Source organism: Streptomyces sp. MAI_2237, assembly GCF_054189285.1.
Window position 1 is genome coordinate 1,085,194 of sequence record NZ_JAJPGQ010000009.1, and the last position, 223,201, is coordinate 1,308,394.

At 72.4% G+C, this 223,201-nt stretch carries 217 protein-coding genes and 6 pseudogenes (2 of these 223 running past the window's edge); 107 read left to right on the forward strand and 116 right to left on the reverse strand.

The genetic code is table 11. From position 1 onward, the window contains the following. Positions 1–129 carry the final stretch of a SpoIIE family protein phosphatase gene (locus LN251_RS40285; RefSeq protein WP_458249094.1) on the forward strand. The gene continues 2,244 nt to the left of window position 1, outside the view, so 129 of the gene's 2,373 nt are visible here — the last part of the coding sequence; its start codon lies off the left edge, out of view; its stop codon occupies positions 127–129. A 28-nt stretch (positions 130–157) separates the two neighbouring features. Here the strand turns inward: LN251_RS40285 and LN251_RS40290 are convergent, their stop codons facing one another. Further along, positions 158–727: an RNA polymerase sigma factor gene (locus LN251_RS40290; RefSeq protein ID WP_458249095.1), complete on the reverse strand. Its 570-nt coding sequence runs from the start codon at positions 725–727 to the stop codon at positions 158–160. A 19-nt stretch (positions 728–746) separates the two neighbouring features. Between LN251_RS40290 and LN251_RS40295 the strand changes: the two genes are divergently transcribed. The 3 genes from LN251_RS40295 to LN251_RS40305 all read left to right on the forward strand — a co-directional run bounded on the left by LN251_RS40295 (position 747) and on the right by LN251_RS40305 (position 4,269). Then, positions 747–2,117: a serine/threonine-protein kinase gene (locus tag LN251_RS40295; RefSeq protein WP_458249096.1), complete on the forward strand. Its 1,371-nt coding sequence runs from the start codon at positions 747–749 to the stop codon at positions 2,115–2,117. Between the two features lie 127 nt (positions 2,118–2,244). Beyond that, positions 2,245–2,934: a DUF4232 domain-containing protein gene (locus tag LN251_RS40300; RefSeq protein WP_458249097.1), complete on the forward strand. Its 690-nt coding sequence runs from the start codon at positions 2,245–2,247 to the stop codon at positions 2,932–2,934. Between the two features lie 81 nt (positions 2,935–3,015). Next, positions 3,016–4,269 (forward strand): arsenic transporter, encoded by a 1,254-nt coding sequence (locus tag LN251_RS40305; protein ID WP_458249532.1) that lies wholly within the window; start codon positions 3,016–3,018, stop codon positions 4,267–4,269. Between the two features lie 13 nt (positions 4,270–4,282). On the opposite strand, the gene LN251_RS40310 is transcribed toward LN251_RS40305, so the two are convergent. After that, positions 4,283–6,154 carry an RICIN domain-containing protein gene (locus LN251_RS40310; RefSeq protein ID WP_458249098.1) on the reverse strand — a complete coding sequence of 624 codons (1,872 nt, stop codon included), beginning with the start codon at positions 6,152–6,154 and terminating at the stop codon, positions 4,283–4,285. Positions 6,155–6,545: 391 nt separating this feature from the next. Beyond that, complete coding sequence (locus LN251_RS40315; RefSeq protein WP_458249099.1) at positions 6,546–7,451, reverse strand: helix-turn-helix domain-containing protein; 906 nt, start codon at positions 7,449–7,451, stop codon at positions 6,546–6,548. Between the two features lie 75 nt (positions 7,452–7,526). On the opposite strand from LN251_RS40315, the gene LN251_RS40320 reads away from it, so the two are divergent. Then, the gene (locus LN251_RS40320; protein WP_458249100.1) at positions 7,527–8,345 is read left to right on the forward strand and encodes a phytanoyl-CoA dioxygenase family protein; all 819 of its coding nucleotides are present in this window, start codon (positions 7,527–7,529) and stop codon (positions 8,343–8,345) included. Here LN251_RS40320 and LN251_RS40325 read toward each other — a convergent pair whose 3' ends face one another. The 3 genes from LN251_RS40325 to LN251_RS40335 all read right to left on the reverse strand — a co-directional run bounded on the left by LN251_RS40325 (position 8,346) and on the right by LN251_RS40335 (position 10,431). Then, positions 8,346–9,317, reverse strand: coding sequence for an aldo/keto reductase (locus LN251_RS40325; RefSeq protein ID WP_458249101.1), 972 nt, complete (start codon positions 9,315–9,317; stop codon positions 8,346–8,348). A gap of 77 nt (positions 9,318–9,394) precedes the next feature. Then, positions 9,395–9,928, reverse strand: a complete 534-nt coding sequence (locus tag LN251_RS40330) for a flavoprotein (RefSeq protein ID WP_458249102.1) — start codon at positions 9,926–9,928, stop codon at positions 9,395–9,397. A gap of 44 nt (positions 9,929–9,972) precedes the next feature. Then, positions 9,973–10,431, reverse strand: a complete 459-nt coding sequence (locus LN251_RS40335; RefSeq protein ID WP_458249103.1) for a nuclear transport factor 2 family protein — start codon at positions 10,429–10,431, stop codon at positions 9,973–9,975. Between the two features lie 113 nt (positions 10,432–10,544). On the opposite strand from LN251_RS40335, the gene LN251_RS40340 reads away from it, so the two are divergent. Beyond that, entirely contained in the window at positions 10,545–11,105 is a 561-nt protein-coding gene (locus LN251_RS40340; protein WP_458249533.1) for a TetR/AcrR family transcriptional regulator, read from the forward strand. Between the two features lie 449 nt (positions 11,106–11,554). Here the strand turns inward: LN251_RS40340 and LN251_RS40345 are convergent. Beyond that, a pseudogene (locus LN251_RS40345) lies at positions 11,555–11,750 on the reverse strand (ferredoxin). Between the two features lie 12 nt (positions 11,751–11,762). After that, a complete protein-coding gene (locus tag LN251_RS40350) occupies positions 11,763–12,962 on the reverse strand; it encodes a cytochrome P450 (RefSeq protein WP_458249104.1) in 1,200 nt (399 codons plus the stop codon). Positions 12,963–13,219: 257 nt separating this feature from the next. On the opposite strand from LN251_RS40350, the gene LN251_RS40355 reads away from it, so the two are divergent. After that, on the forward strand, positions 13,220–13,672 hold the full coding sequence (locus tag LN251_RS40355) for a nitroreductase family deazaflavin-dependent oxidoreductase (RefSeq protein ID WP_458249105.1): 453 nt from the start codon (positions 13,220–13,222) through the stop codon (positions 13,670–13,672). A 135-nt stretch (positions 13,673–13,807) separates the two neighbouring features. Here LN251_RS40355 and LN251_RS40360 read toward each other — a convergent pair whose 3' ends face one another. Continuing rightward, positions 13,808–14,728 (reverse strand): cation diffusion facilitator family transporter, encoded by a 921-nt coding sequence (locus LN251_RS40360; RefSeq protein WP_458249106.1) that lies wholly within the window; start codon positions 14,726–14,728, stop codon positions 13,808–13,810. 169 nt (positions 14,729–14,897) lie between these two features. Between LN251_RS40360 and LN251_RS40365 the strand changes: the two genes are divergently transcribed. After that, a complete protein-coding gene (locus tag LN251_RS40365; RefSeq protein WP_458249107.1) occupies positions 14,898–15,911 on the forward strand; it encodes a glutathione S-transferase family protein in 1,014 nt (337 codons plus the stop codon). A gap of 28 nt (positions 15,912–15,939) precedes the next feature. Next, entirely contained in the window at positions 15,940–16,242 is a 303-nt protein-coding gene (locus LN251_RS40370) for a DUF4235 domain-containing protein (RefSeq protein WP_458249108.1), read from the forward strand. Between the two features lie 57 nt (positions 16,243–16,299). Here LN251_RS40370 and LN251_RS40375 read toward each other — a convergent pair whose 3' ends face one another. Continuing rightward, positions 16,300–16,692, reverse strand: coding sequence for a VOC family protein (locus tag LN251_RS40375; RefSeq protein ID WP_458249109.1), 393 nt, complete (start codon positions 16,690–16,692; stop codon positions 16,300–16,302). 243 nt (positions 16,693–16,935) lie between these two features. Continuing rightward, positions 16,936–17,679 (reverse strand): TetR/AcrR family transcriptional regulator, encoded by a 744-nt coding sequence (locus tag LN251_RS40380; protein ID WP_458249110.1) that lies wholly within the window; start codon positions 17,677–17,679, stop codon positions 16,936–16,938. 132 nt (positions 17,680–17,811) lie between these two features. Here LN251_RS40380 and LN251_RS40385 point away from each other — a divergent pair, with 132 nt between their 5' ends. The 3 genes from LN251_RS40385 to LN251_RS40395 all read left to right on the forward strand — a co-directional run bounded on the left by LN251_RS40385 (position 17,812) and on the right by LN251_RS40395 (position 23,287). Further along, positions 17,812–19,314 carry an APC family permease gene (locus tag LN251_RS40385; protein ID WP_458249111.1) on the forward strand — a complete coding sequence of 501 codons (1,503 nt, stop codon included), beginning with the start codon at positions 17,812–17,814 and terminating at the stop codon, positions 19,312–19,314. 11 nt (positions 19,315–19,325) lie between these two features. Beyond that, the gene (locus LN251_RS40390; protein WP_458249112.1) at positions 19,326–20,960 is read left to right on the forward strand and encodes an amidohydrolase; all 1,635 of its coding nucleotides are present in this window, start codon (positions 19,326–19,328) and stop codon (positions 20,958–20,960) included. A gap of 596 nt (positions 20,961–21,556) precedes the next feature. Beyond that, complete coding sequence (locus LN251_RS40395) at positions 21,557–23,287, forward strand: hypothetical protein (RefSeq protein WP_458249113.1); 1,731 nt, start codon at positions 21,557–21,559, stop codon at positions 23,285–23,287. A gap of 74 nt (positions 23,288–23,361) precedes the next feature. On the opposite strand, the gene LN251_RS40400 is transcribed toward LN251_RS40395, so the two are convergent. The 5 genes from LN251_RS40400 to LN251_RS40420 are packed head-to-tail and all read right to left on the reverse strand — an operon-like array spanning position 23,362 to position 27,748. Beyond that, positions 23,362–24,609, reverse strand: coding sequence for a cytochrome P450 (locus tag LN251_RS40400; RefSeq protein WP_458249114.1), 1,248 nt, complete (start codon positions 24,607–24,609; stop codon positions 23,362–23,364). Then, positions 24,606–25,214 (reverse strand): GTP-binding protein, encoded by a 609-nt coding sequence (locus tag LN251_RS40405; RefSeq protein WP_058921396.1) that lies wholly within the window; start codon positions 25,212–25,214, stop codon positions 24,606–24,608. Before LN251_RS40405 ends, LN251_RS40400 begins: the two co-directional genes overlap by 4 nt. Beyond that, the gene (locus LN251_RS40410; protein WP_458249115.1) at positions 25,195–25,566 is read right to left on the reverse strand and encodes a DUF742 domain-containing protein; all 372 of its coding nucleotides are present in this window, start codon (positions 25,564–25,566) and stop codon (positions 25,195–25,197) included. The genes LN251_RS40405 and LN251_RS40410 overlap by 20 nt, the downstream gene beginning before the upstream one ends. After that, positions 25,563–25,973, reverse strand: coding sequence for a roadblock/LC7 domain-containing protein (locus tag LN251_RS40415; protein ID WP_030043913.1), 411 nt, complete (start codon positions 25,971–25,973; stop codon positions 25,563–25,565). Before LN251_RS40415 ends, LN251_RS40410 begins: the two co-directional genes overlap by 4 nt. A gap of 5 nt (positions 25,974–25,978) precedes the next feature. Continuing rightward, entirely contained in the window at positions 25,979–27,748 is a 1,770-nt protein-coding gene (locus LN251_RS40420) for an ATP-binding protein (RefSeq protein ID WP_458249116.1), read from the reverse strand. A 287-nt stretch (positions 27,749–28,035) separates the two neighbouring features. On the opposite strand from LN251_RS40420, the gene LN251_RS40425 reads away from it, so the two are divergent. Together LN251_RS40425 and LN251_RS40430 are read left to right on the forward strand one after the other, a co-directional pair. After that, entirely contained in the window at positions 28,036–28,398 is a 363-nt protein-coding gene (locus LN251_RS40425; protein WP_058921399.1) for a DUF1304 domain-containing protein, read from the forward strand. Then, the gene (locus LN251_RS40430; RefSeq protein ID WP_458249117.1) at positions 28,395–28,958 is read left to right on the forward strand and encodes a TetR/AcrR family transcriptional regulator; all 564 of its coding nucleotides are present in this window, start codon (positions 28,395–28,397) and stop codon (positions 28,956–28,958) included. The genes LN251_RS40425 and LN251_RS40430 overlap by 4 nt, the downstream gene beginning before the upstream one ends. 7 nt (positions 28,959–28,965) lie before the next feature. On the opposite strand, the gene LN251_RS40435 is transcribed toward LN251_RS40430, so the two are convergent. Together LN251_RS40435 and LN251_RS40440 are read right to left on the reverse strand one after the other, a co-directional pair. Beyond that, positions 28,966–29,820 carry a hypothetical protein gene (locus tag LN251_RS40435; RefSeq protein ID WP_458249118.1) on the reverse strand — a complete coding sequence of 285 codons (855 nt, stop codon included), beginning with the start codon at positions 29,818–29,820 and terminating at the stop codon, positions 28,966–28,968. A 67-nt stretch (positions 29,821–29,887) separates the two neighbouring features. After that, positions 29,888–30,847 (reverse strand): GlxA family transcriptional regulator, encoded by a 960-nt coding sequence (locus LN251_RS40440; protein ID WP_458249119.1) that lies wholly within the window; start codon positions 30,845–30,847, stop codon positions 29,888–29,890. Between the two features lie 71 nt (positions 30,848–30,918). Here LN251_RS40440 and LN251_RS40445 point away from each other — a divergent pair, with 71 nt between their 5' ends. Then, positions 30,919–31,869, forward strand: a complete 951-nt coding sequence (locus tag LN251_RS40445) for an NADP-dependent oxidoreductase (RefSeq protein WP_458249120.1) — start codon at positions 30,919–30,921, stop codon at positions 31,867–31,869. A gap of 1 nt (position 31,870) precedes the next feature. On the opposite strand, the gene LN251_RS40450 is transcribed toward LN251_RS40445, so the two are convergent. Together LN251_RS40450 and LN251_RS40455 are read right to left on the reverse strand one after the other, a co-directional pair. Further along, entirely contained in the window at positions 31,871–32,977 is a 1,107-nt protein-coding gene (locus tag LN251_RS40450) for an NAD(P)-dependent alcohol dehydrogenase (RefSeq protein WP_458249121.1), read from the reverse strand. A gap of 40 nt (positions 32,978–33,017) precedes the next feature. Further along, positions 33,018–34,472, reverse strand: coding sequence for an aldehyde dehydrogenase family protein (locus LN251_RS40455; protein ID WP_458249122.1), 1,455 nt, complete (start codon positions 34,470–34,472; stop codon positions 33,018–33,020). Between the two features lie 103 nt (positions 34,473–34,575). Here LN251_RS40455 and LN251_RS40460 point away from each other — a divergent pair, with 103 nt between their 5' ends. Together LN251_RS40460 and LN251_RS40465 are read left to right on the forward strand one after the other, a co-directional pair. After that, positions 34,576–35,013: a MarR family winged helix-turn-helix transcriptional regulator gene (locus LN251_RS40460; protein ID WP_458249123.1), complete on the forward strand. Its 438-nt coding sequence runs from the start codon at positions 34,576–34,578 to the stop codon at positions 35,011–35,013. A 204-nt stretch (positions 35,014–35,217) separates the two neighbouring features. Beyond that, positions 35,218–35,598 carry an anti-sigma factor antagonist gene (locus LN251_RS40465; RefSeq protein ID WP_458249124.1) on the forward strand — a complete coding sequence of 127 codons (381 nt, stop codon included), beginning with the start codon at positions 35,218–35,220 and terminating at the stop codon, positions 35,596–35,598. A gap of 15 nt (positions 35,599–35,613) precedes the next feature. Here the strand turns inward: LN251_RS40465 and LN251_RS40470 are convergent. After that, positions 35,614–35,797 (reverse strand): annotated as a pseudogene (locus LN251_RS40470) (EF-Tu C-terminal domain-related protein); the annotation flags it as partial. A gap of 11 nt (positions 35,798–35,808) precedes the next feature. Further along, positions 35,809–36,762 (reverse strand): ribose-phosphate diphosphokinase, encoded by a 954-nt coding sequence (locus tag LN251_RS40475; RefSeq protein ID WP_458249125.1) that lies wholly within the window; start codon positions 36,760–36,762, stop codon positions 35,809–35,811. 195 nt (positions 36,763–36,957) lie between these two features. Here LN251_RS40475 and otr(A) point away from each other — a divergent pair, with 195 nt between their 5' ends. Then, positions 36,958–38,817 carry a tetracycline resistance ribosomal protection protein Otr(A) gene (otr(A), locus tag LN251_RS40480; RefSeq protein WP_458249126.1) on the forward strand — a complete coding sequence of 620 codons (1,860 nt, stop codon included), beginning with the start codon at positions 36,958–36,960 and terminating at the stop codon, positions 38,815–38,817. A gap of 10 nt (positions 38,818–38,827) precedes the next feature. Here the strand turns inward: otr(A) and LN251_RS40485 are convergent, their stop codons facing one another. Then, positions 38,828–40,018, reverse strand: coding sequence for a cytochrome P450 (locus LN251_RS40485; protein WP_458249127.1), 1,191 nt, complete (start codon positions 40,016–40,018; stop codon positions 38,828–38,830). Positions 40,019–40,163: 145 nt separating this feature from the next. On the opposite strand from LN251_RS40485, the gene LN251_RS40490 reads away from it, so the two are divergent. Further along, a complete protein-coding gene (locus LN251_RS40490; protein WP_249838651.1) occupies positions 40,164–40,826 on the forward strand; it encodes a DUF4230 domain-containing protein in 663 nt (220 codons plus the stop codon). Here the strand turns inward: LN251_RS40490 and LN251_RS40495 are convergent, their stop codons facing one another. From LN251_RS40495 to LN251_RS40520, 6 genes are read right to left on the reverse strand one after another with little or no spacing between them, the layout of a single operon-like run. After that, on the reverse strand, positions 40,827–42,599 hold the full coding sequence (locus tag LN251_RS40495) for a complex I subunit 5 family protein (protein ID WP_458249128.1): 1,773 nt from the start codon (positions 42,597–42,599) through the stop codon (positions 40,827–40,829). Next, positions 42,599–42,946 (reverse strand): sodium:proton antiporter, encoded by a 348-nt coding sequence (locus tag LN251_RS40500; protein WP_458249534.1) that lies wholly within the window; start codon positions 42,944–42,946, stop codon positions 42,599–42,601. Before LN251_RS40500 ends, LN251_RS40495 begins: the two co-directional genes overlap by 1 nt. 8 nt (positions 42,947–42,954) lie before the next feature. Then, a complete protein-coding gene (locus LN251_RS40505) occupies positions 42,955–43,695 on the reverse strand; it encodes an MnhB domain-containing protein (RefSeq protein ID WP_458249129.1) in 741 nt (246 codons plus the stop codon). Next, positions 43,692–43,952 carry a Na(+)/H(+) antiporter subunit B gene (locus LN251_RS40510; protein WP_458249130.1) on the reverse strand — a complete coding sequence of 87 codons (261 nt, stop codon included), beginning with the start codon at positions 43,950–43,952 and terminating at the stop codon, positions 43,692–43,694. Before LN251_RS40510 ends, LN251_RS40505 begins: the two co-directional genes overlap by 4 nt. Beyond that, the gene (locus LN251_RS40515; RefSeq protein ID WP_458249131.1) at positions 43,945–44,397 is read right to left on the reverse strand and encodes an MrpF/PhaF family protein; all 453 of its coding nucleotides are present in this window, start codon (positions 44,395–44,397) and stop codon (positions 43,945–43,947) included. The genes LN251_RS40510 and LN251_RS40515 overlap by 8 nt, the downstream gene beginning before the upstream one ends. Then, complete coding sequence (locus tag LN251_RS40520; protein ID WP_458249132.1) at positions 44,394–44,576, reverse strand: hypothetical protein; 183 nt, start codon at positions 44,574–44,576, stop codon at positions 44,394–44,396. The genes LN251_RS40515 and LN251_RS40520 overlap by 4 nt, the downstream gene beginning before the upstream one ends. A 247-nt stretch (positions 44,577–44,823) precedes the next feature. Between LN251_RS40520 and LN251_RS40525 the strand changes: the two genes are divergently transcribed. Beyond that, complete coding sequence (locus LN251_RS40525) at positions 44,824–45,471, forward strand: VanZ family protein (RefSeq protein ID WP_458249133.1); 648 nt, start codon at positions 44,824–44,826, stop codon at positions 45,469–45,471. A 139-nt stretch (positions 45,472–45,610) separates the two neighbouring features. After that, positions 45,611–46,840 carry a lectin gene (locus LN251_RS40530; RefSeq protein ID WP_458249134.1) on the forward strand — a complete coding sequence of 410 codons (1,230 nt, stop codon included), beginning with the start codon at positions 45,611–45,613 and terminating at the stop codon, positions 46,838–46,840. Positions 46,841–46,861: 21 nt separating this feature from the next. On the opposite strand, the gene LN251_RS40535 is transcribed toward LN251_RS40530, so the two are convergent. From LN251_RS40535 to LN251_RS40545, 3 genes are read right to left on the reverse strand one after another with little or no spacing between them, the layout of a single operon-like run. Continuing rightward, positions 46,862–47,092, reverse strand: coding sequence for a hypothetical protein (locus LN251_RS40535; RefSeq protein ID WP_458249135.1), 231 nt, complete (start codon positions 47,090–47,092; stop codon positions 46,862–46,864). Further along, entirely contained in the window at positions 46,980–47,414 is a 435-nt protein-coding gene (locus LN251_RS40540) for a hypothetical protein (RefSeq protein WP_458249535.1), read from the reverse strand. Before LN251_RS40540 ends, LN251_RS40535 begins: the two co-directional genes overlap by 113 nt. 30 nt (positions 47,415–47,444) lie before the next feature. Beyond that, positions 47,445–48,248 (reverse strand): SDR family oxidoreductase, encoded by an 804-nt coding sequence (locus LN251_RS40545; protein ID WP_458249136.1) that lies wholly within the window; start codon positions 48,246–48,248, stop codon positions 47,445–47,447. 111 nt (positions 48,249–48,359) lie between these two features. On the opposite strand from LN251_RS40545, the gene LN251_RS40550 reads away from it, so the two are divergent. The 4 genes from LN251_RS40550 to LN251_RS40565 all read left to right on the forward strand — a co-directional run bounded on the left by LN251_RS40550 (position 48,360) and on the right by LN251_RS40565 (position 52,595). Next, positions 48,360–49,400 carry a PHP domain-containing protein gene (locus LN251_RS40550; protein ID WP_458249137.1) on the forward strand — a complete coding sequence of 347 codons (1,041 nt, stop codon included), beginning with the start codon at positions 48,360–48,362 and terminating at the stop codon, positions 49,398–49,400. A gap of 62 nt (positions 49,401–49,462) precedes the next feature. Further along, positions 49,463–50,119, forward strand: a complete 657-nt coding sequence (locus LN251_RS40555) for an HAD family hydrolase (protein ID WP_249838644.1) — start codon at positions 49,463–49,465, stop codon at positions 50,117–50,119. Positions 50,120–50,213: 94 nt separating this feature from the next. Continuing rightward, on the forward strand, positions 50,214–51,395 hold the full coding sequence (locus tag LN251_RS40560; RefSeq protein WP_458249536.1) for an FUSC family protein: 1,182 nt from the start codon (positions 50,214–50,216) through the stop codon (positions 51,393–51,395). Positions 51,396–51,635: 240 nt separating this feature from the next. Next, on the forward strand, positions 51,636–52,595 hold the full coding sequence (locus tag LN251_RS40565) for an SDR family NAD(P)-dependent oxidoreductase (protein WP_458249138.1): 960 nt from the start codon (positions 51,636–51,638) through the stop codon (positions 52,593–52,595). On the opposite strand, the gene LN251_RS40570 is transcribed toward LN251_RS40565, so the two are convergent. After that, positions 52,592–53,248 (reverse strand): M15 family metallopeptidase, encoded by a 657-nt coding sequence (locus LN251_RS40570; protein WP_458249139.1) that lies wholly within the window; start codon positions 53,246–53,248, stop codon positions 52,592–52,594. The two genes, LN251_RS40565 and LN251_RS40570, sit on opposite strands and share 4 nt — an antisense overlap. 34 nt (positions 53,249–53,282) lie before the next feature. After that, positions 53,283–54,113, reverse strand: a complete 831-nt coding sequence (locus tag LN251_RS40575; RefSeq protein ID WP_458249140.1) for an alpha/beta fold hydrolase — start codon at positions 54,111–54,113, stop codon at positions 53,283–53,285. Between the two features lie 158 nt (positions 54,114–54,271). Between LN251_RS40575 and LN251_RS40580 the strand changes: the two genes are divergently transcribed. Beyond that, positions 54,272–55,300 carry an SDR family oxidoreductase gene (locus LN251_RS40580; RefSeq protein WP_458249141.1) on the forward strand — a complete coding sequence of 343 codons (1,029 nt, stop codon included), beginning with the start codon at positions 54,272–54,274 and terminating at the stop codon, positions 55,298–55,300. Between the two features lie 72 nt (positions 55,301–55,372). Here the strand turns inward: LN251_RS40580 and nrfD are convergent, their stop codons facing one another. The 8 genes and pseudogenes from nrfD to LN251_RS40620 all read right to left on the reverse strand — a co-directional run bounded on the left by nrfD (position 55,373) and on the right by LN251_RS40620 (position 64,612). Continuing rightward, complete coding sequence (gene nrfD / locus LN251_RS40585; RefSeq protein ID WP_458249142.1) at positions 55,373–56,335, reverse strand: NrfD/PsrC family molybdoenzyme membrane anchor subunit; 963 nt, start codon at positions 56,333–56,335, stop codon at positions 55,373–55,375. After that, a complete protein-coding gene (locus tag LN251_RS40590) occupies positions 56,332–57,177 on the reverse strand; it encodes a 4Fe-4S dicluster domain-containing protein (protein WP_458249143.1) in 846 nt (281 codons plus the stop codon). Before LN251_RS40590 ends, nrfD begins: the two co-directional genes overlap by 4 nt. After that, entirely contained in the window at positions 57,174–60,419 is a 3,246-nt protein-coding gene (fdh, locus tag LN251_RS40595) for a formate dehydrogenase (RefSeq protein ID WP_458249144.1), read from the reverse strand. The genes LN251_RS40590 and fdh overlap by 4 nt, the downstream gene beginning before the upstream one ends. Before the next feature lie 12 nt (positions 60,420–60,431). Beyond that, the gene (locus LN251_RS40600; protein ID WP_458249145.1) at positions 60,432–60,665 is read right to left on the reverse strand and encodes a hypothetical protein; all 234 of its coding nucleotides are present in this window, start codon (positions 60,663–60,665) and stop codon (positions 60,432–60,434) included. A gap of 153 nt (positions 60,666–60,818) precedes the next feature. Beyond that, positions 60,819–62,108 (reverse strand): ROK family protein, encoded by a 1,290-nt coding sequence (locus LN251_RS40605; RefSeq protein WP_450711634.1) that lies wholly within the window; start codon positions 62,106–62,108, stop codon positions 60,819–60,821. A 90-nt stretch (positions 62,109–62,198) separates the two neighbouring features. Further along, the gene (locus LN251_RS40610) at positions 62,199–63,164 is read right to left on the reverse strand and encodes a phosphotransferase family protein (RefSeq protein WP_458249537.1); all 966 of its coding nucleotides are present in this window, start codon (positions 63,162–63,164) and stop codon (positions 62,199–62,201) included. A 41-nt stretch (positions 63,165–63,205) separates the two neighbouring features. After that, positions 63,206–63,484 (reverse strand): annotated as a pseudogene (locus LN251_RS40615) (hypothetical protein); the annotation flags it as partial. Between the two features lie 90 nt (positions 63,485–63,574). Beyond that, entirely contained in the window at positions 63,575–64,612 is a 1,038-nt protein-coding gene (locus LN251_RS40620; RefSeq protein WP_458249146.1) for a LacI family DNA-binding transcriptional regulator, read from the reverse strand. A gap of 134 nt (positions 64,613–64,746) precedes the next feature. Between LN251_RS40620 and LN251_RS40625 the strand changes: the two genes are divergently transcribed. Together LN251_RS40625 and LN251_RS40630 are read left to right on the forward strand one after the other, a co-directional pair. Beyond that, the gene (locus LN251_RS40625; protein ID WP_458249147.1) at positions 64,747–66,384 is read left to right on the forward strand and encodes a glycoside hydrolase family 13 protein; all 1,638 of its coding nucleotides are present in this window, start codon (positions 64,747–64,749) and stop codon (positions 66,382–66,384) included. Positions 66,385–66,493: 109 nt separating this feature from the next. Further along, a pseudogene (locus tag LN251_RS40630) lies at positions 66,494–67,116 on the forward strand (PAS domain-containing protein). On the opposite strand, the gene LN251_RS40635 reads toward LN251_RS40630, so the two are convergent. Next, positions 67,068–67,970: a DUF3626 domain-containing protein gene (locus LN251_RS40635; protein ID WP_458249148.1), complete on the reverse strand. Its 903-nt coding sequence runs from the start codon at positions 67,968–67,970 to the stop codon at positions 67,068–67,070. The pseudogene LN251_RS40630 and the gene LN251_RS40635 sit on opposite strands and share 49 nt — an antisense overlap. Before the next feature lie 97 nt (positions 67,971–68,067). After that, on the reverse strand, positions 68,068–68,652 hold the full coding sequence (locus LN251_RS40640; protein ID WP_458249149.1) for a TIGR03086 family metal-binding protein: 585 nt from the start codon (positions 68,650–68,652) through the stop codon (positions 68,068–68,070). A gap of 119 nt (positions 68,653–68,771) precedes the next feature. Between LN251_RS40640 and LN251_RS40645 the strand changes: the two genes are divergently transcribed. From LN251_RS40645 to LN251_RS40655, 3 genes are all read left to right on the forward strand, one after another. Next, positions 68,772–70,043 carry an FUSC family protein gene (locus LN251_RS40645; RefSeq protein WP_458249150.1) on the forward strand — a complete coding sequence of 424 codons (1,272 nt, stop codon included), beginning with the start codon at positions 68,772–68,774 and terminating at the stop codon, positions 70,041–70,043. Positions 70,044–70,099: 56 nt separating this feature from the next. Further along, the gene (locus LN251_RS40650) at positions 70,100–71,155 is read left to right on the forward strand and encodes a hypothetical protein (protein WP_458249151.1); all 1,056 of its coding nucleotides are present in this window, start codon (positions 70,100–70,102) and stop codon (positions 71,153–71,155) included. Between the two features lie 724 nt (positions 71,156–71,879). Continuing rightward, the gene (locus LN251_RS40655; RefSeq protein ID WP_458249152.1) at positions 71,880–73,115 is read left to right on the forward strand and encodes a lactonase family protein; all 1,236 of its coding nucleotides are present in this window, start codon (positions 71,880–71,882) and stop codon (positions 73,113–73,115) included. Here LN251_RS40655 and LN251_RS40660 read toward each other — a convergent pair. Together LN251_RS40660 and LN251_RS40665 are read right to left on the reverse strand one after the other, a co-directional pair. Beyond that, positions 73,083–73,823 carry a DUF2470 domain-containing protein gene (locus LN251_RS40660; RefSeq protein WP_458249153.1) on the reverse strand — a complete coding sequence of 247 codons (741 nt, stop codon included), beginning with the start codon at positions 73,821–73,823 and terminating at the stop codon, positions 73,083–73,085. The two genes, LN251_RS40655 and LN251_RS40660, sit on opposite strands and share 33 nt — an antisense overlap. Positions 73,824–73,895: 72 nt before the next feature. After that, positions 73,896–74,504 (reverse strand): TetR/AcrR family transcriptional regulator, encoded by a 609-nt coding sequence (locus LN251_RS40665; protein ID WP_458249154.1) that lies wholly within the window; start codon positions 74,502–74,504, stop codon positions 73,896–73,898. Between the two features lie 103 nt (positions 74,505–74,607). On the opposite strand from LN251_RS40665, the gene LN251_RS40670 reads away from it, so the two are divergent. Continuing rightward, entirely contained in the window at positions 74,608–76,116 is a 1,509-nt protein-coding gene (locus tag LN251_RS40670) for a cytochrome P450 (RefSeq protein ID WP_458249155.1), read from the forward strand. Here LN251_RS40670 and LN251_RS40675 read toward each other — a convergent pair. Next, positions 76,078–76,908, reverse strand: coding sequence for a pentapeptide repeat-containing protein (locus LN251_RS40675; protein ID WP_458249156.1), 831 nt, complete (start codon positions 76,906–76,908; stop codon positions 76,078–76,080). The genes LN251_RS40670 and LN251_RS40675 overlap by 39 nt on opposite strands. Positions 76,909–76,964: 56 nt before the next feature. Continuing rightward, entirely contained in the window at positions 76,965–77,744 is a 780-nt protein-coding gene (locus LN251_RS40680) for a phosphotransferase enzyme family protein (RefSeq protein WP_458249157.1), read from the reverse strand. 188 nt (positions 77,745–77,932) lie between these two features. Between LN251_RS40680 and LN251_RS40685 the strand changes: the two genes are divergently transcribed. Further along, positions 77,933–78,133: a DUF5999 family protein gene (locus tag LN251_RS40685; protein WP_458249158.1), complete on the forward strand. Its 201-nt coding sequence runs from the start codon at positions 77,933–77,935 to the stop codon at positions 78,131–78,133. 17 nt (positions 78,134–78,150) lie between these two features. On the opposite strand, the gene LN251_RS40690 is transcribed toward LN251_RS40685, so the two are convergent. The 9 genes and pseudogenes from LN251_RS40690 to LN251_RS40730 all read right to left on the reverse strand — a co-directional run bounded on the left by LN251_RS40690 (position 78,151) and on the right by LN251_RS40730 (position 87,922). Next, positions 78,151–78,894 carry a PIG-L deacetylase family protein gene (locus LN251_RS40690; RefSeq protein WP_458249159.1) on the reverse strand — a complete coding sequence of 248 codons (744 nt, stop codon included), beginning with the start codon at positions 78,892–78,894 and terminating at the stop codon, positions 78,151–78,153. Positions 78,895–78,922: 28 nt separating this feature from the next. Continuing rightward, entirely contained in the window at positions 78,923–80,224 is a 1,302-nt protein-coding gene (locus LN251_RS40695) for an alpha/beta fold hydrolase (RefSeq protein ID WP_458249160.1), read from the reverse strand. A gap of 100 nt (positions 80,225–80,324) precedes the next feature. After that, positions 80,325–81,350 carry a LacI family DNA-binding transcriptional regulator gene (locus LN251_RS40700; RefSeq protein WP_458249161.1) on the reverse strand — a complete coding sequence of 342 codons (1,026 nt, stop codon included), beginning with the start codon at positions 81,348–81,350 and terminating at the stop codon, positions 80,325–80,327. 82 nt (positions 81,351–81,432) lie between these two features. After that, positions 81,433–82,845 carry a BNR repeat-containing protein gene (locus tag LN251_RS40705; protein ID WP_458249162.1) on the reverse strand — a complete coding sequence of 471 codons (1,413 nt, stop codon included), beginning with the start codon at positions 82,843–82,845 and terminating at the stop codon, positions 81,433–81,435. A gap of 72 nt (positions 82,846–82,917) precedes the next feature. Continuing rightward, entirely contained in the window at positions 82,918–83,238 is a 321-nt protein-coding gene (locus LN251_RS40710; protein WP_458249163.1) for an L-rhamnose mutarotase, read from the reverse strand. A gap of 34 nt (positions 83,239–83,272) precedes the next feature. After that, positions 83,273–84,353, reverse strand: a pseudogene (gene rhaS / locus LN251_RS40715) (rhamnose ABC transporter substrate-binding protein). A gap of 29 nt (positions 84,354–84,382) precedes the next feature. Next, positions 84,383–85,375: an ABC transporter permease gene (locus LN251_RS40720; RefSeq protein WP_058921447.1), complete on the reverse strand. Its 993-nt coding sequence runs from the start codon at positions 85,373–85,375 to the stop codon at positions 84,383–84,385. Further along, on the reverse strand, positions 85,368–86,408 hold the full coding sequence (locus LN251_RS40725; protein ID WP_458249164.1) for an ABC transporter permease: 1,041 nt from the start codon (positions 86,406–86,408) through the stop codon (positions 85,368–85,370). The genes LN251_RS40720 and LN251_RS40725 overlap by 8 nt, the downstream gene beginning before the upstream one ends. Beyond that, the gene (locus tag LN251_RS40730) at positions 86,405–87,922 is read right to left on the reverse strand and encodes a sugar ABC transporter ATP-binding protein (protein ID WP_458249165.1); all 1,518 of its coding nucleotides are present in this window, start codon (positions 87,920–87,922) and stop codon (positions 86,405–86,407) included. The genes LN251_RS40725 and LN251_RS40730 overlap by 4 nt, the downstream gene beginning before the upstream one ends. A 283-nt stretch (positions 87,923–88,205) precedes the next feature. Here LN251_RS40730 and rhaI (LN251_RS40735) point away from each other — a divergent pair, with 283 nt between their 5' ends. Continuing rightward, positions 88,206–89,366 carry an L-rhamnose isomerase gene (rhaI, locus tag LN251_RS40735; protein WP_458249166.1) on the forward strand — a complete coding sequence of 387 codons (1,161 nt, stop codon included), beginning with the start codon at positions 88,206–88,208 and terminating at the stop codon, positions 89,364–89,366. Between the two features lie 15 nt (positions 89,367–89,381). On the opposite strand, the gene LN251_RS40740 is transcribed toward rhaI (LN251_RS40735), so the two are convergent. Both LN251_RS40740 and LN251_RS40745 read right to left on the reverse strand, forming a co-directional pair. Then, positions 89,382–89,747, reverse strand: coding sequence for a YciI family protein (locus LN251_RS40740; protein WP_362993928.1), 366 nt, complete (start codon positions 89,745–89,747; stop codon positions 89,382–89,384). Then, positions 89,744–90,607, reverse strand: a complete 864-nt coding sequence (locus LN251_RS40745) for a LysR family transcriptional regulator (protein ID WP_458249167.1) — start codon at positions 90,605–90,607, stop codon at positions 89,744–89,746. The genes LN251_RS40740 and LN251_RS40745 overlap by 4 nt, the downstream gene beginning before the upstream one ends. 165 nt (positions 90,608–90,772) lie before the next feature. On the opposite strand from LN251_RS40745, the gene LN251_RS40750 reads away from it, so the two are divergent. Beyond that, the gene (locus tag LN251_RS40750; protein ID WP_458249168.1) at positions 90,773–91,648 is read left to right on the forward strand and encodes an NmrA family NAD(P)-binding protein; all 876 of its coding nucleotides are present in this window, start codon (positions 90,773–90,775) and stop codon (positions 91,646–91,648) included. An 18-nt stretch (positions 91,649–91,666) separates the two neighbouring features. Here LN251_RS40750 and LN251_RS40755 read toward each other — a convergent pair whose 3' ends face one another. Then, on the reverse strand, positions 91,667–94,300 hold the full coding sequence (locus LN251_RS40755; protein ID WP_458249169.1) for a family 78 glycoside hydrolase catalytic domain: 2,634 nt from the start codon (positions 94,298–94,300) through the stop codon (positions 91,667–91,669). Between the two features lie 278 nt (positions 94,301–94,578). Here LN251_RS40755 and rhaI (LN251_RS40760) point away from each other — a divergent pair, with 278 nt between their 5' ends. From rhaI (LN251_RS40760) to LN251_RS40785, 6 genes are all read left to right on the forward strand, one after another. Then, positions 94,579–95,739: an L-rhamnose isomerase gene (rhaI, locus tag LN251_RS40760; RefSeq protein ID WP_458249170.1), complete on the forward strand. Its 1,161-nt coding sequence runs from the start codon at positions 94,579–94,581 to the stop codon at positions 95,737–95,739. A 54-nt stretch (positions 95,740–95,793) separates the two neighbouring features. After that, positions 95,794–97,833 carry a bifunctional aldolase/short-chain dehydrogenase gene (locus tag LN251_RS40765; RefSeq protein ID WP_458249171.1) on the forward strand — a complete coding sequence of 680 codons (2,040 nt, stop codon included), beginning with the start codon at positions 95,794–95,796 and terminating at the stop codon, positions 97,831–97,833. Continuing rightward, on the forward strand, positions 97,830–99,278 hold the full coding sequence (locus LN251_RS40770) for a rhamnulokinase (RefSeq protein WP_458249172.1): 1,449 nt from the start codon (positions 97,830–97,832) through the stop codon (positions 99,276–99,278). The genes LN251_RS40765 and LN251_RS40770 overlap by 4 nt, the downstream gene beginning before the upstream one ends. 72 nt (positions 99,279–99,350) lie before the next feature. Beyond that, entirely contained in the window at positions 99,351–100,106 is a 756-nt protein-coding gene (locus tag LN251_RS40775) for a (Fe-S)-binding protein (RefSeq protein WP_458249173.1), read from the forward strand. Continuing rightward, on the forward strand, positions 100,103–101,581 hold the full coding sequence (locus LN251_RS40780; protein WP_458249174.1) for a LutB/LldF family L-lactate oxidation iron-sulfur protein: 1,479 nt from the start codon (positions 100,103–100,105) through the stop codon (positions 101,579–101,581). Before LN251_RS40775 ends, LN251_RS40780 begins: the two co-directional genes overlap by 4 nt. Further along, positions 101,578–102,240, forward strand: coding sequence for a LutC/YkgG family protein (locus LN251_RS40785; RefSeq protein WP_458249175.1), 663 nt, complete (start codon positions 101,578–101,580; stop codon positions 102,238–102,240). The genes LN251_RS40780 and LN251_RS40785 overlap by 4 nt, the downstream gene beginning before the upstream one ends. Before the next feature lie 138 nt (positions 102,241–102,378). Here the strand turns inward: LN251_RS40785 and LN251_RS40790 are convergent, their stop codons facing one another. From LN251_RS40790 to LN251_RS40800, 3 genes are all read right to left on the reverse strand, one after another. Further along, positions 102,379–103,341, reverse strand: a complete 963-nt coding sequence (locus LN251_RS40790) for a hypothetical protein (RefSeq protein WP_458249176.1) — start codon at positions 103,339–103,341, stop codon at positions 102,379–102,381. Positions 103,342–103,448: 107 nt separating this feature from the next. After that, a complete protein-coding gene (locus LN251_RS40795; RefSeq protein WP_458249177.1) occupies positions 103,449–104,027 on the reverse strand; it encodes a hypothetical protein in 579 nt (192 codons plus the stop codon). A gap of 40 nt (positions 104,028–104,067) precedes the next feature. Continuing rightward, a complete protein-coding gene (locus LN251_RS40800) occupies positions 104,068–104,640 on the reverse strand; it encodes a TetR/AcrR family transcriptional regulator (RefSeq protein WP_458249178.1) in 573 nt (190 codons plus the stop codon). A gap of 150 nt (positions 104,641–104,790) precedes the next feature. On the opposite strand from LN251_RS40800, the gene LN251_RS40805 reads away from it, so the two are divergent. Beyond that, positions 104,791–105,648, forward strand: coding sequence for an AAA family ATPase (locus LN251_RS40805; protein WP_458249538.1), 858 nt, complete (start codon positions 104,791–104,793; stop codon positions 105,646–105,648). Then, positions 105,645–107,000 (forward strand): vWA domain-containing protein, encoded by a 1,356-nt coding sequence (locus LN251_RS40810; protein WP_458249179.1) that lies wholly within the window; start codon positions 105,645–105,647, stop codon positions 106,998–107,000. The genes LN251_RS40805 and LN251_RS40810 overlap by 4 nt, the downstream gene beginning before the upstream one ends. Before the next feature lie 25 nt (positions 107,001–107,025). On the opposite strand, the gene LN251_RS40815 is transcribed toward LN251_RS40810, so the two are convergent. Continuing rightward, on the reverse strand, positions 107,026–107,388 hold the full coding sequence (locus LN251_RS40815; RefSeq protein WP_058927995.1) for a cupin domain-containing protein: 363 nt from the start codon (positions 107,386–107,388) through the stop codon (positions 107,026–107,028). Positions 107,389–107,520: 132 nt separating this feature from the next. Here LN251_RS40815 and LN251_RS40820 point away from each other — a divergent pair, with 132 nt between their 5' ends. After that, a complete protein-coding gene (locus LN251_RS40820) occupies positions 107,521–107,916 on the forward strand; it encodes a nuclear transport factor 2 family protein (RefSeq protein ID WP_458249180.1) in 396 nt (131 codons plus the stop codon). Here the strand turns inward: LN251_RS40820 and LN251_RS40825 are convergent. The 4 genes from LN251_RS40825 to LN251_RS40840 form a co-directional block, all read right to left on the reverse strand. Then, a complete protein-coding gene (locus LN251_RS40825) occupies positions 107,911–108,894 on the reverse strand; it encodes a threo-3-hydroxy-L-aspartate ammonia-lyase (protein ID WP_458249181.1) in 984 nt (327 codons plus the stop codon). The genes LN251_RS40820 and LN251_RS40825 overlap by 6 nt on opposite strands. Further along, the gene (locus LN251_RS40830) at positions 108,891–109,667 is read right to left on the reverse strand and encodes a helix-turn-helix transcriptional regulator (protein ID WP_458249539.1); all 777 of its coding nucleotides are present in this window, start codon (positions 109,665–109,667) and stop codon (positions 108,891–108,893) included. Before LN251_RS40830 ends, LN251_RS40825 begins: the two co-directional genes overlap by 4 nt. 22 nt (positions 109,668–109,689) lie before the next feature. Beyond that, positions 109,690–111,045, reverse strand: coding sequence for a hypothetical protein (locus tag LN251_RS40835; protein ID WP_458249182.1), 1,356 nt, complete (start codon positions 111,043–111,045; stop codon positions 109,690–109,692). An 87-nt stretch (positions 111,046–111,132) separates the two neighbouring features. After that, positions 111,133–111,825 carry an SDR family NAD(P)-dependent oxidoreductase gene (locus LN251_RS40840; RefSeq protein ID WP_458249183.1) on the reverse strand — a complete coding sequence of 231 codons (693 nt, stop codon included), beginning with the start codon at positions 111,823–111,825 and terminating at the stop codon, positions 111,133–111,135. Between the two features lie 94 nt (positions 111,826–111,919). On the opposite strand from LN251_RS40840, the gene LN251_RS40845 reads away from it, so the two are divergent. Further along, on the forward strand, positions 111,920–112,804 hold the full coding sequence (locus LN251_RS40845) for a helix-turn-helix domain-containing protein (RefSeq protein WP_458249184.1): 885 nt from the start codon (positions 111,920–111,922) through the stop codon (positions 112,802–112,804). A 197-nt stretch (positions 112,805–113,001) separates the two neighbouring features. Here the strand turns inward: LN251_RS40845 and LN251_RS40850 are convergent, their stop codons facing one another. The 4 genes from LN251_RS40850 to msrA all read right to left on the reverse strand — a co-directional run bounded on the left by LN251_RS40850 (position 113,002) and on the right by msrA (position 116,034). Continuing rightward, a complete protein-coding gene (locus tag LN251_RS40850; protein WP_458249540.1) occupies positions 113,002–113,448 on the reverse strand; it encodes a VOC family protein in 447 nt (148 codons plus the stop codon). A 44-nt stretch (positions 113,449–113,492) separates the two neighbouring features. Continuing rightward, positions 113,493–113,690 carry a hypothetical protein gene (locus LN251_RS40855; protein WP_458249185.1) on the reverse strand — a complete coding sequence of 66 codons (198 nt, stop codon included), beginning with the start codon at positions 113,688–113,690 and terminating at the stop codon, positions 113,493–113,495. 194 nt (positions 113,691–113,884) lie between these two features. Next, positions 113,885–115,327 carry an aldehyde dehydrogenase gene (locus tag LN251_RS40860; RefSeq protein ID WP_458249186.1) on the reverse strand — a complete coding sequence of 481 codons (1,443 nt, stop codon included), beginning with the start codon at positions 115,325–115,327 and terminating at the stop codon, positions 113,885–113,887. Between the two features lie 191 nt (positions 115,328–115,518). Further along, positions 115,519–116,034 carry a peptide-methionine (S)-S-oxide reductase MsrA gene (msrA, locus tag LN251_RS40865; protein ID WP_458249187.1) on the reverse strand — a complete coding sequence of 172 codons (516 nt, stop codon included), beginning with the start codon at positions 116,032–116,034 and terminating at the stop codon, positions 115,519–115,521. A 444-nt stretch (positions 116,035–116,478) separates the two neighbouring features. Between msrA and LN251_RS40870 the strand changes: the two genes are divergently transcribed. Further along, positions 116,479–116,967, forward strand: coding sequence for a TetR/AcrR family transcriptional regulator (locus LN251_RS40870; RefSeq protein WP_458249541.1), 489 nt, complete (start codon positions 116,479–116,481; stop codon positions 116,965–116,967). Between the two features lie 320 nt (positions 116,968–117,287). On the opposite strand, the gene LN251_RS40875 is transcribed toward LN251_RS40870, so the two are convergent. Next, a complete protein-coding gene (locus LN251_RS40875) occupies positions 117,288–118,124 on the reverse strand; it encodes a prephenate dehydratase (protein ID WP_458249188.1) in 837 nt (278 codons plus the stop codon). A gap of 33 nt (positions 118,125–118,157) precedes the next feature. Between LN251_RS40875 and LN251_RS40880 the strand changes: the two genes are divergently transcribed. Together LN251_RS40880 and LN251_RS40885 are read left to right on the forward strand one after the other, a co-directional pair. Next, on the forward strand, positions 118,158–118,382 hold the full coding sequence (locus tag LN251_RS40880; protein WP_458249555.1) for a hypothetical protein: 225 nt from the start codon (positions 118,158–118,160) through the stop codon (positions 118,380–118,382). A gap of 185 nt (positions 118,383–118,567) precedes the next feature. Further along, the gene (locus LN251_RS40885) at positions 118,568–119,131 is read left to right on the forward strand and encodes a CGNR zinc finger domain-containing protein (protein ID WP_458249189.1); all 564 of its coding nucleotides are present in this window, start codon (positions 118,568–118,570) and stop codon (positions 119,129–119,131) included. Between the two features lie 83 nt (positions 119,132–119,214). Here the strand turns inward: LN251_RS40885 and LN251_RS40890 are convergent, their stop codons facing one another. Further along, positions 119,215–120,987: a hypothetical protein gene (locus tag LN251_RS40890; RefSeq protein WP_458249190.1), complete on the reverse strand. Its 1,773-nt coding sequence runs from the start codon at positions 120,985–120,987 to the stop codon at positions 119,215–119,217. A 335-nt stretch (positions 120,988–121,322) separates the two neighbouring features. Between LN251_RS40890 and LN251_RS40895 the strand changes: the two genes are divergently transcribed. After that, positions 121,323–121,985: a response regulator transcription factor gene (locus LN251_RS40895; protein WP_458249191.1), complete on the forward strand. Its 663-nt coding sequence runs from the start codon at positions 121,323–121,325 to the stop codon at positions 121,983–121,985. Further along, the gene (locus tag LN251_RS40900) at positions 121,982–123,367 is read left to right on the forward strand and encodes a sensor histidine kinase (protein WP_458249192.1); all 1,386 of its coding nucleotides are present in this window, start codon (positions 121,982–121,984) and stop codon (positions 123,365–123,367) included. Before LN251_RS40895 ends, LN251_RS40900 begins: the two co-directional genes overlap by 4 nt. A 9-nt stretch (positions 123,368–123,376) precedes the next feature. Here the strand turns inward: LN251_RS40900 and LN251_RS40905 are convergent, their stop codons facing one another. Together LN251_RS40905 and LN251_RS40910 are read right to left on the reverse strand one after the other, a co-directional pair. After that, entirely contained in the window at positions 123,377–124,264 is an 888-nt protein-coding gene (locus tag LN251_RS40905; protein ID WP_458249193.1) for a COG4705 family protein, read from the reverse strand. 160 nt (positions 124,265–124,424) lie between these two features. After that, positions 124,425–125,390 (reverse strand): pirin family protein, encoded by a 966-nt coding sequence (locus tag LN251_RS40910; protein WP_458249194.1) that lies wholly within the window; start codon positions 125,388–125,390, stop codon positions 124,425–124,427. A 148-nt stretch (positions 125,391–125,538) separates the two neighbouring features. Here LN251_RS40910 and LN251_RS40915 point away from each other — a divergent pair, with 148 nt between their 5' ends. The 3 genes from LN251_RS40915 (at position 125,539) to LN251_RS40925 (ending at position 126,886) form a co-directional block, all read left to right on the forward strand. Further along, positions 125,539–126,030 (forward strand): MarR family winged helix-turn-helix transcriptional regulator, encoded by a 492-nt coding sequence (locus tag LN251_RS40915; RefSeq protein WP_458249195.1) that lies wholly within the window; start codon positions 125,539–125,541, stop codon positions 126,028–126,030. Continuing rightward, positions 126,027–126,470, forward strand: a complete 444-nt coding sequence (locus LN251_RS40920; protein WP_458249196.1) for a MarR family transcriptional regulator — start codon at positions 126,027–126,029, stop codon at positions 126,468–126,470. The genes LN251_RS40915 and LN251_RS40920 overlap by 4 nt, the downstream gene beginning before the upstream one ends. A 68-nt stretch (positions 126,471–126,538) precedes the next feature. Next, complete coding sequence (locus tag LN251_RS40925) at positions 126,539–126,886, forward strand: tetratricopeptide repeat protein (protein WP_058921483.1); 348 nt, start codon at positions 126,539–126,541, stop codon at positions 126,884–126,886. A gap of 58 nt (positions 126,887–126,944) precedes the next feature. On the opposite strand, the gene LN251_RS40930 is transcribed toward LN251_RS40925, so the two are convergent. Continuing rightward, positions 126,945–128,345 (reverse strand): PepSY-associated TM helix domain-containing protein, encoded by a 1,401-nt coding sequence (locus LN251_RS40930; RefSeq protein WP_458249197.1) that lies wholly within the window; start codon positions 128,343–128,345, stop codon positions 126,945–126,947. 143 nt (positions 128,346–128,488) lie between these two features. Between LN251_RS40930 and LN251_RS40935 the strand changes: the two genes are divergently transcribed. Beyond that, a complete protein-coding gene (locus LN251_RS40935) occupies positions 128,489–129,133 on the forward strand; it encodes a peptide deformylase (protein WP_458249198.1) in 645 nt (214 codons plus the stop codon). Between the two features lie 25 nt (positions 129,134–129,158). Here the strand turns inward: LN251_RS40935 and LN251_RS40940 are convergent, their stop codons facing one another. Continuing rightward, positions 129,159–130,592 (reverse strand): dihydrolipoyl dehydrogenase family protein, encoded by a 1,434-nt coding sequence (locus tag LN251_RS40940; protein WP_458249199.1) that lies wholly within the window; start codon positions 130,590–130,592, stop codon positions 129,159–129,161. Positions 130,593–130,716: 124 nt separating this feature from the next. Here LN251_RS40940 and trxA point away from each other — a divergent pair, with 124 nt between their 5' ends. Next, positions 130,717–131,103, forward strand: coding sequence for a thioredoxin (gene trxA, locus LN251_RS40945; protein ID WP_058921487.1), 387 nt, complete (start codon positions 130,717–130,719; stop codon positions 131,101–131,103). A gap of 39 nt (positions 131,104–131,142) precedes the next feature. On the opposite strand, the gene LN251_RS40950 is transcribed toward trxA, so the two are convergent. From LN251_RS40950 to LN251_RS40960, 3 genes are read right to left on the reverse strand one after another with little or no spacing between them, the layout of a single operon-like run. After that, positions 131,143–132,579, reverse strand: coding sequence for a benzaldehyde dehydrogenase (locus LN251_RS40950; protein WP_458249200.1), 1,437 nt, complete (start codon positions 132,577–132,579; stop codon positions 131,143–131,145). A 28-nt stretch (positions 132,580–132,607) separates the two neighbouring features. Beyond that, entirely contained in the window at positions 132,608–133,786 is a 1,179-nt protein-coding gene (locus LN251_RS40955) for a 4-hydroxybenzoate 3-monooxygenase (protein WP_458249201.1), read from the reverse strand. A gap of 17 nt (positions 133,787–133,803) precedes the next feature. Beyond that, positions 133,804–134,838: a LacI family DNA-binding transcriptional regulator gene (locus tag LN251_RS40960; protein WP_458249202.1), complete on the reverse strand. Its 1,035-nt coding sequence runs from the start codon at positions 134,836–134,838 to the stop codon at positions 133,804–133,806. Between the two features lie 148 nt (positions 134,839–134,986). On the opposite strand from LN251_RS40960, the gene LN251_RS40965 reads away from it, so the two are divergent. Both LN251_RS40965 and LN251_RS40970 read left to right on the forward strand, forming a co-directional pair. Then, positions 134,987–135,658: a TetR/AcrR family transcriptional regulator gene (locus LN251_RS40965; protein WP_458249203.1), complete on the forward strand. Its 672-nt coding sequence runs from the start codon at positions 134,987–134,989 to the stop codon at positions 135,656–135,658. 37 nt (positions 135,659–135,695) lie between these two features. Further along, positions 135,696–136,832 (forward strand): FAD-dependent oxidoreductase, encoded by a 1,137-nt coding sequence (locus LN251_RS40970; RefSeq protein WP_458249204.1) that lies wholly within the window; start codon positions 135,696–135,698, stop codon positions 136,830–136,832. Here LN251_RS40970 and LN251_RS40975 read toward each other — a convergent pair. Then, entirely contained in the window at positions 136,813–137,340 is a 528-nt protein-coding gene (locus LN251_RS40975; RefSeq protein WP_458249205.1) for a hypothetical protein, read from the reverse strand. The genes LN251_RS40970 and LN251_RS40975 overlap by 20 nt on opposite strands. 309 nt (positions 137,341–137,649) lie before the next feature. Then, positions 137,650–138,333, reverse strand: coding sequence for a TetR/AcrR family transcriptional regulator (locus LN251_RS40980; protein ID WP_458249206.1), 684 nt, complete (start codon positions 138,331–138,333; stop codon positions 137,650–137,652). Between the two features lie 100 nt (positions 138,334–138,433). Here LN251_RS40980 and LN251_RS40985 point away from each other — a divergent pair. Next, positions 138,434–138,998: pseudogene (locus LN251_RS40985) on the forward strand (NAD(P)H-dependent oxidoreductase). 106 nt (positions 138,999–139,104) lie between these two features. Here LN251_RS40985 and LN251_RS40990 read toward each other — a convergent pair. Beyond that, positions 139,105–140,010: a LysR family transcriptional regulator gene (locus tag LN251_RS40990; RefSeq protein ID WP_458249207.1), complete on the reverse strand. Its 906-nt coding sequence runs from the start codon at positions 140,008–140,010 to the stop codon at positions 139,105–139,107. A 118-nt stretch (positions 140,011–140,128) separates the two neighbouring features. Here LN251_RS40990 and LN251_RS40995 point away from each other — a divergent pair, with 118 nt between their 5' ends. After that, positions 140,129–140,323 (forward strand): hypothetical protein, encoded by a 195-nt coding sequence (locus LN251_RS40995; protein ID WP_458249208.1) that lies wholly within the window; start codon positions 140,129–140,131, stop codon positions 140,321–140,323. A gap of 22 nt (positions 140,324–140,345) precedes the next feature. On the opposite strand, the gene LN251_RS41000 is transcribed toward LN251_RS40995, so the two are convergent. The 3 genes from LN251_RS41000 to LN251_RS41010 form a co-directional block, all read right to left on the reverse strand. Continuing rightward, positions 140,346–141,227 carry an LLM class F420-dependent oxidoreductase gene (locus LN251_RS41000; RefSeq protein ID WP_458249209.1) on the reverse strand — a complete coding sequence of 294 codons (882 nt, stop codon included), beginning with the start codon at positions 141,225–141,227 and terminating at the stop codon, positions 140,346–140,348. 138 nt (positions 141,228–141,365) lie between these two features. After that, positions 141,366–141,719 carry a hypothetical protein gene (locus LN251_RS41005; protein WP_458249210.1) on the reverse strand — a complete coding sequence of 118 codons (354 nt, stop codon included), beginning with the start codon at positions 141,717–141,719 and terminating at the stop codon, positions 141,366–141,368. 19 nt (positions 141,720–141,738) lie between these two features. After that, positions 141,739–142,272, reverse strand: a complete 534-nt coding sequence (locus tag LN251_RS41010) for a 2'-5' RNA ligase family protein (RefSeq protein ID WP_458249211.1) — start codon at positions 142,270–142,272, stop codon at positions 141,739–141,741. A gap of 145 nt (positions 142,273–142,417) precedes the next feature. Between LN251_RS41010 and LN251_RS41015 the strand changes: the two genes are divergently transcribed. Continuing rightward, the gene (locus tag LN251_RS41015) at positions 142,418–142,876 is read left to right on the forward strand and encodes a MarR family winged helix-turn-helix transcriptional regulator (RefSeq protein ID WP_383677240.1); all 459 of its coding nucleotides are present in this window, start codon (positions 142,418–142,420) and stop codon (positions 142,874–142,876) included. Between the two features lie 168 nt (positions 142,877–143,044). Next, entirely contained in the window at positions 143,045–144,256 is a 1,212-nt protein-coding gene (locus LN251_RS41020; RefSeq protein WP_458249212.1) for an MFS transporter, read from the forward strand. A gap of 61 nt (positions 144,257–144,317) precedes the next feature. Here LN251_RS41020 and LN251_RS41025 read toward each other — a convergent pair whose 3' ends face one another. Then, positions 144,318–145,238 carry a LysR family transcriptional regulator gene (locus tag LN251_RS41025; protein WP_458249213.1) on the reverse strand — a complete coding sequence of 307 codons (921 nt, stop codon included), beginning with the start codon at positions 145,236–145,238 and terminating at the stop codon, positions 144,318–144,320. Between the two features lie 219 nt (positions 145,239–145,457). Here LN251_RS41025 and LN251_RS41030 point away from each other — a divergent pair, with 219 nt between their 5' ends. The 5 genes from LN251_RS41030 (at position 145,458) to LN251_RS41050 (ending at position 150,444) form a co-directional block, all read left to right on the forward strand. Then, positions 145,458–146,702, forward strand: a complete 1,245-nt coding sequence (locus LN251_RS41030; RefSeq protein ID WP_458249214.1) for an MFS transporter — start codon at positions 145,458–145,460, stop codon at positions 146,700–146,702. 364 nt (positions 146,703–147,066) lie between these two features. Continuing rightward, positions 147,067–147,249, forward strand: coding sequence for a hypothetical protein (locus LN251_RS41035; RefSeq protein ID WP_458249215.1), 183 nt, complete (start codon positions 147,067–147,069; stop codon positions 147,247–147,249). Beyond that, a complete protein-coding gene (locus LN251_RS41040; RefSeq protein ID WP_458249216.1) occupies positions 147,246–148,433 on the forward strand; it encodes a CaiB/BaiF CoA transferase family protein in 1,188 nt (395 codons plus the stop codon). The genes LN251_RS41035 and LN251_RS41040 overlap by 4 nt, the downstream gene beginning before the upstream one ends. A 54-nt stretch (positions 148,434–148,487) precedes the next feature. Beyond that, complete coding sequence (locus tag LN251_RS41045; RefSeq protein ID WP_458249217.1) at positions 148,488–149,654, forward strand: acyl-CoA dehydrogenase family protein; 1,167 nt, start codon at positions 148,488–148,490, stop codon at positions 149,652–149,654. Further along, a complete protein-coding gene (locus tag LN251_RS41050; protein WP_458249218.1) occupies positions 149,647–150,444 on the forward strand; it encodes a GntR family transcriptional regulator in 798 nt (265 codons plus the stop codon). The genes LN251_RS41045 and LN251_RS41050 overlap by 8 nt, the downstream gene beginning before the upstream one ends. On the opposite strand, the gene LN251_RS41055 is transcribed toward LN251_RS41050, so the two are convergent. After that, positions 150,411–151,118, reverse strand: a complete 708-nt coding sequence (locus LN251_RS41055) for an SDR family oxidoreductase (RefSeq protein WP_458249219.1) — start codon at positions 151,116–151,118, stop codon at positions 150,411–150,413. The two genes, LN251_RS41050 and LN251_RS41055, sit on opposite strands and share 34 nt — an antisense overlap. A gap of 103 nt (positions 151,119–151,221) precedes the next feature. Here LN251_RS41055 and LN251_RS41060 point away from each other — a divergent pair, with 103 nt between their 5' ends. After that, positions 151,222–152,067: a helix-turn-helix transcriptional regulator gene (locus LN251_RS41060; RefSeq protein WP_458249220.1), complete on the forward strand. Its 846-nt coding sequence runs from the start codon at positions 151,222–151,224 to the stop codon at positions 152,065–152,067. Positions 152,068–152,489: 422 nt separating this feature from the next. Here LN251_RS41060 and LN251_RS41065 read toward each other — a convergent pair whose 3' ends face one another. Further along, positions 152,490–153,512, reverse strand: a complete 1,023-nt coding sequence (locus LN251_RS41065) for a LacI family DNA-binding transcriptional regulator (protein ID WP_458249221.1) — start codon at positions 153,510–153,512, stop codon at positions 152,490–152,492. A 232-nt stretch (positions 153,513–153,744) separates the two neighbouring features. Here LN251_RS41065 and LN251_RS41070 point away from each other — a divergent pair, with 232 nt between their 5' ends. From LN251_RS41070 to LN251_RS41090, 5 genes are all read left to right on the forward strand, one after another. After that, positions 153,745–155,658 carry a glycoside hydrolase family 127 protein gene (locus LN251_RS41070; protein WP_458249222.1) on the forward strand — a complete coding sequence of 638 codons (1,914 nt, stop codon included), beginning with the start codon at positions 153,745–153,747 and terminating at the stop codon, positions 155,656–155,658. Between the two features lie 53 nt (positions 155,659–155,711). Beyond that, a complete protein-coding gene (locus LN251_RS41075; protein ID WP_458249542.1) occupies positions 155,712–156,938 on the forward strand; it encodes a sugar ABC transporter substrate-binding protein in 1,227 nt (408 codons plus the stop codon). A gap of 7 nt (positions 156,939–156,945) precedes the next feature. Beyond that, positions 156,946–157,917: a carbohydrate ABC transporter permease gene (locus LN251_RS41080; protein ID WP_404148138.1), complete on the forward strand. Its 972-nt coding sequence runs from the start codon at positions 156,946–156,948 to the stop codon at positions 157,915–157,917. A 56-nt stretch (positions 157,918–157,973) separates the two neighbouring features. Beyond that, positions 157,974–158,735 carry a carbohydrate ABC transporter permease gene (locus tag LN251_RS41085; RefSeq protein WP_450710838.1) on the forward strand — a complete coding sequence of 254 codons (762 nt, stop codon included), beginning with the start codon at positions 157,974–157,976 and terminating at the stop codon, positions 158,733–158,735. Positions 158,736–158,845: 110 nt separating this feature from the next. Next, a complete protein-coding gene (locus LN251_RS41090) occupies positions 158,846–160,594 on the forward strand; it encodes an RICIN domain-containing protein (RefSeq protein ID WP_458249223.1) in 1,749 nt (582 codons plus the stop codon). A 73-nt stretch (positions 160,595–160,667) separates the two neighbouring features. Here the strand turns inward: LN251_RS41090 and LN251_RS41095 are convergent, their stop codons facing one another. Together LN251_RS41095 and LN251_RS41100 are read right to left on the reverse strand one after the other, a co-directional pair. Continuing rightward, positions 160,668–161,141: a carboxymuconolactone decarboxylase family protein gene (locus LN251_RS41095; protein WP_458249224.1), complete on the reverse strand. Its 474-nt coding sequence runs from the start codon at positions 161,139–161,141 to the stop codon at positions 160,668–160,670. Between the two features lie 113 nt (positions 161,142–161,254). Beyond that, positions 161,255–161,950, reverse strand: coding sequence for a type 1 glutamine amidotransferase domain-containing protein (locus LN251_RS41100; protein ID WP_458249225.1), 696 nt, complete (start codon positions 161,948–161,950; stop codon positions 161,255–161,257). Between the two features lie 122 nt (positions 161,951–162,072). Here LN251_RS41100 and LN251_RS41105 point away from each other — a divergent pair, with 122 nt between their 5' ends. Next, entirely contained in the window at positions 162,073–163,029 is a 957-nt protein-coding gene (locus tag LN251_RS41105; protein ID WP_458249226.1) for a LysR family transcriptional regulator, read from the forward strand. A gap of 15 nt (positions 163,030–163,044) precedes the next feature. Here the strand turns inward: LN251_RS41105 and LN251_RS41110 are convergent, their stop codons facing one another. Next, the gene (locus LN251_RS41110) at positions 163,045–163,905 is read right to left on the reverse strand and encodes a fructosamine kinase family protein (RefSeq protein ID WP_458249227.1); all 861 of its coding nucleotides are present in this window, start codon (positions 163,903–163,905) and stop codon (positions 163,045–163,047) included. 191 nt (positions 163,906–164,096) lie between these two features. Here LN251_RS41110 and LN251_RS41115 point away from each other — a divergent pair, with 191 nt between their 5' ends. After that, positions 164,097–164,390, forward strand: coding sequence for a hypothetical protein (locus LN251_RS41115; protein WP_458249228.1), 294 nt, complete (start codon positions 164,097–164,099; stop codon positions 164,388–164,390). A 30-nt stretch (positions 164,391–164,420) separates the two neighbouring features. Here LN251_RS41115 and LN251_RS41120 read toward each other — a convergent pair whose 3' ends face one another. After that, complete coding sequence (locus LN251_RS41120) at positions 164,421–164,927, reverse strand: MarR family winged helix-turn-helix transcriptional regulator (protein ID WP_458249229.1); 507 nt, start codon at positions 164,925–164,927, stop codon at positions 164,421–164,423. A gap of 161 nt (positions 164,928–165,088) precedes the next feature. Between LN251_RS41120 and LN251_RS41125 the strand changes: the two genes are divergently transcribed. Beyond that, positions 165,089–165,226 carry a hypothetical protein gene (locus LN251_RS41125; RefSeq protein ID WP_458249230.1) on the forward strand — a complete coding sequence of 46 codons (138 nt, stop codon included), beginning with the start codon at positions 165,089–165,091 and terminating at the stop codon, positions 165,224–165,226. A gap of 68 nt (positions 165,227–165,294) precedes the next feature. Then, the gene (locus LN251_RS41130) at positions 165,295–165,702 is read left to right on the forward strand and encodes an ATP-binding protein (RefSeq protein ID WP_458249231.1); all 408 of its coding nucleotides are present in this window, start codon (positions 165,295–165,297) and stop codon (positions 165,700–165,702) included. A gap of 4 nt (positions 165,703–165,706) precedes the next feature. Here LN251_RS41130 and LN251_RS41135 read toward each other — a convergent pair whose 3' ends face one another. Both LN251_RS41135 and LN251_RS41140 read right to left on the reverse strand, forming a co-directional pair. Then, positions 165,707–166,408, reverse strand: coding sequence for an SDR family oxidoreductase (locus LN251_RS41135; protein WP_458249232.1), 702 nt, complete (start codon positions 166,406–166,408; stop codon positions 165,707–165,709). Between the two features lie 151 nt (positions 166,409–166,559). Beyond that, positions 166,560–167,165 carry a PadR family transcriptional regulator gene (locus LN251_RS41140; protein ID WP_249840722.1) on the reverse strand — a complete coding sequence of 202 codons (606 nt, stop codon included), beginning with the start codon at positions 167,163–167,165 and terminating at the stop codon, positions 166,560–166,562. 194 nt (positions 167,166–167,359) lie between these two features. Here LN251_RS41140 and LN251_RS41145 point away from each other — a divergent pair, with 194 nt between their 5' ends. Further along, positions 167,360–168,733 (forward strand): Tat pathway signal sequence domain protein, encoded by a 1,374-nt coding sequence (locus LN251_RS41145; protein ID WP_458249233.1) that lies wholly within the window; start codon positions 167,360–167,362, stop codon positions 168,731–168,733. A gap of 172 nt (positions 168,734–168,905) precedes the next feature. On the opposite strand, the gene LN251_RS41150 is transcribed toward LN251_RS41145, so the two are convergent. Both LN251_RS41150 and argG read right to left on the reverse strand, forming a co-directional pair. Beyond that, positions 168,906–170,006 carry an NAD(P)/FAD-dependent oxidoreductase gene (locus LN251_RS41150; protein ID WP_458249234.1) on the reverse strand — a complete coding sequence of 367 codons (1,101 nt, stop codon included), beginning with the start codon at positions 170,004–170,006 and terminating at the stop codon, positions 168,906–168,908. Between the two features lie 225 nt (positions 170,007–170,231). Beyond that, positions 170,232–171,686, reverse strand: coding sequence for an argininosuccinate synthase (gene argG / locus LN251_RS41155; protein WP_458249543.1), 1,455 nt, complete (start codon positions 171,684–171,686; stop codon positions 170,232–170,234). Positions 171,687–171,752: 66 nt separating this feature from the next. Between argG and LN251_RS41160 the strand changes: the two genes are divergently transcribed. Next, the gene (locus tag LN251_RS41160) at positions 171,753–172,190 is read left to right on the forward strand and encodes a VOC family protein (RefSeq protein WP_458249235.1); all 438 of its coding nucleotides are present in this window, start codon (positions 171,753–171,755) and stop codon (positions 172,188–172,190) included. Between the two features lie 24 nt (positions 172,191–172,214). Here LN251_RS41160 and LN251_RS41165 read toward each other — a convergent pair whose 3' ends face one another. From LN251_RS41165 to LN251_RS41175, 3 genes are all read right to left on the reverse strand, one after another. Beyond that, complete coding sequence (locus LN251_RS41165; protein WP_458249236.1) at positions 172,215–172,472, reverse strand: hypothetical protein; 258 nt, start codon at positions 172,470–172,472, stop codon at positions 172,215–172,217. Positions 172,473–172,564: 92 nt separating this feature from the next. Then, positions 172,565–173,671 (reverse strand): Gfo/Idh/MocA family protein, encoded by a 1,107-nt coding sequence (locus tag LN251_RS41170; protein WP_458249237.1) that lies wholly within the window; start codon positions 173,669–173,671, stop codon positions 172,565–172,567. Further along, positions 173,641–174,351 (reverse strand): ThuA domain-containing protein, encoded by a 711-nt coding sequence (locus LN251_RS41175; RefSeq protein ID WP_458249238.1) that lies wholly within the window; start codon positions 174,349–174,351, stop codon positions 173,641–173,643. Before LN251_RS41175 ends, LN251_RS41170 begins: the two co-directional genes overlap by 31 nt. A gap of 111 nt (positions 174,352–174,462) precedes the next feature. Here LN251_RS41175 and LN251_RS41180 point away from each other — a divergent pair, with 111 nt between their 5' ends. The 6 genes from LN251_RS41180 (at position 174,463) to LN251_RS41205 (ending at position 181,431) form a co-directional block, all read left to right on the forward strand. Beyond that, positions 174,463–174,852, forward strand: coding sequence for a VOC family protein (locus LN251_RS41180; protein ID WP_458249239.1), 390 nt, complete (start codon positions 174,463–174,465; stop codon positions 174,850–174,852). A gap of 120 nt (positions 174,853–174,972) precedes the next feature. Continuing rightward, positions 174,973–176,226: an EfeM/EfeO family lipoprotein gene (locus LN251_RS41185; RefSeq protein ID WP_458249240.1), complete on the forward strand. Its 1,254-nt coding sequence runs from the start codon at positions 174,973–174,975 to the stop codon at positions 176,224–176,226. Further along, a complete protein-coding gene (gene efeB, locus LN251_RS41190) occupies positions 176,223–177,443 on the forward strand; it encodes an iron uptake transporter deferrochelatase/peroxidase subunit (protein ID WP_458249241.1) in 1,221 nt (406 codons plus the stop codon). Before LN251_RS41185 ends, efeB begins: the two co-directional genes overlap by 4 nt. 210 nt (positions 177,444–177,653) lie before the next feature. Continuing rightward, complete coding sequence (locus LN251_RS41195) at positions 177,654–179,531, forward strand: phospholipase C (protein WP_458249242.1); 1,878 nt, start codon at positions 177,654–177,656, stop codon at positions 179,529–179,531. A gap of 172 nt (positions 179,532–179,703) precedes the next feature. Further along, a complete protein-coding gene (locus tag LN251_RS41200; protein ID WP_351463826.1) occupies positions 179,704–180,189 on the forward strand; it encodes a cation:proton antiporter regulatory subunit in 486 nt (161 codons plus the stop codon). Between the two features lie 3 nt (positions 180,190–180,192). Continuing rightward, positions 180,193–181,431 (forward strand): cation:proton antiporter, encoded by a 1,239-nt coding sequence (locus LN251_RS41205; RefSeq protein WP_458249243.1) that lies wholly within the window; start codon positions 180,193–180,195, stop codon positions 181,429–181,431. 33 nt (positions 181,432–181,464) lie between these two features. Here the strand turns inward: LN251_RS41205 and LN251_RS41210 are convergent, their stop codons facing one another. From LN251_RS41210 to LN251_RS41220, 3 genes are read right to left on the reverse strand one after another with little or no spacing between them, the layout of a single operon-like run. Beyond that, positions 181,465–181,905 carry an OsmC family protein gene (locus tag LN251_RS41210; protein ID WP_458249244.1) on the reverse strand — a complete coding sequence of 147 codons (441 nt, stop codon included), beginning with the start codon at positions 181,903–181,905 and terminating at the stop codon, positions 181,465–181,467. Positions 181,906–181,963: 58 nt separating this feature from the next. Further along, complete coding sequence (locus tag LN251_RS41215) at positions 181,964–182,152, reverse strand: hypothetical protein (RefSeq protein WP_458249245.1); 189 nt, start codon at positions 182,150–182,152, stop codon at positions 181,964–181,966. Between the two features lie 14 nt (positions 182,153–182,166). Beyond that, entirely contained in the window at positions 182,167–182,757 is a 591-nt protein-coding gene (locus LN251_RS41220; protein ID WP_458249246.1) for a TetR/AcrR family transcriptional regulator, read from the reverse strand. Between the two features lie 122 nt (positions 182,758–182,879). Between LN251_RS41220 and LN251_RS41225 the strand changes: the two genes are divergently transcribed. Then, complete coding sequence (locus LN251_RS41225) at positions 182,880–183,755, forward strand: NAD(P)-dependent oxidoreductase (protein ID WP_458249247.1); 876 nt, start codon at positions 182,880–182,882, stop codon at positions 183,753–183,755. 107 nt (positions 183,756–183,862) lie between these two features. Here LN251_RS41225 and LN251_RS41230 read toward each other — a convergent pair whose 3' ends face one another. Beyond that, a complete protein-coding gene (locus LN251_RS41230; RefSeq protein WP_458249248.1) occupies positions 183,863–184,693 on the reverse strand; it encodes a transglutaminase domain-containing protein in 831 nt (276 codons plus the stop codon). A 218-nt stretch (positions 184,694–184,911) separates the two neighbouring features. Here LN251_RS41230 and LN251_RS41235 point away from each other — a divergent pair, with 218 nt between their 5' ends. Continuing rightward, positions 184,912–185,931 carry a GerMN domain-containing protein gene (locus tag LN251_RS41235; protein ID WP_458249249.1) on the forward strand — a complete coding sequence of 340 codons (1,020 nt, stop codon included), beginning with the start codon at positions 184,912–184,914 and terminating at the stop codon, positions 185,929–185,931. A 123-nt stretch (positions 185,932–186,054) separates the two neighbouring features. Here LN251_RS41235 and LN251_RS41240 read toward each other — a convergent pair whose 3' ends face one another. The 3 genes from LN251_RS41240 to LN251_RS41250 all read right to left on the reverse strand — a co-directional run bounded on the left by LN251_RS41240 (position 186,055) and on the right by LN251_RS41250 (position 187,995). Then, positions 186,055–186,534: a nitroreductase/quinone reductase family protein gene (locus LN251_RS41240; RefSeq protein ID WP_458249250.1), complete on the reverse strand. Its 480-nt coding sequence runs from the start codon at positions 186,532–186,534 to the stop codon at positions 186,055–186,057. 143 nt (positions 186,535–186,677) lie between these two features. Further along, on the reverse strand, positions 186,678–187,724 hold the full coding sequence (locus LN251_RS41245) for a hypothetical protein (protein WP_458249251.1): 1,047 nt from the start codon (positions 187,722–187,724) through the stop codon (positions 186,678–186,680). Between the two features lie 133 nt (positions 187,725–187,857). Further along, the gene (locus LN251_RS41250) at positions 187,858–187,995 is read right to left on the reverse strand and encodes a hypothetical protein (protein WP_458249252.1); all 138 of its coding nucleotides are present in this window, start codon (positions 187,993–187,995) and stop codon (positions 187,858–187,860) included. A 325-nt stretch (positions 187,996–188,320) separates the two neighbouring features. On the opposite strand from LN251_RS41250, the gene LN251_RS41255 reads away from it, so the two are divergent. Together LN251_RS41255 and LN251_RS41260 are read left to right on the forward strand one after the other, a co-directional pair. Further along, a complete protein-coding gene (locus tag LN251_RS41255) occupies positions 188,321–188,518 on the forward strand; it encodes a YHS domain-containing protein (RefSeq protein WP_458249253.1) in 198 nt (65 codons plus the stop codon). Positions 188,519–188,705: 187 nt separating this feature from the next. Further along, positions 188,706–189,728, forward strand: a complete 1,023-nt coding sequence (locus LN251_RS41260) for an Acg family FMN-binding oxidoreductase (protein ID WP_458249254.1) — start codon at positions 188,706–188,708, stop codon at positions 189,726–189,728. Between the two features lie 74 nt (positions 189,729–189,802). Here the strand turns inward: LN251_RS41260 and htpG are convergent, their stop codons facing one another. Further along, positions 189,803–191,707, reverse strand: a complete 1,905-nt coding sequence (gene htpG, locus LN251_RS41265) for a molecular chaperone HtpG (protein ID WP_458249255.1) — start codon at positions 191,705–191,707, stop codon at positions 189,803–189,805. A gap of 221 nt (positions 191,708–191,928) precedes the next feature. On the opposite strand from htpG, the gene LN251_RS41270 reads away from it, so the two are divergent. After that, on the forward strand, positions 191,929–193,263 hold the full coding sequence (locus tag LN251_RS41270; RefSeq protein WP_458249544.1) for an RICIN domain-containing protein: 1,335 nt from the start codon (positions 191,929–191,931) through the stop codon (positions 193,261–193,263). Here the strand turns inward: LN251_RS41270 and LN251_RS41275 are convergent. The 5 genes from LN251_RS41275 to LN251_RS41295 all read right to left on the reverse strand — a co-directional run bounded on the left by LN251_RS41275 (position 193,257) and on the right by LN251_RS41295 (position 200,056). Further along, positions 193,257–195,026 carry an amylo-alpha-1,6-glucosidase gene (locus LN251_RS41275; protein ID WP_458249256.1) on the reverse strand — a complete coding sequence of 590 codons (1,770 nt, stop codon included), beginning with the start codon at positions 195,024–195,026 and terminating at the stop codon, positions 193,257–193,259. The two genes, LN251_RS41270 and LN251_RS41275, sit on opposite strands and share 7 nt — an antisense overlap. A 54-nt stretch (positions 195,027–195,080) precedes the next feature. Further along, positions 195,081–196,094 carry a LacI family DNA-binding transcriptional regulator gene (locus LN251_RS41280; protein WP_458249257.1) on the reverse strand — a complete coding sequence of 338 codons (1,014 nt, stop codon included), beginning with the start codon at positions 196,092–196,094 and terminating at the stop codon, positions 195,081–195,083. Between the two features lie 206 nt (positions 196,095–196,300). Beyond that, the gene (locus LN251_RS41285; RefSeq protein WP_458249258.1) at positions 196,301–196,831 is read right to left on the reverse strand and encodes a TerD family protein; all 531 of its coding nucleotides are present in this window, start codon (positions 196,829–196,831) and stop codon (positions 196,301–196,303) included. A 136-nt stretch (positions 196,832–196,967) separates the two neighbouring features. Further along, positions 196,968–198,851: an SMI1/KNR4 family protein gene (locus LN251_RS41290; RefSeq protein ID WP_458249259.1), complete on the reverse strand. Its 1,884-nt coding sequence runs from the start codon at positions 198,849–198,851 to the stop codon at positions 196,968–196,970. Next, a complete protein-coding gene (locus LN251_RS41295; RefSeq protein ID WP_458249545.1) occupies positions 198,839–200,056 on the reverse strand; it encodes a hypothetical protein in 1,218 nt (405 codons plus the stop codon). Before LN251_RS41295 ends, LN251_RS41290 begins: the two co-directional genes overlap by 13 nt. 366 nt (positions 200,057–200,422) lie before the next feature. Here LN251_RS41295 and LN251_RS41300 point away from each other — a divergent pair, with 366 nt between their 5' ends. Both LN251_RS41300 and LN251_RS41305 read left to right on the forward strand, forming a co-directional pair. Next, positions 200,423–201,151: a YqjF family protein gene (locus LN251_RS41300; RefSeq protein ID WP_458249260.1), complete on the forward strand. Its 729-nt coding sequence runs from the start codon at positions 200,423–200,425 to the stop codon at positions 201,149–201,151. Positions 201,152–201,251: 100 nt separating this feature from the next. After that, positions 201,252–201,779, forward strand: coding sequence for a hypothetical protein (locus tag LN251_RS41305; protein ID WP_458249261.1), 528 nt, complete (start codon positions 201,252–201,254; stop codon positions 201,777–201,779). Positions 201,780–201,808: 29 nt separating this feature from the next. Here the strand turns inward: LN251_RS41305 and LN251_RS41310 are convergent, their stop codons facing one another. Next, positions 201,809–202,237 carry an ATP-binding protein gene (locus tag LN251_RS41310; RefSeq protein ID WP_458249262.1) on the reverse strand — a complete coding sequence of 143 codons (429 nt, stop codon included), beginning with the start codon at positions 202,235–202,237 and terminating at the stop codon, positions 201,809–201,811. A 248-nt stretch (positions 202,238–202,485) separates the two neighbouring features. Between LN251_RS41310 and LN251_RS41315 the strand changes: the two genes are divergently transcribed. The 16 genes from LN251_RS41315 to LN251_RS41390 all read left to right on the forward strand — a co-directional run bounded on the left by LN251_RS41315 (position 202,486) and on the right by LN251_RS41390 (position 222,787). Next, positions 202,486–202,809 (forward strand): STAS domain-containing protein, encoded by a 324-nt coding sequence (locus LN251_RS41315; RefSeq protein WP_458249263.1) that lies wholly within the window; start codon positions 202,486–202,488, stop codon positions 202,807–202,809. A 274-nt stretch (positions 202,810–203,083) separates the two neighbouring features. Then, on the forward strand, positions 203,084–207,352 hold the full coding sequence (locus LN251_RS41320) for a HAMP domain-containing protein (RefSeq protein WP_458249264.1): 4,269 nt from the start codon (positions 203,084–203,086) through the stop codon (positions 207,350–207,352). A 77-nt stretch (positions 207,353–207,429) separates the two neighbouring features. Continuing rightward, positions 207,430–209,883 carry a SpoIIE family protein phosphatase gene (locus LN251_RS41325; protein ID WP_458249265.1) on the forward strand — a complete coding sequence of 818 codons (2,454 nt, stop codon included), beginning with the start codon at positions 207,430–207,432 and terminating at the stop codon, positions 209,881–209,883. Positions 209,884–209,997: 114 nt separating this feature from the next. Beyond that, on the forward strand, positions 209,998–211,065 hold the full coding sequence (locus LN251_RS41330) for a glucose-1-phosphate thymidylyltransferase (RefSeq protein WP_458249266.1): 1,068 nt from the start codon (positions 209,998–210,000) through the stop codon (positions 211,063–211,065). 70 nt (positions 211,066–211,135) lie between these two features. Continuing rightward, positions 211,136–211,735 carry an acyltransferase gene (locus LN251_RS41335; RefSeq protein WP_458249267.1) on the forward strand — a complete coding sequence of 200 codons (600 nt, stop codon included), beginning with the start codon at positions 211,136–211,138 and terminating at the stop codon, positions 211,733–211,735. 251 nt (positions 211,736–211,986) lie between these two features. Next, on the forward strand, positions 211,987–213,156 hold the full coding sequence (locus tag LN251_RS41340) for a hypothetical protein (RefSeq protein WP_458249268.1): 1,170 nt from the start codon (positions 211,987–211,989) through the stop codon (positions 213,154–213,156). Next, positions 213,153–213,923, forward strand: a complete 771-nt coding sequence (locus tag LN251_RS41345) for a WecB/TagA/CpsF family glycosyltransferase (protein WP_458249269.1) — start codon at positions 213,153–213,155, stop codon at positions 213,921–213,923. The genes LN251_RS41340 and LN251_RS41345 overlap by 4 nt, the downstream gene beginning before the upstream one ends. Beyond that, positions 213,923–215,182, forward strand: coding sequence for a nucleotide sugar dehydrogenase (locus LN251_RS41350; RefSeq protein ID WP_458249270.1), 1,260 nt, complete (start codon positions 213,923–213,925; stop codon positions 215,180–215,182). The genes LN251_RS41345 and LN251_RS41350 overlap by 1 nt, the downstream gene beginning before the upstream one ends. A 4-nt stretch (positions 215,183–215,186) precedes the next feature. Then, positions 215,187–216,344 (forward strand): non-hydrolyzing UDP-N-acetylglucosamine 2-epimerase, encoded by a 1,158-nt coding sequence (gene wecB / locus LN251_RS41355; RefSeq protein WP_458249271.1) that lies wholly within the window; start codon positions 215,187–215,189, stop codon positions 216,342–216,344. A gap of 51 nt (positions 216,345–216,395) precedes the next feature. After that, positions 216,396–217,292 (forward strand): Wzz/FepE/Etk N-terminal domain-containing protein, encoded by an 897-nt coding sequence (locus tag LN251_RS41360; RefSeq protein ID WP_458249272.1) that lies wholly within the window; start codon positions 216,396–216,398, stop codon positions 217,290–217,292. Beyond that, positions 217,255–218,808: an oligosaccharide flippase family protein gene (locus tag LN251_RS41365; protein WP_458249273.1), complete on the forward strand. Its 1,554-nt coding sequence runs from the start codon at positions 217,255–217,257 to the stop codon at positions 218,806–218,808. The genes LN251_RS41360 and LN251_RS41365 overlap by 38 nt, the downstream gene beginning before the upstream one ends. Before the next feature lie 10 nt (positions 218,809–218,818). Next, entirely contained in the window at positions 218,819–219,916 is a 1,098-nt protein-coding gene (locus LN251_RS41370; RefSeq protein ID WP_458249274.1) for a hypothetical protein, read from the forward strand. After that, positions 219,913–220,701, forward strand: a complete 789-nt coding sequence (locus LN251_RS41375) for a glycosyltransferase family 2 protein (RefSeq protein WP_458249275.1) — start codon at positions 219,913–219,915, stop codon at positions 220,699–220,701. Before LN251_RS41370 ends, LN251_RS41375 begins: the two co-directional genes overlap by 4 nt. Positions 220,702–220,766: 65 nt before the next feature. Beyond that, positions 220,767–221,438, forward strand: coding sequence for a class I SAM-dependent methyltransferase (locus LN251_RS41380; RefSeq protein WP_458249276.1), 672 nt, complete (start codon positions 220,767–220,769; stop codon positions 221,436–221,438). Next, positions 221,438–222,421: a class I SAM-dependent methyltransferase gene (locus tag LN251_RS41385; RefSeq protein ID WP_458249277.1), complete on the forward strand. Its 984-nt coding sequence runs from the start codon at positions 221,438–221,440 to the stop codon at positions 222,419–222,421. Before LN251_RS41380 ends, LN251_RS41385 begins: the two co-directional genes overlap by 1 nt. Positions 222,422–222,433: 12 nt before the next feature. After that, the gene (locus LN251_RS41390; protein WP_458249278.1) at positions 222,434–222,787 is read left to right on the forward strand and encodes a VOC family protein; all 354 of its coding nucleotides are present in this window, start codon (positions 222,434–222,436) and stop codon (positions 222,785–222,787) included. A 10-nt stretch (positions 222,788–222,797) separates the two neighbouring features. Here LN251_RS41390 and LN251_RS41395 read toward each other — a convergent pair whose 3' ends face one another. After that, positions 222,798–223,201 carry the 3' portion of a glycosyltransferase family 2 protein gene (locus LN251_RS41395; protein WP_458249279.1) on the reverse strand. It continues 496 nt past the right edge of the window, so the window shows 404 of its 900 coding nt (coding positions 497–900); the start codon falls outside the window, past its right edge — the gene reads right to left on this strand; the stop codon is at positions 222,798–222,800.

The window sequence follows — 223,201 nt, forward strand, 5'->3', positions numbered from 1 at the left end:
GCCAAGACCTGGGACGAGGGCGGCCGCGGACTGCTGCTGGTCGCGCAGCTCACCCAGCGCTGGGGCAGCCGGCACACGACGGAGGGCAAGACGATCTGGGCGGAGATAGGGCTGCTCGACGCGGACTGACGGCGCCGGGGGCGCGGTGGCCGCCCGCTCAGGACAGGTCCGCCAGCCAGGGCCTGACCTGCCGGCGGGCCTCGTGCAGCCGCGACTTGAACGTGCCCAGCGGAATCCCTGCCCGCTCGGCGGCCTCGGCGTACTCCAGCTGGCAGATGTCGCGGTAGACCAACGGCTCGACCAGCTGCGGGTGTTCGCGCTCGAGCCGCTCCAGCGCCTCCAGCAGGTCGATGCGGGAGCCGGCGATGACGCTGGTGGTGCGCGGGTCGGCCCGCGGCACCTCGTCCGCCGGGGCGGCCACCTCGGCGGACCGCCGTTTGAGTTCGCGGTACTTCTGCCGGCAGCAGTTGGCCACGACGGTGTACAGCCAGGTGCCGAAGCGGCTGCGCCCCTCGAACGTGCCGATCTTCCGGGAGAGTTGCAGCAGGACGTCCTGGGCCGCCTCCTCCGCGTCCTCCCGGCAGGGCAGGAAGCGGCCGCAGCGCCGCAGGACCTCGGGCCGGACCGCCCGCAGCAGCTCCTCCAGCGCCGCGCGGTCCCCGGCGGCCGCCTGCCGGGCGAGGTCCTCGACGGGCGCGACCAGGTGCTCTGCTCGGGATCGGTCCACGGCCAGGCATGATAGTCGTATGCACTCCGTCGAGCGGATCGGGCGCTACCGGCTCGAAAGGCGCCTTGGCGCGGGCGCGTTCGGCACCGTCTGGCTCGCGCACGACGACGAGCTGCGGGCGCCGGTGGCGGTGAAGGTCCTCGCCGACAACTGGTCCCACCGCCTGGACGTCCGCGAGCGCTTCCTGGCGGAGGCGCGGATGCTGCGGCAGGCCGGCTCCCAGCGGGTGGTGCAGGTCCACGACATCGGTGAACTCCCGGACGGACGGCCCTACTTCGTCATGGAGTACGCAGACGGCGGCACCCTCGCCGACCTGGTCGCCGACGGTCCGCCGCCGGTGCCCGAGGCGCTGCGGCTGACGGCGTCGGCCGCGCGCGGCGCGGCCGCGCTGCACGAGGCGGGGATCGTGCACCGGGACATCAAGCCGAGCAACGTGCTGCTGTGTTCCTCCCCCGGCGGCGGGTCGCGGGTGCTGCTGGCCGACCTGGGGCTGGCCAAGAGCCTGGCCCAGGCGTCCGGCCTCACCCAGGCCGCGGGGTCGGCGGGCTACCGGCCGCCGGAGCAGGCGAGCGCGGGCAGCGGCATCGACGCGCGGGCCGACGTGTACAGCCTGGGTGCGCTCGGCTACCACCTGGTCACCGGGGAGGTGCCGGGCGAGCCCGGCAGGATCGTACGGCCCGACCGGCTGCGTCCGGGCCTGGACCCGGCGGTGCGGCGGGCGCTGCTGCGGGCGCTGGAGCCGGACAGAAAACGGCGCTGGCCCGGCGCGCGGGCCTTCGCCGAGGAGCTGGAGCGTCTCGCCGCGTCCGGCCGCCGGCCGCGGCCCCGCCGCCGGGCCCTAACGCTGGCGGGCGCGCTGGCCGTGTGCGCCACGGCCGTCGCCGTCCCGCTGGCGCTGGCGGACCGCTCCCCCACGCCGCCCGCCGGCGTCGGCGCGACGGACGCGACGGGCCGGGTCGCGGCCGAGGTGCCCCGCGCCTGGGGACGCCAGCTGCGCGGTTCGGGCTGGGACCCGCGCGTGCTGGGGCTGCCCGCCGGGCATCAGCCGGGGTTCGTCGTCGCGGACGACCTGGGGAAGTGGCAGGACCTGACGGCGGACGTGAACGGCGTGTTCGTCGGCCGCACGGGCGGCGGGGACCTCACGGCCGCGGTGGACGCCCTCGGCCACCCCGGCTGCCACTACGACGGCGCCCGCGCCTGGACGGATGCCGTGTGGCAGGGCAGGGTCCGGACGTGGAGCGGCTGCCGCGGCTCCGGCGGATCGGTCACGGAGGCCGCGCTCGCCCCCGCACGGGGCGGCGGGCGGCCGCGGGTGTACGTGCAGATCCGCGAGCGGGGCGGGTCGACGGCGACCGATCATGTCCTGACTTCGGTACACGTCGGAAACTGACCCGGCACACTCTTCTCGCGCCAGAACTTTTTCGTTCGGGCGCGCATCGGACATACATGACGGAGCACAGAGCGCCGTACGCATCCGCCCGGGCGGGTGCGTGATCACATTGGGAGTGCTGAGGACCATGGCGAACAAGTCCCCTTCCGTCCACCGGACGGCCCTGCTGGCGGGCACGGCCGCGCTGCTCGGCCTGCTGACGGCCTGCGGCAGCGGCGGCGAGGGCACGGCGAGCTCTCCGACGACCCTGTCCGGTACGGCCGCGCCCGCCACGGACGGCGGTACGAGCGCGGCCGCGACGGCGACCGACTCCGTGACGCAGTCGACGGGCCCGTCGGGCGAGGCCGCGTCCGCGAAGCCCTCCAAGACCGCGTCCTCGGCCGTGGCGGCCGCCTCCGGCCGGTGCCACACCTCCGAGCTGAAGGCCACCGTCGGGCGCAACGACCCCGGGGCCGGGCAGGAGAACTTCCCGATCGTGCTGACCAACACCTCGTCGCGAACATGCACGGTGCGCGGCTTCCCCGGCGCCGCGTTCGTCGACGCGTCGGGCAAGCAGCTGGGACCGGACCCCAAGCGCGAGTCGGGCAGCGCGCCGACGACCGTGACGCTGGCCCCGGGCCGCAGTGCCTGGGCGGGGCTGACGTTCTCCAACCCGGAGGTCAGCGGCGCGAACCCGGCCACCCCGGCCGCGCTGCTGGTGACTCCGCCGGACGAGCGGGCCTCCCTGAAGGTGACGTGGACGGGCGGTCAGGTGCCCGTGTCGGGCAACTCGTCCTCGGTCTTCCTGACGGTGTTCAGCCCGGGCACGGGCGCCTGAGCGGCAGGGGCGGGAGCGCTTTCTTACTGTGAGCTGCTTTGATGGATCATCCCGCCCCGATCCGCTCCGAAGGACCCTGCCCTGAACACCGCGCTCGCCGAGACGCTGTCCGTCCTCCTGCTCGTCGCCGTCCTGGCCTTCGCCGTGCTGCGGCCGAAGGGTCTGCCGGAGGCGGTGCTGGCCGTCCCCGCCGCGGGGCTGGTCATCGCCACCGGCGCGATCTCGCTGGACCACGCGCGGGAGGAGGCCGCGCGGCTCGGGCCCGTCGTGGGCTTTCTCGCGGCCGTGCTGGTGCTGGCCCACTTCTGCGACGTCGAGGGGCTCTTCCAGTGGTGCGGGGCCTGGACGGCCCGCCGGGCAGCGGGCTCGCCGGGGCGGCTGCTGGGCGCGGTGTTCGTGCTGGCCTCGGTGATCACGGCCGTGCTCAGCCTGGACGCCACCGTGGTGCTGCTGACCCCGGTGGTGTTCGCCACCGCGGCCCGGGCGGGCGTCCGGGCCAGACCGCATCTGTACGCCTGCGCGCACCTGTCGAACACGGCCTCGCTGCTGCTGCCCGTGTCCAATCTGACGAACCTGCTGGCGTTCGAGACGAGCGGGCTGAGCTTCACCCGGTTCGCCCTGCTGATGACGCTGCCGTGGCTGGTCGCGATCGGCGCCGAATACCTGGTGTTCCGCCGCTTCTTCGCCGACGACCTGCGGATCGCCGCCCCGTCCTCCGAGCCGGGCGAGACACCCGAGCTGCCCCTGTTCGCGCTGGTCACGGTCGGGTGCACGCTGGCCGGGTTCGCCGTGGCCTCCGCGGTGGGCGTGGAGCCGGCCTGGGTGGCCGCCGCGGGCGCGCTGGTGCTGGCCGGCCGCTCGCTCGTACGGCGCAAGGCGACGCCGCTGACGGTGGTGCGGGCCTCGTCGCCGGCGTTCCTGGCGTTCGTGCTGGCGCTGGGGATCGTGGTGCGGGCGGTCGTCGACAACGGCCTGGCCGACGCCCTGGACAGCATCGTGCCCTCCGGCTCCGGGCTGCTCGCGCTGCTCGGAATCGCCGTGCTGGCCGCCGTTCTGGCGAACCTGATCAACAACCTGCCCGCGGTGCTGGTGCTGCTGCCGCTGACCGCCGCCGCGGGGCCGGGGGCCGTACTGGCGGTGCTGCTCGGGGTGAACATCGGCCCCAACCTGACCTACGCCGGTTCGCTGGCCACGCTGCTCTGGCGGCGGATCGTGCACCGGCACGAACACGACGTGGGCCTCGGGGAGTTCACCCGGCTGGGCCTGCTGGCCACGCCGGCCGCGCTGGTGCCGGCCGTGGCGGCGCTGTGGCTGTCGCTGAAGGTGGCCGGCTGAACCGGGCGGGATGTCAGTGGCGGCCCCCGCCGTAGCCCCCGTGACCGCCGTAGCCGCCGTAACCTCCCCCGTAGCCGCCGTACCCGCCCGTCCCGCAGTAGTACGGGTTGTAGGCGCAGTAGGGGTTCTCGGGATACGCGGTCGACTGCGTCGGTGCGGGCTGCGCGGTGGTCGGCGCCGTGGAGGGTGTCGGTGAGGGGCTCGGCGTCCTGGCCGCCTTCCGGGTGGGCGTCGGGACCGGGGTGGTGTCCTCGTCCCAGTTGACGACCTGCATCTGGAGGTCGGCCTTCGTCGTGTCGAAGGCCCAGTGCTGCACGTCGCCTTCCTCGCGGGTCTTGAGCACCAGGGCGCCCGAGCCGTCGGTGGCGGCGGGGGCCAGGGCCAGGTCCTGGTTCCAGCGCGGCACCAGGGCTCCCTTCAGGGTGAAGTCGTAGCGGATGTTCTTCTGGGTGCCGCCCGTGCAGGGGGCGAGCACCACCGAGTAGCCGAGGTGGGAGTCGAGGCAGAGTTCGGGGTCGGCGACGCTGCGCAGCCTGCCGTCGGTCTCGTAGCGCCACTGCTGGGTGTTGGCCGAGGAGCAGGAGGCCAGTTCGGTCTCGGCGCCCTGGACGGCCTTCTTGCCGACGACGGACACGCACAGGCCGGAGTCGACGTTGTGCAGCCGCCCCTGGACGTTGCCCTGGGACGCCTCGCTCGCGCTGATCCAGGACGGGTTGCCGGTCGGGGTGCTCTTCGCCGGGCCGGGCGTCTGCGAGGGCCGGCCGCCGGCGGCCGGTGTGGCGTGGTCGCCGTCGCCGAGGACGGCCCACAGGACGAGCGGGAGGACGATCAGTCCGCTCACCGTGAGGACGGCCGCGGTGAGGTTGCGGCGGCGGGCCGCGGCGCGCCGGGCGGCCTTGCGGTCCGAGCGGCGGGAGGCGCTGCGGCCGCCGGGGCGGGGCGCGGAGCCGGCGACGGTCCGCGCGGGGGCCGGGGGTTCGCCGGGCGCCGCGAAGAAGGGCTCGCCCGCCATCACCCGGGGGCGCAGTTCGTCGGGCAGCGCGCTGCCCTCGACGGGGCCGGCGAGTCTGGACTCCACATAGGCCTGGGCGCCCCAGCCGAGGACCGCCTCGGCCAGGGCGAGGCCCAATCCCTGGTTGAACTGGGCGAGTTGGTCGGCGGTGTCCCGGCAGTGGCCGCAGCGGGCGAGGTGCGCGGCCAGGTCGGGGTCGACGTCGGCGCCGCCGCGCCGGTAGGTCACGTCGAGCATGCGCAGGTAGCGCCGGCACTCCTGCTCGGGGGCGAGTTCGCGGTGGACCTGGAGGCATTCCTCGCGCAGCCGGTCCCGGGCCCGTCCGAGTTCGAGGAGGGCGTGTTCGGCGTCGAAGCCGAGCAGCCCGCCGGGGACGTCGATGGGCTCGGCCTCGACCTCCGTGTGCCACAGCAGGCAGCGGAAGGACTGGGGCAGCCGCTGGAACGCCCCGGACAGCAGGCGCCGGTCACCGGGCGGCAGCAGCCGGGCCGCGATGCGCTCGCCGTCGGCCCCGGAGCGCAGTTCCGGGTGGAGGTGCTCGCCCCGGTGGTCGTTGTCCCACTCGGCCGCGATACGGCGCACGGTGACGAGGAGTTGGGGGCGCCAGGCGGAGGTGGGGCCGTTCTGCCGGAGCGTCTCGCCGAAGAGGCGGGTGAAGGCGGCGGTCGTCAGCATTCCCGCGGAGGGTATGCCGTCGGTGCACAGCCGGGCGTAGGCGAACCCCGCTTCCCAGTGCCGGTCCAGGAGTTCACCGACGGGCTGCAGCGCGGGCGACGATCCGGTCCACTTCTTGAGTTCGGCACTCAGTTGCTCGTCCGTCACCTCGAACCGGCGGGCTGTTGTGGGGGAATTCGACAGGCCGGCGTCGTTCACGGCTGCATTCCTCTCGAGGCACGCGCATAAAGTCCATACCAAACGGTATGGGGATCCGTCGACACGACGACGAGATCCACTCGTACAGGGTTCGACATCTCGAACACCTGTCGGAAAGGACTCTTATGGAGCCCGGGACGAGCGGGAGATGCCTCGCGCGCACAGTGAAAACCTGCATTTTCCGTGCGCCGCCGACGCACACCTTTGCACAGGTCAGCGAAGCGGAACAAGGGATCTCGCGGTTTTGTGCATTCCGTGCCCCACGCGCGATATTGACGAAACGTCAATGCCGCGGAACGTTATTCGCGCACCGCGACCGGGGCACCGGGCGAAAACCATTGGGAGACCCGCTCCACCACATGCGCCGTCTGTCGCGCCGGCGCACGCCCGCTCACTCGCCAACCATTGAGCCGCGCGCCCGGTACACCCCGGGCGGCACTCCGTACCGATCGCGGAAGACCCGGTTGAAGTGGAACGGGCTGGCGAACCCCGAAGCCGCCGCCACCCGCTCGACGGACAGGTCGCTGCCCTCCAGCAGACGGGCCGCGTGCCGCAGCCGCGCCTCGCGCAGCGCCCGCATCGGAGACCGGCCCGACTGCTCGGCGAACAGGTGAGCGAAGCGCGAGGGCGACAGGGAGACACGGGCGGCGAGCGAGCGGACGGTGTGCGGGGCGGCCGGATCGGCGGCGATGAGCGCCTCGGCGCGGCGCACCCGCTCGTCGATGCCGGGCCGCGCCGCGGGCGGCCGGGCGGTGGCCGCCGTGAGCAGGACGACCTCCTCCAGTGAGGACAGGGCGAGTTCGCGGGCGGCGGTCCCGTGCGCCACGGCCACCCGGTCGTGGCGGGGCGCGGTCGCGGGCGGCGGCTCGGTGCCGGTCCAGCGCGCGTCGGCGAGCATCCGGCCGAAGGCGGTCTCCACCCGGCCGTGCACGGCGGCCGGGGTCGGCGTGACGGCGTACAGGCCGTCACCGGTGTCGTACGGGCGCAGCCACGGTGTCCAGGCCGGCCGGGCCTGGCAGTGGACCCACCAGAACCGCCAGCCCTCGGCGCCCGGCGCGACGGCGTACTGGTGCGGTGCCCCCGGCGCCAGCACGACCAGATCGCCGGCGCCGGCCACCGTCTCCGCCCGCCCCTGGCGCACCCGGCCGCGGCCGCCGGTCGTCCACAGGAAGAGCCAGCTCTCCGCTCCGCCGGGGCGGCTGATCCCGTACCCCGGCAGTTCGTCGTAGTGGCCGATGACGACCAGGCCCGGCGGCGGCGCAGCAGCCTCGGGCAATCGGTCAGTGTTCACGGGCATCCTCCGGCGGACGGCAGCGGCCTAGCGTGGACCGCAGATGACACCACATGAGCACCCTCGGGGAGAAGGAGCGCGATGACAGCCACGGACATCGGCATCACCGGCGGTTCACCACTGACGGCGGACGGGCTGCGGCAGTTCCGGCAGGACGGCTTCACGGTCCTGCGCGGGCTGTTCGGGTACGACGAGATCGAGCGGCTGCGCGCGGAGTTCGCGGCGCTGCACGCTGCGGGCCCGGTGCCCGGGCACTTCCAGCCGCGGGCGGGCACCGATCCGCTGGCCGCCCATCCGCGGGTGATGCAGCCGCACGAGATCAACGAACGGGCGCGCGGGGTCCTGCTCGACGCACGGCTGCGCACGGTGCTGGAGGTGCTGCTCGGCGAGGAGGTGCTGGCCGCGCAGAGCATGTTCTACTTCAAGCCGCCCGGCGCCCGGGGCCAGGCGCTGCACCAGGACAACTTCTATCTGCGGGTGGAGCCCGGCACCTGCGTGGCGGCGTGGGTGGCCTGCGATGTGATCGACCGCGACAACGGCGGTCTGGAGGTCGTGCCCGGCACGCACCTGATGGACCTGTTCTGCCCGGAGGAGGCGGACGAGGACGTGTCGTTCGCGCGGGAGTACGTCGCGCCGCCCGAGGGGCTGACCGCCGTGCCGGTCGACATGGCGCCGGGCGACGTGCTGTTCTTCAACGGCAGCCTGGTGCACGGCTCGCAGCCCAACCGCACCGCCGACCGGTTCCGGCGATCGTTCATCGGGCACTACGTGGGCCGGTCGGCCGAGCGGATCGGCGCGTACTACCGGACGCTGGCCATGAGCGGCGAACGGGTCGTGCTGCCGGAGAGCGAGGGGGCGGGCCCGTGCGGCACGGAGTTCGCGCCGCAGGGGCCCCACTAGTCAGCCGTGGCCCACGATCGGGTGCGGGGTGTACGGCCGCTCCAGTTCCGCGATCTCCTCGTCGCTGAGCCGGAGTTCGACCGCGGCGACGGCGTCCTCGATGTGGTGCGGCTTGGCCGCGCCGATGATCGGGGCCACCACCGTCCGCTGGTGCAGCAGCCAGGCGAGGGCCACCTGGGCGCGCGGGACGCCCCGGTCGTTCGCGATCCGGGTCACCGCCTCGACGATGGTGCGGTCGCCCTCCGGGTAGAGGCGGCTGCCGAAGTCGTCGTTGGCGCTGCGGTCGGTCACCGTGCCCCAGTCGCGGGTGAGCCGGCCGCGGGCCAGCGGGCTCCAGGGCAGGACGCCGACGCCCTGGTCGGCGCAGAGCGGCAGCATCTCGCGCTCCTCCTCGCGGTAGAGGAGATTGTAGTGGTTCTGCATGGACACGAACCTGGTCCAGCCGTGCCGCTCCGCGGTGTACTGCATCTTGGAGAACTGCCAGGCGTACATCGAACTCGCCCCGATGTAGCGGACCTTGCCCGCCTTCACCAGGTCGTGGAGGGCCTCCATGGTCTCCTCGACCGGGGTGTGCGGGTCGAAGCGGTGGATCTGGTAGAGGTCGACGTAGTCCGTGCCGAGGCGCGCGAGGCTGTGGTCGATCTCGGCCATGATGGCCTTGCGGGACAGTCCGGCGCCGTTGGGGCCGGGCCGCGTCCGGCCGTGTGCCTTGGTCGCGAGCACGATCTCGTCGCGGTTGGCGTACTCGCGCAGCGCCTTGCCGACGATCTCCTCGCTGGTGCCGTCGGAGTACACGTTCGCCGTGTCGAAGAAGTTGATGCCGGCCTCCAGCGCCTGCCGGATCAGCGGCCGCGAATCCTCCTCGCCGAGCGTCCATTCGTGCACGCCTCGGTCGGGCAGGCCGTAGGTCATGCAGCCCAGACAGATCCGCGACACGTCCAGGCCCGTCGAACCGAGCTTCACGTACTGCATCGTTGCTGCTCCTGCCTTCGGGTGGGGTACGAGGGGAGCGTACGACGCCGTGCGCGCCCCATGTGCGCTCCGGGGTGTCAGCCGAGGTCCAGCAGGTCCAGCGCCCGCTCCCAGCCGAACTCCGGCCGCACGCCGTCCTCCCCTGGCTCCCCCGTGTACCGCTCGCCGAACCGGACGCCCAGGCCGCGCAGCCGTACCAGGCTGTCCCGGTAGGCGGGGTGGGCGGCCAGGGCGTCGGACACGCACGGCAGGACGGCGACCGGGACGCCCAGGCCGGTGGCCTCGCACAGGGTCGCCACGGCGAGGGTGTCGGCCAGGCCCGCCGCCCACTTGTTGACGGTGTTGAAGGTGGCGGGCGCGACCACGACCGCGTCGGGCGGCGGGAAGGGGCGCGGGTCGCCCGGGGTGCGCCAGGCCGAGCGTATGGGGCGGCCGGTCAGCGCCGCGACGGCCTCGGTGTCGAAGAAGCCGCTGGTCGCGACGGGCGTGGCGATGACGCCGACCTCCCGGTCCCGCTGCCGCGCGGCGGTGATCAGCCTGCCCACGTCCGCCGCGACGCCGGCGGCGCAGACGACCACGTAGAGGAAGGGTTTCCCGGCCTGTTCGGTCATCCGGGAACCCTACTGATCCGCGGTCGCCGGTTTGCCCGGGGCCCCTAGCGGAGGGGGAAGGACTGCCCGCGTTCGGCTTCCGGTCGCGGGCCGTGGATGCGGCGCTCGCTCTCCTCGATCGGCAGGTCGTTGATGCTGGCCTCGCGGCGGGTCATCAGGCCCTGCTCGTCGAACTCCCACAGTTCGTTGCCGTAGGAGCGCCACCACCGGCCGTCGGCGTCGTGGCACTCGTACTGGAAGCGGACGGCGATGCGGTTGCCGTCGAAGGCCCACAGGTCCTTGCGCAGGGCGTAATCCAATTCGCGCTCCCACTTGCGGGTCAGGAACGCGACGATCTCCTCGCGGCCGGTGACGAAGGTGTCGCGGTTGCGCCAGACCGAGTCCTCGGAGTAGGCGAGCGCGACCTTGTGCGGGTCGCGGGTGTTCCAGGCGTCCTCGGCCGCCTGCACCTTCTGGGCGGCGGTCTCACGGGTGAAGGGGGGAAGGGGCGGACGGTCGGTCATGGTGGCTCCTCGGCGGGCGGACGGCAGCGGAGAACGAGCGTTCTCTCCTCGGCTGCTACCGTAGGAGAACGCTGGTTCTCACGTCAAGGAAGGTCGTACCCGGCATGGTCGCCATGGACAGCTCCACCGCCCGTGAACAGGTGCTGGACGCGGCCGAGGAGTTGTTCTACGGGCGGGGCGTCCAGTGCGTCGGCATGGACGACATCCGGGGGGCCTCGGGCGTCTCACTCAAGCGGCTCTACCAACTGTTCCCGGCGAAGGAGCAGTTGGTCGAGGCGTATCTGGAGCGGCGCGACGCACGCTGGCGGGGGCGGCTCGCCGCGTTCGTGGAGCGCCGGGAGGACCCCGAGGAGCGGATCCTGGCGCTCTTCGACTGGCTGGAGAGCTGGTTCGGCGAGGACGGCTTCCGCGGGTGCGCGTGGATCAACTCCTACGGCGAGCTGGGCGCCACATCGGAGCGTGTCGCGACCCAAGTACGCCTGCACAAGGGGGCGTTCGGGGCGTACATCGAGGGGCTGGTGACCGACGCCGGACTGCCCGGCACGCTGGCCGGTCAGCTGTTCCTGCTGGCGGAGGGCGCCATGGTGACCGCCGGCATCACCCGAAGCACCGAGCCCGCCCGCCAGGCCCGCACGGCAGCGGAACTGCTGCTACGGGGCTGCGGCGCGGGGTGAGCAACTGTCCGGGAGCCCGCAGCGCGGGACAAGCGACCGACCGGGAGACCGCCCCGCCAGGCGAGCGAGCGGCTCCGGACTGCCGCCCGGGGTGAGCACTGGCCGACCGCCGCGGGGGTGAGCGACTGACAGCGAGGCCGCCCCGCGGGGCGAGCGAGCCACTGGGGGCTGCAACCCGGGGCCAGCCACCGGCCACGAGGCCGCCCGGCCGGGCGAGCGAGCGGTTGCGAGGCTGTCGTCCGGAGCGAGCAACCACCTGCCGCCCCGTTACGCGAGCAAGCGGTCGCGGGTTACCGCCCAGGGCAGAACACCGGCAACGAGACCGCCCGGCTGGGCGAGCGAGCGGCCGCGAGGCTGCCGCCCGAGGCGAGCGACCGCCCACCGCCCCGCCGGGCGAGCGAGCCGGTGCCGGCTTGTCGTGTCGGGGCGGCGGATTGGGGGCGTGCGGCTCAGGTGTCGGTCACCGTGATGGCGCCCACCGGGCAGGGCCCGCGCCGCTTCCCGGATCATCGGGTCGCCGCCGCCGTCCTCGCGGCCCGGCAGCAGGGCGCTGAAGCCGTCGTCGTCCTGGGTGAAGACGCCCGGGGCGGACAGGGCGCACTGGCCGGCGCCGATGCAGACGTCCTTGTCGATGTCGATGTGCATGGCTCGGGCCTCTTACCAGGTCACGGGGAGTTCCAGCATCCCCTGGATCGTGTCGCCGGGCTTGAAGGGGATCTCGTCCGCCGGGGCGGCCAGGCGCAGGGCGGGCAGCCGGTCGAAGAGGGTGCGCAGGGCGATGTCGAGTTCGGCGCGGGCCAGGTTCTGGCCGAGGCACTGGTGGATGCCGAAGCCGAAGGCCACGTGGTGGCGGGCCGGGCGGTGCCAGTCGAGGATGTCGGCGTCGGGGTAGACGTCCTCGTCGCGGTTGATGACCGAGGTCGAGAAGAGCACCCCGTCGCCGGTCCGGATGGTCGTGTCGCCCACCTGGATGTCCTCGGTGGCCCTGCGCAGCAGGCCGTCCGCGATCGACAGCATGCGCATCAGCTCCTCGACCGCCTGCGGCATCAGCTCCGGATCGGCCCGCAACTCGGCCAGCTTCTCGGGGTGTTGCAGGAGAGTGAAGGTGCCGAGCGAGATCATGTTGGCGGTCGTCTCGTGCCCGGCGACCAGAAGAATCGTGGCGAACGCGATGACGTCCTGCCGGTCCAGCACCCCCTCGCGCAGCTGCTGGTGGACGAGTTCGTCGAGGACGCCGTCGCCCGGTTCGGACTGCTTCAGCTTGCGGTCGATCAAGTCCTCGAAGTAGGCGTCCAGTTGCTCGCGCGCGTCCTGCACATCCGCCACCTTCGGGCCGCGCAGCAGCCGGCGCGACTGGCCCTCGAAGAAGTCGTGGTCGGCGTAGGGGACGCCGAGCAGCGCGCAGATCACCATCGAGGGCACGGGCAGCGCGAACGCGCTCACGAGTTCGGCGGGCGGCCCCTGGGCGATCATGTCGTCGAGCAGCCCGTCCACGATCCGCTGGATCTGCGGGCGCAGGTCGACGGCCCGCCGGAGGGTGAAGCTGGGAACCATCATGCGCCGCTGGACGCGGTGCTCGGGGTCGTCGACGCCGAGCAGCGCGACCCTCCGATTGCGCACCGAGGCGAAGCGTTCGGTGGGCGCCGGGAAGTCGGGGTGGTTGCGGTCGGTGGACAGGCGCTGGTCTGCGAGCAGTTCGCGGGCGAGGCCGTGTCCGGTCACCAACCAGGCCGGACGGCCGTCGTAGAGGGTGATCCGGGCCAGTGGGCGGCTGGCGCGCAGGGGGTCGTAGGCGGTCGGCGGGTGGTAGGGGCAGGTGCGGTCCTGGGGGAAGGCCACGGGTTCCGCTTGCGTCATGGAAGACCTCGCAGACGAAGAGTGCGTCGTGCAGATCTTCATTAGATGCCCGGGGCATCTATAGGGCGACGGGAAGTTCGGCCACATCGGTGGCGGCGGCATTCTGGCCGGAGTTGGTCGCACACGATTCGAAAGAACCGCGCACGGAACAACCTCCTCCGCTTGCGGTCGGCGGCTCGTACGGTAGGGATGATTCCGGCACGGGACGGTGTTGGACGTGCCGGCAACGCACAGGACTCGACGATGGGACGGATGTCATGCCTCTTGAGGGCGAGTACGAACCCAGCCCGGAGCAGTGGGTGCGCGAGCAGGTGAAGCTGTACGAGAGCTCCGGCGGCACGAAGGGGACGACCCTGAGGGACACCGGCCTGCCCGTCGTCGTGCTCACCACCCGCGGCGCGAAGAGCGGAAAGATCCGCAAGTCACCGCTGATGCGTGTCGAGCACGAGGGGCGGTACGCGGTCGTCGCCTCGCAGGGCGGGGCGCCCAAGCACCCGGTCTGGTACCACAACGTCAAGGCCGATCCCCGCGTGGAGTTGCAGGACGGCCCGGCCAAGCGGGACATGACGGCCCGTGAGGTCACCGGCGAGGAGAAGGCCGAGTGGTGGCAGCGGGCGGTCGAGGCGTTCCCGCCGTACGCCGACTACCAGAAGAGGACCGACCGGCAGATCCCCGTCTTCGTGCTCGAACCGGTCGACGCGGAGCACTGAACGGGGCCCCCCGACCCGGGCGGCCCCCGCCCCGGGCCGGCTGACCCGGACCTGGCCGGATCAGCCGTGATGCGGCCTTCCGAAAAAATCTCCGTTCCCCGGCGCATGAACCGGTGTCCCCCGGGCACGCGTGCGTCAGGCCCCGCCGCGCTCCCCCGTCGCGGCGGGGCTTTCCCGTGCCTCTTCCGCGGGCCGGTCGGTGATGTCCAGGAAGATCTGGTCGGCCTCCGGGACGGAGTCCGCGACCGTCCGCTTGATGCGTACGGCGACCTTCTCCACCTGTTCGCTGTCCAGGCCCGGCACGAGGTCGACGCGAGCGGCCACCAGGGCCTGATCCAGGCCGGTCTTCATGGTGAACAGCGCCTCCACGCTGTCGATCTCCGGCTGCTCCTGCAGCAGGTCCCGGATGCGGTCGGCCGCCTCGGGGTCGGCGGCCTCGCCGATCAGCTGGTCGCGTGCCTCGCGGCCCAGATGGAAGGCGACGAAGACCAGCAGGGCACCGATCCCGAAGGAGGCGGACGCCTCCCACACCACCTGACCGGTGACCATGTGCAGCGCCATGCCGATCGCGGCGAGCGTCACGCCCAGCACCGCCGTGCCGTCCTCGGCGACCACCGTACGCAGCGCCGGGTCGCGCATCCCTCCGCCGGTCCCGCCCTGGCGGCGCACCTGGTGCACGGCCCGCAACAGCGACACGCCCTCGGCGAGGAAGGACACGCCCAGCACGATCAGACCGGCCACATAGCCGCTGGTCTTCTCCTCGGCGCCGTTGCGCAGGGCCTGAAGGCCCTGGAAGAAGGAGAAGCAGCCGCCCATCACGAAAATGCCCACGGCCGCGAGCAGCGACCAGAAGAAACGCTCCTTGCCGTAACCGAAGGGGTGACGTTTGTCGGCCGGACGGCGGCTGCGGCGCAGGGCGGCCAGCAAGAACACCTCGTTCATGCTGTCCGCCACCGAGTGCGCCGCCTCCGACATGAGGGCCGGTGATCCGGCGGCCAGGCCGCCCACCGCCTTCGCCGCCGCGATCACGAGATTCGCCGCGAGTGCCACCAGCACGGTGACGCGGGTCCGCCTGTCAGCCTTGTTGTCCGAGCTGTCAGCTTTATTGTCCGAGGATGTCCTGCTCACGTACGCCGACTGCCCGTCCGGGGTCGACTCATACCGTGCGGGGCAGGGAATTCGGGGAACGCGGTGAGCAGGGCGCACACGATCGCAAGGAGGAACCATGGGCGGCGGGGGCAACGACTCCTACGGCAAGAAGGCGTTCAAGCGGTCCAAGAGCCACTTCGCGGACCGGATCACCGCGGACGGGCGGGACGGCTGGCCGGTGGCGGCGGGCCGCTACCGGCTGGTGGTCAGCCGTGCCTGTCCGTGGGCGAGCCGCGCCGTGATCTCCCGGCGGGTGCTGGGCCTGGAGGACGCGCTGCCGATGGCGATCGCCGACCCGATCCAGGACGACCGCAGCTGGCGCTTCACGCTCGATCCCGGCGGCCGCGACCCGGTCCTCGGCATCCGCTATCTCAGTGAGGCGTACGACAAGCGGGAGACCGGGTACCCCGGCGGGGTGAGCGTGCCCGCGATCGTCGACGTGCCCAGCGGCCAACTGGTCACCAACGACTACCAGCAGCTCACCCTCGACCTCGCCACCGAGTGGAGCGCCCTGCACCGCGACGGAGCGCCGGACCTGTATCCGCACGCCCTGCGCGACGAGATCGACACGGTGATGGCCGAGGTCTACGAGGACGTCAACAACGGGGTATACCGGGCCGGTTTCGCCACGGAGCAGGAGGAGTACGAGGGCGCGTGCGCCGGTGTCTTCCAGCGGCTGGACATGCTGAGCACGCGGCTGGAGGGGCAGCGCTACCTGGTCGGCGACACCATCACAGAGGCGGACATCCGGCTGTTCACCACACTGGTCCGTTTCGACTCCGTCTATCACGGCCACTTCAAGTGCAACCGCTGGAAGCTGACGGAGAACCCGATCCTGTGGGCGTACGCCCGTGACCTCTACCAGACCCCCGGCTTCGGCGACACGGTCGACTTCGACCACATCAAACGGCACTACTACCAGGTCCACAGCGGTATCAACCCGACCCGCATCGTGCCCCTCGGACCGGAGCTGTCCGGCTGGCTCGCGCCCCACTTCCGGCAGGAACTGGGCGGCCGGCCGTTCGGCGACGGAACACCGCCGGGGCCGGTGCCGGCGCAGGAGGAAGTCCCGGCACAGGGGCGGCCCTGATCGAGCAGGATCGACCAAGGAGGCACACGTGGCCAAGAAGAAGAAGACGAAACTGCCCCTCGCCTACAAGCCCTTGGGCTTCGCGCTGGGCTGGGTGAGCGGCGCCCTGTCGGGGATGGCGTTCCGCAAGACGTGGATGGCGATCCGGCACGAGGAGGACGCGCCGGACGCCCTGGACCGGGACCGCGGCTGGGGAGAGATCCTGCTGGCCGCCGCGGTCCAGGGCGCGATCTTCGCCGTGGTGCGCAGCGCCGTGGACCGCGGCGGCGCCAAGGCCATCGAGCGCTCGACGGGCGTCTGGCCGACCGCCGAACAGGGCGGCCGGGACTGACGAGAGGGGCCGGCATCCTTGAGGATGCCGGCCCCTCTTCCTCGTCCGCCGCACTCCCTACCCCTGCTTCGGGGCCGTCGGTGTGATGCGGCGGAGGGCGAAGGAGTGGCCGGCCGGGTCGGCGTAGCCGCGTTCCTCGTAGGGTCCGGCCGCGTCCTTCGTGTCGAGCGGCCGGCCACCGAGTTCGACCACCTTGCGCTCTGCCGCGTCCAGGTCGCTCACCCTGAAGTCCAGGTGGGCCTGGAGGGAGTTCTCGGGGCGCGGCCAGCTCGGCGGCGTCGCGTTGACGTCGCGGCGGAAGGCCATCCGGATGCCGTCGGCGCCCCTGATCTCCACCCGGTTGGCGGTGGCGTCGGTCTCCTCGGCGTCCAGCAGTTCCTTGTAGAACACGGCGAGCTTCTCGGGCTCGGCGCAGTCGAGCACCACGTAGCCCGCGTCAACCAGCGGCATGTCTCCTCCGAAGGGTCCCGGGCGCGGGGCAGGTCGTGTCCCGCCGCCCTCCTCCTCCGGATATCCCGGCCCGGCGGGTTCAGTCGCCGACCGGCCGCCCGCCTCCCGTCCCGCATCAGTTCACGCCCGTCGACGTCCCGGGTCCGACCGATGCCGTCCCGGTTGAAGGAGAGCGGCACGAGACAGGGCGTGCGCGGGGCGGGTGCGGTCATCGTCGCTCGGCCCTTCAGGCGTGACATGCGGTCAACTGACCCGGGCCGTCTCCTCGTCGGGCCGGCCCGCCGCCCGGATTTCCGCGAGCCGGGCGGCCGCGGCGCCGAGCAGCAGATCGAGAGCGCCCGGGTAGGAGCTGCGCGGCATGTCGTGCACGAGGTGGCGGGCCGCGGCGGCGATGTGCGGATGGGTGGCGGCGGGCAGTTTCGCGTACGTCGCCCGCCATACGGCCGCCTCCGCCTCCCGGGCGGCCTTCGGCAGAGCCGTGCTCGCCGAGTCCAGGGCGCCGAAGGCGAGGGCCTGGTCGATGAAGGCGTGATAGACGCGCACGGCGTCGGCGTCGGGGAAGCCGGCGCCGCACAGCACGCCCAGGATCGTCTCGACGGCCTGGATCTCGTGCACGCGTCCGGTGACGCGGTACGAGCTCAGGACGGCCGCCCGCGGATGGGCCAGGGCGCTCGCGTGCATGCGCAGGCCGAGGTCGCGCAGGTCGGCACGCCAGTCACCGGTCGGCCGCCAGGCGCGCAGGGTGCGGCCGATCAGCTCGTCGGCGACGGCGAGCATCAGGTCGTCGGTGTGCCGGAAGTAGCGGTACAGCGAGCTGGGGTCGGCACCGAGGGCGCGGCCCAGGCGGCGCACGGACAGGGCGTCGGCGCCGTGCTCCTCGATCAGGCGCAGGGCGGTCGCCACGATCAGCTCTTCGGACAGCACGACGCCCTGCTTGGTGGGACGCCTGCGCCGCCGGGCGCCGGGCGGAACGACGCGCTCGCTCATGGACTGCCTCCTGGGACCGGTGGCCGGTGCCCGCACCTTATGACAACACCGTTGACCTGTTAAGTGCCCGGGCAGTTTCATGTGCGCTCACCGGGGCCAGCCAGGCCCCCCGGTGCGAGCGGAGACCCGCCCATGTCCGACCAGTCCCCCGGCGCAGCGCCGCCCGCGCGGCCCGCGCTGCGCAAGTCCCTCGGCGTCCTCGACGGCGTCGCCATCGCCGCGTCCAGCACGGCCGCGACCACCAGCATCGGCATCGGCCTCGGCGTGACGGCCGGGGTGGTGGGCCTGCATCTGCCGGCGATCATGCTGCTGGCTTTCCTGCCCGTGCTCGGCATCGCCGGCGCCTACTCGCGGCTCAACCGCGTCGAGCCGAACGCGGGCAACGGCTATGTGTGGGTGGGCCGTTCCCTCAGTCCGTGGCTCGGTTTCATGGTCGGCTGGGTGAACATCGTGGCGACGGTGGCGTTCCTGGCGTACACGACCGCGGTCACCGGTTCGGCGCTGATCCAGCTGGCCGGGGAGGCCGGAGTGCACCGGGTCGCCGGGCTCGCCCTGGACGCGGGTTCGACGGCGCAGACCACCGCGCTCGGCATCTTCGTCCTGGTGGCGGTGACCGTCACCGCCGTCACCGGGGTCCGCACGGCGGCGCGGCTGCAGACGGGGCTGCTGGTCTTCGAGTACGTCGTCCTGCTCGGGTTCTGCGGCTACGGCATCGTCACCGGCCCGCACGCCTTCAGCTGGAGCTGGTTCGACCCGTTCGCGATCCCCTCGTCGTCGGCGCTGGCGCAGGGACTGATCCTGTCGGTGTTCTGCTACTGGGGCTTCGAGGCCGCCTTCAGCGTCAACGAGGAGGTGCGCGAGCCGCGTGACGCCTCCCGGGCCGGTTTCATCACCCTCCTGACCATGCTGGCCCTGTTCCTGCTCGGCTCGATCGCCTTCCAACGGGTCCTGTCCGAACCGGAGTTGGCCGGTCACGGCGCGCAGGGACTGGCGTACTTCGGGGACCGGCTGGCGGCGCAGCCACTGGCCGCACTGCCCCTGGTGGCGCTGATGTTCTCGGCGGTGGCCTCGCTGCAGGCGGGGGTGATCCCCACGGCCCGGGGGATGTTCGCGATGAGCCGGGACCGTACCCTCGGGCCGGTGTGGTCCAAGGTCAACACGCGCTACGGCACTCCGGCGGCCGGGACGCTGCTGATCGGCGCGCTGGCGGCGGCGGTCGCCGCGCTCGCCCTGGTGATCCCGCGGCTCGCGGACATGATCATGGCGACGGTGAACGCCGTCGGGATCGTGGTGGCCCTGTCGTACGCGCTCACCGCGCTGGCGGCGGCGGTGCGCTTCCGCTCGCTGCTGCGCGAGGACCGGCTCCAGGGACTGCGGGCGGTGGTGCTTCCCGCGCTGAGCGCGACGGCGCTGCTCGGGCTCGGCGGCTATCTCGGCTGGAGCTTCTACTCCTCCACCGACCATCTCGAACTCCGGGCGGACAACGGGTGGTTCCTCCTCCTGACTCCCCTGGCCATGATCGGGTCGGGCTTCGTCGCCGCCGCGTGGGCCAAGTGGGTGCGCAGGTCCCCGTACTTCCGCACCGGCGAGGGAACGGACGCGGACGCGCCCGCCCTGCTGACCACCCTCTCCTAGGAAACGGACCCATGCACGCAGACCTCCTCTTCACCGGCGGCCCCGTCCTGACCCCCGAGGGCCGCACCGCCACCGCCGTGGCCGTCACCGGCGGCCGCATCACGGCCGTGGGCCACGACGAGGTGCACGACCTCAAGGGGCCGCGGACCCAAGTCGTGGACCTGGCGGGCCGGTTGCTGCTGCCCGGCTTCCAGGACGCGCACGTCCATCCGGTCCCGGCGGGGCTGGAGCTGTCGCAGTGCGACCTGACCGGGGCCACGACGGCCGAGGAGACGGTCGCCGCGATCCGCGCCTACGCCGACGCCCACCCCGAACGGGAGTGGATCCTCGGCGGGGGCTGGTCCATGGAGGCCTTCGCGGGCGGTACGCCGACCCGGGACCTGCTGGACGCCGTCGTGCCCGACCGGCCGGTGTACCTGCCCAACCGCGACCACCACGGCGCCTGGGTCAACGGCCGGGCCCTGGAGCTCGCCGGTGTCACCCGGGACACCCCGGACCCGGCCGACGGGCGGATCGAGCGGGACGCGGCCGGCGAACCGAGCGGCACCCTGCAGGAAGGGGCCATGCAGCTCGTCGGGCGGCTCACTCCCCCGGCCACCGCGGCCGACCGGCTGGCGGCCCTGCTGCACGCCCAGCGCCATCTGCACGCGCTCGGCGTCACGGCCTGGCAGGACGCGCTCGTGGGCGACTTCCTCGGCATGGACGACCCGTCCGGCGCGTATCTGGCGGCGGCGCGGGACGGCTCGCTCACCGCGCGCGTCGTCGGCGCACTGTGGTGGGACCGGGAGCGCGGGGCCGAGCAGATCCCCGAACTGGTCGAGAAGCGGGAGGCGTTGACCCACGGGCGGTTCCGAGCGGGGACCGTGAAGCTGATGCTGGACGGGGTCGCGGAGAACGGCACGGCCGCGCTGCTGGACCCCTATCTGGACCGGTGCGGCTGCGCCACCGCCAACCGCGGCAAGAGCTTCATCGACGCCTGGCAACTCCCCAAGTACGTCACCGAGTTGGACGCGCTCGGTTTCCAGTGCCACTTCCACGCGCTGGGCGACCGGGCCGTCCGCGACGCCCTGGACGCGATCGAGGCGGCCCGGGCGGCGAACGGGCCGAGCGACACCCGGCCGCATCTGGCGCACCTTCAGGTCGTGCACCCGGGCGACGTGCCGCGCTTCGCCGAGCTGGACGCCACGGCGAACCTCCAGCCGCTGTGGGCCGCGCACGAACCGCAGATGGACGAGCTGACGATCCCCTTCCTGGGCGCCGAACGGGCCGCGTGGCAGTACCCGTTCGGCGCGCTGCTGCGTTCCGGCGCGCGACTCGCCGCGGGCAGCGACTGGCCGGTGAGCAGCCCCGATCCGCTCCAGGGAGTCCACGTCGCGGTCAACCGGGTCGCACCCGGCAGCGCGGTCGCCCCCGTGTTCCTGCCCGCCGAACGGATCGGTCTCGCCGAGGCGTTGACGGCCTACACGGCCGGATCGGCGTACGTGAACCATCTCGACGACACCGGGCGGGTGCGGGTCGGCCACCTGGCGGATCTCGTGGTGCTGGACCGCGATCCGTTCGCCGGACCGCCGCAGGAGATCGGGCGGACGCGGGTGGCGATGACCTTCGTGGGAGGGGAGGCAGTGTACGCAGCTCATGAGGCGTAAGCAGTAACGGATATCACGGTGAGGTCACGCGTAGATCATTTAGGCTCTGGGCAGCCTCGTAGCGCTTCTCGGTTCAACTTTCGGCCATAGAAGCTGAGTTCGAGTGCACGGGCGGCCAGCAGGCCGCCCGTTCGCAGGGCGGGGGGGCTCTGCCTGTTCCGGATCCCGGAAGGAATCGCATGCCTAAGGACGCCAGGTTCGGCCTCCCGTTCGACACTCCCGTCAACGGTCATCTGGGGTACGCCCAGAACCGTCCGCCGCTCCCCGCGCTCCTCGTCCGACGGGCAGCCGTGAACACCGCGACGGCACCGAGCCGTTGATCACCTGCCGCGGACGGGCGACTCGCCGCGTCCGTGCACCCTGCGGGCTCTGAGCCGTTCGTCAGCGCACGGACAGCAGGGCTGTCCGCCACCACTTCCTCGCCGCGCAAGCGCATCAGTCGTGCCCCTCACGGGCGCACGCACCAGGAGCGGAGCCGCACGTGTGCGTCCGGCTCCGGTGAGGGCTGCGCGCAGGGCGCAGAAGTTCCCGGAACCGACCGGCCGACGACCACGGCCGATCGGTTCCTCCATGACCGCAGTTGATGGGAGACCTGTGTGAAGTCCCGAGTCGTAGGTGCCGTTCCGGAGGCGTCCGCCGACAGCCCGCTCACGGCGCAGCCGAGCGCCCCACTCCACCCCACGGAGGCCGGGGACGCCCTGGCCCGCCTGTTCCTGACCCGCGTCCACGGTAGTACGGAGCAGTACCGCGGCTACCAGGACGCCGTGCGGCAGCGGCTGGAGGCGCTCGGCTCCCCCCACCCCAGCACCTCGCTGCGTGTGGAGGGAGCCCTCCATCTGGCGCGGCCCGCGTTCCTCCCGCCCGACGAGGAGGGCATAGCCAGGCTCAGGCGTCTGGATGCCAGCCTGCGCCTGATCGAAGCGGCCTTCCCCCAGGTCGGCACCGACGTCGAGATCTGCCGCCTGACCTGCGCCATGCTGGAGGGCGCCTGGCGGACCCGGGCGCTCACGCCGCCGCGCGAGGAGGAGCGGTCGAGCGCCTGCGGCTGCCCGCTGTGCCTCCGGCTGCCCACGCCCCCGGCCCGCACGCCGGACGACTACCGCTGGCGGCAGAGCGCCGGCCGTCCCCTCACCGTCAAGACCTGGCCGCACCGCCCCGAACTCGACAGCGTCCTGACCGGTGGCTGGTCCTGGACCCGGCAGATGAACGACCTCGAACGCGACCTCGGCCACCGCCACCGCTTCGAGGACGACATCCTCGTCTTCCACGAGTACAAACGCGTGATCGACACCATCGACACCACGCGCCTCACCCAGCACGTCGAGGAACGCCTGGCCGAGGACTTCAGCACCAACAGCGCGCGGGCCCTGGTCTCCGGACTGTTCGCGGCCCACAAGCGATCCGTCGACGAGTACTGGCTCCGGCAGCACGACGCGGGCGAGGTCACGCTCCCCCCGGGCAACCCGCTCAGCCAGAGCACCTACTCGGCGCTGCAGATGCTGGACTGCCTGTTCTGGCACGTCTCCCCCGACACCGAGCTCTGGCAGGAGGAACACCTCGCCTCCCTGCTGCTGTGCCGCGTCATCGACGACATGGCCGACGTACGGGCCGACGCCCTCACCGGCGAGATCAGCAACTTCTGGCTCGCCGACATGCCCACCCACACCAAGGCCCTCTACGCCGCCTGCGCCATAGCCCTCGTCAAGTACGGCTGCACGCCCGAGGCGCATCCGCCGATGTGGAACACCTGGCTGATGACCACCACCATCGTCTGGATGGGGCTCACGGGCCGCCACGCGCTGTGGTTCGACGGCATCACCCAGGGCCTCCCCCCGGCCGAGTCATGCCCGCTCTGCGACCTGCAGCCCAACTCGTGCAGCGGCATCCTCACCCACGGCACCACCCTCACCGTCGCCCCGCGGCCCACCGTGGCGGCGCTGAGCGCCCGAACCGCCGAGCTGTCCGCACGCTGCCGGGCCCAGCACCCCGGCACCTGGCCCCTGTTCGACGCCGAGCTTCACGCCTACGAGGCGCTGCACGGTCCCTGGTACGGCGACATCGACAGCACGTGGGAGATCCTGCGGCGCACCTACATAGCCGCCGTGGAGGCGTCCGCCGCGGCGGCGTCCACGGACCGCGCCCGACAGATCCAGGAGGACGCCGGCGTCGTCGGCTCCGAGATGTTCCACGCCCTGCACGACCCCCGGACCGGGCGGGAGGACACCACGCTGCTGGCCTACATGTTCGGCTGCGCCCACCCGCACTTCCTGTGGAACGCCACGGGATACCGTCCCGCGGACGTCGCGGGCGACTGGCTCGACGGCTGACCGCGCGGGCCCGAACCGTCCCGACGTACGACGCTGCCCGGCCGGGGAACCGGCCGGGCAGCGTGGTGTCGGGGTCAGGCGGAGAACTCGACCGGCAGGCTGTCGAGCCGGGACTCCCAGGTGGAGGCGGTCGAGGACAGCTCCTCCGCCGGCACGGCGAGCCGCAGGTCCGGCAGCCGGTGCAGCAGGACGTCCACGCCGATCTCGATGATGGACTGCCCGATGTTCTGCCCCGGGCACTCGTGCGGTCCGGCGCTGAACGCCAGATGGGACTGGTTGCCCTGCACGGCGACGGCCGCGTCGGGCCGCACCTCCGGGTCGATGTTGCCGGCGGCCAGGCCCAGGACGAGCAGTTCCCCCTCCTGGATGTGGTGGCCTCCGAGCTCCAGGTCGGCCGCCGCGAACCGGCCCGGCAGCACGGCCAGCGGCGGGGTGTCCCACATGATCTCCTCCACCACGGAGGAGATGTTCAGCTGCCCGCTGACCAGGTCGGACAGCCGGCCGGCGTCGGTGAGGACCCGCTGCAGAACCTGGGCCAGCAGGTTGCTGGTGGTGGTGTGGCCGGCGATGAGCACCAGGCGCAGATGGCTGACGACCTCGTCGTGGTCCAGGCCGGCCGGGTGCTCCAGCAGGGCGGTGGCGAAGTCGGAGCCCGGCTCGGCCCGCTTGCGCTCGGCGAGTTCCGACAGGATCTGGACGATCCGGCCGTTGTGCTCCAGGGCGTCCTCACCGCCCTTGAAGACCTGGGCGCAGGACTCGATCAGGCGCAGCCCGTCCGCCGAGGGAAGGCCCAGGATCCGGGTGAGCACGAGCATCGGCAGAAGATCGGCGTAGTCGGCCACCAGGTCGGCGCGGCCGGCGTCCGCGAACGCGTCGATCTGCTTGTTGGCGAAGTACGTGGCGTGTCGCCGCACACCCCGGCTGGACGCCGCGAGCAGCCCGTCGGTCACCGCGCCGCGCAGCCGGCGGTGCGGCTCGCCGTCCTGGGAGACGCAGTCGGGCCGCCAGCCGACCATCGGGATCAGGGGGTGCGTCTCCGGGATGCGCCCTTCCCGCCAGTCCCGCCAGATCCGCGCGTCCCGGCTGAACTGGCGTGGGTTGTCCAGCACCCGCCGGTTGTCGCGGTAGCCGAGGACCAGCCAGGCGGGGACGTCGCCCTCGAGCAGCACCGGCGCCACCGGCCCATGCTCCTTGCGCAGCCGTTCGTAGATGCCGTACGGGTCGGTCGACGCCTCCGGCCCGAACAGCCGGGTGAGGTCGGCCCCGTGCGCGACCGGGCACCCGCTCGGCGTGTCGGGATCGTTTAAGGGCTGCGCGTTCATCGGGACTCCAGTGCGACGGCGGAGCGGTCCTTCAGGTGGTGGATCAGCGCGACGAGCACGTCACGGCTGGAGGCCCGGTCGCGGGCGTCGCAGGCCACGACCGGGATGTGTGCGGGGATGTCGAGCGCGTCCCGGATCTCCTCGACCGGGTACTCCTTGGAGTCGGGGAAGACGTTCAGCGCCACGACGAAGGGGACGTCCTGCCGCTCCATCTCCTCGATGGCCCGGAAGCTGGAGGCCAGGCGCCGGGTGTCGACCAGGACGACCGCGCCGAGCGCGCCCTTGAACAGGCCGTTCCACAGGAACCAGAACCGCTCCTGTCCGGGCGTGCCGAACAGGTACAGCATCAGGCTGTCGTTGAGGCTGATCTTTCCGAAGTCCAGGCTGACGGTGGTCTCCGTCTTGTCGGCGACGCCGATGAGGTGGTCGTCGTCGGCACTGGCCTGGGTGAGCGTCTCCTCGGTGGTCAGCGGCTTGATGTCGCTGACCGAGCGGACCATGGTGGTCTTCCCGGTGCCGAAGCCGCCGGCGATCATCACCTTCACCGAGCGGGTGGTGCCCCCGGCGGCCGGGCGCCCGGGGTGGTCAAAGCCGTTCAAGTCCACTGAGTACCTCCTCAAGGAGCGCGAGGTCGGGCCCGCGGCCGGCGCCGTGCGCCGGGATGGGGTCACGGGCTTCGACGCGGCCTGCCTCGAGCAGATCCGCCAACAGCACCGCGAGAATGTTGAAGGGCAATCCGAGGTGGGCGCCCAGTTCGGCCACCGACAGCGGATCGCGGCAGCGCCGGAGGATGTCCTCGTGCTCGTGCTGCATGCCCGGTACGGGGGCGGTCACCGAGACGATGAGGGTCGCCACGTCGAGACTCGACGCCGAACCGCCCGGTCCGCTGCGTCCACGGGTGAGGACGTAGTAACGCTCGAGACCGGACGGGTTCGTGGGCCGGCGGGGAGCACTCATCCAGAGTGCTCCTCCAGGCGCGGAGTGGTGCCGAGGAGCTCACCCATCCTGCGGGCCAGGTCCCTCATCTGGTGTCCGAGCAGCCCCTGGTCGAGGCCTTCCCGGGCAAGGACACCGAGATACGTCTCCACACCCGCGCGTACGACGAAGAGATGGCCGCCGTCGACCTCGATCATCGCCAGCCGCAGCTGCCCCGCGTACTTGGGGAACTGCTCGGCCACCGGCTGGGCCAGGGCCTGCAGTCCGGCGACCACGGCGGCGAACCGGTCCACGTCGTCCGGGTCCTCGGCGCCGAAGGAGGTGATGGCCTTGCCGTCACTGGAGGCCACGAGGGCGAAGCGGATCTCCGGGATGGACTCCACTAGATCGCGGAGCGCCCAGCTCACGTCGGTTCCCTGTTGCGTCATGTGGACTAGTCGCTCTCTTCAGTGCGGTGCTCGGTGGACTCACGGCCGTCAGGCCTGAGGTCCCCCTCGGCTGACTCCCCGGTGGGCTCATCGGCGGACGTGCGGCCGGCGGTGGCGAAGGCGGCCAGGCCCGCGAACGAGGCGTCCGGCGGGACGGCCTGGACCGCGTTCTCCCCGGTCCGCGCGGCCCGCTCGGCCGGCTCGTGCCGTGCCGTCTCGTGCCGTTTGCTGCGGCGTCGGGGCAGTCCGCCGGGCGTGGTGTCCACGGCGTCACCGGCCTCGGTCATGGTCTCGGCGGCGGCGACGGCCACCGGGACGGCGGGCGAGGACGGGACGGCGGGGGCCGCCTCGGCCACCTGGGCCTGCGGGGTCGCCGGGGCCTGGGCGGTCACCGGGGTCGCGGTGGGCAGCGGGCTGAAGTACTTGTGCGGGACCACCACGACCACCGAGGTGCCGAGCCACGGCGAGTCCGCGAAGGTGACGCGGATGCCGTAGCGGCGGGCGAGGGCCCCGACGACGCGCAGGCCGATGTTGGCGTCCTCGGAGATACCGCCGATGCCCGGTCCGGCGGCGGTGCCGGTCAGTGCCTCGTCGGCCTCCCGCTTCTTCTCCTCGCTCAGGCCCTTGCCGGAGTCCTGGATCTCGATGCCGACGCCGTTGGGGACCTCCTTGCCGGAGACGATCACCGGCTCGGTGGGCGGCGAGTAGCGGGCCGCGTTGTCCAGCAGGTGGGCGAAGACCAGCGTGAGGTGGTCCACCAGGCCGCCGTCCACGCCGAGTTCGGGCAGGTGCCGTACCTCGACGCGGTGGAAGTCCTTGATCCGGCCGATGCCGCCGCGCACCACGCTCAGCAGTCGCTGCGGCTCCTGCCACTGGCGTCCGGGCCGGTCCGAGCCGCCCAGTACGCCGATGCTCGCGGCGAGCGAGTCGGCGGGGCCGAGCTGCTGGTCGAGCTCCATCAGGCCGCGGGCCACGGCGGGCAGCCGGCCGTGTTCGCCCTGCATCTCGTGCAGCCGGCCGCGGAGCTTGCTGGTGAGCACGTGGATGCGGTTGCCGATGCTGATCACGGCCTGCTCGGCGGAGGTCGAGCGGTTGAACTCCTCCTCCACGCCGATCAGTGCGGTGCGCAGCACCTTGCGCAGTTCGGCCTGGAGGTCGGAGCTGACCTTGGCGCACTGGTTGCCGACGGGCAGCAGGTCCTCGATCGCCTCACCGGCGCGCAGCTGCTTCAGTGCCTCGGGCAACTGCTCGTCGGCGAGCCGTGCGACGGCGGCGTGCTGGTGGGTCAGCTGCTCCTGCCAGGCCTCGTTCTGCTCCGCGAGCCGGGCCTCGTAGGAGTCGACCTGCTCGGCGAGCCGCGCCTCGAAGGCACGGGTCTGTTCGGCGAGCCGGGCCTCGTAGGCCGAGCTCTGCTCGGCGATCCGGGCCTCGTAGCCGCTGGACTGCTCGTTGAGCTGGGCCTCCAGGGAGGCGCGCTCCGCGGTGAACTTCCGCTCCAGCACCGACACATGCTGCTGCCACTGCTGCGAGTGCTCCGCCTGGGTGGTGCGGAAGGTGTTCTCGGAGCGGGTGAGCTGGGCCCGGGTGCGGACCAGCAGCCGTACGCAGACGGCGCTCGCGGCGGTCGCCGCGGCACCCGCGACGCCGGCGGCTATGCGCTCGGAGCTCATGAACGTGGCGGCAACCGTCCCGCCTCCTAAGGCCAGCGGCATCAACCACCAGCTGTACCAGGCGACAGGGGCCCGCGCCGCCGGCGGCGGAGTGGCGAGTTCCATCTGCATCCTTCGTAGCAACACGAACGAACAAGGGGGGTGTACAAGGGGGTTCCGCACTCATGGGTGCGCACCACGAAGTGAACGGACGCGATCCGTCAACTCGCAGCGCCGAACGGGAGCTTATCGGGTTTGAACCCGAAAGGATCAACCTCGAACAGCCGGTGGACGTGAGGGTTCCATCACTCTCCGCCAGGAACCGGGCCCGCGTCGCCCGGCTCCACCACCCCCGCACTTCATGGACAGGTGTCCAGCTATAGTGGACACCTGTCCATGAAAGGAAGGTCGCCATGGCGACGCTCGCCGATGTCCTGGTCGCCCTGGTGGCCGCCCTGCACGCCTACATCCTGGTGCTGGAGATGTTCCTGTGGCAGAAGAAGCCCGGGAAGGCACTGCACGGTTTCGACCCCGAGATGGCCCGCGCGACCGCGCCGATGGCCGCCAACCAGGGCCTGTACAACGGGTTCCTCGCGGCGGGCCTGGTCTGGGGCCTGATCGCGGCCGACCCGACGGGCTACCGTGCCCAGGTGTTCTTCCTCTCCTGCGTCGTGGTCGCCGGCGTCTACGGCGCCCTGACCGCCAACCGCCGCATCCTCTTCGCGCAGGCGCTGCCCGGCGCCCTCGCCCTGGCCGCCGTGCTGATCGCGCAGTGACCCGCCCCGAGCCGGAGGACCCCAGGGCCGCCCGCACCCGGGCGCGGCTGCGCCAGGCGCTGCTCGCGGAATGCGCCGAACGCCCGCTGGCCGAGGTCGGCGTGGCGGCTCTGGTGCGGCGGGCCGGCGTCGGACGGGCCACGTTCTACGTCCACTACGACGGCCTGGAGGCACTGGCGGTCGACGCGTGCGCGGACGTCGTACGGGAGGCCGTCGAGGCGCTGCACTCCTGGACGGGCCGGCCCGATCCGGTGCATGCGCCGCCCGCGCTGGCGGAGTTCTTCGCCTCGCTCGCCCCGCACGCCAGTCTGTACCGCGAGCTGCTGACGCCGGGAGGCAGCGGCCCGCTCGGCCGAGTGCTGCACCGGGACCTGCGCGCCTACAGCCTGCGGGAGCGCGAGCGCGCGGGCGCGGCGGACGCCCCGCTGGTGGCGTCGGCGGTGGCCGCCACCTTCGCCGGGGTCCTGGCCGACTGGCTGCACGGCCTGCTGGACGGGGACGCCGCCCGGATCGCCGACGAGGTCTGGCAGTTGCTCGTCGCCCTGCACGCCAGCCGCTGACGACCACTCACTTGCAGCCGTACCCGTCCTTCACCCGCGCCCAGCCCTCCACACCGTGGGAGGTGCGGACGTAGACCCGCGACGGGTCGCCGGTGAGCCACAACTGCCGGTCGCGGTAGCGGTATCCGGTGTCGTGGGCGTCGGCCGGCATCCGCACGTCACCGTCGTACGGCACGGTGAGCATGCCGTCGGGGAGGACGTTCTCCGGGTCCCGGGCGTACGTCCTGGCGTCCCTGCCCCGGCCCAGTGACAGGAAGTGCGCCTGCTGCCAGTCGCAGTGCTCGGGTCCGCTGCTGCCGGAAACTTCGCTGACCGGCACGCGCTCGCCGTCCCGGTCGGTCCAGATCTCGTACGGCCGTGTGTCGGTGAAGCTCGCCGGGAGTTCGGCCGGGTCGCAGGAGGCGCTGGTCTCCGGGCCCCAACCGGGCCTGCCCTTCTGGTCCTTGGCGATCACGACGGCCACTCTGGTCCTGCCGCCCACGTCGAAGGAGTACAGGACGCGGTCCGCCTCCTTGCGCTCGACGCGGTAGCCGTACCGCGGGAGGTCGGGCTGCTCGATGTCGAAGAAGACCTCGAGGCCCTCGCGCGGCGTCGCGCCCCCGTCGCCCTTGCTCCAGGGGCCGCTGCCTGCGCCGGAGTAGATCTCACCGTCGCACTCCAGCGCCCGGCCGGCAGCCCCCGACTCCACGCGCGCGGCCCGGACGCCGTCTTCGCCGCCGTGCTTCACGGGCACGTGCAGCGGGCCGCCGTAGGGTACGGCGGGCGGGGTGCCGGTGACGACCAGGTCCCGCCCCTTGCCGGCGCCGCACGCCACCACCGCCGACGCCACCAGCACCGTCGTCGCCAGCCGTCCCGCGCGCATCCCCACCCCTGTCCCCCTTCGCCGCCCGTCGGTTCTTGGACGCGAACGCAGCGCGAAACGTTCGGGGTTACCCGGCCGCCGCGCGGAAGGTCCGGCGGTACGTCTGGGGGGAGACGCCGATCGCGGCGTGCAGGTGTTGCCGCAGGGAGGCGCCCGTGGCGAAGCCGACGTGGCCCGCGATCTGGTCGACGGACAGGTCGCTGGACTCCAGCAGATGCCGGGCCCGGGCGACGCGCTGCTGGACGATCCAGCGGCCGGGGCTCATGCCGACCTCGTCGTTGAAGCGGCGCGCGAAGGTGCGCAGGCTCATTCGGGCGTGGCCGGCCAGGTCGGTCAGGGTGAGGGGTTCGCCGAGGCGCTGCAGCGCCCACGCGCGCGTGGCGGCCGTACCGGCGTCGGCGTTCTCCGGGACGGGCTGCTCGATGTACTGCGCCTGGCCGCCGTCCCGGAAGGGCGGGACCACGCAGCGGCGGGCCACGGCGTTGGCCAGCTCGCTGCCGTGGTCGGTGCGCACGATGTGCAGGCAGACGTCGACGCCGGAGGCGGCGCCGGCCGAGGTGAGGATGCGGCCGTCGGCGACGAACAGGACGTCCGGGTCGAGGTCGACGTGCGGATAGCGGCGCCGGAAGGCGTCGGTGACCTGCCAGTGCGTGGTGGCCTTCCGGCCGTCGAGGAGGCCGGCCGCGGCGAGCACGAAGGCGGCGGTGCAGATGGAGACGATGCGGGCGTCGGGCCGGATGCGGGCGAGCGCGTCGGAGACCTCCGGGGGCAGCTCGGCGGGGATGTGCGACGGCGTCATGGAGGCGACCACCACCGTGTCGGCCGTGGCCAGGATCTCCGGGCCGTGCTCGACGCCGATGGTGAAGTCGGCGCAGGAGCGCACCGGTCGGCCGTCGACGCTGCACGTCAGCACCTCGTACCGGCCGTCGGCCGCACCGAAGATCCGGCTGGGGATGCCGAGCTCGAAGGGGTACACCCCGTCCAGGGCCAGGACGACGACCCGTTCCACCCGCTGTTCACCGTGCATGGCACGATCTTATCGAAGGTTGGCAATCGTGCCATTTCCCGGGGCGGCGGATCCCGGCAGGCTGGTTCACCATGAGCACTGTGAAGACGATGCGAGCCATCAGCCAGGACGTCCTCGGCGGTCCCGAGGTCTTGAAGGAAGTGGAGCTGCCGCGGCCCGAGCCGCGCACGAACGAGGTGCTGGTGCGGGTGCACGCCGCCGGCGTCAACCCGACCGACTGGAAGCACCGCGCGACCGGCGGCTTCCTGGGCGAGCCGCCCTTCGTACTGGGCTGGGACGTCTCCGGCGTGGTCGAGGCCGTCGGAATCGGCGTCGCCCGCTTCACGCCCGGCGACGAGGTCTTCGGCATGCTGTCCTACCCGTTCGGTCACGGCTCGCACGCCGAGTACGTCACCGGCCCGGCGCGCTGGTTCGCGCACAAGCCGGCCGCGATCGACCACACGCAGGCGGGCGCGCTGCCGCTGGTGTCGCTGACCGCCTGGCAGGCACTGGTGGAGTACGCGGACGTACGGCCGGGGCAGCGGGTGCTGGTCCACGCGGCGGCCGGCGGCGTCGGCCACGTGGCCGTCCAGATCGCCAAGGCGCGCGGCGCGTACGTGATCGGCACGGCGAGCGCGGGCAAGCACGAGTTCCTGCGCGGGATCGGGGTCGACGAGACGGTCGACTACCGGGAGACGGACTTCACCGAGGCGGTCAAGGACGTGGACGTCGTCCTGGACACGATCGGCGGCGACACCTCGATCCGCTCGCTGCGGGTGCTGCGTCCCGGGGGCATCGTCGTGTCGATCCTGCCGGTCGGCTCCGACGACTTCCACGAGGAGGCCGCGCGGCTGGGGGTGCGGTCGCTGCGGATGCTCGTGGACGCCTCGCACAGCGGTATGACGGCGATCGCGGAGCTGGTGGAGGAGGGGAAGCTGCGCCCCACGATCGCCGGTACCTTCCCGCTGGCCGACGCCGCCGAGGCCCATCGGCTCGGCGACACCGGCCGGACCACCGGAAAGCTCGTCCTGACGGTCGGCTGAGTCAGAACGTCAGCACGGGCTTGATCGCCTTGCCCGTGCCCACGTCCCGCACCGCCCGGTCGATGTCCGCGAACGGATAGGTGCTGATCAGGCGGTGCAGCGGGAGCCGGCCGTCCTTCACGAGCCGGACCAGGGACGGAATGAAGGAGCGGGTCTCGGCGTCACCGAGGGTGAGGCCGACGACCCGCTTGCCGCCGAGCAGCCCGTTGACGTCCAGGGCGACCTCGGTGCCGAAGGGCGGCGCGCCGACGACGACCAGCGTGCCGCGGGCGGCGAGCGCGTCGACTCCCCGGCGCAGGACGCCGACGTTGCCCGTGGTCTCCACGACCCCGTCCGCGCCCTGGCCCGCGGTGATCCCGGCGAGCGCCTCGCCGAGGTCCCGCTCCGCGGTGTTCACGGTGTGGGTGGCTCCCAACTCCCTTGCGAGCAGCAGCCGTTCGGCGAACCGGTCGACGGCGACGATCGTGGTGGCGGGGGTCAGGGCGGCCGCCATGACGGCGGACAGCCCGACGGCGCCGGCACCGAGGACGACGACCGTGCTGCCGGTGGCCGGCCGCAGTACGTTCCAGACGGCGCCGACCCCGGTCTGCACCCCGCAGCCCAGCGGGGCGACGGACTCCAGCGGCACGTCCGCGTCGACCCTGACGAGGCTGCGCTCGTCCACCAGCGCGCGTTCGGCGAAGGAGGACTGCCCGAAGAAGTGGCCGCCCAGGGGCTGTCCGTTCCGGCTGATGGTGCTGGTGCCGTCGGCGCGGCGGCCTCCGATCAGGTTCAGCGGCAGCCAGGTCGCGCAGTAGGCCGGGTGGCCGCCGTTGCAGTTGCGGCACGCGCCGCACGAGGTGAAGGACAGCACGACATGATCGCCGGGCGCCACGCCGGTGACCGCCGCTCCGACGGCCTCGACGACGCCGGCGCCCTCGTGCCCCAGCACGCCGGGCAGCGGGAAGGGCAGGCCGCCGCTCGCCACCCCGAGGTCGGTGTGGCACAGACCGGTGGCCACCATGCGGACCACGGCCTCGCGCGGCCCGGGCTCGTCGAGCTCGACGTCGGCGAGCGTGAAGGGTGCCCCGCCGGACTCGACGACCGCGGCGCGGGTGGTGATGGACATCGTACGAACTCCCTTGTGGTTCGGGCGTGTTCAGCCGAGGTCAGTCGAGTGAGACGACGACGGACTTGACCTTGGTGTAGGCGGCGAGGGCCTCGGGGCCGTACTCGCGGCCGAAGCCGGAGTCCTTGACGCCGCCGAAGGGCACCGCAGGGTCGAGCATGGCCCAGTCGTTGATCCACACGATGCCCGCCTGGAGCCGGTCGGCGATGCGGTGGGCGCGGGCGAGGTTCGCGGTCTGGACTCCCGAAGCCAGGCCGTACGGCGTGGAGTTGGCGAGGGCGACGGCCTCGTCCTCGGTGTCGAAGGGCTGCACGGTCAGGACGGGACCGAAGATCTCCTCCTGTACGACCCGGGAGTCGTTCGCCAGGTCGGCGATCACGGTGGGCCGGTAGTAGTAGCCGCCGTCGAGGTCGAGCCGCTCGCCGCCGGCCACGATACGGCCGCCCTCCTTGCGGGCGAGGTCGACGTACTCCTCGACCTTCTTCAGGTGCTTCTCCCCCGCCATCGGCCCGACGACCGTCCCGGGGTCGCGCGGGTCGCCGACGGGGACACCGGGGACGGCCTCGGCGAGGATGCCGAGCAGGGTGGAGTACACCGGGCGGGCGACCAGCAGGCGCGGGCCGCCCATGCAGAACTGGCCGGTGTTGAAGACGAACGCCTTGATGATCGCGCCGACCGCCTTCTCCAGGTCGGCGTCCTCGAAGACGAGGTGGGCGGCGTTGCCGCCGAGTTCCATGGTGACGGGCTTGAGAGCCTCGCCGGCCAGGCTCGCCACATGGCGGCCGACGGCGGTGGAGCCGGTGAAGGCGACCTTGTCGATGCCGCGGTGGCGCAGCAGCGCCTCGCCGGCCACCGGTCCGGTGCCGGTGACCACGTTGACCACGCCGTCGGGGACGCCGGCCCGCTGGAAGAGGCGGGCCATGTACAGGGCGCTGAGCGGGGTCTCGTCGGCGGGCTTGTGAACGACGGTGTTCCCGGCCGCCAGCGCGGGGCCGATCTTCGAACCGGCCAGGATCAGCGGGAAGTTGAACGGGGTTATGGCCGCGACGACGCCGAGCGGTTCGCGCTTGGTGTACGCGAACGCGTTCATGGGCGTGTCGCGGACCGCGCCGTCGAGGGAGTGGGCGAGGGCGGCGAAATGCTCGTAGTCGTTGGCGGCGTTGGTGACGTCCACGGCATGGCAGAGCGAGATCGGCTTGCCGACGTCCAGGCTCTCCAGGCGGGCGATGTCGTCGGCGTTCTCGCGGATCAGCTCGGCCACCCGGTGCAGGACCCGGCCGCGCTCGCGGCCGCTCAGCCCGGACCAGGTACCGCCGTCGTAGGCGTCCCGCGCGGCCCGGACCGCCGCGTCCACGTCGGCGGCGCCCGCCTCCGCGACGGTGGTGAGGACCGCACCCCGGGACGGGTCGACCACCTCGGTGCGCGCTCCGTCGGCGGCATCGCGCCACCGTCCCCCGACGAACAGTCGTCCAGGTTCGATCTCGAAGGTGGTCATCGCCGCTCCTCAGCCTCTTCGCCAAGATTTCAACAAACAGGAATCCTGTTGGTTCGCAGTTTCATTAGAGACAGGATTCCTGTCAATGCTCTAGGCTGAACCCATGCTCGACTCCCAGGCCGCCAAGACATCGCCGTCCCTGCTCTACATGGTCAAGCAGGTGGAACTCGTGGTGCGCTCGCACCTGGACGAGCTGGTCAAGCCGGCAGGCATCACCGCGCTGCAGTACACCGCGCTGACCGTTCTGGAGCGTCACGACGGACTGTCGGCCGCCCAACTCGCCCGCGACTCGTTCGTCACCGCGCAGTCCATCGCCGACCTCGTACGGTCGCTGGAGAACCGCGGGCTGGTGCGACGGGAACGCAATCCGCGCAACCGCAGGGAGCTGCTGATCCTGCTGACCGATGCCGGGCGGCGACTGCTCGAGGAGCACGCGGAGCCGGTGAGAACGCTGGAGGAGCGCATGGTCCGCGATCTCACGGCGCACCAGACCGAGCAGTTCCGTCAGTCTCTGACCAAAGCCTGGCACGCGCTGTCGTAAGCGTTCACCGCAATTCGAAGACATATGTCAATCGAACATGCTCAAATTCACTCCATCGAGGGTAACTTGCAGGGCGGGGAACGCTTTTGCGCTCACCGGGACCCAGGGGACGGGCTCGCGCTCACAGGCTCACGGAACGTTGTCACCCCGGCCCCCGGTGACCTGCAAGCCCGCAGTGTCGGAGCAGGTGGAGGCGATGTCGTCGTGGAGCAGCAACCGGCGCCGCTGACGCGGCACCTGCGGGTCCGCCAGGACCGCGGTCACACGGTGCTGGAGTTCCGCGGCGAGATCGACATCGCGGCCGCCACGGAGATCGGTCCGTACCTGGACGGCGTGACGGCCCGCCCCGAGGTGCGGCTGGTCATCGACCTGCGGCCCGTCGACTTCTTCGACTGCTCCGGACTGCGCCTGCTGTACCGGGCCCGGACCCGCATCCTCGACCAGGACGGCGAACTGCGGCTCGTGTGCACGCATCCTCTGACGCTGCGCATCCTGCGGGTCACAGGGCTCGCGAAACTGCTGCCTCCGCATCCGACCCTGGACGCGGCCCTCGGGCAGCCCGAGGCCACGTCCGGGTCGCTGTGAGCGCCGCCGGGCCGCCTACTGGAGAATCTTGGTGACCTGGCCTGCGCCGACCGTGCGGCCGCCCTCACGGATGGCGAACTTCAGGCCCTCCTCCATCGCGATGGGCTGGATCAGCTGGACGTGCATTGCCGGTGTCGTCACCCGGCATGACCATCTCGGTGCCCTCGGGCAGCGTCACCACACCGGTGACGTCGGTCGTGCACTCCCTGTCTAATCGCTCCGGGGCGCGTCGAACAGGGCGCTGACGGACTCCCCGTTGTGAATGCGGCGCACGGCCTCGGCGAGCGCCGGGGCGACGGTGAGGATCCGCAGCTTCTCGGTGCGCTCCTCCTCCGGCACCGGCACGGTGTTGGTGCACACGATCTCCAGTACGTCGGGCTGCTCGCCGATGCGTTTGAGCGCCCCTGCGGCGAACAGCCCGTGCGTGCAGGCCACCCGGATCGAGCGGGGGCCCGACTCCCGCAGCCGGTCGAGGAGTTCGAGGACCGTGCTGCCCTTGGCGATCTCGTCGTCCAGGACGATGACGTCCCGGCCGGCGACCTCGCCGATGACCGAGCTGATGGAGACCCGGTCGTCGGCATAGCGCTGCTTGGCACCGGCGGCCACCTGGGCGCCGATCATCCGCGCGAACGCGGCCGCCTCCTTGGCGTTGCCGAGGTCCGGCGAGACGACGGTGGTGCGGGACAGGTCGTACCGCCGGAAGTGGGCGGCCAGTTCACGCCGGGCGTGCAGGTGGTCGACCGGGACCGAGAAGAAGCCGTGGACCTGCGGCGAGTGCAGGGTCATGGTCAGCACCCGGCTCGCGCCCGCCGCGACCATCAGGTCGGCGACGAGCCGTCCGCCGAGCGAGATGCGGGGCGCGTCCTTCTTGTCGGAGCGGGCGTAGGAGTAGTGCGGCATGACGACGGTGATCCGGGCCGCCGAGGCACCGCGCGCCGCGTCGCACATCAGCAGCAACTCCACCAGGTTCTCCTGGACCGGCTTGACCAGCGGCTGGATCAGGAAGACGTCCCGCTCCCGGCAGTTGGCCTGGAGTTGCACCTCCAGGCAGTCGTTGGCGAACCGGCTGACGCGGGTCGGGCTGAGCGGCACCCCCAGATGGGCGCACACCTCGGCGGCCAGATCGGGGTGGGCGCTGCCGCTGAACACGGAGATGTCTCGCACGATCCGCTCCTCGCATGATCACGTACGGGCTCTTCATGCTACTGACGCCGGAAAATCCGGTTGCGCCGCACGCGAACCCGCGGGTCATGATGTGACCGTCCGAGTCCCCTCACGTCAGGACCCCTCGCATGCGCCGACTCCTCGAGATCACCCAGCGCCCCCACCGGCCCACGGTCTTCGAGGACACCACCCCGCATGCACACCCTGAACATCGGCATTCTCGCCCACGTCGACGCAGGTAAGACCAGCCTCACCGAGCGGCTGCTGTTCGACCACGGAGCGATCGACCGGCTCGGCAGCGTCGACGCCGGTGACACCCGCACGGACGACGGCTGGATCGAGCGCCGGCGCGGCATCACCGTCCGCTCGGCCGTCGCCGCCCTCACCGTCGGCGGCACCCAGATCAACCTCATCGACACCCCCGGCCACTCCGACTTCATCGCCGAGGTCGAGCGCGCCCTGGAGGTCCTCGACGGCGCGGTGCTGCTGCTGTCCGCCGTGGAGGGCGTGCAGGCGCAGACCCGGGTGCTGATGCGGACCCTGCGGCGGCTGCGGCTGCCCACCCTGGTCTTCGTCAACAAGATCGACCGCGCGGGCGCCCGCTCCACCGCCCTGCTCGCCGACATCCACCGCAGGCTGACGCCGTCCGCCGCCGCGCTCACGGACGTGTCGGGCCTCGGCACCCCCGGCGCCCGGGTGACACCGCGCCCGGCCGGGGACGCCCGGCTCGCCGAGGCGCTCGCCGAGGTCGACGCGGACGTGCTCGCGGCCCTGGTGGACGGCCCCGCGCCCACACCGGAGGACCTGCGCCGGGCGCTCGCCGCCCGCACCGCCGACGGCTCCTTCCATCCTGTCCTCTTCGGCTCGGCCCTCGGCGGGCAGGGCGTCGCCGAGCTCGTCGACGGCCTCGTCCGCCTCGTCCCGCCCACCCCGGCGCGGGGCGGCGCACCCCGCGGCACGGTGTTCGCCGTACGACCCGGACCGGGCGGTGAGCGGACGGCCTATCTGCGGTTGTACGACGGCAAAGTGACGCCGCGTCAGCCGCTGAGGTTCCGGCGGCGCGAGGCCGACGGGCGCACCACCGAGGTCTGCGGACGGGCGAACGGCCTGGCCGTGATCGGCCGGGACGGCCCGCTCACCGCCGGGAACATCGCCGCGGTCACCGGCATCGCCGGCATCCGTGTCGGCGACCGGCTCGGCGACGCCCCGTCCGAGGCGGCGCAGCGGTTCGCCCCGCCGACGCTGCGGACCGTGGTGCGCGCCCGCCGCCCCGAGCAGGCGGCGCCCCTGCGTGCGGCCCTCCTGGCCCTCGCCGACCAGGACCCGCTGCTGCACGCCCGTCCCGCGGCCGCCGGCGCCACCGCGCTGCTGCTGTACGGCGAGGTCCAGATGGAGGTGCTCGCGGCCACGCTCGCGCACGACTTCGGCATCGAGGCCGACTTCGAACCGGGCCGCGTCCGGTTCCTGGAGCGGCCGCGCGGCGTGGGCGAGGCGTGCGCCGCGATGCCGTGGCACCTCGGCGGCCGCGTGTGGGCCACGGTCGGGCTGCGCGTGGAGCCGGGACCGCGGGGCGGCGGAGGCGTGTTCGCGTACGACACGGAACTCGGCGCCCTGCCCCGCGCCTTCCACCAGGCCGTCGAGGACTCCGTGCACGCGGGCATGCTCGACGGGCTGTCGGGGGCGCCGGTGACGGACTACCGGGTCACGCTGATCCGGTCCGGCTTCAGCTCGGTCATGAGCACGGCCGGCGACTTCCGCACCCTCACGCCGGTCGTGCTGCGCCGCGCGCTGGAGAGCGCGGGGACCGGACTGTACGAGCCCTACCACACCTTCGAGGCGGAGGTCCCGCTCGACGCCCTCGCCCCGGTCACCGCCCAACTCGCGCAGGCCGGTGCGGAGTTCACCGGCACCTCGGGCGGGAGCACCTCCTGGGTGATCACCGGTGAGATGCCGGCCCGCCGGGTGCGCGAGGTCGAGTTGCGCCTGCCGGGCCTCACCCACGGCGAGGGGGTGTGGTGGTCGCGTCCGTCGGGCGACCGTGAACTACGGCCGTAGCGAGGGGCGTTCACCACGACACGGGCAGTCTGCGCGGACTGCGCGTGAGCTGGCCCTCCCGCCACTCGATCGTGTCGGGCGTGAACCCGGCCCGCAGACCGGGGAGTCGGGAGGCCAGCCGGTGCAGGGCGAGGCCGAGTTCCAGCCGGGCGAGCCAGGCGCCGAGGCAGTGGTGGGGCCCGGCGCCGAAGATCAGGGTCGGTGAGGTCAGGGGGGTGAAGGGGTCCGGCGGGCCGGGCGGGAACACGTCGGGGTCGCGGACGGCGGAGTTGGTCTGCACGGCGACGACCGCGCCCGCCGGGATGGCCACGCCGCCGACGTCGACGTCCTCGACCGCGCGGCGGATCAGTCCCGGCAGCACCCGGCCCTCGCTGAGGGGGACGGCCCGCAGCAGCTGCTCCGCCGCGCCCGCCGCCGTGTCCTCGTCGGCGGCGAGCCCGGGCCAGACGCCGGGTGCGTCGGTCAGCAGGTAGACGACGATGTTGCCGAGCGCCGTCATGGTCGTCTCGTGCCCGGCCACCACCAGGCCGCACACCAGGCGCACCAGCTGCCGCTCCTCGATGCCGAGGTCGTCGCCCGCCGCCACCAGGCCGCTGACCAGATCGTCGCCGGGGGACCTGCGCCGCTCGGCGATCAGGTCGGCGCCGAACGCCGTGAACTCGCCCAGCGCGGCGGAGACCTCCTCCCGGGTGTGGGCGCCGCCGGAGAGGGCGTGGTCGGCCCAGTGGCGGATGCGTTCGCGGTCGAGGTGGTCGAGGCCCATCAGCCGGCAGATCACCGACACGGGCAGCGGGCGTGTGAAGCCCTCGACGATGTCGGCGGGCGGCCGCCGCGCGGTGAAGTCGTCGAGGAGCGCGTCGACGGCCGAGGCCACCCAGGGCCGCCAGCGGTCGATCGCCCGGGGCGTGAACGCCCGCTGCACGGTGCCGCGCAGCATGCGGTGCGCCTCGCCGTCCATGTTGAGCAGGCCGTTCGGGTCGTCCAGCAGGTTCGGTACGACGAGCAGCGGCGGCGCGTCCTCGGCGTACAGCGACCTTCGGTCGAAGCGGGGGTCCATCAGCACCTGGCGTACGTCGGCGTACCGCGTGACCAGCCACACCGGGGTTCCGGTGGCGAGGGCGGCAAGCCGGGGCGGGCCGGTTTCGGGGAGGTCGACGCGGTGCATGGGACATGAGGAGCGGGAGGTGCTGTCTGTGGTCATCCGGGGCTCCCGGCGTGCCGATACGGACAGTTCTCTCACGCTAGTGCGCCCCGACTGCCCCGACCAAGGGCGCCAATCGGCCAACACGACGGTCTGGCGAGGCATTTGGCGGGCATGCGTGACACAGGAAAGGAGGGCCGTCGCCATGACGACTCCCATCAGGCGCGTGTCCCGGCGCATGCCGGGCTGGGCGAAGGCGGTGAGCGCCGTCGTGCTGGTGCTCGTGGTGTTCTTCGCCGGTATCCGGCTGGCCGTGCTGCCGGGCCTCAAGGACCTGTTCGGCACCGAGACGCACGACCGCACGGGCCCCACCCTGCTCCAGTCCATCCAGGACATGAGCCGTTACGACGCCGCCTCCGGCAACTTCCAGGTCGTGGTCGACCTGGAGAAGGACACCAAGTACCTGCCCGACGCCATCCGCGGCACCCGCGTCCTCTACGTGGGCGCGGGCACCGTCGACGCCTACGTCGACCTGGGCAAGGTCGGCAAGGACGACGTGACGGTCAACGGCGACCGCACCTCGGCCACCCTTCGGCTGCCGCACGCGGCCCTGGGCAAGCCCGCCCTCGACCCGGACCGCTCCTACGCCGTCTCCAAGCAGCGCGGTCTGCTGGACCGGCTGGGCGACCTCTTCTCGGACAACCCCAACAGCGAGCAGGCCGTGCAGAAGGTCGCGGTCAAGCACATCGGCGACGCCGCCAAGGACAGCGGACTGACCAAGCGCGCCGAGAGCAACACCACCGACATGCTCGAAGGGCTGCTGCACTCCCTCGGCTTCAAGGAGGTGCGCGTCTCCTACCAGAGCTGATCAGCCGCCCAGCACCCCGGGCAGGGCCAGCGCGCCCAGCAGGGCGGTGCCGACCAGCATCCAGGCCACGTAGTCCCCGACGTGCCCGGACTGCAGGCGCCGCAGCCCGGAGGCGCGGTAGGCACCGGCGAGCAGCTTCGGCCGGGCCACGGCGAGGGCCGCGAGCCCCCCGGCCAGCACGGTCGAGGCGAGTGCGAGGACCACACCGGCCGGCGTCCAGTGCGGAGCCGAGACCACGGCTCCGCCGGCGCCGGCCTCGTTGACGCCGTGCGCGACCACCCCGGCGAGACCGGGGGCCACGCCGACGGCGAGGGCGGCGGCGAGCAGCACTGCGGGCACCGCCGTCATCGTGTCGGGGACCCGGCGGATCCGCCTCCCGGTCTCGGGCTGCTCGCCGGAGCCGGACGTCTCGTACTCGGTGTCCTCCTCGGGCCGGGGCCCGAGACCGAGGAAGACTCGCGCGGCGACGCGCAGCACCACCGCCCCGGTCACCGCGCTGACCAGCACGAACACCACTGTGAGCGGGCCGCCGACGGCCTCCTCCGTGACGGCCTTGCCCAGGCCTGTGCCGAAGGGCGGCAGCCCGGCGAGGGCGAGGCCGCCCAGGCCGTAGAGCACGGCGACACTGCGCAGCCGGCGGGCGCGTCCGTGCAGGGCGTACTCGTCGACGCTGCCGAACCGGTCGAGGAGGATGCCGGTGCAGGCGAACAGCGCGGCCTTCACCCCGGCGTGGCCGAGGATGTACAGGGCGACCCCGTCGTCGCCCTCCGGTGTCAGCACGCCGAGGCCGATCAGGAACAGTCCGGTGTGGGCGACCGTGGAGAAGGCCAGCTGCCGCTTGATGTGCCGCTGGAACCAGCACATCACGGCACCGATCAGCGCCGTCAGGGTCCCGAGCACCAGCAGGACCCGCTCGGCGTCGGCCGCCGGGACGCCGCCCGGACCGGAGAAGACGGTGCCGTACACGCGCCACACGCCGTATGTGCCGAGCTCGACCATGACGCCGGACAGCAGCATGCACACGGGCGTCGGCGCCACGGCGTGCGCGTCGGGCAGCCAGAAGTGGAAGGGCGCGGCGGCGGCCTTGACCAGCAGGCCGGTCAGGACGAGCACGAAACCGGCGAGGGTGAGGGCGTCGGGACCGCCGTGGACGGCGGCGCTGTCCAGGCCGCGCCCGATCTGGGTGAGCGCCAGTTCCCCGGTGCGGGCGTACAGCAGGCCGATGCCCATCAGCATGGCGTACGCGCCGAGCGAGTTGACGACGCCGAAGGTCAGGGCGCCCTGCACGGCCTTGGCCTCCTCGACACGGGTGCCGGTCAGGGCGTAGGCGACGACACTCATCAGCTCGAACCAGACGAACAGGTTGAACAAGTCGCCGGCGATCGCGAAGCCGCACATGCCGCCCTGGAAGAGCAGCATCAGGGCGGGGAAGGAGCCCGCGTGGCGGCGGGGCGGTTCGTCGAAGTAGTGCCAGGAGTACGCCATCGCCGCCAGGGTCAGCAGCGACGCCAGCGCGGCCATGCCGAGGCCCGGCCCGTCCCCGACGAGGACGATGCCGACGCTCTCGCCGTTCACCGGCTGCCAGCCGCCCACCCACTCGGTCAGGGGCGGCGAGGAGTCGAGCAGCAGGACCAGCGCGAGTCCGGCGGTCGCGGTGCTGACGGCGCAGGCCACCGACTCGGCGACGGCCCGGGGCAGCCGGCGCCCCACGGCGACCAGCAGGGCGGCGCCCACCAGGGGGACGGCGACGAGGAGGGGCAGCAGGTCGTTCATCAGCCGCGCAGCTCGGAGAGTTCGTCGGGGTCGACGGTGCCGTGGCGTTTGGCGATCTGCACCACGAGCGCGAGCAGCAGGGCGGTGACGGTGGCGCCGACGACGACGTCGGTGAGGGTGAGCGCCTGGACGACGGGGTCGACGACCGGCCGGGAGCCGGGCTTGATGTCGGAGAAGACGGGCGCGGTGCCCTTGTCGCGGTAGCCGACGGCCAGCAGCAGGACGTAGGTGGCGGCCTGGCAGACGGACAGGCAGCCGACGGCGTGGATGAGGTTGCGGCTGGTGGCCAGGCCGTAGCAGCCGACGAGGAAGACCCACGCGGCCACCAGGTAGGGCAGTACGTCCAGTACGGCGTTCACGTCCCGCCCTCCCCCTCGATCTCGACGGCCTGGTCCAGGAAGCGGGCGAGCAGGATGACGACGGCGCAGGCGACCTCCATGCCGATGGCCGCGTTCAGCAGCGGGACGGTGCCGGCGGAGGAGAGCGTGTTGAAGGTGCCGTACGGCAGCAGCGTGTTGGCCAGGAAGGCGGTGCCCCCGACGAGTCCGGCGAGGCCGGTGACGAGGTAGGCGGAGGAGGCCAGCGCGTCGCCGACCTCGTAGGCGCCGATCGGGCGGACCCGTTCCAGGGCCCGGTAGTCGGCGCCCAGGTAGAGCAGGTGCAGGGCCGTCGCGGCGACGACGCCGCCCTGGAAACCGCCGCCGGGGCTGAGCTGGCCGTGCGCGATCACGTACAGGCCGCTGAGCAGGGCGACGGGCAGCACGACGAGGGCGTAGCGGCGCACCGGCCGGGCCACCTCGGCGGGTTCGGGGCGGGCGCGGTGTTCGTCGCGGGTCTGGCGCAGCAGCACGACACAGCCGAGGACGGCGGAGAAGAGGATCATCATCTCGCCGAGCGTGTCGAAGGCGCGCTGGTCGAAGTTGACGGAGGAGATGGTGTTGGCGGTGCGCCGGGCGAGGGAGGCGCGTACGGCCCGGTCGCCGTAGGGGTGCCGGTCCCCGCCGAAGTCCGGCAGTCTCAGACAGGCGGCGACGAGCAGGGCGGCGAGGCCCGCGCCGCCGGCCAGCAGCACCCAGAGCCGCCCGCGCCGGGTCATCGGCCGTCCTCCTTGTCCCGGCCGCGCCGCCTGACCTTGCGGACGGTGAGCATCAGCAGCAGCGGGGTCAGGGCGGAGCCGACGGCCAGCTGCGACAGGGCCACGTCGGGTGCCTGGAGCACGGTGAACAGCACGGCGAGCACGACGCCGAGGACGGCCAGGACGAGCGCCTGGCGCACGGGATCACGGGTCGTCACCGCCGTGGTCGCGGCCGCCGCGACCAACAGCAGCGCGACGACGATCAGCGCGTCATCCACGGCGCACCCCCCGGAAACCGCCCGACAGGGCACGGGAGGCGACGATGTTCCCGCCGATCAGCAGCGCCCCGATCACCAGCAGTTTGACCATGGCCCGGCCCGGCCCGGTGGCCACGCACAGCGCGATCACCGCGGCGGCGCCCAGGCCGGCGACCGCCCAGGTGGCTCCCCAGGCGCGCGGGGGGTCCTCGGCGAGCTCGTCGGCGAGCAGCCGGGCGAAGACGAGGGTGCCGACGGGGCCGAGCAGGGCGAGGACGAGACCGAGGTCGACGTAGGAGGGGCGGCCGTAGGCCTGGGAGAGCAGGAGCAGGCCGGGGCAGGCGAGGGCGGTGGACAGGTTCTGCGCCACGACCCGGCGCCGCAGCGGCCCGGTGGTCACGCCCCACAGGGCAGCCCCCAGGCCGCCGCCGAGCACGACGGTCGCGGCCGGGGTCCAGCCGTTCACGAGCCGGTCACCGCCCGCCGGGCGGCGCACGCGGCGAGGGCGCCCACACCGGCGCAGCCCGCGCCGACGGCGAGTTCCAGGGTGTCCACCGTGCTGATCAGGACCAGCCACAGCAGGACGAGCGCGGCCCACCAGGCGAGCAGTTCGGCCAGGGCGAGGAGTGCCGTCCGCGGGGTCATGCGCCACCTCCTCGGGCTCTGCCCGCCCACCGCGCCGGCGAGATGTCCGGTCTGTCCCTGCGCGGCATCCAAGCATCACGACGGGCGCCGCGGGTGGCGACGCGCTCGGCTCCCCGCCCGGAGTGCCCCCACCGCGGCAACGGAAACCGGGCGGGTGCCCGGCCGGAAGCGTGGATGGGGCGGCATCGTCGGGTGCCGAGGGGGTAAACGCCTTGAAACGCAGGCAAGTTGAAGACTGGAGGACCTGATGGCCCGTGCAGCAGCGCGCCCGCTGTCGGCTTTGCGGCTGCGCACCGCCAAGGCCGAAAAGCCGGAGGAGAGTGCGCAGTCCACGAAGAAGGCGAAGAGCGTGCGGTCCCCGCAGAAGGCCAGGACGCGTCCCGCGCCCCGCCCGGAGCCGCGGGAACGGCACGTGCTCCCCTGGCCGATCCGGGTGCTGGCGATGCTGGTCGCGTTCGGCGCCATGGTGGCCTTCGCCGTCGTCCTGGCCAAGCTGACGCTGGAACCCTCCCCCGCCTCGGCCTCGCTGGTGCACACCAACCTGCATCCGGGCCGCTCGATCCGCGCCTACATGGAGCAGCCCGCGCTGCGGGACACCGTGAAGCAGATCGGCGGCAACATCCTGCTGGGCGTCCCGTTCGGCGTGCTCGTACCGGTCGTCGCGCCACGGGCACGCGGGCTGCTGCGCGTCCTGCTGCTGACCGCCGTGGTGATGCTGCTCGTGGAGTTCGCCCAGGGGGCCCTGGTCAACGGACGCGCCTTCGACATCGACGACGTCATCCTCAACACGACCGGCGCCCTGATCGGCTGGCTGCTGCTGGGACGGCGGATGGGCAAGGTGCACGCCAAGGAACGGGTGCCCGCCCGGCCGGCCGAGCGGACAAAGAGCGCGTAACCGGGAACCCCGAAGCCTGGTCCGAACCAAAGTATTGACGCTGGGCTTATCTCACTTCTTAAATCAAGAGGCGACGCCTTCACCCCCCACCCCGGCCGGGCGCACGTGTGCGCCCGGCCGCCGTACGGAAGGAAGTGCCGTGGCCTCCCCACGACTGCTGCGCAGATGTCTGTTCGCCGCCTTGTCCGCCGTCCTCGTCGCGACCGCGGCGACCGGCGCGGCGCAGGCGGAGACGCCCAGGGCCACCGCCGCCGCGGTGACGTTCTCGGACACCTTCGACGGGCCGGCCGGGGCCGCCGTCGACTCCTCGAAATGGCAGACCGAGACCGGCGACAACGTCAACAACCACGAGCGGCAGTACTACACCTCGGGCACCAGGAACGCGGCCCTGGACGGCCAGGGACATCTGGTCATCACCGCACGGCGCGAGAACCCCGCCAACTACCAGTGCTGGTACGGCACCTGCCAGTACACCTCGGCCCGGCTGAACACCTCGGGGAAGTTCACCGCCCAGTACGGGCACGTCGAGGCCCGCATGAAGATCCCGCGCGGGCAGGGCATGTGGCCGGCGTTCTGGATGCTGGGCACGCCGGTCAACTGGCCGGACTCGGGCGAGATCGACGTCATGGAGAACGTCGGCTTCGAGCCCTCCACCGTGCACGGCACGATCCACGGACCCGGCTACTCCGGCTCCGGCGGCATCGGCGCCGCCTACACCCTGCCGGGCGGCCAGGCCTTCGCCGACGCCTTCCACACCTTCGCCGTCGACTGGGCGCCCGACTCGATCACCTGGTCCGTGGACGGCACCGTCTACCAGCGCCGCACCCCCGCCGACCTGGGCGGGAAGACCTGGGTGTTCAACAAGCCGTTCTTCCTGATCCTCAACCTCGCGGTGGGCGGCTACTGGCCCGGCGACCCCGACGGCTCCACGGCCTTCCCGCAGCAATTGGTGGTGGACTCGGTGTCGGTCACCACGAGCGGCACCGCCACCGGCACGGCGATCAGGGGCCTGGCCGGCAAGTGCGTGGACGTCGCCGGCGCGAACCCCGCCAACGGCACCCCCGTGCAGCTCTACGACTGCAACGGCACCGCCGCCCAGCAGTGGACGGTGGGCTCCGACGGCACGCTGCGCGCGCTCGGCAAGTGCCTGGACGTCACCGGCAACGGCACGGCGGACGGCTCGACCGTCCAGCTGTGGGACTGCACCGGCGGCCCGAACCAGAAGTGGACGGTCACCGGGGCGAACGACATCGTCAATCCGCAGGCGAACAAGTGCCTCGACGTCACCGGCGACAACTCGGCCAACGGCACCCGCCTGCAGATCTGGTCCTGCACGGGCGGCGCCAACCAGAAGTGGACGGTCGGCTGACCCACCCGGCGGGGCCCAGTGCTATCTCCAGGTGAACTTGTCGCCGCCGACCCAGCGCACCACGTCGGGATCGTCCATGTCGTGGACCGTGATGCCGAACGCCGCCGCGGCCTCCAGGACGTCGATGACGCCCTTGGCCTCACCGACCACTTCGCCGTCGATCTCCACGATCCGGAACGGAGGTGTGCCCGGCTGCACTCCGAGCACCATGATCCGCGGATGAGAGATGTAGGGAGCTGCTTGTTCGGTCATGCAATTCAGCGTAGGACGCAACCGGCCGATCCGGCTCGGGCAGGTCACGCCTGGAGAAGTTCCAGCACAGCGGCCTCGACGGCGCCCTGTGTGGCGGGACGCCCGAAGTCCCCGTGCTCGCCCGGCGGCCGGCGTCGTCGGTGCCGACGGCCTGCAGATGCCCGTTGGGCCAGGGGCAGATCCACACGTCCCGCCAGGCGGGCGGGATGACCAGGGCACGGATGCGGGCGAGGTGGGCGGAGTCCGTCAGGGGCCGCCCGTCCCGGTCCCGGTAGCGGAAGCCGCGGCCGCAGCGGACCGGCTGAACCCGGACCGTTCGCAGGAGCTGGTGCGCAGTCTCATGGCCGCCGCCTCAGGGCCGCCGCCAGTCGTCGCTGCGCAGGTGGGAGCCGGCCTGCGGTCCCATGCGGAGCATGCCGCCGTCCACGCTCCAGGACGCCCCGGTGACGTAGGAGGCGCCGGGACCGGCGAGGAAGGCGATCACGGCGGCCACCTCCCGGGCGTCGCCCGGACGGCCGAGCGGGACGCCGGGACGGGACTCGGCGTGCACGTCGCCGTCCTCCTGGCCGGTCATCGGGGTGGCGATCTCGCCGGGCGCGACCGCGTTCACGGTGATGCCGTGCTCGGCGAGCTCCAGGGCCATGACCTGCGTGAGCAGCCCGAGGCCGCCCTTGGCCGCGCAGTACGGCGCCGCGCCCACCCGGGGCTGGTGCTCGTGCACGGACGTCACGTTGACGATCCGGCCGCCGTCGCCCTGGCGGATCATGTGCCGGGCCGCCTTCTGCCCGCACAGGAACGGGCCGATCAGGTCGACGTCCAGGACCTCGCGCACGGTGTCGAGCCCCAGGTCGAGGAACGGCGTCATGGTGCCCGTACCGGCGTTGTTGACGAGGACGTCGAGGCGGCCGAGGCGCCCGGTGAGCTCGTCGACGGTGTCCGCAGCTCCCGGAAGGGCGGTGAGGTCCAGCCGGGCGACCTCGGCCCGCCGCCCGAGGGCACGGACCTCCTCGGCGGTCTCCTCCGCGCCCTTGTGGTCGGTGTGGAAGGTGATGCCCACGTCCAGGCCGTCCCGCGCGAGGCGTACGGCGGTGGCCCGGCCGATGCCGGAGTCGGAACCGGTGACCACGGCCACCCTGGCGGGAGCTGATGGGGACATCGCCGACCTCCTCGTGATGTTGCCGGGCGAGGCTTCGCAGTACCCGTGGGCGGGACCGGACAAACAGTGCGGCCCGGGCGCCACTGGGGAACCCTGGACGTGGAGGTGACCATGGATCCCGTCGAGGCACTGGAGCGGATCGCCTTTCTGCTGGAGCGGTCCCTGGCGCCGACGTACCGCGTACGCGCCTTCCGTACGGCGGCCCGGGTCCTGACGTCGCTGCCCGAGGACGAGGTGCGGGAGCGAGCCGACGCCGGGACGCTGGAGTCGCTCAAGGGCCTCGGCCCCAAGACGGCGCAGGTGGTGCGGGAAGCCCTGGCCGGGCAGGTCCCCGGCTACCTGGGGAAACTGGAGACCGAGGCCGCGGCGCCCCGTGGCGAGCGGCGCGGCGAGCGGCTGCGGGCGCTGCTGCGCGGCGACTGCCATCTGCACTCCGACTGGTCGGACGGCGGCAGCCCGATCGAGGAGATGGGGCGGGCCGCCGCGGCGCTCGGCCACGAGTGGGCGGTGCTGACCGACCACTCCCCCAGGCTCACCGTGGCCCGCGGTCTGTCCCCGGAGCGGTTGCGGCAGCAGCTGGACGTGGTGGCCGAACTCAACGCCGGCTGGGCTCCCTTCCGGCTGCTCACCGGCATCGAGTGCGACATCCTCGACGACGGCTCGCTCGACCAGGAGCCCGAGCTGCTCGAACGGCTCGACGTGGTCGTGGTGTCGGTGCACTCCAAGCTGCGCATGGACGCCCGCGCCATGACCCGCCGCATGGTGGCGGCCGTCCGCGATCCGCACTCCGACGTCCTCGGGCACTGCACCGGGCGGCTGGTGACCGGGCGCGGCCGGCCGGAGTCGGAGTTCGAGGCCGACGAGGTGTTCGCCGCCCTGGCCGAGACGGGCACCGCGCTGGAGATCAACAGCCGGCCCGAACGGCTGGACCCGCCGCGGCGGCTGCTGCGCCGGGCGGTGGAGGCGGGCGTGCTGTTCTCCGTCGACACCGACGCACACGCCCCCGGCCAGCTGGACTGGCAGATCCTCGGCTGCGCCCGGGCCGAGGAGTGCGGCGTGCCGGCCGAGCGCGTGGTGAACACGTGGTCGCGGGAGGAACTCCTCGCCTGGGCGGAGCGACGCGCCCTGCCCGCAGGAGTGCCGGGCACCTGACGTGGTACCCGGGCAGTCGACCGTACGGCCGCGCAAAGGGCGGCCGGAGAAAAGGAGCGCGCATGGAACGGGCGGCCGTGTTCGACGTCGACGGGACCCTCGCCGACACCAACCACCTGCACGTGGTGACCTGGTGGGAAGCCTTCCGGCAGGCGGGGCACGACATCCCCATGCACGCCGTCCACCGCTCCATCGGGCTGGGCTCCGAAGACCTGGTCGCCCGGCTGCTCGGAGACCGGCGGGACAAGGACCGGGACGCCGAACTGAGCGCCGCGCACAAGGCGTTGTACGCCCAGTACTTCGACCGGCTGCCGGCCTTCCGGGACGCCGGCCGCCTGCTGCGCCGCCTGGACCACGACGGCTGGCAGGTGGTGCTGGCCACCTCCGCGAGCGGCCCCGAGCTGTCCGCGCTGCGCCGCGCCATCTCCGCCGACGACGCGATCACCGCCACCGCCAGCGCCGACGACGTCGAGGAGGGCAAGCCGGCACCCGAGCCCGTCGAACACGCCCTGGAGCTGGCCGGGGTGCCGCCGGAGCGGGCGGTGTTCGTCGGCGACACGGTGTGGGACATGCGCGCGGGCAGCCGGGCCGGCGTGCGCTGCGTGGGCGTGCTGTGCGGCGGTATCCCCCGCCACGACCTGGAGGAGGCGGGCGCCGAGGCGGTCTACGACGACCCGGCGCATCTACTGGCCTCGCTGAAGGACGGTCCGTTCGCCTGAGTGCGCCATGTCACAAGGGTCCGCCCGCTGCGGTGCCGCGATCTCGGACACCCGTAGGCGCATGAGCAGGACGAAAGCGGTGTTCAGGCACTCGATGCACGCCTGGCGGCGGGGGGCCGGGAGGGCGGCTCGCTCGGTGCGGGCGGCCTGGCGTTCACCGGGCCGGGAACGGGACCTGGTGGTGCAGTCGCTGAAGGCGGCCGGGGCGGCGCTGCTCGCCTGGGTCGTGGCGAGCGACGGGATGAACGACCCGATGGCCCTGATGGCGCCCTGGGTGGCGCTGCTGCTGGTGCAGGCCACGGTGTACAGCTCGCTGCGGCAGGCGGCGCAGCAGTTCGCGGCGATCTGCGTCGGCGCCCTGTGCGCGTCGGGGGCGCAGGCCCTGACCGGGACGACGCTGGGCGCGCTCGCGCTGTGCCTGCCGGTGCTGATGCTGCTGTCGAACTGGTCGCGCTTCGGCGACCAGGGGGTCTACACGGCGACGACGGCGGTGTTCACGCTGGCCTCCGGCACCGTGAACGCCACGGCGGTCGGGCACCGGCTGGGGCAGGCGGCACTGGGCGCGCTGATCGGGGTGGCCGTCAACGCGCTCGTCCTGCCGCCGATCCATCTGCGGGACGTGCGGGAGAACCTCGCGGCCCTCGCCCGCGAGGCCGGGGACGTGCTGCGCACCGTCGCGGACAACCTGCGGCACGAGCGCTGGGACACGCGGACCACGGCCGGCTGGTCGCGGGCCACGGCCCGGCTGGAGCAGCGGCTGGAGGCGCTGCGCTCGGCGCGCCGCTGGAGCCGGGAGAGCCTGCGGCTGACGAGCCGGCCGCTGCGCGCCCTGCACCGGGTTCCCGCGGCGGTGCCCGAGGAGTCGGAGGACGAGCGCTTCAGCCGGGTCACCGGGCATGTGGGGAGTCTGGTGCGGACGCTCGTGGTCGCGACCGAGGACGGGCGCACGCCCGCCCTGCCCGAGGGGCGGGTGCTGCGGACGTACGCGCGGCTGCTGGAGCTGATCGCCGAGGCGTGCGCCGCGGAGGGGTCCCGGCTGCTGGACGGCCGCGGTGTCGAGGGCGCGGACCGCGAGGGCGAGGAGGCCCGGCGGGATCTGCACCGGTGGCTGCAGGAGGAGTTGCGGGAGCAGGCGGCCGGTGGGGCGGACCGCACGACCGTGCTCGGCTCGCTGGTGCTGCAGGCGGAGAACCTGTGGGTGGACTCCGTTCCCGCCACGGCGCAGGTGACTCAGATCACCGCCGAGGAGGCCGAACGGCGGAACACCCGGCGGTAGTTCTCCGTTGAACAAACCGTGGGTGTGGACGGGACAGTGTCCCCGGGCCTCACCTTTCGCCCACAGGGACGATCGTTCGGCTGAAGCCCTGTGGAGCCTTTCGCCGAGAGGCGACCGCCGTCCGCGCCCACGCCTGTACCGCCCCGACCGGCATCCCCCCGTCCGGTCGGGGCTTTTCTTCGCCCCGTGGCCGCCGGGCGCGCTTGACTTCGAGCGCACTCGAATTCGTAGCGTTCCCCCATGAGCACTGCACAGCACAAGATCGGATCCGGATTCGGCGCGACCAGCACCGCGGACGACGTCCTGGAGGGCCTGGACCTCACCGGGAAGCTGGCCCTCGTCACCGGCGGCTACTCGGGCCTCGGCCTGGAGACCACCCGCGCCCTCACCAAGGCGGGCGCCCGGGTGGTCGTCCCGGCCCGGCGCCGGGCCACGGCCGAGGAGGCGCTCGCCGGTCTCGACGGCGTCGAGGTGGACGAACTGGACCTCGCCGACCTGGAGAGCGTGCGCTCCTTCGCCGAGCGGTTCCTGGCCTCCGGCCGCGTCCTCGACATCGTCATCGACAACGCCGGGATCATGGCCTGCCCCGAGACCCGCGTGGGGCCCGGCTGGGAGGCGCAGTTCGCGACCAACCATCTCGGCCACTTCGCTCTCGTCAACCGCCTCTGGCCGGCGATCGCGCCGGGCGGCGCCCGGGTCGTCTCCGTCTCCTCCCGCGCCCACCACTTCTCCGGCATCCGCTGGGACGACGTCCACTGGCAGCGGGGCTACGACAAGTGGCAGGCCTACGGCCAGGCCAAGACCGCGAACGTCCTGTTCGCCGTCCACCTCGACCGGCTGGGCCGTGACGTCGGGGTCCGCGCCTTCTCCCTCCACCCGGGCGGCATCCTCACCCCGCTGCAGCGGCACATCCCCAAGGAGGAGATGGTCGAGCGCGGCTGGATCGACGAGGACGGCACCATCCTCAACCCCGAGGGCTTCAAGACCCCCCAGCAGGGCGCGGCCACCCAGGTCTGGGCGGCGACCTCACCCCGGCTCGACGGCCTCGGCGGCGTCTACCTGGAGGACTGCGACATCGCCGAACCCGCGCCGGCCGACGCGACCACCGGCGTCAAGCCCTGGGCGACCGACCCCGACCAGGCGGCCCGCCTGTGGGACCTGTCGGCGGAACTGACGGGCGTGAACGCCTTCGCGTCCTAGCCGAGGACCGACTCCCGGGGCCCGTACAGGGCGGTGGGCGCTCCCGTCGCCAGGGCCCAGTAGCGGTCCCCGTACGACCAGTGCCACCACTCGGTCGGGTAGTTGACCAGCCCGGCCGCGCCCAGCGCCTCGCCCAGCACCGCACGGCGCGCCCGGGCCTCGGCGTCGATGTTCCCGGCACCGGTGTAACAGGCGCCGTCGCTCTGCTCGGGACTGGCGTTCATCGGTGTCCCCAGGTCCAGTTCGCGCCCGTCGGCGTCGGCGAGGGTCAGGTCGACCGCCGCTCCGGCACTGTGCGGCGCGAGGTCGGGCGGGGACACATAGCGGCTCGCGGCGTCGTGTATCCGGCCGGCCGGCCAGCCCGGGTGGGCGGTTCGCAGTTCGTCGGCGTACCGCTCGAAGTAGTGACGCTGGAGGGGCGGCGGCCGGTACCCCTCCACGAAGAGCAGCCGCAGACCGTCGGGCAGCAGGGTCTGCGCGAGGCGGAGGCGCTCCAGGACCCCACGGCGCAGATGGACCTCGGCACCGCGGGAGTCCTCGTGTTTGCGGTCGTCGACCAGCAGCGCCCCACGGACGTCCACGAGTGGTTCGCCGTTGTCCTCGACGGGGACGGCGGCGACCCGGGCGTCGGACATCAGGATGATCTCGGTCATGGCCCGATCATCCCCCGGCCGTTCCGCCGCCGGCTCAGTTCGTCATGAACTCGCGCAGGTCGGCGGTGAGTTGGTCGGCGTGGGTGACGAACAGGCCGTGACCGGCGTTGTCGTAGGTCTTCAGGGTGGCGGCCGGGAGGAGGCGGGCCGCGCGGTGGGCGGTCGTCTCCAGGGGAGCCGAGGTGTCGTGGGTGCCGTGGACGACGAGGACCGGCAGGTCGATCTTGGGCAGTTCGGGGGCGACGTCCACGGACGCGACGAGTTCCTGGACCGCGGCAGTGGAGTGCGGCGAGGAGAGCTGGGCGCGCTGGATGAAGTACTGCATGAACGCCTCGGACACCTCGTTGCCCGGCCGGTCCACGGCGAAGAAGCCGGCGATGCCGTCCTGGAAGAAGGCCGGCCGGTCCCGGCGGCACACCTCGTTGGCGGCGCGCACGGCGTCGGGGTCCAGACCGTCCGGGTTGTCGGCGGTGCGCACCACGCCCGGCGCGATGCCGGCGACGAAGGCGACCCGGGCCACCCGCTCGGCGCCGTGCCGGGTGAGGCAGCGGGTGATCTCGACGGAGCCCATCGAGTGGCCGATCAGCGTGGCCTCGCGCAGGTCGAGGTGGTCGAGGAGGCCGTACAGGTCGTCGGCGAGGGTGTCGAGGTCGAAGCCGTTCCACACGTCGTCGGAGCGGCCGTGCCCGCGCCGGTCGAGGCTGACGCAGCGGTGGCCCGCCGCGGCCAGCGCCGGCATCTGGAACTCCCACATCTCGGAGCCGAGGTAGGCGCTGTTGACGAAGACGGCCACCGGTCCGTCGGCCGGTCCGTAGTCGACGTAGTGCAGCCGCGTACCGTCGGCGGGGCTGGTGAAGTACGGCATGGGACGACCTCCTGGTCCGGTGCGGTGGGTACGTCCTCCATGGTTCCGGCGGACGCCGCCTGGGTCGATTACCTCGGGGGTCATGCCGGGCGGCAGGTGAACCGGCGCCGCACGGGTACTCGGTCGGCTCGTCCAGCCAGCGAGCGAGGGAGCCGAAGGTGAGCAGCACAGCGGGCAGCAGGATCGTGGTCACGGGCGCCACCGGAAACGTCGGCACCAGCGTGGTGCGCGCGCTCTCGAAGGACTCGGACGTCGGCTCCGTACTGGGGCTGGCCCGGCGCATCCCCGACTGGTCGCCGCCCCGGACGGACTGGTCCGCGGTCGACCTGTCGTCCGAACAGGTCGACCTGGCCAAGGAGTTCGCGGACGCCGACGCGGTGATCCATCTGGCGTGGGCGTTCCAGCCGACGCACGATCCGGCGACCACCTGGCGCACGAACGTCCTCGGCAGCATCCGGGTGTTCGAGGCGGTGGCGGCGGCCGGGGTGCCGACGCTGGTGCACGCCTCGTCGGTGGGCGCCTACTCTCCGGGGCCGAAGGATCGCGCGGTGGGCGAGTCGTGGCCGACGCACGGCTGGCCGGACGCCGCGTACTGCCGCGAGAAGGCGTATCTGGAGCGGGCGCTGGACGCGTTCGAGCACGAGCATCCCGAGGTGCGGGTGGTCCGGATGCGGCCGGCGTTCCTGTTCAAGCGGGAGTCGGCCAGTGAGCAGCGCCGGATCTTCGGCGGCCGCTTCCTGCCGGGCCCGCTGGCTCGCCCCGAGCTGCTGCCGTTCCTGCCCGACGTGCCCGGCCTGCGGGTGCAGGCGCTGCACACGGACGACGCGGCCGCCGCGTACGTCGCGGCGCTCGGCACGGAGGCCCGCGGGGCCTTCAACCTGGCCGCCGAGCCCTGGGTGGACGCCGAGCTGCTGGCGGAGATGCTGGACACCCGCCCGGTCCGGCTGCCCCGCGCCGCGGCCCGCTCGGCCATCGCCGCGGCCTGGAACCTGCACCTGCTGCCCGCCTCGCCGCACCTGTTCGACGCGGTGCTGCGCCTGCCCCTGATGGACTGCACACGCGCGCGGGTCGAACTGGGCTGGGCGCCGCGGCACTCGGCCACCGAGGTCCTCCGGGAATTCCTGCACGGCCTCCAGCAGGGCGAGGGAGCCCCCACGGAGCCGATGCGAGGGCGCAAGGTGGGCTGAGCGGCGAGCCGGGAGGACCCGCGGGGCGCCGCGCGGCTGACGCGGCGCCCCGACGGCATGAATGCGACCCCGCTACGCGGACGCCTCGGGCGTCGCCCCGTCGAGCCGCTCCCGCTGTGGCACCACCGTGTACTTCGGGTCCTCGGCGGAGGCGACCCCCGCCGCGAAGACACCGAAGCGGGTGCAGGCGGAGGCGGTGAGGAGGGTGAGGCCGGAGGTGACCGCGACCGGGCGCCGGTCGCCGAAGAGGGCGCCCGCGACCGCGCCGCCGATCGTGAGGGCACGGGCGGTGCGCAGCAGCGTGCCGGCCCGGCCTTCCTTCCAGGTCTCGGCGACCATGCCCAACCGCCGCTCCGCGGCCTTCTCCATCGCCGTGTCGGCGACGGCCGCCAGCCCGGCGGCGCAGCGTGCGGGCAGGTTCTCGCCGGTCGGGCCGGCCACCAGCGCCATTCCGGCGGCGGCGGCCGTCGCCGACGCCGCGAACAGGTAGGGCAGTTCGCGGTGGGCGCCGTGCCAGGCCGGTACGGCGGTGTCCGCGGCCAGCACGCCGGTGTACGTGGCGACGGCGGGGCCGAGCAGCGCGGCGGCGCCGGTTGCCACGCCCCCCAGACGCGGCAACCGGCCGGTCACGGCGCTCGCGGCGGCCACTCCCGCCGCGGGCCCGTACGCGCCGAGGAGCCAGGAACCCATGCTCATCGGCGAGGTCGGCTTGAACACGCGCAGCATGTTCGCGAAACGGCTCGGTTTGCCGAGGTCGTGGACGAGGGCGGCGGCCGAGAGGGAGATGGCGGTGAGCGAGGACACCTTCAGTGCCGTCGCGGTGCTCGTCCGTCCCGTCAGGTGCGCCCCCGCCGCCAGCACCGAGCCCGCGCCCGCGAGCCCGCCGAGGAAGAAGTACCCGGCGATGTCGGTGGCTTCCCAGGACGGCTTCTTGATGACCGGACGGCCGTAGTAGGACCGGAACTCGGCCCGGGGGACGACCGGTTGCTCGCCGCGCCGGCGCCGGCCGCGGCGCGCGTTCTGGACGACGCTCATCGCCGGCCCCTTCCCGCCGTGGCGACGAAGCACGCCGCGACGCCGCCCAGCAGGGACAGGGCGGCGGCGCCCGCGTGCTTCCACATGGCCGGCAGGTCCCGGGTGGTGACCACGGGGTCCGGCGGCAGCCCGTACACCTCGGGCTCGTCCAGGAGCAGGAAGAACGCGCCGTCGCCGCCCACGCCGTCGTCCGGGTCGTGGCCGTACAGCCGGGCCTCGGCAACGCCCGCCTCGTGCAGCTGGTCGACCCTGAGGGCGGCCCGCTCGCGCAGTTCGTCCAGCGGCCCGAACTGGATGGACTCGGTGGGGCAGGCCTTGGCGCAGGCCGGTTCCTGTCCCGCGCCAAGGCGGTCGTAGCACATCGTGCACTTGAACGCGCGTCCGTCGTGCGGTCGTTGCTCGATGACGCCATAGGGGCAGGCGGGAACGCAGTACCCGCAGCCGTTGCAGATGTCCTCCTGGACGACGACCGTGCCGAACTCGGTGCGGAACAGGGAGCCGGTGGGGCAGACGTCGAGGCAGGCGGCGTGCGTGCAGTGCTTGCACACGTCGGAGGACATCAGCCAGCGCAGCTCGCCGTCACCGCCGACGGGCGTCTCCTGCGCGGTCGACCCGCCTTCCACCACGGGCAGTTGGGTGCGGCCGTCCGGCCGGGGCTGCTCGATGAAGGCGACGTGCCGCCAGGTGGAGGCGCCGAGGGCCTGTGTGTTGTCGTAGGACATGGCGGTGAGGGACAGACCGTCCTCGGGGACGGCGTTCCACTCCTTGCAGGCCACCTCGCAGGCCTTGCAGCCGATGCACACGGAGGTGTCGGTGAAGAACCCGACGCGTTCCTCGCTCACTTGCGTGTCTCCGTTCCGGTGTCCGCGGTGATACCGGCCCGCCTGCGGTAGTCGGCGACCAGCCTCGGCAGGTCCGGTCCGCGCGGCCGGCGGCCCGGGCGGATGTCGGCGGTCAGCGCCTTGTCCTCCTGGATGTGCGCGTTGGGGTCGAGGGCGATGGCGGTCAGCTCGTTGGCGGCGTCGCCGGTCACCACACCGTTGGGGCCCCAGTGGAAGGGCAGGCCGATCTGGTGGACGACCCGGCCCTGCACGCGCAGGGGCCGGATGCGCTCGGTCACCAGGACCCGGGCCTCGACGGCGTTGCGGGCGGTGACGACGGTCGCCCAGCCGCCGTTCTCCAGGCCCCGTTCGCGGGCCAGTTCGGGCGAGACCTCGCAGAAGAACTCCGGCTGCAGTTCGGACAGATACTCCGACCAGCGGCTCATCCCGCCCGCCGTGAAGTGCTCGGTGAGGCGGTGGGTGGTGACGATGTACGGGAAGACCTCGGCGCCCTTCTCGTCACCGCTCGGGTGGTAGCGGTTGCCCTCGCGCGGCAGCAGCTGACGGACGGGGCTGCGCGGGGTGGAGGGGTACAGGGCGTTGGGGAACGGGGAGTCCTGGGGCTCGTAGTGGGTGGGCATGGGCCCGTCCTCGAGGCCGGCCGGCGTGAACAGCCAGCCCTTGCCGTCGGCCTGCATGATGAACGGGTCGTCGCCGCGCAGCGCGTCGGTTCCGACGGCGTCCTCGTCGGGGACGTGGTCCGGGGCGCGGTCGGGCACGAAGTCCGGGACGTCCCGGCCGGTCCACTTCCCCTCCTCCGGGTCCCACCAGACGTACTTCTTGCGGTCGCTCCAGGGAGTGCCGTCGGGCGCCGCCGAGGCGCGGTTGTAGAGGATGCGGCGGTTGGCGGGCCAGGCCCAGGCCCATTCGGCGGCCACCCAGTCCTGTTCCCACTGGGGCTTCTTGCGGGCGGCCTGGTTGACGCCGTCGGCGTAGACGCCGCAGTAGATCCAGCAGCCGCAGCGGGTGGAGCCGTCGTCCTTGAGCTCGGTGTACGCGCTCAGCGGGGAGTCGTCCGGGCCGTGGCCGCTGATCTCGGCGAGGATGGCGTCGGCGACGGGCTCGTCCAGTTCGCCGGTGACCGGGTAGTCCCAGGTCAGGTCCTGGACCGGGCGGTCCATGGGATCGGTGGAGGCGGCCAGCCGCTCCTTGATCCGGCGGCCCAGGTGGTACATGAACCACAGGTCGCTGCGCGCGTCGCCCTCGGGTTCCACGGCGCCGTAGTGCCACTGCACCCAGCGGTTGGTGTTGGTGAAGGAGCCCGACTTCTCGGTGTGTGCGGCGGCCGGGAAGAAGAACACCTCGGTGCCGATGTCCTCGGTGCGCAGCTCGCCGGTCTCGATCTCGGGGCCGTCCTTCCACCAGGTGGCCGACTCGATGAGGGAGAAGTCCCGCACCACCAGCCACTCCAGGTTGGCCATGCCCAGGCGCTGCAGGCGCGTGTTGGCCGAGCCCACGGCCGGGTTCTCGCCGAGCAGGAAGTAGCCCTTGCAGTCGCCGTCGAGCTGGGCCATGACGGTGTCGTAGGTGGAGTGCGAGCCGGTCAGGCGCGGCAGGTGGTCGAAGCAGAAGTCGTTGTCGGGGGTGGCGGCGTCGCCGTAGTAGGCCTTGAGCAGGCTGACGATGTAGGCCCGCATGTTCGACCAGAAGCCCTTGACCGTGCGGGTCGTCTCGACGTGGTTGTCGAGGTTCATGTCCTCGTGCGCGTGCGGCATCGGGATGTAGCCGGGCAGCAGGTTGTACAGCGTGGGGATGTCGCTGGAGCCCTGGATGGAGGCGTGGCCGCGCAGGGCCTGGATGCCGCCACCGGGCCGGCCGATGTTGCCCAGCAGCAGCTGCAGCACGCTCGCGGCGCGGATGAACTGGGACCCGGTGGTGTGCTGGGTCCAGCCGACGGCGTAGCAGAAGGCGCTGGTGCGGTCGGGGCCGGAGTTGGCGGTCAGGGCGTCGCACACGCGCCGGAAGGTCTCCCGGGGGATGCCGCAGACGTCCTCGACCATCTCCGGCGTGTACCGGGCGTAGTGGCGCTTGAGGACCTGGTAGACGCAGCGCGGGTGCTGGAGCGTGTCGTCGGTGGGGGCGCGGTGTCCGGTGCGGGCGCCGCCGGAGCCGTGCGCCTCGGCACCGGCCGTCTTGTGGGTGCGCTCCTCGTACAGCTCGTCGGCCTCGCCCGCGGGCTGCTGGATCTCCACGCCCTCGTACTGCCAGGTGGTGGGGTCGTAGTGAAGCTTGTCCTCGTCGAGTCCGGAGAAGACGCCGTCGAGGTCCTCGGTGTCCCGGAAGTCCTCGCCGACCAGGGTGGCGGCGTTGGTGTAGCGCAGGACGTACTCGCGGAAGTCCTTCTCCTCGGTCAGGACGTGGTTGATGATCCCGCCGAGGAAGGCGATGTCGGTGCCGGCGCGGATCGGCACGTACAGGTCGGAGAGCGCGCTGGTGCGGTTGAAGCGGGGGTCGACGTCGATGATGAGGGCGCCGCGCTTCTTGGCCTCCATCACCCACTGGAAGCCGACGGGGTGGCACTCGGCGAAGTTGGAGCCCTCGATGACGATGCAGTCGGCGTGCTGCAGGTCCTGCATGAAGGTGGTGGCGCCGCCGCGGCCGAAGGAGGTGCCGAGGCCGGCGACGGTGGCGCTGTGGCAGACCCGGGCCTGGTTCTCCACCTGGACCACGCCGAGGCCGGTCAGCAGCTTCTTGATCAGGTAGTTCTCCTCGTTGTCGAGGGTCGCGCCGCCCAGACTGGCGATGCCCATGGTGCGGGCGGTGCGCATCCCCTCGTACTCCCACTCCCAGGTCTCCCGCCGGGTGCGGATCACCCGCTCGGCCACCATGTCCATGGCGGTCTCCAGGTCCAGCGACTCCCAGGCCGAGCTGTAGGGGCGCCGATAGAGGACCTGGTGCTCCCGGGCCGGCCCGGTGGTCAGCTGGAGGCTCGCCGAGCCCTTCGGGCACAGCCGGCCGCGGCTGACCGGGGAGGCGGGGTCACCCTCGATCTGGACGACCTTCTCGTCCTTGACGTAGACCTGCTGCCCGCAGCCGACCGCGCAGTACGGGCAGACGGACTGCACGACGCGGTCCGCGCTGTCGGTGCGCGGACGCAGTTTCTCGGTGTACGGCGACTTCGCGGCGCTCCCGCGGGCCGTACGGTCGGTTCCGCCGAGTTGACGGTAGACGGGCCAGGAGCGGACCCGGTCGCCGATACCCATGGTGGCTCCCTGTCAGGCGGAGGACTCGTCCGGTTCGGGGTGTTCGGGATGCACGGTCGCGGACCGCGGCTCACCCTGACGGCCGGTGCCGGCCTCGTCGGTGTCGGGCACACCGGAGCCGGACTCATCCGCGTCCGCGGCGGGTATGGGCACGTCCAGTGGGTCCTCGCCCTCGATGACCTGCTGATCCGGCAGGTCCCTCGGCACGGGCTCGCCGTCCTGTCCCGTACGGTGTCGATCCGCCACGGCGCACTCCTTTCGCGTCGTCGAGCGACACGCGAGTACCTCCGGCGGTGACCGGCGAAACATGGGGCCGTGAGGCGCCCCGCAAGGGGCGCGGGGAACGGCGCGACCAGCCACAACACGGCCGCAGCGGCTGAAGGACCCCCAGCCCTCCCCTTACCGCGGGGCCCGCTCCTCCAGCGCCGTCTGCCACGCCGGCACGGGCCCTTCGGCCGCCGGTTCCAGCCGGCGCCCGCCCCGGCCGAAGAAGTCGGCCAGCGGCAGGATCGCCGCCCCGACGGTCACCGCGTCCGGCCCCAGCCGCCCCAGCTCGATGGCGACCTTCTCGGCCGGGTAGCGCAGGGCGTACGAGGTCGCGTACCGCCGCACGGCGGGCAGGAACCGCGCGCCGAGCTGAAGCCCGCCCCAGCCGCCGATCAGAATGCGCTCGGGCTGGAAGAGGTTGATCAGATCGGACAGACCGGCGCCCAGGTACTCGGCGGTCTCCTCCAGCACACCGAGCGCCACGGGGTCGGCCGTCCCGCCCCCGGAGGGATAGGCGGCGGCCAGCATCGCGGACAGCGCCGTCTCCTCGTCGGCACCCTCCGGCGGCCGTCCCCCCTCCTCGCGCCAGCGCTCCAGCAGGGACTCCGCTCCCGCGTACGCCTCCAGGCAGCCGAGCGCACCGCACCGGCAGCGGCGCCCCCTGACCCGTACGGTCAGATGCCCCCACTCGACGGCGCGCCCGTGTTCCACCTCGGGCGTGACCAGGCACGCGCCGACGCCGGAACCGAACAGCACGACGATGGCGTTGCGCGCCCCGCGTCCGGCGCCGAACCACATCTCGGCCTGACCGAGGGTCTTGGCGCCGTTGTCGATGAAGTAGCGCACGGAGTCCGGCAGCCGGGAAGTGGTCCGCAGCAGGGACTCCAGCGGGACCGCGTCCCAGCCGATGGTCTGGCCGTGCACGACGGCGCCGCGGTCCGGGGTGCGCTCGACGATGCCGGGGACGCCGATGCCGACGCCGAGAAGCTGTTCGGGCGGGATGCCTGCCTCGTCCAGCACCTCGGCGATCCCGTCGCGGATGTGTCCGACGATGACCTCGACCTCGTACCGCTGCTGCTCCAGCGGCCTTTCGGCGCGGGCGAGTTCGGTGAGGGTGAGGTCGAACAGCTCGACGCGGACGCGGGTCTCGCCGACGTCGACGCCGATCATGTGACCGGCGCCGGGGGCCACCCGCAGCAGGGTGCGGGGGCGGCCGCCGTCGGAGTCGACGCTGCCGGCCTCCTCGACCAGGCCGTCGGCGACGAGGTCGGCGACGACGTTGCTGACCGAGCCGGAGCTCAGCCCGGTCGCCGGACCGAGCTCGAAGCGGCTGAGGGGTCCGTCGAAGTAGAGCCGTTGCAGCACCGCCGTGCGGTTCGCCCGCCTGAGGTCGCGCACGGTGCGCCCGTTCCGCCCCGCCATATGGCTCCTTCCGAACCCTGCCGACCTGCAACATACCTCTGCGGGCGGGTTCGGCGCGACATTCCTCCAACCCTTAGTTCACGATGTGAGCTAAGAGGCGTGTTCCCGGATGGTGTCCAGGGCCGCGACGAGCTCCGGCGCGACCGCCTTCTCCCGCCACCGGACGTGGTCCTCCCCCATCGCCCGCGGCACGGTTTCGACCATCATGATCAGGTAGAGATAGGCGCGGTAGAGGGCGAGGCGGAGCAGCGCCGGGGTGTCGAACTCGGCCCGTCCGCCGGCCTCCCGGTAGCCCGCCAGGAACGCCTCGTCCTTCCTGATGTCCCCGAGCAGGGCCAGGGAGACGAACTCGGCCAGCGGATCGCCCCAGAACATGCGCTCGCCGTCGATGAGACCCCCGACCCGCGCGGAGCCGGCCGAGCGGTCCACGAGGATGTTGCCGTCCCACAGGTCGAAGTGGACGAGGGCCGGGACGGTGACCTCGTCGAGCGCGTCGTACGCCGCGCCGAGCGTGCGGGCCACCTCGTCTACGGGCCTCGGCAGCCGGGCGCCGAAGCGGCGGGCGTCGTCGAGGACGGCGTCGAGCATCCCGGTGAAGGCGGTCCGCCAGCCCGCGGCCAGGGGGCCGAGCGCGCCGGAGGGATAGCCGAACGCAGGTCCGGTGATCCGGTGCAGGGCGGCCACGTGCCGCCCCAACTCCCGCCGCAGCAGGGTCTGTTCGATCTCGGTGAGCGAGGCGTCCCAGGGGTCGCCGGGCGATGCGGTCATCAGCAGGACGCCGCCGTCCTCGTCCAGCGCGAGCAGGCGGGGCGCCGGCACCCCGGCCGCCTGGGCACCGCGGTAGAACTTCGCCTCGGAGACGAGGAGCCGCTTCTCGTGGCTCAGCCCCGGGGCGTCCGGCGCGGCCTTGAGCACATGGCGGCCGCCGTCGGTGAGGGTGAGTTCCTCGACGGTGTTGTAGGTCCCGCCGGTGAGGGGGCGCAGGCCGGCCAGCCGCCCGGGAGGGATGCCCGCGTCCTGGAGGATGCGCCGGGCCCGTTCCCAGGAGTCCACCACCGTACGGGAGTCCACCACCGTACGCCCACCTCTCCCCTCGGTCAGCCGGCCGCGTACACGCCCTCGACGTAACGGCCGTCCGCGATCAGCGCGTCGAGCCACTCCACGGCCGCCGCGTCGTCCGCGCCCGGCACGTGGCGCCGGTACAGCGTACGGAACGCCTCCCGCACGCCGGGCGCCATTTTCGAACCGTCGCCACAGACGTACACCCGGGCCCCCGCGGCGAGCAGCTCCCAGACCTCACCGGCCTCGGCGCCGACGCGGTGCTGCACGAAGGTGCCCGCGGTGCTGAAGGCGGGGCGCAGCGACACGGCTCCGGCGGGCCCGTTCGGGGGGCAGGGGGTGGCCGCGGCGAGGGCTGCCAGCCGAATCATGGAGTCAAGACCTCACCAAAGGCCCTGTGCGGGACGTCAGTCGGTGTCCTCGCCAGGTGCCGGGGCGGTGCTGCCGCGGGGGATGAGGCGGGTCGGCAGCAGGACGTGCCGGGCGGGGTCGGCGTCGGGGTCGGAGATCAGGCCCAGGACCAGTTCGCCCGCCTCCCGGCCCATGTCGGCGGGCGACTGCGCCACCGTCGTCAGCTCGAACAGCTCGGCGACCGGATGGTCGTCGAAGCCGAGGACGGACATCCGCTCGGGCACCTCGATCCTGGACCTGCGCAGGGTCCAGATCAGGGAGACGGCGAGTTCGTCCTGCTCGGCGAAGACCGCGGTGGGCGGCTCGCGCAGGCCGAGCAGCACCCCCAGGGCCTCGGCGACGGTGCGCCGGTCCGCGGCCGGCGCGGCCACCACCAGGGAGTCGTCGAGGGGGACGCCCGCCTCGGTGAGCGCGCGCCGGTGGCCGAGGAGCCGTTCGTGGGAGCTGAAGGAGAAGCCGGTGGGGCCCGCGCTCTGCACGAAGGCGATGCGACGGTGCCCGAGGTGGAGCAGGTGCCGGGTGCCGGCCTCGGCCGCGGCGCCGTCGTCGACGTACACGCTCGGCCGCCCGTCGGCGTGCTGGCTGACGTAGACGACGGGCATGCCGAGGTCGTCCAGGCGCGCGCTCTCCTGCTCGGTGAGGTCGAAGCAGAACACCAGCAGGGCGTCGGCGTTGCGCCGGGCCGGCAACCGCTCGAAGAACGCGGCGCGTTCGGCGAGGTCCGGGGTGACGTAGACGGTCAGTTCCAGGTCCGCGGCCCGCAGCAGGGGGCCGAGGGCGGACAGGGCCGAGCCCATGAACCACGAGTCCAGGGTGGGCACGAGCGCCGCGACGACCCCGGTCCGGCCCGTCACGAGGCTGGAGGCGTGCCGGGAGACGGCGAAGTTCAGCGCGCGGGCGGCCTTCTCGACCCGGGCGCGCACGTCGGGCGAGACGTTCGACAGCCCACGCAGAGTGCGCGAGACGGTGGAGACGGAGACCCCGGCGCGTTCGGCGACGTCGGCCATCGTGGGGTGCCGTCGGGCGGGCGGCATGGGCGGACGCTAGCACAGGTGTACGCGATTCGTGACAGCGCTGCCAGGGCATTACTCACCCGTAACGCATTGACGGTCCGAGCCGGGACCGTTCAGGCTTGCAAGCGTTGTCACGACCGAGGAGCACGCACCGAATGTCCACCTCCGCCGTACCTTGGTGGCGCGATGCCGTCATCTATCAGGTCTACATCCGCAGCTTCGCCGACGGGAACGGCGACGGTGTCGGCGACATCGCCGGCATCCGCTCCCGGCTGCCGTATCTGAAGTGGCTCGGCGTCGACGCCGTCTGGATCAACCCCTGGTACCGGTCGCCGATGGCCGACCACGGCTACGACGTCGCCGACTACCGCGAGATCGACCCGCTGTTCGGCACGCTGGAGGAGGCCGAGCGCCTCATCGAGGAAGCGCACGCGCACGGCATCCGCGTCATCCCCGACATCGTGCCCAACCACACCTCCGACCAGCACGCCTGGTTCCGGGCCGCGCTGGCGGCGGGACCGGGCAGCCCGGAGCGGGAGCGCTACGTCTTCCGGCCGGGCCGCGGGCCCGACGGCGCCGAGCCGCCCAACGACTGGGTCTCCTGCTTCGGCGGCCCGGCCTGGACCCGGCTGCCCGACGGGGAGTGGTACCTGCATCTGTTCGCCCCCGAGCAGCCCGACCTGAACTGGCAGCACCCTGAGGTGCGCGCCGAGTTCGAGTCGATCCTGAGGTTCTGGTTCAGCCGCGGCGTGGACGGCTTCCGGATCGACGTCGCGCACGGGCTGATCAAGCACCCGGAGCTGCCCGACCTGCCGCCGCCCGTCCAGGAGCGGGGACCGCGGCGGCATATGGACCACCCGCACTGGGACCGTGACGAGGTGCACGACATCTACCGGTCCTGGCGCCGGGTGGCCGACGAGTTCCCGGGCGACCGCTCGTTCGTCGCCGAGGCCTGGGCGGACACCCCAGAGCGGCTCGCCGCCTACGTCCGCGCCAACGGCCTGCACACGGCGTTCAACTTCGACTTCCTGATGTCGAGCTGGGACGCCGAGGACCTGCGCGCCGTCATCGACGACTCCCTCGCCATGCTCGGCGCGGTGGGCGCGCCGGCCACCTGGGTGCTCTCCAACCACGACGTCGTACGCCACCCCAGCCGCTACGGCCGCAAGGCCGCCCGGCGGTGGACGGTGAACGAGCCCTACCGGCCCGAGGGCCCCCTCGACCTGGAGCTCGGCACCCTCCGGGCCCGCGCGGCCGCCCTGCTGATGCTCGCCCTGCCCGGTGGCGCTTACGTCTACCAGGGCGAGGAGCTGGGGCTGCCGGAGGTGGAGGACCTGCCGGAGTCCGTGCTCCAGGACCCGGTCTGGGAGCGCTCCGGGCACACCGACCGCGGGCGGGACGGCTGCCGGGTGCCGATCCCGTGGTCCGGGTCGAGCCCGCCGTACGGCTTCAGCCCGGACGGCGCGCGGGCCGAACCGTGGCTGCCGCAGCCCGCGGCCTGGGCCGGCCGCGGGGTGGCGGAGCAGCGGGGCGACGAGCACTCGATGCTGGAGCTGTACCGCGCCGCGCTGCGGCTGCGCCGCGAGCATCCCGCGCTCGGCGACGGCGACCTGACGTGGCTCGACGCCCCGGCCGGCGTACTCGTGTTCGGCCGCGAGCCCGGGTTCGTGTGCGCGGTCAACGTCTCCTCAGAGGGGTACCGGCTGCCCGCGCACACCTCGCTGCTGCTGGCGAGCGGCCCCGTCGAGGACGGCGTGCTGGCACCCGACCACACGGCCTGGCTGGCGGTGTAGCGAGGGACCGCGGGCAGGTTCGTCCGGCGTCCCGTGAGGGCGCGGGCCGGCTCGGTCACCGTCGCATGATGGGGTGGCGCGGGTGGGCGTCGGGTGACGGGTGCGACGGGTGCGAGAGGGCCGGGGTGAGGCCGTGGTGTGGCGCAATCGCCCTGACGCTCTTCGACCGGGTCTCCGTGCCCGTCGCCGTGTGCGAACGTCTACGGCGACGTCCTGCTCGCCGACCCCGCGAGGGCGGCGGAGTGCGGGACGACACCGGGACGGCTGCGCGGCCGTCCCGTACTGGAGCTGTTCCGGCCGCAGGAGGCCACGCAGGTGGAGCGGATCGCCGAGGCGCTGCGGCTCAGGCACCGGTCGCGGTACCAGGTGTCGGTGCTCTGGGAGGCGCCGGGCGGGGCCGAGCGGTTCGGCGAGCTGACGGCCGACCCGGTCAGCGACACCGTGGAGGAGACGCCCGCGCTGCTCGTGATGCTGCGCGGGCTGGGCACCCGCGAGCCGGCGGCGCCGGAACCGGCCCGCGTCGCGCCCGTCGAGGCCCGCATCCTGGCGTTGCCGGCCGGGGGCGCGACCACCGCCCGGGCCGCCAGGGAGACCGGGCTGGCCACGGACGGCGTCACGTACCACCTGCGGCGGCTGTAGGCACGCTGGGGCGCGTCGAACCGCACCGAGCTGGTGGCGCGCGCCTACGCGCCCGGTGTGCTCACCCCCGGGGTGTGGCCGCCGGAGGCGTAGGCGGTGCCCGCGCCCTGCGGAGCGCCGAAACGGGCGAGGGTGTGCCACACCATCTTCAGGTCCTGCAGCTCGTAACGGCCGGTGCGCGCGGCGTCCCCGATGATCCGCGGGTCGATCCGGCCCTCCTCGGCGATCCGGGCGCCGAGGGCGGCGTACTCGGGCCCCCGGTAGTCGGCGTGCTCGCGCAGCTCTTCCACCGTGAGCCGGTAGCCGGGGTGCCACTCGACGGGGCAGGGCAACCGGCGGGCCTCGGCCTCGACGGCGGTGCCGCGGTAGCACGCGTCCAGGACGAGCGCCTCGACGTGCCGGGCGAGCCGGACGCCGCCGTGGACCTGCGCCTCGATGTAGTCGTTGAGGGCGTCCTGCTCGTCGGCCTCGGCGAGCGCGATCAGCGACATCCCGGCGGCGACCCCGAAATCGGCCGGCTCGGCGGCGCTGTCGGGATAGCAGAAGGTGGTCCGCTCCAGGGCGTCGGCGGTGAGCCGGAAGTGCGAGGAGCCGAACCGCGGGGCGGCGCCGACCACTTGGCGCCGGAAGTTCAGCGCGCCGTACACGGGCCGCTCGTGCGGATCGGCGTCGTCGTAGGCGCCGCCGAAGATCCGGCTCTCCCAGCGCCAGCGGTCGCCGCCGGGGTGCGCGGTGAGGCCGCCGTTGCTGGTGCCGGTGACGAACTGCGAGTGGTAGGCGCCGTCCTGGGCCAGGGCCCGCAGGAGGGGCAGCCCGCCGGTCAGGCGGTCGGGATGGAAGTTCAGTGTGATCCGCGGCTCGGGACCCACGGCCGGCCCGGAGGAGCCGGCGGCCACGTGCCGCAGCGCCCGCAGTGTCCGGTCCGTCGCGAGATCGCTCGATTCCACCGGCTTCCCTTCGTAGATGCTGACGTCCTGCCCAAGAGATCACTCATCGGCGGGGGCGTCCGCAACTCATTTGCCGGCGGGCAGTGTCCCGCTCGGGTCACGGGGTCCAGTGCGGATCCCGGCCCAGGAAGGCCAGCATGGCCTCGGCCCGGTCGTGCTCGTACGGCAGCGGCCTGGCGGGTGCGAAGACCTGATAGGAGTTCCGGAGACGGTCGACGAGCCGCTCCGCCGCCGGCCAGATCCCCTCGGCCGGCTCCACGGCCAACGGGCGGTCCTGGCCGGTGGCGACGGAGATGTCCCAGGCGTGCACGGCCGCGTCCATGGCGGCGGCCGCCGCGGCGAACGGCGGGGACAGCGGGCCGAGGGGCGTCGGCACCTGCTCGGCGTCGGCGGGCACCGCGGCACAGGCCTCGGCGACCTGGGCCAGCACCTTGCCGAGCTCGGCCGCCGGGTCGCCGTCGAGGGCGTCGGCCGGATGGAACGGGTCGGAGTCCGGCCGGCCGCCGGTGAGCGCGAGACCGTAGCCCTGCTGGTCGATCCGGGCGTGGTTGAGGACCTGACGCACGGTCCACTCGGTGCATGGCGTCGGCGCTCCCCACGCCGACTCGGGCACCGCGGCGACGACATCGCCGAGATAGCGGTGCGCACGTGTGAGAACCTCGAAGTCCCGGGTGTCCGCCATCACCGTTCTTCCCTCTTGCCGTCCCTCGGCCGTTGCCAACAATCTAGGTGTCCTTGCGGACAGTTACGGTCCGCGATCGAACGTCGTACGTGTGCGAGCCAGTGGAGGAACAGCCCGTAGTGCCTGATGTACGTGAGTGGAGGGCGTCCCTCGTCCGGTACGTGAAGCGCCGCCGCGACCCGGTGGTGGTGCAGACGCTCCGGTCGGCCGTCGCGGCGACAGGGGCCTACGTCGTCGCGCTGCGGCTGAGTCCCGAGGCGGCCCCGCTGACCGCGCCGCTCACCGCGCTGCTGGTCGTCCAGGTCACCCTGTACGCCACGCTCACCAACGGCATCCGCCGGGTCAACTCGGTGGTGGCCGGTGTCCTGGTCGCCATCGCCTTCAGCCAGCTGGTCGGTCTGACCTGGTGGAGCCTCGCGCTGCTGATCGTGGCCTCGCTGGCCGTGGGGCGGCTGGTGCGGGTCGAGGAGTACGTCCCCGAAGTGGCGATCAGCGCCATGCTGGTCCTCGGCGTCACGACCGTCGGCGACACGGCCTGGGCCCGGATCGTGGAGACGCTGATCGGCGCCGTCGTCGGCATGGCCTGCAATCTGCTCCTCGCGCCGCCCGTGTGGGTGGACGAGGCGGGCGAGTCGATCGAGGGACTGGCCCGGCGGGTGCGGCAGCTGATGCTGCGCATGGGCGAGGAGGCCGCCGGGCGCACCCCGGTCGAGCACGCGACCGAGCGGCTGCACGAGGCGCGCCGCCTGGACCACGACATCGTCGAGGTGGACGCGGCGCTGCGGCAGGCCGAGGACAGTCTGCGGCTCAATCCGCGCGTGCGCGAGGGACTGCTGCACCGGGTGGTGCTGCGCACCGGGCTGGACACGCTGGAGATCTGCACGGTGGTGCTGCGGGTGCTGGCCCGCACCTTCACCGACCTCGCCAAGCAGCGCGATCCGGAGCCGCTGTTCGCGCGCGAGACGGGGGCCGCCGTGGAGCGGCTGCTGTCCGAGATCGCGGACGCGGTGGTCAGTTTCGCGGTCCTGGTCACCACCAGCGTCAGCGTCAGCGCCGAGTCGGCCGAGGCGCGGCTGGCCGCGGAGCTGCGCCAGGCCGGGACGACCCGGGACAAGCTGGCCCAGCTGCTGCTGGAGGAGGTCCAGCGCGACGCCCGCAGCTGGCAGCTGCACGGCGCGGTACTGACCGAGGTCAACCGCATCCTGGACGAGATGGACACCGAGCACCGCTCACGACGGCTGCTGGAGGAGCTGGACCGGGCCTCCGGCGAGCAGCGCGAGCGCATGCCGCGGCTGACCCGGCTGCGGGCGGGCCTGCGCGACTCCGGCCGGCTGCGCGTCCCGGAGGTGCTGCGCCGGAACCGCGGGGGTGCCCGGCGTCGTTCCAGGTGATGTGGTCACCGGGGACGCGTACGTCTCCGGCAACGGAGAACGAAGGGGGCGGGCCGATGGCCGACAGCGGCGTGCGGATCGACGGGAACACTTTGCGGCTGCCGGGCGGGGTGGCGGTGCGCTTCGTGCGCACCCTGCGGCTGCCCGAGACGGGGACGCATCCGCTGCCCCCCGGGCTGGGCGAGTTCCCGGTCCGGCGGGTGGCGGACTATCCGGACACGGCGCCCGAGGCGTGGCGTGCGCGCGGCGGGGTGATGCTGCCGGTGTACCTGCGCGAGGCGATGTGGCTGAGTTTCTCGGGCACGACCGAGCCGGCCGCCCTCCAGGTGGGGGTGGGCAAGGTGTGCGCCGTCTCGGGCAGGCCGTGGAGCGACCGGCTCTCCCGCAAGCCGCAGAACTACGTCGTCCTGCCGCGCCAGCCCTGGCTGGACGGGATCAACTCGGGCAAGGGAACCGTCCGCCAGTTCGTGGCGGTGCCGCTGGGCCTGGGCGCGACCGTCGAGGGCCAGGTCACCGGCGAGGAGGTGTGGGGCGGCGTACAGCTGCAGTCCTTCCCGCTGCGCGAGGGGAAGCTGGCCGAATGGCGGGAGGCGGAACGGCGCCGCGCGGAGCTCGACCGGGAGCGGGGTCCCGCGCCGGGCGGCGGCTACGGAATGGCGATGCCCATGGCGGCACCGCCCGCTCCGGGCGCCGTCCCCGCTCCCGCCGCGGCGCGGGCACCGCGGGCCGCGGCGGCCATGGGGTTCGGCGTCGGCGGCTCCATGCGGCAGGAGGTCTACCAGGACGACCGGCCGCTCGACGACTGGTCCGAGCGGCCCGCCGGCCGGGTCTTCGTGCACCTGGTGACGCCTCCGGAGTGGCGCCGCATCACCGGCGAGGCGCCCCCGCCGTCACCGGTGGACCGCGCCGCCTACACCCGCGCGGGCCTGCCCTGGTACGACTACTACGACCAGGACGCCCAGGACCTCTCCCCCACCGACACGCTGGAGGCGGTGAAGCCGGTCGGTGACTGGCTGGGCGACGACCACGCCCCCTGGCAGCCCCCGTCCCCCCACCAGATCACCCCCCTGAAGGACGCCCCGGGCAAGCCGGTGGAGGACGGCGACTGGTAGGACCCGGGCGGGGCGGTGAGTGGTGGGGCCCGGCCGGGCGGTGACTCGGGGGACCCAGCCCGGACGGCGATGCAGGGGGCCCAGCCCGGACGGTGATGCGGGGGGCCCAGCCCGTACGGCGACGCGGGGGGCCCAGCCCGTACGGCGACGCGGGGGGCCCAGCCCGTACGGCGATGCATGGGACGCAACCCGGACGGCGACGCATGGGACGCAACCCGGACGGCGACGCATGGGACGCAACCCGGACGGCGGCTGCCAGGGAGTCCCCGGCGCCTCGTCGGCCACGAGCCTGCGGCGGGCAGCGCGTCCGGGCGGACGGGCCATCACGGCCTCTGCCCGGCGCCCCACTCCCGGGCAGGACAGGCCACCACCCGTGCCCACCGCCCCACCCACGGGCAGGACAGGCCACCCACCTGGGCCCGGCGCCCCACTCCCGGCCAGGACAGGCCACCCACCTGGGCCCGGCGCCCCACTCCCGGCCAGGACAGGCCATCGCTGGTGGCGGGCGGTGGTCGGAGGTCGTGACCACGGGGCCGGGCAGGACTCGCCGCGGCCGGCACGTCCCTCACGGACACGCCAGGACCGCCCGTGGCGGAGGTGGCCGATCGCCGTGCTCGGGCATTGCAGGGCGTGCAACACGTGGGGCCGTTGTTTGCACGTGATGGGGGCTTCGCGTCAAGGTGGCTTGTCGGGCGGAGACGGGCGATCACGCGAGGTGCGGGCCATGGGCAGTGGGACACGGGCGGCGAGCGGCGGCTGGAGCAGGCGCCGTTTCGTCGGCGCCCTCGCCGGGCTCGGTGCGGTGACGGCGCTGCCGGCCTGCGCGCCAGGGAACGCCGGGAGCAGCCCGGCGTCCTCGGCGTCCTCGGCGTCCTCGGCGCCCTCGCGCCCCGCGCCGGCGGCCACCCCGAGCCCGAAGACCGAGCCCACCGGCCCCCGCCCCCTCTTCCTCGGCACGTACACGAGCGTCGAGGGCGGCGGGAAGGGCATCGGGCTCGCCACCTACGACCCGTCGACGGGCCGGGTCACCGGCACCGGGACGGTGACCGGGGTCGCCGATCCGTCCTACCTCGCCGTGCACCCGGACGCGCACACGCTCTACGCGGTCGACGAGCGGGACGCCGGCGCGGTGACCGCCGTGCGCCTGGCCGACCGCGCGGTCCTCGGCAGCCGGAGCACCGGTGGGGCGGGCCCGTGCCATCTGTCGGTGCACCCGAGCGGCCGCTGGCTGCTGAGCGCCAACTACGGCTCGGGCAGCGTGGCCGTGCACCCCATCACCGGCTCGGGGGGGCTCGGCGAGCGCACCGACCTGGTCACGCACTCCAGCCCGGCCCCCGGCCCCGGTCAACAGGGTCCGCACGCCCACCAGTTCATCACGAGCCCCGACGGCGGTCACGTACTCGCCGTGGACCTGGGCACGGACACGGTCTACAGCTACCGCCTGGACGAGCGCACCGGCAGGCTCACCGAGGTCGCGCGGGCCGCGGCGAAGCCGGGAGCCGGTCCGCGGCACCTCACCTTCCATCCCGGCGGCCGCCACGCCTACCTGGCCAACGAGGTCGACGACACGGTCACGGTGTGCGCGTACGAGCCGTCCACGGGCCGTCTGACGATCGGCGAGCCCCAGTCGACGGGATCGGGCGCGGGCACCAACTACCCGGCACAGATCCTGGTCACCGCGAACGGCTCGTACGCCTTCCTCGCCAACCGCGGCGACAACACCCTCGCGCGGTACGCGATCGAGCGGGACGGTGCCCGGCTGCGGCTGCTCGGCACGGTGCCGGTGGCCGGTGACTTCCCCCGCCAGATCGCCTTCTCCCCCGACGGCGCGCTGCTGTTCGCGGCGAACCAGAAGTCGGGCACGGTCAGCGTCTTCCACGTGGACGACGGCAGCGGTGAACTTCGGCTGGCGGGCGAGCCGTTCGCCTCAGCGGTCGCGGTCTGTGCGCTGCCGCTGTAGGGCCCGGGGGCAGGCGGCGGCAGCGGCCTGCCCGAGGAGGGCGTGCATGCGCTCGGTGAGCTGCGCGACGTCGTCGGCGGGCGTGTGGAACGGCAGGCGTACGTCGCCGTGGGCGCGGGTGCGTTCGATGCGCAGCGTCAGGCCGTGCCGGTCGACGGCGAGCGGCTGGACGCGGACCGCGCCGTACAGACTGGCGTGGTCGACGAGGCGCGTCAGGCGCTCGACCGCGTCGGCGTGGCAGTCCGCGAGGTGGGTCAGCAGATGGGCCTCGGCCTGCGCCAGGGGATCGGGCGCGGCGGCGGCGAACTCGTCGAGGTCGACGACCACCGCTCCGGAGGGCTGCCGCAGCACGATCCTCGTCGGCCGGAACGCCAGCCGCTCGCCCTCGGGGGTGAAGGACCCCGCCATCCACAGTCTGGCCCGGATGCGGTCGCGGACGGGGACGGGTGCCACGTCGGCGAACTCCAGCACGGCGGACGGCTGCCCGCGGGGTGCGAAGATCGCGGTCGCGAGCAGCGCGCTGTCCTCGGGCACACCGACCAGCACCCGGCCGTCCTCGGCGACCGTGTGCGCGCCGACGAACTCCTCGCGTCCGCCTTCCGCGGTGATCGCGCAGGACCATGCCGCGGCCAGCACCGAGCGGGCCCGTTCCGCCGCGGCGGGCGCCGCGGTCCAGCTGTGCCTGTCACCCCTCCCAGGACCTCCCAAGGTAAGCCTTGCCTAACCTATCGGAGATCGAGGTGTACGCCAACACCGCCTTCGCGTGAGGAAGAGCCCTGTTCAGGCGGCGATGACGCCGAGCAGCGCCCGGGCGCACAGATCGCGCACCTGCTCGCGCGTCAGCTCCGAGCCGCGCAGCCACTCCAGGCAGACCGCCGTGGTGAAGGCCAGCCAGCCGCGGACGGCGAGCCGGAGGTCCGGGCGCGCCTCGGCGATCGGGCCGAGTTCCGGGTCGCGCGCCAGCGCCGCCAGGATCTGCCGCTCCTGCGCCCCGAGCGCCCGCTGGTAGACGCGCCGTACGGCCTGGTCCCCCGCCGCGTCCGCGCGATGGAAGGCACGGAACCCGTGCGCGTGGGTGTGGACGTATTCCAGGAAGACGTCCAGGTTCGCGGTGAGCTGCTCGCGGGCCGGCACCCCCGCCACCGGCTCGGTCATCCGCAGCATCCGCTCGCTCTCCCGCTCGACGACCGCGAGGAAGAAGTCCCGCTTGGTCGGGAAGTAGTGGTAGAGCAGTCCGCGGGAGACGCCGGCGATCTCGGCGACCTGCTCGATCCATACGTCGTCGTACGGATTCTCGGAGAACAGCCGCGCCCCGACGGAGAGCAGCTGCTCGCGGCGCTCCTCGGTGCTCAGTCGGCGGCGCGTGCGCCCGCCCGGATTCGCGGCCATCCCCGCACTTTACTTGACGTCGATTCAACAGCGGGACCAGACTGGGCGCGCTATTGAACCCACGTACAACTGGCTCGACTGCCGCTGGATCGAGGGAGATCGTGTGAGGGCGCAGACCAGGACGAGGCCGGCGCTGCCGGGCGGCTTCCGCAGCGCCGAGCAGGGCTGGCCGGAGCTGCATCGCATCCCGCACCCGCCGCGCCGGCTCCCGCTGCTCGGGGACGTGCTGGGCGCCAACCGGGCCACCCCGCTCCAGGACTCCCTGCGCTTCGCCCGCCAGTTGGGGCCGATCTACCGGCGCAAGGCGTTCAACCGGGAGTTCGTGTTCGTCTGGGGCGCCGATCTGGTGGCCGACCTCGCGGACGAGTCGCGGTTCGCCAAGCACGTGGGTCTCGGGGTCGCCAACCTGCGGCCGGTGGCCGGTGACGGCCTGTTCACGGCGTACAACCACGAGCCCAACTGGCAGCTGGCGCACGACGTGCTGGCCCCGGGGTTCAGCCGGGAGGCCATGGCGGCCTACCACCCGATGATGCTGGACGTGGCCGGGCGGCTGACCGACCACTGGGACCGCGAGCAGGCGGCGGGCCGGGCGGTGGACGTGCCCGGCGACATGACCAAGCTGACGCTGGAGACCATCGCGCGGACCGGCTTCGGCCACGACTTCGGCTCCTTCGAACGGGACCGGCCACACCCCTTCGTCACCGCGATGGTGGGCACCCTCACCTACGCCCAGCGGCTCAACTCCGTCCCGTTCCCCGCCCTGTTGCGGCGGGCCGCGCAGCGCAACGAGGCGGACATCGCCCACCTCAACCGCACCGTCGACGACGTGGTACGCGCCCGGCGCGCGGCGGGCGGGGACGGCGACCTGCTGGACCGGATGCTGGAGACGGCCCACCCCGAGACGGGCGAGCGGCTGTCGGCCGAGAACGTCCGCCGGCAGGTCATCACCTTCCTGGTGGCGGGGCACGAGACCACTTCGGGCGCCCTCTCCTTCGCCCTTTACTACCTGGCCCGCCACCCCGAGATCGCGGCCCGCGCCCGCGCCGAGGTCGACCGCGTCTGGGGCGACACCCCGGCGCCCGGGTACGACCAGGTGGCCAAGCTGCGCTATGTACGGCGGATCCTGGACGAGTCGCTGCGGCTGTGGCCGACGGCGCCGGCGTACGCCCGGGAGGCGGTCGAGGACACCTTGCTGGCCGGCCGGCACCCGATGCTGCGGGGCGCCTGGACGCTGGTGCTCACGCCGATGCTGCACCGCGATCCCGCCGCGTGGGGCGCCGACGCCGAGCGCTTCGACCCGGACCGCTTCGACCCCAAGGCGGTCCGCTCCCGCCCCGCGCACACCTTCAAGCCCTTCGGCACGGGAGCGCGGGCGTGCATCGGACGCCAGTTCGCGCTGCACGAGGCGACGCTGGTGCTGGGGCTGCTGCTGCGCCGGTACGCGTTCGTCCCCGACCCCGGCTACCGGCTGCGGGTGACCGAGCGGCTGACGCTGATGCCGGACGGGCTGCGGCTGCACCTGGAGCGGCCCGAGGTCACGGCCGGTGCGGCGGACGCCGTCGAGGAGGCGCCGTCAGAGCCGCGCTGTCCAGTGCGCGGGGCGCGTGACTGAACCGGGCAGCCGGGTGCCCGCGCTCCCCCGGGCCGCCGTGAGCTGAGGCTGGGTGAGGAAGAACGCCCCGGTCAGATCGGCGTCGGAGAGGTCGGCGTCGCGCAGGTCGGCGCCGATGAGGTCCGCGTACCTCAGGTCGGCGCCGGTCAGGTCGGCGGCGATGAGGTAGGCGCCGCGCAGGTTCGCGCCGCGCAGGTCGGCGCCCTTGAGACGGGCACCCATGAGGTCGGCCCCGCGGCGGTCCTTCTTGCGGCCCCGCACACCCGCACGGACGAGTTCGCTGGTCTTGAGCAGAAGCAGGTTGACCTGCTGCCGGTGGGCTCCGACGTCCAGTGCGGCGAGCTCGTCGGGGGTCTGCCGGGTGAGCTCCCGCGTCCGCTCCAGGGCCCGGCGCAGGTCGGCGTGGACCGGGTGCGCGGCGGGCAGGTCGAGGGCCTCGGTGAGGTACCAGAGCAGTTCGTGCAGTTGCCGGACGACCGGGAACACATCGAACATCCGCCGGGCGCGCTCCCGCGGGCCCGTGCGCCAGTCCTGGCCGCCGAAGGTGACCTGCGAGACCTGCTGGCCGGCGCCGAAGCAGTCGTAGACCGTGCAGCCGGTGAAGCCCTCCTGGCGCAGGCGGGCGTGGATGCCGCAGCGGTGGTCGTCGCGGAGGTTCGGGCAGGGGGTGCCGGCCGCCTTGTCCTGGGCGAAGTCGGCGGACGCCGCGAAGGGCAGGGCCACACAGCACAGTCCGAAGCAGTTCGCGCAGTCGCCGCGCAGGTCGGCACGGCCGACGGTCCCCTCTTGCATATCGCACACCTTATCGAAAGAGGGTCGGTGGGGCCTGTCGGCCGACGGTCCGCGGTTCAGCCGGAGAGCAGGGCGCGCAGCCACTGCTCCTCGCGAACCTCGACGTACTCGGCGTCCCCGCGCCAGGCGTCGCCGTGCCCCTCGGCCCAGAGCCTTAACCAGGGCTGGTTGCCCAGCGCGTGCTGCTCCCGCAGGAAGTCGTGCATCGCGCGGGTGCGGCGGCCCAACAGCGGTACCAGCAGGCGCCGTTCAGCCTCATCGAGGCCATAGGCGTCGGCGAACAGGCGCAGCCGGGCGGCGGCGTCGGAGGTCTGCCAGTGGGGGTGCGCGGACAGCGGGACGAAGCCGCGCACGGCGTAGGCGACGTCCCAGAGGCGGGAGCCGGGGGCCGCCGTGTCCCAGTCGATGAACGCCCACCCGCCGTCACCGGCGACGAGGTTCCAGGGCGCCAGGTCCTGATGGGCGATGATGTCGTCGCCCTCGGCGGGCATGAGCACCTGCCAGCACGCGTCCTCGGGCGGCCGGAAGTCCTGTACGGCGTCGTGGAAGTCGCGGATCAGCCGCGCCACCCGGACCAGTCCCGCCTCGGGCTCCACCAGGGCGAACCGGTCCGGCCAGACCACCTCACCCGGCACGAAGCTCAGCACCTCGCGGCCCCGCTCGTCGATCCCGAGCGGGCGGGGCGCGGACCGGAAGCCCGCCTCGTGCAGATGCGTGAGCAGGGCGTGCACCGACGGCGTCCAGGGTCCCGCGGGCCGGCGCACCGTGTCGCCGACGCGGACCACACCGGCGCTGGCGTTGCCGCCGGTCAACTGCTGTTCCTCTGCGTCCGGCATCAGGCCAGTCTCTCCGAACACCCGGCGGGAAGCACCTCATTTGATAGGCGCCCGGGCCCGTCGCGAGGGCACCTCACCGATGAGTTTCCGGCGGTGTGGGGGTCTCCTCATACAACCGAAAACAAGCTCGTGTACCACGGACACGAACCCCCTTCAGGCGGGAGCCGGACGGATCGAGGAGTCGGACCATGTGCAGCCACCAGCCACCCTGCCCCACCGCGGACAGCCCGCTCCATCACGGCGCCGCGATCGTGTCGTCCCATCCCGAACAGGGCTGGAGCCTGCTGTGCAACGGAACGATCGTGTTCGACGACACCGGTGAGCTGCTGCCGGACGGGCGGGTCGTCGACCCGCACCGCGTCCTCGGCCCGCTGGCCGTGGCGGCCTGACCCGCGCGCGGCGCGGGCTACCGGGCGAACACCTCGAACGCCACGGCCGGCCTGCCGCCGAACCGCTCCGCGAGCCGCTGGGCGTTCTCCGTCAGGAAGGCCCGGGCGTACGTCTCGGGGTCCTCGTCGGTCAACGCCTCGATGTAGGTGCGGTGTTCGAGCAGGGAGCGCACCGCCCGCTCCAGACCGGCCGTGGCGTCGACCGCGTGCGTGGGTGAGGCCGAACCGGCGACGGCGACCCAGCGGACGCCGTTCCAGGGCTCCAGTCCCCGCTCGGCGAGCTCGGGGAAGATCCACCGGTTCCCGGCGTCCGCGGCCGCGTCCAGCGTGGCCCGGCCGACGGCCACGTGATCCGGCGTGTTCCACGCGACGCCGCCCCAGGTGTCCCGGTGGTTGAGGGTGATCACCAGCTCGGGCCGGTGCCGGCGGATCGCCGCAGCGATGTCCCGGCGCAGGGCGACGCCGTACTCGACCACGCCGTCCCGGTGGTCGAGGAACTCCACCTCCGACACCCCCACCACCGCGGCGCTCGCCCGCTGTTCGCGTTCCCGCAGCGGCCCGCACTCGGCGGGCGCCAGTGTGTCGATGCCCGCCTCGCCGCGGGTCGCCAGCAGGTAGGCGACCTCGCGGCCCTCGTCGGTCCAGGTGGCGATCGCCGCCGAGCAGCCGTACTCGAGGTCGTCCGGGTGCGCCACGACGGCGAGCGCGCGCCGCCAGTCGCCGGGCAGGGGCGGGAGCTGGGTGATCTTCGGCTCGGTCATGGGCGCAGACTAGTGCGTGGTCACGGCCTCACACCTCGTCGTGGACGAGGGCGAGCAGCCGGTCCAGGACGCGCTGTCCGCCCGCGCGGACGCCGTCGTGCTCGAACTCGTCGGTCACCCAGGTGCGCAGGCCCCGGATCGTGCGGGCCGTCCGCAGGGCGTGGGCCGTGTCGACGTACATGTCGTCGTGGTAGACGGCGGCCGCGACCGGCACGTCGTTGGCGGCGAGCCGGGCGGGGTCGTAGAGGGGGCGCCAGTCCGTGCGCCGCGCGAGCAGGTCGGCCGTCTCGCGCAGGGGCCGCAGCGCCGGGTCGCAGTCGAACATCCAGGGGTGGATCGACTCGCCGGTGAACAGCAGTGGGCCGTCGCCGGCGAGCGCCTTGGCCGCGTCGAACTGCGGGAACTCGGCGCGCACGCGCTCGGCCGACCAGGCGGTGGGGCGCTCGTCCTGGGCGTAGCACGCCTCGTGGACGAGGGCGTACAGGGGGTGGCCGGCGTACGACAGCAGGCCCTGTACGTCCTCCTGGAAGGCGTCGGAGAGCTCCGCGCCGTGCGGGGTACGGACGAAGGCGTGCTCCAGGAGGTGATGGAGGCGGTGGGTGCCCTCGCCGCCGCCCAGGAGGATGCCGAGGGACTGGAAGGCCTCGGCGGTGAGCCGGTAGCCGTTCGGCAGGGTCACGTCGTGGGTGAGGAGGTGGTCGGCGATGCGGCGGGCGCGTTCGACGTCCTGCGGGTAGCGGGCGTAGTGCGCGGCGACCTTGCGCTCGATGCGGGGGTAGGCGGCGCGGTAGACGTCGTCGGCGTGCGCGTCGAGGGCGGGCAGGCCGCCGGTGATCAGGGCCGCGGTGAGGCCTTCGGGGGCGCGGGAGAGGTAGTTGACGGTGCAGAAGCCGCCGAAGCTCTGGCCGAGCACGGTCCAGGTGGCGCCGCCGGTGACCGCCGGGCGGATGGTCTCGCAGTCGCGGACGATGGAGTCGGCGCGGAAGTGGGTGAGGTAGTCGGCCTGTTCGGCGGGGCCGCCGCGCAGCGGCAGGGTCTGCCGGTTGGCGGGGGTGGAGTGGCCGGTGCCGCGCTGGTCGAGGAGGAGGACGCGGTACTCCTTCAGGGCACGGCCGAGCCAGGACGGCCTGCCGACGAACCTGTTGGCCCCGAAGCCGGGACCGCCCTGGAGATAGACCAGCCACGGCAGGTTCCGGTCCGCCTTCTCGCTCGCGACGACCTCACGGGCGTAGAGCTCGATCGTCTCCCCGGCCGGGTCGTCGTGGTCGAGGGGCACGGTGAAGCGGCGGTCGGCGAGGACGACGCCGGGCTGGCGGTACGTGGCGGTCAACGGGTCTCCCGGGACGGACGGTCTTCTGGCCGCGTCCCACTTCACCACATGACCGCGCCCGTGCCGACCTCCGGGATCATGAAATTTACTGAACGGTCGATCAGCGGGCGGAGAGACTGGAGCGCCGTACCACGAGTTCCGGCTGGAGCACGACCCGCCGGTGTTCGTGCCGGGTCGTGCCGGTCTCGGCCTCCGTCTCCTCCAGCAGCAGCTCCGCGGCCATGGCGCCCATGGTGACGGCGGGCTGCCGTACGGAGGTGAGCGGGACGGCCGCGGCGGCGGCGAACTCGATGTCGTCGTAGCCGACGATGGCGAGGTCGTCGGGGACCGTTATGCCGGCGGCGTACATGGCCTGCAGGACACCGAGGGCGAGCAGGTCGTTGGCGCAGAAGACGGCGGTGGGCCGGTCGGCCAGGCCCAGCAGGCGGGCGCCCGCGTCCCGGCCGGCGGCCACGTCGAGCCGCTCGGTGGGCAGCTCCCGCAGACAGTCCGGGCCGAGGCCGGCCTCGGCGAGGGCGTTCAGCGCGCCGATACGGCGGTCGCGGACCTGGTTGAGGCCGGGCGGGCCGCTGACGTACGCGATGGAGCGGTGCCCGGCGTCGACGAGGTGGCGCACGGCCAGGGCGCCGCCCGCCACGTCGTCGACGGACACCGAGCACTCGGTGGTGCCCTCGGCGACCCGGTCGACGAGGACGAAGGGGATGTTGTGCCGCCGGAACGTCTCGATGTTCCGGCCGGTCGCGTCGGCGGGGGTCAGCAGTACGCCCCGGACCCGCTGCTCGGCGAAGAGCGACAGGTACTCGGCCTCCTCGCCGGCGCTCTGCGCGCTGTTGCAGACCATCACGCCGAGCCCGGCGTCGCGGGCGGCGCGCTCGGCACCGCGGGCGACGTCGACGAAGAACGGGTTGCCCATGTCGAGGACGAGCAGCCCCATGATCCGGCTGCGGCCCGCGCGCAGCTGGCGCGCGGACTCGCTGCGGACGTAGCCGAGCCGGTCTATGGCGGACTGCACCCGTGCCCGGGTCTCCGTGGCGACCGTGTCCGGACGGTTGATCACGTTCGACACCGTGCCGACGGAGACTCCGGCGGCACGGGCGACGTCCTTGATACCCACCGACTGGGCCATCAGGCAGGGACCTCCAGTAGAACGCGGAGCGGCGGGAAGAGGACCTTCACATTACCGTCATCGCCCCGCACATCGGCGCCGGTCACGCGGGCAGTGCGAAGTCGACGACATGGAGTGCCGAGGGGGTCGTACCGCTCGACTTCTCCTGGTACATGAACGACAGGACGTTGTCGTACCCGACCCGCATCTCGTCGATGACGACCTCGCCGAAGGCGTTCAGCTCGCTGCCGTCGTGGAGCAGGGTCCAGTCGGTGTACCCGGAGGCCTTCGACGCGGCGGCGATCCGGCCGAAGGGGAAGACCGCGTAGGCGTTGTCGTACTTGTCCAGGACCAGCTTGGTGCGCTGGCTGGAGCCCAGGGGGACCGGGATCTCGGTCTTCTGCCAACCGCCCGAGGCGTTCTTGCGGACGTGGAAGGCGCGGCCGTCGGCGGTGCGGTCGGCGACGTAGTTCGTGGTGCACTGGCCGAAGCGGCCCGGGACATAGCTGATGATCGCGTGCGGGAGGCCGGTGGAGTCCGTCCACTGGCTCTCCTGGTTCATCAGGGAGTGGTCGGGGTTGAGGGAGTCGACGACCAGGCCGGATTCGGTGACGGCGACGGTGTCCGAGGTGCCGGTGGTGGCGACCAGAGTGCCGACGTCGTTGCGCCAGGTGCGGCCGCGGTCGGTCGAGTAGACGTAGCCGGTGTCGTGGTTGGTGATGCCACCGCTGTTGCACATCACCGCCGCGTTCTGCTCGCGCCAGGTGAAGAAGGAGTGCAGCCGTCCATTGACGTCATAGCCGATGCCGTGCAGGTACATGTTGCGGGCGGTGGAGGAGCCGTGCGAGCTGGTGTACGTGCCCGTGGAGGCGGACCACTCCCCCAGGGCTTTCCAGCTCGAACCGTCGTACTCGGCGAGGGCGTTGCGGCCGTTGCCGGAGATCCCGACCCGGTAGCTCAGCTGCAGCCTGCCCTCGGGGGTGGAGACGAACTGCGGGTAGGTGAACTGGGAGGTGAGGGCGAGGCCGTCCATGGACGTCTGGACGGCGCCGAACACGGACGAGGTCCAGGCCGTGGTGGCCGGGTTGTCCATCAGCCCGGCGACGGACTTCACGTAGAAGTAGCCGTCGCTGTGCGAGTCCATGTTCAGGTGCAGTCGGCCGTCGACCTTGGAGACGCCCATGGAGATGACGTTGTGCGAGTCGCTGGTCTTGAGGACGTGGGACAGCGTGACCGTCGACCAGCTGCCCGCGGTGAGCGCGCGACGGCCGACGACGGCGTTGCCGGTCGAGGTGTACCAGACGGCGTACTGATAGCCCTTGTACGTCAACAGGCCGTTCTTCTGGAACGAGTTGTTGTTGACCAGGCCGTCGTAGGAGACGAAGAAGACCGCCTGGGCGTCGAGTTGGGTGGTGCCCTTCTTGCTGACGGCGGGGCCGGGGTCGGCGGCCCGCGCGGTGCCCGGTGTTGCCACGGCCGCAAGTATGGCGGTGGCGAGCACGGTGCGTCTTCTCATGAGCGGCTCCAGCGGGGGTGGGGACGATCAGCGGGGGTGGGGACGATCAGCGGGGCGGTCGGCGGGTCGGGGTCAGGCGAGGTGGAACACCTCGGTGAGCGGTTTCATGGCCTCGTCGGGCCGGGCGCCGTCCAGCGACTCGAAGAACGGCCCCATCTCTTCCTGCCAGCGGGCGTTGACCTCGGTCGCCTCCATGCCGGCGAGCGCGGCGTCGAAGTTCTCGGTCTCCAGGTAGCCGACGAGCAGGCCGTCGTCGCGCAGGAAGAGGGAGTAGTTGTGCCAGCCGGTGGCGGAGAGCGCCTCGCGCATCTCCGGCCACACGGCGGCGTGGCGTTCGCGGTACTCGGCGATCCGGTCCTCGCGGACCTTGAGGAGGAAACAGACGCGCTGCATGGAAGTACCAGCTCCCGCAGGGGTGGTGAGGGGATCAGAAGTTGAACTGGTCGATGTTCTTGGCGGTGAACACGGTCGGCTTGCCGAGGGTGATCACGCCGTCCTTGCCGATGGTGTACGTGGTCGAGCCGGCCTTGAAGGTCTCGCCCTCCTTGCCGGTGATCTGACCGGAGGACAGCGCGACGGCTGTACGGGCGGCCAGGTCGCCGAGCTTGGCCGGGTCCCACAGCTCGAAGCCGTCGACGGTGCCGTTCTTGACGTACTTGCGCATGTCGTTGGGGGTGCCGAGGCCGGTCAGCTTGACCTTGCCCTTGTACTTGGAGCCGGACAGGTACTGGGCGGCGGCCTTGATGCCGACGGTGGTCGGGGAGATGATCCCCTTCAGGTTCGGGTACTGCTGGAGCAGCCCCTGGGTCTGCTGGAAGGAGGCCCTGGGCGTCGTCGTTGCCGTAGGCGATCTTCACCAGCTTGACGTTCTTGTACTTCGGGTCCTTCAGCTCGTCCTTCATGTACCCGATCCAGGTGTTCTGGTTCGTGGCGGTCTGGGCGGCGGACAGGATCGCGATCTCGCCCTTGTAGCCGATCTGCTGGGCGAGCAGCTGCACCTCGGTGCGGCCGAGGTCCTCGGCGGAGGCCTGGGAGACGAAGGCGTTGCGGCAGTCGGGCTTGGTGTCGGAGTCGTAGGTGACGACCTTGATGTCGTTCTTCATGGCCTGCTTCAGCGCGGTGCACAGGGCGCCCGGGTCCTGCGCGGACACGGCCATCGCGTTGACCTGCTGCTGGGTGAGCGTGTTGACGTAGGAGACCTGGCCGGCGGTGTCGGTGGCGCTGGAGGGGCCGACCTCCTTGTACTTGCTGCCGAGTTCGGTCAGCGCCTTCTCGCCGCCCTTGTCGGCGGAGGTGAAGTACGGGTTGTTGACCTGCTTGGGCAGGAAGCCGACGGTCAGGCCCTTCTTCAGCGCGGCGTTCGGGTCGGCCTTCGCGGTCGAGGCGGCGGAGGCGTTGTCGCTGCCGGAGTTGTTCTTGGTGGTGCCGCCGCAGGCGGTCAGCGCGAGGGCGAGCGAGGTGCCGGCGGCGAGGGCCGCGCAGGAACGACGGACGGATGACTTGCGCATGGTGGGGTTTCCTTTACGAGGGTGAGGAGTTACGACGTCGGAGTCGAGGCGGCGGCTCTGCGTCCCGCCCTCGCGACGGAGATTTGCCGTGCGACCCGGGGGCCGAGCACGGAGATGACGAGCAGAACGCCGGTGACGACGATCTGCGACTGGGCGGAGACGTTCAGCAGACTCATCACGTTCTGCAGCGCTCCGAGCAGGAAGACGCCCGCGATGGCGCCGCCGAGGGTGCCCCGGCCGCCGTCGAAGTCGATGCCGCCGAGCAGCACCGCGGCGACGACGGACAGTTCGAGCCCGGTGGCGTTGTCGTAGCGGGCGCTGGCGTAGTGCAGCGCCCAGAAGATCCCGGTGAGGGAGGCCATCAGGCCGGTCACCGTGAACAGGATCAGCTTGTGCCGCTTGACCCTGATCCCGGCGAACCGCGCCGCCTCCTCGCTCGCGCCGATCGCGAACAGCGACCGCCCGAACGGCGTGGCGTGCAGCACCACGACGGCGATGGCGAGCAGGACGAGGAAGGGCAGGAAAGCCTGCGGGAGGAAGGTGTTCCCGAGGCGTCCGGACGCGAAGTCCAGGTACTGGGTGGGGAAGTCGGTCACCGCGTCCGAGCCGAGCACGATCTGCGCGATGCCCCGGTAGGCGGCGAGGGTGCCGATGGTGACGGCGAGGGAGGGCAGTCCGAGCCGGGTCACCAGCAGGCCGTTGACGAGCCCGCAGACGACACCGAGCAGCAGGCACAGCGGGATGATCGTCTCGATCGCCATGCCGTCGTTCCACAGCTTGCCCATCACCGCGCCGGACAGGCCGGCGGTGGAGGCGACGGACAGGTCGATCTCACCGGCGACGACCAGCAGGGTCATCGGCAGGGCGATCAGCGCGATGGGCAGGGTGTTGCCGATCAGGAACGACAGATTGAGGGCGTTGCCGAACCCGTCGACGGTGCCGAACGACAGCAGGAGCAGCAGGATCAGCAGCGCGCCGACGACCGTGTCCCAGCGGACCGCGCGCGTGAGGGACTCAGGCATTGCGGGCGTTCCTCTTCTTCAGGGCGGAGGCCACGCGCAGCGCGACGATCCGGTCGACCGCGATGGCGAGGATGAGCAGGATGCCGTTGATGGCGAGCACCCAGACCGAGCTGACGCCGAGGGCGGGCAGCACGCTGTTGATGGAGGTCAGCAGCAGGGCGCCGAGCGCGGCCCCGTACACGCTGCCGGAGCCTCCCGTGAAGACCACGCCGCCGACCACGACCGCGCTGACCACGGTGAGTTCGTAGCCGGTGCCGGTCCCGGAGTCGACGTTGCCGAAGCGGGCCAGGTACATGGCACCGGCGAGGCCCGCGAGTCCGCCGCAGAAGGTGTAGGCGGCGAGGATCCGCTTGCGGACGGGAATGCCGGCGAGCCGGGCGGCCTCCGGGTTGGAGCCGAGCGCGTACAGCTCGCGCCCGCTGCCGAAGTGCTTGAGGTAGTACGCCGTCGCCACCAGCACCGCCAGCGCGATCAGCGCGAGGTACGGCACCGCGGAGATGCCTCCGGAGCCGAAGTCCACGAAGCCGCCGGGCAGGTCGGCCGCCGTGATCTGGCGGGAGCCGACCCAGATGGAGTCGATGCCGCGGATGATGTACAGCGTGCCGAGGGTGACGACGAGCGCGGGCACCTGGCCGAGGCTGACGAGCAGGCCGTTGAGCAGGCCGAACCCGACGCCCATCAGGACCGCCAGGAGGATGGCGATCACCGAACTGCCGCCGCCGTGCAGATAGTCACCGGCCGCGAAGGCGCAGATGCCGAGGGTCGAGCCGACGGACAGGTCGACGTTCCTCGTGATCACCACCAGGGACTGGCCGGTGGCGACCAGCACCAGGATGGTGGCGTTCAGCAGCAGGTCCTTGATGCCCTGCTCGGACAGGAACTCGCTGTTGCCGGCCTGGGTGATGCCGATCATCACCAGGAAGACGACCAGGATGGCGAGTTCGCGCATCTTGAAGACGCGGTCGACGAGCCGGGTGCCGCTGGACTTGGGCACCTCGGCGACGGGGGTCTCGTGGGAAGTGGTCACCGTCATGCGGCGGCCCTCCCGGTGGCTGCGGCCATCACGGTTTCCTCGGTGGCTTCGGCGCGTGGGATCTCGGCGGTGAGCCGGCCCTCGTGCATGACGAGCACGCGGTCGGCCATGCCGAGGATCTCGGGCAGGTCGGAGGAGATCATCAGAACGGCGACGCCGTCGGCGGCGAGCCGGCTGAGCAGACGGTGCACCTCGGCCTTGGTGCCGACGTCGATGCCCCGGGTGGGCTCGTCGACGATCAGTACCTTGGGGGCGGTGGCGAGCCACTTGGCCAGGACGACCTTCTGCTGGTTTCCGCCGGACAGGGTGGAGACGGCGTCGGCGATCCGGGCGTACTTCACCTGGAGCTTGACCGCCCAGTCCAGGGACCGGTCGCGTTCGGCGCCGCGGTCCATCAGGCCGGCCCGTACGGTCGTGCGGAGTCCGGTGAGGCCGATGTTGCGCTCGATGGACATGCCCATCACCAGGCCCTGGGCGCGCCGGTCCTCGGGGACGAGGGCGAGCCCGGCGGCCATCGCGGTCGACGGGGCGCCGTTGGTGAGCCTGCGGCCCTCGACCTCGACCTCGCCGGCATCCCAGCGGTCGATGCCGAAGACGGCCCGGGCCACCTCGGTGCGGCCGGCGCCGACGAGGCCGGCGAGGCCGACGATCTCGCCGTGCCGGACCTCGAAGGAGACGTCGGTGAAAACGCCCTCACGGGTCAACCGCCGGACACTCAGGGCGACTTGACCGGGCTCGACGTCCTGCTTGGGATACAGCTCCTCGAGGTCGCGTCCGACCATGCGCCGTACGAGGTCGTCCTCCGTCATGCCTTCGACCGGCTCGCTGGCGATCCAGGCGCCGTCGCGCAGGGTGGTGACCCGCTGGCAGATCTCGAAGATCTCCTCCAGCCGGTGGGAGATGAACAGCACGGCGGCGCCCTGCTCGCGCAGAGTGCGCACGACACCGAAGAGCCGGGCCACCTCGCTGCCGGTCAGGGCGGCCGTCGGCTCGTCCATGATCAGGACGCGGGCGTCGAAGGAGAGCGCCTTGGCGATCTCCACGATCTGCTGGTCGGCGATGGACAGGCCGCGCGCCGGGCGGTCGGGGTCGAGTTCGACGCCGAGCCGCTTCATCAGCCGCAGCGTCGCGGTGTGCGTGGCCTTGTGGTCGATCCGGCCCAGCGCACGCCGGGGCTGGCGGCCCATGAAGATGTTCTCGGCGATCGAAAGGTCGGGGAAGAGCGTGGGCTCCTGGTAGATGACGGCGATGCCCGCGTCGCGAGCGTCACCGGGTCCGTGAAAGACGACGGGCTGACCGTCGAGCAGCACCCGGCCGGCGTCCGGCCGGTGGACGCCGGCGAGCGTCTTGATCAGGGTCGACTTGCCCGCGCCGTTCTCTCCGGCGAGGGCGTGCACCTCTCCGGGGAACAGCTCCAGGGACACGTCCCGCAGGGCACGCACGGCCCCGAAGGACTTCGAGATGTCCTCGAGCGCCAGCACCGGGGCCGGACCCGTGTCGGACGGGTGGGTCATGAGGGGCTCCTCGACGACGCCCGGGAAGCACCTCGCGACGTCGTGAAAGGTTTCAACTTGGTTGCCGGGACGTTAGGCGCGTACGCCATGTCACGTCAATGGGTGAGCCCCGAAAAAATTTCGAGAGCCCTCCGAGAGCCAAAGGTCACGGTGAGGCTACGGGCAACAGAGTGCGCCCGAACGCTTGACACTCCTACGGAGCGTTCTAAGCTTCGCTTCCTGAATCGATTCATCCGGAAGCCGTACGGACGCCATTCCGGCCCGACGTCACAGGAGCCCTGAAGTGACCGAGCTCGCCGCGGTGAAGACCGCGCTGAAGACCCAGGCAGTCGAGACGCCGTCGTGGGCGTACGGGAACTCGGGGACCCGGTTCAAGGTGTTCGCCCAGCAGGGAGTCCCCCGCACCCCCCAGGAGAAGCTGGCCGACGCGGCCCAGGTGCACGCCGTCACGGGTGTGGCGCCGACGGTGGCTTTGCACATCCCGTGGGACAAGGTGGACGACTACGCCGCGTTGGCGAAGTTCGCCCAGGACCACGGTGTGAAGCTGGGGGCGATCAACTCCAACACCTTCCAGGACGACGCCTACAAGCTCGGCAGCATCTGCCACCCGGACGCCGCCGTGCGCCGCAAGGCACTGGATCACCTGCTGGAATGCGTCGACATCATGGACGCCACCGGATCACGGGATCTCAAGCTGTGGTTCGCCGACGGCACGAACTACCCCGGCCAGGACGACATCCACGCCCGCCAGGACCGCCTCGCCGAAGGCCTGACCGAGGTCTACGCACGCCTCGGCGACGAACAGCGGATGCTGCTGGAGTACAAGTTCTTCGAGCCCGCCTTCTACACCACCGACGTCCCGGACTGGGGCACCGCCTACGCCCACTGCCTCAAGCTGGGCGAGAAGGCCCAGGTCGTCGTCGACACCGGACACCACGCACCCGGGACGAACATCGAGTTCATCGTCGCCACCCTGCTGCGCGAGAACAAGCTCGGCGGGTTCGACTTCAACTCCCGCTTCTACGCCGACGACGACCTCATGGTCGGCGCCGCCGACCCCTTCCAGCTCTTCCGCATCATGTACGAAGTCGTCCGCGGCGGCGGCCTCTCCTCCGACGTCGCCTTCATGCTCGACCAGTGCCACAACATCGAAACCAAGATCCCCGCCATCATCCGCTCCGTGATGAACGTCCAGGAAGCCACCGCGAAAGCGCTCCTCGTCGACCGCGACGCGCTCGCCACCGCCCAGCGCGAAGGCGATGTGCTGGCCGCCAACGCCGTCGTCATGGACGCCTACAACACCGACGTCCGCCCCCTCCTCGCCGACATCCGCACCGAGATGGGCCTCGACCCCGACCCCATCGCCGCCTACCACCGCTCCGGATGGGCGGAGAAGATCGTCGAGGAGCGGGTCGGAGGGCAGCAGGCCGGCTGGGGTGCCTGAGGCAGGCCCGGCAGGTCAGTCCTCGCCCATGCCGAACGAGTCGTGGACAGGCCGCACCTCGACGGCGACGACATGGAAGTCGAGGACGCGCCCGGCGATCTCCCGCGCCCGCTCCGGGGTGGCGCACTCGACCACGTAGTAGGCGGTGAGCTGTTCGGTCGCTCCGGTGAGCGGGCCGCTCGTCCCGGTCGCGGCTTCTTCGCCGTACCGGAGGGTGGTCGTGTCGCGCGGGTAGGCCAGTCCGGCGCCGTTCAGCATCTCGCCGGTGCCCCGCAGGTCCTCGTGGAGGGCCTCGTGCCGCTGGAAGACGTCCGCGCGTTCCGCGGGCGTCATGGCCTCGGTCGCCGCCGGGTCGGCGTACATGAGGATCATGTACTTCATGCCGCCGCCTCCGAGCACTGGGCCACCGAGGTGGCCGCTCGGACGAGTGCCGCCGTGGCCGTCGAGCGGGACTGCTGGGGCCAGGCGATGCAGAGGGTGGCCGGTGGGGCGTCCGGGACGTTGCGATAGAGGACGCCCGGGCGCGGATAGCGGCTCGTGACCGACTCCGGGAGCAGGGTCACCAGCTTGCCGAGTTCCACGAGCGCGAGGAGCTGGGCGAGGTCCGCGATCGAGTGCCGCTCCATCATCATGTCCAGGTAACGGCACAGGCCGTGCGAGTCGCCGGGTACGACGCCGGGCAGGGCGAGGTCGGCGAGGGTGATGTCGTCCCGGTCCGCGAGTGGGTGGGTGACGGGGAGAGCGGCGAGGCGGGGTTCGACGGTCACCACTTCGGCGTCCAGGCCCGTCTGGTCGAAGGGGCCGTACAGGAGCGCCGCGTCCGCCTCGCCCTCGCGCAGCAGTCTGACCTGCTCGCCCCAGCCGGAGAGGCGGACCGTGACGGGCCGGGCCTCCGGCTCGGCGGCGAAGCGGGCCAGCAAGGGTTCCAGCAGACCCGCGTCACCGTCGGCCTTGACCGCCAGGACGAGCTTGGGGCTCGGGTCGGCCGCACGCTGGGCGCGCCGGCCGGCCGCCTGGAGGGCGTCCAGGGCGATCCGGGCCTCCGAGAGGAGGACGGTGCCGGACGGGGTGAGGGCGACGCTGTGGGTGGTGCGCTCGAAGAGGGTGATACCGAGGTCCGCCTCGAGCTTGCGGATGGCGCGGGACAGGGGCGGGGCGGAGATGCCCAGCCGTTCGGCCGCGCGGGCGAAGTTGAGTTCCTCCGCCACGGCGACGAAGTAGCGCAGTGACCGGGACTCCATGGCCTGGCACCTCCGTTCGGTGTTACCCGGAGGGTAACAAGCGGGACCCGGCCGATCCTTCCCCGCGGGCGCGTCCGGGCACAGGATCGAGGTGCGCGGCCCCCGATGCCGGCCCAGGTGACGGGCGTGCACCGCGTTTCCCGCGAACCCTTTTGGAGCTTCCCCATGTTTGTCATCACCACGCCCACCGGTCAGATCGGCGGACAGGTCGTCGACCGGGTCCTGGACGCCGGGCACCCCGTCCGCCTGATCGCGCGGGATCCCGGCCGGCTCTCCCCCGAGGTGCGCGAGCGGGTCGAGGTCGTCCAGGGCTCGCACACCGACCCGGGTGTCCTCATGGCGGCCTTCACCGGCGCGGAGGCCGTGTTCTGGGTGATCCCGCCGGACCACCGCACGGAGGACCTCGAGCGCCACTACCTGGACCCGACACGGTCGGCGTGCGAGGCGATCGTCGCGAACGGCGTCGACCGGGTCGTCAGCGTGTCGACCATGGGCCGCGGCATCGAGAAGAACGCCGGGCACCTGTCGGCCGCGCGCGCCGCCGAGGAACTGATCGCCGCCACGGGCGTGAAGTCCCGGGCGCTCAGGCCTCCGTTCTTCATGGAGAACCTGCTCCGCCAAGTCGACGCGATCAAGAGCCGGGGCACCTTCTTCCTGCCGAGCGACCGGGACCGCACCCTCGCGCTCGTCGCCACCCGCGACATCGCCGCACGAGGCGCCGAGCTGCTGCTGGACGCCTCGTGGAGCGGACAGGGCGGTGTACCCGTGGTCAGCCCCGACTCCCTCACGCCCGACGGCATGGCGGCGGTCCTCAGCGACGTGCTGGAGCGGGCGGTCCGGTACCAGCAGCTTCCCCTCGACGCGTACAAGTCGATGATGCTCGACAACGGGGCGAGCGAGGCCTCGGCCCAGGGTGTGGCCGACATGGCCGTCGCCCAGAACGAGGGGGCCTACGACGAGGAGCACCGCACCGCGCGACCGAGCCCGACCGGCTTCCGCCAGTGGTGCGAGGAGGTGCTGAGGCCGGCGCTCCTCGCCTGAGCACCGCCGACGGCACGGTCACTCCGGGGCGGAGAACGGATGCCGGATCGCCGGCGGCGGCCAGGCTGGTGCGGTGTACGGCCGTCGGAAGGTGCGTCGGCCCGAGCCGACCTCGAACGGCTCGTCCTCGCCGGGGAGGCGGATCTCGGCGCGCGTATTGGGCGGCACCAGAACCTCGATCACCAGGGTGTCCTCCTCGATCCGCCAGCCCGTCTCGGCCCGCCCGTACGGCGTCTCGTGCGCCGCCCGCGCGTAGGTGAGGCCGCCGCCGGGCACGGGGGCGATCCGCAGCCGGCGCCAGCCGGGTTCGGCGGCCTCCAGGCCGGCGACCGTGCGGTGGAGCCAGTCGGCGACGGCACCGAGGGCGTAGTGGTTGAAGGAGGTCATCTCGCCCGGGTTGATGCTGCCGTCGGGCAGCATCGAGCCCCAGCGTTCCCACACGGTGGTGGCCCCCATCGTCACCGGGTACAGCCAGGACGGGCAGCCCTCCTCCAGCAGCATCCGGTACGCCAACTGCGGCTCCCCGCCCGCGCACAACGCGTCGCAGATCAGCGGCGTGCCGGCGAATCCGGTGGCGATGCGGAAGCCGGCCTTGCGCACGATGAACGCCAACCGCTCGGCTGCTCCCCGCCGTTGGCGTTCCGTGGGCAGCAGGGCGAAGCACAGCGCCAGCGCGTACGCCGTCTGGGCGTCACTGGCGAGCCGTCCGGCCGGGGTGACGAACTCCTCGGTGAACGCCGCCCGTACGGACCGTGCGAGCTCCTCGTAGCGCACGGCGTCGTCCTTCTCCCCGAGCAGCCGTGCCGTCTCGGCGAGGACGTCGGCCGAGCGGGCGACGTAGGCGTTGGCGACGAGGTCGCCGTCGGTGCGGGCGGCCCCCGGGTCCTCGGGCGGCGCCGCCGGGTCCAGCCAGTCGCCGAGCTGGAAGTCCTGCCGCCACAGGCCGCCGCCCTCCTCGGTGAGCCGGGCCGCCACCTCCATCCAGGCGCGCATGCTCGGATACTGGGCGCGCAGCACCCCGAGGTCGCCGAAACGCCGGTACAGCGTCCACGGCAGCAGCACCGCCACGTCGGCCCACACGGCGTGCGGGGTGCCGCCGAAGTCGAACGGCAGGACGTCGGGCACGACCAGCGGCGGGATCCGGTCGGCCCGGGCGAGCTGTTCGGCGGCGAGGTCGCGCAGCCAGCCGCCGAGCATGCCGGAGCAGTCGTACAGGAACGACGCGGTGGGGCCGAAGACCTGGATGTCGCCGGTCCAGCCGAGGCGTTCGTCGCGCTGCGGGCAGTCGGTGGGCACGTCCAGGAAGTTGCCGCGCATTCCCTGGACGACGTTCTCGTGGAGCCGGTCGACCAGGTCGTGCGAGCACGCGAACCAGCCGGTGCGCGCCATGTCGGTGTGCAGGACCACGGCTTCGACGGCGGCCGGGTCGAACTCGCCCGGCCAGCCCTCGACTTCGGCGTACCGGAAGCCGTGGAAGGTGAAACGGGGTTCGTACGTCTCCACGCCCGTGCCGGCGAGCGTGTACGTGTCGGTGGCGGCGGCGTGCCGCAGGGGCCGGACGCCGAGTTCGCCGTGTTCCAGCACTTCGGCGTGGCGCAGGGTGACCGTGTGCCCGGCCGGGCCCGACACGCGGATGCGCAGGCGTCCGACGAGGTTCTGGCCGAAGTCGAGGACGGTCCTGCCGGACGGTGTGGTGATCACGTCGAGCGGAGCGACGGTCTGGGTGCGGCGCACGGGAGGGCCCATCGGCGCCACCAACTCGGCTTCGGGGAGAGGAAGTTCGGTGACGGATGTCCAGTCGGCGAGATCGTGGCCGGGTGCGGACCACCCGGGGCGCACGAGCCGGGCGTCGTAGACCTCGCCGTCGTAGATCTCCGAGCGCAGGACGGCCCCGGTCGTGGCGCGCCATGTCGCGTCGGTGGCGACGGTGGTGACGGTTCCGTCGGGGTGGGTGACCTCCAGTTGGGCGAGGAGGGCGCGCCGGTCGCCGAAGAGGTTGCGGCGGCCGCCGCCGAAGCCGAGCCGGCCGGTGTACCAGCCCTCGCCGAGCAGCGCGCCGATCGCGTTGTCGCCCTCGCGCAAGAGTGAGGTGACGTCGAAGGTCTGGTAGCGCAGGCGGTGGTGGTACGAGGTCCAGCCGGGGGCGAGGACATGGTCGCCGACGGTACTGCCGTTGATCTCGGCCTCGTAGACGCCGTACGCGGTGATGTACAGCCGTGCCGACGCGACCGCCTTGCGGAGGGAGAAGGTGCGGTGCAGCAGCGCCACCGGGAGGGGGACGTCGGACGCGTCGCGTTCGGGGGTGACGGGGCGGGCGGTCCAGTCGGACCGGTCGAGCAGTCCCGTCTCGGCCCGCGTGAGCGGGGACCAGCCGGACGCCTCCGCACCCTCGCCCCACACCTGGACCCGTACCCCGACCCGGCTGCGGGAGCCGAGCCGCGGGCCCGGCCAGTCCACCAGCACAGAGTCGGAGCCCTCGATGCGCCCGGTGTCGGTGAGGACCGTGCCGTCGGCATCGGTGATCTCGACGCGGTAGGCCCGCTGCGTCCAGTCCGGCGCGTCGGTCTCGGTGCGCCAGCTCAGGCGGGGCCGGGACTCGCCGATGCCGACGGGCTCGCGGTGGTGTTCGAGAACAGGGGCCGTGACCCTCATCGGACGGTCTCCTTCTCCCGGACGGCGGTGATACGGCGGGCCGTCCCCGGACATTCGGTGATGGCACGTGGGTGATGGCACGTGTCACTGATATCGAGAGGTTGCGTGAAACGTTTCACGCATCGTGAAGGTGACACGGCCGTCAGTCAAGGGTTCCGACGGGCGAAAGCTTTCCGTCTCACGATGCCGACTCGGCAGGTTCGCCCCGACACCTTGACGTCGTCGCGAACCTGCGGCTACTTTCCCTGAAACGATTCAAACAGTGTGCAGAGGTGGTCATGCCAGACCTGTCCGCCGCGAAGGCAGCGCTCGCGGCCCAGCGGATCGAAACCCCGTCGTGGGCCTACGGCAACTCCGGGACCCGGTTCAAGGTGTTCGCCCAGCCCGGGGTTCCCCGCGACCCCTGGGAGAAGCTCGCGGACGCGGCGAAGGTGCACGAATTCACGGGTGTGGCGCCGACGGTGGCTTTGCACATCCCGTGGGACAAGGTGGACGACTACGCCGCGTTGGCGAAGTTCGCTCAGGACCACGGTGTGAAGCTGGGGACGATCAACTCCAACACCTTCCAGGACGACGCCTACAAGCTCGGCAGCATCTGCCACCCGGACGCCGCCGTGCGCCGCAAGGCCGTCGACCACCTGCTGGAATGCGTCGACATCATGGACGCCACCGGATCACGGGATCTCAAGCTGTGGTTCGCCGACGGCACGAACTACCCCGGCCAGGACGACATCCACGCCCGCCAGGACCGCCTCGCCGAAGGCCTGACCGAGGTCTACGCACGCCTCAGCGACGAACAGCGGATGCTGCTGGAGTACAAGTTCTTCGAGCCCGCCTTCTACACCACCGACGTCCCGGACTGGGGCACCGCCTATGCGCACTGCCTGAAGCTGGGCGAGAAGGCCCAGGTCGTCGTCGACACCGGACACCACGCACCCGGGACGAACATCGAGTTCATCGTCGCCACCCTGCTGCGCGAGAACAAGCTCGGCGGGTTCGACTTCAACTCCCGCTTCTACGCCGACGACGACCTCATGGTCGGCGCCGCCGACCCCTTCCAGCTCTTCCGCATCATGTACGAAGTCGTCCGCGGCGGCGGCCTCTCCTCCGACGTCGCCTTCATGCTCGACCAGTGCCACAACATCGAAACCAAGATCCCCGCCATCATCCGCTCCGTGATGAACGTCCAGGAAGCCACCGCGAAAGCGCTCCTCGTCGACCGCGACGCGCTCGCCACCGCCCAGCGCGAAGGCGATGTCCTGGCCGCCAACGCCGTCGTCATGGACGCCTACAACACCGACGTCCGCCCCCTCCTCGCCGACATCCGCACCGAGATGGGCCTCGACCCCGACCCCATCGCCGCCTACCACCGCTCCGGATGGCCGCAGCGCATCACCGCCGAGCGTGTCGGCGGCACCCAAGCCGGCTGGGGCGCCTGACCCCGCCTCGCGTACACCCGCACCGTCCCGACGACGCAAGGAAGAGACCCGCTCATGGCACCGCACCCCGAAGCCGCCGCCCTCCTGGCCCGCTCCCACCGGCTCGGCTCCGATCCCCGCAACACCAACTACGCCGGCGGCAACGCCTCCGCCAAGGGCACCGACACCGACCCCGTGACCGGCGGTGACGTCGAGCTGATGTGGGTCAAGGGGTCCGGTGGCGACCTCGGCACGCTCACCGAGGCCGGACTGGCTGTCCTGCGGCTGGACCGGCTGCGGGCGCTGAAGGGCGTCTATCCGGGCGTGCAGCGCGAGGATGAGATGGTCGCCGCGTTCGACTACTGCCTGCACGGCAAGGGCGGTGCCGCCCCGTCCATCGACACGGCCATGCACGGGCTCGTGGAGGCCGCGCACGTCGACCATCTGCACCCCGACTCCGGGATCGCGCTCGCCTGCGCCGCCGACGGGGAGAAGCTGACCGCCGAGTGCTTCGGCGACACGGTGGTGTGGGTGCCGTGGCGGCGGCCCGGTTTCCAGCTGGGGCTGGACATCGCCGCGGTCAAGGAGGCCAACCCGCAGGCCATCGGCTGCGTCCTGGGCGGGCACGGGATCACGGCGTGGGGCGACACCTCGGAGGAGTGCGAGCGCAACTCGCTGCACATCATCCGGACCGCCGAGGCGTTCCTCGCGGACAGGGGCAGGTCGGAACCCTTCGGCCCGGTGATCGACGGGTACGCGGCGCTGGAGCCCGCGGAGCGTCGCGAGCGGGCGGCGGCTCTCGCGCCGTACGTCCGGGCCGTCGCCTCCCAGGACAAGCCGCAGGTCGGGCACTTCGACGACTCCGAGGCCGTGCTGGAGTTCCTGGCGCGCGCCGAGCACCCGCGGCTGGCCGCCCTCGGCACCTCATGCCCGGACCACTTCCTGCGGACCAAGGTGCGCCCGCTCGTCCTCGACGTGCCGCCGGGTGCCCCGCTGGAGGAGGCCGTCGCCCGGCTGAAGGAGCTGCACGCCGAGTACCGCGAGGAGTACGCGGCCTACTACCGGCGGCACGCCCTGCCCGACTCCCCCGCCATGCGCGGCGCGGACCCGGCGATCGTGCTGGTCCCGGGTGTCGGCATGTTCTCCTTCGGCAAGGACAAGCAGACGGCCCGGGTGGCCGGGGCGTTCTACGTCAACGCCATCAACGTGATGCGCGGTGCCGAGGCCGTGTCGACGTACGCGCCGATCGAGGAGTCCGAGAAGTTCCGCATCGAGTACTGGGCGCTGGAGGAGGCCAAGCTGCAGCGGATGCCCGCGCCGAAGCCGCTGGCGACGCGGGTGGCGCTGGTGACGGGTGCGGGCAGCGGCATCGGGAAGGCGATCGCGCAGCGGCTGGTCGCCGAGGGTGCCTGTGTGGTGGTCGCGGACCTGAACGTGGACAACGCCGCCCAGGTGGCGGAGGAGTTGGGCGGGCCGGACAAGGCCGTCGCCGTGGGTGTCGACGTGACGTCCGAGGAGCAGATCGCCGAGGCGTTCAAGGCGGCCGTCCTCGCCTTCGGCGGGGTCGACCTGGTGGTCAACAACGCCGGTATCTCCATCTCCAAGCCGCTGCTGGAGACGTCGGCGAAGGACTGGGACCTGCAGCACGACATCATGGCCCGCGGTTCCTTCCTGGTCTCGCGGGAGGCGGCCCGGGTGATGACCGCGCAGGAGCTGGGCGGCGACATCGTCTACATCGCCTCCAAGAACGCCGTGTTCGCCGGCCCCAACAACATCGCCTACTCCGCCACCAAGGCCGACCAGGCTCATCAAGTACGGTTGCTTGCTGCCGAGTTGGGTGAGCACGGCATCCGCGTCAACGGGGTCAACCCGGACGGTGTGGTGCGCGGTTCCGGGATCTTCGCGGGCGGCTGGGGCGCGCAGCGCGCGGCCGTGTACGGGGTGCCGGAGGAGAAGCTGGGCGAGTTCTACGCGCAGCGGACCATCCTCAAGCGCGAGGTGCTGCCCGAGCATGTGGCCAACGCCGTGTTCGCCCTGACCGGCGGGGAGTTGACGCACACCACCGGGCTGCACGTCCCGGTCGACGCCGGCGTCGCGGCCGCCTTCCTGCGGTGAGCGCCCTCGTGAAGTCGTACGCCGCGGTCGACCTCGGCGCGTCCAGCGGACGTGTCATGGTCGGCCGCGTCGGCCCCGACACCCTGGAGCTCACCGAGGCGCACCGGTTCGTGAACCGGCCGGTGCGCGTTCCGGAGGGCCTGCGCTGGGACGTCCTCGCTCTGTACGGGGGTGTGCTGGACGGCCTGCGGGCGGCCGGGCAGGTCGACTCGGTCGGCGTCGACAGCTGGGCGGTGGACTACGGGCTGCTCGACGCCGACGGTGCGCTGCTCGGCAACCCCGTGCACTACCGGGACTCCCGCACCGAGGGCGTCGCGGAGAAGGTGTGGGCGACCGTGCCCGCCGAGGAGCTGTACGCGGCGACCGGCCTGCAGTACGCGCCCTTCAACACGCTGTACCAGTTGGTCGCCGCCCGTAATTCAGCCCAACTGCGTGCCGCTCAGCGGCTGTTGCTGATCCCCGATCTGCTCTCGTACTGGCTGACGGGCGAGCAGGGCACCGAGCTGACCAACGCCTCGACGACCCAGCTGATCGACCCGCGCACCCGCACGTGGTCGCACGAGATCGCCTCCCGGCTGGGCGTCGACCTCGGCCTGTTCGCGCCGCTGCGCCCGCCGGGCGATCCGGCGGGGGTGCTGCGGCCGGAGGTGCTGGAGGAGACGGGGTTGCGCGGGCCGGTGCCGGTGACGGCGGTCGGGTCGCACGACACGGCGTCCGCCGTGGCCGCCGTGCCGGCCGACGGCGAGCGGTTCGCGTACATCTGCACCGGGACCTGGTCGCTGGCGGGTCTGGAGCTGGACGCGCCGGTGCTGAGCGAGGAGAGCCGGACCGCCAACTTCACCAACGAGCTGGGGCTGGACGGCACGGTCCGCTACCTGCGCAACATCATGGGGCTGTGGCTGCTCCAGGAGTGCCTGCGGGCCTGGGGCGAGCCGGAGTTGAGCACCCTGCTGCTGGAGGCGGCGAAGGTGCCGGCGCTGCGGTCGGTGGTGGACGCGGGCGACGCGGCGTTCCTGGCACCGGGCCGGATGCCGGAGCGGATCGCCGACGCGTGCCGCGCCTCCGGGCAGCCGGTGCCCGGGACGCCCGCCGAGATCACCCGCTGCATCCTCGACTCGCTCGCCCTCGCGCACCGCAGGGCCGTCGAGGACGCCCAGCGGCTGGCCGGTCACCCCGTGGACGTCGTGCACGTGGTGGGCGGCGGCACCCGCAACGCCCTGCTGTGCCAGCTGACCGCCGACGCGTGCGGGCTGCCCGTGGTGGCGGGCCCGACCGAGGCCGCCGCGTTCGGCAACGTGCTGGTCCAGGCCCGGGCGCACGGGCTGGTGGGCGACCTGGCGAGCGGGCGGCGCCTGCTCGCCCGTACCCAGCCGCTCACCCGCTACGAGCCGCGGGGCGACACCGCGCGCTGGCGGGAGGCCCAGGACCGGCTCGCCGGGGGGTGAGCCGGGTCTCCCGCGGACCCCACACCCCGGTCTACCCTTCACTCATCCGATGATCGAACACAAGGAGCCGCGATGCGTGTCGCCCTGTTCCTGACCTGCGTCAACGACACGCTCTATCCGGACACCGGGCGCGCCGTGGTGAAGCTGCTGACCAGGCTGGGCGTCGAGGTCGACTTCCCGATGGCCCAGACCTGCTGCGGGCAGGCGCACTACAACACCGGCTACCGCCATGAGGCGGAGCCGCTGGCCCGGCATTTCTCCGATGTCTTCGGGGAGTACGAGGCGATCGTCACGCCGTCCGGATCGTGCGGGGCGATGGTGCGGGAGCTGTATCCGCGGATGGGTGAGCGGGCGCGGGCCGAGGGCCGCGGGGACTCCCTCGCGGCCACGCTGGCGCCGGTCGTGCCGAAGACGTACGAGCTGACCGAGTTCCTGGTGGACGTGCTGGGAGTGACGGACGTCGGGGCGTACTACCCGCACAAGGTGACGTACCACCCGACCTGCCACGGGCTGCGCGGTCTGGGGCTCGGCGACCGGCCGCGCCGGCTGTTGCGGGCCGTGAAGGGCCTGGAGCTGGTCGAGTTGCCGGGGGCGGAGGAGTGCTGCGGTTTCGGCGGGACCTTCGCGCTGAAGAACGCGGACGTCTCCGCGGCCATGGGCGCCGACAAGGTGCGCAACGCCGCCTCGACGGGCGCGGAGGTGCTGTGCGCGGCCGACAACTCCTGCCTGATGCACATCGGCGGCACGATGGCGCGGCTGAGCACCGGCATGCGGCCGGTGCACATCGCGGAGATCCTGGCGAGCACGGAGGAGGAGCCGGCGGCATGAGCGGCACGTATCTGGGGATGCCGGCCTTCCCGAAGGCGGCGCACGAGGCCGTGCGGAACGAGACCCTGCGCGGCAACCTCCGGCACGCCACGCACACGATCCGCGCCAAGCGGGCCACGGCCGTCGCCGAGGTGTCGGACTGGGCGCTCCTGCGGGAGGCGGGCAAGCGGATCAAGGATCATACGCTCCGTCATCTCGACCGCTATCTGGTGCAGTTGGAGGAGTCGGTCACGGCCGCGGGTGGCACCGTGCACTGGGCCGCGGACACCGACGAGGCCAACCGGATCGTGGCCGACCTGGTCAAGGCGACCGGCGAGTCGGAGGTCGTCAAGGTCAAGTCCATGGCCACGCAGGAGATCGGGCTCAACGAGGCGCTGGAGGCCGAGGGCATCCGCGCCTACGAGACCGATCTCGCCGAGCTGATCGTGCAGTTGGGCAAGGACCGGCCCTCGCACATCCTCGTCCCCGCCATCCACCGCAACCGCGGCGAGATCCGCGACATCTTCCGCTCCGAGATGAGCGAGTGGGGCCGCCCGGCCCCCGAGGACCTCACCGACACGCCCGCCGAACTCGCCGAGGCGGCCCGCCTCCATCTGCGGGAGAAGTTCCTGCGCGCCAAGGTCGGCATCTCCGGCGCCAACTTCATGATCGCCGAGACCGGGACGCTGGTGGTCGTGGAGTCCGAGGGCAACGGCCGGATGTGCCTGACGCTGCCGGAGACGCTGATCTCGGTCGTCGGCATCGAGAAGATCCTGCCCACCTGGCGGGACCTGGAGGTGTTCCTGCAGACCCTGCCCCGCTCGTCGACGGCCGAGCGCATGAACCCGTACACGAGCATGTGGACGGGCACGACGGACGAGGACGGCCCGCGCAGCTTCCACCTGGTTCTGCTCGACAACGGCCGCACCGACACCCTCGCCGACGAGGTCGGCCGCCAGGCGCTGCGCTGCATCCGCTGCTCGGCCTGCCTCAACGTCTGCCCGGTGTACGAACGGGCGGGCGGCCACGCCTACGGCTCGGTCTACCCGGGCCCCATCGGCGCCATCCTCAGCCCCCAACTCCGGGGCACGGGAAGCGAGATCGACGCCTCGCTGCCGTACGCCTCGTCGCTGTGCGGCGCCTGCTACGAGGTGTGTCCGGTCGCCATCGACATTCCCGAGGTGCTGGTGCACCTGAGGGAGCGGATCGTCGAGGGCGGACCGGCCACCCGGGAGGGCAACAAGGTGGTGCTGAAGCCGGCGAAGGGGCATGCCGCCGAGCGGGCCGCCATGCGGGCGGCGCGCTGGGCCTTCAGCCACCCCGGCGCCCTGCGCACCGGCCAGCGGATGGCCTCGCGCACCCGCCGCCTCCATCCACGCACGCTCCCCGGGCCCGGCAAGGCGTGGAGCGGCAGCCGGGACCTGCCGACGGTGCCGGCGGAACCGTTCCGGGACTGGTGGCAGCGCACCGGCGGCGGGAAGGGCGGTGCCAAGTGAGCAGCAGGGACAGGATTCTGGGCCGGGTCCGGCGTGCGCTGGCGGACGTGCCGCCGGACGAGGTGCCGTACGAGCAGGCCGTCCAGCGGGACTATCTGCGCGAGCACGGGGCGCGGAGCGTCGAGGAGACGGTGGAGCTGCTGGCGGAGAACCTGGCGGACTATCGGGCGATCGTGCACCGCACCAGCTCGACGGAACTCGCCGATGTGATCTGCCGGTTGCTGAGCGAGCGCGGCTCGAAGAGCGTGCTGGTGCCGTCGGGCCTGGACGGGGAGTGGCTCGGCGGGTCGGACGCCGGACGGGTTGACGATCGGGCCGAGAGCACCCCGGCCGAGTTGGACCGGCTGGACAGTGTCGTCACCGGCTGCGCCGTCGCCATCGCCGAGACCGGCACGATCGTGCTCGACGGCAGCCCGGACCAGGGCCGTCGCCGCATCACCCTCGTCCCCGACCATCACATCTGCGTCGTACGTGTCCCGGAGCAGGTCGTCTCGTCCGTGCCGCAGGCCCTCGAACGGCTCGATCCGACGCGCCCGTTGACCTGGATCTCCGGGCCGTCGGCCACGAGTGACATCGAGCTGGACCGGGTGGAGGGGGTGCACGGTCCGCGCACCCTGGAGGTGGTTCTGGTGAGCGGCCCGCCGGAGGAACAGGGCTGAGCGCATGCAGGCGTCGTGTCCTGGGGGGCCTGCGGCCCCCAGACCCCCGCTTCGGCCCTGGACGGGCCTCGTCCTCAAACGCCGGACGGGCTGGAGGGGGCGGACCGGCGCCGAATGCGTAGCCCTGTGCCGGTGCGGTCAAGTGTCGTTCGCGTCGTCGGCGGGGGCCTTGGAGGCGCCTTTGGGGGTCCTGTGCGTCGCGTCGCGGCCCAGGATGCCGAAGGCCCAGCGCTCGTTGAAGCCGGACACGAATCCGACCGCGCACCAGAAGACCCAGAAGTCGGTGCCCTTTGCGGCGGACCCGGCGTGCCCCGGCGCCGGGCAGATCTGGGCGGTGGTGGCGGGCAGTTCGAAGATGGGGACCAGTCCGCCGCTGAGCAGGAAGTAGACCGCCAGGGCGAGGATCCAGCCGACGAAGACCCGGTAGACACCCTCGTGCCGCAGGCTGCGGGCGAGTTGCCGGCCCGGCGGGATGGTGCGCTCCTTGCCGACGGTCTGCCGGGACGCCAGCTGCTCGACGCTGAGCCGCAACCGGACCAGGACGCTCAGTACGGCGCCGAGGGCCCCCAGGCCTCCGGCGACGAAGGCGCCCAGCAGGCTCCAGCGGTTGGCGCAGTCGAGGGTGACGCCCAGGACGCGCAGGACCGGCACACCCCACAGGACCGGGACGGCGAGCAGCGCCATGCCCGCGACGGCGCCCATGGCCAGGCCGATGTTCAGGCCTCGACTGACGGCGGTCACGCTGTCCTGCCGCAGCCAGCCGCGTATCTCGGCGACCTCCTGGTCGAGATAGGCGGCCAGGTACCGGTCGGGCCGGTCGCCGAGCCGGGGGTCGTCCAGGACCGTCCGCACGACGCACCGCAGGGCGTTCTGGACGCTGATCCGGGTCCGGCGATCGAAGGTGCGCTGCGCGGCGCCCAGGGCGACCTGGAGATGCAGGTGCTGTTCCGGATAGGTCTCGCGGAACAGCTTGTAGGCCACCTCGTCGACCGGCTGCACCAGTTCCCTGAGCCCTTTGGGCCTGGCCTCGGCCTCGGCGCCGTCCAGTACTTCTCTGTACCGGGTCCGCCAGCGGCGGAGCCCCCCGTTCTTGTCCCCCATGTACCGGGTGTACCGATTCAGGGCTCCGAGGGAAACCCGGCGCGCCGCACCAGTACGGTCACCTTCGTCACGGAGCCGTGACGTCCTCTTTCCTCGGCCCCTGCCGGTCAGCAGTAGGTCATGGGGCAGCCGTGCCGCAGCGAGAACTGGGCAGCCCGCAGGTACACCGCCACGTAGAAGGCCGTGTCCAGGTCCTCGCTCCACAGCCCGGGGCGGGTGGCGGCCAGTTCCTCGGCCTCCCCTTCGAGGAACCAGAACGTCAGGGCGAGGTTCTCCGACGCGTCCGGCACCTCGGTGGGCAGTCCGATGACCGCGGCCAGCCGCTCGGCGAGGGCCAGCACCTGCGGAGCGCCCGCTATCAGCGTCGTGTCCGTGTAGGCGGAGCCGATCGGCAGCTCTATCGGCTCCGCCAGCGACACGGGCACCAGGACCGACCAGTCGCCGAGCACGCGCTGTTCCTGCGGCGTCAGATGTGCTCGGCACACCTCGGCGAACCCGGTCATGGGCGGGCTGAGCTTCTCCTCGAACCAGGAGGCCGCGCCCCTGCCGGGAGCGGGCTCGTACGGCGGCAGGCCGCGCCGCTTCAGCTCCGCGCCGAGGCCGGCCGCGACCGCCCCCTTGCCGCCCTCCTCCTCGTCGTCGCCGAACCACTCCCCCGCGTCGACACTCACCAGGTAGATCCCCATGCCCGCAACGTACCGGGCGGCACTGACAATCGGCCCTGGATCACTCGGGCAGGCCCGCCGCGTCCAGGAGGGTGCTCGCCGTCGCGGTGGCCAGGCCGTCCAGCGTCTCGATGCGGGCGCCGGCGCGGGCGCTGGCCCCGTCGAAGACCAGCATCAGCTGGCGGGCGAGGAGCTCGGGGTCGCGGGCTCCGCCGAGCTCCGCCTGGGTGCGGAAGGCGTCCTGGAGCCGCTGCTTGGCGGTGGCGGCCACCCGGCTCGCCGGGTGCTCGGGGTCCTTCAGCTCGACGAGCGCGGCAAGGAAGGGGCAGCCCTGGTACTCGGGTCCGACCGAGGCCTTCTCCACCTGCTCGAAGACGTACAGGATGCGTTCGCGCGGGGTGCCGGCGTCCTCGGGGCCGGGCGTGAGCTGGGCCGCGTAGCCGGGGGCGCGGCGCTCCAGGCTGGCCGCGAGGACCTCGTCCTTGCTGTCGAACAGCTGATACATCGACCGCTTCGAGACACCGGCCGTCCGGCACAGCGCCTCCACGCCGATGGAGACGCCGTCGCGGTAGAAGAGCTCGGCGGCCGCGTCGAGCAGCCGGTCCCTGGTGGACGCCTTTTCTGTCGTGGCCATACCCGCGAGGTTACCTCCGCCTCCCACGCCGAGGAAACCGATCGGTGTCCCGGGCGGGGATGCCGGCCGTGCGGCGGATACCCCGTGACAGAAGCGCTGAACAAGCGCTTAGATAGTAGGCCCGGCATCGCCGCCCACCAGGAGGCCCCGTTGTTCACGTCCGTCGACGACGTCTCCGCACGTCTCGCCACCACCGGCTACCTCGCCTCGCCCGCGGTCGCCACGACCGTCTTCCTCGCCGACCGGCTCGGCAAGCCCCTGCTGGTGGAGGGCCCCGCCGGAGTCGGCAAGACAGAGCTCGCGAAGGCCGTCGCGGAGGTGGCGCGGGCCCGGCTGGTCCGGCTGCAGTGCTACGAGGGCGTCGACGAGTCGCGCGCGCTGTACGAGTGGAACCACGCCAAGCAGCTGCTGCGCATCAGCGCCGGCCGGGACGAGACGTGGGACGAGACGCGCACGGACATCTTCAGCGAGGAGTTCCTGCTGACGCGCCCGCTGCTCACGGCCATCCGCGGCGACGATCCCAAGGTGCTGCTGATCGACGAGACCGACAAGGCGGACGTCGAGGTGGAGGGCCTGCTGCTGGAGGTCCTCAGCGACTTCCAGGTGACGGTCCCCGAGCTCGGCACGATCGCCGCGACCCGCCGCCCCTTCGTCGTCCTCACCTCCAACGCCAGCCGCGAGCTGTCCGAGGCCCTGCGCCGCCGCTGCCTCTTCCTCCACATCGGCTTCCCGGACGAGGAACTGGAGCGGCGGATCGTACGGCTGAAGGTGCCGGAGCTGGACGAGGCGCTGGCCGCGTCGGTGGTCCGGGTGGTCGGTGCGCTGCGGGCGATGGACCTGCGCAAGGTCCCGTCGGTCGCCGAGACGATCGACTGGGCGCGCACCCTTCTCGCGCTGGGCGCGGACACCCTGGACGAGACCGTCGTGGGCGACACCCTGGGCGTGCTCCTCAAGCACCACGACGACGTGCTGAAGGCGACGGCCAAGCTCGACCTGGACGCGGTGTGACCGCGCCCGGCGTCGCCGAGCGGCTCACCTCGCTGGTCGGGGCGCTGCGCGCGCACGGCATGAGGATCGGCACGGGTGAGACCGTGGACGCGGCGCAGGCGGTGGCGGCGCTGGGGCTCGCGGACCGCGAGCTGCTGCGCGAGGGGCTCGCCGCGACGCTGCTGCACGGCCCGGCCCAACGGCCGGTGTTCGACCCGGTCTTCGACCTGTACTTCCCGCGCGGCATCGGTGCGCCCGACGGCGAGCCGGCCGGCCGGGACGATCTGCGCGACCGGCTCGCGGCGGCCCTCGCGGCCGACGACCGCGCGCTGCTGGGGCGGTTGGCGGCGGAGGCGGTCGACGGCTTCGGCGGATACGGCAACTCGCCCGAGGGGCAGGGCTGGTCGTCGTACCAGGCGCTGGAGCGGCTGCGGCCGCAGACGCTGCTGGCCCGCGTCCGCGAGAGCGTCCGGGCCTGGGACGGCGCGTCGGGGTTCACCGACCGGCTGCTGGAGGACGAGATCCGGCGGCGCATCGAGGTGTTCCGCTCGATGGTGGCCGTCGAGGCACGGCGCCGGGTCGCCGAGCGGCGCGACCGGGACGAGCTGGCCCGGCGCGCGGTCGCCACGACACCCGACCGCGTCGACTTCCTGTACGCGGGCAAGCTCCAACTGGCCGAGCTGCGCAGGACCGTTCAGCCGCTCGCCCGCAAGCTCGCCACCCGGCTCGCGGCGCGCCGGCGCCGTGCGGCCCGCGGCAGCATCGACCTGCGGCGGACCCTGCGCGGCTCGCTTTCGACGGGCGGGGTGCCGATGAAGCCGGTGCTGCGCCGGCGCCGTCCCTTCCGCCCCGAACTGGTGCTGCTGTGCGACGTGTCGGGCTCGGTGTCGGGGTTCTCCGACTTCACGATGCTGCTGGTGCAGGCCCTGCACGACCAGTTCAGCAGGGTGCGCGTGTTCGCCTTCGTCAACCGCATCGACGAGGTCACCGGCCTCATGGAACACGGCGCGGCCGACCCGGAGGGGCTCGGCGCCCGGATCCGCGCGGAGGCGACCCTCACGGGCTGGCACGGCAGCAGCGACTACGGCGTCGCCCTGGGCGAGTTCGCCGAGCGCCACGGCGACGCCGTCGGCCCCCGTACGACGCTGTTCGTGCTCGGTGACGCGCGCACGAACATGAGCGACCCGAACCTGGCCGCCGTCCGGCGGATCGCCGAACGGGCCCGTCGTGTCTACTGGTTGAACCCCGAGCCGCGCGCGCAGTGGGGCACCGGCGACTCCGCGGCACCCGATTACGCCGAGCTGGTGGACATGTACGAGTGCCGCAACGCCCGCCAGCTCGGCGCGTTGATCTCCCGGCTACTCCCGGTCTGACCGCCGCCCCCGTGCCTCGGCGTGACTACCCTTGCGTCTTGGCGTAGTCCGTCGCCATCTGACCGGCGAAGTCGTAGACCACGCACGGCTCTTCGCCGACCACCCACGCGTCGTGTCCCGGGGGAAGCACGAACACGTCGCCCGGACCGACCTCCTGCTCGGCGCCGTCGTCCATCCGGACGCGCATGCGTCCCTGGACGCAGTACCCGTTGTGATGGACCTCGCAGCTCTTCGTCCCGGCGATGGGCCCCACGGACTCCGACCAGCGCCAGCCCGGCTCGAACGTTCCCACGGCGAAGTCGAGCCCGGTCAGATGGACCGCTTCCAGGTGTCCACGCGGGAAGTCACGCCGCTCGTCGGGCTTCTCGACGGCCTTGATCTCGATCATGACGGCTCCCTCCATTGCGAGCCCCGTCCACCAGACCATCGTCCGCCCGCCCGGTCGACACCGCCATTCGGGTGAGCGCAGAATGACGCGTGAGGCCGCAATCGCCGAACGACCGGAAAGGTGGCGATCACCGTGGCTGAGCATCCCCACGCACAACTCGTCCGCAAGGGCTACGAGGCCTTCTCACGCGGCGACATGGACGCCCTGCGGTCGCTGATCACGAGCGACGCCACGCAGCACGTGCCCGGCAGCCATCCGCTGTCCGGCGACTGCAAGGGGATCGACGCGATCCTCGACTACTACCGCCGGCTCTTCGAGGAGACGGCCGGAACCTTCAAGGTCGAGCTGCGCGGTGTCCTGGTGGACGGCCGTGGCCACGCCGTCGCGATGCAGCACGTCAGCGCGCAGCGCGGGAACAAGCGCATGGACGAGGACGGCTGCATCGTCTTCCGGATCGTCGGGGACAAGGCGACCGATCTCGACGAGTGCGTCGAGAACCTCGACAGCATGGACGACTTCTGGTCATGAGTCCTTCGCCGGGCCGCACAGCCGGGCGAAACGATCCGCGTCCACATTGCCGCCGGAGACGATGACACCGACCCGGCGCGGCAGGGGGCCCGCACGCCCCGCGAGCAGCGCGGCCAGCGGAGTGGCGCCGCTCGGCTCGACGACGATCTTCAGCCGCTCGAACGCGAAGCGCATCGCGGCCCGGATCTCGTCGTCCGAGACCAGGGCGATCGCGTCCACGAGCCGCCGGTTCACGGAGAAGGTCAGCTCGCCGGGCGTGGTCAGGGCCTGGCCGTCGGCGATCGTCCGCGGCACCGGGACGCTGACGCGCCGGCCCGCCTCCAGGGACCGCTTGGTGTCGTCCCCGGCCTCCGGTTCGATGCCGAGCACCCGGATCCCGGGGTGCAGTCCCTTGGCGGCCGTCGCGGACCCGGCGATCAGCCCGCCACCTCCGACGGGCGCGATCAGCGCGTCCAACTCACCTACCTCTTCGAAGAGTTCGAGTGCGGCGGTGCCCTGACCCGCCATGACGTGCGGGTGCTCGTAGGGCGGGATGAGGACGAGTCCTCGTTCGTCGGCGAGGGCCCGGGCGACGGCCTCGCGGTCCTCGGTGTAGCGGTCGTACGTGACGATCTCGGCGCCGTAGCCCTCGGTGGCCTCGCGCTTGGAGCTCGGGGCGTCCTCGGGCATCACGATGACGGCCGTGCTGCCCAGTTCGCGGGCGGCCAGGGCGACGGCCTGGGCGTGGTTGCCGGAGGAGTAGGCGGCGATGCCCTTGGCCAGTTGCTCGGGGGTGAGCCGGGAGGCGGCGTTGTAGGCGCCGCGGAACTTGAAGGCGCCCACCCGCTGGAAGTTCTCGCACTTGAGGAAGACCTCGGCGCCGACGAGGACGTCGAGGGTGCGCGAGCGCAGGACCGGGGTGCGGTGCGCGACGCCCTTGAGCCGGTCGGCGGCATCGCGGACGTCGTCCAGGGTCACGGGCGGGGTGGTGGTCGTCACGCGTGTCCTCCAGCGGGGGTCGGGTCGGTGGCCTCGGCGGGGGCCGGGGTGGCGGCCGGGGCACTTGCCGGGGCAGCGGCCGGGGCGGGGGTGGGGTCTCCGGTCGCAGCGCTCGCCGGGGCAGCGGTGGGGTCGGCCGCGCGGGACTTGGAGAGGTAGCTGTAGGCGGAGGCACGGGAGATGCCGAGTCTGGCGGCGACCTGCTCGACGGCGCGGCGCACGGCGAACACGCCGTGTTCGTCGAGGCCGCGGAACAGGTCGAGGCGCTGGGCGCGGTCGAGTCCGCCCCAGGGCCGGTCCGGCCCGATCCGGTGGGCGTCGAGGACGGCGTCCACGACGGAGTCGATGTCGTTGCCGAAGGTGGTGACGGGGGGTTCGGCCACGGTGCCGGTGGCTCCGGCGAGGGCGCCGAGCAGCGCGTGGGCCTGGCTCACCGCCGTGACGTCGACGTTGAGGCACAGGGCGCCGAAGACCGCTCCCGTGGAGTCGCGCAGCACCATCGTCGACGCCTTGACCAGCGTGCCCGAGCGGGCGCGGGTGACGTAGTTCAGCTCGTCCTCGGCCCGGTCGCCGCGGGCGAGGACCCGCATGCCGATCTCGCTCATCGCGCCGCCCACCGCCCGCCCGGTCACCGAGCCGGCGACGGCGACGACCGAGTTCTCCGGGTGCCGGTAGTCGTGCAGGACCGCCTCGCAGACCGGCCCGAACGTCGCCGCGATCCCGTCCGCGACAGGACGCAGTGCGGCGAGGATCGCGTCCCTCTCCGCATCCAGAGTCTGTTCTTTCGTCACACGCCTAGACTAATGGTCCAATGCCTGGACGGAAAGTCCAGGAGGAGAGGTGGTCGTGGGTCGCGGCGTACGTCACGGCCTCCCGGGCGGCGTGGCGGTCGCCGACCGTGTCCCACCAGGGATGGGTGTGCATCTCCTCGGCGAGGCGCCGGCACCGCTCCCGCGCGTCCGCCAGACGCTCCCGCTGATCGCCGGTGATCTCCGCGCGGCCGGCCGCGATGTCCGCGCCGCTGGGCAGATGCGCGGCGATGTCCGCGGCGTGCTCCAGCGCGCGGGTGAAGGTGCGCCGGGCGGCCACCAGATCACCGGGTATGACGAACTCGCCGACGACGAAGGGCCGGGAGAACTCGGACGGCCCGGGTTCGGTGTGCCACAGCGAGGCGTCGATGGGCTGTCCGTCGTCCCGCGCGCGGGTGAGCTCGGACCGCACACCGTCCTCCGCTCCGTCGGCACGGGAACGCCCGGTCCGGCCCGCCGCCTCCGCGGGGCGCGCAGCCGGCCCGCCCGGGTCGGGCTCGGGCCGGCCTTCGAGGAACTCCTCCTTGTCGGTGGGGGTGACCCACATGTGCCAGCCGCGGCGGCCCGCCGGGTGGGGCAGATACAGCGAGACCAGCTCGCCCGTCGCCGTGCGCCGGATGACGTCGTCGTAGTAGAGCCCCCGGACCGGCTCCCACAGTGCGTGCCTGCCGCCGCAGCGGCCGGCGCCCTGGCGCGGGCAGGGCACCGGGTTGCCCCAGTCGCAGCGGGACATGTGCAGTTGCTTGATGCCGCCGCGCACCGGCAGGGCGGCCCGGTCGGTCACGTCACGCCAGCTCTGTACGTTCAGCCGGGCCCAGGGGGCGCGGTCGATGGGTATCGCGTTCTCGTTGTTGACGAGCCAGAGCGGCGTCAGTCCGGACCGGCGCGCGATCCGCGTGCGGTCGTCGACGGAACCGCCGGCTATCGCGGCCAGTTGGATTTCATAGGCGAGGCGATGACTGTCCGCGCCCTCGACCGTGACATCCGCGCGCCCCTTTTCCGGCCGGTCTCCCTGCGGCCGGGTCACCCGGAATCCCTCCCCCGCGGCGACCTTCGCCGTGTATTCCCCCAGCGCCTTGTGGAGATCGCTTTCGGCCTTCGTCTCGGGGCGTTCCCCTTTTGCCACATGCATGGCGTGCGGACGGCCGTCGACCTTGCGGATGGTCATGAAGCCCGGGCAGATGAACCCCTCGTCCTCGTGGGCTTCCAGGCAGTAGAGAAGATCCGGTTGGTAATTGCCGTAGATCTCGTCGAGCAGCCGAGGGTATTCGGGATGCCCGAGATCGGCCTCGGTCAGGTCGAGTGTGATGCCGAGGCCCCTGTGCCAGACGCTGTAGGTCATATTGCGAGAGTAGGACGCGGCACTGACAATCGGCCCCGGCGTCAACTCCCGTCGGCGCCGGGGGCCATTTGCCGGGGGATTTCCGGATCAGGCGACAGGGCCGTCGCGGTCGATGAATCGTCCGGTGCCGGCGCCGCGTTTTTCGGTGGCGAGGCGGACGATCGCGTCGGTGCCCTCGGTGACGGTCTGGGGGCCGGAGTGGCCGTTGAGGTCGGTCGCCGTGTAACCGGGATCGGCTGCGTTGACGCGAATGTCCTTGAAGGCCTTGGCATATTGAGTGGTCAGCATCGTCAGGGCCGCTTTGGAGGCCGTGTAGAGAGGCGCGATCACCGAGGACTCGATTCTCGACGGGTCGTGGGTGAGCGCGAGGGACCCCATGCCGCTGCTGACGTTGACGACGACCGGGTCCGAGGACCGGCGCAGCAGCGGAAGGAACGCGGTGGTCGTGCGGATCACGCCGAAGACGTTGACGTCGAAGACGCTCAGCGCGTCGGCGCCGGTCAGTTCACCGGGATCACCGTGAGGGCCGTGCACGCCGGCGTTGTTGATCAGGACGTCGACCACGCCCTCGTGCGCGGCGACGTCGGCGGCGGCGGCCGCGACGGAGGCGTCGTCGGTGACGTCGATGCGGACGAATCGCGCGCCCAGCGCGGCGGCGGCAGCGGCCCCGCGCCCGGGGTCGCGGGCGCCCAGGATCACGGTGTGGCCGAGCGCGACGAGACGGCGTGCGGTCTCGTGGCCGAGCCCCTTGTTGGCTCCGGTGATGAACGTGGTGGTCATGTGTCGATCGTTCAGGGGTCGACGCACCCTGCGCCAGGGAGACGTCGACCGTAGGAAAGGCAGTACCAGGATCACAGGGGGACTTCGAGGCAGGATGGATCGCATGACGGCGAGAGACGGGGTCGGACTGGGCGCGACGATCCGCGCCTGGCGGGAGCGGCTGTCGCCGTCCTCGGTGGGGCTGCCCTCCGGGCCGGGACGCCGCGCGGCGGGGCTGCGCCGCGAGGAACTCGCCGAACGCGCCGGTGTGTCGGTCGACTACGTGGTGCGGCTGGAGCAGGGGCGGGCGACGACACCCTCCGCCCAGGTGGTCGCGTCCCTGTCGAACGCGCTGCACCTGAGCTCCGCCGAGCGCGACCACCTGTACCGTCTGGCGGGCCTGGCTCCTGCGGACGCCGGAGTCGTGCCCTACGCGATCCCGCCCGGTGTCCGGCGCGTGGTCGACCGGCTCGGAGACGTCGCGGTGGCCGTGTTCGCGGCCGACTGGCAGATGCTGTGGTGGAACCCCGGGTGGGCGGCGCTGCTCGGCGACCCGGCGCTCGCAGCGCCCGAGCTGCGCAACTTCGCCCGGGAACGCTTCCCGGCCGGCCCCGACCGCGTCCGCATCGCTCTGTGGCCGGTGCTCGTGCGGGACGGCCACACCTCCGACCTGGCCATCGTCTCCGACCTGCGCCGCGCGGCCGGCCGCTTCCCGCACGACGCCCGGCTGGCCGAGCTGATCTACGTACTGGTCACCGGCAACGAGACGTTCGCCCGGCTGTGGGCGAGCGGCACGGTGGGCACGCACCGCGAGGACCGCAAGAGGGTCGAGCATCCCGTGGCCGGTGCCGTGGAGGTGGACTGCGACGTCCTGACCGACGGGGACTCGGAGCTGAAGATCGTGATCCTGTCGGCGGCGTCCGGCGGTGCGACCGAGGCCGCCTTCAGGCTCGCCCTGAGCGACCGCGCCACGGTCGGCACGCCCGCAGCAGGAGCGTGACCGCCGAGCGCGGCTGCCGAACTCCCCCCGTGCGTAGCCACCTTGACGCGTGACGAATCCGGTACGGCGCGGCGGCGAGTCCCGCGGCACCCGCTCCGAGCATGCCCAGCATCGCCCGCCGCCCGACCGGAGCACCCCCGGTCCGGGGCCGCGGCTTCGGCTTCGGCTTCTCCGCCATGATCCGCGCTCCCTCGCTGTCAGCGGCCGGGGGCGCGCTCGGTGATCTCCTGGAGGAACCACTCGTTGCCGTCGGGGTCCTTGAAGGCGGCGAAGGTGCCGTAGCTGGCCCGCTCGGGGTGCACGCCGGGCACCCGGCCCATGTCACCGGCATGGTGGAAGGCGCCGGTCTCGTCACGGAACGGACCGGACACCTCCACGCCGCGCGAGGCCAGCTCCTCCTGGGCCTTGAGGATGTCCGTGACGGTCAGCTGGAGGCCGTGGAGTGTGCCCGCCTTCTGCTCGGTGAGGCCCTCACCGAAGATGATCGAGCACTCGGAGCCCGGCGGGGTCACCTGCACGATCCGGTAGCCGTCGTTGATGGGGAAGTCGGCGTCGAGGCGCCAGCCGAGCCGCTCCACGTAGAAGCCCTTGGCACGGTCGACGTCGCCGACGGGCAGGACGACGACTTCGAGCTTCATGTCCATGACTGTGTTCTCGCTCTCGTTGGTGGCGCGGATGTGCGGGGTGGTCACAGACCCAGGTCGAGGGCGAGGCAGGAGTAGTACTTCCAGGACCCCTCCGGGTCGTAGGACGCGTTCACCGCGCCGGCCGGAGCAGCCTCGACCGCCTCGGACATGTCCTCGAAGCGGATGCGCTCGGGGAGCTTGCCGAATCGCGCGTGCCGTACCGCCGCCTCGGCGGCTTCCTTGGTGAGCCCCTTGTTCATGACCGTGCTCCACTTCGTCGTTCGTGGATGGCGTCCGGGCCTTTCGCCTCGGACGTTCATCAGCATGCCCAGCACCGCGTCACCTGTCAAGCCGGTGACGAAACGCCGGGACGCGCCCCCCAGGCCAGGTAGGAGGACGTCACACTTCTGTAAGAAGAAACCGCCCTGACTGGTTACGCGAGGAGGAGTCCGGGTCAGACGGTGATGGTCTTGTACTCCGTGTAGGTGCCGAGGCCGACAGCCCCGTACTCGCGGCCGATGCCGCTGGCCTTGAAGCCGCCGAAGGGGCCGTCGAAGGCGATGGAGGCCCCGTTGACGGTGACGGTGCCTGTGCGCAGACGGCGGGCGACCGCCAGGGCGTGCTCCTCGTCCGCGGACCAGACGCCGCCGGACAGGCCGTACTCGGAGTCGTCGGCGATGCGGACGGCGTCGTCCTCGTCGTCGTAGGCGATGACGACCAGGACCGGACCGAAGATCTCCTCCTGCGCGATCCGCATGGAGTTGTCGACGTCGGCGAAGACGGTGGGCGTGACGTAGTTGCCCTTCTCCAGGCCCTCGGGGATCTGCGGCCCGCCGGTGACCAGGCGGGCACCCTCCTCGATGCCGAGCCGGATGTAGTCGCGCACCCGCTCCTGCTGGTCGGGGCGGATCATCGGGCCGATGAAGGTGTCGGGGTCTCCGGGATCGCCCACCTTCAGCGATTCAACGAGCTCCTTCAGCGCGGTCACGACCTCCTCGCACCGGCTGCGCGGGGCGAGGATGCGGGTCTGCGCGATGCACGACTCGCCGTTGTTGAGCAGGGAAGCGAACCTCAGGCCCGCGACGGCCTTGTGGATGTCGGCGTCGGGAAGGATGATCGCGGCGGACTTGCCGCCCAGTTCCAGGCTGACCCGCTTGAGCTGCTCGCCCGCGATGGCGGCGATGCGGCGGCCGGCCCGCGTCGAGCCGGTGAACGCGATCTTGTCGACCTCCCGGTGCGAGATCAGGTACTCGCTGGTCTCCCGGTCCGCGGGCAGCACACTGATCACCCCTTCGGGCAGGCCCACTCGCTCCAGCAGTTCGGCGAGCAAGCCCATGCTCAGCGAGTTCTCCGGGGACACCTTCAGCACCACGGAGTTGCCCGCGAGGAGTGCGGGGATGATCTTCGCGGTGGCCGAGGAGAAGGGCGAGTTCCACGGGATCACCGCGGCCACGACGCCGACCGCCTCGCGGCGCACCACACTGCGCACGGGAGACGACGGGTCGGAGGGTACGAGCGTCTCCTCCCAGGCGAACCCCTCGGCCGCCTTCAGGTAGGCGTTCGCCTGGCGCGTCAGGCCCGGCTGCCCGGCACGCGTGAACCAGCCGGCCGATCCGTTCTCCAGCGAGATCAGCTGCGCGATCTTCTCCGCGTTCTCCTCGCGCAGCGCGTTGAACCGCCTCAGGACCGCGATGCGCCGCTCCGGCGGGGTCAGACGCCACTCGCCCTCTTCGAAGGACGTGCGCGCCGCGGTGAGCGCCCGGTCGATGTCCGCCGGCCGCGCCTGCGCGGCGCGACCGATCACCGACCTGTCGTGCGGGGAGGCGATGTCGAGCAGCTCAGGACTGTCCGGCCGGACCCAGGAACCTCCGACGAAGAGCCTGTCATAGATGATCATGCGCTTTCTCTTCCTTCCGGTGCGTCGATGCCCTGCGTGTGACAGGTGACCTCATCAACTGTCACATGAGAGTAGCATTTGAATCGATTAGCTCATCTTGAGCGTGCGCAAAACCGGGATGGGGGCGGACACAGGCCGACCCCCGAGCGAAGGGCACCCGGGGGTCGGTCGGTACTGCGGGATCGAGGCGGTCAGGCCTCGGCGCGCTTGGGAAGGCGCCAGTTGGGGCGCGGGAAGTGGCAGGTGTAGCCGTCCGGGTAGCGCTGGAGGTAGTCCTGATGCTCCGGCTCCGCCTCCCAGAACGGCCCGGCCGGCACCACCTCGGTCACCACCGGACCCGGCCACAGCCCGGACGCGTCGACGTCGGCGATGGTGTCCTCGGCGACGCGGCGCTGCTCCTCGTCGAAGTAGAAGATCGCGGAGCGGTAGCTGGCACCGATGTCGTTGCCCTGCCGGTTCCTCGTGCTCGGGTCGTGGATCTGGAAGAAGTACTCCAGGATCGTGCGGTAGTCGGTGACCGTGGGATCGAAGGCGATCTCGATCGACTCCGCGTGCTTTCCGTGGTCGCGATAGGTGGCGTTGGGCTTGTCGTTGTCGCCGCTGTAGCCCACCCGCGTGCGGGTCACCCCGGGCAGCGCCCTGATCAGCTCCTGCATACCCCAGAAGCAGCCACCCGCCAGCAGCGCCCTCTCCTCGGCGTCGCTCATGGCACCTCACCTTTCCGTTCGCGTCATTCGCGCAGGGCTCCAGGCTCGCACGTCGGCGGCCCGAGCAGCTCCACATTCGTCACCATCTCGACAGGTGACAACTTGCGTGACAGATTCGTCACCCGCCGAAGCGGTGACGAATCCGGCAGAGCCGGAACGCCGCGAGAGCCGGGAAAAATTCCCGCGTTCCTGAGAGGCGCTCGGCATCAGGGGTGGACGCAGGCGGCTGGTGACGAGCGCGGTCACGACAGGGCTCGCGCTCGGCGCGTCCGCCCTGGGTGGCACCACCGGACATATCTGCCGCTAAAATGTGGCGGCTGAGTCCCATGTCTCTACTCCGGAGAGGCGTTAGATGTCTCAGGCATCACATTCGCCACTAGACTCGGTGCGGTGAGAGCCGACGCAGCGCGCAATCTGGAAGCCGTCCTGACCACCGGCGCACGCATGCTCGCCGCCGACCCCGGCGCGAGCATCGCGAGCATCGCCGCCGAGGCAGGGGTCGACCGGCGCACCGTCTACCGCCGCTTCGCCTCCCGCGAGGACCTCCTGACGGCCATCTACGAGGCGCGCCTGACGGCGATCGAAAGCGCCATCGAAGAGGCGCGGTTGCGCGAGGCGCCCGTGGCCGTCGCCCTGCACCGCTACGTCGAGAACATCATCGCCGTCAACCGCACCTGGCCCGTCGACCTCGCCCGGATGCTCGCCGACGACACGGTGCATGCCCGCCGCGACGCGGCCATCGAGGAGGTCGACGCCTTCCTGCGGCGCGCCACCGACGAAGGTCTTCTGCGGCCGGGGCTCCCGCAGGGCTGGGCGAGCGCGGTGCTGCCCCAGCTGATGCACCTGGTCTCCCGGCAACTGCCCGAACTGAGCGCGGGACAGGCGGCGGACGTCGTCGTCGACACCCTCCTCAACGGCCTCGGGACGTCCTGACACACCTACGGCCCTCGGGAACACCTGGGTCCAGGTGTTCCCGAGGGCCGTAGGGCTCGGCTCATTCCATGGTCTGCGGGGCCGTCTGCGATCCGGGCGTCTGCTGTGCGTCCTTCTCCCCCACCGGACGCCGTGCGGCGGCCCTCGCGGGGCGGCGACACGGTTCCGGGCAGACGGACGCGACGGAGTCTGGACGGCTCGTCGGCGGAGTCGGAGTGGGTCAAGGCTTCTCCCCTCGGTGCGTGCTCCGACCAACCGACGGCGCCACCGGGGCATTCCGTCGCGCACCGATCCGGACCCGTCAGACGTCAGACGTCCGATCAGCCGGCCAGCCGATGCGGGTGCGCGGGGTACACGCCGAGGATGCGTACCTCGGTGGAGAAGAAGCGCAGCTCGTGCAGGGCGAGGGCGATGCGCTCGTCGTCGGGGTGCCCCTCGATCTCGACGTAGAAGCGGCTGGCGTTGAGGCCCGCGCCCATCTGATAGCTCTCGATCTTCGTGAGGTTCACGCCACTGGTGGCGAACCCGCCGAGCGCCTTGTACAGGGCGCTCGGGATGTTTCGGACGCTGAAGAACAGACTCGTCATCGTCGGCTCTCCGGTGGGCGGGGCCAGGACGGCTTCCCGGGAGAGGACGACGAAGCGCGTGGTGTTGTCCGGGTCGTCCTCGACCTCGGGGCGCAGCACGTCGAGACCGTAGAGCTCCGCAGCGGCGGGCGGAGCGAGCGCCGCGTGCCGGGGGTCGCCCAGTTCGGCCACCTCACGTGCCGCTCCGGCGGTGTCGTCGCTGACGAGGGTGCGCCAGCCGCCCTCACGCAGGACCTTGCGGCACTGCCCGAGCGCGTGCACATGACTGCGTACGCACTCCACCTGGTCGAGGGTGGCGCCGGGCACGCCCATCAGGTCGAAGCGGATGGCGAGGAAGTACTCGGCGACGATGAACAGGCCGGACTCCGGCAGCAGGTGGTGCACGTCGGCGACGCGACCGGCCGCGGAGTTGTCGACCGGGATGACGGCGACGTCGGCGGCGCCGAGCGTCACGGCGTCCAGGGCCTGTTCGAAGCTCGTGCAGGGCAGGTGCCCGGCGTCGGGGTGGAGGGCGCGCGCGGCGGTCGCCGAGTTGGACCCGGGTTCACCCTGATATGCGGCGGTCGTCACCGTGGTTCAGCCTTCCTGGGGGCAGGTCGTGTCGTGGGGCAGCAGAAGATCCGTCGCATACCGCACCGGGCAAGTATCGGCGACGACGCCCCGTTCCCGTTCATCACGGGGCGCCCGGAGGCCGGGGACGTCGCCGAGGAACACTTCACCACCATCGACGACGACTGGGACGTCGAGGAGCGCACCCTCGCCCAGCTCGACTCCCGCCTCCGCGGCCCTGTGCCCGGCGGGGCGGGGTGGACCGGTGGCGCGGGCTGACGGTGGGGCTGCTCGCGCAGACACGGTGCTCGAGCCCAGCCGCAACCATTGGCTGCGCCGGCGTTGGCACGGCCGGGAACTTCGCCGGAACCGGGCCCCCGGAGCAGGCAAGCGGGGCGACGGAGCGACGGCCGGAATGACGGCACTCCTTGCACCCTCCCGCGGTCACCTGTCAAAATGGTGACGTGAATCTCGATCATGTCTTCGTGTGCGGAAACCCGGCTCTGGACTTCGCGGCCACGCTCCGGGCCCGGCGCTCGGCCCGTTTCGAGATGTTCGTGACACCGGACCGGTTGAACGCCTGGTACCTGGAGTCCGGACTCGTGGACACGATCACCCCCGGCGTCGAGGACGACGTCCGCGAGGCGACCAGCGTGCGCGAGGCCATCTACCGGCTGGTGACCGACCGCCGGCTCGGTGAGGACTTCGACCGGCAGGCGCTCGCCGTGCTCAACGCCGCCGCACGCAAGACGCCCGTCACCCCCCAGCTCACCCTGTCCGGCAGGCACACCGAGGCCACGCCCGAGCAGGCCCTGGCCACCGTCGCCCGAGCGGCCGTGGAACTGCTCAGCGGCTCCGACGTGCCCCTGATGAAGGAATGCGGCAACCCGGAATGCACCCGGGTCTACATCGACCGGTCCCGTGGCATGCGGCGCCAGTGGTGCGGCATGGAGTCGTGCGGCAACAAGATCAAGGCCGCCGCCTACCGAGCCCGGAAGAAGACCGCCCCCGGCACGGCAGCCCACTGAGGCACGGCAGCCCCACTGAAGCACGACCGCCCCCTGACGGACCCCCAAGTCCGACGCGCCCGCGGTCCTCGACCGCTTGCCGGTCAGCGGGCGGGCGGAGGGGCTGCCGGGAGGTGCGCCGTGGTGATCGTCATCGGTGTTCCGGTGACGGCGATCAGGTAGGTCCGGGCGCGGCCGCTCGGCACGGGACGGAAGCCGCCCGGGGGTTCGACGACGTAGAGGGCCGAGGCGTGCGGTGCCAGAGTGGCGGGGCCGGAGGCGATGGTCCACCAGTTGGAGGCGCCCTGGCCCCTGCGACTGGCGAAGTGCGGGGAGAGCGACGTTCCCGTCGTGTTGACGGCCCGCAGGCGCACGGCGGTGATGCCGACGCGTGAGCCGTGCTGGGCGTAGCGGGGGGCGAGGCTCATGTGCAGGGGCGGCGGGCTCGCGGCGGCGATGAGCACGCAGACGACGGCGGGGGTGAGCAGCGCTGCCGCCAGGGCGGCCTTAGCCCGCCGGCCGGTGACGTGTGGCAGCCGCGGCTGCCAGGCGGTGGCGAACGCGGCCGCCGGGACGGTCGCCGCGGCCGCCAGCCACAGCGGGGTCATCATCAGGAAGTAGCCGTCCTGGGAGCGAGTGGCCGCGTAGAACGCGATCCAGGGCAGGACGGTGAGGGCCGGGCCCACGCGCCGCACGAACAGCAGCGTGACGGCGAGCAGGCCGAGCAGGAGCAGCTGGCTGCCGTAGGAGTAGTAGTCGAGGCGGCTGCTGCCGTCGGTGAAGTAGTAGGAGACGCCCATCACGCCCTGCCCGTGCAGGATCGCCTTCTGCTGCAGCGGCAGGAGAATGCCGTCCAGCCAGGCCGAGAAACCCTCCGCGGCGAAGTAGGCGTTGACGGCGCACCAGGTCAGGGCGGCGGTGGCTGCGTAGCGCGCGGTCACGGCCAGGGCGCGCCGGGGGCCGAGTTCGCCCCGCCGGACGGCGTACAGGCCGATCAGCAGGAAGGGCGCCAGGAACCAGGCGAGCTGCTGGGCGGCGCAGGCGGCGCCGAGACAGGCCGCGCGCAGCACGCCGCCCGGCCCGAGGTGCCCGCCCCGGCCCGTGTCGGGCCAGCGGACCACCACGGGTACCAGAAGCGCGAGAGCCGTGACGGCGGGGTAGCCGAGGTAGGCGTAGTGCGGCAGGAAGCCGAAGCCGAGGCAGACGGCGGTGGCGGCGGAGCGCCACTGAGCCGGCAGCAGCAGCCACAGGAGGACGGAGGAGAGCAGGAGCGCGGAGGTGGTGACCAGGGTGGCGGCCGCCGTGGAGTGGACGACGGCGTGCACGGGTGCCGCGAGCAGTGCCGTCAGCGGCGGATAGCCGTAGGTGAGGTCCGCGCCGCCCGACATGGTCTTGGTGATCCCGACGCGCGGGGTGCCGAACAGCCACGGCCACGGCCGCCCGTACACGGGGCGGCCGTGCAGGATCTCGTTCGCCGCCTGAGCGGTCAGTACACCCTCGTCGCTGCCCATGTGGTCCAGCACGTAGCCGCTCGTCACCAGCGCCACCGCCGTGAGCAGGACGACCGCGTCGACCGTGATCAGCGCGCGGCGGGTGCGCACGGTCAGCGCGAGGACGGCGCAGACGAGGATCGAGGCGTAGCAGACCGAGATGACCCCGGCGACGACCGGGCGCGAGAGCATCGCGTCGGTCCAGGCCGCGCGCGTGCCGATGAACAGGCTGATCGTGGCGACCAGGGTCATGCCCCGGTGCAACTGCCCGGGCGCGGTCTGCGGTACGCCGCGCGCGCGGGCCGGGGGCGAGGGCGGCGCCACCGGATCCGTGGCGGTACGGCGCCGCATCCCGACGCTCGTTCCGGCGCGGTAGGTGCCAGCCATGAACCGCCTCCTCTGTCTCGCCCCCATTGGGCGGCAGTCGCGGACGTCCGGCCACCGGAGATCCGTCGAGCGCGACCCGCGGGAGACGAGCCGGCGCCCGACGTTCCGCAGGACCGGGGCCCGTCGGCCATAAGACCTGACACGCATTCAGATGTGCGCCGTTCGGGTCACGGGCGGGAACGGACGCCCCCTGTCGATCGTCTACAGTTCAGACAGCGTCTACAAGGTTGTAGTCGGTAAGCGGTTTGCGTGAATCGTCTTCATCCCCCTGATCGTCTTCATCCACCGAATCGCCTCCATCGGCCCAATCGCTCTCACTCACCGGACGGAGAAGCATGCGTCACAAGATCCTGGTCGTCGAGGACGATCACGCCTTGCGTGACGTGCTGCGCCGGGGCCTGTCGGACGAGGGCTTCGCGCCCGTACCCGCCGCCGACGGGGCGACCGCCCTGCGGCTGGCGGCCGAGGACATCGCCGCGGTCGTCCTGGACGTCGGGCTGCCCGACGCGGACGGCCGGGACGTGTGCCAGGCGCTGCGCGCCAACGGGTTCGCCGCGCCGATCATCTTCCTCACCGCCCGCCACGGCCTCACCGACCGGCTGTCGGGGTTCTCCGCCGGTGCCGACGACTACCTGTCCAAGCCGTTCCATCTCGCCGAACTCGTCGCCCGGCTGCGGGTCGCGGTCAGACGTGCCGCGCCGCCGGCAGTGGCCAGAGCCGGAGACCTGGTCCTGGACGCGACCCGGCACAGCGCCGCGGTCGGCGAGGCGCACGTCGACCTCTCCCCCACCGAGTTCCGTCTGCTGGCCACGCTCGTCGCGGCGGGCGGCTCCCTCGTGAGCCGGCGTGACCTGGTGGGGGCGGCCTGGCCCGACGGCGCGCACGTCAGCGACAACACGCTGGACCAGTACCTGAGCCGGCTGCGCCGCAAGCTGCGCGGCACGGGCAGCGCCCTGAGCCTCACCACCGTCCGCGGCGTCGGGCACCGCCTGTCATGAACCGTCTTCCGCGCCCTCCGGCGCCCCGGACCCTGCGCGGCCGCCTCTCGCTGGTCGCGCTCACCATCGCCGCGCTGCTGATGGCCGTCCTGACCGTGGCGTTCAACGCCGTGCTGGACCGGCAGCTGCGGCACCAGGCGGACGACGTGCTGCGCGACCGCGCGGCCGCCGTCGCCACGACCATCGACACCCGCGGCCCCCGTGTGCGCGTCGTGGAGACCGCCGACGACCGCCTCCTCGATACGAACGTATGGATCTACGACGGAACACGGCTGGTGGAGAGACCGCCACGGGCACCCGCCGACAACGCCCTGACCCTCGCCGCCGACCGGCTGGCCGCGGGAGGCGAGCGCGGCTGCGTGACGGCACGGGCCGAGAACCCGCGCTTCGTGCGCCTGTGCTCCCGCCCCGTGACCGGCGGCCGCAGCGCCGCGACCGTCGTGACGGCCCTCGACCTCGCCCCGTACCGCAACTCGGCGCAGACGGTGCTGTTCGGGTCGCTAATCCTCGACGCGGTCATGCTGGCCTGCACGTATGTGCTGACGCGCCTGGCCGTGGGACGGGCGCTGCGTCCCGTGCGCACGATGACGGACCAGGCCACCCAGTGGAGTGCCGTCGGCTCGGCGGACCGCTTCGGAGCCGTGCACCATCCGGCCGAACTGGCCCGGCTGGGCGCCTCGTTGGACGCGCTGCTGGACCGGATCCGCACGGTGCTGCGGCACGAGCGGCAGCTGACCGGCGAGTTGTCGCACGAACTGCGCACTCCGCTCACCCGGATCGTCGTCGAACTCGACTGGTGGCGGGCGCGTCCCCGCTCGGCCGCCGAGACCCGCGCCACCCACGAGGTGATCGCGGACGCCGCCCGGTCCATGCGCACCATATGCGACACCCTGCTCAACGACGCGCGGGAGAGCGCCCGCGGCCCCTCGGCCGCTCCGGGTACCGCCGCCGTCGCGCCCGTCCTGCACCGGCTGACCGCGGACCTCGGCACGCGGGACCGGGGGGAACCGGTCAAGACGGTCGTCGACGTACCGGACGGGGACCTGGAGGCGGGCGTCGCTCCCGCCCTCCTCGAACGCATCGTCAGCCCGGTGCTGGCCAACGCGATCCGGTACGCCCGCTCCACCGTGACCGTCCGAGCGCGACCGCGGCCCGGCGGTGTGCGCATCACCGTCACGGACGACGGCGCGGGCGTACCGGAGTCGTTCCTCGACCGGCTCTTCCAGCCCGGCCGCCGCGCCGACCCGGACGACGGCCACGACGGCGCGGGGCTGGGCCTGCCGCTCGCGCGCCGCCTGGCCCGCGCCGTCGGCGGTGACGTGTCGTACGACGCCGGGTACGAGGGCGGCGCACGCTTCCGGGTGGACCTGCCGACCGGCTGACGTGCCGGCTCAGTCGGCCCGATGGGCGACGGCCGCCTCCGGCTCCCGCGGAGCCGCCGTCCGGCGTTCCCGGACCTGCGCATGGGCCATCAGGCCGAACAGGACGGCCAGCAGCACGGCCGAGGAACCGGCCGTGCCGAGGTCGAGGCCGCCCTTGGCGACGGGCTTGGTCAGGAAGTCACCGGCCGTCGCACCGAGCGGCCGGGTGAGGACGAACGCGATCCAGAACAGAAGGACGTTCGGGACCGCCGGGACCTTCATCAGGGCGACCAGGACGGCGAGCGCCCCCGTCACGAGCAGCGCGCCGCCCGCGTACCCGAGTCCGGAGCTGTCGGAGAGGAAGTCGCCCATGGACGTGCCGAGGGTGTTGGAGACGAGGATCGCCGACCAGAACAGCGTCTCGCCGCGGAAGGTGACGATGTCCTGGATGACGAAGGTCATCCCGGCCGCCTTCCAGACGGCGAAGATGACGAGCAGCATCGAGACGAGGATCGCGGCGCCCGCGGGGTAGCCCAGGCCGAGGCCCTGCGGTCCCCAGCCCAGCGAAGTGGCGCCGTTCGAGAGGTACTTGGCGCTGGCGTCGCGGTTCATGAAGTCGGACATCGTGGTGCCGGCCATGCTGGTCGACAGGATCACGGTCCAGTAGAAGAACGGGTGGTAGCGGCTGGACCTGAGCTGGACGACCAGCGTCACCACGAAGGCGAGGAACAGGACGATCGTGGTGAGGAAGTAGCCGAGTTTCAAGGTCTGCGAGAAGAGGTCGCCGGCCGTCTCGCCGAGGGTGGTGGCGGCGATCTTCATGATCCAGAACGCCAGTGTCACCTCCGGGAGTTTCTTCATGACCGACTTGGTCGTGCTCGCGACGTCGAGGTCGGTGAGCATGTCGGGTTTCTGCATGGTGGGGGGCTCCTGGGTCGAACGGCAGGGCGCCCGTCCCATGAGGGGACGAGCGCCCTGTGACAAGCGGCGACCGCGCGACGGCGGTCGTCCTGATCGACCCTGGCAGCGGCATCCTGAACGCATCCTGAACGGCTGACGCACGATCAGGTGCGCGACGTCAGCGCACCCGGCCCCGCGGCTTCAGGGGCAGGGGCGGCAGCTCCGGAGCGGGCAGCGGTGCGCCGTCGTAGCCCTTCACCTCACCGAAACGGGTGCCCTCCATCCAGTCCCGGCGCGCCTGTTCGATCTCCTCCTGGGTCCGCCCGATCCAGTTCCAGAACATGATCAGCTCCTCCTCGAACGGTTCACCGCCCAGGAGCATCAGCGCCGCGTCCGAGTCGGCCCGCAGCGGGAGTTCGGTGCGGCCGCAGCCGAGGTAGAGCATCGAGCCCGGCAGCAGCGGCACGCCGTCGACATGGGCCTCGCCGGACATGGACAGCACGGCGTACTCGAAGTCCGGCTCCAGCGGGAGGCGTACGTCCGCCCCTTCGGAGAGGGCCAGGTCGGCGCCGACGATGGGGGTGTACGTCGTACCGGGCGAGGTCGCGCCGTCGAGGTCGCCGAGGATCAGGGTGCCCTTCAGGCCCGGGGCCGTGACGACGGGCAGTTCGGCGTGGTGCTCGAAGTGCGGGTCGGTGTGGCGGTGGCCGTCGGGGAGCGCCACCCACAGCTGGGCGCCGTGCAGGAAGCGGGCGTGCGAACGGGGGCTCTCCTCGGAGTGACTGATCGCCCGGCCCGAGGTCATGAGCCCGAGCTCACGGGGGCGGATCGTCTGCAGGCTGCCGGTCGAGTCGCGGTGCAGCACCTCGCCCTGGTGCAGCCAGCTCACCGTCTGCAGGCCCATGTGCGGGTGCGGCGGGACCTGCATGCCCGGTTCGTCGGCGATGTCGTCGGGGCCGTAGTGATCGACGAAGCACCAGGCGCCCACCATGCGGCGGCCGAGGTTGGGCAGGAGCCGGCGGACTTCGGTCGACTCGCCGAGTTTGACGGTGCGCGGGCTGAGGAGTTCGCGAACGGGCTCCGCCACCACGAAGCCACGGCCGCCGCACAGGGCGGGAACCGCCTCGCGATCAAGATTGCTCATGAAACCCAACCTAGTCCGGTCAGGGCGGTCCCGTCAGTCCGTCGCCCGGGCGGTCCCGGCTCCCCGTGGCCCACCGGAAACAGCAGGCCACCGGGTACGGAGCGGAATTTAATAGCCATGTACATAATAGCCTTGTACGGTATTCGTCATGAGCAGCGGTTCCGAGAAGGCGACGCCCGGGTTCCTGGTGTGGCGTCTGTCGATGAAGTGGCGGGTGGCGGTCGACCGAGCGGTGGCGCCGCTCGGACTCACCCACGCCCAGTACTCCCTGGTGGCCTCGCTGTACGGCATGCAGCGCGGCGGCGAGCGGCCGAGCCAGCGCCGCCTCGCCGACCACACCGGCCTGGAGGCGCTCTACGTCTCCAAGCTGGCACGCGGCCTGGAGTCGGCCGGCCTCCTGGAGCGCACCCGGGACCCCCGCGATCCGCGCGCCGTGCAGCTGGCCCTCACCGAGCGGGGCCGGGAGGTCACCCGGCGCGCGATCCAGGTCGTGCAGGGACTGCTGGAGCAGTTGCTCGCGCCGCTCGGCGGCCTCGACGCCCCCCGGGCACGGAAGTTCACCCGCGACCTGGCCACCCTGCTCGACGCACCTCTTGATCCGTTCAGCGAGAACAGCCCGAACAAGAAGGAGCAGTCATGACCACCACCGCGCCCGTCGCCGACGCCCGGTCCCTGGGCCTGGCCCACTACGCCGCCCGCGCCGCCCTGGAGAGCGTGCTGAGCCGGCACGGCCTCACGTTCCAGCAGCACATCGCCCTCAGGTCCGTGGTCGTCGCCGGGACACCGGTCGAGCGCGACGCCCTCGTCGCCCAGGTCACCGGTTCGCTCAAGGTGGAGACCGCCGAGGCGCGGGACGTCGTGGGAGAACTGCTCGGCAAGGGGCTGCTGACGGCCGAGGCGACCCGCGTCCGGGCGGCCGACGCCGGCCGCGCGCTCTACGCCGAGGTCGCGGCCGAGGCCGGGGAGCTCTCGGCTCGGATCTGGTCCGGGATACCGGCGGAGGACCTCGCCGCCACCGGCCGCGTCCTCGCCCTGGTGACCGAGCGGGCCGACGCGGAACTCGCGGCGAAGAGGGCCTGAGGGCCCCCGGAGGCCGTACCGGAATAGGCGAGGAGCCGCCTTGGTTGGGCAGACCGAAGGAGGCAGCAGTGGACATGACGTACTACGACCACGGAACGCCGGCGGAGCGCTGGGAGCGCGCGCGGATGTTCTTCGACGCCAAGGACTTCGCCGCCGCGGCGCGCGTGCTGGGCGGCCTGGTCGAGGAGGTGCCGGAGCAGACCGGCCCGCGGCTGCTGCTGGCCCGCTCCTACTACCACTCCGCGCAACTGCAGCGCGCCGAGGCCGAGTTGCGCGTCCTCGTCGAGCGCGACCCGGTCGAGCACTACGCCCGGCTGATGCTCGGCCGCACGCTGGAGCGCCAGGGGCGGCAGGAGGAGGCCGAGTCGCATCTGCGCATCGCCTCGGCGCTGGCGGGCGACTTCCAGCAGGTCTGACCGAGACCGTACGACGGCAGGCCGGGCCCGGTTCCGTACAGGAACCGGGCCCGGCCTGCTACTTCAGGGCCGGTGCGCGCCTGCCGCGCCGGTGCGCGATCTCGCCGAGGACGACGTCGACGGCGACGAAAGCGGCCAGCGGGATACCGAGCAGGGGCACGAAGCAGCCGACCACGGCGATGACGGCGACGCCCGGCACGAGGACCGCCGGGGACACCCGCTGCCAGGCTCCGCGCGGGACGGGCCGGCCGAAGGCGGAGGCGCGGCCGCGCTGCCACCACATGCGGTAGCCCCAGACGATCAGCATCACCAGGGAGAGCGCCAGCAGCATCAGGGCGATCTGGTTGACGAGGCCGAACAGGATGCCGGTGTGCAGGTCGATCCCCCACCGGGTCAGCTTCGCCAGCAGCGGGTGGTCCGCGAACCGCAGGACGTCGGTGACCTGCCCGGTGGCCGGGTCGACGGCGACCGCGTCCTGCTTCTCGGGCCAGCTGCGCTGGATCTGCCGTACGACGTACGCGGACTTGTCGTCGGCGGGCGGCACGATCTCCACCGGGTCGGTCAGGCCCTCGGCCCGGGCCGCCGCGAGCACCGTGTCCAGGCCGACGCCGTGTTCGCCGGACCCGGTCGTGGCGGCGGCGCCGTGACCGGCGTGTTCGCCGCCGGCCACGGCGGAGACGGACGGTGTGGCCTGCCCCAGCGAGGTGCGCAGTTCGTCGATGTTCGCACCGGCGTACGTCGACCAGGTCAGGCCCGTCGCCGACAGGAAGAGGAACCCGGCTGCGGCCCACACGCCGACCGTGCCGTGCAGCCCCAGAGTGCGGCGCCGGCCACGGGTGCCGCGCACCTTCCGCAGGGCCCGGCGCCGGGAGAACCAGAGCACCAGCCCGCCGCCCGCGATCACCCACAGCCAGCTCGCCGCGAACTCGCTGTACAGGCGACCGTTCTCGCCCAGGTGGAGGTCGCGGTGGAACTCGTCGATCCAGGTCCGCAGGGGCAACGCGCCGGTCGAGCCGTACTGTTCGAGGGCGCCGCGCACCTCGGCGGTGTAGGGGTCGACGAAGACGGCGAGCGTGTGGCCGGGGTCGACGCCCTCGACGCCGGACAGCAGCACCCTGGTCGTGGCGTCGGCCTGCGGGGAGGGCCGTACCGCCGACACCGTGCCCTCGGGGTGGGCCTCGCGGGCGGCGGCCACCAGCCGGGAGACGGGCAGCTTGGCGTCACCCACCTGGTCGACGCTCAACTCATGGGCGTAGAGGAGCTCTTCGGCCTGGAAGGCGCCCGCGTACAGGAAGCCGGTGACGGCGGCGACGAGCAGGAACGGGGCGACGAACACACCGGCGTAGAAGTGCAGGCGCAGCACCAGGGGCCGGAGCGGCGCCCACCGGCCGGGGGGCGGTGCCGGGGCGGGGTCGGGTTCGACCTCGTCCTTGGTGGGCGAGGAGGCGGTGGACGACATGGCGGGCTTCTCCGGGGGGACGGGACGCTGTTGCTGTGGTGGTCCAGTAGTCGGAGGGAGTCGGCCCCGAGTTCCCGGCGGGGCAAGTGGCGTGCGCCACACGGCGGACGGCGGGTGCCGGAACGTCATGCGATGCTTGCCGCATGGCAACTCACCGTGATCACGCGTCTCTTGCCGAGCAGGTCGAGGAACTCCTCGCCGCCGACGGTCCGCTGCCGATCGTCGCGGCCGGTGATCCTGTGCTGCGGCGCGGCACCGAACGCTTCGACGGCCAGCTCGATCCCGCGCTGTTCGCCCGCTTCGTCGAGGCCCTGCGCGTCACCATGCACGCGGCGCCGGGCGTGGGGCTGGCGGCGCCGCAGGTGGGCGTGGGGCTGCGGATCGCGGTGATCGAGGACCCGGCACCGGTGCCGGAGGAGATCCGCGTGGCCCGGGGCCGGGAGCGACTGCCGTTCCGGGTCTTGGTGAATCCCTCGTACGAGCCCGTCGGGACCACGCGGGCCGCTTTCTTCGAGGGCTGTCTGAGCGTGCCGGGGTGGCAGGCCGTGGTGGCGCGACCCGCGCAGGTGCGGCTGACCGGCGAGGACGAGAACGGGCGCGCGGTGGACGAGGTGTTCAGCGGGTGGCCGGCCCGGATCGTGCAGCACGAGACGGATCATCTCGACGGCATGCTCTACCTCGACCGGGCGGAGCCGCGCTCGCTGTCGTCGAGCGAGGCGATGGCGCGGCTGTGGACGCAGCCGACGCCCGGGGAGGCGGCGAGGGCACTCGGCTTCGACCTGCCGTGAGCGGCCGGGTGCCCTCGCGTGTCGGTCAGTTGTCCCGGTAGGCCTCCAGCAGCCGCAGCCACACCTCGCTGATCGTCGGGAACGACGGGACCGCGTGCCACAGGCGGCTGACGGGGACCTGGCCGGCGACCGCGATCGTCGCCGAGTGGATGAGTTCTCCGACGCCGGGGCCGACGAAGGTCACCCCGCGCAGGATCTCCTTATCCAGGTCCACGACCATGCGGGCGCGGCCCTTGTAGCCGTCGGCGAACAGGCCCGCGCCCGCGGCCGAGCTCATCTCGACGTCCACGGCGCGCACCCGGTGGCCTGCCTGCTCCGCCTCGGCGAGGGAGAGGCCGACGGCGGCGGCCTCGGGGTCGGTGAAGACGACCTGGGGCACGGCGGCATGGTCGGCGGTGGCGGCGTGGGCGCCCCAGGCGTCCGACTCCAGGATGGGGACCCCGGAGGCCCGCGCGGCGATGGCGGCACCGGCGATGCGGGCCTGGTACTTGCCCTGGTGGGTGAGGAGCGCGCGGTGGTTGACGTCGCCGACGGCGTAGAGCCAGTCGTTGCCGGTGACGCGCAGGCTGTCGTCGACCGGGAGCCAGCCGCCGGGCTCCAGGCCGACGGTGTCCAGGCCGATGTCGGCGGTGCGCGGCCTGCGGCCGGTGGCGAAGAGGATCTCGTCGGCCTCGATGCGGTCGCCGGTGTCGGTCACGACGACGAGGGTGCCGTTCTCGCGGGTCACCGACGCGACGGAGGTGCCGGTGCGGACGTCCGCGCCGGCCTCGGTGAGGGCCTCGGCGACGAGTTCCCCGGCGAACGGCTCCATGCGGCCCAGCAGGCCCTTGCCGCGGACGAGGACGGTGACCTGCGAGCCGAGGGCCTGCCAGGCGGTGGCCATCTCGGTGGCGACCACTCCCCCGCCGACGACCACGAGCCGGCCGGGCACCTCCTGGGCGCTGGTGGCCTCCCGGCTGGTCCACGGCTTGACGTCGGCCAGGCCCGGCAGGTCGGGCAGCACGGCGTCGGTGCCGGTGCAGACGGCCACCGCGTGCCGGGCGGTGAGCACCTTCCGCGTGCCGTCGGAGGCGGTGACCGTCACCGTGCGCGGGCCGGTCAGCCGTCCGTGGCCGCGGTGGAGGTCGGCGCCGATGCCGTCCAGCCACTGGGCCGCGCCCTCGTCGTGCCAGTCGGAGGTGTAGTAGTTGCGGTGCGCGAGGACCGCGGCGGCGTCGAGGGGGCCCTGCACCGACTGGCGCAGGCCGGGTACGCGCCGGGCGTCCGCGCGGGCGATCACCGGGCGCAGCAGGGCCTTGCTGGGGATGCAGGCCCAGTACGAGCATTCGCCGCCGACCAGCTCGCTCTCGACGACCGCGGTGGACAGGCCGGCCGCGCGGGTGCGGTCGGCGACGTTCTCCCCCACCGGGCCGGCCCCGAGCACCACGACGTCGTACGCGAAGGTTTCCGTTTCCGTCATGGGGTCAGTCTGGTGGGTGGTGTGCGCTGAGACCACACGGGTAGGGGGTCGCGGAATAGGTGACCGCCCGGCCGCGTTTGTGCCGACGGCTTCGCCCCGACAGCAGGAAGAGGGAATCAAGGTCATGAGCAGCACCGTGGAGCTCACCAAGGAGAACTTCGACCAGACGGTCACGGACAACGACTTCGTCCTGATCGACTTCTGGGCGTCCTGGTGCGGGCCGTGCCGTCAGTTCGCGCCGGTGTACGAGAAGGCGGCCGAGGAGAACCCGGACCTGGTGTTCGGCAAGATCGACACGGAGGCGCAGCCGGAGCTGGCCGCGGCCTTCGGTATCCAGTCGATCCCGACGCTGATGATCGTCCGCGACCAGGTGGCCGTGTTCGCGCAGCCCGGCGCGCTGCCCGAGGCCGCTCTCACGGACGTCATCGGGCAGGCGCGCAAGCTGGACATGGACGAGGTCCGCAAGGCGGTCGCCGAGCAGCAGGCGCAGGCCGAGCAGAACGGCCAGTAGCGGCCGCCGGCGGACCGGGAACGGCCGGAAGCGGACCGGCTAGAAGGGGTACGGCGCCACGTCTCCACGGACCGTCGTCCAGCGGACGTCGGTGAAGGCCTCCAGGTTGGCCTCGCCGCCGAAACGGGCGCCGGTGCCGGAGGCGGCGATGCCGCCGAAGGGTGCCACGGCCTCGTCGTTGACCGTCTGGTCGTTGATGTGGACGATGCCGGTCGGGATGCGCTCGGCGAGGTCGAGGCCGCGGGCGGTGTCGCGGGTGACGATGCCCAGGGACAGGCCGTACTCCCCCGCCGCGGCGAGCGCGGCCGCCTCGTCGGCGGTGGCGAAGGAGCGTACCGGCGCGACCGGGCCGAAGACCTCCTCGGCGTAGGCGGGGGTGCTGTCGTCGACGCCCGCGAGGACCGTCGGCCGGTAGAACAGCCGCTCGTGGGTGCCGCCCGCGGCCAGTTTGGCGCCGTGCGAGGTGCTGGCCTCGACCAGGCCGTGGATCTTCGTGAGCTGGCGGTCGTCGATGATCGGGCCGAGGTGGACCTGTTCGCGGTGCGGGTCGCCGACGGCCAGGGAGTCCGCCTTGGCGGCGAGACGCTCGACGTAGTCCTCGTAGAGCGACTGGTGGACGAGGTGGCGGCCGGTCGTCATGCAGATCTGGCCCTGGTGGAAGAACGAGCCCCAAGCGGCGGTGGAGATCACCGCGTCGATGTCGGCGTCCTCCAGGACGACCAGGGCGGAGTTGCCGCCCAGTTCCAGGTGGACCCGCTTGAGGTGGCGTCCGGCGGCCTCGCCGACGGCCCGGCCGGCGGCGGTGGAGCCGGTGAAGGAGATGACCGGCACCCCCGGGTCGGCGACGAGTGCCTGACCGACGTCGGGGCCGCCGGGCAGCACGTGCAGCAGTCCCTCGGGCAGGCCCGCCTCGGCGAAGACCGCGGCCAGGGACAGCCCGCCGCAGACGGCGGTCCGCGGGTCCGGCTTGAGCAGGACCGCGTTGCCGAGCGCGAGGGCGGGGGCGACCGAGCGGATGGAGAGGATCAGCGGCGCGTTGAACGGGGAGATCACGCCGACCACCCCCACCGGGACGCGGCGCGTGTACGACAGGCGTGGCGCCTCGCTGGGCAGGATCTGTCCGGCCGGGCGGGAGGCGAGCGCGGCGGCCTCGTAGCACTCCTGGGCGGCGACGTGCAGTTCGAAGTCGGCCTTGCCGGGGATCGAGCCGGACTCGCGCACGAGCCATTCGCGCAGTTCGTCGGCGTGCGCCGCGAACAGGTCGCCGGCCTTGCGCAGGACGCCCGCGCGGACGAAGTGCGGGAGGCGGGCCCACTCGGCCTGGGCGGCGCGGGCGGTCTCGGCGGCGCTGCCGACGTCCTCGGCGGAGGCGAGGGTGACGGTGGCCAGCGTGTCCCCGGTGGCGGGTTCCGTGACGGTGTACTCCGGTCCCGACAGTGGGCGGGCCTGCCAGGTCTTCGGGTCGAGCAGCGGCATGACGGCTCTCCGTTTCCTCACCGGGGGCTCAGATCATGAGCGGAAGTCCCGTGTAGTTGGCGGCGAGTTCGGCCGCCGCATGGCGGGACGCGGCGATCCGGCGCAACCGCGCGAGCTGCAGCCGGTTCTCGAAGGCGTCCCCATCTGGTTGAGCATGCAACATCTTAGTCATCTCGTACGAGAATCGCGTGGCCTGCCACACACGGGAAAGGCACATCCGCGAATAGTCGTCGAGGAGTTGCTCGGAGCCGCCGCGGTGCAGTTCGGCGAAGGCGCGGGCCAGGACGCGGACGTCGGAGACGGCCAGGTTGAGGCCCTTGGCGCCGGTGGGCGGGACGATGTGCGCGGCGTCGCCGGCCAGCAGCAGGCGGCCGTGGCGCATCGGCTCGTGGACGTAGCTGCGCATCGGCGTCACCGCCTTGGCGGTGATGGGGCCGCGGTGCAGGGTCCAGTCGGCGTCGACGGCGAAGCGGGCGGCGAGTTCGTCCCAGATGCGGTCGTCCGGCCAGTCGCCGGGGTCGGTGTCGTTGGGGACCTGGAGGTAGAGGCGGGAGACGCGCGTGGAGCGCATGCTGTGCAGGGCGAAGCCGTTCTCCCCGCGCGCGTAGACGAGCTCCTCGCAGGACGGGGCGACGTCGGCGAGGATCCCGAGCCAGGCGTACGGGTAGTCGTGCCCGTACGTCCGGCCGGCGCCGGCCGGGAACGCGGCGCGGGAGATGCCGTGGAAGCCGTCGCAGCCGGCCACCCAGTCACAGGTGAGGGTCTGCTCCCGGCCCTCGTGCACGAACCGCACGACGGGCGTGTCGCTGTCCGGCTTCTCGATCGCGAGTGCCTCCGCCTCGAAGAACAGCGGCGGCCCCTCTGCCAGTTGGAGGGCGACGAGGTCCTTCACGATCTCGGTCTGGGCGTAGATGGTGACGGTGCGGCCGCCGGTGAGCGTGGGGAAGTCGATGTGGTGGCGTTCCCGGTCGAAGCGCAGCTCGATGCCCTGGTGGACCAGCCCCTCGGCGTTCAGGCGCTCGGCCGCCCCCGCCTCGCGCAGTGCGTCGACCGTGCCCTGCTCCAGCATGCCGGCGCGCTGGCGGTGCTCGACGTACTCGCGCGTTCTGGCCTCCAGGACGACGCAGTCGATGCCGGTGCGGTGCAGCAGCCGGGCGAGGAGCAGTCCTGCGGGGCCCGCGCCGATGATGCCGACCGTCGTGCGCATGCGCGCCTCCCGTGGTGTCAGCTGGAGTCGCGGTGGACCACCGTGGCGCCCAGCACCTTGTGCCTCTCGGGCGCGGCCGCGGGGTCGCGGACCGCGCGGTCGACCAGTTCGGCGAGGCCGCGGCCGGACGGCAGCTCGATGTGGACCGTGCTCAGCCGGGGCCTGAGCAGCCGGCCGAGCATGAGGTCGTCGGCGCCGATGACGGCCACGTCCTCCGGAACGCGCACGCCCTCGTCCTGCAGGGCGCGCATCAGCAGCATCGCGTACTCGTCGTTGTACGCGAAGACCGCGTCCAGGTCGAGATCGCGCCAGCGGGCGGCAAGGCGTGCCGCCGAGTCCTCCTCGTAGGCGAGGGGCAGCTCGGTGAGGGTGGCGGTGGTGCCGTGCAGGGCGGCGCGCACGCCTTCGAGGCGGGGCAGGGAGAAGGACTCCAGCCCGCGCTCCCGGGGCACGACCACGCCGATACGGCGCCGGCCGCGGTCGTGGAGGTGCCTTCCCGCGCAGTGGCCGACGGCCTCGTGGTCCATCAGCAGGGAGTGCGCGCCGTCGACGGGCTCGGGACCGAGGGTGACCACGGCCCGGGCGCCGGAGCCCTTGAGCACCTTCACGCCCTGTGGGCCCAGACCCGGACCCGGCACCAGCACGGCCACGGGCCGCAGCTCGGCCCAGGCGCGGACGGCCTCGTCACCGCGCAGACCGACCGAACCGAACTGCACGACCGTGTAGTCGAGGCGGCCCAGTGCCCCCTGGAGCTCGCTGATGAACCGGCTGTAGAGCGGGCCGACCGGGACGTCGGGCGCGGGCATCAGCACGAGTCGGCTGTGCCCGGCACGCAGGCTGCGGGCGGCGGCGTGGGGGACGTAGCCCAGTTCCTCGGCGGCCTCGTGCACACGGCGGCGCGTGGGCTCGCTGATGCGCACGGCGCTGGTGTTGTTGAGCACGTAGGAGACGGTCGCGCGCGAGACTCCGGCCAGGCGGGCCACGTCGGCGCTCGTCGGCACGGGCCGTGGTGCCGGGGACGAGGGCCCGGGCGTTTTCGGTATCTGCACCATGACGTACGGCATCTTCGCAGAACCCGGCGCTCGTGATCCGGGTCGGGGAACTTCGCAATCAAGTCGGTAGGGAGCGAGTTCGAGCCACGCGCACGAACATGTTCGTCACGAACTTGTTCGCGACGAACATGTTCGTTACGGTGGTGTCATGACAGACCGATCCGACACCTCCCGCAGCCGCCGGGAGCGCCCTGCCAAGCCTGCTCTGACCAGGGAGGGCATCGTGGCCGCGGCCGTCGCGATCCTGCGGGCCGAAGGGTTGCAGAAGGTGACCATGCGGCGCCTGGCGCAGGAGCTCGACACCGGCCCCGCCTCGCTGTACGTCTACGTCCGCAACACCGCGGAGCTGCACGCGGCCGTCCTGGACGAGCTGCTCGGCACCGTCGGGCAGCCCCCGGCCGAGGGCGACTGGCGCGAGCGCCTGGAGCGGGTGCTGGACTCCTACACGCAGATGCTGTTCGCGCACCCGAGCCTGGCCCGTTCCGCGCTCAGTGCCCGCCCGAGCGGTCCGCACTACCTGAACCTGATCGAGACGCTGCTGTCCCTGCTGGACGAGGGCGGGGTTCCGCCAGCGCAGGCCGCCTGGGGCGTGGACCTGCTGCTGCAGCACGCGACGGCGTCCGCCGCGGAGCACGCCGACGAGACCCCCGAGGAGGACTGGGACGCCCTGCGCGGCGCCCTGCGCGACCTCCCGGAGCGCACGCATCCGCGCATTGCCGCCCTGAGCGACGCGCTGGTGTCGGGCACACCCGAGGCCCGCCTGGCCTGGGGGCGGCGGACGCTGATCGCCGGTGTCGAGCGCACGGCCGTACCCGAGTGACCCTCCTCCCGCACCGAACCACCCCAAGGAGCACGCCATGACCACGCACCACCCCATCACCGTCGTCGGTGCCGGACTCGGCGGGCTCGCCCTCGCGCGGGTGCTGCACGTGCACGGGATCGAGGCCGCCCTCTACGACCTGGACGCCTCCCCCACGGCCCGCGTCCAGGGCGGCATGCTCGACATCCACGAGGACTCGGGACAGCAGGCGCTGCGCGCCGCGGGGCTGTACGAGGAGTTCCTGACGCTCGTCCACCGGGGCGGGGAGGCCGTCCGCATCCTCGACAAGGACGCGACGGTCGTTTTCGACGAAGCGGACGACGGCGCCGGAGGCCGCCCCGAGATCGACCGCGGCGACCTGCGCGACCTGCTGCTCGGCTCGCTGCCCGAGGGCACCGTCCGCTGGGGCGCCAAGGTCGCCGGCGCGCGGGCGCTCGGCGACGGCCGGCACGAGGTGGCGCTCGCCGACGGCACGGTCTTCACCACGGACCTGCTGGTCGGCGCCGACGGGGCCTGGTCGAGGGTGCGCCCGCTCGTGTCCGACGCCCGGCCCGTCTACGCCGGCGTGTCGTTCGTCGAGGCGGACCTGCACGACGCGGAGCTGCGGCACCCGGTGAGCGCCGAGGTGGTCGGCGGCGGCATGCTGTTCGCCCTCGGGGAGGGCCGCGGCTTCCTCGCCCACCGGGAGACCGACGGCAGCCTGCACGTCTACGCCGCGCTGGAGAGCGCCGAGGAGTGGCTCGACGGCATCGACTTCACCGACACCGAGGCGGCCAGGGCGCGGGTGCTGGAGCACTTCGCCGACTGGGACAAGAGCCTGCGGGCGCTGATCGCGGACGCCGACGGCGCGCTCGTCCCGCGGCGCATCCACGCGCTGCCGGTCGGGCACCGCTGGCAGCGCATCCCGGGCGTGACCCTGCTGGGCGACGCCGCGCACCTGATGTCCCCGTTCGCCGGCGAGGGCGCCAATCTCGCCCTGCTCGACGGAGCCGAACTGGGGCTCGCCCTCGCCGCGCACGCGGGCGACACGGAGGCCGCGCTGACTGCCTACGAGGAGAAGCTGTTCCCCCGCAGCGAGCGGTCCGCCGCCGAATCGGCGGAACAGGGCGCCGCCCTCTTCCAGGCAGACGCCCCGCAACAGCTGGCCACCCTGTTCACGGCCCACCATGGATGAGGAGGCCGGAGGGGGCGACTCGAGGGCCGGGAGCGGGTGGTCGGCCCAGTGCCGGGGGCCGGGCGGGCCCAGCCGGTGGGCGGCCCGCTGCCGAGGGCCGGGGAGCCCAGCAGGCGAGCGGCCCGACACCCAGAAGCAGGCAGGACCAGCAGGCGAACGGCTCGACACCGACGACCGGGACCCAGCAGGCCAGCCGCCCGACACCCACCAGCGGGCAGGACCAGCAGATGGACGGCTCGGCACCGACGACCGGGGCCCAGCAGGCCAGCCGCCCGACACCCAGCAACGGGCAGGACCAGCAGGCGAACGGCTCGACACCGACGACCGGGACCCAGCAGGCCAGCCGCCCGACACCCAGCAACGGGCAGGACCAGCAGGCCAACGGCTCGGCACCGACGACCGGGACCCAGCAGGCCAGCCGCCCGACACCCAGCAACGGGCACGACCAGAAGGCGAACGGCTCGACACCGACGACCGGGGCCCAACAGGCCAGCCGCCCAACACCCACCAGCGGGCAGGACCAGCAGAGGGACGGCTCGACACCGACGACCGGGGCCCAACAGGTGGGCGGCCTAGTGCCCAGAAGCGGGCCACGCTCATCCGGCAGGCAGCCCAGTGCCCAGGACCGAGCACTCAACAGGGGCGGCCCGACTCAGCCAGGCAGGCTTACCCGGTAGCCGGCCCAGTGCCCCGGAGCGGGCGTGCTCACCAAGCGGACGGCCCGATACCACCACCGGTCGGGCCCAGCAGGGGGCGGCTGCGCGCCAAGGACTCGGCTCAGCGTGTGGGTGACTCGGCGCCACGGACCCGCGTGCGCTCAACAGGTGGGCTGTTCCGTGTTCGTCACTCGGGCGACCAGGTCCACCCAGCCTCGTTCCAGTCGCTCCAGGGGGATTCCGCGTTGGCGGGTGAGGTGGTGGACGAGCGCGGGGTCCAGGTATCCGAGCAGCGCCTGGGCCAGCAGTTCGCAGTCGGCGTCCGGGACGATCTGCCGCAGCAGGACCATGACGTGCGTCGTGAGCGCGCGGGTCGAGGGGTGGGCGAACCGGCGGGCCGGCTCGGGCTGCGCGGCCAGCTGGAGATCCAGCTGCTCGGCCGAGCGGTACAGCAGCGCCACGCCGAACGCCCGCAGCCGCTCCAGGGGCGGCGCGCCGGGGCCCAGCGGCGGCGGGCCTGCGAGGAAGTCGGCCTGCAGCTTCCTCGCGGAGTGGTCCAGCAGCGCCATCAGCAGACCCGTGCGGTCGCCGAAGCGGCGGAAGACGGTCCCCTTGCCGACCTTGGCCGCCGCGGCCACCGCCTCCATCGTCACCCCGGCCGCGCCGTGCTCGGCGATCAGGCGGGAAGCGGCTTCCAGCAGCGCGGCTCGGTTGCGGGCGGCGTCGGCACGCAGGCATGGCTCGTCCGCGGCGGATCCGAGCTGCAGCAACTCGGCTTCGCCGGCGGGCTCCTGGGAAGCCGGGAAGGGCGGCACGGAGGCGGACATGAAGACAGCGTAAAGCATCGGGAACAAAACTGGACCGTGGTCCGGTTAAGGTGCTAGAAATCAAACGGACCCCGGTCCGGATTTCTCACGGCACCGTTTCAGAATCTTTGGAGTTCGCATGTCTGTTCGCATCCTCGCGCTCGTCGGCAGCCTTCGCGCCGGTTCGACCAATCGCCAGCTCGCCGAGGCGGCCGTCAAGTTCGCGCCCGAGGGCGCGGACGTCGAGATCTTCGAGGGTCTGTCCGAGATCCCGTTCTACAACGAGGACATCGACGTCGAGGGCAGCGTCCCGGAGGCCGCCGCGCGCCTGCGCGCCGCCGCCCAGGCCCTCCGACGCGTTCCTGCTCTTCTCCCCCGAGTACAACGGCACCATTCCGGCCGTCCTGAAGAACGCCATCGACTGGCTGTCCCGCCCCTACGGCGCCGGTGCCTTCGGCGGCAAGCCGGTGGCCGTGGTCGGCACCGCGTTCGGCCAGTACGGCGGCGTGTGGGCGCAGGACGAGGCCCGCAAGGCCGTGGGCATCGCCGGCGGCAAGGTCATCGAGGACCTCAAGCTGTCCATCCCCGGCTCGCTGACCCGCTTCGCCGAGACCCACCCGGCCGACGACGCCGAGGTCGCCGCGCAGCTGACCGAGGTCGTCGCCCGCCTGCACGGCCACGCCGGCGAGGCCGTCGCGGCCTGACACCGGATACCGGTACCGGCCAGGGCCGGGCCGCGTCGGGAACCAGCCTCGGTTGGTTCCCGACGCGGCCCGGCCCTTCGCCGTAGGCCCCCCGACTCGGCCCGGGTCACGCCACGGCCGTAGGCGCCAGCCGGTGGAGTTCCTCGAGCGCGGCCGCGACCGCGGGGCGTTCACGCGCGCCTCGGCGGGTGCAGGTGAGGAGGGTGCGGTGGGGGTTACCCGTACAGCGCACCCGGGTGATCGGCAGGTGGGGGGTGAGGTGGGCCAGTCGCGGGATGAGGGCCACGCCGAGGCGGTTGGCGACGAGGTGGGCGATGACGTTCCAGTCCAGGGCGTGATGGACGACATGGGGACTGAAGCCGGCTCTGCCGCACGCGGACATCACGTGCAGGCGGCACGGGCTCTCCGGCACGGGCGCGATCCAGGTCTCGTGCGCGGCGTCGGCGAGGTCGGCGCGCTCGCGCCCGGCCAGTGCGTGCCCTTCCGGTACGACGAGGTCGAACGGGTCCTCCAGGAGCGCCCGCTGGTCGAAGCGGGCGTCGCTCAGCGGCGGGTTGAGCGGTGTGGCCTCGACGACCGCCAGGTCGGTCTCCCCCTCGAAGAGCAGGTCGAAGCTCTCCGGCAGGGCCGCCTCCCGGACCCGGACGGTCAGCCTCGGATGCCGCTCCCGCAACCGCGCGGCCATCGGCGCGAGCAGCACCGACACGGCCACCGGGAAGCCGCTGACGCGCAGGGGTCCGGCCGGGTCCCCGTGGTCGGCGCGCAGGTCCAGCTCGGCCTGCTCCCAGCGGGCCTGGATGGCGTCGGCGTGCGCGAGCAGGGTCAGGGCGGCCGGGGTCAGCCGTACCCCTCGCCCCTGCGGTTCGAGGAGGTCGACGCCGAGTTCGCGGGCGAGCTGGCGGATCTGCTGGGAGGCGGCGGAGGGCGTGAAGTGCAGCGCGCGGGCGGCCGCGGTGACCGTGCCGTAGTGGGCGACCGCCCGCAGGACGTGGAGCCGACGCAGGTCAATCATGAAGGCCACGCTTCAAGGTCGGCTCCGACAAGTCAACCTGGACGTGTACGAATTCCGTGCCGCACCCTGGTGGTGTCGCGACGGTCAACCGCCCCCGACGTACGAGGAGTCTGCCGCCATGACCAGCACCACCGGCGCCGGCGCCTGCCCGCACTGCGGCTGGCCGGACGGCGCCGAGCCCTTCCAGGTGGTGTCCCGGCACGTCACGGCCGCCGGCGGCACACTGTGGACCCGTTGCGCCTGTGGTTCCCTGCAGATCCGGACGGTCGACGGCTGCGGCACCCGCGTGGTGTCCCGCAGCCGCCCCGCCTGACGGCGGGCCCTGTCCGCTCGGCTCAGTCCAGGTCGGCGAGGCGCGCGACAACCGGGGCGACGAACCGCTCCATCCAGGCCGCGGTCTCGCCGAGACGGGGCGCGAGGATCACCGTGTCGATGCCGAGCCCGCGGTAGCCGCCGATGTCCCGCAGGAACGTCTCGAGGTCGCCGTCGGTGGCGGCGTCGCCCGTGTAGGCGATGGTCTTGCCGATGCGGTCGTAGTCGCGCCCCAGGGTGTCGCAGTGCCCGCGCAGCACGCCGAGCTTGTGCCGGACCTCCTCGGGAGAGGTGGCGAACAGATTGCAGGCGTCGCCGTACTGCGCGACCAGGCGCAGGGTCTTCTTCTCGCCGCCGCCACCGATCATGATCTCGGGGTGCGGGCTGCTGACCGGCGGCGGGACGCACAGGGTCTCGGCGAGCCTGTAGTACCGGCCCTCGAAGGGGCCGTCGGCGTCCGGGTCCCACATCTGCAGGCAGATCCGCAGGGTCTCCTCCAGCCGCTCGAAGCGCTCGGCCAGCGGCGGAAACGGTACGCCGAGGCCCTCGTGCTCCCGGTCGTACCAGGCGGCGCCGATCCCGAGGGTGGCCCGGCCGCCGGACAGCACGTCGAGCGTGGTGACGATCTTGGCCAGCAGGCCGGGGTGACGGTACGTCACTCCGGTGACGAGCGCGCCGAGCCGGACCGTGGAGGTGCGGGCGGCGAGGTAGGCGAGGGTCGTGTAGGCCTCCAGCATCGGGTCCTCGGCACCGCCGTTGAACTCCATCTGGAAGTAGTGGTCCATGACCGACAGCCGGCTGACCCCGGCGGCCTCGGCCGCGGCGCCCGCGGCGGCGAGCTCGCTGCCGAGCGCGGCCCCGCCGCCCCCGTGGTCGAACCGGTTGATGTGTACGCCCACCCGCATGTCGGTCTCCGTTCGCCGGACCTGCATCCCTGGCGGCCGACGCTAGTTCTTCGAGCGCTGTCGAAGTCAAGGACGGGCGGCACCCGGTGACGCGGGGCCCGCCGCCCGGCGTCCGCGCGGGTGGAGGCCACCGGCTTCCTACCTGAACTCGTGCACGACCTGGATCTCGCCGACGATGTGGGCGTTGAACTCGTCGAGTTCCTCGGCGGGCACCCACAGTTCGAGGATCGTCTCGCCGCCCGCCCGCTGCACGGGATAGCGGCTGACGAACTCCGAGTCGACCTCGAAGCGGGTGACGAATCCCGCGCCGTCGTGCTTGACGTTCCAGTCGCGGGCGATCTTGACGGCGTAGTCCTCGTTGAGCACCGGGTAGAAGATCGGCTGCTCGGGCAGCCGGGGCGGCCAGGCGCGCCAGTCGAGTGCGCGGACCAGGTCGAGTTCCTTGGGGCCGGTGGGTCGCCAGAGGGTGGTGGTGGGGCGCGGGCCGGCCATGGTGTGCTCCTGAAGAGGGCTAACGGAGTGCGAACGACGCCCGATGCTGCCACTCCCGTCCGCTGAACACCACAAGATCCACCGTCGGCACACGCGCGGTGAACGGCAGGGCCGCTCGCAGGCCCGCCTCGATCTCGTCGAGCACCGCGTCGTCCTGTCCCTGGGCGACCGTCAGATGCGGGTGCGCCTCGTACTTGCCGCCGTACGGCGGGACCTCGGGCCAGCGGTCGACGACCGCCTCGGTGAGCCGGCGGAACGGGAGGTCGGGCTCGGGGGCGAGATAGAGCACCCCGGGGAAGCGTCCGCAGGTCTCGAACCGCGTGTCGAAGGACGGATGCCGTCCGAACATCTCGTCGAGGACGGCGCAGGTGCCGGAGCTGACGAGGGAGGCGTGCAGGAACGGGAAGAGCACGGTGACGTGTGCCGGGACACCGGCCCGGGCCGCGGGGTCGTAGCGCTCCCGCCAGGTCCGGACGGCGGGCTCCGCCTCCGGTACGGGCACGACGAGTGCCGTCTGCCCGGCTACGAAACGGTCGGAATCCTCGGCTGTCATGCCATGGATGTATCAGCAGGATCCGGGTCGACGCGACTCCGGTCCCGCGTGTCGGTTGCAGGCGCGGTATATGTGCCCAAGCCGACAATTTCGCCGGTGTCCTATCCTGGACCGCAGGCACTTCGGGACGGAGGACCAGGGCCCCATGACCGCGACAGATCCGGCGCTCACCGCCCTCGCTCAGGGCTGGTGCGCCCTCTCGCTCCTGCACGGCAGGATCGAGGCCCACATCGAGCGCGCGCTGCAGGCGGCGCACGGCCTGAGCGTGCGGGAGTACTCGCTGCTGGACGTGCTGAGCAGGCAGCACGACGGCGAGGGCGGCCATCTGCAGATGAAGCAGGTCGCCGACGCCGTCGTACTCAGCCAGAGCGCCACGACCCGCCTGGTGACCAGGCTCGAGGACCGCGGGCTGCTGACCCGCTACCTGTGCCCGACGGATCGGCGCGGCATCTACACCAACGTCACCGACTCCGGTCTCGACCTGCTGGAGCGGGCCCGCCCCACCAATGAGGCGGCCCTGCGCGAGGCCCTGGACGAGGCCGCCCGGAACCCGGAGCTGGCACCGCTGGTCAAGGCGGTCGAGACGCTCCGCGTCCCCGCCTGACACCCCGGCCCCCGCGAGCGGCAGCGCTGCGGGGGCTTTCGCTTGCCCAACTACTTGCAGACACGCACTACCCGCTTCCAACTTTGAGTGCGCTTGCATTTAACCCGCGCCTGCAACTATTGTCGACGCTTGTAAGCGACACACGCAATCGCCTGGAAGGTACTTCCCATGCCTCTCGCCCTCCTGGCCCTGGCCATAGGGGCCTTCGGGATCGGCACCACCGAGTTCGTGATCATGGGCGTGCTGCCCGAGGTCGCGGGGGACTTCGGCGTCTCCATCCCCACGGCCGGTCTGCTCGTCTCCGGCTACGCCCTGGGCGTAGTCCTCGGCGCCCCCCTGCTGACCGTGCTGGGCACCAGGGTGTCCCGCAAGAAGATGCTCATGTTCCTCATGGGCCTGTTCGTGGTGGGCAACACGCTCTCCGCCCTCGCACCCAGCTTCGGCGTCATGCTCGCCGGCCGGGTGGTCGCCTCCCTGGCGCACGGCGCTTTCTTCGGCATCGGGTCCGTCGTCGCGGCCGGCCTGGTCGCGCCCGAGAAGAAGGCCTCGGCGATCTCCCTGATGTTCACGGGCCTGACCGTGGCCAACGTCGTGGGGGTGCCGTTGGGGACGTACATCGGTCAGGCCGCCGGCTGGCGGGTCACGTTCGCCGCCGTCGCGGTCCTCGGCGTCGCGGGTCTGCTGGGCGTGGCCAGGCTGGTGCCGGAGACGGGCCGCCCCGAGTCCGCCTCGGTCCGCACGGAGCTCGCCGCCTTCCGCAACGCGCAGGTCTGGATCGCGATGGCGATGACGGTCCTCGGCTTCGGCGGGGTCTTCGCCGCGGTCACGTACATCACGCCGATGATGACGGAGGTCGCCGGCTACTCGGCCGGCGCGGTCACCTGGCTGCTGGTGCTGTTCGGGGCGGGCATGTTCCTGGGCAACCTGGTGGGCGGCCGGTTCGCCGACCGGGCCCTGATGCCGATGCTGTTCACCGCCCTCGGCGCGCTGTCCCTGACCCTGCTGCTGTTCACGGCGACCGCGCACCACAAGGTGCTCGCGGCGATCACCCTGACCCTGGTCGGCGCCCTGGGCTTCGCCACCGTGCCGCCGCTGCAGAAGTGGGTCCTCGACCAGGCCTCGGCCGCCCCGACGCTGGCGTCGGCCGCGAACATCGGCGCCTTCAACCTCGGCAACGCGCTGGCCGCGTGGCTGGGCGGCGTGGTCATCTCCGCCGGGTTCGGCTACACCTCGCCCAACTGGGTCGGCGCGCTCCTGACGGGCAGTGCGCTGCTGCTCTCCTTCCTGGCCGCCTTCCTGGACCGCCGCACCCGCTCGGCCGGGCGGGTCGTGACGGGTTCGGCCCGGGCCGGCAGCGCCCCCGCCCCGGCACGGCGCTGAGCCCGCCCGACGCGGGTGAGGCCGTCTCCGCGAAGCGCGAGAGGGACCTGACCGGCGCCGCTCAGCGGGCCCACTTCGGGGTCCAGGTGTCCGCGCTCCGCCGGACGGTGCCGAGATGGGCGCGCAGCGCGGCCAGTGTCGGGTGCGGGTTGGCGGCGCGCCAGATCAGCGAGTGCGGGTACACGGGCGTGGGGTCGCGCAGCGGGATGCGGCGCAGGCCGTGGCCGGCCGGCCAGACCATACGGGTCTGCACGCCGACGAAGGTGGCCAGGTGCGGGGAGTCGGCGATGGTGTCGAGGAGCGGCTCGGTGCCGAAGTCCGGGCCGGTGACCTCGATGGTGAAGCCGAAGGCCGCGCCCAGGTCGTCGTAGAAGGCCGCCCATTCGGTGCCGGCGACGTTGCCGGGCATCCAGATCCGGTGCCCGGCCAGCTGGGCGGGCGTGACGGCATGGGCGGCGGCGAGCGCGTGCCCGGGACCGGTCAGCAGCTCCAGGGCCTCGTCGTGGACGCGGGCCGCGGCGATGCCGTCGGGCAGCCGGTGCGCGGGGAAGGTGAGGGCGCGGAAGGACGCGTCGATCGTGCCGGTGCGCACCGCGGAGATCGCCGTGTCGGCGTCGAAGAGGGTCACGACGTCGAGCGCGGTCTCCGGGTACGCGTGGTGGAAGTCCCGGACGAGGTCGGCCGGTGCCAGGCGGCGCCCGATCACGTCGACGCGCAGGGCGCGCCGCCCCGGCCGCACCGAGGCCGCGGCCCGCTCCTCGGCCCGCAGCATGTCACGGGCGTGCGGCAGGAAGACCTGCCCGTCCACGGTGAGGAGGGCGCCCCGGGCGGTGCGCGTGAACAGGCGCGCGCCGAGGTCGCGTTCCAGCGCCGCGATCCGCTTGGAGACGGCCTGCTGGGTGATCTCCAGGGTCAGGGCCGCCTCCCGGAACCGTCCGGCGTCCGCGACGGCCACGAAGGTACGTACTGCGTCGAGATCCACGGCCTCTTTCTACACGCGCGGCGATACGGCGCCGCGCCCTTGGGCACACCATCGGCCGTCGCGGGCCCGGCGCTCGACCACAACCAGCGGTTGTCACACAGTCAGCGCTCCACCACAACCACCGGTTGTCGTGGGCCTGGCGTGTCGGTTGTTTGCTCCCGGGCCGCGTGAGCGGCTTTGATGGCGCCGGTCGGATTCGGGCGGGACGGGGAGACGGGCATGCGGGGCGGGCGATCGCTGGGGCGGCGGTTCGAGTGGCTGTGGGCGGCGTACGCCGTCAGCGCGCTCGGCACCTGGCTCGCCTTCGACGCGTTCTCCCTGATCGCGGTGATCGTGCTGCACGCCGGGGCGACCGAGGTCGCGGTGCTGTCGGCGGCCGGGCTGGCGGTGGGGGCGGTGGTGGCGACGCCGCTCGGGCCGTGGATGGAGTTCCGGCACAAGCGGCCCGTGATGATGACCATGGACCTGGTCCGCTGCCTGGTGCTGCTGACCGTTCCGGCAGCCTACGCGCTCGGCACCCTCACCTTCGTACAACTCCTGGTTGTGGCGGTCGTCGTGGGAGCGGCCGACATCGGTTTCACGGCCGCGAGCGGGGCCTTCGTCAAGTCGCTGCTGCCGCCGGAGGACCTGCTGACCGCGAACGCGCGCTTCGAGGCGACGCAGTGGAGCGCGACCATCCTCGGGCCGCCGCTGGGCGGGGCCGCGATGGGCGTGTTCGGGCCGGTGACGACCGTCCTGGCCAACGCCCTCAGCTTCCTGCTGTCGGCCGCCGGGATCCGCGCGATCGGCGGGACGGAGACTCCCCCCGTGCGCGCGGACGGGCCGTCTCCGGCCGGTGGTCTCCTCGAGGGCTGGCGGTACATCCTGGCCCATCCGGTGCTGCGGCCGCTGTTCTTCAACACCGCGCTCTACAACGCCCTGATCATGGTGTCGCTTCCGCTGCTCGCCGTGCTCATGGTCGGCGACCTCGGGTTCTCGGCCTGGCAGTACGGTCTGGCGTTCTCCGTGCCGAGCGTCGGCGGGCTGATCGGCTCGCGGCTGGCCCGCAGGCTCGTGCCGCGCTTCGGGGAGCGCCGGGTGCTGCTCACCTCGGGCTGGCTGCGCGCGTGCTGGCCGGTCGGCCTGGCCTTCGTCGGACCGGGGACAGCCGGACTGGTGCTCGTCATGGTCGTGGAACTCGGCGTGATCATGTCCTGTGCCGTCTTCAACCCCGTGTACGCCACCACCCGGCTGCGGCAGACGGACGCGGACCGGGTGGCCCGCACGCTCTCCGCGTGGTCGGTCACCAACAAGGCGACGGCCGCCGCGATGACGGCCCTGTGGGGCCTGCTGGCCGGCGTGACCGGACCCCGCGCGGCGATCGCGATCGCCGGGGTCCTGGTACTGGCCACACCACTGCTGCTCCCCCGCCGTGTCGACGCCCCGCCGGAGCCGGCACCGTTGCGCGCGGAGGAGGCGGCCTGACGGCACGTGCGGCCCCGGCGCACCGCGACCGCACACCGGGTCGCCGGGACGCCGGTCACGCCTCAGCCGCCACGTCCGCCCGGGCATGGGCCTCCTCGCGGTGGCTCGCGACGCGCAGTGCCGCGGGTTCGGATGTGGAAGGGGCAACGGGGCTCCCGGGGGTGCCGGACCAGGTGCCGTATTGGTGCGTACAAAGCCCCGGCATGGTGCGGAGGCCGTCTCCGCCGCGTCAAGGGCGGGCCGCGAGCCACTGCTCAGGTGGCTGCTGCCGCCGTTGACAGGGTTGTGGATTTGGCCGTACAAAGCTGCGGGAAGGGCCCATTCCACCGTACGAGCAGCAGGTACCGAACCTCCAGGGGGACCGTTGACCGTCGCCCCAAGGCTCGACCGGTGGGCCCACGGCCACCGCGCGACGCCGGACGACCTGGCGGAGGGCACCTTCTCCCTGCCGTACTCGGTGGCCGCGGCGCTGCCGGACGGACCGACCTGGGCACGCGCGGGCGAGTTGCCGCGGACGCGGTTCCCCCATCACCACCCGGAGGCATGACCGTGCGACTCCCTCTGTCCGGCATCACCGTGGTCAGCCTCGAACAGGCCGTGGCCGCGCCCTACGCCACCCGTCAGCTGGCCGACCTCGGCGCCCGCGTGATCAAGGTGGAACGGCCGGGCGAGGGCGACTTCGCGCGCCGCTACGACACCACCGTGCACGGCCACTCCAGTTATTTCGTCTGGCTCAACCGCTCCAAGGAATCCCTCACGCTGGATCTGAAGGACCCGCGCGGCAAGGAGATCCTGCATCAACTCCTCGCTGAAGCAGATGTGCTGGTGCAGAACCTGGCCCCGGGGGCGGCCGGCCGGCTGGGCCTCGGCGTGGACGCGCTGGCCGAACGGTATCCGCGGCTGATCCCGTGCACGATCTCCGGCTACGGCACGAGCGGCCCCTGGTCCGACCGCAAGTCCTACGACCTGCTGGTGCAGTGCCAGACCGGGCTGGTGTCCCTGACCGGGACGCCCGAGGAGACCGCGCGGGTCGGCATCTCCGTCGCCGACATCGCCGCCGGGATGTACGCCTACACCGGCGTCCTGACCGCCCTGTACACGCGGGCCACGACCGGGGCGGTCCACCCCGTGGAGGTGTCCCTGTTCGAGGCCCTGGCCGAGTGGATGGGCCAGCCCGCCAACTACACCCGCTACGGCGGCAGTCAGCCCGCCCGTCTGGGCACCCAGCACGCCACCATCGCCCCCTACGGAGCCTTCCCGACCGCCGACGGCGGGCAGGTGCTGTTCTCCATTCAGAACGAGCGCGAATGGGCGGCCCTGTGCGCGCGGTTCCTGGAACGGCCGGAGCTGACCGACCACCCCCGCTTCGCCACCGGGTCCCTGCGGGTGGCCCACCGGGAGGAGCTGAACGCCATCGTCGCCGAGCGCCTCGCCCGCTCCGACGCCGAGGAGGTCCTCAAGGACCTGGAGGACATCGGCATCGCCTGCGCCGGGGTCAACGACGTCGCCGCGTTCCTCGACCACCCGGTGCTGGCGGGACGCGGACGCTGGCGCGAGGTGGCCGTGCCCGGCGCCACCGTGCAGGCACTGGTCCCGCCCGCCGACCTCGCGGGGGTGCCCGCCCGCATGGACCCCGTACCGGACGTCGGCGAGCACACGGAGACGATCCTCGCCGCACTCGGCCGGACCGCGGCCGACATCGAGGCGCTGCGCGCCGACGGCGTCGTCTGAACACCCGGGGGCCGCGAGCACCGCCACCGTTCCGGATGATGTGGAGATCCGCCGATGAGCGTTCTGGACATCCTCTCCGCCGACGAACAGCTCGTCGTGCGGACCGTGCGCGCGTTCGTCGACAAGGACGTCAGACCCGTCGTGCGCGAGCTGGAGCACACCGACACCTATCCCGCGGCCCTCATCGAGCGCATGAAGGAACTCGGCGTCTACGGGCTGGCCATCCCCGAGGAGTACGGCGGCACCCCGGTCTCCATGCCCTGCTTCGTGCTGGTCACCGAGGAACTGGCGCGCGGCTGGATGAGCCTGGCCGGGGCGATGGGCGGGCACACGGTCGTGGCGAAGCTCCTGCTGTCGTACGGCACGGAGGAGCAGAGGCGGCGGTACCTGCCCCGGATGGCCACCGGCGAGGTCCGCGCGACGATGGCGCTCACCGAACCGGGCGGCGGTTCGGACCTCCAGGCGATGACGACCGTCGCGCGCCGCGAGGGCGACGAGTACGTCGTCGACGGGGCGAAGACGTGGATCACCAACGCGCGCCGTGCCGGGCTGATCGCGCTGCTGTGCAAGACCGACCCGGCCGCCCGGCCGCGCCACGCGGGCATCTCGGTGCTGCTGGCCCAGCACGGCCCTGGCCTGGTCGTCTCCCGGGACCTGCCCAAGCTGGGGTACAAGGGGGTGGAGAGCTGCGAGCTGTCCTTCGAGGGCCACCGGGTGCCGGTGGACGCCCTGTTGGGCGGCGTGGAGGGGCAGGGCTTCGCCCAGATGATGAAGGGACTCGAGACCGGCCGCCTCCAGGTCGCCGCCCGGGCGCTGGGCGTGGGGCGGGCCGCCCTGGAGGACTCGCTGCGCTACGCCCAGGAGCGGGAGAGCTTCGGCAAGCCCATCTGGCGCCACCAGTCCGTCGGGAACCACCTCGCCGACATGGCGACGAAGCTCACCGCAGCCCGCCAGCTGGTGCTGTACGCGGCCCGCGAGGCGGACGCCGGACGCCGGGTGGACATGGAGGCGGGCATGGCGAAGCTGTTCGCGTCCGAGACGGCGATGGAGATCGCGCTCGACGCGGTCCGGATCCACGGCGGTTACGGCTACTCGACGGAGTTCGACGTCGAGCGGTACTTCCGGGACGCCCCGCTGATGATCGTCGGCGAGGGCACCAACGAGATCCAACGCAACGTCATCGCGCGCCAGTTGGTGGCGCGCGGCGGTCTCGATGGCTGAGCGGCCGCAGCGGCGGAGCACCTATCTCCGGCTGGCCCGCGAGCTGCGGGCGGCGATCCTGCGCCACGACTATCCCGACGGGGTGCGGCTGCCCACGGAGGCCGAGCTGGCCGGCGCGTACGCGGTGAGCCGGCAGACCGTACGGCGGGCCTTCCAGGACCTGGTTGCCGAGGGACTGGTGTACCGGGTGCCGGGGCGCGGCACCTTCGCGACCCCCCGGGAGGAGCGGTACCTGCGGCAGTTCGGCTCGGTCAACGACCTGATGGGGCTGTCCGTCGACACCCGCATGGACGTCGTCACGCCCCTGCACCGCCGGGTGGACGTCGACGCGGCGGGCCGCCTCGGCCTCCACACCGACCGGGTGCACAAGCTGGCGTTCCTGCGACGCCACGAGGACGTCGCGTTCTGCCACACGTCGGTCTGGCTGCCGCCCGCCGTCGGCCGACTCCTGGAAGACGTAAGGGAGTTGACGCTGCCAGGCTCGCCCAGCGCGTTCACCGTGATCGGCCTGCTGGACCGGCGGCTGCCCGAGCCGATCGCCGAGGCCGAGCAGAGCATCACGGTCGCCGAGGCCACCGCGGACCTCGCCGAGCACCTCGGCTGCGCGCCCGGCCGCGCCCTGCTGCGCATCGACCGCGTCTACCGGACCGTCGCCGGCCGGCTCGTCGAGCTCGCCGTCAGCCACTTCCTGCCGGAGCACTACTCGTATCGCGTACGACTACGACGCAGCGGTGCCCCGGCCGGTTCATCCCCGGCTCACCAGGGCAGCGGTCCGTCGACGTCGAAGTAGCCGCCGGTCGGGCCGTCGGGGCCGATCCGGGCCATACGCACGATGACCTCGGCGCCCTGCTCGACGCTCTGGGTGCCCGTGTTGCCGTTCAGATCGGTCTTGGTGAAGCCGGGTTCAACGGAGTTGACCCGCATGTCCGGGAACGCCTTCGCGAACTGCACGGTGAGCATGTTGACGGCCGCTTTGGACGTCGGATAGGCGACACCCGGGTAGAAGTGGGCGGGGTGAGCGGGGTCGGAGAGGTGGGTCAGCGAGGCCAGGCCGCTGCTGACGTTGACCACGACGGGGGCGGCCGAGCGGCGCAGCAGCGGAAGGAAGGCGTGCAGGACCCGTACCACGCCGAAGACGTTGGTCTCGAAGGTCGTGCGCATGTGGTCGGCGGTCACGGTCTCTGCGACGGGCACGCTGTTGTCGTCGGTCCGGGTCTCGATCCCGGCGTTGTTGATCAGCACGTCGAGACCGCCGGCGGCCTCGACGGTCTTGACCGCGGCGTCGACGGAGGCGTCGTCGGTGACGTCGAGCTGCACGAATCGGGCGCCCAGTTCCTCGGCGGTCCGGCGGCCGCGCTCGGCGTCCCGGGCGCCGACCCAGACGGTGTGCCCGGCGGCGAGGAGGCGGCGGGCGGTCTCGCGGCCGAGACCTTTGTTGGCTCCGGTGATAAGTGTTGTCGTCATGCCGTCCACCGTGCCGCGCGGCACAGGGGGCAGCCAGTCGCCTCTTCTTCCTGGGACTGCCGGTACCAGGCACATCCGGGGCCGACGGTGTTCACTGGGCTGTATGGCGGCCACGGAACTCGGACAGGCACTGCGGCGTTGGCGCGACCGGGTCTCCCCGGACGCGGCCGGACTGCCCTCGGGAGGCCACCGCAGGGCGGCCGGTCTGCGGCGCGAGGAGCTGGCGCTGCTGGCCGGGATCTCGGTCGACTACATCACGCGTCTGGAACAGGGCCGGGCGGTCAACCCCTCGGCCCAGGTCGTCGAGGCGCTGGCGCGGGCTCTCAGGCTGTCGGGGGACGAGCGGGCGTACCTGTTCGGGCTGGCGGAGCTGGTTCCGCCGGGACCGGACGTGGTGCCCGGATACATCACGCCGAGCGTCCAGCGGCTGCTGGACCGGCTGGTCGACACGCCCGTGGGCGTCACCGACGCGGCGATGAACCTGCTGCTGGCCAACCCGATGTACGCGGCGCTGATGGGCGATCCGTCCCGGCTGCGGGGCCCGGAGCGCAATGGCGCGTGGCGCAACTTCATGGGGGTGCCGAGCCGGGTGCGGCACACGCCCGAGGAGCGGCGCTCCTTCGAGGCCGGGATCGTCGCCGAGCTGCGCTCGACCGCCGCCCGCTACCCGGCCGATCGCCAACTCCAGCGGCTCATAGCGGAGTTGAGGGCCAACAGTCAGCGCTTCGCGGAGCTGTGGGAGGCGGGCGTAGTGGGCCGGCTCCAGGCGTCGCACAAGACGATCGACCACCCGCAGGTGGGCCTCATGACCCTCGACTGCGACCTGCTGAGGGTCGAGGAGAACGACCTGCACATCCTGGTCTACTCGGCCGAACCCGGCACGGAGGCCGCGGAGAAGCTGCAACTGCTGTCCGTCCTCGGCACCCAGAACCTGATCGACCAGGGCTAGGGCGTGCGAAAGTCCCGTCGTCCGCCCGAAGGGCGGGCCCTGCGGCGTCTGGTGCGTGCGATCGCAAGGCGCCGGAGCGCGCTGATGGCGGAGCTGTTCGGGCGTTTCGGCAACGCCGCGAGCGCACGTGCCAGACGCCGCGGGGCAGGCGGGCTTTCGACACACGCCCTATGGGCCACAGGCCCCGGGTTCCTGACCCGCGCGCGACGGCCGGGTCGGCGAAGAGCGTGCCCACCCCACCTGGCCGACGGTCCATGGCCCCGAGCATGCCGGGCCCTGTGCGCAGGATCCGGTCAGCCGGAGGCGGGCCCGCTCGGCCGGCGGAGGGCTCGTGGCACCGGGAACGCCGGTCGCCGGGCCGGTGGCCGAGGTGGTGGTCCAGGGCGCACCGACGCGTCGCCGGGACCGCCGTGCCCGGCCGCTCACGTCGACTCCCGCACCACCAACCGGCACGGCACCGTGTGCACCCCGGGTGCCGGTTCGGCGTCGATGGCCTCCAGCAGTTTCAGTGCGGCGATGCGGCCGATCTCGGTGAGGTTCATGTCGATCGTGGTGAGGGGCGGCCGGCAGGCCAGGGCCATGGTGTCCCAGTTGTCGTAGCCGACGACCGCGATCTTCCCGGGGACGTCCAGGCCGCGCTCGCGCAGCGCGTCGGCGACACCGCGGGCTATCTGGTCGTTGCCGCAGAAGAAGGCGTCCGTGTCGGGCGCCGTGCGCAGCACCGCGTCCGCCGCCCTGCGGCCCCACGCCTCGCTCCACTCCCCGAAGTGGACGCGGCCACCGGAGAGCCGCAGGCCGGAGCGGTCGAGGACGTCGACGGCGTGGCGGGCGCGGTCGCGGGCGGCCGCGTGGTGTTCGGGGCCGGTGACATGGGCGATCCGGGTGCGCCCGGTGGCGATCAGGTGCTCTACGGCGAGCTGGGCGCCGCCCCGGTCGTCCGAGGCGACCGAGGTGTCGGCCGGGTCGGTGGACGGCGACAGGGCGTAGACGATCGGAATGCCCTCGACCCCGCTCAGGGGCGGGCGGGGGTCGGTGCGGCGGCCGGTGACGATGATGCCGTCGACCCGCCGGTCCATGAGGTTGCGCAGGTGGTGCTGTTCCCGGATGGTGTCGCCCCGGGTGTCGCACAGCAGCACGGAGATCTTGCCGGCGCCCAGCGCGTCCTCGGCGCCCAGCAGGACCGGGGTGCTGAAGCGGCCGATGCCGTCCGTCGTCATGAGCCCGACCGTCCAGCTGCGGCCGGTGTGCAGGCTCTGCGCGTGCTGGTTGGGGCGGAACCCGAGCCGCTCCACGGCGTCCAGCACCCGCTGCCGGGTCTCCGGACGCATCCGGCCGCTGCCGCTCAGCGCCTTGGAGGCCGTGCCCACACTGACGCCGGCCAGCGCGGCGACGTCGGCGAGCTTCGCCCGGCCTGCGGAAGGGGAACGGGGAGCGGCTTCAGTCACGGGCAATCCTTTTCTCAGCGGCGGTGTCCGACGGGTCGACCGCGGCCCATGGTCGCAGGCGACGACATCGAGTGCCAACCCTGGGGAAACAAGAGAAACCTTACGCAGGAGCCTTGACCGGGGTCCCCCGCCTCCCCTCTACTCTTCGACGAGGAAAACGGTTGCTCAAACCGTTGCCCAGTCGCCGAGTCGCTCCCCCGCCCGCTCCCACGCCTTCCCCCTCCGGAGAGCCATGCCCCGCACCCCCTCCGCCCAGCGCCCTGCCGGCCCGATCCGGCTCGGCCCCGACGCGCGTGCCGCACTGCGCCCCGCCACGGCCCAAGTGGCCGACGGCTTCTGGCGGTCGCGGCGCGAGGTCAACGCCGGCACGTCCATCCCGCAGGGCCCCGGCCTGCTGGAGTCCGCCGGCAACCTGCACAACCTGCGGCTCGCGGCGGGCACGGCCGAGGGCGAGTTCCAGGGCGCGTACCCGTTCGTGGACACGGACGTCTACAAGTGGCTGGAGGCCGCGGCCTGGCAGCTCGCGCAGCGCCGGTCGCCGCAACTGGAGGCGGACGTCGACCGGATCGTCTCCCTGGTCGCCGCCGCCCAGCGGCCCGACGGCTATCTCAACACCTGGTTCCAGCTGGTCAAGGGCGGCGAGCGGTACCAGGACCTGCGCTGGGGCCATGAACTGTACTGCGCGGGACATCTCGTCCAGGCCGCCGTCGCCCACCATCGGGCCACCGGTCGCACCGAACTCCTCGACGTGGCCGTGAAGTTCGCCGACCACATCGACGCGGTCTTCGGCCCGCCCGGCAGCGGCAAGGAGATCGACGGCATCGACGGCCACCCCGAGGTGGAGACCGCGCTGGTGGAGCTGTACCGGGAGACCGGCGAGCGCCGCTACCTCGATCTGGCCGGTTACTTCGTCGACCGGCACGGCCACGGCCTGCTCGGCGGCGAGGCGTACTGCCAGGACCGGGTGCCGGTCCGCGAGGCGGACGACGTCGAGGGCCATGCCGTACGGCAGTTGTACCTGCTGGCCGCCGTCACCGACCTGGCCACCGAGACCGGCGAGCCCGAACTGCGGTCGGCCGCCGAGCGGTTGTGGCACGCCATGACCACCGCCAAGACCCACATCACCGGCGGGCTGGGCGCCCACCACGACTGGGAGGACTTCGGCGACCCCTACGAACTGCCTAACGAGCGCGCCTACTGCGAGACCTGCGCCGCGATCGCCTCGATCCAGTGGAGCTGGCGCATGGCGCTGCTCACCGGCGAGGCCCGCTACTCCGATCTGGTCGAACGCACCCTCTTCAACGGCTTCCTGGCCGGTGTCTCGCTGGACGGCGAACGCTGGCTGTACGTCAACCCGTTGCAGGTCCGCGACGGTCACACCGACCCGGGCGGCGACCAGTCCGCGCGCCGCACCCGATGGTTCCGCTGCGCCTGCTGCCCGCCGAACGTGATGCGCCTGCTGGCCGGCCTGGAGCACTGTCTCGCCTCCGGTGACGGCGAGGGCCTGCAGATCCACCAGTACGTCACCGGCCGCTACACCTCGGGCCCGGTCGTCGTGCGTGCCGAGACCGATTACCCCTGGGACGGCACGGTCGCCCTCACCGTCGAGGGCACGCCCACCGACCGCGCCTGGACACTGTCGCTGCGCATCCCGCAGTGGTGCCGCGACTTCCGGGTGCGCTGCGGCGAGGAGACGTACGACTCGCCCGCGGACGACGGCTGGCTGCGGCTGCGGCGGACCTGGGCGCCCGGCGACCGGGTCGTGCTGGAGCTCTCGATGGAGCCCCGGCTGACCGCCGCGGACCCGCGGGTGGACGCGGTGCGCGGCTGCGTGGCGATCGAACGCGGGCCGCTCGTCCACTGCCTGGAGCAGGTCGACCATCCCGGCGGCGGCCTCGACGACATCGTCCTGGACACCTCCCGCCCGCTCGCCGTCAAGCACCGGCCGGACCTGCTCGGCGGCATCACCACCGTGGTGGCCGCCGGGCGGCGGCGCCGCATCCCCGACCGGGGCTGGTGGCCGTACGCCTCTGCCGACACCGCTGCCGAACCCGACGGCGAGTCGGTGGAGTTGACCGCGATCCCCTACTACGCCTGGGCCAACCGCGAGGACGGCAGCATGCGCGTCTGGCTCCCCACCTCCTGACACCCGCCCTACGACAACGAGGTCACCCCGTGATACCCACCCGCCGTACTCTCATGGCGGCGCTCGCCGCCGTCGGCACCCTCGCCTCCCTCACCGCCTGCGCAGGGGGCTCCAGTTCGTCCTCCGGCTCCTCGTCGGGCGGGTCCGGGGGAACGTACGCCTTCTGGGACCCCTACCCCCAGTTCAACGCCTCCTCGGCCTGGGGAAAGCTCGTGACCTCGTGCGGGACGAAGGCCGGGGTGAAGCTGAAGCGGACCGCGTACGACACCACCGATCTGGGCAACAAGGCCCTGCTGGCCGCCCAGCAGGGCAACGCGCCGGACGTCATGCTCGTCGACAACCCGGTCGTCTCCACGCTGGTGGCGGCGGGGATCCTCAACAAGACCAGCGACCTCGGGCTGGACACGAAGTCGATCCAGAAGAACATCATCGGCGCGGGCACCCTCGACGGCGCCTCCTACGGGGTGCCGATCGGCGCCAACACCCTGGCCCTCTACTACAACAAGAAGGTCCTCTCCGCCGCCGGCGTCGACCCCGCGTCCGTCAAGGACTGGAACTCCCTCACGGCCGCGCTGAAGAAGGTCAAGGGCGCCGGCAAGAAGGGCATCACCTTCTCGGCGATCAACACCGAGGAGGGCAGCTTCCAGTTCCTGCCCTGGTTCTGGGGCGCGGGCGGCGATCTGACGAAGCTCGACTCCGCCAAGGGGGTCGCCGCGCTGTCCCTGTGGAAGCAGTGGGTCGAGGCGGGGTACGCGCCCAAGGACGTCCTGCAGAACACGCAGACCACCAGCTGGCAGGAGTTCGCCACCGGCACGTACGCGTTCGGCGAGAACGGCACCTGGCAGCTGGGCAACGCCGAGAAGGCGGGCTTCGACTATGGCATCATCAACATCCCCGCACAGAACGGCGGTTCGGCGCCGGTGCCGACGGGCGGGGAGTTCGTGACGGTGCCCGTGCAGAAGGACACCGGGCGCTACGACGTCAGCAAGAAGATCGTCACGTGTCTGACCAGCGACGCCAACCTGCTGCCGACCGACACGACGCTGCAGTACATCGCGCCCACGGCCGCCGTACAGGCGACACAGGTCAAGCAGAACCCGAAGCTCAAGCCGTGGGTGGACGCGGTGGCCGCGGCCCGCGGCCGGACCAGCGGCGGCCTCGGCACCAAGTACCCGACCATTTCCCAGCCGATGTGGACCGCCGTCCAGGCGGCGCTGTCGGGCGGCAAGAGCCCGCAGGACGCCCTGTCCACCGCCCAGCAGAGCGCGCAGAAGGGCTAGGCCCGGCATGACCATCGCCCGGGTCGACCGTCCGCGGCGGGCACCGTCCGCCGCGGCGGGGGCCGGCGGCGCCGACGCATCGTCCCTGCGCCGCCGTCATCGGCGCAGGAGCCGGCTGACCGCGCTCGCCTTCGTCACTCCGCTGCTCGCCTACCTCGCCGCCTTCTACGTCTACCCGCTCTACCGCAACCTCGACCTGAGTCTGCGCGACTACACCGTGCGGTCGTTCGTGGCGGGCGACGCGCCGTTCTCCGGCTGGCACAACTTCCGTACGGTGCTGGACGATCCGACGTTCGGCCCGGCGATGCGGCACACGATGGTCTTCACCTTCGTGTCCATCGCCTTCCAGTACGCCATCGGGCTCGCCCTCGCGGTCTTCTTCAACCGCCACTTCCGGCTCGCGCCCACCCTGCGCGCGCTGTTCCTGATCCCGTGGCTGCTGCCGCTGATCGTGTCGGCGTCGACGTGGTCGTGGATGTTCAACAGCGAGTCGGGGGTGGTGAACTACTTCCTGCACTTCCTCGGCGTGAGCCCGGTCGGCTGGCTGACCTCGCCGGACTGGGCACTGACGTCGGTGATCGTCGCCAACATCTGGATCGGCATCCCGTTCAACCTGGTCATCCTCTACAGCGGGCTGCAGAACATCCCCGCGGAGCTGTACGAGGCGGCGGCCCTGGACGGGGCGAGCGCCTGGCAGCAGTTCCGCCGGATCACCTTCCCGCTGCTGCGCCCGGTGTCGGCGATCACCCTGCTGCTGGGGCTGGTCTACACGCTGAAGGTGTTCGACCTGATCTGGATCATGACGAAGGGCGGTCCGGGCGACGCCTCCTCGACCCTGGCGACCTGGTCCTACCAGCTCGGATTCGGCACCCTGCTGCCCAAGTTCGGCCCGGGGGCCGCGGTCGGCAACATCCTCATCCTCATCGCCCTCGTCTTCGGGCTGCTGTACATCCGCGTCCAGAGGAGGCAGGAAGCGTGAAGTCCCCTTCCACCGGCCGCCGTCACACCGTCATCGGCGTCGTGCTGACCGCGCTCATGCTGTTCCCGGTGTACTGGATGGTGAACGTCTCCCTCACCCCGCAGCAGGACATGCGCAAGGACCCGCCCGACCTGGTGCCGCTGCACCCCACCTTCGAGGGCTACCGGGCCGTCCTGGACGACCAGTTGCCCTACCTCGGCACCAGCCTGCTGATCGGCCTGGGCACCGTCGCCCTGACCCTCGTCCTCGCGGCACCGGCCGGCTACTCGCTGGCGAAGCTCCGCCCGCGCGGGGGCGGCGGGCTGGGACTCGCCCTGCTGATCGCGCAGATGGTCCCGGGGATCGTCATGGCGATGGGCTTCTACGGCATCTTCCTGGACCTCGGTCTGCTCAACTCCTGGTGGGGGCTGATCGTCGCGGACTCCACCATCGCCGTGCCGTTCGGCGTCATGATCTTCACCGCGTTCATGTCGGGCATCCCCGGCGAGCTCATCGCCGCCTCCCGGATCGACGGCGCCGGCACCTTCCGCACGTTCTGGTCGGTCGTGCTGCCGGTCAGCCGCAACGCCCTGGTCACCGTGTCCCTCTTCAGCTTCCTGTGGGCCTGGTCCGACTTCGTCTTCGCCAACACCCTCGACGGCGGCGGCGACCTGCGGCCGATCACCCTCGGCATCTACCAGTACATCGGCAACAACAACCAGGAGTGGAACGCGATCATGGCCACCGCGGTGGTCGCGTCCGTGCCCGCGGCCGTCCTGCTGGTGCTCGCGCAGCGGTACGTCGCCGCGGGTGTGACGGCCGGCGCCGTCAAGGACTGAGCCGTTCCGTTCGTCGCCGGTCGTCCGCGGCCTCGTCGTGGTTGCTCGCGCAGTTCCCCGCGCCCCTGAAGGGGCGCACCCCCAACCGACTCCGTAAGGAGAAAGCTGTCATGAGCCGCTCAAGACCTGCCCCCGCACGCCTGACCGCACTGCTCGGCGCCGCCACCCTGACCGCGGCCGCGCTCGCCACCGCCTCCCCCGCCCAGGCGGCCCCCACCGCCGCCACCACCCTGGTCGTCGACGCCGCCCGGACCCTGCGCCCGGTCACCCATGTGGCGACCGGCAGCCTCTACGGCCTCGCCGACGCGAGCACCCCGGCCGACGGCCTGGTCACCCCGCTCAAGCCCAACACCTTCGTCCAGATGGCGCCGGGCGGCTCCCAGCTGCCCAACGGCGAGCCCAGGCCGGCCGGCGACGCCCTGGTGGTGGCCGCCAAGGCGGCGAGAGCGGGCGCCAAGGTGGTCGTCCGGATGCCGGACTGGTATCCGAACTTCCCCTACAAATGGGTGAGCTGGAGCGACTGGCTGTCGGCGGTGGACAAGCAGGTCGCCTCCGTGCAGTCCTCCGGCGCCACCGACATCGCCGCGTACGAGCTGTGGAACGAGCCCGACTGGACCTGGGACACCACCCACGCGGGCGCGTTCGACGCCGGCTGGGCACGGACGTACAAGGAGGTCCGCGCCAAGGACACCAAGACGCCCATCCAGGGCCCGAGTCACTCGGCCTGGAACCAGTCCTGGATGAGCACCTTCCTCACCGACGCCAAGGCGAGCGGCACGGTGCCGGACATCATCGCCTGGCACGAGCTGCAGGGTGCGCAGAACATCGGCGCGCACGTCTCCGCCTACCGGGCCCTGGAGTCGAGCCTCGGCATCAGCCCGCGCCCGATCGCGATCGAGGAGTACGGCACCCCGAGCGAGGTCGGCGTGCCCGGACCGCTGGCCGGCTACGTCGCCAAGTTCGAGCGGGCCGGCGTCCACGACGCCGAACTGGCCTTCTGGAACCACTACGGCACCCTCGGCGACACCCTCACCGACACCGGCGCCTCCCCCAACGGCTCGTACTGGCTCTACCGGTGGTACGGCGACATGTCCGGGAACATGCTGGTCACCACGCCCCCGGCGCAGACGGGCATCGACGGCTTCGCCTCGCTCAACGGCTCCGGCAACCAGGTCAGCGTGGTCACCGGCGGCTGCACCGGCTCCTGTGCCGTCACCGTCAACGGCCTGTCCTCGCTGTCCGCCTTCGGCTCCACCGCGCACGTCAGGCTGGAGTACACACCGTCCAAGGGCCGTACGACGGCAGTGTCCGGGCCGATCACCGTCTCGGACGCCGACTACCCGGTGACGAACGGGTCCGTAACCGTACCCGTCACGATGAACGCCTCCGACGGCTACCACCTGGTGATCACGCCCAGCGGCACCGCGACCTCGCTGGCCGGGCGCTACCAGATCACCAACAAGAACAGCGGACTGGCGCTGGACACCAGCGGCGCGGGCACCGCACAGGGCACCGCCGTCGTCCAGGCCGCCTCCAGCACGGGCACCGACCAGAACTGGACCCTGGTGGCCGCCGGAAACGGGCTGTACAAGATCCGGCAGCAGGCGAGCGGTCTGCTCCTGGGCATCACCGACATGAGCACCGGCGACGGCGGAACCGCGGTGATCTGGGGTGACAACGGAACGGCCGACCACCTGTGGCAGCTGATCCCGGACGGGGGCGGCTCCTACAAGATCGCCAACTACAACAGCGGTCTGCTGCTCGGCGTGAACGGCATGAGCACCGCCTCCGGCGCCCAGGTCCTGCAGTGGAGCGACAACGGCACGGCCGACCACCTGTGGAGGCTCACCTCACGGTGAGCCCCACCGGGGCGGCGCGGCCGAAGGCCCGATGCCGAGCGTGCGGTGCGCACGCTCGGCATCGGGCCCCAGGTCAGCCGAACTGGCCGGGCTGGTAGTCGCCGGCCGGCTGCTGCACGAGGACGTTGAACCGGTTGTACATGTTGATCAGCGCGATGGCGGCCACCAGAGCCGCCAGCTGCTCCTCGTCGTAGTGCTTGGCGGCGTTGTCCCACACCTCGTCCGGGACCCCGCCGGCCGCATCGGCGATCCGGGTGCCCTCCTCCGCCAGCTCCAGGGCCGCCCGCTCGGCCTCGGTGAACACCTTGGCCTCGCGCCAGGCGGCGACCAGGTGGAGCCGCTGCTGCGTCTCCCCGGCGGCGAGGGCGTCCTTGGTGTGCATGTCGGTGCAGAAGCCGCAGCCGTTGATCTGGCTGGCGCGGAGCTTGACCAGTTCCTGTGTCGCCGCCGGCAGCGTCGACTCGGACAGCACGCGGCCCGCGGAGTTGACGTACCGGAAGATCTTGGCGGCAACGGGGTTCTCGAAGAGGTTCAGGCGAGCTTCCATGGTCCGCTCCTGTGTCGTCGTCGGTTACACCTCATTGACGGAGCGGACCGACGGGATGTGACAGGGCGGAATGTGACCTGCGCCTCACCAAGTGGGGGTGCGGTGGCCGCGGTTCAGCCCAGCGCCTTCAGCAGTTCGGCGGCGAGCGGAGCAGAGGACGCGGGGTTCTGGCCGGTGACCAGGTTGCGGTCGACGACGACGTTCGGCGCCCACGGCTCGCCGGCCTGCACCTGCACGCCCGCCTCGGTCAGCCGGTCCTCCAGCAGCCACTTGGCCTTGTCGGCGAAGCCGGCCTGGGTCTCCTCGGCGTTGGTGAACGCCGCCACCCGGTACCCGGCGAAGGCGTTGGCGCCGTCCGCGCCGGTGGCGGCGAGCAGGGCGGCCGGGGCGTGGCAGACGACGCCGAGGGGCTTGCCGGACTCGAGGGCGGAGCTCAGGAGCCTGCCCGACTCGGGGTTGACGGCGAGGTCCTCCATGGGGCCGTGGCCGCCGGGGTAGAAGACGGCGGCGTAGTCGTCGAGGTCGACGTCCTCCAGCCGGATCGGGTTGCGCAGCTCGTCCGCCACGTCGAGCACGCCGGCGATCCGGTCGGCGTTCTCCTGGCCGCCGTTGACCTCGGCCGCGAGGCTGCCCTTGTCCACGGTGGGCACCACGCCGCCCGGGGTGGCCACGACGATCTCGTGGCCCGCGGCCTTGAACGCCTCGTAGGGGGCGACGGCCTCCTCGGCCCAGAAGCCGGTGGGGTGCAGGGTGCCGTCGGCCAGCGTCCAGTGGTCGGCGCCGGTCATCACGAACAGGATCTTCGACATGGTGTCTCTCTCGATGGTCGCCGGTGGTGGCCGTGCCGCCACCCGCGCGAGCGGATCGCCGGCACGGCGATGGTCTCGACCGTAACCTTCCCCATCCATTGGATTCCAATAGGCTCATACATATGAGGCATAGGGAGACCAATGGCCGGGAGGGAGCGGAGCAGGCGGGAGCCGCGGCGCTCGACCTGAACCTCCTGCGCACGTTCCTGGCCGTCTACCGCACCGGTTCCTTCACGGCCGCGGCCCGTCTGCTCGGGCTGTCGCAGCCGACCGTCACCACGCAGGTGCGCACGCTGGAACGGCAGTTGGGCCGGGAGCTGTTCGAACGGCAGGCCCGCGGGGCCTCCCCCGTCCCGTACGCCGACGAGCTCGCCTCCCGCGTGGTGGGACCCCTGGACTCCCTCGCCACGGTCACCGGCCCGGGGGGCGCGGGCGAGGACCGGCCGCCCGAGCCGGTGCACCTGGCCGGGCCGAACGAACTGCTGACCCGTTGCGTCCTGCCGGGCCTCGCGCCCCTCGTCGACCGAGGGGTCCGGCTGCGCATCACGCCCGGCCTGACCGAACCGCTCCTCGACGACCTCCGGGCCGGCCACTACGACCTGGTGATCGCGACCTTCCGGCCGCGCGGCCGGGCCCTTGCGGCGACACCTCTCACCGACGAGGAGTTCGTCCTGGTCGCCTCCCCGGCGTGGGCGGAGCGCGTCGGCGGCCCAGCCCGCGTCGCCGCCGACGGGGCCGCGGCGCTGCACGGCGTCCCGCTGATCGCGTACGCCGAGGACCTGCCGATCGTCCGCCGCTACTGGCGCCATGTCTTCGGCCGGCGGCTGGTGCGGCAGGCCGCGATCACGGTGCCCGACCTGCACGCGGTCAGGGCGGCGGTCGTCGGCGGCGCGGGCTTCACGGTCCTCCCCCGCTACCTGTGCGCCGCCGACCTCGGCTCCGGCGCACTGGTCCTGCTGCACGATCCGGACGACCCGCCGATCAACACCGGGTTCCTGGTGCAGCGCCCCGGCGCCTCGGCCAACCCGCACGTGGACGTCGTACGCGACCATCTCCTGCGGGCGGCACCGGACTGGTGAGCACCGGCTTCGCGGTCATCGCCGCAGAGCCGCTCGCGCCGTCGCCAGCGCCTGTTCGGCGTACCCGCGCCCGAACAGGACCGTGTGCACCAGCAGCGGGAACAGCTGGTGCAGTCCGACGCGGTCCTGCCAGCCGTCGGCGAGAGGCGCGGCTCGCCGGTAGCCGTCGAGGACGTCCTCCAGGTGCGGGCAGCCGAAGAGGTGGAGCATCGCCAGGTCGGTCTCCCGGTGCCCGCCGTGCGCGGCCGGGTCGATCAGCCAGGCGTGTCCGTCGGCACCCCACAGCACGTTGCCGTTCCACAGGTCGCCGTGCAGGCGGGCGGGCGGCTCCGCGGGACCGGCGAGTTCGGGGAGCCGTTCGCAGACGCGTTCCACCACGGCCGACTCGGCGGGGCGGATCGTGCCGCCGTCGACGGCGGAGCGCAGATACGGCAGCACGCGGTGCTCGGCGTACCAGCGGGGCCAGTCGGTGCCGGGGGCGTTGCGCAGGGGGGCGCGGCCGATGAACGCCTCCACGGGGCCGTCGGGCGGCGGCGCCCCGAACGCGGGGGCGCCGGCGGCATGCAGGGCGGCCAGCTCACGCCCGAGCGCCCGCGCCGCCGCGGCCGTCGGCCGACCGCGCGGAACCAGGTCCGTGACCAGCCAGTTCTCGTCGTACCCGTGGACCTCGGGCACGCGGACCGCGCCGGGCTCGGCGAGCCAGCGCAGCCCCGCCGCCTCGGCACGCACCGCGCCGGGCGCGTCGCCGTGCTTGACGACGACCGTCCGGCCGCCGTCCAGACCGACCTCGGTGAGCGCACCCGTGAGCCGGCGCTCACCACGCACCCCGCACCCGGTGAACCGCGCCGCGACCGCGCCCGGAGTCCACTCGCTCATGCGACGGCTCCGCACCCCGTCGTGGCGGGAGGCGTCCGGACGAGGTGTGTCACGCGGAAGCGGAAGAGGCGCACGAGCTCCAGCGTACGGACCGTCCCCCGCCAGGGACGGCCGGTCGTGCCCGCGGTCATGGCCCGCCCGTTCACGGGTACCCGTAGCGGTGAACGACCTCATCGTGAGGGGTGACTCACATGCTGTTCATCGGACTGCTCCTCCTCGGAGCCACCGGCGCCTTCACCGCTCTGGTGATCGCCGGCAACCTGTCCGGGGGGCCCGAGTACACCGTGTCGGTGCTGGGTCACCACATCGCCACGATGAACACGCTCGCCGTCTTCTGCTCCGGCCTGGCCCTCGCGCTCCTGTTCTGCCTGGCCCTGGCCATGATGAACGGCGCGATCCACCGCCGCCGCCGCAGGCCACGGACGTACGAGCAGGAGGAGACCACGCACCTCGACGAGATGCTGGGCCGGGACGCGCGCGCCTGAGGCCTGACGGCTGATGGCGCCGGGACATGTTCAGCGGCGCCGCCACGGCAGCGTCGCCGGGTCTGTCCCGGCGTTCTCGGCGCGGTGCAGGGCGTTGCTGATGGCCTCGCCGATCTCTGCGAACTGGCGGACCTGCTCCGGCGTCAGGGCGTCGAACACCGCCTGCCGGACGGCCTCCACGTGGCCCGGTGCGGCCCGCTCCAGCAGGGCCCGCCCCTCGTCCGTGAGGACGGCGATCTGGCCGCGGCCGTCGGCGGGGTCCTCACGCCGGTCCACCAGGCCGGCCTCCCGCAGCCGGTTCACCGCGTGGGTGAGCCGGCTGCGGGTGATCTTCAGCCGCTGCGCCAGCTCGGACATGCCGAGGGCGCCGTCGGGCGCCGCGGAAAGGTGGACCAGCAGGCTGTAGTCGGCGTGCGTCATGCCGGCGTCCCGGCGCAGCTGCCGGTTGAGATGGTCGGCGAGGAGGGTGGAGAAGTCGACGTAGGCCAGCCAGGCCCGTCGTTCCTCGGCGTCGAGCCAGCGTGGCGTCACGGACATGCGTTCACTCTAGCCAGCCGCCGTGCGGGGCCTCACTCATAGCTCGGCCCGGCGACGCACGCCTTTGTACCCGCGCGAGTCGGCCATTCTGACCACGCGCCGCCGACTCGTCCCGGCCGTCGACACCGACCCGTCCGCAGTCCGGCACCCTCCCCTACCGCATGCCGTCTGAGCTGCGCATCTTGTCGGCCGCCACGGTCTGCGACCGGGCGGCCGGCCGGGAGCGCGCCGAGATCCTCCGACGCTTCGCCGAAGGCCCGGAAATGGCCGGATTCCTTTGCGCGTCGTGGGCGCGGTGACGTTGATCTGCCACTGTGCGCTCTTCCAGTGGGGGGCTTTTTCGGCGTCGATCGGGGAGGAGACGCTCATGCTGAGACGGGAGGCCTTGCGGCTGCCCAGGCATCCGGCTTCGGTCGGCTTCGCCCGGCATCGGGTCCGGCAGCATCTGGCCACATGGGGCTACGCCGAGGGCGACAAACTCACGGAGGACGTCGTCCTGCTGGCCTCGGAGCTGGCCGCCAACGTCGTCCGGCACGGTCCCATACTGCAGCGGGAGTTCGAACTGTCGGTGACGGCACGGGCGGACGGCTCCTGCCTCATCGCCGTCTCCGACGCGAGCCCCGCGCAGCCCGTCCTGCAGTCCGCGCCCGGCTCGGACGACGAGCGCGGCCACGGTCTGCACCTGGTCGACCAGGTGGCGCGGACGTGGGGCGTACGGCACCGGGGGCGGTACGGCAAGACGGTGTGGGCGCTGGTGGGCGACACCGCACCCTGACGCGTTACTGCGCCAACTGCGGGTAGAGGTCCGCGAGTTCTCCGGACAGGGCCGCCTTCACCTGCCGCGACAGGTCGTCGGCGAGCACCTCGTACGCGTCGTTCTCGACGCCGTCGAGGGCGAGCGCGGCGACGTCGCGGGCGGTGGACTTGGGCGCGTCGATGCGCGCGGTGAGGTCGGTGTCCACGTATCCGACGTGCAGACCGGTCACCGCGATGCCGCGCGGACGCAGCTCAAGGCGCAGGGAGTTGGTCTGCTGCCACAGGGCGGCCTTGGACGCGCTGTAGGAACCGGCGTTGCCCAGCCAGGACAGCACGGAGTGGACGTTGAGGACGTGTCCGCCGCCGTTGCGTTCGAGGACCGGCACGAAGGCGCGGGTGACCAGGAGCGGCCCGTAGAAATTGATCTCGAACTCGCGGCGCACGTCCTCCACCGGGGTGGTCAGGAAGGGGCCGCCGACGGAGACTCCGGCGTTGTTGACCAGGACGGTGACGTCCTGGGCCTGTGCCACGGCGGCCGCCACCGACTGCGGGTCGGTGACCTCCAGCGCCAGAGGGACGGCGTCGGGGTGCGTCACCGTGCGCGGGTCGCGGGCCGTGGCGTACACCTTCGCGGCGCCGCGCGCGTACAGCTCCTCCACCAGTGCCTTGCCGATGCCCCGGCTGCCGCCGGTGACGAGAACGACTGCGTCCTTGATCGCGGTCATGACTGACTCCCAGTTCGATGATCTCGGTAAACCGATCGGTTTCCACTCACTGTAAACCGATCGGTTTCCTCTCTCAAGGCAGCCGGGTGAGCCGACGGTCACACTCGACCGCCGGCTGTGGAGGGCATACGTGAGGTTCCTCAGGCTCCGCTCATCGGCGGGCGTCGGCGCGCGCCTGCGACCGCCGCAGCGTCCGCGCCCGGCCGTCGAGGCGCCGGAGAGCCGCCTCTCCCCACTGCACATTGGCCCGCTCCAGCGCCAGGCCGCCCAGGAGGGTGAGATAGGGGCCGATGCGTTCGGCCCGGGCGAAGAACTCGTCCTCGTCCCGCCCGTCGAGCAGCCGCTCCCGCAGCCGCTCGTACCGGGCGAGCTTGGCCGTGGCCCGCTCGACGCGCTCGGCGACCGCGGCCCGTACGGCATCGACGGCCTCGGCGTCGGCGATGTCGACGCACTGCACCCTGACCATCAGCTCGTCGCGGATCGCCAGGGGCTTGGCCGGGGCGTCCAGGACGTAGTCGCGCAGGACCTCGTAGCCCGCCTCGGTGAGCGAGAACAGCCTTTTGTTGGGGCGGCGTTCCTGGTGGACGACCCGCGCCGAGACCAGCCCCTCGCTCTCCATGCGCTCCAGCTCCCGGTAGAGCTGCTGCGGGGTCGCCATCCAGAAGTTGGCGACGGACGCCTCGAAGCCCTTGGCGAGGTCGTAGCCGGACGCCTCGCCCTCCAGGAGCGCGGCCATCACCGCGTTGCGCAATGCCATCGGCCCAAATTACACCGCGTCGACTCATCGACACGGCGGCCGCCCACCGGCGGCGGACAGGGCCGGCGCACCCGGCCGCCCAACCGATTCCCGCGTGACAGGCGTTGACCGGACACCCCCTCCACAGCACAATGAGCGCGCATCCTTGAGAGCGCTCTCAAGAGTCGCTCACTCCCACACTCCCGAGGAGATCCATGACCGGCAGCCACGGCCCCGGCCTCAGCCGACGCGCGCTCATCGGCACCGGACTCGGCGTCGGCGCCGCGGTCCTCACCACGGGCGGGACGGCGACGGCGGCGAACCGCACGACCTCCGCCCCACGCCGGGCGTCCGGCTTCCTCGCCGCCGCCATGGACGCCTACCCCGAACAGGGCACGATCCGGCTGGCGCAGAGCTACACCGACCAGGCCGGTCTGTTCAGCACCGCGTTCACCTACGACAACGCGCTCGTGATCCTCGCGCTCCTGGCCACCGGCACGGCCGACGGCCGTTCACGGGCGACGGAGCTGGGCGACGCGCTGCTCTACGCCCAGGCCCACGACCCCGCCCATGACGACGGCAGGCTGCGGCAGGCCTACAACGTCGGGCCGTACACCTTCTTCGACGGTTCACCGCAGCCGGACGGCTTCGTGCGGGCGGACGGAACGGTCAACGTGGGCAGCCAGTTCGGCTTCACCGGCACCGCCGTGGGCGACATGGCGTGGGCCGGGATCGCGCTGAGCACCCTCGCCGCACGGACCGGCCGACTGCGCTTCCTCACCGGTGCCGTGCGGATCGGCGAGTGGATCGAGCGCGTCGGCCGCACCGACGAGCCGCTCGGCGGCTACAAGTTCGGCGTGAACGGCGCCGACGAGAAGCTGCCCTTCACCTCGACCGAGCACAACACCGACCTGGTCGGCCTGTTCGGCCGGCTCGCCCGCCTGACGGGGGACAAGGTCTGGCTCGAACGGCGGGCGCGTGCGGCGGCCTTCGTGCGCGAGATGTGGGAGCCGTCCGGCGGCTTCTTCTACACCGGCACGAACGACGGCGTGACGATCAACAGGTCGCCGATCCCCGAGGACACCCAGACCTGGACCCACCTCGCCCTGCGCTCCCCCGCCCACTCCCGTTCGCTGGACTGGGCCGCCACCGAACTCGCCGTCCTGGACAGCGCCGAACGCCCCAACAGCACGGTGCCGCAGGGGCAGTCGTACGAGGGCGTCACCTTCAGCTCGGCCAGTCTGTCGGCGAACGAGGACGCCCCCATCGCGCCGTGGCAGCCCAAGCCCGACCGCAACGGCGTCTGGTTCGAGGGCACGGCCCACCTGGCGCTGGCCCTGCGCTGTCGCCGGGCCCCCGGTGACGGGGCGCGGGCTCGCCGGCTGCTCGCCTCGATCGAGCGCGCGCAGGAACTGCTCGGCGGCGGCCAGACCCTTGGCGGCGGGGCGGTTCCCGAGGGCTCGGGTGTCGTCTCGGCGAGCAGCCCGATCGACACCGGTTTCGGGTTCGGCTACTACCCCTACCGACACACCGGGGCCACCGCCTGGTACCTGCTGGCGGCGACGCGCGTGAACCCCCTGTCGGCCTGAGCGCCGGTGCCGGGCGCGAGGCTCAGGCGGTGTAGCCGAGCTGCGGCGACGCGCGTGAACCCCCTGTCGGCCTGAGCGCCGGTGCCGGGCGCGAGGCTCAGGCGGTGTAGCCGAGCTGCGGCGACGCGCGTGAACCCCCTGTCGGCCTGAGCGCCGGTGCCGGGCGCGAGGCTCAGGCGGTGTAGCCGAGCTGGCGCCGCATGTACGGCGTCATGAGGGTCTTCGCCTTGACCAGTACGGAGGTGCGGGCGCCGAGGACGGCGCTCGCGCCGGGCACCGGCACGATGGTCAGTCCGTCGCCCGCGCCGAACGGCACGATGATCGGGGTGCGGTGGACGGGCCGGTAGAGGCGGGGTTCCCTGCGGTGCCTGCCGGCGCTGTTGAGGTGGGTGCGGATGTTCCAGGCGGCGAGGTCGGCCTGTGCGAGGGCGGCCGGGGTGATCTTGAGTTCGGTGGCGTCGTTGACGTCGCCGACCGCGAAGACGTCCCGCCGTCCCTCGACGCGGAGGGTGCGGTCGACCCTCACGTGCCCGGCGGCGTTGAGCCAGTCGCCGTGCCCGCCGAGGCGCAGCCAGAGGGTGTTGGGCGTGGTGCCGGTGGCCCAGAAGGACAGGTCGGCGGAGAGGACGTTGCCGCGTGCGTCGCGGTAGGTGCCGAAGTCGTTGCCGGGCGACATGAAGGAGTCGAGCCGTACCTCCACGTCGTGGTCCTCCAGCCAGGCCCGCGCCCGGCGTCCGGCGCGCTCGACGCCGGTATTGTGCAGGAGTTCGGTGCCGGAGTGGGCGAGGGTGATCCGGACGTCCGGCCGGGCCAGGCGTATCTCGGCGCTGAGTTCGACCCCGGAGGGGCCGCCGCCGACGACCAGGACGTGGTCGGCGCCGGCGATCTTCTGCTGGTGCTCGGCGAAGGTCTTGAGGGTCTCCTCGGTGGTGGTTCCCGTGAACCGGGCCGGTTCGGGGTAGTCGGCGCCGGTGGCGATCACGACCACGTCGTACGGCAGCCGCTCCCCCGTCGCCAGGACGACCTCACGCGCGCCGGTATCGATCCGCAGGGCCTTGCCCACCACCACCCGGCCGTTGGCCAGCAGGCGGTCGTAGGGGATGAAGGGGGTCACCGACCACTCCGGGCGCACACCGGCCCGCAGCGAGGCGATGCGGTGGAAGAAGACGTCCTTGCGGTCCACCAGCGTGACCCGCGCGGTCGCGTCCAGTCGTCTGGCCACGCGGACGCCCGCGTAGCCGCCACCGATCACCACTATGTCGCTGTCGTGCACAACGACTCTCCTGTGCCTGCTCGTGGGGAAGCGAGCAGCCGGACACGTGGGGCTTCCTCGGCCACTCGGACTGGCGACGAGCGTAGCGCTTGAACTCTAAAGCTTCCATGGAGGCGTGTGCGCATTGTGTGAAGCGTGACGGGGGCGCGCACGCCCCCTCTCCTACGCCGGAAGGCCGGCCCGGCGCCTTTCCGCGCGGGGCCGGCCTTCGTCCGGCTGCCGCCGTCAGTCCGTGCCGGACTCCATCGCGGCACGGTCCAGCAGCGCCTCGTCCTCGGAGACCTCGCCGCGGGAGGCGATGGCCTCGGCGCCGCCCTCGGGCAGCTCCGGCATGGTGCCGATGAGCCCGGTCGCGGCGGCCTGGGAGGCGCCGATGGTGGGGCTGCCGGTGCCGATCAGGCCGAGGCCGACGTACTGCTCCAGCTTGGCGCGGGAGTCGGCGATGTCGAGGTTGCGCATGGTGAGCTGGCCGATGCGGTCGACGGGACCGAACGCGGAGTCCTCGGTGCGCTCCATCGACAGCTTGTCCGGGTGGTAGCTGAACGCCGGGCCCGTGGTGTCGAGGATCGAGTAGTCCTCGCCGCGCCGCAGCCGCAGGGTGACCTCGCCGGTGATCGCCGAGCCGACCCAGCGCTGCAGCGACTCGCGGATCATCAGCGCCTGCGGGTCAAGCCAGCGGCCCTCGTACATCAGCCGGCCGAGGCGACGGCCCTCGTTGTGGTACTGGGCGAGGGTGTCCTCGTTGTGGATGGCGTTGACCAGCCGCTCGTAGGCCGCGTGCAGCAGGGCCATGCCGGGGGCCTCGTAGATGCCGCGGCTCTTGGCCTCGATGATGCGGTTCTCGATCTGGTCGGACATGCCCAGGCCGTGCCGGCCGCCGATGGCGTTGGCCTCCATGACCAGGTCGACGGCCGAGGCGAACTCCTTGCCGTTGATCGTCACCGGGCGGCCCTGGTCGAAGCCGATCGTCACGTCCTCGGGTGCGATCTCGACGGTGGGGTCCCAGAAGCGGACGCCCATGATGGGCTCCACGGTCTCGATGCCGGTGTCCAGGTGCTCCAGCGTCTTGGCCTCGTGCGTGGCGCCCCAGATGTTGGCGTCGGTGGAGTACGCCTTCTCCGTGCTGTCGCGGTAGGGCAGGTCGTGCGCGACCAGCCACTCCGACATCTCCTTGCGGCCGCCGAGCTCGGTGACGAAGTCCGCGTCCAGCCACGGCTTGTAGATCCGCAGCTTGGGGTTGGCGAGCAGGCCGTAGCGGTAGAACCGCTCGATGTCGTTGCCCTTGAACGTCGAGCCGTCGCCCCAGATCTGGACGTCGTCCTCGAGCATGGCCCGCACCAGCAGCGTGCCGGTGACGGCACGGCCGAGCGGCGTGGTGTTGAAGTAGGCGCGACCGCCGGAGCGGATGTGGAACGCGCCGCAGGTCAGTGCGGCCAGGCCCTCCTCGACCAGCGCCGCGCGACAGTCGACCAGGCGCGCGATCTCGGCACCGTAGTTCTTCGCGCGACCGGGCACCGAGGCGATGTCGGGCTCGTCGTACTGGCCGATGTCGGCGGTGTAGGTGCACGGGACGGCGCCCTTGTCGCGCATCCACGCGACGGCGACGGAGGTGTCGAGGCCGCCGGAGAAGGCGATACCGACGCGCTCGCCGGCGGGCAGGGAGGTGAGGACCTTGGACATAGGAAGAGTATGCATGATGGCGCATGGTCATGCAAAGCCGGGTCGCGGAACCGATACGGTCCGGCCATGACAGCCAGAATCGATCTCACCCTCGACTGCGCGGACGCCCCGCTCCTGGCCCGCTTCTGGAAGACGGCACTGGGTTACGTCGACGAGCCGCCGCCCCCTCCGTTCGCCACCCGTGCGGAGTGGCTGGCCCACTTCGACCCGGCGGAGGACGAGTCGGCGGACGACGGCGCGTGGCTCTGCGCCCCCGACGGCACCGGCCCCCGGCTGTCCATCCTCAAGGTGCCCGAGCCCAAGACGGCGAAGAACCGGCTCCACATCGACATCCGGATGCCGGGACACGGCGGCCCCGAGGAGCGGTGGGCACGGATCAGGACGGAGGCCGAGCGGCTGGTGGCGGCCGGTGGGCGCGTCCTTCAGGAGTTCGACGGGCACCACATCGTGATGGCCGACCCGGAGGGCAACGAGTTCTGCGTCGCCGCCGCCTCCGCGGACTGATCCCTCACCGCAGGTCGAGCCGCATCAGCACGCGGGGAAGTCCGCCCAGCGCCGTCGCGCGAGTCTGCGGCCCTGCCCGCGCAGCTCCTCTCGTGAACCGGCCGCCGTGCCCGCGGTGTTGAGGAACAGGGCCACCGTGTTGGTGACGTTGGCGGACACGGGCGGCAGGCCGGCGGCCAGCGGAGCCGGGTAGCCGAAGAGCGAGGCGAGGCCGGCGATCGACCCCGCCAGTCCCGAGGCGACGCCCGCCACGGCGAGCGGCACGGCGAAGCCGGCGGACACGGCGGGGTCCCTTCAGGAGGCGGACGCGGACGCCTCACCCTCGCCGACGCTGGTTCCGCATGCAAGACGCTGTCTACACAGAGGGACAGGTGTCAGGCTAGTCGCCAGGACGCCTGCCAGGCCTCGATCGGGGTCAGCGGCACCGGCGCGGGCCGTTCCGCCGTGGTCTCCAGCGTCACGCGGCGGCCCTCGGCCGCCGACCGCAGAAGGGCGGTCATCGTCTCCAGGACGTGCAGGGCGAGTTCGCCGCCCGCGCGCGGCCGGCCGCCGTGAAGGAGGTCGAGCAGGCCGACGCCCCGGCTGCCGCCGGCGTACCCCGCCGACGGTTCGAGCTCGTGCCAGTCGGTCCCGCCCAGCGCGAAGTGGCTGACCCGGCCGTCGAAGTGGTTCGGGTCGGGGACCGCGAGCGTGCCCGTCTCGCCGTGGACCTCGATCGGGGCGGACGTGGTCGCGACGCCGTCGAAGCTCGTGGTGAGAGTGGACAGGGCGCCGTTGTCGTGTTCGAGGACACCGGAGACATGGGTGTCCACCGCGACCGCGATCCGCTCCCCCGCACGCGGCCCGCTGCCGATGACGCGCGCGTCGCGCAGCCGGGCGGCCGCTCCGGTCACCGCCCGGACCGGGCCGAGGAGTTGCACGAGGGCGGAGATGTAGTAGGGCCCCATGTCCAGCAGCGGGCCGCCGCCCTGGGCGTAGTAGAAGTCGGGCTGGGGGTGCCAGCGTTCGTGTCCCGGTGTGACCATGACGGCCTGCGCGGCGAGCGGGCGGCCGACGAGCCCCTTGTCGAGGGCGGCGCGGGCCGTCTGGATGCCCGTGCCCAGGACCGTGTCCGGAGCGCAGCCGACCAGCGTCCCGGCCTTCACGGCGGCCTCGACGACGGCCTTCCCGCCGGGGAAGGTGTCGGCCAGCGGCTTCTCCGTGTACACGTGCTTGCCGCGCGCGATGGCGGCGAGGGCGACGTCGGCGTGAGCGGCGGGGGTGGTGAGGTTGAGCACCGTCTGTATGTCGGGTGCGTCGAGCAGTGCCTCGACGCCGGACTGCCGCGCGCCGGGCAGCTGTCGGGCGACCTCCTGCGCGCGGGAGGCGTCGAGGTCGGCGACCGCGACGACCTCGACGTCGGGGTGCGGCGCGAGGGTGTCGAGGTAGGCGCGGGATATGAAGCCGAGTCCTACGATGCCGATGCGGTGCGCGTCGCCCACAGCATTCCCCTCTCTACGACGTTGCGGACGCTGGGGTGTTGCAGTACGTCGAGACTGTGCCCCGGCGTCGCGACGACGACGCGTCCGGCACCCCAGCGGCGGGTCCAGACGGCGGGCGAGGTCACCGGGCGGTGCCAGGGTTCGTACGGCCGCACCGGATGGGTGGTGGTGGCCAGGACGTCGATCAGGTCGTCGTGGAGCACCCAGTACTGCTCGGTCTCCAGCTCGAAGTCGGCCAGCCCGGCGGTGATCGGGTGGGTGCGGCCCGCCTCGGTGAACCGCACGCTGTGGGGCAGGAAGTTGTCCTCCGCCTCTCCCCGTCGCTCGCAGGGCTCCTTGCCGGGATGGGTGGCGAACTGGCCGCCGACCAGATGCAGATAGTCCGACGAGGCGCGGAAGGAGTCGGCGATGCCGCCGTGCCAGCCGGTGAGGCCGGTGCCGGCGACGACGGCCGCGCCGAGACCGGCCAGCTGCTCCGGCGAGATCTCCGACATGGTGACGCACTGCACGACCAGGTCGGTGCGCTCCATCTCGGCGCTGTCGCCGTAGACCTCGGTCGACTCCTCGACCCTCACCTCGTAGCCGTTGTCCCGGAGGAAGGGGAGGAACAGCTCGGTGGCCTCGACCGGCCGGTGCCCCTCCCACCCGCCCCGGACCACCAGGGCCCTCTTCTGCACCATGACCACTCCCTCGTACGGCAACTCCTCTCGTTCTACCGGCCCCTGCGGGCACGTACACATGAACGACTCCGGCGTCCGGCATACGGGCGTCCCGCTTGAGAGGATCAGGGCATGGCGGACACACCTCTGCGGATCAATGCCCTCATCGTCGACGCCGCCGACCCCGAACGCCTCGCCGCGTTCTGGTCGGAGCTGCTCGGCCGCCCGGTCGTGGGCCGCACGGGCCCGTACGTCTGGCTGCGGCGGGACGCGGACCTGGGACTGGGTTTCCAGCGCACGACGGCGCCCAAGGCGGGCAAGAACCGGATGCACTTCGACGTGACCTCGCCCGACCCGGCGGCGGAGCGACAGCGGATCGAACGGCTCGGCGGGCGCAGCCTGGAGCAGTATGCGGAGGGCGGGTTCCTGGTGATGGCCGACCCCGAGGGCAACGAGTTCTGCGTCATCCCGGAGGGCCCCTTCGAGATCGACGACGCAGGGCGGGCGGACTACCTCGGGTGAACACTGGCCGAATTCTGGCCCTGTACCCGGTCAGGACCTGGTCAGAGGGGAGACCGCCGTTCCCGGACCTGCCTAGGATCAACCGGTCGCCCCGCTCGTACGACCCTCAGGAGGCCCGGCGTGCCCCGAGCCGCGGTCGGCGCCGGCACCGCAACCGGTGACGCGCCCGTCCCTCCCCCGCCCGCGCGGCGGCGCACCGCGCTGCTCACCGGCGGCGTGCTGGCCCTCGCCGCGGCCGCGGTCGCCGGACTGCTGGTGGCCCGCGGCTCCGGCAGCCGGCCCGCGGCGGCGACGGCCGACGGGCTGCGGCACACCTCCGTGGAGGTCACGCCCGCCGGCTGCGGGCGCGGCTGGAGCCACCCCGTGGGCGGCCGTCAGGTCTTCGACCTGCACAACACCTCCAGCACGGCGGCGGAGGTCGACCTGACCGACCCGAGGACGGGCGCGGTCTACGGCGAGGTGGAGGGCCTGGCCCCGGGCACCGTCCGCCCGCTACGGGTGACGCTCGGCAACGGCACGTACGCCTTCAAGTGCCTGCCCGACGACGCCGACGCCGTCACCGGCCCCACCGTGCGCATCACGGGCGCGAAGGCGAGGAGCGGCCCGGCCGCGGTGCCGGTCACCCAGCAGGACCTCATCCCGCCGACCCTCGCCTACCAGAAGTGGATTCAGGCCCGCACCGTCGAACTGGAGCGCAGGACGGACGTGCTGCGGGACGCCGTCGACCGCGGCGACCTCGCGGCGGCGCGCGCGGCCTGGCTGCCCGCGCACCTGGTGTACGAACGGATGGGCGCCGCGTACGGCACCTTCGGGGACGCCGACGGGCAGATCAACGGCACCACCGCCGGGCTGTCCGGGGGCGTCCACGACAAGGACTTCACCGGCTTCCACCGGGTCGAGTACGGCCTGTGGCACGGGGAGTCGGCGCGTTCTCTGCGCGGCCCCGCCGACCGGCTGGCCGAGGCCGTCCACGCGCTGCGCGCCCGCTGGCCCGACGAGCGGATGGACCCGGCGGACGTCGGGCTGCGCGCGCACGAGATCCTGGAGAACACCGTGCAGTTCGAGCTGACCGGCCGCACCGACTACGGCAGCGGCACCAACCTGGCGACGGCCCGCGCCAACCTGGACGGCACCCGGGTGCTCCTCGGCCACCTGCGTCCCCTGCTCGAATCCCGCGACAACGGCCTGCCCGGCCTCGACTCCTGGCTGGAGCGCACCCAGCGGCTGCTGGACTCCTTCCGGCACGGCGCGCGTTGGACGCCCCTGGCCGGGCTGACCCGCACCCAGCGCGAGACCGTCGACGCGGACCTGGGCGAACTGGTGGAGCGGCTCGCCGACGTGGCCGCCCTGACCGACGTACGGAGGACCGCGTGAAGCCCGTCAGCAAAGTCGGCCGCCGGGGTTTCCTGACAGGCGCGGCGGCCGTGGCCGGCGCCGGACTCGTGGCCGCCGACCGGGGAGCCGCCTCGGCCACACCGTCCCAGGAGAGCGGCCGGATCCCCTTCCACGGCCGCCATCAGGCCGGCATCCTCACCCCGGCGCAGCGCGCCACGGCGTTCGTCTCCTTCGACGCGACCGCGCGCGACCGCGCCGAACTGGGCGACGCGCTGCGCGCGCTCACCGACCGGGCCCGTTTCCTGACCACCGGCGGCAGCCCGGACGAGCCGGGCATCACCGCCCCGCCCGCCGACTCGGGCACCCTCGGCCCGGAGGTGCCCGCGGACCGGCTGACCGTCACCGTCGGCGTCGGCGCCTCCCTGTTCGACGACCGCTACGGGCTGACGGCCCGCAGGCCGCAGCGGCTGACGGCCATGCCGTCTTTCCCGGACGACGACCTCGACGCCGACTGGTGCCACGGCGACCTCAGCGTGCAGTTCTGCGCGGACAGTCCGGACACCGTCCTGCACGCGCTGCGCGATGTCGCCCGGCACACCAGGGGCGCTCTGCAGGTGCGGTGGCGCATGGACGGTTTCGTCAGCCCGCCGCGCCCGTCCGGAACGCCGCGCAACCACTTCGGTTTCAAGGACGGCATCGCCAACCCGGACGTCACCGACGCGCGGGAGACGGACCGGCTGGTGTGGGTCGGCGCGGGCTCGCGTGAGCCGGACTGGGCGGCGGGCGGCAGCTACCAGGTCGTACGGCTGATCCGGATGCTGGTGGAGTTCTGGGACCGGGTCTCGCTCGCCGAGCAGGAGCGGATGTTCGGGCGCGCCCGCGACACCGGCGCCCCGCTGGACGGACGGCACGAGAAGGACGTCCCGCAGTACGCGCAGGACCCCAAGGGCGACGTCATCCCGCTGGACAGCCATATCCGCCTGGCCGACCCCCGCACCACGGCCACTGCCGACCAGCGCATCCTGCGCCGCGGCTACAACTACGACCGGGGCGTGGACGGCAACGGCAACCTCGACATGGGTCTGCTGTTCTGCTGCTACCAGCAGGACCTGGCGCGGCAGTTCGAGGCCGTGCAGAAGCGGCTGGCCGGTGAGCCGCTCGTCGACTACGTCTCCCCGTTCGGCGGCGGCTACTTCTTCGCCCTGCCCGGCGTCCGGGACGGCTCCGACTGGTACGGGCGCGGGCTGCTGGCCTGATCTCGCGGTTGTGGGTCAAGGGCGTCTCAAGAGACCATGAGGATTTCCTGACCGAACATTCGCGCGCATGTCATTGCCGCTCATCCGACCCGCCGCAACGATTGCCGAAGATCCGACCGTAGTTGCCCTGACCATCGATGTCGGGGCGGCGAAACGCAGTGCTCTCGGAAGCATGGTCTCTGAAGCAGTGTCCTCGGAAGGCGAGACAGCATGATCGGTACAGGAAGAACGACAAGTGCCCGGCGCGGCCTGAGCCGTGTGAGCGCCCTGCTGGGCGCGGCGGCGCTGGCGACGGCGGGCGGCGCCGTTCCGGCCACGGCGGCCGCGGCGGGCGGCCACGGCCCCCACACCGCGACACCGATCAAGCACGTGGTGGTGATCTACGACGAGAACATCTCGTTCGACCACTACTTCGCCACCTACCCCAAGGCGGCCAACACCGACGGCACCCCGTTCAAGGCCGCGGGGCACACCCCGAAGGTCGACAACCTGCTCACCGCCGGGCTGCTGAAGAACAACCCGAACCTGTACGCGCCCAAGCGGCTGGCCAGTTCGCAGGCCATGACCTGCGACCAGAACCACTCCTACGGCCCCGAGCAGTACGCGGCCGACAACGGCAAGGCCGACAAGTACGTCGAGAACACCGAGGTCAGCAAGTGCAGCGGCGGCCTGTTCGGTGAACCCGGCCTGGTGATGGACTACTACGACGGCAACACTGTCACGGGTCTGTGGAACTACGCCCAGCACTACGCCCTCAACGACCGTTCCTTCAGCTCGGTCTACGGCCCCTCCACGCCCGGCGCGCTCAACCTGGTCTCCGGCCAGACCCACGGCGTGATCTCCGTCGACCCGGCCTCCGGCACCGAGAACCCGAAGCAGACGGCGACCCCGGACCCGTACACGGTCCTCTCCCCGAACGCCCAGGGTGTCGGCACGCTGATCAACGACCCCGACCCGGCCTTCGACGACTGCTCCGGCAAGGACCACACCAGCACCAACGCGCTCGCCGCGATGCAGGGCAAGAACATCGGTGACCTGCTCAACGCCAAGCACGTCAGCTGGGGTTGGTTCCAGGGCGGCTTCCGGCCGAGCACCGCGTGGGACGGCCAGAGCGGCCACTACGCGAAGTGCGACACCACGCACACCAACGTCGGCGGCGCCTCGGTCGTCGACTACAGCCCGCACCACTCGCCGTTCGAGTACTACAAGTCGACGTCCAACCCGCACCACCTCGCGCCGAAGAACGTCGCCGAGATCGGGCACGCCGGCCGCGCCAACCACAACTACGACCTGGCCGACTTCGACGCCGCCCTGAAGGCCGGCAACCTGCCCGCCGTCAGCTTCCTGAAGGCCGCCGAGTACCAGGACGGACACGCCGGTTACTCCGACCCGACCGACGAGCAGCACTTCCTGATCAAGGAGATCAACGCGCTGCAGAAGTCGCCGCAGTGGAGGTCGACCGCGGTCGTGGTCGCCTACGACGACTCCGACGGCTGGTACGACCACGTCACCTCCAAGGTCCTCAACGGCTCCAAGGACTCCACCACCGGCTCCAACGGCAAGGCGCTGGACAGCCCGATGTGCCAGTCCGGGCCGGCCGCCGCGGGTGGCTACGCGGACCGCTGCGGGCCGGGCACCCGGCAGCCGCTGCTGGTCATCTCGCCCTACAGCAAGGTGAATTCGGTCGACCACACGGCCACCGAGCAGACGTCGATCACACAGTTCATCGAGAACAACTGGGGCACCGGCCGCATCGGTGACGCCTCCTTCGACCGGCGGGCGGGCAGCCTGAGCGGCATGTTCGACTTCCGGCACCCCAACGGCAAGCAGGTGCTGCTGAACGCGGACGGCTCGGTGAAGTCCGTGAAGCCGATCCCGCACCACTACGCGCAGACGGCCTCGTCCGCGTCCACGCATGCGCCGTACCCGGCGTACGTGCAGGACCTCAAGGCCCAGAACGTGGCCGACGCGAGCTCCGCCTCCCCGGCCCTGCCGATCGCCCTGACCGCCGGCGTCGTCACCGCCGGCGCGCTCGCCACGGGCTTCGCACTGCGCCGCCGCAGGAGCAACGCCTCCGTCGCCGGGTAACTCCCGGACGCGGAAGCACAGGTGAGGGCCCCGGCCGGGCGACGGCCGGGGCCCTCCGCGCTGCCCGGAGCCGATGTGACGTGACCCTTCGGTAATGGAAGGGTAAAGGCAGCAGATTAGGGTAGGTGGGCCGAACGATCACCGCGCTTCCGCCGCCGAAGGGATACCAGACATGGGCGCACCACGCCTGAGCAGCACGCCTCTTCCGGGGATCGGCGTCCGCTACGACATGACGACCCGGGACCGGCAGCCGCTGTCGGTGGTGGCGCACCGCGACGGCGACCGGACGTTCAGCGTCTACCGCAGGGACGACCCCGACGCCTGTGCCCTGTCCGTACGGCTCACCGCGGGAGAGGCGGCCGCCCTCGTCGGCGCGCTGCTGCCCGACCACCACACGCCGAACCTGCTGTCCACCACGGATCTGGGCCTGGTGGCGGAGCGCATCGAGCTGTCGGCCACGTCGTACTGGAACGGCCGGGTCCTCGGCGAGACCCGTATGCGTACCGAGACCGGCGTCTCCGTGGTGGCCGTCCTGCGCAGGGCGGAGGCGATCCCCTCCCCCACGCCCGACTTCCGTCTCGCGGGCGGTGACACGCTCATCGTGATCGGCACCCGCGAGGGCGTGGACGCGGCGGCGACGATACTCGGGCGGGAGTGAGCCGTGCACTCCTCCGCCACCTTCCTGACCGAGTTCGGTTCCATCATCCTCGCCCTCGGGCTGCTCGGGCGCCTGGCCGGGCGGCTGCGGTTCTCCCCGATCCCGCTCTACCTGCTGGCCGGGCTCGCCTTCGGCGAGGGCGGGCTGCTCCCGCTGGGCGCCAGTGAGGACTTCGTCGCCATCGGCGCGGAGATCGGCGTGATCCTCCTGCTGCTCATGCTCGGCCTGGAGTACACGGCCAGCGATCTGGTCTCCAACCTCAAGACCCACTATCCGGCCGGTCTCATGGACGCCGCGCTCAACGCCCTGCCGGGTGCCGCGGCGGCCCTGCTGCTGGGCTGGGGGCCGGTCGCCGCCGTCGTCCTCGCCGGGGTCACCTGGATCTCCTCGTCCGGCGTGATCGCGAAGGTGCTCGGAGACCTGGGCCGGCTCGGCAACCGGGAGACCCCGGTGATCCTGAGCATCCTGGTCCTGGAGGACCTCTCCATGGCCGTCTACCTGCCGATCGTCACGGCCCTGCTGGCCGGGGCGGGCCTGGCCGCGGGCAGCGTCACGCTGGCCGTCGCCCTCGGTGTCGCCGCCCTCGTCCTGGTGCTCGCGGTGCGCTACGGCCGCCACATCTCCCGGTTCGTCTCCAGCGACGACCCCGAGAAGCTGCTGCTGGTCGTCCTCGGGCTGACCCTGGTGGTGGCCGGGCTGGCCCAGCAGCTGCAGGTGTCGGCCGCCGTCGGCGCGTTCCTGGTCGGCATCGCCCTGTCGGGCGAGGTCGCCGAGGGCGCGCACGGGCTGCTGGCCCCGCTGCGGGACCTGTTCGCCGCGGTCTTCTTCGTCTTCTTCGGCCTGCACACCGACCCGGCGAGCATCCCGCCCGTCCTGCTGCCCGCTCTGGCCCTCGCGGTCGTCACCACGCTGACCAAGATCGGCACCGGTTACTGGGCCGCGCGCCGCGCCCATGTGTCCGTCCGGGGCCGCTGGCGGGCCGGCGGCACGCTCGTGGCCCGCGGCGAGTTCTCCATCGTCATCGCCGGGCTCGCCGTCACCTCAGGCATCGAGCCCTCCCTCGGCCCGCTGGCCACGGCCTACGTCCTCATCCTGGTCGTCCTCGGCCCGCTGACCGCGCGCTTCACCGAGCCCGTCGCCACCCGGCTGGCCGCCCTGCTCCGCACCCCCGCCGCGGCGCCGGCGGCCGGGACCGCCGAGCAGGACAGGACGGCCGACCCGGACACCGTCGCCCGCCCTTGACCGCCCGGCGCGGCGGTCACCGGACCGGCAGGTTCAGGGGGTGTCCGTGACCGTCACGGTGACCGGGGTGCCGAGCTCGACGGTGCGGCTGACCGTGCAGAGCCGGTCGTGGGAGGTCTTGACCGCCCGGGGCAGGATGGCCCGGGCCCGGTCCGCGGACGCCCCTTCGGGGAAGGTGACGGAAAAGTCGACCGAGAGGTCGGTCATCCGGTTGCCGGACTCGTCGCTGATCTTGTGGCCGGTCACGGTGACGGTGAATCCGGTCGGCTCGACATGGCGGGTCGTGGCCACGTCCACGTCGGCCGCGGTGCACCCGCCGATCGCGGCGAGCAGCAGCTCGACCGGGGTGAACTCGGTGCCGCCCGGCTCCCCGGCGGTGCCGAAGTCGATCGTGCCGCCGCGGGCGTTGACGGCGGTGAAGTGGCCCGTAGCGGTGCGCCGGACGGTGACCGAGCGCAGCGTGTCGTCTGTCATGCCACGACAGTAGTGCGGCCCGCGCGGCACGGCGTGCGCACCTCCGTCCGCGTGCCCGTCACAAACGTCCGGCGGCGCGCGTCAGCGAGGTGTCCACCGCCCGCAACCCGTCCGCGAGGGGGTCGGTGTCGCGCCCGGCCCGGTGTTCCTCGAGTCGGACGACCTGCGCGAGGACTGCGAGCTGCTGCGCGAGTCGTACGGCGGCGGGTGCCGGGGCCCGCCGTACGACCTGCTCCCCCGCGCGCACCGTCGTACGACCGCTCAGCCGCTGTCGCGCACCGCCGCGTCGAGGAGCGGGCCGAGTTCCCGGGTCACGGTCGTCAGGGCCCGGACGTCGCGTTCGGCGCGGGCGATGAGGATGGCTCCCTCCAGGGCGCTGATCATGAGGGTGGCGAGCGCGCCGGCCCGTTCCTGGGGGACGCCCATGTCGGCGAGGGCCTGTGCCACGGGGGTGGTCCAGGTGGCGAACGCCGCGGCCACGGCCTCCCGGGTGGAGGGCACCGACTCGGCCCAGTCCACCGTCGCGGCCGCGACCGGGCAGCCGGCGGCGAACCCGTCGCAGGCGTACTCGTCGGTCCACTGCCGCACCATCTCGGCGAACAGCCCGCTCGGCGTCGGCTCGTCCAGCGCGGCGAGGAACCGGGCGACGCGCCTGCCCGCGTACCGGCCGGCCCAGCTGACCGCCTCGTTGACCAACTGCTCCTTGCCGCCGGGGAAGTAGTGCTGCAGCGACCCGCGCGGCGCGTCGGCGTGGGCGGCCACCTCGCGCATGCCGGTGGCGGCGACCCCGTCGCGCCGGATGAGCTGGGCCGCGCTGAAGACCATCCGCTCGCGCGGCCCGCGTTCGGACATCCCCGGCCTCCTCGTATGTGCGCCTCGCACCCATCCTATGACCGCCGTCATACCACTCCGCTACTATGACCGCGGTCATAGAACTATGACCGCTGTCATGGACCGTCGGGTGGTGGTGCGTCGTGTACGTCGGTTTCGTCGGCCTCGGGGTGATGGGGCAACCCATGGCCCTCAATCTCGCCCGCGCCGGGACGCCCCTCGTCGTCTGGAACCGCACCCCAGCCAGGTGCGAGCCCCTGCGGGCGGCGGGGGCCGAGGTGGCGGCCGGTCCCGCCGAGGTCTTCGAGCGGGCGGGGACGGTGATCCTCATGCTGGCCGACGAGGCCGCCATGGACACCGTCCTGGGGCGCGGCGGCCCGGACTTCACCCCGCGCGTCGCCGGGCACACGATCGTCCACATGGGCACGACCTCGGCGGAGTACTCGGGCGGTCTGCGCGAGGACATCGGCAACGCGGGCGGCCGCTATGTCGAGGCGCCGGTCTCCGGGTCGCGGGTCCCGGCCGAGCGCGGTGAGCTGGTGGGGATGCTGGCGGGCGACGCCGACGCGGTGGCCGCCGTGCGGCCGCTGCTCGCTCCCGTGTGCCGCGAGCTGTTCGACTGCGGGAGCGTGCCCGGCGCGCTGCTGATGAAGTTCTCGGTCAACCTGTTCCTGATCACCATGGTCACCGGCCTGACCGAGGCGTTCCACTTCGCCGACCGGCACGGGCTCGACCAGCGCCTGCTCCGGGACGTCCTGGACGCGGGCCCCATGGCCAGCGCCGTCTCCCGGGTGAAGGGGGCCAAGCTGGTGGACCGGGACTTCACCGTCCAGGCGGGCGCCGCGGACGTGCTGAAGAACAATCGGCTGATCGCGGAGGCCGCGCGCAAGGCGGACCTGGCCTCCCCGCTGCTCGACGTGTGCCACGCCCTGTTCGGCGAGACGGTCGAACAGGGCCACGGCGGGGAGGACATGGTGACCGTACTGCGCGCGATCGAGAGGCGGAGCGGGGCGCGGTGAGCGCCCGGCCGCTCGGGGCGCGGTGAGGGTCTGGTTGCTCAGGGCTCGGTGAGAGCCCGGTCCCTCAAGGCCCGGTCAGAGCCCGGCCGCTCAAGGCCCGGTGAGCGTCACGCGGCCGGTGCGGCCGCCGCCCCGGCTCCGCGGCGCCCCAGGACGGGCTCGGCCAGCAGTCTCGCCGTGGCGCAGAGGGTCTGCCCGTGACGGGCGAAGAGCTCGTCGCGGGAGTCGAAGCGGCCCAGGTCGGCCAGGACGTGGCCCGACAGGTCGCAGCCCGCGCCGGAGGCCGGGCAGAGGGTCGCGCCGTCCCAGTCGATCGCCGTCCTGGACAGGGCGTCGAAGAGCGTCTCCGCGCCCGCGTTGCTGAAGCCGTCGGCGCGCCGGACGCTCAACTCGTCCAGGCTGCCGAAGAGTTCGGAGGCCGACAGCCAGGCCGCGGCGGACCCGGCGGCGAGCCCCGCGGCCGGCGCCGGGCCCGCGAGCCGGAATTCGGGCCAGGCCAGCACGACCTGGTCGGGGACGACGCGGTGCAGGCGCGGAAAGCGCGGGTACCAGAACCTGCCGTCCACCAGCAGGCCGCGCACCCGCGTGGGCACCCCGGACGCCCGCGCCACGGCCTCCAGCACGGCCAGCCGCTGGCTGCAGGAGCCACGGCCGCGGCGCAGCACCCCGGACACGGGCAGGTCGTCCCGCACCGAGTACACGGGCCGCACGGTCCGGGCGATGTGCCGGTGGGCCCGGCGCAGGAACGCCGACCGATCGTCAGGTTCCGCGCCCTCCCCCGCGCCGGCCGTCTCCTCGACCTGGCGGAGCAGCGCGGCGACGCGGGGATGCCGCCAGTCGAGGATCCGCGTCGGGGCCGTACTCCCGAACACCTCCGCTTCCGCGCCGCTCGTGCGGAACCGGGCACGCCGTCGGGGCATGAGAAGTGAACTCGTCAAGGCCGCCGTCCTCTCGATGCGGCCCCCACAGGTCCGCCGACGGCATCATGGCGGAAGATTTGAACATGTTCAACCTCCTCGGCCGTACGCGGAACCAAGCCGCCGCCGAAAGGTCTGTCGGCCCGCGGTTGCACCCCATTGGGCCTCGTGACAGAGCCGGTCAGCCCTGGTCCGCGGATCGGCCGACGCGTTGGATGGAAGTGTCTCAGGAGGCTGCCATGAACACTCAGGCCCCGAGCGCCCACACCTACCGACGCCACCGCGCAGCGGTCACAGCGGTGTTGACGCTCCCTCTGCTCACTGTCACCGCGTGCGGCACGACCAACGGCTCGGGTGCCCCGAGCGTGGTCGACCAGACCACGCGCCCCACGACCGGCGCGGCCACCTCGGGCGGCACCTCCGGCACGTCCGCGCCCGCCACGCCGTCGACGTCGACCGCGCCGGGCACGACGGCCCGGGCGCCCTCGACGAGCGGCGGAACGGGCACGGTGACCGGCGCGGGCACGGCGACCGGCACGGCCGTGAAGCAGATCCGTACGTCGGTCTACTTCCTGCACGGCGAGCACGTCTCGCCCGCCCCGCGGACCGTGACCGCCCCGGCCACCGCCACCGGCGCCGTCCGCGCGCTGCTGGCCGGCCCCAGCGGCTACGAGAGGTCCCACGGCCGTACGACGGCCATCCCGTCCGGCACCAGGCTGCGCTCGATCGTGGTCCGCAACCATGTGGCGACCGTGGACCTCTCCGGGCGGTACGACGACGGCGGCGGCAGCCTGTCCATGCGGGCCCGCCTCGCCCAGGTCGTGTTCACCGCGACCCGCTTCTCCTCCATCCACTCCGTTCGCTTCGCACTCGACGGCAAGCCGGTGAAGTACTTCGGCGGCGAGGGCATCGTGCTCAACAGGCCCGTCGGGCGGGCCGACTTCGAGGACGTGACCCCGGCCGTCCTGATGGAGTCCCCGGTGATCGGCAACAGCGTGCACACGCCCCTGCGGGTCTGGGGCAGCGCCAACACCTTCGAGGCCGTGTTCCGCCTGAAGGTCACCGACATCACCGGGCGCACCTGCGCCGACGTACGCGTCCAGGCGACCTCGGGCACCGGCACCCGGGGCACCTTCGACGTCACCTTCCCCTACAAGGCCGCCCGCACCGGCCCCGGGCTGCTCACCGCCTACTACCTGTCCGCGAAGGACGGCAGGCCCGTCACCGTCGACACGGTCCCGCTGACCGTCAACCGCTGAGCGAGGACCTGACCCACGTGCCGCGCGTGTCCCGTGACGCGTCGCACGCCGCTCCGAGCCCGGCATCCGGAAACCGGCATCCGGAGTCCGTCCGGGCTCGGAGCACATCTGCTCGGAGAGCACCTACCCGAGGGTGGTGATACGGAAGACCGGGTACCGGTCCGCGATCCGCGCGAACTCCTCCAGCGGAGCGTGCCGGTCGACCGGGACGTGCGCCCTGGCGCCGGGCGCCCGCCCCAGATACGTCCGCAGGACGGGCGCCCGGTCACCCGGGTCCACCTCCTCCAGCCGGACCTCCTCGCGGTGCCCGTGCCGCAGCACCGCCCGCCCGTCGGCGGCGCGGACGTTGCGCACCCAGTTCGCGCGCGTGCCGAGCATCGACACCAGATAGCGCTCCCCCTCGTGCTCCGCGACGACGACCGGGAACCTGATGAGCCGTCCGGTGCGCCGTCCGCGGACCTCCAGGGCCACCCAGTTGCGGGGGCCGAGGCCGGCCGCGTACTGCAGGGCACCGAGGCGGTTGAGCACCCGCGCCGTACGGTGGGGGCGCCCGCCCCGGTACAGCCACCGGTCCAGCCGGTGCAGTCCTCCCGCCGTGGCCATCACGCCACCTCCGTCCGACTCCGACTCCGACTCGACCGGCACACCAGGTCTGCGTGGAGCCGCCTGCTGAAACCTGCCCTGTGCACGAGCCAACCCCTGTTGCCCGTCGCGGGCCAGGGGCTGAAGGTCCCTCGGCGCATGCGTCAGCCCGCCGGCCGCGCGGATCCGCCGGACCGCGGGCCCCCCGTCCGCTCCGCCCACCTCGTCCACTTCGTCCACTTCGCCAGGAGCAGTGCGAGCACGAGCAGGATCACTCCCACGGCGAGCACGGACAAGGGTGCGGCGAGCGAACCCGGCAGATACCGCTCGGCCGTCTGCGGCACGGTCTGTACGGTCCCGTAGGCGCCCAGCGCCAGCAGCCACACCCGGCGCAGACCGACTCCGGCGGCCACCAGGCCGCCCGCGGTGGCCAGGGCCAGGAGGTGTCCGAGGGGCACGGCGAGCGTCAGTTGCGCGCCGCTCAACAGACCGATGGCGGCGGCGAGATAGCCGGTGCCACGGGGCGGCAGCCGGTCACGGTGCGCCAGGACGCCCCAGCCGGCGGACAGCAGCCAGACCGCGATCCCCGGCGCCCACAGCGGCACATCCTTGCCGAGGCAGGCGACGGCGGAGCCCAGCGTCATCGCCGCGCCCGCGAACATGGCCAGGTGCTGCGGCGGCAGCGGCGCGCGCAGCCACAGCGGCACGGCGTAGACAGTCGCCGTGCCGGCGGCGGCGAGCACCGTGACCTGGGGTGAGAAGCCGCCGACCCGGCCGGCGAGGACGCCCGCGCACGCGGCCAGAGAGAGGGTGGACACCAGCCACAGCACACTGCGCAGCCGGACCAGGGCGGGTTCGGCCGAGCCGCGCAGCGGGATCGCGGCGGCGCCCAGAGCGAGGGCCGCCGCCCCGGCGAAGGCGGCCTGGGCCCCGGCCGGGATGCCGGGCCACAGCGTGTCCACGGCCAGGAATCCGGCGACCGCCGCCATGACCGCGCCCAGATAGCCCAGCGCCTCGACGACCAGCGACACACGCCGGCCGTGGTCCGCAGCCTCGGGCGCGCCGGAACGCGGGGCGCGAACCGTGCCGTACGCCGCTCGCGTCCGTTCGGCGGCCTCGATCCGCTCGGCCTGGCTGCCGTCCAGCAGCCCCGCCGCCACCCAGTCGGTGAGTCGGGCGTGCAGCGCGGGATCGGGAGGAATACCGGACATGGACAGCCCCCTGTCCTTCCACCTCTCAGGATGCCCGCGCGGGCCGTCCGCGGCGGTGGCCGACCGGCCTCACCCGGGGACCGATGGACCCACCCGCGCGTACGCGGCCGTGGCGGAGGGGGTTGGCCGCGCGTCAGGATCCGTCGGTCGCACGGTAGGTGCCGTGCCAGGTGTGGTTCCACACGGCGCCGTCGACGGCGTCGACGGAGAGCATTCCGGTGATCCTGCCCGACTTCAGGGTGTGCAGGGTGTAGTAGCCGGGGTAGGCCACCGCCTCGCCGACGGTCAGTGTGCTGTGGCGGCGCAGCCCGCCGCGGCCAGCGCGCCGGCCAGTGCCAGGGCCGTCAGTACACCGTTGCCTCGCCTGCCGGACATGGCCATCACCTCTCGGGCCGGTCCCCGCCGCGCGGCCGGTCGCCGGCTTCACGGGTCCCACGGTCGTGCCAGGGTCCCGCGTGCCCCGGCACCCGCCCCAGGGGTCTTTCGGTCCGGGGCGGGGGACCGTGGTCCCCTCCCGGGCGGGGGCGCGCACGGTGATCGTGGAGGCACGACCGCCGACCGGCGACCCGGCGGCGCTCCGACTGCGAAGAGGCGACATGAGCATCCGGCGTCACAACCACCACCGGCACCAGCCCGCGGAGACGGTCACGGACCCGGTGTGCGGCATCCAGATCAGCAAGTACGGCGCCACCCCGCGCAGAGAGACGGCGGGCGCCCTCTTCCACTTCTGCTCCGCCCGCTGCGCGTCCGCCTTCGACGGCGACCCCGCCCACTACCTCCACGCCCACGGGTAGCGGCGCCGGCCGGCCGGACTCGCACCGACCGCAGCGCCGGTCGCCCGAGCCGTGTGGTGTGCCGCCCCGGCCGCCCCGGCCCCGCCGGTCCCGGCTCGCTCGGCGGCCGTCCCTGGCGTCGTGCTCGGCCCGGCCCTGCCCGCCCCCACCATCCGACCACTGTCACGACAAGCAGGGGAGGCATCTCATGCAGGCCGTACAGGCCCCGCTCGACACCGCCACCATGGACTCGCTTCTGACGGCCGCCGTGGCGGCCCCGTCGATCCACAACACCCAGCCGTGGCGCTTCCGCACGGACCCCGACGGCAGACTGGTGGAGGTGCACGCGGCGCCCGGCCGTTCCCTTCCGCTGGCCGATCCGGTGCATCGCGCCCAGTACCTGTCGGTGGGCGCCGTGCTCTTCAACCTCCGCCTCGCCGCGGTTCGTTCGGGGTGGCGGCCGGAGGTGCGGCTGCTGCCGGACCGGGGCCGGCCGGGGCTGCTGGCCACCGTCCGCCTGACCGGGTCGCTCACCGCCGACGAGCGCCGCGCCGACCCGGGCCTCCACGACGCCATCGCGCGCCGTCACACCAGCCGGCTGCCGTTCACCGGCCGGCCGGTGCCCGATCCCGTCCTGGCGGAGCTGGTGACCGCGGCACAGGCCGCGGGCGCGCGGCTGCACGTACCGGACATCGCCGGGACCCGCCGCCTCCTGCGCCTGACGGCCCTGGCGGAGGCCCGCAACCAGGCCCGGCCGGACCGTGCCGCGGAGACCCGTGCCTGGCTCAACGCACCGGAGGCGAAGACCCCTTACGGCATCCCCGTCACCGCCCTCGGACCGCCCGACGCGGCCGGGCGGATGCCCATGCGGGACTTCACCGGCGAGCTGCCGGGCCTGCGGCGGCCCGCCCTGTGGTTCGAACGGCATGTGCAGCTGGCGCTGTTGTGGACGGGCAACGACCGGCGCGAGGACTGGCTGCGCGCGGGGCAGGCCCTGCAGTACGTCCTGCTCACGGCGACCGCCCGCGGCCTGCGCACCTCCCTCCTCCACCAGGCCATGGAATGGCCGGACCTGCGGGCGGCGACGGCCCTCCCCGGCCACAAGCGCTGCCACCCGCACCTGGTGCTGCGACTCGGCTACGGCCCGGACGGCCACAGCACACCCCGGGCACCCGGACAGCAGGTCGGGGGTCGTACGACGCCACCCGGCACCGGTGACACGACCGGCTGACGCCTGCCGTGACCGGGTGCCGGTGACGGTCGGGACCGTAAGAGTCGGAGCCGTCGGAGCCGTCGGAGCGACCGTCAGCGCAGGCCGTGCTCCAGTCGTTCCGCGACCAGCTTCACGAAGCGCGCGGGCTCCTTCGGCTGGCCGCCTTCCGCGAGGACGGCCAGGCCGTGCAACAGCTCGGCCGTCTCGACGAGTTCGGCCCGGTCCTCGCGCTCCTGGTAGGCCTCGTTCAGGCTGCGCACGAGCGCGTGCGACGGGTTGAGTTCGAGGATCCGCTTGGTGGGCGGGACCTCCTGGCCCATGGCGCGGTACATGTTCTCCAGCGCCGGGGTCAGGTCGTGGGCGTCGGAGACGACACAGGCCGGGGAGACGGTGAGCCGGGTCGACAGGCGGACGTCCTTCACGTCCTCGCCGAGCTGCTCCTTCATCCAGCCGAGCAGGCCCGCGTACTCCTCGGCCTGCTTCTCCCGCTCGCCCCCGGCCTGTTCGTCGCCCTGGACGTCCAGATCGATCTCGCCCTTGGCGACGGACCGCAGCGGCTTGCCGTCGAACTCGCCGACCGCGTCGACCCACACCTCGTCGACGGGGTCGGTGAGCAGCAGGACCTCGACGCCCCGGGCCCGGAACGCCTCCATGTGCGGGGAGTTCTCGATGGCCTGCCGGGACTCGCCGGTCATGTAGTAGATGTCGTCCTGGCCGTCCTTCATCCGCTCCACGTACTGCCGGAGCGTGGTCGGCTCGTCCTCGGAGTGCGTGCCGGCGAACGAGGCGACGGCGAGGATGGCGTCGCGGTTGTCGGCGTCGCCGAGCAGGCCCTCCTTCACGACGGCCCCGAACTCCCGCCAGAAGGTGGCGTACTTGGCGGAGTCGGCCGCCTTCATCTCCTTGACCGACGCCAGCACCTTCTTGGTCAGCCGGCGCTGGATCATCCGGATGTGCCGGTCCTGCTGGAGGATCTCGCGGGAGACGTTGAGCGAGAGGTCCTGCGCGTCGACGACCCCCTTGACGAAGCGGAGGTACGGCGGCAGCAGCGCCTCGCAGTCGTCCATGATCAGCACGCGCTTGACGTACAGCTGGAGGCCGCGCCGGAAGTCGCGGGTGAACAGGTCGTGCGGGGCGTGTTCCGGCAGGAACAGCAGGGCCTGGTACTCGAAGGTGCCCTCGGCCTGGAGCCGGATGGTCTCCAGGGGGTCGCGCCAGTCGTGGCTGACGTGCTTGTACAGCTCGTGGTACTCGTCGTCGGAGACCTCGTCGCGCGAGCGCGCCCACAGCGCCTTCATCGAGTTGAGCGTCTCGGGCTCGGGCGTGTCCTCACCCTCGCCCTTCGTGCCGGGCACGAGCCGGATCGGCCAGGTGATGAAGTCGGAGTACCGCTTGACGATCTCCTTGATCGTCCACGTGGACGTGTAGTCGTGCAGCTGGTTCTCGGGGTCGGCCGGCTTCAGGTGGAGCGTGACGGCGGTGCCCTGCGGCGCGTCCTCGACGCGCTCCAGGGTGTACGTGCCCTCGCCGCGCGACGACCAGCGGGTGCCCTTGCTCTCGCCGGCGCGCCGGGTCACCAGGGTCATCTCGTCGGCGACCATGAAGCCGGAGTAGAACCCGACGCCGAACTGGCCGATGAGCCCCTCGGCGCCCGCCGCGTCCTTGGCCTCCTCGAGCTCCTTCAGGAACTCGGCGGTGCCGGAGTTGGCGATGGTCCCGATGAGCTTGCCGACTTCGTCGTACGACATCCCGATCCCGTTGTCCCGGACGGTGAGCGTACGGGCGTCCGGGTCGGCTTCGATCTCGATGTGCAGGTCGGAGGTGTCCGCGTCGAGGTCGTCCTGCCGCAGCGCGGCCAGGCGCAGCTTGTCCAGCGCGTCGGAGGCGTTGGAGACGAGCTCCCGCAGGAAGACGTCCTTGTTCGAGTAGACGGAGTGGATCATCAGCTGGAGCAGCTGACGAGCTTCCACTTGGAACTCAAACGTTTCGGTCGGCATGGTTCGCTTGTCCTCGCAGGTCCCGAAGTTGCCAGGTCAGGTGGTAGCCACTGTAGGACACCGGGCCGCTGCGACCGGCCGAACCCGGTACGGTCGCGGGAATTCACCCACGGCACCTGGCGCGCCCCACCCTTCCTCCGGTATGTCATGCATCTGTCAGCATCGGCATTCTCGTGCCGGAGTGAAGGGAAGACCCCGTGCGCCTGCGCCCCCTGCGCCTCATGTGCTGCTCCGCCGCCCTCGCCCTGTCCCTGCCCGCCCTGCTCCCGGGCGCGGCCTCGGCGGCGGTCCCTGCCTCCTCGGTCTATGTGCAGAACTACGTCACCGGCCGCAACGCGGCCGACAGCGGCGGCACCGTGGCCGCGCACCACCCCAAGGGCAACGAGGACCACCAGCAGTGGACGCCGGTCGCGGTCGACGGCGGCTACCAGCTGCGCAACGCCGACGAGTCCGGAACCTGCCTCGGCCGCGGCGGCACCGCCGCCGTCACCGCGGCCTGCGGCGCGGACGGCACGACCTGGACGCTCACCGCCGGCGCCGACGGCACCTACACCGTCTCCGCCCCCGGCACCTCGCAGTACCTCACCGGCTCGTCCTCCGACGCCGGCGCCGTGCAGCTCGGCTCCGCGGGCGACCTCGCCCGCTGGTACCTGACCCCCGTCGCCTACGCCACCACGGCGATGCCCTCCGCCGACACCCGCACCCTGGACCAGGTCACCTTCCTGACCGCCCACAACGCCTTCGCCAACGGCGCCGACGGCGACTTCGCCTCCTGGCCGGTCAGCTGGTTCCCCAACCAGACCTACGGCATCAGCCGTCAACTCGACGACGGCGTGCGGGGGTTCATGCTCGACGACTACGCCGTCTCCGGGCGGGCGGTGCTGTGCCACAACAGCTGCGACGGCGTCGCCAACCCCGTGCCCCTCGCCACCGACCTACAGCGCATCGTCGACTTCCTCAAGGCGCGTCCCGGCCAGTTCGCCACGGTGTTCCTGGAGGACTACGCCTCCTCCGACGTGCTGAAATCGTCCCTCGCGTCCGTCGACGGCCTCTCCGACATGCTCTACCGGCCCGACCGGGAAGGCGCGGCCACCAAGGGCTGGCCCACGATGGCCGACCTCGCCGCGCGCGGGAAGCAACTGCTGATCTTCAGCGACCGCACCCGCGAGAGCGACACCGCCAACGGCTGGAGCACCCGGGACACCTTCGGGGTGATGTACCAGCGCGAGTGGACCGTGGAGAACTACTGGTCCATGGGCGGCGGCCTCGGCACCTCGGACTGGTCCTGCTACAGCCGCTGGGACACCAGACCGCTGACCGCCGACTCCGCCGCGTTCCACCCGCTGTTCGTGATGAACCACTTCCGTGACTACACCGTCGCCGGTACCGCCTCCACCGACAACGGCAAGATCCTCAACCGTGCGCAGAACTTCTGCACACCGGCCGCCCGCAAGAAGCCCAACTACGTCGCCGTGGACCGCTACGACCTCGGCTCCCCCAGCCCGCTGTCCACCGTGGCCACGCTCAACAGCTACATCCTCGCGCCGGGTCAGTGACCTCGGACGGTACGGGTCCTCGACGGCCCGGCCTCCGGCGGGCGGGCGTGTGCCTCGGCCAGCAGGAGGTAGCTGCCGGCGGTCCAGGTGTAGGCGCGGTCGCGCAGGCCCGTTCCGGTGAGGGCGTCGAAGTTCTCGGCGAAGCCGTGGGTCTCGCACAGGGCGCGGAACCGGGCGCTGATGTCGCCCGCGAGCCGGTGGTGTCCGGCGCGGCGCAGGCCGTCCTCGACGAGGACGGTGGCGGGCGCCCAGATGGGGCCGCGCCAGTAGCCGTCGGCGCGGTAGTGCGGTGACGTGGTCAGTTCGGTGGCCAGGCCGTGCGGCGTGAGGTGGCCCTCGATGCGGTCGGCCAGGGCGCCGGCGACCTCGGCGGGCAGGTGTTCGCCGAGTACGACGGGCATCAGGTCGAGGAGACTGGCGCTGCTCCAGGTGGTGCCGGTGGCAGCACCACGGGCGAGGAACCTGTCGCCGGTCCACAGCCGGTCGAGGAGTTCCGTCTGCATCTCCGCGGCGGCGGCGGTCCACCGGGCCGCCTGCTCCGGTCGTCCCAACTCGTCTGCCAAGTCGGCGAGTTCGCGCATCTGCAAGATGAGGAAGGCGGCCAGGTCGGCGGTGGCCACCATCCGTTCGGGGTCGAAGGTGGTGGCGTTGTCCCAGCCGCTGTCGTTGCCGTGCTCGTAGTGGGCCAGTCGGGACGCGGGCGCCCGTCGCGCGGTGAGCCAGAAGTCCGTCCAGCGTGCCAACCGGTCGTACGCGCCGGCCAGTTCGGCCCGGCCGGGCGGTGTCGGCAGGCGGCGGCGCAGGCGGCCGTAGGCCCAGCCGTGGATGGGCGGCTTGACGAAGTTGTACAGGACCTCGGAGTGGGTGACGGAGTCCGGCAGAGCGCCGCCGGCGTCCTGGTGGTCGAAGGGGAGGTGGTACTGGTCCAGTGCGAGCTCGGGGCAACCGCGGGCCAGCGCCAGGGCGTTGAAGCAGTGGTCCCAGCTCCAGACCTTGTCCATCCAGTGCTTCGACATCAGCACGGCGGGCCGGGTGACCAGGCCGGCCGGGCGGACCGTCGCCGACCACAGGACGTAGGCGGCGAGTTCGGCCGCCGGGGTGGCGGACGAGCGCCAGGGCGCGACCGCGTCGACGAAGCCGGTGAACGCCCTCAGCGCGCGGTCCACGACCTCGTCGAAGGCCGGCGCGAGCCGGTACGGAGGGCGCGCGGTCTCGTACTCCTCGATCGCGATCTCCCAGGTGCCGTCCGCCTCCCCGGTCACGGTGAGACCGCGCTCCGCACCGCCCAGGGCCTGGTCTCCGGACGTCCGGACGGTGGTGCCGCGCAGCGCGGTGACGCGGTAGCGGCGTCCCGTCTCGTACGACGTGAACACGTGCGCGTCCGCCACCGGATCGTGGAGAAAGTACGTGCCGCTGAACGGGGTGAGGGTGGGGGCCGCGGCGAGGACGCCGAGGCCGAGTCCGCTGCCGCGCAGACGTACGGTGTCCGGCGACTCGTAGGCGAGGTCGATGCGGCCGCGCGGCCCGATCCAGCGGAGCAGGGCCGGGGTGGCCTCGACGCGGGTGTCGACGCGGTCGCCCCCACCGGGGTCGAGGGGGACCAGGCGCAGTACGGCGTGCATGCCGTTCTGGTGCGAGACGAGGTGGAGGTCCTCGGCGTACGTCTTCTCCGCGACGACGGGCGAGACGTCGAACCAGGAGCCGTGGGTGGAGAACGGGATGTCGTGGACGGAGAAGGCCGGGCCGGGCGGGACGGCGGTCATGTGGCGGGACTCGTTTCTGGAGCAGGGGCGGCCGCTGGTCGACAACCACCGGCGTCAGTTCCTCGGGCCGGGCCCGGTGCTGGCCCGCAGGGAGATCGGCGGGGTCAGGAGGTGGTGGCGGGGCGGTGCCTCGGGGTGGTCGAGCCGTTCCACCAGCAGGTCGACGGCGCGCCGGCCCATCTCCTCCGCCGGTACGTCGGCCGCGGTGAGCCGCGGGGTCACCGTCTCCGCCCAGCGGCCGGCGACGACCCCGGTGACGGAGAAGTCGCGCGGCACGTGGCGGCCGGCCTGGGCGAGTCCCCGGTACAGGCCGCCGAGAGCGGCCTCGTTCAGGGTGACCAGGGCCGTGGCGGCCGGGTCGTCGTGCAGGATCTGTTCCACACAGGCCTGGCCGGCCGCGGCGTCGTCGCCGCAGCAGTACGTGCGTACCGTCAGCCCGCGCTCGGCGGCGGCCTTGGTGAAGCCGTCGAGGCCGCGCCGCGCGGACTCGTATCCGCACCGCAGCAGTTGCTCGGGCCGGTTGACGAAGGCGACCCGGCGGTGGCCGAGGTCCGCCAGGTGGTGGACGCACGCCGCCGCCAGCGCGGTGTGGTCCAGGCCCACCCACCAGCCGCCCTCGGGACGGGCGGTGCGGCCGATGGCGACGAAGGGGAAGTCCAGGGCCGCCAGGTGATCGACCCGGTCGTCCTGGAGCCTGATCTCCATCAGGATCGCGCCGTCGACGCGCCGCTCCCCGAGCAGCCGCTGGAAGGAGCGGTCGCTGTCGACGCCGCTGGGTGAGAGCAGGACGTCGTAGTCGTGGGCCGCGGCGGCCTCGACGACGCTCCCGATGAAGTCCAGTTGCATGCCGGTGTAGTGGGGGCCGGCCGGCGGGAAGACCAGGCCGATCGTGCTGGTGCGGCCGTTGGCCAGGGCGCGGGCGCTGGCGTTCGGGCGGTAGCCGAGTTCGTCGATGACCTGCTGGATCTTCCGGCGGGTGGCGTCCGAGACCGGGCGCTTGCCGCTCAGCGCGTAGGACACGGTGCTTCGCGAGACACCGGCCCGCCGGGCGATCTCACCGATGTTCACGAGAGGCTCCCTGCTCGAACCGGCCACCGCGAGCCGCCCTGCGTCGAACCGGTTCGCGTGCAGTGAACGTAGGAACTGCCCGCACGGCTGTCAACACCCGCGGCACTGCATACCCCAGGCCTCTCGAACCGGTTCGACGATGGTGCGAGAGGGAAGAGCGCGGCCCGGCAGTCAGGTGGGATCGGGGCGAGTCGGCCAGGGCGGCGTCAGGGCCGGACGCCGCCCATCTCCGCCGTGAACAGCACGGGGTCGCTGTCGAACCCTCTCACCATCTCGTGCATCTCCCACCGGCCCGAGGCGTCGCGGGTGAACTCCGCGATGGTCGCGGCGCTGGCGTCGGCGACCTGGGTGAAGTCGTCCACGAGGAGCTTCCGGTAGCCCTCGACCACCAGCACACCGGCGTTGGTGAGGTCGCCGAACGTGCGGGGACCGCCGTCCTGGTGGATGGCCACGCCGACCACGACCCGCCCGTAGAGGGGCGCGAGCCGGTCGAACTCCAGCACCATGACCTCGACGTACCCGAACCCCATGCCGGTCTCGCTGTGCCGGGTCATGTTGATGGTGCCGTCGGGCGAGCGGCTCTCGTAGTGCACGACGTAGACGGGCCGTCCATGGGGATCGTCCGCCGAGTAGGTCGCCCCGATGATGTCGAGGTGGCGGGCCGGCTCACCGAAGGGACTCGGGTCCCACTTGATTCTGACCTCGACCTTGCCCAGACCCTCGCCGACACCGCTCATGTCCGCCACTCCCCCGTCGTCCGGCGCGGGCTCTCCCCGCACCCTCAAGTATGTGCCGTGACCAGCCGGTTGATGCCTTCCCGGCGGAGCCGGACAGCTCACCGGACGACCGCCGGACCGCGCCTGCGGCCTGGGCTCACGGCCGATACCGCACGAATCGCAGGGTCGCCTCGGGCTCGCCCGGGGCCGGGGGACGGTTCCAGGGCCGGGTGCGGAAGCTGTGCAGGCGTCCCCGGGTGAGGGCGAGTCTCGGCAGGCGGACACCGAACTCGGCCGCGAGAGCCTCCAGGACGCGCCGCTCGCCCAGCCGCTCCGCCAAATGCTCGCCCGGCGGGAAGAGACGGTCCGGGTCGAGGGCGGCGGGCAGGGGTCCTCGTCCGCCGATCGTGCCCGGCCGCACGGTGAATCCGCAGGTCTCCTCGCCGTTCTCCGCGACCGACAGCAGGAAGTGCCCGAAGGGGGCTCCGTCGGAGGGCTCGCTCCACACCGTGACCGCGCGAGTGCCTTGGGAGGCGGCGACGCCCGGGGAGACGAACCGCCTCTCGTCGAAGCCGCCGGGCCCGGCCTCCAGGGCGAAGCTCCAGCCGGCTCCCGCCCGGCCGACGACGGCCACCGGCTCGTCCCCGGACGTCGACAGGCCGTGGTGGTCGCGCCCGCTTCTGCGCGCGTCCCACAACGTCATCGGCTCCCGCAGGGAGGTGCTTCCGTCCGCCCCGATGCGGCCGGGCAGTTGGACCGGTTCCACCCCCTCCACCAGGACGAAGCGGTACGAGGTCAGGATGCTGCCCCGGTCCATGTCGACCAGCCACGCCAGACCCGGCGGATCCTGGTCGGCGGCCGGAGCCGGGGTGCTGCCGTGCTGTCCGGCCCTCGGTGTGGCTAGCAGTTCCCGGCCCCGCTCCGGGGTGAGGAGGGGGCCGAGGAGCGGGTCGGCACACAGGCCGACGGGCGCGATGTGGTCCGGGCCGAGCGGTCGCCACTCGGGCAGCGCGGTGCGCAGCGTGTGCCAGGCCGCGTCGTTCTCGCCCCAACCGGCCTGTTCCCGCGCCTCCTCCACGGCCGCCGCGAAGGGGCCCGCGGGCGTGTAGCGGAACGTGTCCGCCCGCGCCTGCCGCAGGGCTTCGTCCGCCACCGGGCGCACGGTCTCGGGAGCCGTCGGCAGGAACATGCTGTCGTCCCAGCGTTTGCGCACATGCGCGTCGGCCAGCACCGGCAGCACCTCCGAGGCGTACCGCGGGTCGTCCGAGAGTCCGTGGAAGGACACCGTGTACGTCTCGCCGAACAGGCGACGGATCTGGTCACGCAGTCCCGTCGCGCGGGGCCGGCCGTACGCGATCGCCTCCGCGAGGGCCGCCGAGGCCCGCTCGTGCCGTCCGGCCAGGGCGTCGAGCCGGGCGGCCTCGACGGAGGCGTCCAGAGACCGCGTGGTCGCGTTGGCGAACTCCCGCCCCTCGCGCGCCGCTCGGTCCGCCTGCAGCTGGTGGAACTCCTGGTGCATGGCCTCCATGAAGGCGCGGAACGACGCGTACCGCTCGGGCGGACTCGCGCGCCACGAGGCCCAGGTGTAGACGGCCCACTCACCCGTGTCGTCGACGTCACCGGGGTCGAGCAGGACGTACATGGCGTCCGACTCCACGTCGAGTTGCAGCGCTCGGTGCCACATCCCGGCCGACAGCGGCTCTTCCGGTTCGCCGGGGAAGTACTCGGACAGTCCTGCCGCGTCCTCGTGCGGACGGATCCGGTCCGTGCCCGCCAGCAGCCAGACGAAGCCACCCGCGTGCCGCCAGCCGTCGCTCACCGCGAGGAACGTCCGGTAGGAGGGCGGCAGCCGGTACCCGAGCCGTGCCTCCAGGGCTCGGATGCGCTCCTCGGACGCGGGCGGAAACCCCAGCCACCGTGCGCGCCGTGGTTCCTCGTCGCGCGCGTCCTCGCCCTCCGGTGCCCGCGGATCCTGCGCGTCCGCCCACTCCTCGGTCCACCGTTGCAAGAAGGACCGCCAGTCCTCACTCATGCCCGCCATGCCTGAAGCCTGACAGGCGCCACTGACAACACCCCCGGCTCGCGCGGCGGTTCGCCCGGCGTACCGGCCAAGGGGCGCTGATCGGGGCGCGGATCGGGGTCCGGTGGACGGTGGCCGCCGCGTCTGCCGCGCGGTGTGCGCTGCGGCCACCACAGGACGTAGGCGGCCGAGCCGAACGCGAAGGCGAGGCGGATGAGGCCCCGGGCGCCGTCGGACGGGATCAGCAGGGCGCTGCCGTAGAGGGACAGCAGGGCGATCCAGCTGACCCAGGGGACCAGGCGACGCTGGCCGATCGAGTCCCAGATCAGGGTGCCGAGGAGGACGGAGGCGTTGTAGTACGTGTACACGCTGGGGTCCAGGGCGATGCGGGCGTCGGCGGCGAGCAGGACGACGGCCGGCCAGCGCTGCCGGCGGACGGCGAGGACGCCCAGGGCCACGCCGAGGCTCATCTGGGCGGGTCGGTCCCACCAGGGGGTGACGGGATCGTGCACGCCGAACCAGCGCAGGGACGACGCCGCTTGGTTGGGGATGGTGAAGCGGGCCGCGGCGAAGGTCTCCGTATGGGTGAGGTAGAACGGCAGCCAGGCGGCGGCCACCAGGGCGAACAGCCAGGCCGCGGCGCGCGCCCGGCCGCCGCGCGGCAGGGCCAGGAAGAGGGGGACGAAGCCGACCGCCCACGGTTTGCAGCCGACGGCCAGGGCCAGGCAGACGCCGACGGCGGTGGCCCTGCCGCGGACCAGGGCGCGCACGGCCAGCGTGGTGAAGAACAGGGCCAGCACGTCGTCGAGATGCGCGAACCGTACGGCGACCTCCACCCACATGGGGATGAAGGCCGCCCCGGCGATCAGGACCCGCTGCTGCAGGCGCCTGTGGTTGACGCCGGTGCCCCGGTAGTGGTCCGCTGCCGCCCGCCCGACCAGGACGAGCATGTACAGGCCCAGCACCGACATGAACAGGTCGGCGAGCTTCTCCCCCGTCTCGGGCGGGAACGGCGCGAACAGTCCGGCGACGAGGAAGCTGACGGGGCCGATCTGCAGTTCGGGGTGGTTGGCGTAGAGGGCGAGGCCGCCGCCCGGGATCTGGTTGAACAGCAGTTGCTGGCCGGTCCTCAAGTAGTGCCAGGAGACGGCCTCGTGGCGTTCTGCGACGACGAACCAGCCGGCCGTCCACACGGCCAGCAGCAGGGTGTGCCGGCGGACCGGCAGCCACTTCGTCCGGCCGAACCGCTCCCCGCCTCCGGGCGCGGGACCCGCCGTTCGCCCGTTCGGCACACCCCGTCCTTCCGCTGCACACTCTGTCGGCACCGGGGCGGCCGAGGACACGGCCCCGCCCGGCTCACCTCAGTAGAGGGACTGGGCGCGACGTGGGTTCCTCCTCGGCCCGTACTCCTCGGCGGCCGCCCCGGGTTCGGGTACATGTGCGGTCGGCGCCCGTGGGGAGCGGCGTCTGCCGAGGGCCTGATCAGTGGCGTGTTCGGCGGGGTGTCTTGCTCGCGGCCGCGGGCGCGTTCGACCGTGAGCGCCGCTGTGACCTGCGGGTTTCCCACGGGCCGAGCGGGGGACCCGGAGCGTGTGGTGGCCTATGGGGCGGAGCAGCGGGTACGGATGCCGGCGCTGCGGGCGCGCTGGCTGAGGCAGACGTTCGTCCACTGGCCGTTCCCTCCGGAGGTGGTGCAGGCCCTGCTGCCGGAGGGTCTCGTCGTGGACGAGTACGACGGAGCCGCCTGGGTGGGTCTGACCCCGTTCGAGATGGCGGGAGTGCGGCCGCCGGGCGTGCCGGGCGCCGGCCTGACGTTCGCGGAGACGAACCTGCGCACCTACGTCCGCCGGGGCGACGGGCAGGACGGACTGTGGTTCCTCACGATCGAGGTCTCCTGTCCTGTGATGCCGGCGGCGCGTGCCGTCGGGGCGCCGTACCACCCGGGCAGACTGAGCGTGCGCCAGAACGGCGACACCGTCTCGTACACCGGTGTGCGGTGGGGCGGCCGCCCTTCCTACCGTCTCTCCGTCCGGCCCGGCGACCCGGTCCAGCCCACCGAGCGCGACGTGTGGCTGACCTCGCGCTGGCGGTCGTACACACGGCGGTTCGGGACGCTGTGGGAGACACCGGTCGAGCACGAACCGTGGCCGCTGGCCGAGGCCAGGGTCGAGGTTCTGGAGGAGACGCTGACGGCCGCGGCGGGCCTGCCCTCCCCCGCCGCGGAGCCCGTCGTGCACTACTCGGAGGGTGTCCGGCACGTACGGCTGGGCGTGTCCCGGCCCCTGCGCAAGGGACGCGCCGGAGGTGACGCCGCCGGGTGAGCGCGGTGGTCGCCCGCGAAAGGCGGTCGGCCCGGCGGTGGACCGGCCCGGACGGGGCACTCGCGGGCCGACGGCGGATTCGACGACCCCAAGGAGTGCCATGCCTGCGCCACGACTGCTCGGCGTCTATCTCAACGACCACCTGGCCGGCGCGACCGTCGGTGCCGAGCTGGGGCACCGCATGGTCCAGGAGCACGGTGACACGGCGTACGGGAACGAGCTGCGGAACCTGGCGACCGAGATCGCGCAGGATCGGCGGGCCCTGCTGCGGATCATGGGCGAGCTGGACGTGCCCGCGCGGCGGTACAAGGTCTACGGGGCATGGCTGGGCGAGAAGCTCGGCCGGGCCAAGCCCAACGGCCGCCTGCTGCGCCGCTCCGGCCTCACGTTGCTGATCGAGCTGGAGGCGCTGCGGTCGGGCGTGGCGGGAAAGGCGCTGCTGTGGCGGGCCCTGCTCACCATGGCCGAAGACGATCCGCGCTTCGACCGCGACCGGCTGGAGGAGCTGCGGCAGCGGGCGGAGCGGCAGACGCAGACGCTCGACTCCCTGCACACCAGGGCCGCCGCGGGTCCGCTCGCCGCCTCGGAGCGGCAGTCGTCCGGATCGTCGGCGGCCCGGTCCGGCTGACGCCTCCGGTGCCGCCGACGGCGGCCCGCTCAGCCCAGCAGCGGATCGTCGAAGAGCGAGAGCCTGGCGGTGACGCGCTTGCCGACGGGCTCCCGGCGAGCCTCGAAGCCCTGCACCACCGCCATCACTATCTCCAGGCCGTGCTGCCCCACCCGTCCGGCGTCGGCGGCCTGGGCCCACGGAAGCGTGGGATCGGTGTCCCACACCTCGATCTCCACCATGCTGCCGTCGGCCACGCGCAGCTGCAGCAGCGCCGGCCCCGGCGCGTACTTGAGCGCGTTGGTGACCAGCTCGCTGACGACCAGTTGCGACAGGTCCAGTGTCCGCGCCGAGACCGGAAGCCCGTGTTCGGACTGGGCGCGCGCCAGGAAGGCGGACACCTGGTCCCTCGCGTCGGCGATGCAGCCCGGCGCTCCGTCGAGGGCCACGGTTACCTCGGCAGGTGCGGCTTCCGGCATCCGAAACCACTCCTCGGGCGGAACAGTCTGGCTGCCGCCGATGTGCAATACCCCGTTCATGAGCGCGCGACTACCCCGTAGGTCTCCTCCTACTCCTGCGCCGCGCACACATGAATGAGGCGCATGCGTGCATCGAGCCCGGAATACGGGGCAGCGATGGCAACAGAAGAGGCGACGGGGGGTCGACCCACCGCGGAAGGATGCGAGTGTCAGACAACCGGGAAGCAGTGGGCCACGGTGGGCTGTCCGTGGTCCGTCACGACGTCGACGGCGTCGCCGTTCTCGGCCTCGAGGGGGAAGTGGACTACCAGAGCGCGTCGGCCCTGACCCGGGCGATGCCTCGGGCCGACGCCGATCCGGGCCGCCGGCTCGTGCTCGACCTGAGCCGGGTCACGTTCATGGACTCCAGCGGTGTCAACGCCCTCATCGGCGCCCACCAGGACAGGCAGCCCGTGGAGGGATGGCTGCGGCTGGCCGGGGTGCGCGGGGCGGTGCTGCGCACCCTGCAGCTCGTGGGTCTCGACACGGTGATCGTCTGCTGCCCGAGCGTCGAGGAAGCCGTTCGGCCGTGACGGGCGGGCGGGCGGTGGACGACCACCGAATAAACCGTCCGAGTGCCCCTCCTCTGTCAAGGCATGCCGGTTTCCGCATGCCTTTTTTCGCCGTTCTCAGATGCCTCCGCGGGGCTTTGGCCGCCGCCCGGGAACTGCGTTAACCTTCGACGGATTTCTCATCAGGCATATCCGTGAACTGCGGAATTGCCGCTCACAGCGGGGCCCTGCGGGGCCCCGGCGCGGTTCCGAGTCCTCGGGGTGAGGGCTCTTGGGGAGCGGAACGAGGATGCGCATGACCACCAAGTCGGTCGAGGCCGAGAAGCAGGGGCCGGGCGAGCAGGAGCTGCGGCAGCTGCTGGCCGGGCTGACCGCCGTACGCGACGGCGACTTCGGCACCCGTCTGCCCTCGGACGGGGAGGGGCTGCTCGGCGACATCGCCACGGTTTTCAACGGCATGGTCGACCAGTTGTCCGTGTTCACCTCGGAGGTGACGCGGGTGGCCCGCGAGGTGGGCACCGAGGGCACGCTGGGCGGTCAGGCGGAGGTGCCGGGGGTCTCGGGCACCTGGGCCGACCTGACCGACTCGGTCAACGCCATGGCGGGCAACCTGACCACGCAGGTCCGTGACATCGCCCAGGTGGCCACCGCGGTCGCCAAGGGCGACCTGTCCCAGAAGATCGACGTGCCGGCCCGCGGCGAGATCCTGCAGCTGAAGGAGACCGTCAACACGATGGTCGACCAGCTGTCGTCGTTCGCCGCGGAGGTCACCCGCGTCGCCCGCGAGGTGGGCAGCGAGGGACGCCTCGGCGGCCAGGCGCAGGTGCCCGGTGTCGGCGGTGTCTGGCGCGACCTGACCGATTCGGTCAACTTCATGGCCGGCAACCTGACGTCCCAGGTCCGCAACATCGCCCAGGTGACGACCGCGGTGGCGCAGGGCGACCTGTCCCAGAAGATCACCGTGGACGCCCGCGGCGAGATCCTGGAACTGAAGAACACCATCAACACGATGGTCGACCAGCTCTCCGCCTTCGGCGACGAGGTCACCCGCGTCGCCCGGGAGGTCGGCACCGAGGGACGCCTCGGCGGCCAGGCGGACGTCAAGGGCGTGAAGGGCACCTGGCGCGATCTCACGGACTCCGTGAACTTCATGGCGGGCAACCTCACCGCGCAGGTCCGCAACGTCGCCCAGGTGGCCACCGCGGTGGCGCAGGGCGACCTGTCCCAGAAGATCACCGTGGACGCCCGCGGCGAGATCCTGGAACTGAAGAACACCATCAACACGATGGTCGACCAGCTCTCCGCGTTCGCCGACGAGGTCACCCGCGTCGCGCGCGAGGTCGGCACCGAGGGCAACCTCGGCGGCCAGGCGATCGTGCGGGGCGTCTCGGGCACCTGGAAGGACCTGACGGACAACGTCAACGTGATGGCGTCCAACCTGACCGGTCAGGTGCGCTCCATCGCCCAGGTCGCCACCGCCGTCGCCCGCGGCGACCTCTCGCAGAAGATCACCGTCGAGGCCAAGGGCGAGGTCGCCGCCCTCGCCGACGTGATCAACACCATGGTCGACACGCTGTCCGCGTTCGCCGACGAGGTCACCCGCGTCGCCCGCGAGGTCGGCACCGAGGGACGCCTCGGCGGCCAGGCGCACGTGCCCAATGTGGCCGGCACCTGGAAGGACCTGACGGACAACGTCAACTCCATGGCCAACAACCTCACCGGGCAGGTCCGCAACATCGCCCTGGTGACGACCGCGGTGGCCAACGGCGACCTGTCGAAGAAGATCGACGTCGACGCCCGCGGCGAGATCCTGGAGCTGAAGACGACCATCAACACGATGGTCGACCAGCTGTCGTCGTTCGCCGCTGAGGTCACCCGCGTCGCCCGCGAGGTCGGCAGCGAGGGCCGGCTCGGCGGCCAGGCCGAGGTGGAGGGCGTCGAGGGCACCTGGAAGCGCCTGACGGAGAACGTCAACGAACTGGCCGGGAACCTGACCCGGCAGGTCCGTGCGATCGCCGAGGTCACCAGCGCCGTCGCCGAGGGCGACCTGACCCGCTCGATCACCGTGGTGGCCTCCGGCGAGGTCGCCGACCTCAAGGACAACATCAACTCCATGGTGGAGTCCCTGCGCGAGACCACCCGGGCCAACCAGGAGCAGGACTGGCTCAAGACCAACCTGGCGCGCATCTCCGGCCTGATGCAGGGCCACCGCGACCTGCCGGTCGTCGCCGAGTTGATCATGGACGAGCTGACGCCGCTCGTCGCGGCCCAGTACGGCGCCTTCTACCTCGCCGAGGACACCGAGGCCGGCCACGACCTGCGCCTGGTGGGCTCCTACGGCTTCCCGGACGACGCCGACCGGCCCACCCGCATCTCCATCGGCCGCTCCCTGGTCGGCCAGGCGGCGCGCAACCGCCGGACCATCACCGTGGAGGACCTGCCGGAGGGCTACGTCAGCATCTCCTCCGGCCTCGGCCACGCGCTCCCCCGCGCGCTGGTGGTGCTGCCCATCGTGGTCGAGGAGCAGGTGCTCGGCGTCATCGAGCTGGCCTCGCTGACCCGCTTCACGCAGATCCACCAGGACTTCCTGGCCCAGCTGATGCCGACCATCGGCGTCAACCTCAACACCATCGTCGCCAACGTCCGCACCGACGAGCTGCTGGAGGAGTCCCAGCGGCTGACCGTCGAACTGCAGGCGCGGTCCGGGGAGTTGCAGGTGCAGCAGGTCGAGCTGCAGCGCTCCAACGCCGAGCTGGAGGAGAAGGCCTCCCTGCTGGCCTCGCAGAACCGCGACATCGAGGCGAAGAACCTGCAGATCGAGCAGGCCCGGCAGGAACTGGAGACCCGCGCCCAGCAGTTGGCGCTGGCCTCCAAGTACAAGTCGGAGTTCCTGGCCAACATGAGCCACGAACTGCGCACCCCGCTCAACAGCCTGCTGATCCTGGCCCAGTTGCTGGCCCAGAACCCCTCGCGCAACCTCACCCCGAAGCAGGTCGAGTACGCGGGGATCATCCACTCGGCCGGCTCGGACCTGCTGCAGCTGATCAACGACATCCTCGACCTGTCCAAGGTCGAGGCGGGCAAGATGGACGTCTCCCCCGAGCGGGTCCCGCTGCGTCAGCTGCTGGAGTACGTCGAGGCGACGTTCCGCCCGATGACGACGCAGAAGAGCCTGGACTTCACCGTCGCCACCGCGCCCGGCACGCCCGCGGACCTGCTCACCGACGACTCCCGGCTGCGCCAGATCCTGCGCAACCTGCTGTCGAACGCGGTGAAGTTCACCGAGCAGGGCGGCGTGGAGCTGCGCATCGAACCGGCGGCCGACCGGGAGGTGCCGCGCGGTGTGCACCGGGGCGGTCCCGTGGTGGCGTTCCGGGTGAAGGACACCGGCATCGGTATTCCGCAGCAGCAACTGGAGACGATCTTCGGGGCGTTCCAGCAGGCCGACGGGACGACCAGCCGCAAGTACGGCGGCACCGGCCTGGGCCTGTCCATCACCCGGGAGATCGCCCACCTGCTGGGCGGTGCCGTCACCGTCGACAGCACTCCCGGCCAGGGCAGCACGTTCACCCTCTATCTGCCCGTCGCCCGCGCCGACTTCGAGGAGCTGGCGGACGGCGGCCGGCCGGCGGAGCACCACCGGGGCGAGAGCGTCCCGAACGCGGCCTCGCCCCGGGCGCTGTCGGGGCCCACGCCGCCGTCCGGGCACCGCAGGCGCCGTCTGCTGGTCGTCGAGGAGCGCCAGCGCGGTCTGCTCTCGCTCGTCGCCGAGCGTGCCGTCTCGGACATCGCGCGCGACCCGGCCGACCCGCACGGCGAGATCGACATCATCACCGCCGTCGGGGCGGAGGAGGCCGCGAGCACGCTGGCGGCCGAGCCCTGCCACTGCGTGGTCCTCGAACTCGGCATGCCGCACGCCGAGGGCGCGGACTTCCTGGAGGCCATGCGCGGCGACTCCGCGCTGGCCAGCGTGCCCGTGCTGGTGCACACCGGGCACCGGGTCGACCTCTCCCAGGAGCAGGCGCTGCGGGCCCTGGCGGGCGACCGGCCGCTGGACTTCCTCTCCAGCCTGGACGAGCTGCGCGAGCGCATCACCCTGCACCTGTCCGCCGAGCAGCCGGGCGACGTGCTGTCGCTGGTGCGCGCCGAGGAGACGCAGCACGCACCGGCGCAGGTCGTGGACGACTCGTTCATCGGCCGCACGGTCCTGGTGGTCGACGACGACGCGCGCAACCTCTTCGCCCTCAGCGGGGTGCTGGAGCTGCACGGGTTCGAGGTCCTGCACGCCGACAACGGCCGCAAGGGCATCGAGATGCTGCTCGCGCACCCCGACATCTCGCTGGTCCTGATGGACGTGATGATGCCGGAGATGGACGGCTACGCGGCCACCGCGGAGATCCGCTCGATGCCGCAGTACACGGAGCTGCCGATCATCGCCGTCACCGCGAAGGCGATGCCCGGCGACCAGGAGAAGAGTCTGGCGTCGGGAGCGAACGACTACATCACGAAGCCCGTCGACACCGGCGACCTGATCGCCCGCGTCCGTCAATGGCTGCCCTCGTGACCGGGTGCCGCATCCGCCGAGTCCCCCAGCCGACCGCGTGACGTCGCCCGGCGTCGCCGCCGCAGAACAGGCCAACCGTGAGTGATCTCCGTCAGCCGCACACATCACCCGCCACCGAGCACGTCCAGGCGCCCGGCGACACCGGCACGTCCGTCGCGGAGACCGCAGGCGCCGACGGTCCCGAGCAGACGTCCCCCGTCGGACGGCTCGCGGCGACCGTGGACCGGCTGCGCCGCGAGGTGCGGGCGGCGCAGGCCGAGGCGGACGGCCGCGCCCTGATCGAACTGGCCAAGGGCATCCTGGTCGAGCGGCTGCGCTGCGGGCCGGCGCAGGCGGCGCGGCAGCTCGCCGAGCTGACCGAGCAAGCGGGCGTGACGCCGCTGGAGTTCGCCGTCGAGGTCATCAACCAGGCCTCACGCGACCGGGTCTCGGAGGTCACCAGCGCCTTCCTCGCCGCCACCGCGGCCCGGTCCGACGCCGAGGCGTCGGCCGAGGGCACCTCGTCCGCCGTACGGCTGCGCACCGCCGAGAGCGGCGCGCTGGCCGCCGACGACACCCAGGCCGTGGCCGACTCCCTGCTGGAGCACGCGCTGACGCCGCTCGGCGCGGAGGCGGTGGCGATCTGGGGGCTGGGGGCCGACGGCTCGCTGAGCCTGGCGGGCAGCGCCGGGTTCTCCACCGCCGAGGCCGGGCGCTGGCGGCATGTGCCGCCGGGGGTGACGACCGTGGCGCGCCGCGGACTCACCGAGGAGGGGGGTGAATGGATCCGCAGCCTGGCCGAGACCGGACTGCCCTCCATCGGCCAGCACCACCGCCCCGAGGGCGGCCGGGTGGCCGTACCCGCGGGGACCGGCGGCCGGATCCACGGCGTGCTGGAGATCGCCTGGCCGGAACCGCTGGATCAGCTCTCCCCGCCGATCGTCCGGCAGATCGAGGCCCTCGCGGAGCTGTGCGCGCACACATTGCAGACCTCGGTGCCGCCGGACCCCGCGTCGGACACGAGCCCGCGCATCCTGCCGGACGTCGCCGAGCTGATGGACCTCGCCGACGGGCTGCACGACCCGGCCCTGGTGCTGATGCCCTGGCTGGACGCCGAGGGACGGCTGGTCGACTTCCGGATCCAGCACGTCAACGGCCGCTTTCTGGACCCGGCGGGCCGGCCGCGCGGCGTCATCAACGGCGCCCTGCTGCTGGAGACCTATCCCCTGGCCGCGGGGCAGAGCGAACTGTTCGAGCGGATCGAGCGCGTCTACGCCACCGGCGAGCCCTACCGCGCCCACCGCATGCGGCTGACCGCGCTGGTGGACGACGTGCACCTGACCGCGGTCGCCGACATCAACATCAGCAGGCACGGCGGCAGCGTCCTGCTGATCTGGCGCATCGAGGACGAGACGGCCCGGCTGGCCAACCTGCTCCAGCACGCCCAACGCCTGGGCCGCATCGGCGGGTTCGAGGAGAACCTGCTCACCGGCGAGATCACCTGGAACGGGCAGCTGTACGACCTCTACGGCCGGTCCGCCTCCAGTTCCCCCGTGCCGCTGGAGGACCTGGCCGCCCACGCGCATCCCGACGACGCCGTGGCCATCGGCCGGTTCCTGCGGGCCGTGCTGCACCAGCGCCGGCCCGCGTCGGCCGCGTTCCGGCTGCAGCGGCCCGACGGGGTCACCCGCCACATCCGGGTCGTGGCGGAGCCGGGCCTCGACTCCGACGGCCAGCTGTACGTCGTACGCGGCGCCTACCAGGACATCTCCGCCCACCACTGGACGGAGGTGGCCCTCGCCGCGACCCGTGACCAGCTCGCCCACACCGAGCAGCAGGCCAGTGAGCGCAACCGGCTCACGCTGCAGCTGCAGCACGCCATCATGCCGCCGACGCAGGCTCCGCTGGAGGCGCCCGGGCTGCGGGTGGCCGTGCGCTACCGGCCCGCGGAGACCCAGCACCTGGTCGGCGGCGACTGGTACGACGCGGTCGTGCTGCCGTCCGGGCTGGTGCTGCTGTGCGTGGGCGACGTCGCGGGACACGGCATAGAGGCGGCCACCAGCATGGTCGTGCTGCGCAACGCGCTGCGCGGACTCGCCGTGACCGGAGCCGGGCCGGGCCAGGTGCTGACCTGGCTGAACATGGTGGCCCACCATCTGACCGGCTCCATCACCGCCACCGCGGTCTGTGCCCTGTACGACCCCGAACGGCGCACACTGCGCTGGGCGCGCGCCGGCCATCTGCCGCCGGTGCTGGTGCGCGGCACGGAGGCGACGGCGCTGCCGCTGGTCAAGGGGCTGCTGCTGGGCGCCGTGCCGGAGGCCGGCTACGAGGAGCAGGAGGTGCAACTCGCCGTCGACGACACGCTGTTGATGTACACCGACGGTCTGATCGAGCGCCGCGACCGGTCCGTGGAGGAGTCCCTGGCCCAGCTGCTGACGGCGGCGCGCTCGGTTCCGCCGACGCTGGAGCAGCAGCTGGACCGGCTGCTCGTCCACAGCAGGTCCGACACGGACGACGACACCTGCATCGTCGGCATCCGGGTCGACTGACCCGGCGAGCGGTCGCCGGCGACGGACCCGGCGGCCCGGAGCGAACCGGCGGGCACCGGCCACACCTGTGCGGAATCCTTTCCTCTACAAGTGTGGCGTAAGTATGGTGATCGCGTGAAGGCACTCCTGCTGTCAGGCGGCTCGGGCACGCGTTTGCGTCCCATCACCCACACGTCGGCGAAACAGCTCGTACCGGTCGCGAACAAGCCGGTGCTGTTCTACGGCCTGGAGGCGATCGCACAGGCCGGCATCACCGAGGTCGGGATCGTCGTCGGGGACACGGCCGAGGAGATCCGGGCGGCCGTCGGCGACGGGAGCGCGTTCGGCCTCGACGTCACCTACATCCCGCAGTCCGCCCCGCTGGGGCTGGCCCACGCGGTGCTGATCGCCCGGGAGTTCCTGGGCGAGGACGACTTCGTGATGTACCTCGGCGACAACTTCGTCGTCGGCGGCATCACCTCCCTGGTGGACGCCTTCCGCGCCGAACGCCCGGACGCGCGCATCCTGTTGACGCGGGTGGCGAACCCGGGCGCGTTCGGGGTGGCCGAACTCGACGACTGCGGGCGAGTGGTGGGCCTGGAGGAGAAGCCCCGGCAGCCCAGGAGCGACCTGGCGCTGGTGGGGGTCTATCTGTTCACCCCGGCCGTCCATGAGGCCGTGCGCGCCATCAAGCCGTCCGGACGCGGCGAGTTGGAGATCACCGACGCCCTGCAGTGGATGATCGACACCGGGCGGGACGTGCGCTCCACGACGATCTCCGGGTACTGGAAGGACACCGGGAACGTCACCGACATGCTGGAGGTCAACCGCTCGGTGCTGGAGAGCCTGGAGGGCCGGATCGACGGCACGGTCGACGGCCGCAGCGAGCTCATCGGCCGGGTGCGCGTCGAGGCCGGGGCGCAGGTGACCGGCAGCCGGATCGTGGGCCCGGTCGTCATCGGCGCGAACACCGTGATCACCGACTCCTACGTGGGCCCCTTCACCTCGATCGCCGAGGACTGCCGCATCGAGGACAGCGAGATCGAGTACTCGATCGTGCTGCGCGACTCCTCGGTGCGCGGCGTCGGGCGGGTGGAGGCCTCCCTCATCGGCCGCAACGTCGAAGTCACTCCCGCCCCCCGCAAACCCGCCGCCCACCGCCTCGTCCTCGGCGACCACAGCAAGGTGCAGATCTCCTCATGACGACCAGGACGACGGGTCCGCGACGAGACGGTCCCGCGGTCGTGTGCGACGACAAGAGAGGCCCAGCCCGGTGAGCTTCAGGAAGCAGCCGACCGCCCAGGTCGACGAGAAGGCCGAGATCGGTGACGGCACGACGGTCTGGGACCTGGCCCAGATCCGGGAGGACGCCCGGCTGGGCAGCGGGTGCATCGTGGGCCGGGGGGCCTACGTCGGTCCCGGCGTGCGCATCGGCGACAACGTCAAACTCCAGAACTACGCGCTCGTCTACGAGCCGGCGGTGCTCGCCGACGGGGTGTTCGTGGGCCCGGCCGCCGTCCTCACCAACGACTACTTCCCCCGGTCGGTGGACCCGGGCGGCAAGCTCAAGCGCGGGGACGACTGGGAGGCCGTCGCCGTCGTGGTGGACGAAGGGGCCTCGCTGGGCGCCCGGTCGGTGTGCGTGGCGCCGGTCCGCGTGGGGCGGTGGGCGCTGGTCGCGGCCGGCGCGGTGGTGACCCGGGACGTGCCGGACTTCGCGCTCGTGGCCGGCGTTCCGGCGCGCCGCATCGGCTGGGTGGGGCGGGCCGGTGTGCGCCTGGTGGAACGGGAGGGCGAGTCCGGCGTGTGGGAGTGCCCGGAGACCGGTGCGCTGCACGACGAGAAGGACGGCGGACTCGTCGAGCGCGCATGACGCGTCTTTCCGCCAAATCGCAAATCTTCGAACATTCACCGGCATAACATGTGTGCGAACTGTGCAGAGACAGCACAATGAGCACACGAACCAGTGCCCAGGGGGGGTTACCGGGTGAGGAAACCTGTGCCTGAAGCGAGGAGCGGCATCCGCTCCGTCGCCTGACGTCCGTCTTGTCTTCCACGTCCGGCCGTGCGCGCCGCGACGCTCTCAAGTCTGCGCCAAAACAGGGGGGTTGGTGTGTCCAACCGATGACCAGTTCACGTCTCGCGGCACTCGGTGACGAGGACCCGCCGCTACTCGCGCTCGCCCGACGCCTGCTCGCCGTGGCCGAGTCGGGGCTTCCGTCGATGCTGCTTCCCGGCGGGGAGGCCTTCGTCTTCACCATGGCCGGACAGCAGGCCCCCGACGGCTCCTGGACCCTGGAGCGGCGCGGTACCAGCACCCGTTACGCGGCCATCACCGTGCTCGGGGCCCGGTTCCTGCCGGAGGACCGCCAGCGCGCGGTGCTCGGCGGGCGCACCGCCGAGGAGTTCGCGGGTCTGCTCATCGAGTCGCTGCCGGCGGTGACCAACCTCGGTGACGCGGCGCTCATCGCCTGGGCCGCCGCCGAGACCGGGCACCCCAAACTCTCCGACGCCCTCGCGCGGGTGACGGAGCTGGACGTGGAAGGGCGCCCGCAGTACACCGTGGAGGCGGCCTGGGTGCTGTCCGCGTTCGCGGCGGCTCGCGACACGGTCGATGTGGAGAGACGTTTCACCGCAGCTCGCGACCGTCTGCTCCGCTGCCGGATCGGCGACAGCCCGCTGTTCCCGCACGCCACCGCCCCCGGCCTGTTGCCCTGGTACCGCGCGCACGTCGCCTGCTTCGCCGACCAGACGTACCCGCTGCAGGCGCTGGCCCGCGCGCACGGCAGCGGTGACGGGGACGGCGACCCCGAGGCGCTGGCCGCCGCCGACGCGTGCGCGGCGCGCATCTGCGAGCTGCAGGGCGAGGGCGGTCAGTGGTGGTGGCACTACGACGCCCGGACCGGCGCGGTGATCGAGGGCTACCCGGTCTACAGCGTTCATCAGCACGCGATGGCGCCGACCGCCCTGTTCGACCTCGCCGAGGCCGGCGGCACCGACTTCGGCGCGGCGATCCGCAAGGGTCTGCGCTGGATGACGGACGTACCCGAACTGGCGGGCTCCCGGCACCGGGAGCCGATGATTCTGGACGACCTCGGGGCCACCTGGCGCAAGGTGTACCGGGGCGATCCGAAGAAGGCCGTGCGGGCCGCCCGCGGCCTGTCCACCCGGCTCGCTCCGGGCCTGCGGCTGAAGTCCCTGGACCGGCTCTACCGGCCGCTGGCCGTGGATCGCGAGTGCCGGCCCTACGAGTTCGGCTGGATGCTCCACGCCTGGCAGGCGGGTGGCAAATGAGCGCGAGACGCACCCTGTTCGGGGTCGAGCTGGACCCGCTGACCATGGACGAGACCGTGGCGCACTGTCTGGAGGCGGTACGCGACGGCAGACAGCTGGAGATCGGCGTGGTCAACGCCGCGAAGCTGGTGAACATGCGCCGCGACCCGCGGCTCGCCGCGGCCGTGTCCGGCTGCGACCTGGTCCTCGCCGACGGGCAGGCCGTGGTGTGGGCCGGGCGGGTGCTGCGCGCCCCGCTGCCCGAACGGGTCGCCGGCATCGACCTGTTCCTGCGGCTGCTCGGCGAGGCGGAGGCCGCGGGTATCTCCGTGTACTTCCTGGGCGCCCGGCAGGACGTGCTGGACCGGATGCTGCTGCGGGTCGCCGACCGCTTCCCCGGGCTGAAGGTGGCCGGCAGCCGCAACGGCTACTTCGACGACTCCGAGCAGGAGACGGTCGCCGACGGCATCGCCCGCAGCGGCGCCCAGATGCTGTTCCTCGGCATGACGTCCCCGAAGAAGGAGATCTTCACCGCCGCCCACGGCGCCCGCACCGGCGCCCGCGTGGTGCACGGCGTCGGCGGCTCCTTCGACATCCTCGCCGGGGTCACCAAGCGGGCCCCCGCGACCTGGCAGCGGTGGGGGCTCGAATGGCTCTACCGCGTACTTCAGGAGCCGCGCCGCCTGGGCCGGCGCTACCTCACCACCAACGTCTCCTTCGTCCTCATGACGGCACGCGAGCTGATCCGGCTCACCCCGTCGACCGCTCCCGCGAACAGGAGTCACTGATGCGTGTCGTCGTGGTTGGACAGGGATACGTCGGCCTGCCCCTGGCCGTCCGGGCCGCCGAGGTCGGACACGAGGTGATCGGCTACGACGTCGACGCCCGTCGGATCAAGAGCCTCGCCGCGGGCGAGTCCTTCGTCGAGGACGTCTCCTCAGAGAGGATCCGCGCGGCGCTGGACGAGGGCACCTACAGACCGAGCGAGTCCGCGCGCGACTGCGGCGGCTTCGACGTCGCCGTGGTGACCGTGCCGACTCCGCTGCACGAGGGCACCCCCGACCTCCGCTACATCAAGGAGTCGGCGATCACCCTGGCCCGTTATCTGCGCCCCGGCGCGACGGTCGTCCTGGAGTCGACGACCTACCCGGGCACCACCCAGGAGCTGTTCGCCCCGATCCTGGAGGAGGGTTCGGGCCTGACCGCGGGCCGCGACTTCCACCTCGGCTACAGCCCGGAGCGGATCGACCCCGGCAACGCCGTGTGGGGGTTCAAGGAGACTCCGAAGGTCGTCTCCGGTGTCAACGAGGCCTCCCTGAAGGCGGTTCAGGACTTCTACGGCCAACTCGTCGACACCACCGTGCCGGTGCGCTCGCCCAAGGAGGCCGAGCTCGCCAAGCTGCTGGAGAACACCTTCCGGCACGTGAACATCGCGCTGGTCAACGAGATCGCGATGTTCGCCCACCACCTGGACATCGACGTCTGGCAGTCCATCGACGCCGCCTCCACCAAGCCCTTCGGGTTCATGAAGTTCACGCCGGGACCGGGGGTGGGCGGCCACTGCCTGCCCATCGACCCCTCCTACCTGTCCTGGCGGGTGCAGCGCGAACTCGGCCAGAGCTTCCGGTTCGTGGAGCTCGCCAACGACATCAACAACCACATGCCCGAGTACGTCACCCGGCGGATCACCGACCACTTCAACGCCCGACGGCGTTCGGTGAACGGCTCGCGCATCCTGCTGCTGGGCCTCGCGTACAAGAAGAACACCGGCGACGCCCGCGAGTCGCCCGCCCTGCGCATCTCCCAGTTGCTGCTCGACATGGGGGCCCAGGTCAGGGCCGCGGACCCGCACGTCGTCGAGGGCCTGCCGGCCGACACCCGGCTGGTGCGGGTCGAGCCGACGCGCGAGGAACTGGCCGAGGCCGACGTGGTGGTGCTGCTCACCGACCACGACGGCTTCGACTACGAACTCGTCGCCGAGCACGCCCCGTTCGTTCTCGACTGCCGCCGCCGGCTGCCCTCCGGACCCACGATCGAGGTGCTCTGAGACCATGCCGCGCATCGTGTGCGTCGCCGGGGCGCGCCCCAACTACATGAAGATCAAACCGGTGATGGACGCCCTGGAGAGCCGGGGCGCCGAGGTCCTCCTCGTCCACACCGGCCAGCACTACGACCCGGCCATGAACGACGTGTTCTTCGCCGACCTCGGCATCCGGCCGCCCGACCGCTTCCTCGGGGTCGGCTCCGGCACCCACGCCGAGCAGACCGGCCGGGTGATGACCGCGTTCGAGCCGCTGCTGGACGAGGTCTCGCCGGACATCGTGGTCGTGGTCGGCGACATCAACTCCACGCTGGCCTGCGCGCTGGTCACCGCCAAGGCCGGGCCGCTGCTGGCCCATGTCGAGGCGGGCCTGCGCAGCCGGGACTGGAGCATGCCGGAGGAGGTCAACCGGGTCGCCACCGACCGCGTCGCCGACCACCTGCTGGCCCCCTCCCCCGACGCCGTGGAGAACCTGCGCGCGGAGGGATACCGGGAGGACCAGATCCACCTGGTCGGCAACGTCATGATCGACACGCTGCTGGCCAACCTGGAGCGGGCCCGCGCCTCCGACGTCCTCGACCGGTTCGGGCTCGCCCGGGGCGAGTTCGGGCTGGTCACCCTGCACCGCCCAGCCAACGTGGACGATCCCGCCGTACTGACGGGGCTGTTGAAGGCCCTCGGCGAGATCGCCGGGCGCTGCCCGCTGCTGCTGCCCGTGCATCCGCGTGCGGCCGGACGGCTCGCCGAGATCGGTGTCCCCGGCGGCATCCGGCTCGTACCGCCCGCCGGGTACCTGGACTTCATCGCCCTGCAGGACGCCGCCCGGGTGGTGCTCACCGACTCCGGCGGGGTGCAGGAGGAGACCACCGCACTGGGCGTGCCGTGCGTGACGCTGCGGGACAACACCGAACGCCCCATCACCGTCGAGCAGGGCACCAACGTGCTGGCCGGCCGCGATCCCGCGCGGATCGTCACCACCGTCCACCGCGTGCTGGACGACCCGCCCGCGCCCCGCCGGCCCGCGTTGTGGGACGGCCGCGCCAGCGACCGCATCGCCGACGTGCTGCTGGACGGAGGCACCGCGCGCACCCGGCCGCGGCCCACCGCCGTCACGGAACCGACATCCGCCGATCGGCCCAGACCCGAGGATCGAACGCTCCCCATATGATCCGCTTGCAACTGATGCTCGTCGAACGTTTGGCCGCTAGGGGGGACCGTCATGGATCTCGCTGAGATCTTCCGGGTGCTGCGCAGGCGCTGGTACGTCCTGCTGCCCGGACTGCTGCTGACCGCCGCCCTGATCGTCGGCGTCCTCGTGCTGGTGCCGGTCAGCTACCAGTCGCAGAGCACGGTGGTCCTGCTCAACTCCCAGAAGGCCACGGTCGCCTACGACGGCAACCCCTTCCTCAGCACGCAGACCTCGCTCACCGGCATGGCCGACAGCCTGGCCCGCAACCTCAACTCCGACGACTCGCTGCGGGACCTCAAGGCCCGTGGCGCGACCGGCACGTTCGAGGCGAAGCTCGCCGACAACGCACAGGGGCCGCTGCTGTGGCTCACCGTCACCGGCACCGACAAGGCGGCTGTCCTGTCCTCGGACAAGATCCTGACCGCCTACGCCAAGGAACGGCTGGACCAGTTCCAGAAGCAGCAGTCGGTCGCGCCGAAGGCCATGATCCGCATGACGACCATCGTCTCCCCGCAGAACCCGGTGGCGCAGACCAAGACCCGGCTGGAGTACCTGATCATGGCGGGTGCCCTGGGTCTGGTGGTCACCCTCGTCGCCGCGTTCTACATGGAGGCGCGCAAGAGGCCACGCGCGCCGGAGCAGCAGGCCCCGCCCGCCGGTCCGCGACAGCCGGGGACGACCGCGGCGGCCACCGCCGCGTCCACGGAGGAACCGGTGGTGGAGGAGCCGTTCCCGCAGGAGGGAGCCGTGGAGGAGACGCTCGCCATCCGGCGCCCGCCGAGCTGGTCACGGTCCGCCGGGGACGGCCGGGCCGCCGCCGAGACCGACGCGCCCCGGCCCGCCATGGCCGTGGCGTCCGCCGCCGAGCCGCTCGACGAGGAGTCGACCCATGGACATCGCCCGCGCACCGGACAGCGCGACCGGTGAGACGGGCGACGTACCCGCTGCTCCCGTCCCCGCACCTGCCGCCACCGCCTCCCTCGGCCGCAAGGTCCGCTCCGCGGCCCGCTGGAGCCTGATCAACACCGTCGTCCTGCGCCTGGGCAACTTCGCCACCGGCATCGTCCTGGCGCGCTTCGCCCTCGGCCCCGCGGAATGGGGCGTGTACGGCATCGCCCAGACGGTGCTGCTGGTCCTGCTGTCCGCGAACGAACTGGGCGTGGGCCTGGCCATCGTGCGCTGGGAGGGGGACGCGCGCCGGTTCGCGCCGACCGTGCTGACCCTCAGCACCCTCTCCAGCGGCCTGCTGTACCTGGCGCTGTTCGCGGCGGCCCCGACGGTGGCCGGCCTGCTCGGCTCGCCGCACGCCGCGGGTGTGCTGCGGGTGATGTGCCTGTGCGTGGTGATCGACGGGGTGGCTCAGGTCCCGGGCGGCTTCCTGACCCGGGAGTTCGCCCAGGGCAGGCGGATGGTCATCGACGGGCTCAACTTCGTGCTCGGCACGGCGGTGACCCTGCTGCTGGCCTTCGAGGGCTGGGGCGCGATGAGCTTCGCCGTCGGCGCCGTCGTCGGGAACGTCGTCACGCTGATCGGCTGCGCGCTGGCGGCGCCGGGCACCCTGAGGTTCGGCTGGGACGGCGAACAGGCCCGGGCTCTGCTGCGGTTCGGGCTGCCGCTGGCCGGGGCGAGCATGCTGGCCCTGGCGGTGGTCAACGTCGACACCATGGTGGTGGGCGCGACGCTGGGCAGCGTCTCCCTCGGCTTCTACGTCCTCGCCTTCAACATCTCCGGCTGGCCCGTGCGGATCATCTCCGAGGCCGCCCGCCGGGTGTCCTTCGCCGGGTTCTCGCGGCTGGCCGACTCGCCGCAGGCGCTCGCCCAGGGCTTCAGCCGTGCCCTGGGCGTGCTGATCACCGGCACCGTCCCGCTGTGCGTCCTGCTGGCGGGCCTCGCCGAGCCGCTCATCCGCACGGTCTACGGCGACCGTTGGGCCCCGGCGGCCGCGGCCCTGCCCTGGCTGATGGTCCTCGGCCTGATCCGCATCGGCAGCGAACTCGCCTACGACTGCCTGGTCGCGGTCGGACAGCGCCGCTCGCTCTTCCTGGTGCAGGGCCTGTGGCTGGTCTCCCTCGTGCCGGTGCTCCTCGCCGCCGCCCACCTGGGCGGCATCGTCGGCGTCTCCCAGGGCCATGTCCTGGTGGCCGGCGGCCTGGTGGTGCCCGTCTTCCTGCTCGCCCTCGGCCGGGGCGGCATCGGCCTCGGCCGCATCGCCCGGGCCTGTGCCTGGCCCTTCCTCGGCGGGGCCGTGATGGCCCTGGTCGTCCTCGGTCTGGAGCGCCTGCTGGGCGACGGACGGGTCGCGCTCCTTGCCAACGGCACGGTCGCCCTTGCCTGTTACACGCTGTGCGTCCTGCCCAGCCGCCGCTTCCTGCGCGGCGTGGAACGGCCCCACCGCGGACGGCACCGGTCGGCCGCACCGTCCGCCCTCCCCGACAGGACATGAGGTGAACCGCATGTCACGGCGTATCCGCCGGAGTTCGCTCGTCTGGCTGCTGCTGGCTTCCCTGCTGGCGGTGGTGGGCACCGCCTGCTCGGGATCGCACGACTCCGCGCTGCCGGACTGCCCGGACGACGCGCTGACCTGCCCGGCGAGCGGCTCCTCGGCGGCACCGAGCGGCGGTCCGGCGAGCTCGGCACCCGCCGCGACGCCGACGAGCCGCACCGCCTCGCCGTCCCCGTCGGGCACGCCCTCGGCGAGCGGCACGTCCGGCTCCCCCGCGGCGAAGGCCGCCTGCTCCTCGCCGAGCGCCTGCGGCTTCCCCGACGCCCGCACCACCGGCCCGCGCATCGCCCTCACCCCCCACAAGACCGGCTACAAGGCCATCCGCACCGACGGGCTCACCATCCGGGGCTGGGACATCACCGGCTCGCTCGACATCTACGCCGACGACGTCACGATCATCGACACGAAGATCACCTCGGACAGCTGGTGGGGCATCAACCTGCGCCCCGGCTACCACGGCCTGCGCGTGCTCCACTCCACGATCACCGCGGTGCCCGGCAAGGGGCCGGACAACGGCGGGGTGGACTACGCCGTATCGAACATGGGCGGCAGCTCCGTCGAGGTCGGCTGGTGCGACGTCTCGGTGTTCGGCGACGCCCTGTCCATGGGCCAGGGCAGCATCCACGACAACTACGTGCACGACATTGAGCCGTTCATCAACCAGGGCGGCGAATGGCAGCACACCAACGCGGTGATCAGCGGCGGCGGCAACACCGGGCACCTGGTCATCCGCCACAACACCCTGCTGAACCCGACCAGTCTGAAGCAGGGCGCCTCGGGCAGCATCGGCCTGTTCGCCGACACCGGCGTGGTCCGCAACGTCACCGTCGACCACAACTGGATCGCCGGCGGCGCCTACGCCCTGTACGGCGGGGACACCGGCGCCACCGGGATCAAGGTCACGAACAACGTGTTCTCGACGCAGTACCACCCCGCCGCCGGCGGCTACGGCGTGGTCGCCCACTGGAACCACGAGGGGGCCGGGAACGTGTGGCGCGACAACCGGATGTCCGACGGCCGCCCGATCGCCCCCGAGCCGGCCTCATGACGCGCCGCCTCGCGCGGGCGCCCTGGACGCTGCTCAAGGCGCTGTTCGGCTGGCTGGTGCTCTTCGAGGCCCGCAACAAGGTCCTGCTGGCGCCCTCGGCGCTGCGGCTGCGCCGTGTCGAGGACGCCGAGACCCGGCGGCTGTCCGCCCAGCTGCCGACGCCGCCGTCGGCGCTCGTCGCCACCGTGATCGCCACCCATCGCCGCCCGGAGGCACTGCGCGCCGCGGTGCGCTCGGCCCTGGGGCAGACGATGCGCGACCAGGTGGTCATCGTCGTCGACGACGGCGCGGGGCTGCCCGAACTCCCCGCGGATCCACGGCTGTTCGCCGTCTCCCTGGCGCACAACACCGGCGTCGCGGGCGTCGTGCGCAACGTCGGCATCCGCCTCACCCGCTCGCGCTACGTGGCGTTCCTCGACGACGACAACCTGTGGGAACCCGACCACCTGGAACGGGCGTTGGCGGCCCTGGAGGCCCCCGGCGGCCCCGACGGCGTCTACACGGCGCTGCGCCGCGTCCTGCCCGACGGCAGTGAGAAGGACGTCCTGTCGGTGCCCTTCGACCGGCGCCGCGCGGCCCGCGAGGCCTTCCTGGACACCAACGCCTTCGTCGCCCGCCGCGACCGCTCCCTGCGCTTCAGCCGGCTGCGCCGCACACCCGAGGTGCTGCCCCGGGAGGACTGGGAGCTGATCCGCCGGTACGGCCGCGGGCACCGGGTGCTGCACCTGCCGTACCCCACCGTCCGCTACCTGGTGAACCCGGCCAGTTTCTACACGGACTGGTGACGGTCCGTGCGCCTCCGCTCCTCTTCCGCGTTCCCGTTCCGCTCCGACGTCAGGTGGTTGATCCGATGCCCCGATCCCGCGCACTGAGAAACAAGTTCGTCGACGCACCGGGCTCCCTGGGCGAACGTCTGCGCATCGCCCGCTGGGAGCGGTTCCGGCGCTGCTTCCCCGGCATCGAGAACATGAGCGTCGTCGACCTCGGCGGGACGGCCGAGATGTGGCTGCGCGCGCCGGTGCGCGCCAAGCACGTCCACCTGATCAACCTGGAGGCCCACCCGGCCGACCTGCCCGACTGGATCACCGCGGAGAACGCCGACGTCACCGACCCGGCGGTGGCCGCCGAACTGAGCGACGCCGGCGGCTACGACCTGGTGTTCTCCAACTCCACCATCGAGCACGTCGGCGGCCACAGCCAGCGCCGGATGTTCGTCGCGGCCGTCGAGCGGCTGGCGCCCCTGCACTGGGTCCAGACGCCGTACCGCTACTTCCCCGTCGAGCCGCACTTCGTCGCGCCCGGCTTCCAGTTCCTGCCGCTGGCCGCCCGGGCCCGGCTGGTGCGGCACTGGCCGCTCGTGCACAGCCGCCCCGACAGCCCGGAGTCGGCGATGAACGCCGTGATCAACATCGAGCTGCTCACCCGCACCGAGATGCGCTACCTCTTCCCCCGGTCCGAGCTGCTCAGTGAGCGGGTGCTCGGCGCGCCGAAGTCGCTCATCGCCGTACGGACGGAGCGCTGATGCTGAACAACCTGGTCAACCGGCATGACGCGGACCGGCTGCTGCGCAAGGTGCGCAAGCTGGACCTGGACCCGGTGCTGGCCAAGCTGCGGGTGCGCGGCGGTGCGCGGGTGGTCCAGCACTGGTCCCGGGTCGACCCCTCGCTGACCGAGTGGTGGGCGATACCGGCGGTGATCAAGCGGTGGAACCTGCTGATGACGGGAGACGCGGACACGTCCTTCCCCGAGTACGTCGCCGCCAAGCACTTCGCGCCGCGCACCGACCTGCGCGGCCTGTCGCTGGGCTGCGGCACCGGTGGCAACGAGCTGCTGTGGGCGAGGACCGGCGCGTTCTCCCTGCTGGAGGGCGTGGACGTGGCCCCGGAGCGCATCGACTTCGCCACCCGGACGGCCGCCGAGGAGGGGCTCGGCGACGTACTGCGCTTCCGGGTCACCGACGTCAACCGGATGACCGCCGACGGGGAGCGCTTCGACGTCCTGCTGGGCCTGCAGTCCCTGCACCACTTCGACCACCTGGACGAGACCCTGCCGCGCCTGGCCCGACTGATCGAGCCGGACGGCACGTTCGTGGTCGACGAGTTCGTCGGCCCCACCCGCTTCCAGTGGACCGACGCCCAGCTCGACGCGGCGAACGCCCTGCTGACCGGCCTCCCCGAGGAGCGCCGCCGCCTGGCCGACGGCCGGATCAAGCACCGTGTCGTACGGCCCAGCAGGCTCTCGATGGTGCTGGACGACCCTTCGGAGGCCGTCGACGCGGCGGCGCTGCTGCCGGGTCTGCGACGGCATTTCGAGGTCGTCGAGGAACGGCCCTACGGCGGCACCGTGCTGCACATCGCGTTCTCCGGCATCGCGCACCACTTCCGCGACCAGCGGCCGCAGACGCTGGAGCTGCTGGAGCGGTGCTTCGCCGCGGAGGACGCCGCGCTGCCGGACGTGGGACACGACTTCATGGCCATGGTGTGCCGGCCGCGGACCGCCGAGTGACAGGATGGCGGCATGGAACGAGTGCTGGGAATCGGCGGCTGCTTCCTGCGCGCCGCCGATCCGGCGGCCCTGACCGCCTGGTATCGCGACTGCCTGGGCCTGGACGCCGACGAGGTCGGCCTGTGGCGGCAGGAGGCGGGGCCGACGGTGTTCGCGGCGTTCGAGTCCGACACCGACTACTTCGGGTCCCCCGCCCAGCAGACCATGCTCAACTTCCGGGTCCGCGACCTGGAGGCGATGCTCGCCCAGCTGCGCGCCAAGGGCGCGGAGGTGGCCGACGAGACGCAGGACGTCGCGGACGTCGGCCGGTTCGGCTGGGTCACCGATCCTGAGGGCAACCGGATCGAGCTGTGGCAGCCCGCCTGATCGCGCCCCGTCACGGCCCGGGCGTGACGTCCAGGGACCCCGGCCGGGCGAGGGCGGCCGCGGCCGCGCGGCTGGCCGGGCGGCCCAGCGCCGCGCGTGAGGTCTCCCGCAGCAGGACGGCCGCGCGGAAGGCGGCCGTGGCGAGCGGGCCGTGCCGGCGCCGGTAGAGGCGGACGCGGTTGAGGGTGAGCAGGGTCCACAGACGGGGTGACACCTGGGAGTCGCCGCCCAGGTGGACGGCCTCGGCCGTGGGCTCCAGCTGGGTGGCGTAGCCCAGGTCCCGGGCCCGCAGGCAGTACTCGGTCTCCTCCGAGTACAGGAAGAACGATTCGTCCCATCGGCCGCACGCGTCCAGGCACTCCTTCGACACGGCCATCAGCGCGCCGGTCGCCCAGTCCGCGCGCGTGGGCCGCC

Bases quoted from the DNA above. Each gene is read 5' to 3' on its own strand.
- LN251_RS40295 (WP_458249096.1), top strand. From the start codon at position 747: ATGCACTCCGTCGAGCGGATCGGGCGCTACCGGCTCGAAAGGCGCCTT.
- LN251_RS40300 (WP_458249097.1), top strand. From the start codon at position 2,245: ATGGCGAACAAGTCCCCTTCCGTCCACCGGACGGCCCTGCTGGCGGGC.
- LN251_RS40315 (WP_458249099.1), bottom strand. From the start codon at position 7,451: ATGCCCGTGAACACTGACCGATTGCCCGAGGCTGCTGCGCCGCCGCCG.
- LN251_RS40320 (WP_458249100.1), top strand. From the start codon at position 7,527: ATGACAGCCACGGACATCGGCATCACCGGCGGTTCACCACTGACGGCG.
- LN251_RS40325 (WP_458249101.1), bottom strand. From the start codon at position 9,317: ATGCAGTACGTGAAGCTCGGTTCGACGGGCCTGGACGTGTCGCGGATC.
- LN251_RS40330 (WP_458249102.1), bottom strand. From the start codon at position 9,928: ATGACCGAACAGGCCGGGAAACCCTTCCTCTACGTGGTCGTCTGCGCC.
- LN251_RS40335 (WP_458249103.1), bottom strand. From the start codon at position 10,431: ATGACCGACCGTCCGCCCCTTCCCCCCTTCACCCGTGAGACCGCCGCC.
- LN251_RS40340 (WP_458249533.1), top strand. From the start codon at position 10,545: ATGGACAGCTCCACCGCCCGTGAACAGGTGCTGGACGCGGCCGAGGAG.
- LN251_RS40350 (WP_458249104.1), bottom strand. From the start codon at position 12,962: ATGACGCAAGCGGAACCCGTGGCCTTCCCCCAGGACCGCACCTGCCCC.
- LN251_RS40355 (WP_458249105.1), top strand. From the start codon at position 13,220: ATGCCTCTTGAGGGCGAGTACGAACCCAGCCCGGAGCAGTGGGTGCGC.
- LN251_RS40365 (WP_458249107.1), top strand. From the start codon at position 14,898: ATGGGCGGCGGGGGCAACGACTCCTACGGCAAGAAGGCGTTCAAGCGG.
- LN251_RS40375 (WP_458249109.1), bottom strand. From the start codon at position 16,692: ATGCCGCTGGTTGACGCGGGCTACGTGGTGCTCGACTGCGCCGAGCCC.
- LN251_RS40380 (WP_458249110.1), bottom strand. From the start codon at position 17,679: ATGAGCGAGCGCGTCGTTCCGCCCGGCGCCCGGCGGCGCAGGCGTCCC.
- LN251_RS40385 (WP_458249111.1), top strand. From the start codon at position 17,812: ATGTCCGACCAGTCCCCCGGCGCAGCGCCGCCCGCGCGGCCCGCGCTG.
- LN251_RS40390 (WP_458249112.1), top strand. From the start codon at position 19,326: ATGCACGCAGACCTCCTCTTCACCGGCGGCCCCGTCCTGACCCCCGAG.
- LN251_RS40400 (WP_458249114.1), bottom strand. From the start codon at position 24,609: ATGAACGCGCAGCCCTTAAACGATCCCGACACGCCGAGCGGGTGCCCG.
- LN251_RS40410 (WP_458249115.1), bottom strand. From the start codon at position 25,566: ATGAGTGCTCCCCGCCGGCCCACGAACCCGTCCGGTCTCGAGCGTTAC.
- LN251_RS40415 (WP_030043913.1), bottom strand. From the start codon at position 25,973: ATGACGCAACAGGGAACCGACGTGAGCTGGGCGCTCCGCGATCTAGTG.
- LN251_RS40420 (WP_458249116.1), bottom strand. From the start codon at position 27,748: ATGGAACTCGCCACTCCGCCGCCGGCGGCGCGGGCCCCTGTCGCCTGG.
- LN251_RS40425 (WP_058921399.1), top strand. From the start codon at position 28,036: ATGGCGACGCTCGCCGATGTCCTGGTCGCCCTGGTGGCCGCCCTGCAC.
- LN251_RS40435 (WP_458249118.1), bottom strand. From the start codon at position 29,820: ATGCGCGCGGGACGGCTGGCGACGACGGTGCTGGTGGCGTCGGCGGTG.
- LN251_RS40440 (WP_458249119.1), bottom strand. From the start codon at position 30,847: ATGCACGGTGAACAGCGGGTGGAACGGGTCGTCGTCCTGGCCCTGGAC.
- LN251_RS40445 (WP_458249120.1), top strand. From the start codon at position 30,919: ATGAGCACTGTGAAGACGATGCGAGCCATCAGCCAGGACGTCCTCGGC.
- LN251_RS40450 (WP_458249121.1), bottom strand. From the start codon at position 32,977: ATGTCCATCACCACCCGCGCCGCGGTCGTCGAGTCCGGCGGGGCACCC.
- LN251_RS40455 (WP_458249122.1), bottom strand. From the start codon at position 34,472: ATGACCACCTTCGAGATCGAACCTGGACGACTGTTCGTCGGGGGACGG.
- LN251_RS40460 (WP_458249123.1), top strand. From the start codon at position 34,576: ATGCTCGACTCCCAGGCCGCCAAGACATCGCCGTCCCTGCTCTACATG.
- LN251_RS40485 (WP_458249127.1), bottom strand. From the start codon at position 40,018: ATGACCACAGACAGCACCTCCCGCTCCTCATGTCCCATGCACCGCGTC.
- LN251_RS40490 (WP_249838651.1), top strand. From the start codon at position 40,164: ATGACGACTCCCATCAGGCGCGTGTCCCGGCGCATGCCGGGCTGGGCG.
- LN251_RS40495 (WP_458249128.1), bottom strand. From the start codon at position 42,599: ATGAACGACCTGCTGCCCCTCCTCGTCGCCGTCCCCCTGGTGGGCGCC.
- LN251_RS40505 (WP_458249129.1), bottom strand. From the start codon at position 43,695: ATGACCCGGCGCGGGCGGCTCTGGGTGCTGCTGGCCGGCGGCGCGGGC.
- LN251_RS40520 (WP_458249132.1), bottom strand. From the start codon at position 44,576: ATGACCCCGCGGACGGCACTCCTCGCCCTGGCCGAACTGCTCGCCTGG.
- LN251_RS40525 (WP_458249133.1), top strand. From the start codon at position 44,824: ATGGCCCGTGCAGCAGCGCGCCCGCTGTCGGCTTTGCGGCTGCGCACC.
- LN251_RS40535 (WP_458249135.1), bottom strand. From the start codon at position 47,092: ATGACCGAACAAGCAGCTCCCTACATCTCTCATCCGCGGATCATGGTG.
- LN251_RS40545 (WP_458249136.1), bottom strand. From the start codon at position 48,248: ATGTCCCCATCAGCTCCCGCCAGGGTGGCCGTGGTCACCGGTTCCGAC.
- LN251_RS40550 (WP_458249137.1), top strand. From the start codon at position 48,360: ATGGATCCCGTCGAGGCACTGGAGCGGATCGCCTTTCTGCTGGAGCGG.
- LN251_RS40555 (WP_249838644.1), top strand. From the start codon at position 49,463: ATGGAACGGGCGGCCGTGTTCGACGTCGACGGGACCCTCGCCGACACC.
- LN251_RS40560 (WP_458249536.1), top strand. From the start codon at position 50,214: ATGCACGCCTGGCGGCGGGGGGCCGGGAGGGCGGCTCGCTCGGTGCGG.
- LN251_RS40565 (WP_458249138.1), top strand. From the start codon at position 51,636: ATGAGCACTGCACAGCACAAGATCGGATCCGGATTCGGCGCGACCAGC.
- LN251_RS40570 (WP_458249139.1), bottom strand. From the start codon at position 53,248: ATGACCGAGATCATCCTGATGTCCGACGCCCGGGTCGCCGCCGTCCCC.
- LN251_RS40575 (WP_458249140.1), bottom strand. From the start codon at position 54,113: ATGCCGTACTTCACCAGCCCCGCCGACGGTACGCGGCTGCACTACGTC.
- nrfD (WP_458249142.1), bottom strand. From the start codon at position 56,335: ATGAGCGTCGTCCAGAACGCGCGCCGCGGCCGGCGCCGGCGCGGCGAG.
- fdh (WP_458249144.1), bottom strand. From the start codon at position 60,419: ATGGGTATCGGCGACCGGGTCCGCTCCTGGCCCGTCTACCGTCAACTC.
- LN251_RS40605 (WP_450711634.1), bottom strand. From the start codon at position 62,108: ATGGCGGGGCGGAACGGGCGCACCGTGCGCGACCTCAGGCGGGCGAAC.
- LN251_RS40620 (WP_458249146.1), bottom strand. From the start codon at position 64,612: ATGCCGCCCGCCCGACGGCACCCCACGATGGCCGACGTCGCCGAACGC.
- LN251_RS40625 (WP_458249147.1), top strand. From the start codon at position 64,747: ATGTCCACCTCCGCCGTACCTTGGTGGCGCGATGCCGTCATCTATCAG.
- LN251_RS40640 (WP_458249149.1), bottom strand. From the start codon at position 68,652: ATGGCGGACACCCGGGACTTCGAGGTTCTCACACGTGCGCACCGCTAT.
- LN251_RS40650 (WP_458249151.1), top strand. From the start codon at position 70,100: ATGGCCGACAGCGGCGTGCGGATCGACGGGAACACTTTGCGGCTGCCG.
- LN251_RS40655 (WP_458249152.1), top strand. From the start codon at position 71,880: ATGGGCAGTGGGACACGGGCGGCGAGCGGCGGCTGGAGCAGGCGCCGT.
- LN251_RS40665 (WP_458249154.1), bottom strand. From the start codon at position 74,504: ATGGCCGCGAATCCGGGCGGGCGCACGCGCCGCCGACTGAGCACCGAG.
- LN251_RS40675 (WP_458249156.1), bottom strand. From the start codon at position 76,908: ATGCAAGAGGGGACCGTCGGCCGTGCCGACCTGCGCGGCGACTGCGCG.
- LN251_RS40680 (WP_458249157.1), bottom strand. From the start codon at position 77,744: ATGCCGGACGCAGAGGAACAGCAGTTGACCGGCGGCAACGCCAGCGCC.
- LN251_RS40685 (WP_458249158.1), top strand. From the start codon at position 77,933: ATGTGCAGCCACCAGCCACCCTGCCCCACCGCGGACAGCCCGCTCCAT.
- LN251_RS40690 (WP_458249159.1), bottom strand. From the start codon at position 78,894: ATGACCGAGCCGAAGATCACCCAGCTCCCGCCCCTGCCCGGCGACTGG.
- LN251_RS40700 (WP_458249161.1), bottom strand. From the start codon at position 81,350: ATGGCCCAGTCGGTGGGTATCAAGGACGTCGCCCGTGCCGCCGGAGTC.
- LN251_RS40705 (WP_458249162.1), bottom strand. From the start codon at position 82,845: ATGAGAAGACGCACCGTGCTCGCCACCGCCATACTTGCGGCCGTGGCA.
- LN251_RS40710 (WP_458249163.1), bottom strand. From the start codon at position 83,238: ATGCAGCGCGTCTGTTTCCTCCTCAAGGTCCGCGAGGACCGGATCGCC.
- LN251_RS40720 (WP_058921447.1), bottom strand. From the start codon at position 85,375: ATGCCTGAGTCCCTCACGCGCGCGGTCCGCTGGGACACGGTCGTCGGC.
- LN251_RS40725 (WP_458249164.1), bottom strand. From the start codon at position 86,408: ATGACGGTGACCACTTCCCACGAGACCCCCGTCGCCGAGGTGCCCAAG.
- LN251_RS40730 (WP_458249165.1), bottom strand. From the start codon at position 87,922: ATGACCCACCCGTCCGACACGGGTCCGGCCCCGGTGCTGGCGCTCGAG.
- LN251_RS40740 (WP_362993928.1), bottom strand. From the start codon at position 89,747: ATGAAGTACATGATCCTCATGTACGCCGACCCGGCGGCGACCGAGGCC.
- LN251_RS40745 (WP_458249167.1), bottom strand. From the start codon at position 90,607: ATGGAGTCCCGGTCACTGCGCTACTTCGTCGCCGTGGCGGAGGAACTC.
- LN251_RS40750 (WP_458249168.1), top strand. From the start codon at position 90,773: ATGTTTGTCATCACCACGCCCACCGGTCAGATCGGCGGACAGGTCGTC.
- LN251_RS40755 (WP_458249169.1), bottom strand. From the start codon at position 94,300: ATGAGGGTCACGGCCCCTGTTCTCGAACACCACCGCGAGCCCGTCGGC.
- rhaI (WP_458249170.1), top strand. From the start codon at position 94,579: ATGCCAGACCTGTCCGCCGCGAAGGCAGCGCTCGCGGCCCAGCGGATC.
- LN251_RS40765 (WP_458249171.1), top strand. From the start codon at position 95,794: ATGGCACCGCACCCCGAAGCCGCCGCCCTCCTGGCCCGCTCCCACCGG.
- LN251_RS40775 (WP_458249173.1), top strand. From the start codon at position 99,351: ATGCGTGTCGCCCTGTTCCTGACCTGCGTCAACGACACGCTCTATCCG.
- LN251_RS40780 (WP_458249174.1), top strand. From the start codon at position 100,103: ATGAGCGGCACGTATCTGGGGATGCCGGCCTTCCCGAAGGCGGCGCAC.
- LN251_RS40790 (WP_458249176.1), bottom strand. From the start codon at position 103,341: ATGGGGGACAAGAACGGGGGGCTCCGCCGCTGGCGGACCCGGTACAGA.
- LN251_RS40795 (WP_458249177.1), bottom strand. From the start codon at position 104,027: ATGGGGATCTACCTGGTGAGTGTCGACGCGGGGGAGTGGTTCGGCGAC.
- LN251_RS40800 (WP_458249178.1), bottom strand. From the start codon at position 104,640: ATGGCCACGACAGAAAAGGCGTCCACCAGGGACCGGCTGCTCGACGCG.
- LN251_RS40815 (WP_058927995.1), bottom strand. From the start codon at position 107,388: ATGATCGAGATCAAGGCCGTCGAGAAGCCCGACGAGCGGCGTGACTTC.
- LN251_RS40835 (WP_458249182.1), bottom strand. From the start codon at position 111,045: ATGACCTACAGCGTCTGGCACAGGGGCCTCGGCATCACACTCGACCTG.
- LN251_RS40840 (WP_458249183.1), bottom strand. From the start codon at position 111,825: ATGACCACCACGTTCATCACCGGAGCCAACAAGGGGCTCGGCCACGAG.
- LN251_RS40845 (WP_458249184.1), top strand. From the start codon at position 111,920: ATGGATCGCATGACGGCGAGAGACGGGGTCGGACTGGGCGCGACGATC.
- LN251_RS40850 (WP_458249540.1), bottom strand. From the start codon at position 113,448: ATGGACATGAAGCTCGAAGTCGTCGTCCTGCCCGTCGGCGACGTCGAC.
- LN251_RS40855 (WP_458249185.1), bottom strand. From the start codon at position 113,690: ATGAACAAGGGGCTCACCAAGGAAGCCGCCGAGGCGGCGGTACGGCAC.
- LN251_RS40860 (WP_458249186.1), bottom strand. From the start codon at position 115,327: ATGATCATCTATGACAGGCTCTTCGTCGGAGGTTCCTGGGTCCGGCCG.
- msrA (WP_458249187.1), bottom strand. From the start codon at position 116,034: ATGAGCGACGCCGAGGAGAGGGCGCTGCTGGCGGGTGGCTGCTTCTGG.
- LN251_RS40870 (WP_458249541.1), top strand. From the start codon at position 116,479: ATGCTCGCCGCCGACCCCGGCGCGAGCATCGCGAGCATCGCCGCCGAG.
- LN251_RS40890 (WP_458249190.1), bottom strand. From the start codon at position 120,987: ATGGCTGGCACCTACCGCGCCGGAACGAGCGTCGGGATGCGGCGCCGT.
- LN251_RS40895 (WP_458249191.1), top strand. From the start codon at position 121,323: ATGCGTCACAAGATCCTGGTCGTCGAGGACGATCACGCCTTGCGTGAC.
- LN251_RS40900 (WP_458249192.1), top strand. From the start codon at position 121,982: ATGAACCGTCTTCCGCGCCCTCCGGCGCCCCGGACCCTGCGCGGCCGC.
- LN251_RS40905 (WP_458249193.1), bottom strand. From the start codon at position 124,264: ATGCAGAAACCCGACATGCTCACCGACCTCGACGTCGCGAGCACGACC.
- LN251_RS40910 (WP_458249194.1), bottom strand. From the start codon at position 125,390: ATGAGCAATCTTGATCGCGAGGCGGTTCCCGCCCTGTGCGGCGGCCGT.
- LN251_RS40915 (WP_458249195.1), top strand. From the start codon at position 125,539: ATGAGCAGCGGTTCCGAGAAGGCGACGCCCGGGTTCCTGGTGTGGCGT.
- LN251_RS40920 (WP_458249196.1), top strand. From the start codon at position 126,027: ATGACCACCACCGCGCCCGTCGCCGACGCCCGGTCCCTGGGCCTGGCC.
- LN251_RS40930 (WP_458249197.1), bottom strand. From the start codon at position 128,345: ATGTCGTCCACCGCCTCCTCGCCCACCAAGGACGAGGTCGAACCCGAC.
- LN251_RS40935 (WP_458249198.1), top strand. From the start codon at position 128,489: ATGGCAACTCACCGTGATCACGCGTCTCTTGCCGAGCAGGTCGAGGAA.
- LN251_RS40940 (WP_458249199.1), bottom strand. From the start codon at position 130,592: ATGACGGAAACGGAAACCTTCGCGTACGACGTCGTGGTGCTCGGGGCC.
- trxA (WP_058921487.1), top strand. From the start codon at position 130,717: ATGAGCAGCACCGTGGAGCTCACCAAGGAGAACTTCGACCAGACGGTC.
- LN251_RS40950 (WP_458249200.1), bottom strand. From the start codon at position 132,579: ATGCCGCTGCTCGACCCGAAGACCTGGCAGGCCCGCCCACTGTCGGGA.
- LN251_RS40955 (WP_458249201.1), bottom strand. From the start codon at position 133,786: ATGCGCACGACGGTCGGCATCATCGGCGCGGGCCCCGCAGGACTGCTC.
- LN251_RS40960 (WP_458249202.1), bottom strand. From the start codon at position 134,838: ATGGTGCAGATACCGAAAACGCCCGGGCCCTCGTCCCCGGCACCACGG.
- LN251_RS40965 (WP_458249203.1), top strand. From the start codon at position 134,987: ATGACAGACCGATCCGACACCTCCCGCAGCCGCCGGGAGCGCCCTGCC.
- LN251_RS40970 (WP_458249204.1), top strand. From the start codon at position 135,696: ATGACCACGCACCACCCCATCACCGTCGTCGGTGCCGGACTCGGCGGG.
- LN251_RS40980 (WP_458249206.1), bottom strand. From the start codon at position 138,333: ATGCTTTACGCTGTCTTCATGTCCGCCTCCGTGCCGCCCTTCCCGGCT.
- LN251_RS40990 (WP_458249207.1), bottom strand. From the start codon at position 140,010: ATGATTGACCTGCGTCGGCTCCACGTCCTGCGGGCGGTCGCCCACTAC.
- LN251_RS40995 (WP_458249208.1), top strand. From the start codon at position 140,129: ATGACCAGCACCACCGGCGCCGGCGCCTGCCCGCACTGCGGCTGGCCG.
- LN251_RS41000 (WP_458249209.1), bottom strand. From the start codon at position 141,227: ATGCGGGTGGGCGTACACATCAACCGGTTCGACCACGGGGGCGGCGGG.
- LN251_RS41005 (WP_458249210.1), bottom strand. From the start codon at position 141,719: ATGGCCGGCCCGCGCCCCACCACCACCCTCTGGCGACCCACCGGCCCC.
- LN251_RS41010 (WP_458249211.1), bottom strand. From the start codon at position 142,272: ATGACAGCCGAGGATTCCGACCGTTTCGTAGCCGGGCAGACGGCACTC.
- LN251_RS41015 (WP_383677240.1), top strand. From the start codon at position 142,418: ATGACCGCGACAGATCCGGCGCTCACCGCCCTCGCTCAGGGCTGGTGC.
- LN251_RS41020 (WP_458249212.1), top strand. From the start codon at position 143,045: ATGCCTCTCGCCCTCCTGGCCCTGGCCATAGGGGCCTTCGGGATCGGC.
- LN251_RS41030 (WP_458249214.1), top strand. From the start codon at position 145,458: ATGCGGGGCGGGCGATCGCTGGGGCGGCGGTTCGAGTGGCTGTGGGCG.
- LN251_RS41040 (WP_458249216.1), top strand. From the start codon at position 147,246: ATGACCGTGCGACTCCCTCTGTCCGGCATCACCGTGGTCAGCCTCGAA.
- LN251_RS41045 (WP_458249217.1), top strand. From the start codon at position 148,488: ATGAGCGTTCTGGACATCCTCTCCGCCGACGAACAGCTCGTCGTGCGG.
- LN251_RS41050 (WP_458249218.1), top strand. From the start codon at position 149,647: ATGGCTGAGCGGCCGCAGCGGCGGAGCACCTATCTCCGGCTGGCCCGC.
- LN251_RS41055 (WP_458249219.1), bottom strand. From the start codon at position 151,118: ATGACGACAACACTTATCACCGGAGCCAACAAAGGTCTCGGCCGCGAG.
- LN251_RS41060 (WP_458249220.1), top strand. From the start codon at position 151,222: ATGGCGGCCACGGAACTCGGACAGGCACTGCGGCGTTGGCGCGACCGG.
- LN251_RS41070 (WP_458249222.1), top strand. From the start codon at position 153,745: ATGCCCCGCACCCCCTCCGCCCAGCGCCCTGCCGGCCCGATCCGGCTC.
- LN251_RS41075 (WP_458249542.1), top strand. From the start codon at position 155,712: ATGGCGGCGCTCGCCGCCGTCGGCACCCTCGCCTCCCTCACCGCCTGC.
- LN251_RS41080 (WP_404148138.1), top strand. From the start codon at position 156,946: ATGACCATCGCCCGGGTCGACCGTCCGCGGCGGGCACCGTCCGCCGCG.
- LN251_RS41085 (WP_450710838.1), top strand. From the start codon at position 157,974: ATGCTGTTCCCGGTGTACTGGATGGTGAACGTCTCCCTCACCCCGCAG.
- LN251_RS41090 (WP_458249223.1), top strand. From the start codon at position 158,846: ATGAGCCGCTCAAGACCTGCCCCCGCACGCCTGACCGCACTGCTCGGC.
- LN251_RS41095 (WP_458249224.1), bottom strand. From the start codon at position 161,141: ATGGAAGCTCGCCTGAACCTCTTCGAGAACCCCGTTGCCGCCAAGATC.
- LN251_RS41100 (WP_458249225.1), bottom strand. From the start codon at position 161,950: ATGTCGAAGATCCTGTTCGTGATGACCGGCGCCGACCACTGGACGCTG.
- LN251_RS41105 (WP_458249226.1), top strand. From the start codon at position 162,073: ATGAGGCATAGGGAGACCAATGGCCGGGAGGGAGCGGAGCAGGCGGGA.
- LN251_RS41110 (WP_458249227.1), bottom strand. From the start codon at position 163,905: ATGAGCGAGTGGACTCCGGGCGCGGTCGCGGCGCGGTTCACCGGGTGC.
- LN251_RS41115 (WP_458249228.1), top strand. From the start codon at position 164,097: ATGCTGTTCATCGGACTGCTCCTCCTCGGAGCCACCGGCGCCTTCACC.
- LN251_RS41120 (WP_458249229.1), bottom strand. From the start codon at position 164,927: ATGTCCGTGACGCCACGCTGGCTCGACGCCGAGGAACGACGGGCCTGG.
- LN251_RS41125 (WP_458249230.1), top strand. From the start codon at position 165,089: ATGCCGTCTGAGCTGCGCATCTTGTCGGCCGCCACGGTCTGCGACCGG.
- LN251_RS41130 (WP_458249231.1), top strand. From the start codon at position 165,295: ATGCTGAGACGGGAGGCCTTGCGGCTGCCCAGGCATCCGGCTTCGGTC.
- LN251_RS41135 (WP_458249232.1), bottom strand. From the start codon at position 166,408: ATGACCGCGATCAAGGACGCAGTCGTTCTCGTCACCGGCGGCAGCCGG.
- LN251_RS41140 (WP_249840722.1), bottom strand. From the start codon at position 167,165: ATGGCATTGCGCAACGCGGTGATGGCCGCGCTCCTGGAGGGCGAGGCG.
- LN251_RS41145 (WP_458249233.1), top strand. From the start codon at position 167,360: ATGACCGGCAGCCACGGCCCCGGCCTCAGCCGACGCGCGCTCATCGGC.
- argG (WP_458249543.1), bottom strand. From the start codon at position 171,686: ATGTCCAAGGTCCTCACCTCCCTGCCCGCCGGCGAGCGCGTCGGTATC.
- LN251_RS41160 (WP_458249235.1), top strand. From the start codon at position 171,753: ATGACAGCCAGAATCGATCTCACCCTCGACTGCGCGGACGCCCCGCTC.
- LN251_RS41175 (WP_458249238.1), bottom strand. From the start codon at position 174,351: ATGGTGCAGAAGAGGGCCCTGGTGGTCCGGGGCGGGTGGGAGGGGCAC.
- LN251_RS41180 (WP_458249239.1), top strand. From the start codon at position 174,463: ATGGCGGACACACCTCTGCGGATCAATGCCCTCATCGTCGACGCCGCC.
- LN251_RS41195 (WP_458249242.1), top strand. From the start codon at position 177,654: ATGATCGGTACAGGAAGAACGACAAGTGCCCGGCGCGGCCTGAGCCGT.
- LN251_RS41200 (WP_351463826.1), top strand. From the start codon at position 179,704: ATGGGCGCACCACGCCTGAGCAGCACGCCTCTTCCGGGGATCGGCGTC.
- LN251_RS41210 (WP_458249244.1), bottom strand. From the start codon at position 181,905: ATGACAGACGACACGCTGCGCTCGGTCACCGTCCGGCGCACCGCTACG.
- LN251_RS41220 (WP_458249246.1), bottom strand. From the start codon at position 182,757: ATGTCCGAACGCGGGCCGCGCGAGCGGATGGTCTTCAGCGCGGCCCAG.
- LN251_RS41235 (WP_458249249.1), top strand. From the start codon at position 184,912: ATGAACACTCAGGCCCCGAGCGCCCACACCTACCGACGCCACCGCGCA.
- LN251_RS41240 (WP_458249250.1), bottom strand. From the start codon at position 186,534: ATGGCCACGGCGGGAGGACTGCACCGGCTGGACCGGTGGCTGTACCGG.
- LN251_RS41245 (WP_458249251.1), bottom strand. From the start codon at position 187,724: ATGTCCGGTATTCCTCCCGATCCCGCGCTGCACGCCCGACTCACCGAC.
- LN251_RS41255 (WP_458249253.1), top strand. From the start codon at position 188,321: ATGAGCATCCGGCGTCACAACCACCACCGGCACCAGCCCGCGGAGACG.
- LN251_RS41260 (WP_458249254.1), top strand. From the start codon at position 188,706: ATGCAGGCCGTACAGGCCCCGCTCGACACCGCCACCATGGACTCGCTT.
- htpG (WP_458249255.1), bottom strand. From the start codon at position 191,707: ATGCCGACCGAAACGTTTGAGTTCCAAGTGGAAGCTCGTCAGCTGCTC.
- LN251_RS41270 (WP_458249544.1), top strand. From the start codon at position 191,929: ATGTGCTGCTCCGCCGCCCTCGCCCTGTCCCTGCCCGCCCTGCTCCCG.
- LN251_RS41275 (WP_458249256.1), bottom strand. From the start codon at position 195,026: ATGACCGCCGTCCCGCCCGGCCCGGCCTTCTCCGTCCACGACATCCCG.
- LN251_RS41285 (WP_458249258.1), bottom strand. From the start codon at position 196,831: ATGAGCGGTGTCGGCGAGGGTCTGGGCAAGGTCGAGGTCAGAATCAAG.
- LN251_RS41290 (WP_458249259.1), bottom strand. From the start codon at position 198,851: ATGGCGGGCATGAGTGAGGACTGGCGGTCCTTCTTGCAACGGTGGACC.
- LN251_RS41305 (WP_458249261.1), top strand. From the start codon at position 201,252: ATGCCTGCGCCACGACTGCTCGGCGTCTATCTCAACGACCACCTGGCC.
- LN251_RS41310 (WP_458249262.1), bottom strand. From the start codon at position 202,237: ATGCCGGAAGCCGCACCTGCCGAGGTAACCGTGGCCCTCGACGGAGCG.
- LN251_RS41320 (WP_458249264.1), top strand. From the start codon at position 203,084: ATGACCACCAAGTCGGTCGAGGCCGAGAAGCAGGGGCCGGGCGAGCAG.
- LN251_RS41340 (WP_458249268.1), top strand. From the start codon at position 211,987: ATGACCAGTTCACGTCTCGCGGCACTCGGTGACGAGGACCCGCCGCTA.
- LN251_RS41345 (WP_458249269.1), top strand. From the start codon at position 213,153: ATGAGCGCGAGACGCACCCTGTTCGGGGTCGAGCTGGACCCGCTGACC.
- LN251_RS41350 (WP_458249270.1), top strand. From the start codon at position 213,923: ATGCGTGTCGTCGTGGTTGGACAGGGATACGTCGGCCTGCCCCTGGCC.
- wecB (WP_458249271.1), top strand. From the start codon at position 215,187: ATGCCGCGCATCGTGTGCGTCGCCGGGGCGCGCCCCAACTACATGAAG.
- LN251_RS41360 (WP_458249272.1), top strand. From the start codon at position 216,396: ATGGATCTCGCTGAGATCTTCCGGGTGCTGCGCAGGCGCTGGTACGTC.
- LN251_RS41365 (WP_458249273.1), top strand. From the start codon at position 217,255: ATGGACATCGCCCGCGCACCGGACAGCGCGACCGGTGAGACGGGCGAC.
- LN251_RS41370 (WP_458249274.1), top strand. From the start codon at position 218,819: ATGTCACGGCGTATCCGCCGGAGTTCGCTCGTCTGGCTGCTGCTGGCT.
- LN251_RS41375 (WP_458249275.1), top strand. From the start codon at position 219,913: ATGACGCGCCGCCTCGCGCGGGCGCCCTGGACGCTGCTCAAGGCGCTG.
- LN251_RS41380 (WP_458249276.1), top strand. From the start codon at position 220,767: ATGCCCCGATCCCGCGCACTGAGAAACAAGTTCGTCGACGCACCGGGC.
- LN251_RS41385 (WP_458249277.1), top strand. From the start codon at position 221,438: ATGCTGAACAACCTGGTCAACCGGCATGACGCGGACCGGCTGCTGCGC.
- LN251_RS41390 (WP_458249278.1), top strand. From the start codon at position 222,434: ATGGAACGAGTGCTGGGAATCGGCGGCTGCTTCCTGCGCGCCGCCGAT.